The sequence below is a fragment of the Xanthomonas sp. GW genome, assembly GCF_014236815.1.
Taxonomy (GTDB): Bacteria; Pseudomonadota; Gammaproteobacteria; order Xanthomonadales; family Xanthomonadaceae; genus Xanthomonas_A.
In genome coordinates, this window is the sequence record NZ_CP051189.1 from 1,531,037 (window position 1) to 1,758,285 (window position 227,249).

Annotated in this window: 194 protein-coding genes, 3 pseudogenes and 1 riboswitch (2 of these 198 running past the window's edge); of the genes and pseudogenes, 83 read left to right on the plus strand and 114 right to left on the minus strand. The window is 68.6% G+C overall.

Annotation, left to right across the window (positions count from 1 at the left end):
- The 12 genes and pseudogenes from HEP73_RS06425 to HEP73_RS06480 form a co-directional block, all read right to left on the minus strand.
- On the minus strand, positions 1-315 hold the 5' portion of the coding sequence (locus tag HEP73_RS06425) for an SMI1/KNR4 family protein (protein ID WP_185822555.1). It extends 240 nt beyond the left edge of the window; 315 of the gene's 555 nt are visible here — the first part of the coding sequence; the start codon lies at positions 313-315; the stop codon falls past the left edge of the window.
- A gap of 678 nt (positions 316-993) precedes the next feature.
- Positions 994-1,194, minus strand: a pseudogene (locus HEP73_RS06430) (beta-galactosidase); the annotation flags it as partial.
- Positions 1,190-1,762: a hypothetical protein gene (locus tag HEP73_RS06435; RefSeq protein ID WP_185822556.1), complete on the minus strand. Its 573-nt coding sequence runs from the start codon at positions 1,760-1,762 to the stop codon at positions 1,190-1,192. The gene HEP73_RS06435 and the pseudogene HEP73_RS06430, both read right to left, overlap by 5 nt.
- 95 nt (positions 1,763-1,857) lie before the next feature.
- A complete protein-coding gene (locus HEP73_RS06440) occupies positions 1,858-3,705 on the minus strand; it encodes a glycoside hydrolase family 35 protein (RefSeq protein WP_185822557.1) in 1,848 nt (615 codons plus the stop codon).
- 140 nt (positions 3,706-3,845) lie between these two features.
- Positions 3,846-6,188, minus strand: a complete 2,343-nt coding sequence (locus HEP73_RS06445; protein WP_185822558.1) for a GH92 family glycosyl hydrolase — start codon at positions 6,186-6,188, stop codon at positions 3,846-3,848.
- 131 nt (positions 6,189-6,319) lie between these two features.
- Complete coding sequence (locus HEP73_RS06450; protein WP_185822559.1) at positions 6,320-7,765, minus strand: glycoside hydrolase family 125 protein; 1,446 nt, start codon at positions 7,763-7,765, stop codon at positions 6,320-6,322.
- Between the two features lie 148 nt (positions 7,766-7,913).
- Complete coding sequence (locus HEP73_RS06455) at positions 7,914-10,535, minus strand: glycoside hydrolase family 3 C-terminal domain-containing protein (protein ID WP_458309679.1); 2,622 nt, start codon at positions 10,533-10,535, stop codon at positions 7,914-7,916.
- Between the two features lie 107 nt (positions 10,536-10,642).
- On the minus strand, positions 10,643-13,342 hold the full coding sequence (locus HEP73_RS06460; protein WP_185822560.1) for a beta-mannosidase: 2,700 nt from the start codon (positions 13,340-13,342) through the stop codon (positions 10,643-10,645).
- A gap of 16 nt (positions 13,343-13,358) precedes the next feature.
- Positions 13,359-15,842, minus strand: coding sequence for a family 20 glycosylhydrolase (locus HEP73_RS06465; protein ID WP_185822561.1), 2,484 nt, complete (start codon positions 15,840-15,842; stop codon positions 13,359-13,361).
- Positions 15,843-15,897: 55 nt separating this feature from the next.
- Positions 15,898-16,953 (minus strand): glycosyl hydrolase family 18 protein, encoded by a 1,056-nt coding sequence (locus HEP73_RS06470; protein WP_185822562.1) that lies wholly within the window; start codon positions 16,951-16,953, stop codon positions 15,898-15,900.
- 14 nt (positions 16,954-16,967) lie between these two features.
- The gene (locus tag HEP73_RS06475; protein ID WP_185822563.1) at positions 16,968-18,662 is read right to left on the minus strand and encodes an alpha-L-fucosidase; all 1,695 of its coding nucleotides are present in this window, start codon (positions 18,660-18,662) and stop codon (positions 16,968-16,970) included.
- Between the two features lie 104 nt (positions 18,663-18,766).
- A complete protein-coding gene (locus HEP73_RS06480; protein WP_185822564.1) occupies positions 18,767-21,418 on the minus strand; it encodes a TonB-dependent receptor in 2,652 nt (883 codons plus the stop codon).
- 892 nt (positions 21,419-22,310) lie between these two features.
- Between HEP73_RS06480 and HEP73_RS06485 the strand changes: the two genes are divergently transcribed.
- Entirely contained in the window at positions 22,311-23,333 is a 1,023-nt protein-coding gene (locus HEP73_RS06485) for a glucokinase family protein (RefSeq protein ID WP_185822565.1), read from the plus strand.
- 365 nt (positions 23,334-23,698) lie between these two features.
- Here HEP73_RS06485 and HEP73_RS06490 read toward each other — a convergent pair whose 3' ends face one another.
- The 3 genes from HEP73_RS06490 to bioA form a co-directional block, all read right to left on the minus strand.
- A complete protein-coding gene (locus HEP73_RS06490) occupies positions 23,699-26,317 on the minus strand; it encodes a TonB-dependent receptor (protein ID WP_185822566.1) in 2,619 nt (872 codons plus the stop codon).
- Positions 26,318-26,806: 489 nt separating this feature from the next.
- Positions 26,807-27,538, minus strand: coding sequence for a 16S rRNA (uracil(1498)-N(3))-methyltransferase (locus HEP73_RS06495; RefSeq protein ID WP_185822567.1), 732 nt, complete (start codon positions 27,536-27,538; stop codon positions 26,807-26,809).
- Positions 27,529-28,920, minus strand: a complete 1,392-nt coding sequence (gene bioA, locus HEP73_RS06500; RefSeq protein ID WP_185822568.1) for an adenosylmethionine--8-amino-7-oxononanoate transaminase — start codon at positions 28,918-28,920, stop codon at positions 27,529-27,531. The genes HEP73_RS06495 and bioA overlap by 10 nt, the downstream gene beginning before the upstream one ends.
- Positions 28,921-28,994: 74 nt before the next feature.
- On the opposite strand from bioA, the gene nudE reads away from it, so the two are divergent.
- The 11 genes from nudE (at position 28,995) to HEP73_RS06555 (ending at position 37,350) form a co-directional block, all read left to right on the plus strand.
- The gene (gene nudE / locus HEP73_RS06505) at positions 28,995-29,549 is read left to right on the plus strand and encodes an ADP compounds hydrolase NudE (protein ID WP_185815653.1); all 555 of its coding nucleotides are present in this window, start codon (positions 28,995-28,997) and stop codon (positions 29,547-29,549) included.
- A complete protein-coding gene (gene cysQ / locus HEP73_RS06510; RefSeq protein ID WP_185822569.1) occupies positions 29,546-30,346 on the plus strand; it encodes a 3'(2'),5'-bisphosphate nucleotidase CysQ in 801 nt (266 codons plus the stop codon). Before nudE ends, cysQ begins: the two co-directional genes overlap by 4 nt.
- Before the next feature lie 273 nt (positions 30,347-30,619).
- On the plus strand, positions 30,620-31,399 hold the full coding sequence (mazG, locus tag HEP73_RS06515) for a nucleoside triphosphate pyrophosphohydrolase (protein ID WP_255423774.1): 780 nt from the start codon (positions 30,620-30,622) through the stop codon (positions 31,397-31,399).
- On the plus strand, positions 31,396-31,719 hold the full coding sequence (locus HEP73_RS06520; protein ID WP_185822571.1) for a YnfA family protein: 324 nt from the start codon (positions 31,396-31,398) through the stop codon (positions 31,717-31,719). The genes mazG and HEP73_RS06520 overlap by 4 nt, the downstream gene beginning before the upstream one ends.
- 246 nt (positions 31,720-31,965) lie before the next feature.
- On the plus strand, positions 31,966-32,268 hold the full coding sequence (locus HEP73_RS06525) for a DUF962 domain-containing protein (protein WP_185815657.1): 303 nt from the start codon (positions 31,966-31,968) through the stop codon (positions 32,266-32,268).
- A 66-nt stretch (positions 32,269-32,334) separates the two neighbouring features.
- Complete coding sequence (locus HEP73_RS06530; protein WP_185815658.1) at positions 32,335-33,303, plus strand: SPFH domain-containing protein; 969 nt, start codon at positions 32,335-32,337, stop codon at positions 33,301-33,303.
- A 3-nt stretch (positions 33,304-33,306) separates the two neighbouring features.
- Entirely contained in the window at positions 33,307-33,738 is a 432-nt protein-coding gene (locus HEP73_RS06535; RefSeq protein WP_185822572.1) for an NfeD family protein, read from the plus strand.
- A gap of 254 nt (positions 33,739-33,992) precedes the next feature.
- The gene (gene gcvT / locus HEP73_RS06540; RefSeq protein WP_185822573.1) at positions 33,993-35,099 is read left to right on the plus strand and encodes a glycine cleavage system aminomethyltransferase GcvT; all 1,107 of its coding nucleotides are present in this window, start codon (positions 33,993-33,995) and stop codon (positions 35,097-35,099) included.
- Between the two features lie 100 nt (positions 35,100-35,199).
- The gene (gene gcvH, locus HEP73_RS06545; RefSeq protein ID WP_053838778.1) at positions 35,200-35,595 is read left to right on the plus strand and encodes a glycine cleavage system protein GcvH; all 396 of its coding nucleotides are present in this window, start codon (positions 35,200-35,202) and stop codon (positions 35,593-35,595) included.
- A gap of 670 nt (positions 35,596-36,265) precedes the next feature.
- On the plus strand, positions 36,266-36,553 hold the full coding sequence (locus HEP73_RS06550) for a hypothetical protein (RefSeq protein WP_185822574.1): 288 nt from the start codon (positions 36,266-36,268) through the stop codon (positions 36,551-36,553).
- Between the two features lie 338 nt (positions 36,554-36,891).
- Positions 36,892-37,350: a histone H1-like repetitive region-containing protein gene (locus HEP73_RS06555; RefSeq protein WP_009600482.1), complete on the plus strand. Its 459-nt coding sequence runs from the start codon at positions 36,892-36,894 to the stop codon at positions 37,348-37,350.
- A 1,175-nt stretch (positions 37,351-38,525) separates the two neighbouring features.
- On the opposite strand, the gene HEP73_RS06560 is transcribed toward HEP73_RS06555, so the two are convergent.
- Positions 38,526-39,914 carry a serine hydrolase domain-containing protein gene (locus tag HEP73_RS06560; protein WP_185815662.1) on the minus strand — a complete coding sequence of 463 codons (1,389 nt, stop codon included), beginning with the start codon at positions 39,912-39,914 and terminating at the stop codon, positions 38,526-38,528.
- A gap of 279 nt (positions 39,915-40,193) precedes the next feature.
- Here HEP73_RS06560 and HEP73_RS06565 point away from each other — a divergent pair, with 279 nt between their 5' ends.
- A complete protein-coding gene (locus tag HEP73_RS06565) occupies positions 40,194-41,090 on the plus strand; it encodes a DMT family transporter (RefSeq protein WP_185815664.1) in 897 nt (298 codons plus the stop codon).
- A gap of 36 nt (positions 41,091-41,126) precedes the next feature.
- Here HEP73_RS06565 and HEP73_RS06570 read toward each other — a convergent pair whose 3' ends face one another.
- Positions 41,127-42,725, minus strand: coding sequence for a GMC family oxidoreductase (locus tag HEP73_RS06570; RefSeq protein ID WP_185822575.1), 1,599 nt, complete (start codon positions 42,723-42,725; stop codon positions 41,127-41,129).
- A 92-nt stretch (positions 42,726-42,817) separates the two neighbouring features.
- On the opposite strand from HEP73_RS06570, the gene HEP73_RS06575 reads away from it, so the two are divergent.
- On the plus strand, positions 42,818-44,212 hold the full coding sequence (locus HEP73_RS06575; RefSeq protein WP_185823326.1) for an MFS transporter: 1,395 nt from the start codon (positions 42,818-42,820) through the stop codon (positions 44,210-44,212).
- An 88-nt stretch (positions 44,213-44,300) separates the two neighbouring features.
- On the plus strand, positions 44,301-44,654 hold the full coding sequence (locus tag HEP73_RS06580; protein ID WP_185815666.1) for a DUF1304 domain-containing protein: 354 nt from the start codon (positions 44,301-44,303) through the stop codon (positions 44,652-44,654).
- A 31-nt stretch (positions 44,655-44,685) separates the two neighbouring features.
- On the opposite strand, the gene HEP73_RS06585 is transcribed toward HEP73_RS06580, so the two are convergent.
- From HEP73_RS06585 to HEP73_RS06595, 3 genes are all read right to left on the minus strand, one after another.
- The gene (locus tag HEP73_RS06585) at positions 44,686-45,165 is read right to left on the minus strand and encodes a hotdog fold domain-containing protein (protein ID WP_185822576.1); all 480 of its coding nucleotides are present in this window, start codon (positions 45,163-45,165) and stop codon (positions 44,686-44,688) included.
- 71 nt (positions 45,166-45,236) lie between these two features.
- Positions 45,237-47,717 (minus strand): acyl-CoA dehydrogenase, encoded by a 2,481-nt coding sequence (locus tag HEP73_RS06590; protein WP_185822577.1) that lies wholly within the window; start codon positions 47,715-47,717, stop codon positions 45,237-45,239.
- Positions 47,714-48,634, minus strand: coding sequence for an alpha/beta fold hydrolase (locus tag HEP73_RS06595; protein WP_185822578.1), 921 nt, complete (start codon positions 48,632-48,634; stop codon positions 47,714-47,716). The genes HEP73_RS06590 and HEP73_RS06595 overlap by 4 nt, the downstream gene beginning before the upstream one ends.
- A 139-nt stretch (positions 48,635-48,773) precedes the next feature.
- Between HEP73_RS06595 and HEP73_RS06600 the strand changes: the two genes are divergently transcribed.
- Both HEP73_RS06600 and HEP73_RS06605 read left to right on the plus strand, forming a co-directional pair.
- Entirely contained in the window at positions 48,774-49,385 is a 612-nt protein-coding gene (locus HEP73_RS06600; RefSeq protein ID WP_185822579.1) for a TetR/AcrR family transcriptional regulator, read from the plus strand.
- 254 nt (positions 49,386-49,639) lie between these two features.
- Positions 49,640-50,692 (plus strand): annotated as a pseudogene (locus HEP73_RS06605) (IS5 family transposase); the annotation flags it as partial.
- 87 nt (positions 50,693-50,779) lie between these two features.
- Here HEP73_RS06605 and HEP73_RS06610 read toward each other — a convergent pair.
- The 3 genes from HEP73_RS06610 to hslO all read right to left on the minus strand — a co-directional run bounded on the left by HEP73_RS06610 (position 50,780) and on the right by hslO (position 55,782).
- Positions 50,780-53,659, minus strand: a complete 2,880-nt coding sequence (locus HEP73_RS06610; protein WP_185822580.1) for a TonB-dependent receptor domain-containing protein — start codon at positions 53,657-53,659, stop codon at positions 50,780-50,782.
- A gap of 239 nt (positions 53,660-53,898) precedes the next feature.
- On the minus strand, positions 53,899-54,750 hold the full coding sequence (locus HEP73_RS06615) for an XOO1806 family protein (RefSeq protein WP_185822581.1): 852 nt from the start codon (positions 54,748-54,750) through the stop codon (positions 53,899-53,901).
- Between the two features lie 117 nt (positions 54,751-54,867).
- Complete coding sequence (hslO, locus tag HEP73_RS06620; protein ID WP_185822582.1) at positions 54,868-55,782, minus strand: Hsp33 family molecular chaperone HslO; 915 nt, start codon at positions 55,780-55,782, stop codon at positions 54,868-54,870.
- A 63-nt stretch (positions 55,783-55,845) separates the two neighbouring features.
- Between hslO and mtgA the strand changes: the two genes are divergently transcribed.
- The 3 genes from mtgA (at position 55,846) to HEP73_RS06635 (ending at position 58,234) form a co-directional block, all read left to right on the plus strand.
- Positions 55,846-56,583, plus strand: a complete 738-nt coding sequence (gene mtgA, locus HEP73_RS06625) for a monofunctional biosynthetic peptidoglycan transglycosylase (RefSeq protein ID WP_185822583.1) — start codon at positions 55,846-55,848, stop codon at positions 56,581-56,583.
- A 240-nt stretch (positions 56,584-56,823) separates the two neighbouring features.
- Complete coding sequence (locus HEP73_RS06630; RefSeq protein ID WP_185822584.1) at positions 56,824-57,846, plus strand: glycosyltransferase family 2 protein; 1,023 nt, start codon at positions 56,824-56,826, stop codon at positions 57,844-57,846.
- On the plus strand, positions 57,806-58,234 hold the full coding sequence (locus HEP73_RS06635) for a CBS domain-containing protein (RefSeq protein WP_185815679.1): 429 nt from the start codon (positions 57,806-57,808) through the stop codon (positions 58,232-58,234). Before HEP73_RS06630 ends, HEP73_RS06635 begins: the two co-directional genes overlap by 41 nt.
- A 104-nt stretch (positions 58,235-58,338) precedes the next feature.
- On the opposite strand, the gene HEP73_RS06640 is transcribed toward HEP73_RS06635, so the two are convergent.
- The 4 genes from HEP73_RS06640 to HEP73_RS06655 form a co-directional block, all read right to left on the minus strand.
- Positions 58,339-60,318, minus strand: coding sequence for an AsmA family protein (locus HEP73_RS06640; RefSeq protein WP_185822585.1), 1,980 nt, complete (start codon positions 60,316-60,318; stop codon positions 58,339-58,341).
- Positions 60,319-60,379: 61 nt separating this feature from the next.
- Positions 60,380-61,024: a PAQR family membrane homeostasis protein TrhA gene (gene trhA, locus HEP73_RS06645; RefSeq protein ID WP_185815681.1), complete on the minus strand. Its 645-nt coding sequence runs from the start codon at positions 61,022-61,024 to the stop codon at positions 60,380-60,382.
- Positions 61,025-61,151: 127 nt separating this feature from the next.
- Positions 61,152-62,756, minus strand: a complete 1,605-nt coding sequence (locus tag HEP73_RS06650; protein WP_185822586.1) for a peptide chain release factor 3 — start codon at positions 62,754-62,756, stop codon at positions 61,152-61,154.
- Positions 62,757-62,802: 46 nt separating this feature from the next.
- Positions 62,803-63,822: a M23 family metallopeptidase gene (locus tag HEP73_RS06655; protein ID WP_185822587.1), complete on the minus strand. Its 1,020-nt coding sequence runs from the start codon at positions 63,820-63,822 to the stop codon at positions 62,803-62,805.
- A gap of 134 nt (positions 63,823-63,956) precedes the next feature.
- Positions 63,957-64,075, plus strand: a riboswitch (SAM riboswitch).
- Between the two features lie 70 nt (positions 64,076-64,145).
- Here HEP73_RS06655 and metX point away from each other — a divergent pair.
- Genes metX through HEP73_RS06670 form a run of 3 tightly spaced genes read left to right on the plus strand, consistent with a single transcriptional unit; the run spans position 64,146 to position 67,494 of the window.
- A complete protein-coding gene (gene metX, locus HEP73_RS06660; protein ID WP_185822588.1) occupies positions 64,146-65,195 on the plus strand; it encodes a homoserine O-succinyltransferase MetX in 1,050 nt (349 codons plus the stop codon).
- Positions 65,192-66,409 (plus strand): O-succinylhomoserine (thiol)-lyase, encoded by a 1,218-nt coding sequence (locus HEP73_RS06665; RefSeq protein WP_185822589.1) that lies wholly within the window; start codon positions 65,192-65,194, stop codon positions 66,407-66,409. The genes metX and HEP73_RS06665 overlap by 4 nt, the downstream gene beginning before the upstream one ends.
- A gap of 20 nt (positions 66,410-66,429) precedes the next feature.
- Positions 66,430-67,494: a homoserine dehydrogenase family protein gene (locus HEP73_RS06670; protein ID WP_185823327.1), complete on the plus strand. Its 1,065-nt coding sequence runs from the start codon at positions 66,430-66,432 to the stop codon at positions 67,492-67,494.
- 22 nt (positions 67,495-67,516) lie between these two features.
- Here the strand turns inward: HEP73_RS06670 and HEP73_RS06675 are convergent, their stop codons facing one another.
- From HEP73_RS06675 to HEP73_RS06685, 3 genes are all read right to left on the minus strand, one after another.
- A complete protein-coding gene (locus HEP73_RS06675; protein ID WP_185822590.1) occupies positions 67,517-68,557 on the minus strand; it encodes an alpha/beta fold hydrolase in 1,041 nt (346 codons plus the stop codon).
- Positions 68,558-68,626: 69 nt separating this feature from the next.
- Positions 68,627-71,614, minus strand: coding sequence for a ligand-binding sensor domain-containing diguanylate cyclase (locus HEP73_RS06680; RefSeq protein WP_255423701.1), 2,988 nt, complete (start codon positions 71,612-71,614; stop codon positions 68,627-68,629).
- Between the two features lie 360 nt (positions 71,615-71,974).
- Entirely contained in the window at positions 71,975-73,357 is a 1,383-nt protein-coding gene (locus HEP73_RS06685; protein ID WP_185815687.1) for an L-serine ammonia-lyase, read from the minus strand.
- 90 nt (positions 73,358-73,447) lie between these two features.
- Here HEP73_RS06685 and HEP73_RS06690 point away from each other — a divergent pair, with 90 nt between their 5' ends.
- A complete protein-coding gene (locus HEP73_RS06690) occupies positions 73,448-73,678 on the plus strand; it encodes a glutaredoxin family protein (RefSeq protein ID WP_185822592.1) in 231 nt (76 codons plus the stop codon).
- Positions 73,679-74,103: 425 nt separating this feature from the next.
- On the opposite strand, the gene HEP73_RS06695 is transcribed toward HEP73_RS06690, so the two are convergent.
- From HEP73_RS06695 to HEP73_RS06705, 3 genes are read right to left on the minus strand one after another with little or no spacing between them, the layout of a single operon-like run.
- The gene (locus tag HEP73_RS06695) at positions 74,104-74,670 is read right to left on the minus strand and encodes a YceI family protein (protein ID WP_185822593.1); all 567 of its coding nucleotides are present in this window, start codon (positions 74,668-74,670) and stop codon (positions 74,104-74,106) included.
- Positions 74,671-74,681: 11 nt separating this feature from the next.
- A complete protein-coding gene (locus tag HEP73_RS06700) occupies positions 74,682-75,248 on the minus strand; it encodes a cytochrome b (RefSeq protein WP_185815690.1) in 567 nt (188 codons plus the stop codon).
- Positions 75,245-75,913, minus strand: coding sequence for a YceI family protein (locus HEP73_RS06705; RefSeq protein ID WP_185822594.1), 669 nt, complete (start codon positions 75,911-75,913; stop codon positions 75,245-75,247). Before HEP73_RS06705 ends, HEP73_RS06700 begins: the two co-directional genes overlap by 4 nt.
- A gap of 238 nt (positions 75,914-76,151) precedes the next feature.
- On the opposite strand from HEP73_RS06705, the gene HEP73_RS06710 reads away from it, so the two are divergent.
- Entirely contained in the window at positions 76,152-79,754 is a 3,603-nt protein-coding gene (locus HEP73_RS06710; RefSeq protein ID WP_185822595.1) for an ATP-binding protein, read from the plus strand.
- A 152-nt stretch (positions 79,755-79,906) separates the two neighbouring features.
- Positions 79,907-83,440: an ATP-binding protein gene (locus HEP73_RS06715; protein ID WP_458309656.1), complete on the plus strand. Its 3,534-nt coding sequence runs from the start codon at positions 79,907-79,909 to the stop codon at positions 83,438-83,440.
- A 91-nt stretch (positions 83,441-83,531) separates the two neighbouring features.
- Here HEP73_RS06715 and mdtD read toward each other — a convergent pair whose 3' ends face one another.
- The 5 genes from mdtD to HEP73_RS06740 all read right to left on the minus strand — a co-directional run bounded on the left by mdtD (position 83,532) and on the right by HEP73_RS06740 (position 89,058).
- Entirely contained in the window at positions 83,532-84,962 is a 1,431-nt protein-coding gene (gene mdtD / locus HEP73_RS06720) for a multidrug transporter subunit MdtD (protein WP_185822597.1), read from the minus strand.
- Positions 84,963-85,673: 711 nt separating this feature from the next.
- A complete protein-coding gene (gene hemE / locus HEP73_RS06725) occupies positions 85,674-86,744 on the minus strand; it encodes a uroporphyrinogen decarboxylase (RefSeq protein ID WP_185822598.1) in 1,071 nt (356 codons plus the stop codon).
- 10 nt (positions 86,745-86,754) lie between these two features.
- A complete protein-coding gene (locus HEP73_RS06730; RefSeq protein WP_185815696.1) occupies positions 86,755-87,009 on the minus strand; it encodes a WGR domain-containing protein in 255 nt (84 codons plus the stop codon).
- A 385-nt stretch (positions 87,010-87,394) separates the two neighbouring features.
- Positions 87,395-88,519: a 3-dehydroquinate synthase gene (aroB, locus tag HEP73_RS06735; protein WP_185822599.1), complete on the minus strand. Its 1,125-nt coding sequence runs from the start codon at positions 88,517-88,519 to the stop codon at positions 87,395-87,397.
- Positions 88,516-89,058 carry a shikimate kinase gene (locus HEP73_RS06740; protein WP_185822600.1) on the minus strand — a complete coding sequence of 181 codons (543 nt, stop codon included), beginning with the start codon at positions 89,056-89,058 and terminating at the stop codon, positions 88,516-88,518. Before HEP73_RS06740 ends, aroB begins: the two co-directional genes overlap by 4 nt.
- Before the next feature lie 375 nt (positions 89,059-89,433).
- Here HEP73_RS06740 and pdxH point away from each other — a divergent pair, with 375 nt between their 5' ends.
- The 3 genes from pdxH to HEP73_RS06755 are packed head-to-tail and all read left to right on the plus strand — an operon-like array spanning position 89,434 to position 91,275.
- A complete protein-coding gene (gene pdxH / locus HEP73_RS06745; RefSeq protein ID WP_185822601.1) occupies positions 89,434-90,033 on the plus strand; it encodes a pyridoxamine 5'-phosphate oxidase in 600 nt (199 codons plus the stop codon).
- Positions 90,030-90,482: an aminoglycoside 6'-N-acetyltransferase gene (gene aac(6') / locus HEP73_RS06750; protein ID WP_255423702.1), complete on the plus strand. Its 453-nt coding sequence runs from the start codon at positions 90,030-90,032 to the stop codon at positions 90,480-90,482. Before pdxH ends, aac(6') begins: the two co-directional genes overlap by 4 nt.
- 1 nt (position 90,483) lies before the next feature.
- On the plus strand, positions 90,484-91,275 hold the full coding sequence (locus HEP73_RS06755) for a cobalamin-binding protein (RefSeq protein ID WP_185822602.1): 792 nt from the start codon (positions 90,484-90,486) through the stop codon (positions 91,273-91,275).
- 16 nt (positions 91,276-91,291) lie between these two features.
- Here HEP73_RS06755 and HEP73_RS06760 read toward each other — a convergent pair whose 3' ends face one another.
- Positions 91,292-92,716 (minus strand): MFS transporter, encoded by a 1,425-nt coding sequence (locus tag HEP73_RS06760; RefSeq protein WP_185822603.1) that lies wholly within the window; start codon positions 92,714-92,716, stop codon positions 91,292-91,294.
- A gap of 99 nt (positions 92,717-92,815) precedes the next feature.
- Between HEP73_RS06760 and soxR the strand changes: the two genes are divergently transcribed.
- On the plus strand, positions 92,816-93,253 hold the full coding sequence (gene soxR / locus HEP73_RS06765) for a redox-sensitive transcriptional activator SoxR (RefSeq protein ID WP_185822604.1): 438 nt from the start codon (positions 92,816-92,818) through the stop codon (positions 93,251-93,253).
- Positions 93,254-93,373: 120 nt separating this feature from the next.
- On the plus strand, positions 93,374-93,634 hold the full coding sequence (locus tag HEP73_RS22420) for a hypothetical protein (RefSeq protein ID WP_221899384.1): 261 nt from the start codon (positions 93,374-93,376) through the stop codon (positions 93,632-93,634).
- 12 nt (positions 93,635-93,646) lie between these two features.
- Here the strand turns inward: HEP73_RS22420 and HEP73_RS06775 are convergent, their stop codons facing one another.
- The 4 genes from HEP73_RS06775 to HEP73_RS06790 form a co-directional block, all read right to left on the minus strand.
- Positions 93,647-94,105 carry a DUF4426 domain-containing protein gene (locus HEP73_RS06775; RefSeq protein ID WP_255423703.1) on the minus strand — a complete coding sequence of 153 codons (459 nt, stop codon included), beginning with the start codon at positions 94,103-94,105 and terminating at the stop codon, positions 93,647-93,649.
- Positions 94,106-94,118: 13 nt separating this feature from the next.
- The gene (proC, locus tag HEP73_RS06780; protein ID WP_458309657.1) at positions 94,119-94,961 is read right to left on the minus strand and encodes a pyrroline-5-carboxylate reductase; all 843 of its coding nucleotides are present in this window, start codon (positions 94,959-94,961) and stop codon (positions 94,119-94,121) included.
- Between the two features lie 151 nt (positions 94,962-95,112).
- Positions 95,113-96,141: a hypothetical protein gene (locus tag HEP73_RS06785; protein ID WP_185823331.1), complete on the minus strand. Its 1,029-nt coding sequence runs from the start codon at positions 96,139-96,141 to the stop codon at positions 95,113-95,115.
- 297 nt (positions 96,142-96,438) lie between these two features.
- Positions 96,439-97,125 carry a YggS family pyridoxal phosphate-dependent enzyme gene (locus tag HEP73_RS06790; RefSeq protein WP_185822605.1) on the minus strand — a complete coding sequence of 229 codons (687 nt, stop codon included), beginning with the start codon at positions 97,123-97,125 and terminating at the stop codon, positions 96,439-96,441.
- Between the two features lie 88 nt (positions 97,126-97,213).
- Between HEP73_RS06790 and HEP73_RS06795 the strand changes: the two genes are divergently transcribed.
- From HEP73_RS06795 to HEP73_RS06835, 9 genes are all read left to right on the plus strand, one after another.
- Entirely contained in the window at positions 97,214-98,251 is a 1,038-nt protein-coding gene (locus HEP73_RS06795; RefSeq protein WP_185815705.1) for a type IV pilus twitching motility protein PilT, read from the plus strand.
- 99 nt (positions 98,252-98,350) lie between these two features.
- Entirely contained in the window at positions 98,351-99,481 is a 1,131-nt protein-coding gene (locus tag HEP73_RS06800) for a PilT/PilU family type 4a pilus ATPase (protein WP_185815706.1), read from the plus strand.
- Between the two features lie 157 nt (positions 99,482-99,638).
- A complete protein-coding gene (locus tag HEP73_RS06805) occupies positions 99,639-100,907 on the plus strand; it encodes a WD40 repeat domain-containing protein (protein WP_185822606.1) in 1,269 nt (422 codons plus the stop codon).
- Complete coding sequence (locus tag HEP73_RS06810) at positions 100,904-102,400, plus strand: GGDEF domain-containing protein (protein WP_185823332.1); 1,497 nt, start codon at positions 100,904-100,906, stop codon at positions 102,398-102,400. Before HEP73_RS06805 ends, HEP73_RS06810 begins: the two co-directional genes overlap by 4 nt.
- 50 nt (positions 102,401-102,450) lie before the next feature.
- The gene (locus HEP73_RS06815) at positions 102,451-103,053 is read left to right on the plus strand and encodes an MFS transporter permease (protein WP_185822607.1); all 603 of its coding nucleotides are present in this window, start codon (positions 102,451-102,453) and stop codon (positions 103,051-103,053) included.
- 170 nt (positions 103,054-103,223) lie between these two features.
- Positions 103,224-103,898 carry a YitT family protein gene (locus HEP73_RS06820; RefSeq protein ID WP_458309680.1) on the plus strand — a complete coding sequence of 225 codons (675 nt, stop codon included), beginning with the start codon at positions 103,224-103,226 and terminating at the stop codon, positions 103,896-103,898.
- A gap of 630 nt (positions 103,899-104,528) precedes the next feature.
- The gene (locus tag HEP73_RS06825) at positions 104,529-105,824 is read left to right on the plus strand and encodes a hypothetical protein (protein WP_255423705.1); all 1,296 of its coding nucleotides are present in this window, start codon (positions 104,529-104,531) and stop codon (positions 105,822-105,824) included.
- A gap of 36 nt (positions 105,825-105,860) precedes the next feature.
- Entirely contained in the window at positions 105,861-107,912 is a 2,052-nt protein-coding gene (locus HEP73_RS06830; protein WP_185822609.1) for a LodA/GoxA family CTQ-dependent oxidase, read from the plus strand.
- 8 nt (positions 107,913-107,920) lie between these two features.
- Positions 107,921-109,063: an FAD-dependent monooxygenase gene (locus HEP73_RS06835; RefSeq protein ID WP_255423706.1), complete on the plus strand. Its 1,143-nt coding sequence runs from the start codon at positions 107,921-107,923 to the stop codon at positions 109,061-109,063.
- Positions 109,064-109,136: 73 nt separating this feature from the next.
- On the opposite strand, the gene HEP73_RS06840 is transcribed toward HEP73_RS06835, so the two are convergent.
- The 4 genes from HEP73_RS06840 to HEP73_RS06855 form a co-directional block, all read right to left on the minus strand.
- A complete protein-coding gene (locus HEP73_RS06840; protein ID WP_185822610.1) occupies positions 109,137-110,054 on the minus strand; it encodes a DUF72 domain-containing protein in 918 nt (305 codons plus the stop codon).
- Between the two features lie 100 nt (positions 110,055-110,154).
- Complete coding sequence (locus HEP73_RS06845) at positions 110,155-111,399, minus strand: hypothetical protein (protein ID WP_185822611.1); 1,245 nt, start codon at positions 111,397-111,399, stop codon at positions 110,155-110,157.
- Positions 111,381-111,920, minus strand: coding sequence for a DNA-3-methyladenine glycosylase I (locus HEP73_RS06850; RefSeq protein WP_185815712.1), 540 nt, complete (start codon positions 111,918-111,920; stop codon positions 111,381-111,383). The genes HEP73_RS06845 and HEP73_RS06850 overlap by 19 nt, the downstream gene beginning before the upstream one ends.
- 15 nt (positions 111,921-111,935) lie before the next feature.
- Positions 111,936-113,738, minus strand: a complete 1,803-nt coding sequence (locus tag HEP73_RS06855) for a DUF4153 domain-containing protein (RefSeq protein WP_185822612.1) — start codon at positions 113,736-113,738, stop codon at positions 111,936-111,938.
- Positions 113,739-113,844: 106 nt separating this feature from the next.
- On the opposite strand from HEP73_RS06855, the gene HEP73_RS06860 reads away from it, so the two are divergent.
- The 9 genes from HEP73_RS06860 (at position 113,845) to HEP73_RS06900 (ending at position 125,229) form a co-directional block, all read left to right on the plus strand.
- Entirely contained in the window at positions 113,845-114,411 is a 567-nt protein-coding gene (locus tag HEP73_RS06860) for a YqgE/AlgH family protein (protein WP_179566267.1), read from the plus strand.
- A complete protein-coding gene (gene ruvX, locus HEP73_RS06865) occupies positions 114,404-114,901 on the plus strand; it encodes a Holliday junction resolvase RuvX (RefSeq protein WP_185815714.1) in 498 nt (165 codons plus the stop codon). Before HEP73_RS06860 ends, ruvX begins: the two co-directional genes overlap by 8 nt.
- A gap of 19 nt (positions 114,902-114,920) precedes the next feature.
- A complete protein-coding gene (locus HEP73_RS06870) occupies positions 114,921-115,868 on the plus strand; it encodes an aspartate carbamoyltransferase catalytic subunit (RefSeq protein WP_185822613.1) in 948 nt (315 codons plus the stop codon).
- Positions 115,869-116,140: 272 nt separating this feature from the next.
- A complete protein-coding gene (locus HEP73_RS06875; protein ID WP_185822614.1) occupies positions 116,141-118,144 on the plus strand; it encodes a M1 family metallopeptidase in 2,004 nt (667 codons plus the stop codon).
- A gap of 204 nt (positions 118,145-118,348) precedes the next feature.
- A complete protein-coding gene (locus HEP73_RS06880) occupies positions 118,349-119,179 on the plus strand; it encodes a hypothetical protein (protein WP_185822615.1) in 831 nt (276 codons plus the stop codon).
- A gap of 459 nt (positions 119,180-119,638) precedes the next feature.
- On the plus strand, positions 119,639-120,703 hold the full coding sequence (locus HEP73_RS06885) for a pectate lyase family protein (protein WP_185822616.1): 1,065 nt from the start codon (positions 119,639-119,641) through the stop codon (positions 120,701-120,703).
- Between the two features lie 515 nt (positions 120,704-121,218).
- Positions 121,219-123,459: a methyl-accepting chemotaxis protein gene (locus HEP73_RS06890; protein WP_185822617.1), complete on the plus strand. Its 2,241-nt coding sequence runs from the start codon at positions 121,219-121,221 to the stop codon at positions 123,457-123,459.
- Positions 123,460-123,718: 259 nt separating this feature from the next.
- Positions 123,719-124,192, plus strand: coding sequence for a hypothetical protein (locus HEP73_RS06895; protein ID WP_255423708.1), 474 nt, complete (start codon positions 123,719-123,721; stop codon positions 124,190-124,192).
- 353 nt (positions 124,193-124,545) lie between these two features.
- Positions 124,546-125,229, plus strand: coding sequence for a hypothetical protein (locus tag HEP73_RS06900; protein ID WP_185822618.1), 684 nt, complete (start codon positions 124,546-124,548; stop codon positions 125,227-125,229).
- Positions 125,230-125,442: 213 nt separating this feature from the next.
- Here the strand turns inward: HEP73_RS06900 and HEP73_RS06905 are convergent, their stop codons facing one another.
- Positions 125,443-125,922, minus strand: coding sequence for a hypothetical protein (locus HEP73_RS06905; RefSeq protein ID WP_185822619.1), 480 nt, complete (start codon positions 125,920-125,922; stop codon positions 125,443-125,445).
- Between the two features lie 697 nt (positions 125,923-126,619).
- Between HEP73_RS06905 and HEP73_RS06910 the strand changes: the two genes are divergently transcribed.
- Positions 126,620-128,014, plus strand: a complete 1,395-nt coding sequence (locus HEP73_RS06910; protein ID WP_185822620.1) for an amino acid permease — start codon at positions 126,620-126,622, stop codon at positions 128,012-128,014.
- 153 nt (positions 128,015-128,167) lie between these two features.
- Here the strand turns inward: HEP73_RS06910 and HEP73_RS06915 are convergent, their stop codons facing one another.
- From HEP73_RS06915 to HEP73_RS06995, 17 genes are all read right to left on the minus strand, one after another.
- Positions 128,168-129,436 carry an arsenic transporter gene (locus tag HEP73_RS06915; RefSeq protein WP_185822621.1) on the minus strand — a complete coding sequence of 423 codons (1,269 nt, stop codon included), beginning with the start codon at positions 129,434-129,436 and terminating at the stop codon, positions 128,168-128,170.
- Positions 129,437-129,868: 432 nt separating this feature from the next.
- The gene (locus HEP73_RS06920) at positions 129,869-130,318 is read right to left on the minus strand and encodes a hypothetical protein (RefSeq protein ID WP_185822622.1); all 450 of its coding nucleotides are present in this window, start codon (positions 130,316-130,318) and stop codon (positions 129,869-129,871) included.
- Between the two features lie 312 nt (positions 130,319-130,630).
- Positions 130,631-131,464 (minus strand): carboxylesterase family protein, encoded by an 834-nt coding sequence (locus HEP73_RS06925; RefSeq protein WP_185822623.1) that lies wholly within the window; start codon positions 131,462-131,464, stop codon positions 130,631-130,633.
- Positions 131,465-131,689: 225 nt separating this feature from the next.
- On the minus strand, positions 131,690-133,048 hold the full coding sequence (mgtE, locus tag HEP73_RS06930) for a magnesium transporter (protein WP_179566246.1): 1,359 nt from the start codon (positions 133,046-133,048) through the stop codon (positions 131,690-131,692).
- 345 nt (positions 133,049-133,393) lie between these two features.
- Positions 133,394-135,100 carry a phosphoenolpyruvate--protein phosphotransferase gene (gene ptsP, locus HEP73_RS06935; protein ID WP_185822624.1) on the minus strand — a complete coding sequence of 569 codons (1,707 nt, stop codon included), beginning with the start codon at positions 135,098-135,100 and terminating at the stop codon, positions 133,394-133,396.
- Positions 135,101-135,158: 58 nt separating this feature from the next.
- A complete protein-coding gene (locus tag HEP73_RS06940; protein ID WP_009591660.1) occupies positions 135,159-135,428 on the minus strand; it encodes an HPr family phosphocarrier protein in 270 nt (89 codons plus the stop codon).
- Positions 135,421-135,813: a PTS sugar transporter subunit IIA gene (locus HEP73_RS06945; protein WP_179566242.1), complete on the minus strand. Its 393-nt coding sequence runs from the start codon at positions 135,811-135,813 to the stop codon at positions 135,421-135,423. Before HEP73_RS06945 ends, HEP73_RS06940 begins: the two co-directional genes overlap by 8 nt.
- Before the next feature lie 141 nt (positions 135,814-135,954).
- Positions 135,955-136,833, minus strand: coding sequence for an RNase adapter RapZ (rapZ, locus tag HEP73_RS06950; RefSeq protein WP_185822625.1), 879 nt, complete (start codon positions 136,831-136,833; stop codon positions 135,955-135,957).
- Complete coding sequence (gene hprK / locus HEP73_RS06955; protein ID WP_185823336.1) at positions 136,830-137,780, minus strand: HPr(Ser) kinase/phosphatase; 951 nt, start codon at positions 137,778-137,780, stop codon at positions 136,830-136,832. Before hprK ends, rapZ begins: the two co-directional genes overlap by 4 nt.
- A 2-nt stretch (positions 137,781-137,782) precedes the next feature.
- Positions 137,783-138,238, minus strand: coding sequence for a PTS sugar transporter subunit IIA (locus tag HEP73_RS06960; RefSeq protein ID WP_185822626.1), 456 nt, complete (start codon positions 138,236-138,238; stop codon positions 137,783-137,785).
- Between the two features lie 22 nt (positions 138,239-138,260).
- Complete coding sequence (gene hpf, locus HEP73_RS06965; protein ID WP_003478125.1) at positions 138,261-138,578, minus strand: ribosome hibernation-promoting factor, HPF/YfiA family; 318 nt, start codon at positions 138,576-138,578, stop codon at positions 138,261-138,263.
- A 58-nt stretch (positions 138,579-138,636) separates the two neighbouring features.
- A complete protein-coding gene (locus HEP73_RS06970; protein WP_185822627.1) occupies positions 138,637-140,085 on the minus strand; it encodes an RNA polymerase factor sigma-54 in 1,449 nt (482 codons plus the stop codon).
- 43 nt (positions 140,086-140,128) lie between these two features.
- The gene (lptB, locus tag HEP73_RS06975; protein WP_185815728.1) at positions 140,129-140,848 is read right to left on the minus strand and encodes an LPS export ABC transporter ATP-binding protein; all 720 of its coding nucleotides are present in this window, start codon (positions 140,846-140,848) and stop codon (positions 140,129-140,131) included.
- On the minus strand, positions 140,848-141,435 hold the full coding sequence (gene lptA, locus HEP73_RS06980) for a lipopolysaccharide transport periplasmic protein LptA (RefSeq protein WP_185822628.1): 588 nt from the start codon (positions 141,433-141,435) through the stop codon (positions 140,848-140,850). Before lptA ends, lptB begins: the two co-directional genes overlap by 1 nt.
- Complete coding sequence (gene lptC / locus HEP73_RS06985) at positions 141,413-141,979, minus strand: LPS export ABC transporter periplasmic protein LptC (protein WP_185822629.1); 567 nt, start codon at positions 141,977-141,979, stop codon at positions 141,413-141,415. The genes lptA and lptC overlap by 23 nt, the downstream gene beginning before the upstream one ends.
- Positions 141,976-142,524 carry a KdsC family phosphatase gene (locus tag HEP73_RS06990; protein WP_184410662.1) on the minus strand — a complete coding sequence of 183 codons (549 nt, stop codon included), beginning with the start codon at positions 142,522-142,524 and terminating at the stop codon, positions 141,976-141,978. The genes lptC and HEP73_RS06990 overlap by 4 nt, the downstream gene beginning before the upstream one ends.
- Before the next feature lie 91 nt (positions 142,525-142,615).
- Complete coding sequence (locus HEP73_RS06995) at positions 142,616-143,617, minus strand: KpsF/GutQ family sugar-phosphate isomerase (protein WP_185822630.1); 1,002 nt, start codon at positions 143,615-143,617, stop codon at positions 142,616-142,618.
- 52 nt (positions 143,618-143,669) lie between these two features.
- Here HEP73_RS06995 and HEP73_RS07000 point away from each other — a divergent pair, with 52 nt between their 5' ends.
- The 3 genes from HEP73_RS07000 to HEP73_RS07010 all read left to right on the plus strand — a co-directional run bounded on the left by HEP73_RS07000 (position 143,670) and on the right by HEP73_RS07010 (position 145,572).
- Complete coding sequence (locus tag HEP73_RS07000; protein ID WP_185822631.1) at positions 143,670-143,900, plus strand: BolA family protein; 231 nt, start codon at positions 143,670-143,672, stop codon at positions 143,898-143,900.
- 65 nt (positions 143,901-143,965) lie between these two features.
- Positions 143,966-145,240 (plus strand): UDP-N-acetylglucosamine 1-carboxyvinyltransferase, encoded by a 1,275-nt coding sequence (gene murA / locus HEP73_RS07005; RefSeq protein WP_185822632.1) that lies wholly within the window; start codon positions 143,966-143,968, stop codon positions 145,238-145,240.
- Complete coding sequence (locus HEP73_RS07010) at positions 145,237-145,572, plus strand: EF-hand domain-containing protein (protein WP_185822633.1); 336 nt, start codon at positions 145,237-145,239, stop codon at positions 145,570-145,572. The genes murA and HEP73_RS07010 overlap by 4 nt, the downstream gene beginning before the upstream one ends.
- Positions 145,573-145,804: 232 nt before the next feature.
- Here the strand turns inward: HEP73_RS07010 and HEP73_RS07015 are convergent, their stop codons facing one another.
- The 6 genes from HEP73_RS07015 to purM all read right to left on the minus strand — a co-directional run bounded on the left by HEP73_RS07015 (position 145,805) and on the right by purM (position 150,026).
- A complete protein-coding gene (locus HEP73_RS07015; RefSeq protein WP_185822634.1) occupies positions 145,805-146,488 on the minus strand; it encodes a DUF3108 domain-containing protein in 684 nt (227 codons plus the stop codon).
- Positions 146,489-146,490: 2 nt separating this feature from the next.
- On the minus strand, positions 146,491-147,339 hold the full coding sequence (locus HEP73_RS07020; protein ID WP_185822635.1) for a DUF3108 domain-containing protein: 849 nt from the start codon (positions 147,337-147,339) through the stop codon (positions 146,491-146,493).
- Positions 147,340-147,410: 71 nt separating this feature from the next.
- On the minus strand, positions 147,411-148,064 hold the full coding sequence (gene purN, locus HEP73_RS07025) for a phosphoribosylglycinamide formyltransferase (RefSeq protein ID WP_185822636.1): 654 nt from the start codon (positions 148,062-148,064) through the stop codon (positions 147,411-147,413).
- Positions 148,061-148,507, minus strand: coding sequence for a hypothetical protein (locus HEP73_RS07030; RefSeq protein ID WP_185822637.1), 447 nt, complete (start codon positions 148,505-148,507; stop codon positions 148,061-148,063). The genes purN and HEP73_RS07030 overlap by 4 nt, the downstream gene beginning before the upstream one ends.
- Before the next feature lie 78 nt (positions 148,508-148,585).
- Positions 148,586-148,963: a hypothetical protein gene (locus tag HEP73_RS07035; RefSeq protein WP_255423775.1), complete on the minus strand. Its 378-nt coding sequence runs from the start codon at positions 148,961-148,963 to the stop codon at positions 148,586-148,588.
- A 37-nt stretch (positions 148,964-149,000) separates the two neighbouring features.
- Positions 149,001-150,026 (minus strand): phosphoribosylformylglycinamidine cyclo-ligase, encoded by a 1,026-nt coding sequence (gene purM, locus HEP73_RS07040; protein ID WP_255423776.1) that lies wholly within the window; start codon positions 150,024-150,026, stop codon positions 149,001-149,003.
- 128 nt (positions 150,027-150,154) lie between these two features.
- Here purM and HEP73_RS07045 point away from each other — a divergent pair, with 128 nt between their 5' ends.
- From HEP73_RS07045 to hda, 3 genes are read left to right on the plus strand one after another with little or no spacing between them, the layout of a single operon-like run.
- Positions 150,155-151,273, plus strand: a complete 1,119-nt coding sequence (locus HEP73_RS07045) for a DUF2066 domain-containing protein (protein ID WP_185822640.1) — start codon at positions 150,155-150,157, stop codon at positions 151,271-151,273.
- A complete protein-coding gene (locus HEP73_RS07050; protein ID WP_185822641.1) occupies positions 151,270-152,439 on the plus strand; it encodes an AI-2E family transporter in 1,170 nt (389 codons plus the stop codon). Before HEP73_RS07045 ends, HEP73_RS07050 begins: the two co-directional genes overlap by 4 nt.
- Complete coding sequence (gene hda, locus HEP73_RS07055; RefSeq protein WP_185822642.1) at positions 152,436-153,155, plus strand: DnaA regulatory inactivator Hda; 720 nt, start codon at positions 152,436-152,438, stop codon at positions 153,153-153,155. Before HEP73_RS07050 ends, hda begins: the two co-directional genes overlap by 4 nt.
- 94 nt (positions 153,156-153,249) lie before the next feature.
- On the opposite strand, the gene murU is transcribed toward hda, so the two are convergent.
- From murU to HEP73_RS07075, 4 genes are all read right to left on the minus strand, one after another.
- The gene (murU, locus tag HEP73_RS07060; RefSeq protein WP_185822643.1) at positions 153,250-153,993 is read right to left on the minus strand and encodes an N-acetylmuramate alpha-1-phosphate uridylyltransferase MurU; all 744 of its coding nucleotides are present in this window, start codon (positions 153,991-153,993) and stop codon (positions 153,250-153,252) included.
- A complete protein-coding gene (locus HEP73_RS07065) occupies positions 153,990-155,018 on the minus strand; it encodes an aminoglycoside phosphotransferase family protein (protein ID WP_185822644.1) in 1,029 nt (342 codons plus the stop codon). Before HEP73_RS07065 ends, murU begins: the two co-directional genes overlap by 4 nt.
- Positions 155,019-155,101: 83 nt before the next feature.
- Entirely contained in the window at positions 155,102-155,371 is a 270-nt protein-coding gene (locus tag HEP73_RS07070; protein WP_039956005.1) for a GlsB/YeaQ/YmgE family stress response membrane protein, read from the minus strand.
- A 191-nt stretch (positions 155,372-155,562) separates the two neighbouring features.
- Positions 155,563-157,053, minus strand: a complete 1,491-nt coding sequence (locus tag HEP73_RS07075; protein ID WP_185822645.1) for a M20 family metallopeptidase — start codon at positions 157,051-157,053, stop codon at positions 155,563-155,565.
- Between the two features lie 133 nt (positions 157,054-157,186).
- Here HEP73_RS07075 and HEP73_RS07080 point away from each other — a divergent pair, with 133 nt between their 5' ends.
- The 3 genes from HEP73_RS07080 to HEP73_RS07090 all read left to right on the plus strand — a co-directional run bounded on the left by HEP73_RS07080 (position 157,187) and on the right by HEP73_RS07090 (position 159,867).
- Positions 157,187-157,594: a ComEA family DNA-binding protein gene (locus HEP73_RS07080; RefSeq protein WP_185815746.1), complete on the plus strand. Its 408-nt coding sequence runs from the start codon at positions 157,187-157,189 to the stop codon at positions 157,592-157,594.
- 844 nt (positions 157,595-158,438) lie between these two features.
- Positions 158,439-159,035, plus strand: a complete 597-nt coding sequence (locus HEP73_RS07085; RefSeq protein WP_185823337.1) for a HutD/Ves family protein — start codon at positions 158,439-158,441, stop codon at positions 159,033-159,035.
- Positions 159,036-159,174: 139 nt separating this feature from the next.
- A complete protein-coding gene (locus HEP73_RS07090; RefSeq protein WP_255423709.1) occupies positions 159,175-159,867 on the plus strand; it encodes a response regulator transcription factor in 693 nt (230 codons plus the stop codon).
- Positions 159,868-160,434: 567 nt separating this feature from the next.
- Here the strand turns inward: HEP73_RS07090 and HEP73_RS07095 are convergent.
- The 15 genes from HEP73_RS07095 to HEP73_RS07165 all read right to left on the minus strand — a co-directional run bounded on the left by HEP73_RS07095 (position 160,435) and on the right by HEP73_RS07165 (position 176,544).
- A complete protein-coding gene (locus HEP73_RS07095; protein ID WP_185822647.1) occupies positions 160,435-161,403 on the minus strand; it encodes a phosphotransferase family protein in 969 nt (322 codons plus the stop codon).
- Between the two features lie 549 nt (positions 161,404-161,952).
- Positions 161,953-163,584, minus strand: coding sequence for a sulfite reductase subunit alpha (locus HEP73_RS07100; protein ID WP_185822648.1), 1,632 nt, complete (start codon positions 163,582-163,584; stop codon positions 161,953-161,955).
- On the minus strand, positions 163,581-164,576 hold the full coding sequence (locus tag HEP73_RS07105; RefSeq protein WP_185822649.1) for an FAD:protein FMN transferase: 996 nt from the start codon (positions 164,574-164,576) through the stop codon (positions 163,581-163,583). The genes HEP73_RS07100 and HEP73_RS07105 overlap by 4 nt, the downstream gene beginning before the upstream one ends.
- A gap of 43 nt (positions 164,577-164,619) precedes the next feature.
- Positions 164,620-165,426: a DUF4198 domain-containing protein gene (locus tag HEP73_RS07110; RefSeq protein ID WP_185822650.1), complete on the minus strand. Its 807-nt coding sequence runs from the start codon at positions 165,424-165,426 to the stop codon at positions 164,620-164,622.
- A 29-nt stretch (positions 165,427-165,455) separates the two neighbouring features.
- Positions 165,456-165,971, minus strand: a complete 516-nt coding sequence (locus tag HEP73_RS07115; RefSeq protein ID WP_185822651.1) for a DUF2271 domain-containing protein — start codon at positions 165,969-165,971, stop codon at positions 165,456-165,458.
- A gap of 34 nt (positions 165,972-166,005) precedes the next feature.
- On the minus strand, positions 166,006-166,647 hold the full coding sequence (locus tag HEP73_RS07120; protein WP_185822652.1) for a PepSY-associated TM helix domain-containing protein: 642 nt from the start codon (positions 166,645-166,647) through the stop codon (positions 166,006-166,008).
- 150 nt (positions 166,648-166,797) lie between these two features.
- Positions 166,798-167,490 (minus strand): Fe2+-dependent dioxygenase, encoded by a 693-nt coding sequence (locus HEP73_RS07125; RefSeq protein ID WP_185822653.1) that lies wholly within the window; start codon positions 167,488-167,490, stop codon positions 166,798-166,800.
- Between the two features lie 67 nt (positions 167,491-167,557).
- The gene (locus HEP73_RS07130; RefSeq protein WP_185822654.1) at positions 167,558-169,864 is read right to left on the minus strand and encodes a catecholate siderophore receptor Fiu; all 2,307 of its coding nucleotides are present in this window, start codon (positions 169,862-169,864) and stop codon (positions 167,558-167,560) included.
- A 299-nt stretch (positions 169,865-170,163) separates the two neighbouring features.
- Complete coding sequence (locus tag HEP73_RS07135) at positions 170,164-170,496, minus strand: non-heme iron oxygenase ferredoxin subunit (RefSeq protein WP_185815758.1); 333 nt, start codon at positions 170,494-170,496, stop codon at positions 170,164-170,166.
- Positions 170,493-171,029, minus strand: a complete 537-nt coding sequence (locus HEP73_RS07140; RefSeq protein WP_185822655.1) for a GNAT family N-acetyltransferase — start codon at positions 171,027-171,029, stop codon at positions 170,493-170,495. The genes HEP73_RS07135 and HEP73_RS07140 overlap by 4 nt, the downstream gene beginning before the upstream one ends.
- A 151-nt stretch (positions 171,030-171,180) precedes the next feature.
- Complete coding sequence (locus HEP73_RS07145; protein ID WP_185822656.1) at positions 171,181-172,434, minus strand: cysteine desulfurase; 1,254 nt, start codon at positions 172,432-172,434, stop codon at positions 171,181-171,183.
- On the minus strand, positions 172,431-173,693 hold the full coding sequence (gene sufD / locus HEP73_RS07150; protein ID WP_185822657.1) for a Fe-S cluster assembly protein SufD: 1,263 nt from the start codon (positions 173,691-173,693) through the stop codon (positions 172,431-172,433). The genes HEP73_RS07145 and sufD overlap by 4 nt, the downstream gene beginning before the upstream one ends.
- Positions 173,690-174,457, minus strand: coding sequence for a Fe-S cluster assembly ATPase SufC (sufC, locus tag HEP73_RS07155; RefSeq protein WP_185822658.1), 768 nt, complete (start codon positions 174,455-174,457; stop codon positions 173,690-173,692). The genes sufD and sufC overlap by 4 nt, the downstream gene beginning before the upstream one ends.
- A gap of 169 nt (positions 174,458-174,626) precedes the next feature.
- A complete protein-coding gene (sufB, locus tag HEP73_RS07160; RefSeq protein WP_185815763.1) occupies positions 174,627-176,069 on the minus strand; it encodes a Fe-S cluster assembly protein SufB in 1,443 nt (480 codons plus the stop codon).
- 16 nt (positions 176,070-176,085) lie between these two features.
- Positions 176,086-176,544 carry an SUF system Fe-S cluster assembly regulator gene (locus HEP73_RS07165; protein ID WP_179566171.1) on the minus strand — a complete coding sequence of 153 codons (459 nt, stop codon included), beginning with the start codon at positions 176,542-176,544 and terminating at the stop codon, positions 176,086-176,088.
- 202 nt (positions 176,545-176,746) lie between these two features.
- Here HEP73_RS07165 and HEP73_RS07170 point away from each other — a divergent pair, with 202 nt between their 5' ends.
- Together HEP73_RS07170 and HEP73_RS07175 are read left to right on the plus strand one after the other, a co-directional pair.
- Positions 176,747-177,214: an SET domain-containing protein gene (locus tag HEP73_RS07170; protein ID WP_185822659.1), complete on the plus strand. Its 468-nt coding sequence runs from the start codon at positions 176,747-176,749 to the stop codon at positions 177,212-177,214.
- A 91-nt stretch (positions 177,215-177,305) separates the two neighbouring features.
- A complete protein-coding gene (locus tag HEP73_RS07175) occupies positions 177,306-177,851 on the plus strand; it encodes a type 1 glutamine amidotransferase domain-containing protein (protein ID WP_184410628.1) in 546 nt (181 codons plus the stop codon).
- Positions 177,852-178,221: 370 nt separating this feature from the next.
- Here the strand turns inward: HEP73_RS07175 and HEP73_RS07180 are convergent, their stop codons facing one another.
- The 5 genes from HEP73_RS07180 to HEP73_RS07200 all read right to left on the minus strand — a co-directional run bounded on the left by HEP73_RS07180 (position 178,222) and on the right by HEP73_RS07200 (position 181,338).
- Positions 178,222-178,818 carry a DUF1439 domain-containing protein gene (locus HEP73_RS07180; protein WP_185815764.1) on the minus strand — a complete coding sequence of 199 codons (597 nt, stop codon included), beginning with the start codon at positions 178,816-178,818 and terminating at the stop codon, positions 178,222-178,224.
- A gap of 118 nt (positions 178,819-178,936) precedes the next feature.
- Positions 178,937-179,236, minus strand: coding sequence for a DUF3861 family protein (locus tag HEP73_RS07185; RefSeq protein WP_185815765.1), 300 nt, complete (start codon positions 179,234-179,236; stop codon positions 178,937-178,939).
- Between the two features lie 285 nt (positions 179,237-179,521).
- Positions 179,522-180,085: a M23 family metallopeptidase gene (locus HEP73_RS07190; RefSeq protein WP_185822660.1), complete on the minus strand. Its 564-nt coding sequence runs from the start codon at positions 180,083-180,085 to the stop codon at positions 179,522-179,524.
- A 4-nt stretch (positions 180,086-180,089) separates the two neighbouring features.
- Positions 180,090-180,788 carry a tellurite resistance TerB family protein gene (locus tag HEP73_RS07195; RefSeq protein WP_185822661.1) on the minus strand — a complete coding sequence of 233 codons (699 nt, stop codon included), beginning with the start codon at positions 180,786-180,788 and terminating at the stop codon, positions 180,090-180,092.
- A gap of 151 nt (positions 180,789-180,939) precedes the next feature.
- Positions 180,940-181,338 carry an HU family DNA-binding protein gene (locus tag HEP73_RS07200; RefSeq protein ID WP_145708001.1) on the minus strand — a complete coding sequence of 133 codons (399 nt, stop codon included), beginning with the start codon at positions 181,336-181,338 and terminating at the stop codon, positions 180,940-180,942.
- Between the two features lie 527 nt (positions 181,339-181,865).
- On the opposite strand from HEP73_RS07200, the gene HEP73_RS07205 reads away from it, so the two are divergent.
- Both HEP73_RS07205 and HEP73_RS07210 read left to right on the plus strand, forming a co-directional pair.
- Positions 181,866-182,297, plus strand: a complete 432-nt coding sequence (locus tag HEP73_RS07205; protein ID WP_185815768.1) for an OsmC family protein — start codon at positions 181,866-181,868, stop codon at positions 182,295-182,297.
- A gap of 249 nt (positions 182,298-182,546) precedes the next feature.
- Positions 182,547-183,167 carry a glycine zipper 2TM domain-containing protein gene (locus tag HEP73_RS07210; protein WP_185815769.1) on the plus strand — a complete coding sequence of 207 codons (621 nt, stop codon included), beginning with the start codon at positions 182,547-182,549 and terminating at the stop codon, positions 183,165-183,167.
- A 126-nt stretch (positions 183,168-183,293) separates the two neighbouring features.
- Here HEP73_RS07210 and HEP73_RS07215 read toward each other — a convergent pair whose 3' ends face one another.
- A complete protein-coding gene (locus tag HEP73_RS07215) occupies positions 183,294-184,172 on the minus strand; it encodes a PhzF family phenazine biosynthesis protein (RefSeq protein ID WP_185822662.1) in 879 nt (292 codons plus the stop codon).
- A 175-nt stretch (positions 184,173-184,347) separates the two neighbouring features.
- On the opposite strand from HEP73_RS07215, the gene HEP73_RS07220 reads away from it, so the two are divergent.
- The 5 genes from HEP73_RS07220 (at position 184,348) to HEP73_RS07240 (ending at position 191,183) form a co-directional block, all read left to right on the plus strand.
- Positions 184,348-186,957 (plus strand): bifunctional aspartate kinase/diaminopimelate decarboxylase, encoded by a 2,610-nt coding sequence (locus tag HEP73_RS07220; protein ID WP_185822663.1) that lies wholly within the window; start codon positions 184,348-184,350, stop codon positions 186,955-186,957.
- Positions 186,941-187,399 (plus strand): hypothetical protein, encoded by a 459-nt coding sequence (locus HEP73_RS07225; protein WP_185822664.1) that lies wholly within the window; start codon positions 186,941-186,943, stop codon positions 187,397-187,399. The genes HEP73_RS07220 and HEP73_RS07225 overlap by 17 nt, the downstream gene beginning before the upstream one ends.
- Positions 187,396-188,751 (plus strand): UDP-N-acetyl-alpha-D-muramoyl-L-alanyl-L-glutamate epimerase, encoded by a 1,356-nt coding sequence (gene murL, locus HEP73_RS07230; protein WP_185822665.1) that lies wholly within the window; start codon positions 187,396-187,398, stop codon positions 188,749-188,751. Before HEP73_RS07225 ends, murL begins: the two co-directional genes overlap by 4 nt.
- A complete protein-coding gene (gene murD, locus HEP73_RS07235; protein WP_185822666.1) occupies positions 188,732-190,156 on the plus strand; it encodes a UDP-N-acetylmuramoyl-L-alanine--D-glutamate ligase in 1,425 nt (474 codons plus the stop codon). Before murL ends, murD begins: the two co-directional genes overlap by 20 nt.
- Positions 190,157-190,388: 232 nt before the next feature.
- Complete coding sequence (locus tag HEP73_RS07240; protein WP_185815775.1) at positions 190,389-191,183, plus strand: dienelactone hydrolase family protein; 795 nt, start codon at positions 190,389-190,391, stop codon at positions 191,181-191,183.
- A 197-nt stretch (positions 191,184-191,380) separates the two neighbouring features.
- On the opposite strand, the gene HEP73_RS07245 is transcribed toward HEP73_RS07240, so the two are convergent.
- Positions 191,381-192,379 (minus strand): polyprenyl synthetase family protein, encoded by a 999-nt coding sequence (locus tag HEP73_RS07245; protein WP_185815776.1) that lies wholly within the window; start codon positions 192,377-192,379, stop codon positions 191,381-191,383.
- Between the two features lie 192 nt (positions 192,380-192,571).
- On the opposite strand from HEP73_RS07245, the gene HEP73_RS07250 reads away from it, so the two are divergent.
- From HEP73_RS07250 to HEP73_RS07270, 5 genes are all read left to right on the plus strand, one after another.
- Positions 192,572-193,102, plus strand: coding sequence for a single-stranded DNA-binding protein (locus HEP73_RS07250; protein WP_185822667.1), 531 nt, complete (start codon positions 192,572-192,574; stop codon positions 193,100-193,102).
- Positions 193,103-193,511: 409 nt separating this feature from the next.
- Positions 193,512-194,408: a hydroxypyruvate isomerase family protein gene (locus HEP73_RS07255; RefSeq protein WP_185823338.1), complete on the plus strand. Its 897-nt coding sequence runs from the start codon at positions 193,512-193,514 to the stop codon at positions 194,406-194,408.
- Between the two features lie 30 nt (positions 194,409-194,438).
- The gene (locus HEP73_RS07260) at positions 194,439-196,124 is read left to right on the plus strand and encodes a GMC oxidoreductase (RefSeq protein WP_185822668.1); all 1,686 of its coding nucleotides are present in this window, start codon (positions 194,439-194,441) and stop codon (positions 196,122-196,124) included.
- The gene (locus HEP73_RS07265) at positions 196,124-196,699 is read left to right on the plus strand and encodes a gluconate 2-dehydrogenase subunit 3 family protein (RefSeq protein ID WP_185822669.1); all 576 of its coding nucleotides are present in this window, start codon (positions 196,124-196,126) and stop codon (positions 196,697-196,699) included. Before HEP73_RS07260 ends, HEP73_RS07265 begins: the two co-directional genes overlap by 1 nt.
- Positions 196,700-196,743: 44 nt before the next feature.
- Positions 196,744-197,487, plus strand: coding sequence for a 3-keto-disaccharide hydrolase (locus HEP73_RS07270; RefSeq protein WP_185823339.1), 744 nt, complete (start codon positions 196,744-196,746; stop codon positions 197,485-197,487).
- A gap of 27 nt (positions 197,488-197,514) precedes the next feature.
- On the opposite strand, the gene HEP73_RS07275 is transcribed toward HEP73_RS07270, so the two are convergent.
- Genes HEP73_RS07275 through HEP73_RS07295 form a run of 5 tightly spaced genes read right to left on the minus strand, consistent with a single transcriptional unit; the run spans position 197,515 to position 202,136 of the window.
- A complete protein-coding gene (locus HEP73_RS07275; RefSeq protein ID WP_185822670.1) occupies positions 197,515-197,811 on the minus strand; it encodes a c-type cytochrome in 297 nt (98 codons plus the stop codon).
- An 18-nt stretch (positions 197,812-197,829) separates the two neighbouring features.
- Positions 197,830-198,684, minus strand: a complete 855-nt coding sequence (locus HEP73_RS07280; RefSeq protein WP_185822671.1) for a sugar phosphate isomerase/epimerase family protein — start codon at positions 198,682-198,684, stop codon at positions 197,830-197,832.
- A gap of 19 nt (positions 198,685-198,703) precedes the next feature.
- On the minus strand, positions 198,704-199,828 hold the full coding sequence (locus HEP73_RS07285; protein WP_185822672.1) for a Gfo/Idh/MocA family protein: 1,125 nt from the start codon (positions 199,826-199,828) through the stop codon (positions 198,704-198,706).
- 10 nt (positions 199,829-199,838) lie between these two features.
- Positions 199,839-201,056 (minus strand): nucleoside permease, encoded by a 1,218-nt coding sequence (locus HEP73_RS07290; RefSeq protein ID WP_185822673.1) that lies wholly within the window; start codon positions 201,054-201,056, stop codon positions 199,839-199,841.
- Between the two features lie 27 nt (positions 201,057-201,083).
- Positions 201,084-202,136, minus strand: a complete 1,053-nt coding sequence (locus tag HEP73_RS07295) for a sugar phosphate isomerase/epimerase family protein (protein WP_185822674.1) — start codon at positions 202,134-202,136, stop codon at positions 201,084-201,086.
- A gap of 94 nt (positions 202,137-202,230) precedes the next feature.
- Here HEP73_RS07295 and HEP73_RS07300 point away from each other — a divergent pair, with 94 nt between their 5' ends.
- Complete coding sequence (locus HEP73_RS07300; protein ID WP_185823340.1) at positions 202,231-203,235, plus strand: LacI family DNA-binding transcriptional regulator; 1,005 nt, start codon at positions 202,231-202,233, stop codon at positions 203,233-203,235.
- Positions 203,236-203,343: 108 nt separating this feature from the next.
- On the opposite strand, the gene HEP73_RS07305 is transcribed toward HEP73_RS07300, so the two are convergent.
- Positions 203,344-204,024 (minus strand): TetR/AcrR family transcriptional regulator, encoded by a 681-nt coding sequence (locus HEP73_RS07305; protein WP_185822675.1) that lies wholly within the window; start codon positions 204,022-204,024, stop codon positions 203,344-203,346.
- A 97-nt stretch (positions 204,025-204,121) separates the two neighbouring features.
- Here HEP73_RS07305 and HEP73_RS07310 point away from each other — a divergent pair.
- Positions 204,122-204,295, plus strand: a pseudogene (locus tag HEP73_RS07310) (prolyl oligopeptidase family serine peptidase); the annotation flags it as partial.
- Positions 204,296-204,593: 298 nt separating this feature from the next.
- Here HEP73_RS07310 and HEP73_RS07315 read toward each other — a convergent pair.
- From HEP73_RS07315 to HEP73_RS07325, 3 genes are all read right to left on the minus strand, one after another.
- Positions 204,594-206,159: an asparagine synthase-related protein gene (locus HEP73_RS07315; protein WP_185822676.1), complete on the minus strand. Its 1,566-nt coding sequence runs from the start codon at positions 206,157-206,159 to the stop codon at positions 204,594-204,596.
- 113 nt (positions 206,160-206,272) lie between these two features.
- Positions 206,273-206,437 (minus strand): hypothetical protein, encoded by a 165-nt coding sequence (locus tag HEP73_RS07320; protein ID WP_185822677.1) that lies wholly within the window; start codon positions 206,435-206,437, stop codon positions 206,273-206,275.
- A 400-nt stretch (positions 206,438-206,837) separates the two neighbouring features.
- A complete protein-coding gene (locus tag HEP73_RS07325; protein WP_185822678.1) occupies positions 206,838-208,604 on the minus strand; it encodes a peptide MFS transporter in 1,767 nt (588 codons plus the stop codon).
- 658 nt (positions 208,605-209,262) lie between these two features.
- Between HEP73_RS07325 and HEP73_RS07330 the strand changes: the two genes are divergently transcribed.
- The 3 genes from HEP73_RS07330 (at position 209,263) to HEP73_RS07340 (ending at position 214,935) form a co-directional block, all read left to right on the plus strand.
- Entirely contained in the window at positions 209,263-211,227 is a 1,965-nt protein-coding gene (locus HEP73_RS07330) for an OPT family oligopeptide transporter (RefSeq protein ID WP_185822679.1), read from the plus strand.
- Between the two features lie 219 nt (positions 211,228-211,446).
- Positions 211,447-213,516 carry an alpha/beta hydrolase family protein gene (locus tag HEP73_RS07335; RefSeq protein WP_185822680.1) on the plus strand — a complete coding sequence of 690 codons (2,070 nt, stop codon included), beginning with the start codon at positions 211,447-211,449 and terminating at the stop codon, positions 213,514-213,516.
- Positions 213,517-213,705: 189 nt separating this feature from the next.
- On the plus strand, positions 213,706-214,935 hold the full coding sequence (locus HEP73_RS07340; RefSeq protein ID WP_185822681.1) for a DUF819 family protein: 1,230 nt from the start codon (positions 213,706-213,708) through the stop codon (positions 214,933-214,935).
- Between the two features lie 101 nt (positions 214,936-215,036).
- On the opposite strand, the gene HEP73_RS07345 is transcribed toward HEP73_RS07340, so the two are convergent.
- Together HEP73_RS07345 and HEP73_RS07350 are read right to left on the minus strand one after the other, a co-directional pair.
- A complete protein-coding gene (locus HEP73_RS07345; RefSeq protein ID WP_185822682.1) occupies positions 215,037-216,236 on the minus strand; it encodes an XVIPCD domain-containing protein in 1,200 nt (399 codons plus the stop codon).
- 33 nt (positions 216,237-216,269) lie between these two features.
- Positions 216,270-217,037, minus strand: a complete 768-nt coding sequence (locus tag HEP73_RS07350) for an ankyrin repeat domain-containing protein (RefSeq protein ID WP_185822683.1) — start codon at positions 217,035-217,037, stop codon at positions 216,270-216,272.
- 291 nt (positions 217,038-217,328) lie between these two features.
- Between HEP73_RS07350 and HEP73_RS07355 the strand changes: the two genes are divergently transcribed.
- The gene (locus tag HEP73_RS07355; protein ID WP_185822684.1) at positions 217,329-218,015 is read left to right on the plus strand and encodes an HAD family hydrolase; all 687 of its coding nucleotides are present in this window, start codon (positions 217,329-217,331) and stop codon (positions 218,013-218,015) included.
- 346 nt (positions 218,016-218,361) lie between these two features.
- Here HEP73_RS07355 and HEP73_RS07360 read toward each other — a convergent pair whose 3' ends face one another.
- The gene (locus tag HEP73_RS07360) at positions 218,362-218,586 is read right to left on the minus strand and encodes a YbdD/YjiX family protein (RefSeq protein WP_064539465.1); all 225 of its coding nucleotides are present in this window, start codon (positions 218,584-218,586) and stop codon (positions 218,362-218,364) included.
- Complete coding sequence (locus HEP73_RS07365; protein ID WP_185822685.1) at positions 218,586-220,658, minus strand: carbon starvation CstA family protein; 2,073 nt, start codon at positions 220,656-220,658, stop codon at positions 218,586-218,588. The genes HEP73_RS07360 and HEP73_RS07365 overlap by 1 nt, the downstream gene beginning before the upstream one ends.
- 497 nt (positions 220,659-221,155) lie before the next feature.
- Between HEP73_RS07365 and HEP73_RS07370 the strand changes: the two genes are divergently transcribed.
- Entirely contained in the window at positions 221,156-222,016 is an 861-nt protein-coding gene (locus HEP73_RS07370) for a pirin family protein (protein ID WP_185822686.1), read from the plus strand.
- A gap of 116 nt (positions 222,017-222,132) precedes the next feature.
- Here the strand turns inward: HEP73_RS07370 and HEP73_RS07375 are convergent, their stop codons facing one another.
- Both HEP73_RS07375 and HEP73_RS07380 read right to left on the minus strand, forming a co-directional pair.
- A complete protein-coding gene (locus HEP73_RS07375) occupies positions 222,133-222,603 on the minus strand; it encodes a hypothetical protein (protein WP_185815814.1) in 471 nt (156 codons plus the stop codon).
- Positions 222,604-222,971: 368 nt separating this feature from the next.
- Positions 222,972-223,841: a pirin family protein gene (locus HEP73_RS07380; RefSeq protein ID WP_185822687.1), complete on the minus strand. Its 870-nt coding sequence runs from the start codon at positions 223,839-223,841 to the stop codon at positions 222,972-222,974.
- A gap of 358 nt (positions 223,842-224,199) precedes the next feature.
- Between HEP73_RS07380 and HEP73_RS07385 the strand changes: the two genes are divergently transcribed.
- The gene (locus HEP73_RS07385; RefSeq protein WP_185822688.1) at positions 224,200-224,580 is read left to right on the plus strand and encodes a hypothetical protein; all 381 of its coding nucleotides are present in this window, start codon (positions 224,200-224,202) and stop codon (positions 224,578-224,580) included.
- Positions 224,581-224,720: 140 nt separating this feature from the next.
- Here HEP73_RS07385 and nfi read toward each other — a convergent pair whose 3' ends face one another.
- Positions 224,721-225,437: a deoxyribonuclease V gene (gene nfi / locus HEP73_RS07390; RefSeq protein WP_185822689.1), complete on the minus strand. Its 717-nt coding sequence runs from the start codon at positions 225,435-225,437 to the stop codon at positions 224,721-224,723.
- 350 nt (positions 225,438-225,787) lie between these two features.
- Between nfi and gpmA the strand changes: the two genes are divergently transcribed.
- Positions 225,788-226,537: a 2,3-diphosphoglycerate-dependent phosphoglycerate mutase gene (gene gpmA / locus HEP73_RS07395; protein ID WP_053834518.1), complete on the plus strand. Its 750-nt coding sequence runs from the start codon at positions 225,788-225,790 to the stop codon at positions 226,535-226,537.
- A 36-nt stretch (positions 226,538-226,573) separates the two neighbouring features.
- A complete protein-coding gene (locus tag HEP73_RS07400; protein WP_185822690.1) occupies positions 226,574-226,834 on the plus strand; it encodes an SHOCT domain-containing protein in 261 nt (86 codons plus the stop codon).
- 25 nt (positions 226,835-226,859) lie between these two features.
- Here the strand turns inward: HEP73_RS07400 and HEP73_RS07405 are convergent, their stop codons facing one another.
- Positions 226,860-227,249 carry the 3' end of a glycoside hydrolase family 127 protein gene (locus HEP73_RS07405; protein WP_185822691.1) on the minus strand. Its footprint extends 1,605 nt past the window's final position, so 390 of the gene's 1,995 nt are visible here — the last part of the coding sequence; the start codon falls outside the window, past its right edge — the gene reads right to left on this strand; the stop codon is at positions 226,860-226,862.

Below are 227,249 nucleotides of genomic sequence, written 5' to 3' on the forward strand. Positions count from 1 at the left end.
GATGGCGCCTTCAGGGTCTGAGCGCATGAATTCGGCGCAATCGGCGTTCATTTCAGCTTCGTCGATGGAGCGCCAGGTGTCCCATTGCGCGCGAATTCCAGCGACTGACAGAAGCTGCTGACCGAAGAAGAGGCGTGGTCCGTCTTGGCCGTCGTGTGTCAGCAAGAAAGTCTTGACCGAATCCGGCAGTGCCACGCCGAGGTGGTGCTCTAAGCCATGAAGCGCAGCCAGATCCGTGCCCTGCCGTAATGCGATCGCATCGAGGCATCCGAGTTCGGCGAGGCGGCTTTCAATTCGGTTCCATTGTTCGTGCATTGCGATTCCTGAAATTTGCTTTGAGGTGTCCTGCTCATCAGATCGTGGCCAATGTCGCCGGCGACTTCAACTCCAGGCCGATCGTGGACACCTGCTCGATCGAGACAGATTCGATGCGATCGTCGAGTGGATCTTCGGCCGGTATCCAATCAGGTGAAGGGATGTCTCGCGTTTCGGCAGGGCCGTTGTGGGGCTCAAAGTGGGGTGCATTGCAGGTCTTGTGGTCCAGCGGCTAGCCTTGCCTGGCCTGTAGCAACGGCAACCCTTTTTCTAAGCACGTCCATGCGTCTCATGAACTTTTCGTTCTCGAATGCAGCCATCCGGGCGTCGTAGCAAACCTCAATCTGGCCGGACTGCACTGTGACCATGACTAGCACAGGCGTCCTGGTGCAGAAGAGTTCCGCTCCCTCTCGGTAAGAGCAGGAAAAGCCCTCGTCCATCGCATACTTGCGAACTGCGTCTACCACCGATTTCCGGGTTTCTGGAGTGTCCGATACAACAATCCTGCTCTTGAAGAATCCATCGCAGCCAGTGAGCGAGACGGCTGCAGCGACGACAAGAAATAGCGCTTTGGGTTGCATAAATCGTCGAACTCCTGGACTTGTCGGTTGGAGAGCGGTGGACGACCGAAATGCCGCGCCATTCGAATGCATCTGATAGCGCGGCGCGTGGGAGGGCTTAGCCGCCCGGCGTACTCCAAACCTGCCCCTTAACCCCATGCACGCTCGCATCCGCCGCGCTATCCAGATCGAACACGATCACGCTGTTCTCGCCCTTACGCTGCATCGGCGCCGGGAAATACAACGCCCGCTGCGGCCCGATGTTCCAGTGCCGGCTCAGGTTGTGGCCGTTGGCCCAGGCGAAGCCTTTGCCGTTAGCCGCACACGTTGTAAGCAGCGACACGCTTTTCCTTGAGCGAACACTCGAACACGATGGTGACGCCTTCCGCGTCGCCGTCGCGCCCCCACATGGAGAAGCCGAGTGTTGCGGGTGGGGGAACCAGTGCCACAACTTCAGATGGCTGCTCTCCAGGTAAGTTGGGTGCCCGGCGCAAGAACTGCTCCCATGACTCAGCCATTACCGTGCCGACCTCGAGCGGAACATACGGCAGTAGAACCGGGAAGTTGGCGTAGGGCCAATTCTCGGTTGGTTCTTTCGGCTCAATTGACTGAACAGCAATGTTGCCTTGCTCGAATGTGTACTCAAGCACGCAGCCGCTATAGAAAAGCCCGTATACGAGAGGTATTTCCCGTATGCACTGAGGTTCGCTGAGGATTTGGAGTTGGTTGTGATTGACGGTGGCGATATGGTGCAGTGGCGTCGCAAACCTGTTGCCACTGATCTCTGCTTCCAGCGGGCCGCCAAATACGCTGGGCGAATATTTATCGCTTCGCACGAGAGGCGTTACTGTGCCGTTCTGGTAGATGACAACGAGTTCTTCGCGCATGGCTGGCTTGTATGGCTAACTGCTATTCGACGGGAAATTTGCATTGATTTGATACCGCGCCATCCAGATAGATTGGATGGCGCGTTCCGGGATGCTCAATTCCCCGGCGAACTCCAAACCTGCCCCTTAAGCCCACGCACGCGCGCATCCGCCGCACTATCCAGATCGAACACGATCACACTGTTTTCGCCTTTACGCTGCATCGGCGCGGGGAAATACAACGCCCGCTGCGGCCCAATCTTCCAATGCCGGCCCAGGTTGTGGCCGTTGGCCCAGGCGAAGCCTTTGCCGAAGGCCTGCATGTCCAGGAAGGTGTCGGTGGGCGTGCCGATCTTGATGGTGCCGCGGTGGAAGGCGGGGCCGTCGACCTTGGCGGTAGTCCAGCCGGTGAGCTTGCTCGGGTCGTCCATCGGCAGCGGGAAGGTCTGCCAGCCGGTCAGCGGCTTGCCGTCGAGCAGCACGGGGTCGACCAGGCCGGCGTGGCCGTCGGCCAGGTGGGCGCCGTAGTTGATGCGGCCGCCGTTTTCCACCAGCACGTCCACGGTGTGGGTGCCGGCGGGGATGTCCACGTCCACGGCCACCTGCTGCAGGCGGCGCTCGGCGCTGCCGGCCAACTTACGATCCACGTAGACGCGGGCGTAGTCGCGCACCTCGCCCAGGTACAGGCTGCCCTTGCGCGGGCCGGTGACGGTGGTGCGGTAGAGGATGTAGCCGTAGGCCTGGCCGTAGCGCTCCATCGGTTGCGGGGTGTCGGTGGTGGCGGCCGGCGTGGGCAGGTTGTCCCACAGCGAGGCGGATTCGCGCAGCGGGGTGGCGGGCAGGTCGGCGAAGCGGATCGGCTTCGGCAACGCGGGCGGCTGTACGCCGGTGACGCGGGTGATGGCGTCGCGGAACAGGGCGAACTTGGGCGTGGGCCGGCCGGCTTCGTCCAGCACGGCGTCGTAGTCGTAGCTGGTGGTCTGCGGGGCGTAGTGGTCGCTGGCGTTCTTCTGGAAGTTGGCGCCGTTCATGAAGCCGAAGCTGGTGCCGCCGACGAACATGTAGATGTTCGCGGAATGGCCCTGGCGCAGGATCCATTCGAATTCGCTGGCCTGCTTGGTGGCGTCGGTGTTGGCGTGTTTGTCGCCCCACTGGTCGAACCAGCCGGCCCAGTATTCGCCCACCATCTGCGGTTGGCCGGGGCGGAACTTGGCCAGGCTCTGGAACGCTTTTTCGGCTTCGCCGGGGCCGAAGTTCACTACCGCCAGGGTGTCGGGCAGGGTGCCGTTGGCCAGCACGTCGGCGCCGTCGGCGGTGAACAGCAGGGCCTTGTCGAAGCCGGCCTTGACGAACATGGCGCGGTTGGCCTGCATGTAGACGTGGTCGTCGTCGTAGGAGCCGTATTCGTTCTCGACCTGCACGGCGATGATGGGGCCGCCGTTGCGGTTGAGCTTGGGTTTGACCTGCGCGGCGACGGCGTCGAGGTAGGCCTGGCTGGCGGCGAGGAAGCGCGGGTCCTGGCTGCGCACGCGCATGCCCGGTTCGGCGAACAGCCAGGCGGGGTAGCCGCCGGCTTCCCACTCGGCGCAGACGTAGGGGCCGGGACGCAGGATGACGTTGAGGCCTTGCGCGGCGGCTTCGTCGATGAAGGCGGCCAGGTCGTTGTTGCCGCTGAAGTCGAACTGGCCCTGGCGCGGTTCGACCAGGTTCCAGAACACGTAGGTCTCCACGGTGTTCAGGCCCATGGCGCGCGCTTTCTGCAGGCGGTCCTTCCAGTAGGCGCGCGGGATGCGCTGGAAGTGGATGGCGCCGGAAATGATCTGGTACGGCTTGCCGTCGCGGGTGAAGTGCTCGCCCTGGGTGGCGAAGGCGGGCCAGGGCGTGGCTGCGTGCGTCGGCTGTGCGGATGCCGGGAGGGACAACAGGAGCGACAGGGCAAGGGCGGACAGGGAGCTACGCAGCATGTGGGGGTCTCTGGCGGTGGTGACGTTGGGCTTTTTTTGTAGGAGCGGCTCTGGGTGGCCTCGGGCCATTAGCCGTGACCGAGTGCTACCGGAGAGTCTCGGTCGCGGCTGAAGCCGCTCCTACAGGGGAGCGGTGTGTCTCAAACGAACGAGGGCGGCAGGTCTTCCTTGGCTGCGCCGAAGGCGGGATTCGGCTTCGGCCCCATCTCCAGTTCCAGGGTGCCGCCGGCGGCGAGGTCGGCGTGGCGCAGCCAGCTGCGCGTGTACGGCTTGCCGTTCCAGCGGGCGCGCTGGATGTAGACGTTGGCCGCGCTGTTGCCGTGGGCGACGACGCTGAGGGTGCGGCCGTTGCCGACATCGACGTCGGCGCGCTTGAACAGCGGGCTGCCGAGCACGTAGGTGGCGCTGACCGGGTCCACGGCGTAGAAGCCCAGCGCGCTGAGCACGAACCAGGCGCTCATCTGCCCGCAGTCCTCGTTGCCGGACAGGCCGTTGCGCGCGTCGTGGTATTGCTCGCGCAGCAGCCGCCGCACCATCGCCTGGGTCTTGTACGGCTGCCCGGCGTAGGCGAACAGGTAGGCCACGTGGTGGCTGGGCTCGTTGCCGTGCGCGTACTGGCCGACCATGCCGTCGATGTCCGGCGGGGCGTCGGCCGGCAATTCGGAGCTGGTGGAGAACAGTTCGTCGAGCTTGGCGACGAAACCGTCGCGGCCGCCGAACAGGTCCATGTAGCCGTACAGGTCGTGCTGGTTGAGGAAGGTGGCCTGCCAGGCGTTGGATTCGGTGAAGTCGCGCCATTTCGCCATGTGGCCCATCGCGCGCGGATCGAACGGGGCAGCCCAGTCGCCGTTGCTCAGCCGCGGCTGCACGAAGCCGCTTTTGCGGTTGAACACGTTGCGGTAGTTGCGCGAGCGTTCGCGCAGGGCGCTCGCCTCCTTGGTGGCGCCGGCGGCCTGCGCCAGGTGTGCCACTGCCCAGTCGTCGTAGGCGTATTCGAGGGTGCGGCTGACCGCTTCGTCCACCGTATCGCTGGGGATGTAGCCGCGCTTGCGGTATTCGTCCAGGCCGTGCGTGGTGTCGTCCATCGCGCGCTTGCGGTAGGCCGGCCAGGCGGCGGCGTAGTCGATGCCGGTGAAGCCCTTGGCGTGCGCTTCGGCCAGCACCACGGCGGAGTGGTAACCGATCATGCAGCCGGTTTCCACGCCCTGCAGCGGCCAGATGCCGACGCCGTCCGGGCATTCGTTGGCGCCGCGCACCAGGCACTGCACCAGGTCGGGCACGCGTTCGGGTTGCACCAACGTCAGCAACGGGTGCAGCGCGCGGTAGGTGTCCCACAGCGAGTAGGTGCTGTAGTTGTGGTAGCCGGCGGGCGCCTGGTGCACCTGCAGGTCCATGCCGCGGTAGCGGCCGTCGGTGTCGCTGAACAGGGTGGGCGCGAGCAGGCTGTGGTACAGGCCGGTGTAGAAGATGCGCTGTTGCGCGTCGTCGTCGCTGTCGATGCGCACGCGCGCCAGTTCCTTCTCCCACGCGGCCACGGCGGCGGCGTGCACGCGCGCGAAATCGAAGTCGGGCAGTTCGGCGTCGAGGTTGGCCAGGGCGTTCTCGGCGCTGACCGCGGAGATGCCGACCTTGACCAGCAGCGGCGCGTCGGCGGCGTCGGGGTAGTGCAGCGCCACCTTCAGATGGGTGCCGTCGGCCTGGTGCGCGTCGGCGGCCAGTGGCTGGTCTTCTGAGTAGAGCTGGGCCTTGGCGAACGGCCGCGACAGGCGCATGGCGAAGTAGAGGTAGCGGCCGGTCGCCCACTGGTACACGCGGCGCCCGCCGGTCAGGGTGCGCGCATCGACGATGCGCAGTTGCGCGTCGCTGACCCGGGTCGCGATCTCCGGCTTGTCCTGCATGCCATGGCACAGGTCCAGCAGCAGGTGCGCGGGCTTGCCCTTGGGGAAGTGGTAGCGGTGCAGGCCGGCGCGGGCGGTGGCGGTCAGCTCGGCGTGCACGCCGCTGTCCTTCAGGCGCACCCGGTAGTAGCCGGGCGAGGCGGCTTCGTCGGCGTGGTCGTAGCGCGAGCGGTAGCCGGCGTCCGGATCTTCCAGCGTGCCGGGGACCAGCTTGACGTCGCCGGTGGCGGGGACGACCAGGAAATCGAGCAGGTCGCCGACGCCGGTGCCGGACAGGTGGGTGTGCGAGAAGCCCATGATCGAGCCATCGGACTCGTGGTAGCCGGAGCACGAATCCCACACCGCGTTGTAGGTGTCCGGGCTCAGCTGCACCATGCCGAACGGCAGCGTGGCGCCGGGGAAGGTGTGGCCGTGGCCGCCGGTGCCGATGAACACGTCGACGTGGCGGGTGAGTTCGGCCTTGGCGCGGGCGTCGGCGGGGAGGGCGTAGCTGCCGGCGCGCGCTTGCGCCAGGCGGGCGATGCCGCTGCTGCCGAACAGGGCCAGGGCGATGGCGCCCTGCAGGAAACCGCGTCGTGTGGCCATGGTGCTGTCCTCGGTGTGTGCAGCTGAGAGGGAATGGTGTTTCTGTAGGAGCGGCTTCAGCCGCGACCTTGGCGTTACCGGTCAGATCCGGTCGCGGCTGAAGCCGCTCCTACAGGGGGCGCTGGGGGTGGTCAGGCTTTCAGAAGATGCGGTTTGCGCTGGTGCAGGTCGACGATCAGTTCGCCGAACAAGGTGTTGGCCCAGGCGAACCAGTCGCGGGTGAATTTGCTCGGGTCGTCCTTGTCGAAGGCTTCGTGCATGAAGCCGCTGCCGGCGTCGGTGCTTTTCAGCCAGGCCAGGCATTGGCGGATCTGCGCGTCGTCGTCGCTGGCCAGTGCGTACTGCATGATCGACATCGGCCAGATCGTGCCCATGCCGCTGTGCGGACTGCCCACGCCCTCGGCGGCGCGGCCGCGGTAGAAGTACGGGTTGCGCTCGCTCCACGCCAGCTGGCGGGTGCGCAGGAACAGCGGGTCGCGGCGGTCGCAGCAGCCCAGGTAGGCCAGGCTCAGCAGGCCCGGCGCGTTGGCGTCGTCGATGAACAACTGGTTGCCGTAGCCGTCCACTTCGTAGGCCCAGAACGCTTGCCCATCGGCATCGCGCATCTGCCCGAACTGGCGCGTGGCGGTCTCGACCTGGTCGGCCAGCGCGCGGCATTCGGCGGCGAAGGCGGCATCGTGGTGCAAGGCTTCGCTCATCGTCGCCAGCTGCCGCAGCGAGGTCACCGCGAACAGGTTGGCCGGTACGAACAGCGGGTACAGGCAGGCGTCGTCGGACGGGCGGAACATCGAGTGGATCATGCCGTTGGGCTTGGTCGGCTGGCCGTAGCCCTCCAGCACCAGGGTTTCGGTGGCCAGCGGCGAGGGGCGCTGGAACGTGTAGGGGCCGCGGTCGTGCAGGCGCTGCTGCTCGCGGAAGGTCTTGACCACCACGTGCATCGCCGCGCGCCAGTCGTCGTCGAACGGGGCGGTGTCGCCGCTGGCGCGCCAGTATTCGTGCGCCAGGCGGATCGGGTAGCACAGCGAATCCACTTCCCACTTGCGCTCGCCGACGCCGGGCTTCATCTCGGTGATGTCGGCCACCGACCATTTCAGGCGCTGGCTCTTGCCGTCGGGCAGGAACGCATTGGCGTAGGGGTCGAGCTGGATGCAGGCCGCCTGGCGCTGGATCAGGCCATGGAACATGCGCCGCAGCGCCGGGTCGCGTTTGGCCAGCGGGACGTACGGATGCACCTGCGCCGAGGAATCGCGCAGCCACAGCGCCTCGATGTCGCCGGTGATGACGAAGGTGTCCGGCTTGCCGTTGCGGGTGCCGATTTCCACGGTGGTGTCGAGCGTGTTCGGATAGCAGTTCTCGAACAGCCAGGCCAGGCGCGGATCGCCGATGCCGGCCTTGACCGTGCGCAGGTGCTTTTCCACCGCGGCGCTGACGAAGCGCCGTTGCGCCGGCGCTGGGCGCTTGCTGGGCAGGCCTGCCGCCGCTGCGCCGCTCGCGGCGAAGCCGGGTACGGCGCTGGCGAGCAGGCCGGCGCCGGCGGCGCTGCCGAGCAACTGGAGGACATCGCGGCGGGAAGGCATGGGTGACTCCTGGTCTGGTCTATACGTGTGGGCGCATTGCTTTGCTTTTCTGTAGGAGCGGCTTCAGCCGCGACCGGGTGTTACCGGTAACGCCCGGTCGCGGCTGAAGCCGCTCCTACAGGAAGCGATGGTGCGGCGCATTCGCTGGTTACCGCGGGATGGGCGCGCTGCCCTGGATCGAAAACGCGGTCCCGTCGCCTGGCGCCCCGGTGCCGGGCTGGCCGCCGCCGACGAACACGCGGTAGTCGCCAGGCTGCACCGCGCGCTGGCCGGCGCGATCGACATCGCTCAGCTGCCGCGGCGTCAATTCGAATTGCACCTCGCGCGACTCGCCCGGCTGCAGCGTCACCCGCTGGAAGCCGACCAGGGTGCGCAGCGGCGATTGCGCGCGTTGCGGGTATTCCAGGTACACCTGCACCACCTCGTCGCCGGCGCGCGTGCCGCTGTTGCGGACCTGCGTGCGGACCTGCAGGTTGGTGCCGGCCTGCAGCGTCGTGGTCGACAGCTGCGGCGCGGTGTAGGCGAAGCTGGTGTAGCTCAGCCCGCTGCCGAACGCGAACAGCGGCTCGCCCTTGAAGTAGCGGTAGGTGCGGCCCTTCATGTCGTAGCTGACGTAGGCCGGCAGGTCCTTGGTGGAGCGGTAGAAGGTCACCGGCAGGCGGCCGCCCGGGTTGACGTCGCCGGCCAGCGCCTGCGCGATCGCGGTGCCGCCGGACTGTCCCGGATACCACGCCACGACGATCGCATCGGCATGCTGCTTGGCCCAGTTCAAGGCCACCGCGCTGCCGCTCATCAGCACCACCACGAGCGGCTTGCCGCTGGCCTTGGCGCGTTCCAGCAGCGCCTGCTGCGCCGCGGGCAGGGCCAGGTCGTTGCGGTCGCCGCCGTCGAAGCCGGGCACGTCGATGCGCAGTTCCTCGCCTTCCACGTCCGGCGACAGGCCGACGAAGGCGACCACCGCATCGGCTTGCGCCACCGCGCGTTCGGCTTCGGCCAGTTGCGGTGCGGCCGGTGCCAGCCATTCCAGGCGCAGGCCCTGGTCCTGGCCGCGGTGCTCCAGTTCCAGGCGGATGCGGCGCGGGCGCGTGTCGTCGAAGTGCAGCACGGTCTCGACGTTGCGGCCGTCGGCGTTGTGCATGCCGGCCGGCAGGTGCTTGTCTTCGGCGTTGCCGGCGACGACCAGCTTGTCGTCGATGTACAGCCGCACCGGATCGTGGCCGGCGCAATCGAAGCAGCGCGCCACGCGCACCGCCAGGGTGTAGTCGCCCGGTCCGGGCGGCAGCAGTTCACCGCTCCAGCGCACCGAGTAGCGGTCCTTGTCCACGCCCTTGGCCGGCGCCACCTGGTCCCAGTTGAAGCTGACCACGCGGTCCTGGCGCTGCGTGCGCGGATTGCCGGCCAGATCGACGTTGTCGAAATACTCGCCACGCAGGCCGGGCTTGCCGTCGCTGCGCAGGGCGGTCTCGGGGATCATGCCGGGCACGCCGGCGGCGAGCGGGGCGCCTTGCGCGTAGCTCACGTTCGCGGCGCCGAAGCGCTCGCGCAGGCCCAGCAGCGGCGTCACCGGCGCGGCCGAGGTGCCCTGGTAGTTGGCTTCCAGCGCGGCCAGCGCGTCGGCATTGGGGCCGATCACCGCCAGGCGCAGGCCCGGTTTCAGCGGCAGGGTGGCGTTGCGGTTCTGCAGCAGCACCAGCGATTGCTGCGCGGCCTGCAGTGCCAGCGCGCGGTGTGCGGCGCTGTCCACGTCCTTGGCGCCGAGCCGCGCGTACGGGTCCTTGCGCTGCGGCTGCAGTTCGCCGAGCCGGTAGCGCGCGGCGAACAGGCGCACCAGCGACTGGTCGAGCAGGGCTTCGTCGGCGTCGCCGCGTTCGATCGCCTGGCCCAGTTCGGCATAGGCGTGGCCGCAGTTGAGGTCGTGGCCGGCCTTGAGCGCGGCAGCGGACGAGCCGGCGTTGTCGGCGCGGAAATAATGGAACTGGGTCATGTCGTCGAGCGCGTCGCAGTCGGAGACGACGAAGCCCTTGAAGCCCCAGTCGCCGCGCAGGCGGCCGTTGAGCAGCCAGTCGGCGGCGCAGGCCGGGGTGCCATGCAGCGAGTTGTAGGCGCACATCACCGAGCCGGCGCGGCCATCGACGATGGCGGCGCGGAAGGCCGGGGTATAGGTCGCTTCCAGGTCGCGCGGCGACACGTCCACGTCGAAGCCGTGGCGGCCGGGTTCCGGGCCGCTGTGCACGGCGATGTGCTTGGGCGTGGCGATGGTGCGCGGGTGGCTGAGGTCGTCGCCCTGCAGGCCGTGGATGAAGCCCACCGCCAGTTGCCCGGTGAGGTAGGGGTCCTCGCCGTAGGTCTCCATGCCGCGGCCCCAGCGCGGGTCGCGGAAGATGTTGATGTTCGGCGACCAGATGGTCAGCCCGGCGTAGCGCGGATGATCCTTGCCGGGGCGCCCGGCAAGGTTGAACTTGGCGCGCGCCTCGGTCGAGGTCACGGTGCCGACCTGCTCGAGCAGGGCCGTGTTCCAGGTGGCGGCCAGGCCGATCGCCTGCGGGAACACGGTGGCGTAGCCGTTGCGGGCGATGCCGTGCAGGCCCTCGCTCCACCATTCGTAGGCCGGCACGCCCAGGCGCGGAATCGCCGGCGCATCGTTCATCGCCTGCGCGACCTTTTCCTCGCGCGTCATCTTCGCCACCAGCGAGGCGGCGCGGTCCTCGGCGTCGTCGGCATGCGCGAGCGGGGCGGCAAGCAGCGCGAGCAGACACAATCCAAGGGGCAGCGGCTTTTGTGGGAGGGACTTCAGTCCCGACGCTTTTTCGGTAAGGCCGCGTCGGGACTGAAGTCCCTCCCACAACATTGCGCGCGCATCGGACATCGGGATGCGCATCACTTCGCCTCCACCGGCTCGGCCGGCGCACCGGCCAGCGTGTCGGCCAGATTGCGCACCTGCAAGGCGCTGCGCAGCTGCTCCAGCGTCGCGTTACTGCGCACGTGCACGGTCAGCGGCTCGCCCGGCAACAGGTCGAAGGCGTTGTCGGACAGCGTGGCATCCAGGTCGCCGAACGCCAGCCACACCTCGCGCGCCAGCGTGGCGCTGGTCAGGGTCAGCGCATAGCCATCGCCGTCGGCACGCAGTTCGCTGCGAATGTCGGGGCTGGGCAGATGCAGGTGCTTGGCCGCATCGAAGAACACCAGGTTGCGCGACAGCACGCGCGCGCCGTCGAGCAGTTCGAACACCGCAAAGCTGCGCTTGGGATCGGCGCGGCGCAGCAGCTGCGCATCGCTGAAGCTGCCCACCCGCACGCTGGACAGCGGCGCCAGGGTCACCGGCTTCTCGCTCTTGCTCAGCACCTTGCCGGACACGTCCATCACCCGCATGCGCCAGCGCGCGGCCAGCGGCACGGTGCGATCGGAGACCAGCGTCACCTCGGTCTGGCCCTTGTCGTTGCGCAGCGCGGCGATCAACTCCGGCGCGTAGAAGCGCTTGGCGTGGTAGTGCAGCGCCTTCCAGCGGCCGAAGTAGTCCAGGCTCGACCAGGATGCGCCCGGCCACACGTCGTTGAGCTGCCAGTAGAGCGTTCCCATCGACTGCGGCCGCGACGCGCGCAGGTGCTCGGCGGCCAGGGCGATGCCTTCGGCCTGCATCAGCTGGCTCAGGTAGACGAAGCTCTCGAAGTCCTTGGGCTCGCCGAATTCGCGGCGGATGTACAGCAGCAGGCGCTGGTTGCCGTTGCCCTTGTCGAACTTCTGGTGCGCGCGCATCACCGGCGATTCCGGCTGCAGGTCGCCGGGTTCGGCGAAGGCGCGGATGGTGCGCATCTCCGGGAACGACTGCAGGCCGTACTCGGACATGAAGCGCGGGGTCACGTTGAGGTATTCGGTGACCGGCAGCGCCGGGCCGCCCCACACCTTCCAGTAGTGCATGTCGCCGTCGTCGGGCTGGTCGGCGCCGCCGTCGAAATCGGTGCCGGGCGAGGTCGCCCAGTACGGGGTGTCGCTGTCGTACTTGCTGACCGCCTCGCGCAGCACGGTACCGAACAGCGTGGTCATGCCGCGCTCGATGCGGCTGCGTTCTTCCGGATCGATCGATTGCTTGAACTTGACCCGGTCGCCCCAGTTTTCCCAGCCGGTCTGCACTTCGTTGTTGCCGCACCAGATCACGATGCTGGGGTGGTCGCCCAGGCGCTTGACCTGCGCTTCGGCCTCGGCGCGGGTGTTCTCGCGGAACGCCACGTCGTAGGGCGGGATCGCGCCGCCGAACATGAAGTCCTGCCAGATCATGATGCCCAGGCGGTCGGCGTCCTCGTAGAAGCTGTCCGGCTGGTAGTGGCCGCCGCCCCACATGCGCAGCATGTTCATGTTGGCGTCGCGCGCCGATTGCATGATGCCGCGCATGCGCGCCGCATCGACCCGGCTTGGGAAGCTGTCGAACGGGATCAGGTTGGCGCCCTTGGCGAACACCGGGATGCCGTTGACCACGATCGCGAAGCCCTTGCCCCACTGGTCCTTGTCGCGGCGCAGTTCGACGCTGCGCAGGCCGGTGACGCGCTCGGTGGCGTAGCTGTCGCCGGCGGCGTCGCGGATGCGCGCCTTGAACGTGTACAGATCCTGCTTGCCGTAGCCGGCCGGGAACCAGCGCTGCGGCTTGGCGATGCGCACCGGCACGGTGAGCGTGTTGCTGCCGGGGTCGAGCACCGCCTTCTGGCTCAGCTGCGCCACGCGCTGGCCATCGGGGCCGAGCACGTCCAGCTCCAACTGCACCTCGCCGCTGCGGCCGGCCTGCACCTCCAGTTGCGCGAGCAGTTGCGCCGCGTCCGCATCGACGCGTTGCTGGGCGATGTGCAGGCCTTCCACGCGCAGCGCGTCCCAGGCTTCCACCCGCACGTCCTGCCAGATGCCGGCGGTGACGATGCGCGGGCCCCAGTCCCAGCCGAAGGTGTACGGCGCCTTGCGCACGTAGGTGGAGCTGTGCCGGGCGACGGGTTCGTCGCCGAAGGCCGAGTCGTAGGCGCCGGGCAGCGCGTACGGCTGCTTGGCCAGCCACGGCTGGAGCTTCTTGATCGGCGAGTACAGCCGCACTTCCAGCACGTTGTCGCCGCGCTTGAGCAGCGGCTTGGCGTCTACCCGCCACTGCCGGAACATGTTGTCGGCGGCGAGCAGTTTCTTGCCGTTGAGGTAGACCTCGGCGAAGGTGTCCAGGCCGTCGAACACCAGCTCCACGTGCTCGCGCGCGAGCAGCGCGGCGTCGGCCTTGAAGCGGGTCTGGTATTGCCAGTCGCTCAACCCGGCCCACTGGATCTTGGCCTCGTTGTCGCGATAGAACGGATCGGGCACCACCCCGGCGGCGATCAGGTCGGTCTGCACCGTGCCCGGCACCTGCGCCGGCAGCCACTGCGCGGCCTTCGGGAATTCCTTGGCGCGCACCTCGCCCGGCGCCAGCCGCACCTGCCAGCCCTGTTGCAGCGGCAGCGTCGTCGGCACCGCGGCCTGGCCCAGCGTGGGCAGGCCCAGCGCCAGCAGCAGCCCGAGCCGGGCGGGAAGGCGCAGGTGCGGCGCGGAACGGGAACGGCGGTGCGGCTGGGTCATGCGTGGGTCTCCAGGGTCAACGCGCGGCGGCGGGGGGCGCCTGCGCGGTGGTTTCGATCAGGTGGACGGCGCCGATGGCGTAGTACGGGCCGTTGATGCGGGCGGTCGAGCGCAGGCACAGGTCGTGCGTGCCGGTCTGCTTGGGCAGCGGCGCTTCCAGCGAGAACTGCTCGCCCAGCGCCTTGCCGCCCGGCAGCGGGATCCGCGCCAGCAGCTTGCCCTTGCAATCGCCCAGGCGCACTTCCAGTTCGCCGTGCGCGGTCCTGGCCGGGTATTGCTTGACCTTGACCTGCTCGTGCGCCAGCCCGTAGTTGCGCGCCAGCCGCGCGGCATCGATGCGGATGCGGGCGATGCCGTCCAGGCGCGCGTCGGCGTAGCGCCAGCAGCTGCCGAACAGGTCGATGTTGAACACCGGCGTGTCCTTGCCCGACATGTCCGGCAGCAGCGGCACGCGCAGACCCAGGCTGCCGTCGGCGCAGGAACCCAGGCCCTGGGTGTCGCGGCTGAGCAGGCCGGGGCGGTCGAGGATGCGGGTGCGCGGCGCGGCCAGCACGCTGCCGTCGTCGGCGAAGGTGGCCGCGCGTACGGTGACCGGCAGGGTCACGTCGAATGGCTTGTCGTAACGCGGCGAGTCGGCCTTGGGCTCGCTGCCGTCGGTGGTGTAGCGGAAGCTGCCGAACTTGGCCTGGTTGCCGAGCGCGATGCTGGCCTTGCCGCTGTCCAGCGCGGCGTTGTCGCCGCCCTGGATGGCGATGTCCGGCGCGAACGCGCCGTCGCCGTAGTCGATGCCCAGCGCGCGGTAGCGGTTGAGCTGCGCCGGCAGGCGTTGCAGGAAGCCGTCCCAGCCGCGCGCCGCCGACGGCGACCACGCCGCCTCGGCCAGCGCGCCCAGGCGCGGGAACAGCGCGTGGTCGATATGCCAGGCCGAGGGAATGTATTCGGCCCACAGCGCGGCCTGCGCGCCGAGCACGTGCTTGGCTTCCTCGGCGTTGAGCGCGGCCGGGACCGGATCGAACTCGTAGACCTTCTGCAGCGGCAGCACCGCCAGCCGCCCGTTGGGCTCGTCGTTGCGTGCGCTCTGCAGGTTGTCCAGGTACAGCCAGCCGGCCGGCACCAGCACCACGTCGTGGCCTTGCTTGGCCGCGGCCACCGCGCCATCGACGCCGCGCCACGACATCACCGACGCGCTGGCCGGCAGGCCGCCTTCCAGGATCTCGTCCCAGCCGATCAGGCGCCGGTCGTGCTTGGTCAGGTAGTCGGACAGTTGCTGGTTGAACCAGCCCTGCATCGCGTGCGCGTCCTTGACTCCGAGCTTGCGCATCTGCGCGCGCACCGCCGGCGAACGCTCCCACTGGTCCTTGACCGCTTCGTCGCCGCCGATGTGGATGTACTGCGAAGGGAACAGCTGCAGCACCTCGTCGAGCACGCCCTGGATGAAGGTCATGCTCTTTTCGTCGGTATTGAACAGGTAGGGATTGACGCCCCAGTCCACCGACACCTTCGGCCGCTGCCGGGTCACGCCGACCAGTTCCGGATACGCCGCCACCGCCGCCTGCGCGTGCCCGGGCATGTCCAGCTCCGGCACGATGGTGATGTGCCGCGCGGCGGCGTAGGCCACCAGGTCGCGGATCTGGTCCTGGGTGTAGAAGCCGCCGTAGCTTTCCGGCACGCCTTGCGTACCGGCGCCAGGCGGGGTGCGCCAGGCGCCGATCTCGGTGAGCTTGGGATAGCGCTTGATCTCGATGCGCCAGCCCTGGTCGTCGGTCAGGTGCAGGTGCAGCACGTTGAGCTTGTGCTCGGCCATCGCATCGATGACGTGCTTGACCGTGTCCGGGCTGTGGAAATGGCGGGCCACGTCGAGCAGCAGGCCGCGCCAGCCGAAGCGCGGCCAGTCGCGGATCTTGACCTCGGGCACGTCCACTTCGCCCTTGCCGGCATCGGGGGTGAGCAGCTGCCAGGCGCTCATCGCGCCGTAGAACAGGCCGCGCTCGTCGCGCGCCTGGATCAGCATGGTGCTGCCGTCCACGTCCAGCCCGTAGCCTTCCGGCGCTTCCACGGGGGCGTTGGGGTTCATCTGCAGGCGGATGGCGCCGTTGGCCGGAATGGTCTCGGCGCGCACCTCCAGCGACAGGCCGCGGGTCTTTTCCAGCAGCGTGGCCAGTTGCCGGGCCACGCGCATGGCCGCCTCGTCGTCGGTCGGCACCGACAGCGTGCTGCCGGTGCCGATGGTCAGCGTGGCGCTGCCGCGCTTGGCCTGCGCCGGTGCCGGAATCAGCGGCAACGGTGCGGTGCTGACCGGTTTCGGCGCAACCGGTGCGGGCGCAGCGGCGGGCTTGGCGGTGTCCGCCGCTGCGGGGGCCTTGCGGTCGCAGCCGCTCAGTACGGCAACGAGGGCGAACAGGGCAAGCCCCAGCCACGTGGTGCGGGACGCCGCCGCGGCGCCCGCCGGGGCGGTCGTCGGGCGGTGTGGCGTGCGCTGGCGTGCACCTGCTGCAATCATTCGGTCTACCTCGTGCTGTGCGGACGCCTATCGTAGTGGATCGGCGCGTAACGGATCAGCGCGATGCGGTCGGCAGCTCGTCCCACACCTTCGGATCCTCGGCGCCCAGCACCCAGCAGCTGAAGCCTTCCAGGCCGTATTGCTTGACCATGTCGTAGCGCGCGCGGAAGCTGCGCGCATCCGGGCGGAACACCCACTCGCGCATGTCGTCGCGGTAGAAATAGAACCACGACTCCTGCTCCTGCGCATCCCACTGCACGGTGGCGTTCTGCTCGATCGCCAGCGGGAAGGACTCGTCGGCGTCGATGTAGGTCGCCGCGATGTTGGACGCCTCGGTGCCGTCTTCCTTCACCGGGTTGCCGGTGTACCAGCGATAGCCGTAGGTGGCGATGCCCAGCGACAGCTTCTCCTTCGGCACCTGGGTCAGCGCGTAGTCCAGGTGCTTCTTCATCCACACCATGCCGTCGACCGGGCCGGGCGTGGTCCAGCGGGTGTGCTGGTCGTAGGTCATCAGGCTGACCAGATCCACCGCCTGGCCGAGCGCCTTCAGGTCGTAGGCGCCGCGCCAGTATTCCCACATCCACTTGGAGAACTGCCCGCCTTCGGCGTAGCCCGGCGCGTTCGGCACCACCGCCACCGACATCTTGAAGCCGGCCTTGTGCAGCGCGTCTGCGGTCTGCTTGACCATCAGCGTATAGGCGTCGCGGTCGGTCCAGGCGATGTTCTCGAAATCGAACTGGAAGCCGTAGTAGCCGTTCTTTTTGCCGTGGATCAGCAGCGAGCCGATCATGCGCTTCTTCGCATCCTCGTCGTGCATCAGCTTGTGGAAGCCTTCGCGGCCGGTGGTCATCGACAGGATCGGCATCACCCGCAGCTGCTTGCGCTTGGCGATGTCGTAGATGTACGCGTTGGGGGTGCCGCTGACCAGGCCGTTCTGGTCCACGCCGTACCAGGTCGGCACCACCACGTCGATCTTGTCGACGTTGGCCAGGAACGAGTTGGTCGATTTCTGCGTGCTCATCAGATAGAACAGCGCGGTCGGGTTCTTGGCCATGGCGGGGGTACAGACCATGGCCAGGGCAAGCAGCAGCCCTGCGAATCGCTTCATCATCGGGGGAATATCCGTCAGCGGGTGGAAGTGGGGGAGGGCAGGTCGATGCGGAACACGTAGGCGTGTTCGCCGGCCGGCTTGGCCGGCAGGGTCAGGTGCAGGCCGTCGGCGCGCTGTTCGAACGGCACCTTCTTGCCGGTGGCGAGCAGGGTCACGCCGCGCACGCCGTCGGCGGGCGTGAGCGTGCGGATCACCGCCTTGCCGCCGGCCGGCCAGCCCAGCTCGATCGCGTACAGCGCGCCGTGGCCGGTGGTGAAGCGGAAATCCTCGGCGGTGTAGGGCTTGGTCTTGGTGTCCTGGAAGGTGCCGCCGACCACTTCGGTGGGGCCTTCGCCATAGGTGCGCCACGGCTGGCTGTCGTAGATCGCCTCGCCGTTGGTCTTCAGCCACTTGCCGATCGACAGCAGGATGTCGCGTTCGGTATCGGGGATCGAGCCGTCGGCGCGCGGACCGATGTTGAGCATCAGGTTGCCGTTCTTGCTGACCACGTCCACCAGCATGTGCACGATGAAGGTCGGGGTCTTGTAGGTGTCGTTCTCCACGTAGCCCCACGAGGCGTTGCTGACCGAGGTGTCGGTCTGCCAGTGGGTCGGATGGATGCCGGTAAGCTGGCCGCGCTCGATGTCCAGCGTGCCGGCGCCTTCCGGGAACGCGCCGAGCTTGTAGTTCACCACCACCCCATCGCCGCGCGCGGCGCCGTGGTTGTAGTAGTACGACAGCATGGTCGGCAAGGTGCTGCGGAAGGTCGGGTGCGCGATCCACCAGTCGAAGTAGATCAGCTCCGGGTTGTAGCGGTCGATCAGCTCGGTGGTACGCGCCAGCCAGTCGTCCAGCCACGCCTGCGACACCGGCGTCCAGTCGTTGACGACGTCGGCATCGTCCTTGCCCGGCAAACGGATCTGCGCCGGCCCGTACAGGCCGGCGTAGCGCGGATCGTTAACGTCCGAGTCGAAGGTGCGGCCGCCGTCGAAGAACCAGTTGTGCTCGGCGCGGTGCGAGGACAGGCCGAAATGCAGGCCTTCGGCGCGGATCGCCTTGGACAGCTCGCCGATCACGTCGCGCTTGGGACCCATCTTGGTCGCGGTCCAGTCCGACAGCTGCGAGTCGTACATCGCGAAGCCGTCGTGGTGTTCGGCCACCGGCACCACGTAGCGCGCGCCGGCGGCGCGGAACAGCTTGGCCCAGCCCTGCGGGTCGAACTTGGGCGCGGTGAACAGCGGGATCAGGTCCTTGTAGCCGAAGGTGGACTGCGCGCCGTACTTCTCGCGATGGTGCGCGTAGTCCTGGCTGTCCTTGGCGTTGGGTTGGTACATGTTGCGCGAGTACCACTCGTTGCCGAAGGCCGGCACCGAGAACACGCCCCAGTGGATGAAGATGCCGAACTTGGCGTTGTCGTACCAGCCGGGCGAACGGTAGTTCTTCAGCGAGGCCCAGTCCGGGCGGAACGGTCCCTTGCGCGCGCCGGCATCGGCTTCGCGCACCAGTCGCGCGCGCTCGGGCGCGTACTTGGCGGTGGCCTGCAGCCACTGCTGATCGATCTGTTCGGGACTGAGGGTGGTGGCGGTGGGCGCGGTCGGCGACGGCGCATCCGCGGCGCAGGCGGGCATGGCCGCCAACGCGAGAATGAGGGAAAAGCTGCTTGCCAGAGTCTTGCGTACAGCTCCGGCGTGGCGGGATCGGTCCGCGCGCAGGCGGGTCTCGGACGTCATGGAACTGCACTCCTCTGTAGAAAACGCGATGCCGGCGCAAACGAAAACGCCGGGCAAAAAAAGGGCGCGCCACCGTGGAGGGTCGGTGGCGCGCCAGTCCTACATCAGAACTTGAAGTTCAGCTGCGCCTGGTAGCCGCGGCCGTTCTTGTACATGCCGATCGGCGCGTACTTGACCTCGTTGTACCAGTAGTACGTGGAGTCGAGCAGGTTGGTGGCGCTGACGCTGACGCTCATCCAGTCGTTGATCTCGTACGAGGCGGTCAGGTCGAGCTGCTTGTACTCGTCGGTGAAGACCTTCGAATCCAGGCGGCCGATCTGGGTGAAGTACTTGGAGCGGTAGCTGTAGTTGACCCGCACCATCCACGGACCGTTTTCCCAGTACGGGATCACGTTGTAGGTGTTGCGCGACAGGTACGGCAGGTTCAGGCCGTCCTCGGAGCTGGACTCGGCGTAGGTGTAGTTCGCCTGCAGGCCGAAGCCGTAGCCGAACGCCTGCTGGTAGTTCAGCGATGCGCCCTTGACCTTGGCGCCGGTGGCGTTGACCGGGCGGGTCACGCTGTACGGCTGGTTGACGATGTTGTTGGTCGGATCGCTGAGGATCTCTGTGGTCGTGGTGCTGACGATGTACGAGCCGATATCCCGATAGAACACCTCGGCCGACAGCATGCTGGACGGAGCGAAGTACCATTCGGCGGCCAGGTCGTAGTTGGTCGACTCGTACGGCTTCAGGTCCGGGTTGCCGCCGCTGGCGGTCAGGTCGCCGCTGGTGCTGTTGAGCGAGAACGAACCGGCCAGGTCGCTGTAGCGCGGGCGTGCCATCACCTTGGCCGCGGAGAAGCGCAGCACCTTGGTGTCGTCCAGGTCATAGGCGATGTTGAAGCTGGGCAGCGGCTTCTTGTACTCGTTGCTGACCTGCTGGAACGCGTAGGTCGTGCCGCCATCGCTGGTCTGGTAGTACTGCGACTTGTCCTTGGTGTCGGCGTAGCGCAGGCCGACGTTGCCGCGGAACTTGCCGGCTTCGAAGTTCATCTGCGCGTACAGGTCGCTGGTGATTTCCTTGACGTCGTAGATCTGGCCGAACTTGGGCGTCAGCGCCGCCTGCGGCAGCCCCTTCAGATACTTGAGCACCGAGTTGAGGTTGGCGGTCGGCCAGTTGACCAGGTCGCCACTTGCGCCCAGGCCGTCGTACAGGCCGCCCGGCGTGGTGCCCGGGTTGAAGCCGGTCAGCAGCACGTCCTGGTTGGCGAAGATCGCGTTGCCGCGCGAGTTCTGGCCGTTGTCGTGGTTGATGTACTTGTAGCCCACCAGCACCTTGTTGAACGGGCCCCATTGCAGATCGCGGGCCGCATCGAACTGGAAGTACTTTTCCTTGTCTTCGGTGGTGGTGTACTCGAGGCCGCCGGCCTGCTGGCCGGAGGCCAGGCCCCAGTTGGACGCGCTGTTGTTGTCGTAGGTGACGCCGGTGTGGCTGCCGTCGTAGTTGAAGTTGTAGCCGCCGTCCTGCAGCAGGAACTTCATCAGGTACTCGGGGTTCTTGCCGCCGGTGGCCTTGGTGGTGCCGGCCTGGGTGGTGAACACCCAGTTGTCGCCGTACCAGTCGTGGCGCAGGTTCACGCTCTTGGTGGTGACGGTGCTTTCGCGATAGTTGGTGTCGAGCTGGGCATAGGGCTGCGCCAGGCTGCCGTCGGAAACGGTCGCAGAGGTGATGTAGCCATTCTCAACATTGGCCTGGGTCACCAACCGCTGATTATTGATGCTCACGCTCGGATCTGCAGTCGAGGGCGATCCGCAGGAAGTACAGACGTAGCGCGATTCGCTGAAGTTGTTGTACTTGCCCTTGATGTAGATGCCGGTCAGGTTGAACTCGTTCTGCTCGTTCGGCTTCCACTGCAGCGCGCCCTGCAGGCCGTTGCGCTCGCGGGTCTGCTGGAAGTAGGCGCTGTTGATGCCGGCTGGAATCTTGGCAGTAGCAACGTTACCACCGTCGCCCGTGATGTTGGCGGTGGCGGGGATGTTTTCGCCGGTGCCGTAGCCGAAGAACTCGATGCCGGCGCGCGAGATGTCCTGCTTGTCGTGGGTGGCGGAGATCAACGCGCCGAAGGTCTCGTCGTCGTTCTTCCAGCTCCACAGCGCCGAGCCGCGCGGGTTGCCTTCTTCCGAGCGGTCGTTGTAGTTGTAGCCGACCGAGCCGCGGATGGTGTTCTTCGGCAGGTCCAGCGGCTTGCGGGTGTGCACGATTACGGTGCCGCCGATCGAGCCTTCGTCGATGCGCGCTTCTGGGGTCTTGTAGACCTCCATCAGGCCGATGATTTCCGGCGACAGCAGGGTGTAGTTGAAGGTACGGCCGCTGGTGTCGGACGGGTTGCCGCCCCAGTCGCCCGAGGCGATGGTCTGGCCGTTGAGCAGCACGCGGTTCAGCGCCGGATCGGTGCCGTTGATGCTGACCTTCTCGCCTTCGCCGAACTGGCGGTCCACGCTGATGCCCGGCAGGTGCGCCAGCGACTCGGCGGCATTGGTGTCCGGGAACTTGCCGATGTCCTCGGCGCTGATCGCGTCGACGATGGAGTTGGCCGAGCGCTTGACCGCCTGGCTCTTCTCCAGCGAGGCGCGGTAGCCGGTGACGGTGATGGTGTCCAGTTCCTGGACGTTCTTCGACTCTGCGCCGGAAGCGGGTGCTTCCTGCGCCATAGCATTACCGGACAGGTACAGCGCGGCCATGATGCTGATGGCTAACGTGGTGGTGCGGCTATTCATTGGCTAAACCTCTGGGTTAGTACATGGGCATGAGGTGCCAACCGATGTTCCGGCGTGCTGGCCGCTGCCCGGCCTGTTGATTGCGCTGCACCTTGCGGTGGCTGCGCGTATCGCGTTTCGGTGCGCGTCGTCCGGTCGTTGACGCGGAAGTAGCCGGCCGGCGGCACCGAGGGCGCCGGTCCTTCCTTGTTTCCTGTTGAGTGACAACCAAATCCAGCAAAACCGTGCAAGGTGCAGTTGCCTGATGCGCGGGCGGGAGTCCCTCCCGTTCCGTGCACCGGCGTTGGAGCCGTTTGCCTTCGTTGCGGGCTGCGCCAGCGAACCTGCTGGGCGCTGCCTGCCAGGCACTGGATCGCGATGCACCGCTGTCCCGTGTCCCTGAACGAGGCGTGTCTTGAAGATGTAAAACTTGTATGCGACCGAGTCTGGTATAGCGTTGACAGCGTTGTCAACACTTACTTCACGGTATTTTGACAATTCTCGGCACGGATGCGACGGCAGGTGTCGAAGATGAATCCGCTTAGTTTCCGGTTAGCTGCGTAGGTCTTTGTCCAGCAAAGGAAATCCGTGCCTAGAACATGGTCGGGTGGCGCGGTCGTGGCGGCATGTATGCTGGGCTGCGACGCGCAACAGCACGACCTGTATCCCAGAATTTGTGCATTGCGGCGAATTTTCGCACGCCGTTTGTACCGGCTTTCAGGCGTTCCATCGGCAATGTCGGTGTCCTGTCGGAATAGCGCGACGAATCGGCCGTGATGGCTTATCGTGGAAGCAGTGACGGTAGAGCGACATTTGGGTGAATTTCATCTTGACAACGTTGTCAAGGTGGTCTGAAACTCGATCGATCAACAGGCCCATCGGCTGCGCCCTGTGGGGCGCAACGGGAGAATACGTGTCCGCAAGCAGTTCACCAGTGGCAGCGGCCGGACCGCGCGCCGAGCCTTTCATCGCCGCCGACGTCGGCGGTACCCATGTGCGTATCGGCCTGGTGTCGCGCGGCGACGCCAGCGACAGCGTGCAGACGGTCAAGGTGCTGGACTATCGCAAGTACCGCTGCGCCGACTATCCGGGCCTGACCGAGATCATCGGCGAGTTCCTGTCCGGCGTGCCGGGTCCGGCGCCGACCCGTGGCGTGATCGCCAGCGCCGGCTATGCGCTGGAAGACGGCAGGGTGATCACCACCAACCTGCCGTGGAGCCTGTCGCCGCCGGAGATCCGCGAGCGGCTGGGCATGCAGGCGCTGCATCTGGTCAACGATTTCGAGGCGGTGGCCTATGCGGCCTCGTCGATGGATGCCAGCGAAGTGTTGCATCTGACCGGCCCACGCAAGGCGCAGCGCGGACCGGCGCTGGTCATCGGCCCGGGCACCGGGCTCGGCGCGGCGGTGTGGATTCCGACCAATGGCGGCGCCGTCGTGCTGGCCACCGAAGCCGGACACGCGGCCCTGCCGATCGGCAGCGAACTGGAGATGGCGATCGCGCAGCGGCTGCTGCGCACGCGCAGCTATGTACCGGTGGAACACCTGCTGTCCGGTCCCGGTCTGCTCAATCTCTATAAGGTGTTGTGCGAACTGCACGATGCCGCGCCGGCGCATGCCGCGCCCAGCGAGGTCACCGCGGCGGCGCTGGCCGGCAACGATCCGCTGGCGCACGAAGCGCTGTCGGCGTTCTGCGGCCTGCTCGGCAGTGTGGTCGGCGACATGGCGTTGCTGTACGGCATTCAGAGCGGCATCTACCTGGCCGGCGGCTTCCTGCCGCAGATCGGCGAGTTCCTGGCCGCCAGCAGCTTCGTCGAGCGCTATTTGAACAAGGGCGCGATGCGCCCGGCGCTGGAGCAGATCCCGGTGAAGCTGGTGGAGCACGGCCAGCTCGGAGTGATCGGCGCGGCGAACTGGTTCCTGCAGCAGCAGCGCTAGCGCTCGCGGCGCGCGGGCTGCATTGGCGAGATGGGAACATGGCATCGCGGCGCGCGGCGTGTCGGGGACCGTCCGTCGCCGCTGAAAGGACCCTGGAAAACCTCGCGTCCGGAATCGGTGCGATACGGCATCATCGGCGTTGCCGTTCTCCTGTCGCGGCTGAAGCCGCTCCTACAGGAGCGAGCGGTGCGGCTTCTGTAGGAGCGGCTTCAGCCGCGACAGAAAGACGAAGCGGTCGCGAAGCCGCCGGTAGCGACCGCAAGCGCCGTCGCAGCGACGCTCGCTGGTGCCGCGATGACGAGCCGGCGGAGCGCCGATGCCTGCGACAACAGCGGCGGCCCGTGCGGCCGCCGCCATCCCCGCGGTTATAGCGTGAAGTGCACGCTGAGCATGTAGCCGCGCCCGTTCTTGTACAGATAGTAGGGCTGGCTCTCCTGGCCGACGTAGCTGTAATAGGTCTCGTCGAGCAGGTTGGTGCCTTCCAGCTGCAGCTTGACCTTGTCGGTGATGGCGTAGGACACCGACGCATCGAGCTGGGTGAAGTCGTCGGTCATCTGGTTCGCGCCCAGGCGCCCGATCTGGGTGAAGTAGGCCGAGCGCCAGCCTAGGGTCAGCCGCGCCTCCCATGGCCCTTTCTCGAAGTAGGGGCTGAGGTTGTAGCTGTTCTTGGAGTTGTAGGGCAGGTTGTAGTCGCCCTGGGTATCGGCCTTGGAGTAGGTGTAGTTCGCCGCCACGCCGAAGCCGCCGCCCAGTTCCTGCTGGTAGCTCAGCGACACGCCCTTGACCTTGGCCGCGCCGGAATTCTGCGGCAGCGTCACCTCATAGATGTCCTCGCGGTTGTAGGTGTTGTTGTGCAGCGGTTGCTGCACCAGGGTCTGCAGGATGTAGTTGGAGATGTCGCGGTAGAACAGCTCGCCGGCGAGCACGCTGTTGGGCGCGAAATACCATTCCAGCGACGCGCCGTAATTGGTGGAGCGATACGGATCAAGCGCGGGATTGCCGCTGCTGGCGGTGAGCTTGTTGTCGTCGGCGTTGACGTAGGGCGTGAGGTCGGCATAGCGCGGCCGCGCGATCACCTTGGCCGCGGCCACGCGTAGGATCAGCGCATCGGACAGGTCGTAGGCGAAGTTCAGCGAGGGCAGCCATTCGCCGTAGGACTTGTTGTAGCGCACCGGCGCATAGGCGCTGCCGTCGTACTGGTAGCCGCCGATCGCGTCGCGGGTGTTGACGTAGCGCACGCCGATGTTGCCGCGGTAGTTGTAGCCGGAAAAATCCGCCTGCAGATACGCGGCACGGTTGCGCTCGACCACGTCGAAGCTGCTGCCGTAGCTGGGCGCGAGCGTGTCGCTGCCGGGCAGGCCGCCGACGTAGTCCACCAGCGCGCCAGGGCTTTGCCGCGGCCAATGGCGCATGTCGTCGCTGACCGACAGGCCGTCCAGATAGCCGCCGGGCGTGCCGCCGCCATAGACCGCGGCCAGCGTGGTGTTCGGGTCTGCGGGGAAGCTGTCGTAGTACATGTCCTGCGCGGTGCTGTGGCGCGTGGCCTTGACCCCGGCGCGCAGCTTGGTGATCGGCCCCCAGGCCACGTCGTGGTCGAAGTCCAGTTGCGCGTAGCGCTCCTTGTCCAGGTTCGGGTAGCGGTTGACGGTGGCGCCGAGCACCGACATCGCGTCCAGCGCCGACGGCGGCACCGCGTAGTCCACGCCGACGTTGCGGTGATCGATGGCGTAGTCGTAGCCGCCGTTGCCGCGGAAGGTCAGGCCGTAGATGCGATCGGCGCCGCCGGCCGAGCGGGTCGCGCCGACCTGGCCGGAGACGTTCCAACCGTCGCCGTGCCAGTCGCCGCGCAGGGTGTTGCTGCTGGTCTTGACCGTGGTCTTGCGCACGTACGAATCGAGGATGGTTTCGGCGTTGTCGCCATAGGCGCCGGAGGTGGCGACGCCGTCGGTCACGTCCAGCGCGGTGGCGTTGGCCGGCACGAAGTTGGCATAGCGGCTCTGGTTGACGTTGTCGAATGTCTCTTCGACGTACAGGCCGGTGTAGGTCAACTCGAAGGCGTCGTTCGGCTTCCACTGCAGCGAGCCGGTGACGCCGTCGCGCTTGCGGGTCTGGGTGAACAGTGCGCTGTTGATCGCGGTGGGGTAGACCCCTTGCTTGCCGGCGGCGACCGCATCGGGGAAGCCGGCGTCCTGGATGTCGCTGTAGCCGAAGATCTCCACGCCGTCGCGGCGCAGCGAGCGCTCCGAATGCATCACCGAGCCGAGTACGCCGAGCGTGCCGGCGTCGTTCTTCCAGTTGTACAGCAGCGAGGCGTTGGGCTTGCCGTCCTCGGAGCGGTCGTTGTAGCCGTAGCTCACGCTGCCGGTCAGCAGGTTCTTGTCCAGTTCCAGCGGCTTGCGCGTGTGCAGGATCACGGTGCCGCCCAGGCTGCCTTCGTCGATGCTGGCCTGTGGGCTCTTGTAGACCTCGGCACTGCCGATCACTTCCGGCGCCAGCAGCGAATAGTTGAACGAGCGGCTGTCCGGATTGTTCGGATCGCCGCCCCAACTGGTGGAGGCGATGCTCTGGCCGTTGAGCAGCACCCGGTTCAGCGCCGGATCGGTGCCCAGGATCGAGACTTTCTCGCCTTCGCCGAACTGGCGATCGACGCTGACTCCGGGCAGGTGCGACAGCGATTCGGCGACGTTGGCGGCGGGAAACTTGCCGACGTCCTCGGCCGAGATCGCATCGACGATCGCATCGGCGTTGCGTTTGATGTTGAGTGATTTCTGCAGGCTGGCGCGGTAGCCGGTGACCTTGACCGCATCCAGTTCCTGCACCGCCGCGGGCGCGGCCTTGTCGATGCCGGCGGTGCTGTCGTCGGTCGCGGGCGCCGCCGTGGCGTCGTTCTGCGGCGTGGGAACTTGCTGGGCGAAGACGCTGGCCGGTGCGGCCAGCGCGGCGGCGATGGCGAAGGCCAGGGGAGCGAGGCGGGTGTGGTTCAAGCGGGCGGTCTCCGAAAGGTGCGCAGAACGCGAAAGGCCTGCCGGTGTGGCGGCAGGCAAGTGACGCCCTCGGCCCGGATGCGGCGCGATGGGCGAAGGGGAAACAAGGGCGAAGCGTGCATGCCGCCGAGCGGCGGATGCGGCGTGTCGGCATCGGCGCTGGTTTGCGTGCCGGCGCGCGCGCCGCACATGGGCGCGGCAGCGGCGGATGGCGCACGCGGCTGCGCGTGCGTGGGTTGTGCGGACCGGCCGCCATGCGCTGGCGGGCCGTGTCGTTCGTTGCGCCGGTTCAAACCGGAAGCACCCCGCGCGATGGCTCAGGAGCGCCGACTGTGTCGCGCTTGTCCTTCGTTGTCAACGCGCTTTGTGGTTAAAGAATCGCTAAGAAAAGCCCTGTTTTGCCGGGAAAATTCGCAATTCGCGCGCCGTCGGCAGCGCGGCAGTGGCGAGCCTGCGGTCAACGATATCTACGCGATTGCGTGCGCCGGTTCACAGGTCGCCGCAGCGCGCCTGCAATGCGGCGATCGCGGCCAGGCCGGCGGTCTCGGTGCGCAGGATGCGCGGTCCCAGGCGCAGGCCGGCGAAGCCGGCGGCGTGCAGCGCGGCGCGGTCGCGCGGCGACCAGCCGCCTTCCGGGCCGATCGCGATCGTCGCTGCGTTGCCGGCGATGTCCAGCGTGCGCAGCCGGTGTTCGCCTTGCGGATCGAGGGTGAGCTTCAGCTGCGTGCCGGCCACCGCAGCGGCGGCGTCGGCCAGCGCCAGCGGCGCGGCCAGGCTGGGCACGCGCGCGCGGCCGGACTGTTCGCAGGCCGAGATCACGACGCTGCGCCAGTGCGCCACGCGCTTGTCGGTGCGTGCCGCATCCAGCTTCACTTCGGTGCGCTCGGCCCAGACCGGCACGATCGCAGCCACGCCCAGTTCGGTCGCCTTCTGCAGGATCAGGTCCATCTTCTCGCCGCGCGCCACGCCCTGCAGCAGGGTGATCGCCAGCGGCGATTCGTTGTCCGCCGGCTGCGCCGCGCCGATCCGCGCGCTGGCGCCGCGCTTGCCCACCTGCAGCAGTTCGGCGTCGTAGTCGCAGCCGTCGCCGTTGAACAGCACGCAGCGGTCGCCTTCGCGCAGCCGCAGCACGCGCAGCAGATGCCCGGCGACGTCCTCGGGCAGCACCACGTCCTCGCCTTCGCGCAGCGGCAACTCGACATGGCAGCGGGTCAGGCGCATGCCACGGCCTCATCGATCGCGGCCAGGGTGGTTTCGGCGAGCAGCGCCAGCTGCGCGTCGTCCACGCAGTACGGCGGCATCCAGTACAGCACGTCGCCCAGCGGGCGCAGCACCACGCCGCGCTGCAGGGCGGCGCGGTACGCGCACAGGCCGACCCGTGCGCCGGCCGCGAACGGGGTGCGCTTGTCGCCATTGCGGGTCAGTTCGAACGCCACCACCATCCCGGCCTGGCGCACGTCGGCCACGTGCGGATGGTCGTTGAACGGCGCCGACAGCGCGCGCATGGTTTCGGCGGTGCTGCGGTTGCGCGCGAGCACGTCGTCCTGCTGGAAGATCCGCAGGCTGGCCAGCGCGGCGGCGCAGGCCAGCGGATTGCCGGTATAGCTGTGCGAGTGCAGGAAGGCGCGCTCGCGGCTGTCGTCGAGGAAGGCGTCATATAAGTGTTGCGTGGCCAGCACCGCCGACAGCGGCAGGAAACCGCCGGTCAGGCCCTTGGACAGGCACAGCAGGTCCGGCATCACCCCGGCCTGCTCGCAGGCGAACAAGGTGCCGGTGCGGCCGAAGCCGGTGGCGATCTCGTCGGCGATCAGGAACGCGCCGTTGGCGTCGCACAGCTCGCGCGCGCGGCGCAGATAGGCCGGGTCGTGCATGCGCATGCCGCCGGCGCACTGCAGGCGTGGCTCCAGGATGACCGCGCAGATCTCGCCCGGATGGCGGTCGAACAGGTCGGCCAGCGCATCGGCGGCGGCATCGGCGCGCTGCCGCGCGCTCTGCCCCGGCGCGGCCAGGTAGGCGTCGGGCGAGGGCGCGAACAGCGCTTCGCACAGCAGCGGCGCGTACACCCGCCGGTACAGCGGGATGTCGCCGACCGCCAGCGCGCCGATGGTCTCGCCGTGGTAGCCGTTCTCCAGCGCGACGAAGCGGGTGCGGCGGGTCTCGCCGCGGTTGTGGAAATAGTGGAACGCCATCTTCAGCGCCACTTCGACTCCGGCCGAGCCGTTGTCGGCATAGAACACCTTGGCCAGCGGCGCGCGCCCCTCCTGGCGCGGCGCCAGCGCCAGCAGCTGCTCGGCCAGTTCCACCGCCGGCGCGTGGCTGAAGCCGGCCAGCATCACCTGTTCCAGCTGGGTGGCCTGCGCGGCGATGGCCGCGGCGATGCGCGGCTCGCTGTGGCCGAACAGATTGGTCCACCAGCTGCTCACCGCATCCAGGTAGCGGTTGCCTTCGTGATCGATCAGCCAGGCGCCTTCGCCGCGCGCGATCGGCAGCAGCGGCAGGGTGTCCGGATGCTCGCGCATCTGCGTGCAGGGGTGCCACAGCACCGCCAGGTCGCGTTGCCGCCAGGCGGCGGCAGTCTGTGATGCGGTCAGGTCTGTTAGCATTTCGCGCTCATGAACAGGTTCTTCGCTCCGTGCATTCTATCGGTCGACGCTGCAAAGCGCCGCGGGGTGCAGGCGTGAGCCGTCCGTTGCCGATCATCCACGCGCTGCGCGAGCGCGGCGAGTCGGCCATGGAGCGCAAGGTCGAAGAGCTGGACCTGGAGTTCAGCAACGGCGAACGGCGCGTGTTCCACCGGCTCAAGTCCCCCGGCCACGGCGCGGTGGTGGTGGTGCCGATGCTGGATGCGCAGACCGTGCTGCTGGTGCGCGAGTACGCCGCCGGCGTGCATCGCTACGAACTGGGCCTGGTCAAGGGCCGCATCGATGCCGGCGAGACGCCGCTGCAGGCGGCCGACCGCGAACTCAAGGAAGAGGCCGGCTACGGCGCCCGGCAGCTGCAGGTGCTGCGCGCGATGACCCTGGCGCCCACTTATATGAGCCACCAGTCCTGGCTGGTGCTCGCGCAAGATCTCTATCCCGAAAAACTTGCCGGCGACGAGCCGGAGGAACTAGAAGTGGTGCCCTGGAAACTGGCTGAACTGGATCAACTGATGTTGCGTGAGGATTTTTCCGAAGGGCGTTCGCTGGCGGCGCTGTTCATCGCCCGCGAGTGGCTGGGTCGTAGCGGATGATCCGCATCACCGCAGACCTGCGCGAAACCGTCATCGCCATCGCCATCGACGCCGCCGCGGCGATCATGGCCGTCTACGCCACCGGCTTCGAGGTCGAGCACAAGGCCGACGCCAGCCCGCTGACCCAGGCCGACCTGGCCGCGCACCGGATCATCGTCGAAGGCCTGGAACGGCTGACCCCCGACCTGCCGGTGCTGTCCGAGGAATCGGCGCACATTCCATGGGACGTGCGCGAGCACTGGACCAGCTACTGGCTGGTGGACCCGCTCGACGGGACCCGCGAGTTCGTCAAGCGCAACGGCGAGTTCAGCGTCAACATCGCGCTGATCCACCAGGGCGCGCCGGTGTTCGGCGTGGTCCAGGCGCCGGTCGATGGCCGCGTCTGGCACGCGGTGCGCGGCGAGCAGGCGTACCGGCGCGACGGTTTCCGCGACACCGCGCTGAACACGCGGCGCCCGGCCAGCGTGCCGCTGCGGGTGGCGGCCAGCCGCTCGCACCGCGATCCGCGCACCGACGCGCTGCTGCTGCGCATGGGCGAAACCGAGGTGATCGCGCAGGGTTCGTCGCTGAAGTTCTGCCGCATCGCCGACGGCGAGCTGGACGTGTACCCGCGCTTCGGCCCGACCTCCGAATGGGACACCGCCGCCGGCCAGTGCGTGCTGCAGGCGGCCGGCGGCACGCTGTTCGCCGCCGATACCGGCAAGCCGTTCCGCTACAACCGCCGCGAATCGCTGCTCAACGGCGATTTCCTGGCGCTGGGCGATCCCACGCTGCCGTGGCGCAGCTGGCTGGGCTGAGCGGACGCTGCCGCCGGCAACGGCGGTTGTCTGCAGGGCGGCGTGGCGGCTGATGCCGCCGCACTGCCCGCCCTCGGTTGCCAGCTTTGATGAGGGCGTTGCGGCCATATACTGCGGGCCGTTCGCATGCGCCGCATCGCCGCTCGCCACGCCGCCGACCGCTCATCGTACGGGCCGCTCTGCCACACTAACCGACAGGCGGCGCCGTTGCCGTCGCATCGGAACCCGCACGTGACCGCAGCCCGCTACGACCTTCCCGCCCTGCTCGAGATCATGGCGCGCCTGCGCGATCGCGAGCACGGCTGCCCCTGGGACCTGGAGCAGGATTTCGCCAGCATCGCCGCGTACACGATCGAAGAGGCGTACGAAGTCGCCGACGCGATCGACCGCAACGACCTGGGCGAGCTGAAGGACGAACTCGGCGACCTGCTGCTGCAGGTGGTGTTCCATGCGCAGATGGCGCGCGAGCAGGGCGCCTTCGGCTTCGACGATGTGGTGACCGCGATCTGCGACAAGATGGTGCGCCGGCACCCGCATGTGTTCGGCGACAGCCAGGTCGCCGACGCCGAGCAGCAGACGCTGAACTGGGAGCAGATCAAGCGCGACGAGCGCGCCGCGGCCGGCAAGACCGACAGTTCGGCGCTGGCCGGGATCGCCCGCGGCCTGCCGGAATGGCAGCGCGCGGTGAAGCTGCAGGCGCGCGCGGCGCGGATCGGTTTCGACTGGCCGGGGCCGGAACCGGTGCTGGAAAAGCTGCAGGAAGAGCTGGAAGAAGTGCGTGCGGAATTCGTGCGCGGCGCGGTGCAGGACAACCAGGCGCGGCTGCAGGACGAGATCGGCGATCTGCTGTTCGTCTGCGCCAATCTCGCGCGCCACGCCCAGGTCGATGTCGGTGCTGCGCTGCGCCATGCCAACCAGAAATTCGAACGCCGTTTCCGCGCGATGGAGCAGCTGGCGCAGCACGACGGCAGCGCGCTGGACGGCCTGTCGCTGCAGCAGCAGGAGGCGTACTGGCAGCGCGCCAAGCGCCAGGAGCGCGACGCGGCGCAATGAAGACGCTGCTGCTGTTCGTGCTGACCGCGCTGGCCGAGATCGTCGGCTGTTATCTGCCATACCTGTGGCTGCGCGAGCAGGGCAGCGCATGGCTGTTGTTGCCGGCGGGCGCCAGCCTGGCCGCGTTCGTGTGGCTGCTGAGCCTGCATCCGGAGGCCAGCGGCCGCGTCTATGCCGCGTACGGTGGCGTCTACATCGCGGTGGCGCTGCTGTGGCTGTGGGCGGTGCAATCGATCCGGCCCACGCGCTGGGACCTGCTCGGTGCCGGCCTGTGCGTGCTCGGCATGGCGGTGATCATGTTCGCGCCGCGGCAGGGCTGACGCATGCGCAGCGCGCGGGATCGGCGCCTGCCGTACGTCGCGATCTTCCCGCGCGATGGTGGCGAACCATGCCAAGAGGCGACGCTCGCATGTTGCAGGCGGCGCTTGGCGATGCCGCGTGTGACCATGCTGGAGGCGTTCGCTGCCAGCGGCGGGCCGGCCGCGCGAGCGCCGACACCCCTTCTTTAATGCGGGTACCAACGCGGCGTATGCTAGCTGCCTGCGTTGCCTCGGGAGGGCCACCGCATGCGGCGTTTCGCCAGCTTCCGCGAGTTCTATCCATTCTATTTGAGCGAGCACCGGCATCCGCTGTCGCGCCGGCTGCATTTCGTCGGCAGCGTCGCAGTGCTGCTGGCGGTGCTGCTGGCGATCTGCACAGGACAGCCGCGTTGGCTGTGGATCGCGCCGCTGTGCGGCTACGGCTGCGCCTGGATCGGGCATTTCTTCTTCGAGAAGAACCGCCCGGCCACCTTCCGTCACCCGCTGTACTCGTTCGCCGGCGACTGGGTCATGTTCAAGGACATGCTGCTCGGGCGCATCCGCTGGTAGCCGGCGCGGCCCCGGGCGCTCGCTATACTCGCTGGATAGACCCTTTCGGTTAAATGGAGCAAATCGATGCCGTCCACCTATTTCCTCGCGCTGGTGATCCTGGTCGCAGGCGTGATCGTGCTGTTCAAGACCGTGCGCATGGTGCCGCAGGGATTCCAGTGGACGGTGGAGCGCTTCGGCCGCTATACCCACACCCTGTCGCCCGGTTTGCACTTCCTGATTCCGGTGGTCTACGGCTTGGGCCGCAAGGTCAACATGATGGAGCAGGTGCTGGACGTGCCCAGCCAGGACGTGATCACCAAGGACAACGCGGTGGTGCGGGTGGACGGGGTGGTGTTCTTCCAGGTGCTGGACGCGGCCAAGGCCGCCTATGAAGTGTCGAACCTGGAGATCGCCACGATCGCGCTGGTGCAGACCAACATCCGTACCGTGATCGGCTCGATGGACCTGGACGAATCGCTGAGCCAGCGCGAGACGATCAACGCGCAGCTGCTCAACGTGGTCGACCATGCGACCAATCCGTGGGGCATCAAGGTCACCCGCATCGAGATCCGCGACATCCAGCCGCCGCGCGACCTGATCGATTCGATGGCGCGGCAGATGAAGGCCGAACGCGAGAAGCGCGCGCAGATCCTCGAGGCGGAGGGCTCGCGGCAGTCGGAAATCCTGCGTGCCGAGGGCGAGAAGCAGGCCGCGGTGCTGGAGGCCGAAGGCCGCAAGGAAGCCGCATTCCGCGACGCCGAGGCGCGCGAGCGCCTGGCCGAGGCCGAAGCGCGCGCCACCACGATGGTGTCCAAGGCGATCGCCGAGGGCGACGTGCAGGCGATCAACTACTTCATCGCGCAGAAGTACGTGGAGGCGTTCAAGGAACTGGCCACCGCGCCGAACCAGAAGTTCGTGCTGATGCCGATGGAGTCCAGCGGCATCATCGGCTCGATCGCCGGCATCGGCGAACTGGCGCGCGAGGCGCTGAGCAAGCAGCAGTCCGCGCCGCCGGCGGTGCCGCGCGGCATGCCGCCGCGCAGCGGAGTCTGAGCGATGCGCGCGGAGGTGGTGGCGTGGGGCGCGCTGACCCTGCTGCTGTTCGCGGCCGAGGCGCTGGCGCCGGGCGCGTTCATGCTGTGGATGGGCTTCGCCGCCGCGGCGGTGTTCGTCGCCGTGCTGGTGCTGCCGGGCATCCCGCTGCTGCTGCAGATCGGCGCGTTCGTGGTGCTCAGCTTCGTCTCCATCCAGATCTACCGCACCTGGTTCCGCGGCCGCGACCGGGTCAGCGACCGGCCGCTGCTCAACCGCCGCGCCGAACAGTTGATCGGCCGGGTGGTGACGCTGGACCAGCCGATCCAGGCCGGCCGCGGCCGCGCCAAGGTCGACGACGCGTTCTGGGTGGTTGGCGGCCCCGACCTGCCGGCCGGCAGCGCGGTGCGCATCGTCGGGGTGGATGGCATGACGTTGCTGGTGCAGGCGGAGTAGGGCCAGGATTCGGAATTTGGAGGCTACCGTGCGTGCGCGGCATCTCCGCATGCTGCATGCATCCGTTGTAGGAGCGGCTTCAGCCGCGACAGGCATTATCAGAATCAGAGATTGTGTCGCGGCTGAAGCCGCTCCTACAACGGCGTGCCTTCGGGCGGGATCGTATGGCGGCCGCCCCGAATCCCCCAATCCCGAATCTCCAATCCCGGCCGCTCGGCGGCGATAATGGGCGACTTTCCTCACGGACCCGCGCCATGACCCAGAAGACCATCCTCAACGACAGCCATCGCGCCCTCGGCGCCAAGATGGTCGACTTCGGCGGCTGGGACATGCCGATCCACTACGGCTCGCAGATCGACGAGCACCATCAGGTACGCCGCGACGCTGGCATGTTCGACGTCAGCCACATGACCGTGGTCGACCTGCACGGCGCGCAGGTGCGCGCGTTCCTGCGTCACCTGCTGGCCAACTCGGTAGACAAGCTGAAGCTGCCGGGCAAGGCGCTGTACACCTGCATGCTCAACCCGCAGGGAGGGGTGATCGACGACCTGATCGTCTACTACATGTCCGACACCTTCTTCCGCCTGGTGGTCAACGCCGCCACGCGCAGCAAGGACCTGGCCTGGATCGGCGAGCAGGCGCAGAAGTTCGGCGTGGAAGTGCGCGAGCGCGAGGACTTCGCGATGATCGCGGTGCAGGGCCCGAATGCGCGCGCCAAGGCGATCGGCCTGCTGCGCGAGGACGATCGCGCTGCGGTGCAGAAGCTGGGCCGCTTCGCCGCGTTCGAGGCGGTGTCAACCGACGGCGTGGCGCTGTTCGTCGCGCGCACCGGCTATACCGGCGAGGACGGTTTCGAGATCGTGCTGCCGCAGGAGCAGGCGGTGGCGTTCTGGAACGCGCTGCTGGACGCGGGGGTCAAGCCGGCCGGCTTGGGCGCGCGCGACACGCTGCGCCTGGAGGCCGGCATGAACCTGTACGGGCAGGACATGGACGACAGCGTGTCGCCGTACGAGGCCGCGCTGGCCTGGACCGTGGCGCTGGACGAGGGCCGCGTGTTCATCGGCCGCGACGTGCTCGAAGCGCAGAAGGCCAACGGCGCGCCGCGGCAGATGATCGGCCTGGTGATGGACGACAAGGGCGTGCTGCGCCACGGCCAGAAGGTGCTCACCGCGCAGGGCGACGGCGAGATCCTGTCCGGCACGTTCTCGCCGACGCTGGGCAAGGCGATCGCGTTCGCGCGTGTGCCGGCCGGCGCGCCCGGGCAGGTGCGGGTGGACATCCGCGGCAAGGAAGTGCCGGTGCGCGTGGTCAAGTTCCCGTTCGTGCGCGAAGGCCAGGTCCAGCCCGGCGTCCTCGAGTGAACCGGCCGCCGCCGCAATGCGCCCGCGACGTCGTTGCGGAGCATCCGGTTCGCTACACTAGCCACCCATCCCCGATACCGTCTTTTTCCGGAGCAGCCCCATGAGCGAGATCCCTGGCGACCTCAAATTCCTCAAGTCCCATGAATGGGCGCGCGTCGAAGGCAACGGTCGCGTCACCGTCGGCATCTCCGAGCATGCCCAGGGCCTGCTCGGCGACCTGGTCTACGTCGAGCTGCCCAACGTCGGCGACGACGTCGTCGCCGGCAACGGCGTGGCCGTGGTCGAGTCGGTCAAGGCCGCCTCGGACGTGTACAGCCCGCTCACCGGCAAGGTGGTCGAGGTCAATGCCGCACTCAGCGACAAGCCGGAGACGATCAACGAGGACGCCTACGGCGAAGGCTGGATCTTCGTGCTGGAGATCGCCGATCCGGAGCAGTTGAACGAACTGCTGACCCCGGACGACTACGCCGAGCTGCTCGAGGAAGACGGCCACTGAGCCGAGCTCCACTTCGCGACAGCCGAACCGGCCGCCTTGTGCGGCCGGTTTTCGTTTGCGCCGCACAAAAGAAGGCGGCAGCAGGAAGCGGAGCGCGCTTTCGGTAGTGCGGAGGTTTGCCGATCGGGCGATCGGCATCTCTCTGAGTGGCCGACATAGCGGCGATCGGGTTTGATGCAGGCGGCGGATGCGACACGCCAGGGCGAGGATGCCGGCCGCGCCGCATGCATCGATGCGCACCACGTGGTCGCCACGTGGCGGAAGGCGACGCCGCTGCAGCGACAGCGGGACGCGGCGAACCACGCGTCGGTTTTTTGGCAGTGACGGTGATGTGCATCGCAGTCGGGCGCCGCGGGCGAGGCGTCTGCCGATCGCGGCAGTGCTCGCTGCGCTGCGGCCAGCGTCGGTCAGCCGCGTCGCGTTCGTCCGGTCGGATGTGTTCGTCGTGGCGCGCAAGCGCAGTGCTGCGGGTCGGTCGAGGCGAACATGCACGCGGCAGGCGGACGCGGTGGCGAGCGCAAACGCGACGCGTCCGGTCGCGTGTGCGTGATGTGCCGGTGAGGAGCATGCGCAGACATGCGGACGCTACAACGGCATCGTCGTCGTCGCCGCGATGTAGTGCGAGGCGCCGCGCACGCGCGCTCGCAAGCGCCGAACAGCGCGAAAAAGTTTGCGCAGTTTTGCGCATTTGCTCTTGTGCGATGCCGGAACGGCGCATGCCGCGAAAAGTTTTTTTCAGCTTGCGGACAGGCTCGCGTACGCGCGCCTGGATGCCGCCGGCGCCGCGCGCGGCAGTACGCGAAACGGCCGGTCGCATCGGCGTGTTGCAAAAAAGCGCGGGAATTACCGCTGTTTTTGTTTGCGCCGAAGTTTCGTCGCGGGTTTCGCAACGGCTGTTGTCGAGGTCCGGCGGCTGCCGATCGCGACGATCGATGAGGTCGCGGCACGCAACGCCTGAAAAAAAATTGCGCAGAACTGTTGACAGTAAAAAAAAGCGTGATTAGGTTTCGCCCAGCAGACGTTGCTGCGCAAGCGAGTGAATCGGATCGACATCAGAACGCGAAGCACAACTTGGACCTCCACCAGGAACCTGACGATGGTGGATCAGGTGTCGCTTCCCTCCGAGAAACGCAACGTCTCCCCTGGCACGACACCCGTATCGAGCTTCGATACGGGTGTTTCTGTATCCGACCCGGCCCGCACTACGCGCCGGCGGATCCTGCAGGCGGACCATCGCCGCGGGTTTGCTTTAACTGGGCGTTTTCAATCCATAGTTCACTGACGAGGAGCCATCCCATGGCCACGAAAAAAGCTGCGAAAAAGAAGCCGGCCGCTAAGAAAGCGGTCAAGAAGACTGCCGCCAAGAAGCCGGCAGCGAAGAAGGTCTCGGTAAAGAAGGCGGTCAAGAAGGTCGCCAAGAAAGTCGCCAAGAAGGTCGCCAAGGTGAAGAAGGCCATCAAGAAGGCCACCACCAAGAAGACCACCGCGAAGAAGGCGGTAAAGAAGACCGCGAAGAAGGCGACCGCCAAGAAGGCCGCCACCAAGAAGACCGCGAAGAAGGCCACCGCGAAGAAGGCGGTAAAGAAGACCGCGAAGAAGGCCGTCGCCAAGAAGGCGGTGAAGAAGTCGGCTGCCAAGAAGCCGGCCGCGAAGAAGGCCGTCGCCAAGAAGGCCGTCGCGAAGAAGAAGCCGGTTGCCCGCAAGAAGAAGACCGCTCCGGTCGCGCTGCCGGCAACGCCCGCGCCGCTGATCTGATCTGATCCATCCCGATAGCCGTACCTAGAGCTCTCTCCCCGGTGCCCAGCGGGGAGGGAGCTTTTTTATGGGCGTCCGTTTGCCGTCGGAGTGGCGAGCTGCTTGCCATGGCGCCTAGGTGCCACGCACCTGCCGCCCATCTGCCACCGACGTGTCGCCTGCACGGTGGCTAGTCCTCAAGCCGGCGGTGTTGCCGCCATCGCGCTCTGTCGCCGCTTGGCGCGTGTCCGATCTGTACTGAATTCCGACTGCTCTGTAGGCCACGCTGCTGCGCGAGTTCGCCAGGCGTCTGCCTCGCTGCCGCAGACGACGTGGTCGACGATGCCGCTTGGCTCCCCCTGCGTCTGCTCGAGGGCATTAGGTGGCGTTGCCATGTCGCGCCGGCAGCCTCTGCGTTTTCAAATCCTCCACCGCGCTCCACGTGCCCGTTGCTGCGCTGGCGGCGCCTGTGCGAGCGTGTGAGCGCGGGAGGGTAGACGCTGACGTGCTGGCAACCCATCGTTGCAGTGCCGACTTGCCGTGCGGCCTGGCTGACTGATCTTGCTTCTCCACCGGGACCACGGCCGCTTTCCGGGGAAGGTGGTGCGCAGGGTCGGGTCAGGCGGCGTGCGTAGTGATGGGTCATGTGGCGAGGTGAGGTGCATCGCCATGAATACTCATGGCCGTGAGACTGCCTAGAACCTTGCAGCAACTTGTTGCCGCGAGACTCGCCCGAACCCTCGCAGCAACTTCCTGTCGCTAGGCTTCGCCTGGACTCTCGCAAAAACCTCTTGTCGCGAGGCTTCGCCCGTACCCTCACCCCAACCCCTCTCCCGATGGGAGAGGGGCTTTATTCGCTTGATGGACTTGTGCGCGAGTGTTGGCAGCTGATCCGACGGCTGGTTGTCTTGGTGACAGACGACGGCCAAATCGCCAGTGACTTGTCGATCGATGGCTTCAAGCAGCGCTTCGACGTCGGTCGAGCCGCTACCGCACGCCGCCGCCTGTAGGAGCGGCTTCAGCCGCGACCCTATCGCCCGGATTGCATCAACGTCGGATCAGGACGCAGGTGCTGGCTTGCGCAGCCCTCACCAGGTTTTGTCGCGCTGAAGCCCAACTCCCGCGAAGCCAGCGCGCAGACAGCAGAAAGGCGGCTCGCGCCGCCTTCCGCCGACTCCATCAGCAGACCGCCCGCGTCAGTGCGGCGACGCGGTCGACTTGGACGCGGAGGCGCCCTTCTTGTCCTTCGGATCCGGACGCTCGGCCATCATGTTGTCGCTGCCGAAGTCGGTGTCCACGTCCAGCCAGCGCTGCGTCGGCAGGCCGATCGCGCGGTCGAGGATGGTAGGCAGCAGGCCGGAGGGCAGGCCGCTCTCGCCGTTCCACAGGATCGCCACGCCCAGGTCGCGTTCGGGCACCAGCGCGACCAGGCCGCGATAGCCCTGCACCGCGCCGGCATGGAACACCACCTGGTGGCCGGAGTAATCGAAGATGCGCCAGCCCAGCGCGTAGCTGGCCGAGTTGACCCGCTCGCGGCGCCAGCCCGAGCGCATCTCGCCGGGGGTGGTGATCAGCGGCGCGTGCAGCGTGGCCAGCAACGGCGCCGGCAGCACGTCGGGACGGTGCCCGGTCTGCGCGATCAGCCACTGCGCCATGTCGCTGATGCTGGCGTTGACGCCGGCGGCCGGGGCCAGCCGGTAGTAGGTGGGCTTGGGCATCAGCGACACCCAGCCGTTGCGGCTGCGCACGTGCGGGCGCGCCCAGCGCGGGCTGGCCTGGATGCCGGCCAGGCCCATGCTGGCGTCGTTCATGCCCAGCGGCTTGAAGATGCGGCGCTCCACCGACTGCTCGTAGAAGCTGCCGGAGGCGGCGAACACCACGTCGCCGATCAGGCTGAAGGCGACGTTCTGGTAGGCGTAGCAATCGCCCGGCGCGCACTTGAGCGGTGCGTAGGCGAGCTTGTGGCTGAGCGTGTAGTAGTCGGTATTGGATTCGACGTCGCGGTCGTAGGCGTTGTAGGTCAGGCCGACGCGATGGCTGAGCAGGTCGGCCACGTTCAACTGGCCGGTGGCGACCGGATCGCTGAGCTGGAAGCCGGGCACGTAGTCGACGACCTTGCTGTCCCAGCGCAGCGTGCCGTCGTTGACCAGCAGGCCGGCCATGGTGCCGGCGAAGGCCTTGGACAACGAGGCCAGGCGGAACACGGTGTGCGCATCGACCGGCTCGGGGCGGTTGACGTCGGTGACGCCGTAGCCGCGCGCGCTGATCACCTGGCCGTTGTGCACGATCGCCACCGCCAAACCGGGCACGCGTTCGCCGTAGGTGAGCTGCTCGGCCATCGCTTCCAGGCTGGCGACATCGAAGTCCCTGGCCAGCGGCAGCACCTTGCTGTCCGGCAGCGACGCGCGGTACGGCAGCGGCTGGGTCGGCGAGGTGTAGCGCGTGGCTTCGGTGTAGATCGGCGGCGGCAGCGGCTGCGAGGGCGCCGGCGTCTGCGCGGTGGAGGACATTGCAAAGGGCAGCAATACCCCGAGCATCCCGGTTGCCACCGGTCGAAGGAGCCGGTGCCTGCTGTTCTGTTTCATCGCGCGTGTGGCCTGTGAGGTGCTGCCGAAACCGATTCTAGCGCCGCTTTTCGCCATTGCACAAACCGGGAGAAGATGAATGGGCATCGTCTTGATCCTGCTGGTGATTTTGCCGGGCCGACAAGGCCGGCAAGGCGGCGTCCGGAGAGGTGCCGCAACGGCGCGGCGGGTCCCTGAAACGCATGCAATCGATGTGCCGAAGCCGCTGCGCTCGCCGCGGGCCAGGCTGAACCGTTGCCGGCGCAGTGACGGCGCGGTAGCGCTGCGGGATCATGGCGCATGCCCGATCCCGACCTTTCCTCGATCCCCGCCGCGCGTACCGCGCCTGCCGCCGCGACCTGGCTGGGCCTGGCCTTCGTGCTGGTCTGGTGCACCGGCTACATCGCCGGCAAGCAGGTGGTGGCGCATGCGGCGCCGTTCACCGCGCTGCTGTGGCGCTTCGGCCTGACCGCGCTGTGCTTCGCGCTGGCCGCCGGTCCCGCACGCTTGAAGGCGCTGCCGTGGCAGGAACTGGCGCGCAGCGCGGTGGCCGGGGTGCTGATGCTGGCCTTGCAGTTCGGTGGGGTCTACGCCGCCTTCGCACTGGGCACCGGCTCCGGCGTGGCCGCATTGGTGATCGGGGCGATGCCGCTGCTGGTGGCCTGGGCCAGTCCATGGTGGGGCGGCCAGCGCTTGCGCGCGGCGCAGTGGCTGGGCATGGCGCTGGGCTTCGCCGGCGTCGCCACGGTCGCGGCCGACCGCATCGATGGGGCGACGCCGTGGGGCGGCTGGCTGGCCTTGCTGGTGGGCCTGTTCGGCATCGCCGCCGGCACCCTGTACCAGAAGCGGCATGCCGCGCAGCTCGACCTGCGCGTCGGACTGGCGGTGCAGAACGCCGCGGCGACGCTGGTGCTGCTGCCGCTGGCGGCGTGGGAAGGCTTCCGCTTCCAGGCCAGCGGCGGTTTCGTCGCGGCGATGGCGTGGCTGGTGCTGGTCAATTCGATCGGCGGCTTCGCGTTGCTGTTCCTGCTGTTGCGGCGTGGCGCCGCCACCCAGGTGGCGAGCCTGTTCTTCCTGATGCCGCCGGTGACCGCGGTGTTCGGCCACGTGCTGCTCGGCGAGCACCTGACCGCGCTGAAGCTGTGCGGCTTCGCGCTGGCGGCGCTGGGCGTGTGGCTGGCGGGCCGCGCGCGCTGAGGCGCGGGTAGGCCCGCCCGCTGCGCCGGCCGTGCCTCAGCCGTCGCGCAGCACGCTGTGGCCGCGGATCAGGTCGGCGGCGCGCTCGGCGATCATCATCGTCGGGCCGTTGGTGTTGCCGCTGACCAGGCGCGGCATCACCGATGCATCGACCACGCGCAGGCCTTCCAGCCCACGCAGGCGCAGCTGCGGATCGACCACGGACCACGCATCGTTGCCCATGCGGCAGGTGCCGATCGGGTGGTAGATGGTCTCGGCCTTGGCGCGGATGTAGGCGACCAGGCCGGCTTCGTCCAGGTCGTCGCGTGCCGGCAGCAGCGGCGCGCCGCGCCAGGGATCGAACGCCGGCTGCTGCAGGATGCGCCGCGCCAGGCGCGCGCATTCCACCAGCATGCGCAGGTCGAAGCCGTCTGGATCGCTGAGGTAGTTCGCCTGGATCCGCGCCGGCGTGCGCGGGTCGGCGTCGTTGAGCGACAGGCGGCCGCGGCTGCGCGGCTGCAGATGGCAGGCGTGCAGGGTGAAGCCGTCGCCGGGCAGCCGGTTGCGGCCGTGGTCGTCGAGCATCGCCGGCACGAAATGCAACTGGATGTCGGCGCGCGCGTCCGGCGCCAGCGGCGAGCGGATGAAGCCGCCGGCCTCGGCGATGTTGCTGCTGCCGGCGCCGCGGTGGCCGCGCAGGAAATAGTCGAAGGCGATCTTCAGCTGGTTGCGGCGGTCGTAGCTGATGCCTGGGCGGGTGCGGTACAGCGTGCACACGTCCAGATGGTCCTGCAGATTGGCGCCGATCTGCGGCTGGTCCAGGTGCACGGTGATGCCATGGCGTTGCAGTTCGTCGGCCGGGCCGATGCCCGAGAGCATCAGCAATTGCGGCGAGTTCACCGCGCCGGCGCTGAGCAGCACTTCGCGCGCGGCCCGCGCCTGCACTTCGGCGCCGCGTTGCGCGTAGGCCACGCCGACCACGCGTTCGCCCTCGACCAGCAGGCGCAGCACCAGCGCGTCGGTGATCACCTGCAGGTTGGCGCGCGTCTGCGCCGGCGCCAGGTAGGCGACCGCTGCCGAGCAGCGCGCGCCGTCCTTCTGGGTGACCTGGTACAGGCCCACGCCCTGCTGCTGCGGGCCGTTGAAATCGCGGTTGTGGGCGAAACCGGCCTGCTCTCCGGCAGCGATGAACACGTCCGACAGCGGGTTGTGATAGCGCAGATCGGACACGTGCAGCGGCCCGTCGCCGCCATGCAGTGCATCGTCGCCGCGGCTGTTGCGTTCGCTGCGCCGGAAATACGGCAGCACGCCCTGCCAGTCCCAACCCTCGGCGCCGTCGGCGGCCCAGTCGTCGTAGTCGGCGGGCACGCCGCGCACGTAGCACATCGCATTGATCGAACTGGAGCCGCCCAGCACCTTGCCGCGTGGCCACCACAGGCGCCGATCGTTCAAGGCCGGCTCTGGCGCGGTGAGGTAGTTCCAGTTGATGCGGCGGTTGCCGGCCAGCCGCGCCAGGCCGGCCGGCATGTGGATGAAGGGATTACGGTCGCGCGGCCCGGCCTCGATCAGCAGCACCTTGCAATCGCGATCCTCGCTGAGCCGGTTGGCCAACACGCAGCCTGCCGAGCCTGCGCCGATGATGATGTAGTCGTACACCCGCGGTCCCCCTGTTTCGTGGCGCCGACGCTAGTCGCCGTGGATAGAGCATATGCTCGGCCGCGCCGCGGGGTGCAGACGCCGCGATGCACATGGGTCTGCGCGTGTCGGCGACGCTGGCGATGTTGCAGTGCATCGGCTACCGTGCGCGCAACCACACGGCGAACGGCGGGCCGATGCAAGCGGAAAACAAGCGCGTCCAGACCGGCGAGCTGCGCGCGGTGCTGCTGTCCTTCGTCTACTTCTTCTGCGTGCTGGCGGCGTACTACGTGATCCGGCCGGTGCGCGAACAGCTGTCGGCGGCGGTGGGTTCGACCCAACTGCCCTGGTTCTTCATGGCCACCTTCGTCGCCACCTTGCTGCTGACCCCGCTGTTCGCGTGGATGGCGGCGCGCTGGCCGCGGCGGATCGTGGTGCCGGCGGTATACGTGTTCTTCGCGCTGTGCCTGCTCGGCTTCGTGCCGCTGTTCAGCGGCTACGGCGGGCTCAGTCCGCGTGCGCTGGGCATCGTGTTCTTCGTCTGGGTCAGCGTGTTCAACCTGTTCGTGGTGTCGGTGTTCTGGAGCTTCATGGCCGACATCTGGAGCAACGAACAGGCACGGCGGCTGTTCCCGCTGATCGGCCTGGGCGGCACCGCCGGCGCGGTGGCTGGCCCGCTGCTGACCCGCGGCTTGGTCGGCGTGATCGGCGTGGCGCCGCTGCTGGTGGTGTCGGCGGCGCTGCTCGGGGTGGCGCTGGTGTGCGTGATCCTGCTCGGGCGCTGGGCGCGGGTGCATGGCGCGCGTCGCCACGACGTCGGCCACGAGGCCGCGGTCGGCGGCGGCATGTTCGACGGCCTCAAGCAGATCCTGGCCAATCCGTTCATGCGCGGCATGGCGTTGCTGATGCTGCTGGGCGATTGCATCGGCACGGTCGGCTACATGCTGATGATCGATTACTCCGGCGCCACCTTCCACAACGCGGTCGAGCGCACCCAGTTCGCCGCCAACATCGACACGCTGACCAACGTGCTGCAGGTCGCGGTGCAGATCACCGTGACCCGCTGGCTGCTGATGAAGAAGGGTGCCGGCGCGGTGATCGCGCTGTGGGCGCTGGTCAGCGTAGGCACGCTGGTGGCCACCGCGTTGTCGCCCGATCCGTATGCCTTGGCGGTGTGGATCGTGCCCTGGGTGGTGCTGCCGCTGGTGATCACCCGTTCGCTGACCTACGGCATGGTCGGGCCGGCGCGCGAATCGCTGTACACGCGGGTGCCGCGGCAGCTGCGCTACCAGGGCAAGAATGCGGTGGATACGGCGGTGTGGCGCGCCGGCGACGTGGCCGTGGCCTCGGCAATGAACGGCCTGCGTGCGCTGGGCATGGGCGTGCCCGGTTTCGCCGCGTTTGCCGCGCTGGCGGCGACGGTCTCCGGCGTCATCGGTTGGCGCCTGGCACGTGCGGTCGAAAGCGCCGCGCCCGCTGCAGCGGCAGAGATGCCCCCGACGCGCTGAGCCTGCGCGCAGCAGGCCGCGCGGCCGCGGTGCCGGCCGCTGCGGCAACCGCTATGCTGTGCATCCTCTTTCGCCGATGGACGCGCGCATGACCCTGCTGGCCTCGATCCTGGTATGCCTGGTGGCCTTGCTGCACGTCTACATCCTGGTGCTGGAGATGTTCCTGTGGACCCGGCCGCTGGGCATGAAGGTGTTCCGCAACACGCCGGACAAGGCGCAGCTGACCAAGGTGCTGGCCGCCAACCAGGGCCTGTACAACGGCTTCCTTGCCGCCGGCCTAGGCTGGGGCGCGGCGACGCAGCGCGTGGACGTGATGCTGTTCTTCCTGGGCTGCGTGGTCGTGGCCGGCCTGTACGGCGCGTGGAGCGTCAGCCGCCGCATCCTGTTCGTGCAGGCGCTGCCGGCGGCGCTGGCGATCGCGGCGGTGCTGCTGGCCTATTGAGCCGGCTGCGCGCCGGCATCGCGGTGCGGCGTCAGCCGTTCGCCGCCTTCGCGCGCGGCGACACCCACATGGCGATGCTGGCGAAGAACACCACCTGTTCGCGCGCGTCGCGGATCTCCACGCTGACCGGCAGCTCGTAGCCGCTGTCGGCGGCCACGATCGCCACGTCCGGCGTCGCCACCGCGTGCATCGTGCCGTTGGCCTTGCTGCGGTATTCGACGCGCATGCCTTTCGGGATCCAGCGCATCGACGGCGGCAGGCTGGCATCGACCATGACCCCGCCGGCCAACTCGGCCAGGTTGCACAGCGCGATCGCATGCACGGTGCCAATGTGGTTGCTGACCCGCCGCCGATGCGCGATGAGCGCCTCGCAACGGCCGGGCTGCAGCACGGTGATGCGTGGGGCGATGCTGGCGAAGTAGGGCGCCTTGAAGCACACGGCGCGGGAAAACAGCCACTGCCCGGCTGGCCAGCGTTGCATGCGTTGGTACAGTGACAGCAATCGGCTCATGGTGCATGTCCCTCAAATGACGACGGCGGACCGAAGTCCGCCGTCGTGGTGAGCGTGTTACCGAGTGGGTCTCAGGCCGCTTCGCGCGAATGGTCGTCGCCGGCCGTGGCGCGGTGGTAGTAGCTGGCCGAGCGCAGCTCGTCGGCGTCGAAATCGTCCACGCTGATCGTGTCCATGGTGATCTCGCGCAGTTCCTCCAGCTGGCGGCGCTCGTCGGCCGACAACACGCCTTCGCGCACCGCTTCGTCCAGCTGCGAGGCGAAGTCCAGCGCCTCGATGCCCTTGCTCTTGAGCGCCTTCAGGAACTTGCGCTCGACCGGCTCGGCCAGCACCGCCTTGGTCAGGTAGCTGGCGATGCGGCCGCCCGGGTTGTTCTCGCACGGGGTCAGGAACACGCCCTGGCCCAGGCGGTCGCGGGCTTCGTTCGGCGTCATCAGCAGCGCGGCGACGCGATGGCCCAGGCGGTCGCCGGGGGCTTCGGCGCGGCGGCCCCACGGGAAGATCAGCGCCCACATCAGCCAGCCCACCGGACGGATCGGGAAGTTGCGCAGCGCCGCCGACAGCGCCAGTTCGATCTTGTGCACGCTGTCGTGGAAGGCCCAGGCCAGCAGCGGCTGGTCGGTCGCCGGCGCGCCGTCGTCGTGGTAGCGCTTGAGCATCGCGCTGGTCATGTAGATGTGGCTCAGCACGTCGCCCAGGCGGCCGGACAGCGATTCCTTGAACTTCAGCTTGCCGCCGAGCATCAGCATCGACACGTCGGCCATCAGCGCCAGGTTCGCCGAATAGCGGTCCAGCTTGCGGAAGAAGCGGCGGGTGTAGGCGTCGCCCGGCGCGGCGCCGATGCGTGCGGCGGTCAGCCCGAACCACAGCGAGCGCACCGCGTTGGAGATCGCGAAGCCGATATGGCCGAACAGGTTGCGGTCGAACTCGTCGACGCCGGCCTTGTGGTCCGGATTGCCGGCGGCCTTCATTTCCTTCATCACCCACGGATGGCACAGGATCGCGCCCTGGCCGAAGATCAGCAGGCTGCGGGTCATGATGTTGGCGCCTTCCACGGTGATCGCGATCGGCGCGGCCTGCCAACTGCGGCCGGCGAAGTTGCGCGGGCCGAGGATGATGCCCTTGCCGCCGACCACGTCCATCACGTCGCTGATGACTTCGCGGCTCATCGTGGTGCAGTGGTACTTGGCGATCGCCGACGGCACCGACGGCACGTCGCCGCGGTCCACCGCCGCGGCGGTCGCCTGCGCCAGCGCACTGATCGCATAGGCCTTGCCGCCGATCCGCGCCAGCGCCTCTTCCACGCCCTCGAAGCGGCCGACCGACAGGCCGAACTGCTTGCGGATGCGCGCGTAGGCGCCGGTGACGATGGCGCCGTACTTGGCGCCGCCGCTGGCGGTCGAGGGCAGGGTGATCGAACGGCCCACGGCCAGGCACTCGTTGAGCATGTTCCAGCCCTTGCCGACCATGTCCACGCCGCCGATCAGTTGGCTGAGCGGGATGAACACCTCGCGGCCGTGGATCGGGCCGTTCTGGAACGGCGAGTTCAGCGGGAAGTGGCGGCGGCCGATCTCCACGCCCGGGGTTTCGCGCGGCAGCAGCGCCAGGGTGATGCCGATGTCCTTGGTGTCGCCGATCAGGCCTTCCGGGTCGTACATGCGGAACGCCAGGCCGACCAGCGTCGCCACCGGCGCCAGGGTGATGTAGCGCTTGTCGAAGGTCAGCTTGACGCCGAGCACGTTGGCGCCGTTCCACTCGCCCTTGCAGACGATGCCGTAGTCGGGAATCGAGGTCGCGTCGGAGCCCGCGAACGGGCCGGTCAGGCCGAAGCACGGCACTTCCTGGCCCACCGCCAGGCGCGGCAGGTAATAGTCCTTCTGTTCCTTGGAGCCGTAGTGCAGCAGCAGTTCGCCCGGGCCCAGCGAGTTGGGCACGCCGACCGTGGAGCTGACCACGCTCGACACCGACGCGATCTTCTGGATCACCTTGTGGTGGGCCAGCGCGGAGAAACCCAGGCCGCCGTATTCCTTGGGAATGATCATGCCGAAGAACTTGTGCTTCTTGACGAAGCTCCACAGCTCCGGCGGCAGGTCGGCATGGACGTGGGTAATTTCCCAGTCGTTGGTCATCCGGCATAGCTCTTCCACCGGGCCGTCGAGGAAGGCCTGCTCCTCGGCGGTCAGCTGCGGCTTCGGATAGTCGAGCAGCTTCTGCCAGTCCGGGTCGCCGGTGAACAGTTCGCCCTCGAAGCCGACCGAGCCGGTTTCCAGCGCGATCCGCTCGGTCTGCGACAGCGGCGGCAGCACCTTGCGGAACACCTTCAGCATCGGCGCGGTGAGCAGCGGCTTGCGCACGAACGGCAACAGCAGCGGCACCGCGACCAGCGCCAGCAGCACGGCGGCGACGATGGTGGCGATGTGGTGGGCGCCGAGCAGCCAGCACGCGACCAGCAGCGTGGCGCTGAGCGCGGCCCAGACGGCGAGCCGCATGCGGTGATAGGCGGCGAAGGCGCCTGCCAGCAACAACACGAGGAAGGGTGCGACGATGCTCATGGGCTTGCTCCGGGGACTTGCTCGGTGACGGCGGACGGTGCGCCGGCGTTAGCCGGTGGCAGTGCATCCAGATAATGCAACACAGTGGCGGTAAACGCGGCGTTGTCGTCGCCGGCCAGCATATGCGTGGCCTCGGGAAGGTGCACATGCTGCGCATGCGGCACCAACGACAGGAATTCTTCGATGGTCTGCGGCGTGACCAGATCGCTGCGCCCGCCGCTGATCAGCAGCACCGGGCAGTGCACCTTGCGCGCGGCCTGCGCGATCGCGTCCTGGTGCTGCTCGCCGTCGCGCGCCAGCTCCTCGACCAGGCGCGGGTCCCAGTGCCAGTACCAGCGGCCGTCGGCGTGCCGACGCAGGACGCTGCGCAGCGCGTCGGGCGACTTGCGCGCGCGCTGCGGCAGATAGGCGGCGATGGCGTCGCCGGCGTCGTCCAGCGTGGCGAAGCCGTGCGGATGCGCGGTCATGAAGGCGAGGATGCGTTCGACCCCGGCCGGCTGCCAGCGCGGGGTGATGTCGACCAGCACCATCGCGCGGAACAGGCCCGGCCAGCGCGCCTCGGCCATCAGCCCGAACAGCCCGCCCATCGAGGCGGCCACCAGCACCGGCGCCGGCGCCATTTCGCCGGCGACCACGATCAGGTCGTCGGTGAACTGTTCGCCGCGGTAGGGCAGGTCGGCGGGATTGCGGGTGGAGTCGCCATGGCCGCGCGCGTCGTAGGCGACGCTGCGATAGCCGTGAGCCTGCAATGCCGCGGCGCTGGCCATCCAGGCGTGCCGGGTCTGCCCGAAACCGTGCGCGAACAACAGGCTGCCCGCAGCGCCGGGCTCGGTGACGGTCGCGGCCAGCTGCATGTCGTCCGCGCCAGCGAGCAGGGCGGAGGCCGCAATCGGCATGCTGGAAGGAGAGGAAACCATACGAGCTAGTATGGATGAGCCGGCGGCGATGTCAATACGATGCAGTATGGAAACGAAAAGCCAATGCTGCCGGGCATTTGCGTGCGATTCATGGAGGGCACATACTGCAACCGACTTCCCCGTATGGTTAAATCGACGGATGAACAATGCCTCCGTGTCTATCACCGACGATGCCGCCGCTCCCAGCGGTGGCCGCAACAACCGACTCAGCGCCGAAGATTGGGCGCAGGCCGCACTGGACCTGATCGCCGAACAGGGCGTCAACTCGGTAGCGGTGGAACCGCTGGCACGGCGTCTGGGCGTGACCAAGGGCAGCTTCTACTGGCACTTCCCCTCGCGCGATGCGTTGCTGCAGGCGGCGCTGGAGCGCTGGGAACTGGTCGAGCAGCAACAGGTGTTCGGCAGCCTGGAAGAGGTGCCGGATCCGCGCACCCGGCTGCGCGCGCTGTTCCAGCTGGTCGCGCACGAGGTCAAGCCGCACATCATTTACAGCGAACTGCTGAAGGCGCTGGATCATCCGGCGGTGCGCCCGGTCATCGACCGGGTCTCGCAGCGGCGCATGGAGTACCTGATCGCCTCGTTCCGCCAGGCCGGTCTCAGCCGCACCGATGCCCAGCACCGCGCCCGCCTTGCTTACGCGGCCTACGTCGGCTTCCTGCAGTTGTCGCTGCAGTTGCACCAGCCCAAGCAGGCGCGCGAGGAATTCGAGGCCTACGTCGAACATGTGATCGTGACCCTGATCCCGGGTTGATTAACTGCGTAGATGAGATGTCCATAGCACTTATATGCATTGACGAGCTTGCAACGAATTTTTCGGAACGTCGTACACCGGAATTTCTTGGGGCTTGGTAAGGCATCAGACTAGTTGAGCGGGGTGACATGGCCGTTGCCGGACCATTGGATTGTTACTCTAAAACTTTCCCTGTAACCCGCCGGCGGGTTGAGGTGGTTTTCCTTTGCCTCCGTCCACTCACCCAGGGACTTGAGCAATTTGTCCGGGACTCCTTGCCCTGCGATCTCAGTTCGCGCACACGCTTGCGCCTGCTTCTGGGCGAGGCCGGGATGGAAGAGCTGCTGGGAACTGCTGGTGCAGACGGTCAACGCGGCCAAGGCGATGAAGGTGGTCGATGCGCGCGAGCTGTCGCGGGTGATCGTGGGCAGTACGGTGCAAGGAGAAGGCCGTCGCCCATCCCGCCGACAGCCGCTTGGTGGAGGCGGCGCGGCGCAAACTTTTGCTGCTGTGCAATCGGCATGGGTTGAAGCTGCCGCGAAGCTACGAACGCGAAGGACCGGCCTTGAGCCGGCGGGCCGGTCGCTACGCCCACGCGCGCCAGTTCAAGCGGATGCATCGGGTGCCGCGTCGGCAGCGCACGGTGCTGGTCCTGGTGATGCGGGACATCTGGCGCAAGCTGGAGGGGCTGGAAGACAGCGCATGGCACCAGGTGCGGGTGCGGCTGGAACAGGCAGAGCGGATCTGGCGTCAGCGCACCAAGGACAAGCACAAGCTGTATGCCTTGCACGCGCCGGAGGTTGAGTGCATCGGCAAGGGATGGTGTGTAAGCCCTACGAGTTCGGGGTAGAGGCGGGCATCGCGGTGACCGCCAGGAGGGGATTGATCGTGGACGCGCGCAGCTTCCCAAGTAATCCGTACGATGGCGACACACTGGCCGAACAGCTTGAGCAGGCGCGTACGCTGATCCAGGGCGCGTGGGTTTATTGGGGTCGGGACGTGGACTGCGTACAACTGCTGCACCTGGGCACGGCCAAGTCGCTTACGCGCCGGCAATGGCGCTGGACCAAGCGCCGTCAGGCGGTGGAACCGGTGATTGGGACATCTGAAGCAGGAACATCGGCTGTATCGCTGTTGGCTCAAAGGCCCCAGGGCGATGCGCTGAACGCTATCGGCGCGGCTGCCGACTACAGCTGCGCTGGATGATGCGCTGGATCGCGCTTTTGCGTGCCAGGCTCGAACCATCGTGTTGCCGCTGGTGGTTGCCAGGCAAACGCTGCATGCGCCTGGGAACTGCTGAAAGCTATTTTTCAAGGCCGATTCCATAGCCCAACCCACGACAGGCCTTGGCCCGTAAAAACAACGGCCCCTTGCGGGGCCGTTGCTTTAGACGATCAGATCGCGATCAACAGCGATCAGAACTTCTGGGTGTACTGCATGAACAGGTAGCGGTCGTAATCCAGCATCGGATCGATCGACGACGAGCTGTTGTTGGTCAGCGAGTACGTGATCGGCGGCTGCTTGTTCCAGACGTTGCGGGCACCCAGGGTGACCGAGCCGTTCCAAGGGGCTGCCCAGCTGACCGAGACGTCCTGGTAGCTGATCGATCCCTTCTTGTTGGCACCTACGCCGCCGCCCCAGCCGGCATTGGCGGTCTGGTAGTTCGGTTCGTTGCACTCGTCCGCGTCATAGCAGAAGTCGCGGTAGCCGCCGTAATAGCGCAGGTTCCAGTTGGCCGACAGATCCCCCTTGGCCCAGTTTACGCCCAGCGTGGCGCGCACGCGTGGGTAGTTCCAATAACCTGCGTAGTCGTCCCAAGGCGCGCCGTCGTCGCTCTGCCGACGGAACGCAACCAAATAGTTGCTGTCCAGGCGAAGCGCGAACTGGCCAGCCGCGAATTCCGGCAGGCGATAGTTCACGACGAAGTTGTAGCCTTCAGTTTCCAGTGCACCCAGGTTGGTGTTGCCACGGCTCAGGGTCACGATCTGACCACTGCTGGCGTCACGGGTGTAGTTGCAGAACGAGGTCACGCCGTTGTAGCACTGGTTCAACACATAGGTCGCACTGACCGCGGTGATGACATTGGAGATGCTGATCTTGTACCAGTCGAGCGAGAAGTCCAGGCCCTGGATCCAGCGCGGGCTGAACACCAAGCCGACAGTGCGGGTCTTGCTGTATTCCGGTTCCAGATTGGCGTTGCCGACGCCCGCCTTGAACGGGGAATTGCCCTGGGTTTCGCGCGCGGTCACCGGCACGCCGGCGTTGTCGGTCTGACGGAAGGTCGGTGCGAGGCCTTCGCCGGCGCAACGGGCCGCTACGGCCGGAGTGGACAGCAGGCCGAAGCGGGCATCACACGGATCGGTCAGATCGTCGAAGGACTGCGAGCCGCCGCCGAAGGTGTCGTCCAGGGTCGGGGCGCGAAAGCCCTTGCCGTAGGTGGCGCGAACCAACAGATCCTCAACCGGCTTCCAGGTCAGGCTGAACTTGCTGTTGGTGGTGTCGCCGAAACGATCATAGTCGGAATAGCGGCTGGCGACGTCGAACGACAGCTCCTTGGCGAACGGCAGATCCTTCAGCAAGGGGACCATCAGCTCCAGATAGACTTCGTCGGTCTTGTACTTGCCCGTCGTCGCGCCAGCGGCCAGGTCGGTGGTGTAGCCGGCGCTGGACAGCTGGTCTGGGTAGTCGTAGCCAGAGACTTCACGATGCTCGACACCGGCCGCGAAGGCGAGCTCGCCCGCATTGCCGGGCATGTCGAACAGGCCGCCGGTGATGTTGGCGAAGTACTGCTTGCTCACGCTCTGCTGGGTCGCCTGACCAAGGGTGTTGATGTACTTCAACGCGTCGGCGGTGGAGGCCGACGGGCCGCCCAGGATATTGAACGGTATGCACTGACCGGCAGACAGGCTGGTACCCAGCGGGATCGGGTTGGCGGCAGTGCCGCACTGGACGACGCCCTGGCTGTTCAGGAACGACGGCCCGAGCGCCTTCTCCAGAGCCAGCAAGTTGATATTGCCGGTACTGATCTGAGTCACGTCGAACTTGTTGTAGTTGATGCCTGCGTCCCAGTTCCAGCCGTGCGTACCGACTTCGAACGCGCCTTCCAGCGCGGCGTCGAAGTGGTAACTCTTGACGTTGTTCTGCGAAACGCGCGGGATCTCAATGGTGCGGCGGAACCAGGAGGTAATGTCATCGCCGACCGGGTTGTAATAGCTCTGGCCGCTGATGGCGACAGGGTAGGTCGGCTGCGAGCTGCCGTTCAGCGGGTAGCCCGCGACCTGACGCTCGGAATTGCGCTCTGAGTACATCACCGTCGACTTGAAGGTGATGTGGTCGTTGATCTCGAAGCTTCCGGCCGTGAAGAGCGACTTGGTTTCGGTTTCCTGCGCCAGCATCATCTGCTGGGTGGAGTTGAAGCGGTCGTCGGTGGTCACGCCATTATGGTAGTTAGCGAGGTCGCGCGAATCAGCGCCGACGCCCTTGCCGTCCCACGTGCCGGTGTGGTTCAGGACGTAGGTGCTACCGTCGTAGTTGAAGCGGCCCCAAGGGCCGGTCGCGCTAAGCGCATCCAGCGGATGGTTCGGGCCGTAGGTGGTGCGGGTCAGGGCACGATCCTTCGACCAAACCGGATCCTCCTTGGAGTAGCTGGCACCGAAGATGATCGACGAGCGTTCGCCGCTGGCACCGAGGGTGAAGGAATAGGCTTCCTTCTGACCGTCGCCGCGGCCGTTCTGGCCGATCAAGGCCGAGACTTCCGCGCCTTCGAAGTTCTTGCGCAGGATGATATTTACCACGCCGGCGATGGCGTCGGAGCCGTAGATCGCCGAGGCGCCATCCTTCAGCACCTCGATGCGGTCGATCAGGGCGGCCGGAATGGTCGACATGTCGGTGAAGCCGGCCAGGCTCGAGGTCCAGCGCTTGCCGTTGACCAGCACCAAGGTGCGCTGTTCGCCCAGGTTGTACAGGTTGACGTACTGGCCGCCCTGTTCCGGGTTGGAGGTCAGAACGGCGGCCTTGCTGAAGGTCTGGGTGCCGGAAACGGTCAGGTTCTGCAGGATGTCGCCGACACTGACCAGGCCCGATTTCTTGATTTCCTCGGAGGACACCGTGAAGACCGGCTGAGCGGTTTCGACGTCGACCGAGCGGATACGCGAACCGGTGACTTCGATGCGATCAAGGTTGGTCGGGCTTTCGCTGCCCGTATCCTGGGCAAGCGCAGTCCCCGTCGTGCTGCTGGCGCTCACGACAAGCGCGAGCACAACGGCATCACGCAGTTTGTTGGTCTTGCAATTCATTAGCTCTCTCTCCGAATGAGATCTGGGTTTGACCCATGGTGTGCCTGCAGGTGGAGTCGAAATAGCGACGCCAATCCCTTCAGGGTGACCCGATGGTATCCCGCCTTGCCGCGGAATTAAAGTAGCGTTAACAAATTGATGAAATTGGGTGAATATCGAATGTGGGACACTTGCCATTCATCACAAAAAAAAGCGCCCTATGGGCGCTTTCGATGGAAATTTCTAAGGTGGACAGATGGTTACAAGTCCTGTTCGTAGCGCACGTAGGGGATGGTGCCTTCCTCGGTGCTGATGTTGTTCGGGGCGAACGGGTTCTTGCCGCGGGTGATCACGTTCTCGGCGCCGACGGTCAGCTGGCCGCTCCACGGAGTGCGCCAGGTCAGGCCCACGCCGAGGCCGGACCACTTGCCCGGCTGGCCCGGCGCGTCGACGACGCGGCCGATGACGTTGGCGCTGAACGAGCCGTAGCCGCCGCCGATGCTCAGGCTCTTGCTGTCCCATTGGTCGACCAGCGCCTGCGAGGCATCGGCGATCGGGACCAAGCGCGCACGCGCATAGGTGCCGCCGATCGAGACGAAGCCTTCGCGGCCGATGTTCTGCTGCGCGAACACGGTCAGGTCGTTCTGCTCCATGCGCAGCGCGGGCGTCTTGTTGGGTCCCGCCAGCCACGCCGGCATGTTCTCGCGGCCGGTGCCTGCCGACAGCGACACGCGCCCGCCGGGGCGGTTGAAGGTGGTGGTCGCGGCAACGTGGTGGCCTACATCGTTGTCGTCGTCGCCGAGGCTGGCAAGCATGCAATGGCTGGCCAGCCCGCTGATGCTGCTGCCGCTGGCGCTGTTGCACAGCAGGCCGAGCGAATCGCCGGAGGACAGGCCGAAGGCGGCGTCGAGCGAGTTGCGGCCGAAGTGCCAGCGCGCGCCGGCCGCCTGTTCGCCGGTCGGCTCCAGGTACAGCAGCGCCTCGACCTTGCCGCTGCCCTTGTTCCAGATCGGCAGCACGGTGCGGTCCGCGGGCTTGCTCTGCGCATGCGCGCCCGTGGTCGCCGCAAGGGCGATCAGCAGGGCAAGTGGCAGGCGCAGTAGGGCTCGCATCGGCAGTGTGTGACTCTCGGGCGGGGACTAAAGTTCCCGCCGTTCAGGGTGAACGATACTAGTGGGTTTATGTTTCTTTAACAAGTCGAGCTCCCCGGTCCTAGCCCTCGCCCCTGGCTATTGCAAGCGCTCCGAGGGCGCCGGTTCAGCCGAGGTTACAGCGAACAATACGCCGAATTCCGTCAAGGGGAAGTCATAGTGTCGGCCGCAGAACTCGCACCGTATCTCAACTTGGCCGGTTGCCTCGGCGGCGGCGCGCGCTTCTTCCTCGCCCAGCGAGCGCAGCATGGCCGCCACCCGCTCGCGCGAGCAGGAGCAGCCGAAGCGCAGCGGCTTGGTGCCCAGCAGCTCCGGCGCTTCCTCGTGGAACAGCCGGTGCAGCAGGGTTTCGGCCGGCAGGGCCAGCAGTTCGGCCTCGCTCACCGTCTCGAACAGGGCGCCGGCGCGGTTCCAGCCGTCCTCGTCGCCGCTGTCACCGGGCAGTTTCTGCAGCAGCAGGCCGGCCGCCTGGTGGCCGTCGGCGGCCAGGATCAGCCGCGTCGGCAACTGTTCGGACTGGCGAAAATAGTCTTCGAAGGCCTCGCCCAGTTCGGCCGCCGACAGCGCCACCAGGCTCTGGTAGCGCTGCGGCTCGCGCGGGTCCAGGCCGGGATTCTCGATGGTGATCGCCAGCAGCGCGCCGTCGCCGAGCGCGCGCAGGTCGCGCGGGGCGTCGCTGCCCTCGCCCAACTGGACGATGCCGCGCAGGGTGCCGGCCGCGGTGCATTCGGCGAACAGGGTGCGCAGCGCGCCCTGGCTGCGCAGTTGCACCGACAGGCGCCCGTCGACCTTGGTGTGGCCGGTGAACAGGGCCGCGGCCACGCAGGCCTCGCCCAGCAACTCGGTCGCCGCGGCGGGATAGCTGGCCGGCGCGAGGATGTCGCGCCATGCGGACTCCAGGCGCACGTGCACGCCGCGCACGCCGGCGCTCGGCAGCAGGAAGCGGGTCAGGTGATCGTGATCGGAAGAACTCATCGCGGCCTCGCTGCGCATGGGAAGATGGCGACCGCAGGATAGTGGGTCATCTCGGTGGACAAAGTCGAAGAAGGCATAGCAATGGGGGCGACGCGGGGAGTTGCAAGTGGCGCGGCGGTGCCGCGGCGCAGGCGTTGGCTGCGCTGGCTGCTGGCGGCGCCGCTGCTGTTCGCGCTGGCGAGCACGTCGCAGGTGATCATGCTGCGCTTCGTCGATCCACCGTTCTCGGCGATGATGCTCGAGCGCCAGCTCGGCGCCTGGGGCGAGGGCGACTGGTCGTTCCGCGTCGCCTACGACTGGCGCGACAGCGCGCAGATCGCCCCGAGCCTGCCGATTTCGCTGGTGGCCGCCGAGGACCAGCGTTTCCCGAGTCACCACGGCTTCGATCTGGAGGCGATCGAGAAGGCGCGCGACCACAATGCGCGCGGCGGGCGCCTGCGTGGCGCCAGCACGATCAGCCAGCAGGTGGCCAAGAACGTGTTCCTGTGGCAGGGCCGCAGCTGGCTGCGCAAGGGCTTGGAGGCCTGGTACACGGTGCTGATCGAGGCGTTTTGGTCGAAGCAGCGGATCCTGGAGGTGTATGCCAACGTCGCCGAATTCGGCGATGGGGTGTACGGCGCGCAGGCGGCGGCGCGCAGTTTCTGGGGCAAGGATGCGGCGCAACTGAGTCCGGCGCAGAGCGCGCTGCTGGCGGCGGTGCTGCCGGCGCCGCAGCGCTACGCTGCCGCGCGCCCGGGGCCGTACGTGCAGCGCCGCGCCAACTGGATCCAGCGGCAGACCCGGCAGCTCGGCGGCCCTGCCTATCTGCAGGCGCCCTAGCAACATGTGAGCCATAGCGCGTGCGACGTTGGCCGCTAGCCCCTCTCCCATCGGGAGAGGGGTTGGGGTGAGGGTACGGCGTGAAGCGTCTCGCGGATTTGGGTATGCGAGGCTTCGCCCATACCCTCATCCGCCCCTTCGGGGCACCTTCTCCCGGTGGGAGAAGGGAGCGACTCCGGATTCTCTTCATGCGGCGCACTGCCGCTGGTGAACGCGCAGGCCGCTCCGTACCATCGGCACATGGAACCCGAGCGCCTGACCGTCGTCGTCACTGCCTTCAACGAGGCGCAGACCCTGCCGCTGCTGCAGCCGCGGATCCTCGCCGCGCTCGATGGCCTGGACGATGTGGAGGGGCGGGTGCTGTATGTGGACGACGGCAGCCGCGATTCGACCTGGGAGGTGATCCTGGCGCTGGCCGCGGCCGATCCGCGAATCGGGGCGCTGCGCCTGTCGCGCAATTTCGGCAAGGAGCTGGCGCTGACCGCAGGCCTGGATTTCGTCGAGCGCGGCGCGGCGATGCTGCTGGACGCCGACGGCCAGGATCCGCCGGAGCTGATCGGGGAATTCGTCGCGCAGTGGCGCGCCGGCTATGACGACATCTACGGCACCCGCATCGCGCGCGACGGCGAAGGCTGGCTCAAGCGCGGCACCGCGTCGCTGTTCTACCGGGTGATCGGGCGCCTGTCGAAGACGCCGATTCCGGCCGACACCGGCGATTTCCGCCTGCTGTCGCCGCGCGCGCTCTCCGCGTTGGCGCAGTTGCGCGAGCGCCATCGTTTCATGAAGGGCCTGTTCGGCTGGGTCGGTTTCCGCCAGATGGCGTTGCCGTACCGGCGCGCGCCGCGCTTGGCCGGGCGCAGCAAGTTCGGCCTGTGGCGGTTGTGGAACTTCGCGCTGGAAGGCATCACCAGTTTTTCCACCGCGCCGCTGCGGGTGGCGACCTATCTGGGCCTGGCGACCGCGGTGGCCGCGTTCGTGTTCGGCACCTGGATCGTGATCAAGGCGGCGCTGTGGGGCGATCCGGTCGCCGGTTGGCCGACGATGATGGCGGTGATCCTGTTCCTGGGCGGCGCACAGCTGATCGCGCTGGGCCTGATCGGCGAATACCTGGGTCGGCTGTACGAGGAATCCAAGCAGCGGCCGCTGTATCTGGTCGATACCTGGCGTGCACCGGGCGGAGGAGTATCCTCGGCCGTACGATCAAGCGAACCGGGAGGCAGCGATGCGTACGGTACGACAGTTGTTGGGCGACAAGGGCGGTGAGATCCACGCGGTGTCGCCGGATGCGGCGGTGGTCGATGCGCTGCGGCTGATGGCCGACAAGGGCATCGGCGCCGTGCTGGTGATGCAGGACGGCCGCTTGGCCGGCATCCTTTCCGAGCGCGACTACGCGCGCAAGGTGGTGCTGCAGGACCGCTCTTCGGCGACCACGCCGGTGCGCGACATCATGAGCGCGAAGGTATACACGGTGGACCCGTCGCAGAGCGTGCAGCAGTGCATGGAGCTGATGACCGGCCAGCGCATCCGCCATCTGCCGGTGGTGCAGGCCGGCGCGGTGGTCGGGGTGATCTCGATCGGCGACCTGGTCAAGGCGGTGATCGAGGAACAGCAGCAGGAATTGGATCAGCTGCAGCGGTACATCACGAGTTGACGGGACCTGGGACTCGGGACTCGGGACTCGGGACTCGGAAAAGCAAAAGGCCGCATGTTGCTTTTGCTTTTCCGGGTCCCGAGTCCCCGGTCCCGAGTCCCGACTCACTTGGCGTAACTGCCACCACAATCGGCGTCCTTGCCCGGGCCGGTTTCCAGCGTGGCGAGCAGGGCGGCCGGCGGGGCGATGCTGCCCAGCGCCAGGGCGATCGCGCCGCGCATGCCCAGGGCCTTGAAGTCGGGGCGGAAGGTCGGATCCTTGAAGGTGCCGCCGACGCGCAGCGGCGAGCGCAGCGACAGGATGCTGCGGTCCTTCGGGCGCGCCTTCAGCAGCAGGTCCAGTTTCTCGTCGCCAAGATCGATATCGCCGCTGCCGATCAACAACGTATCGGTGCTGTCGAAGGCCAGTGCGCGCGACTGCATCAGCCCGTCCCTGACCGCGAAATCGCCGAACGCGCAGCGCACCGGAATCTCGCGGTCCTTGGTGACCAGGAATTTCAGCGATTCGGCGATGTCCAGTCCGGCCAGTTCCATGATCAGGTTGCTGATGTGGCCCTTGCCCATGCCGATGGCGACGCTGCCGTCGGCGCTGCCGAGCATCTGCGCGATCGAGTTGCCGGTGCCGGCGAGCGCGATCTCGCCGCCGATCGCGCCGGAGGCTTCCTTGGCCAGCTGCCCGTCCGGGAACAGCTTTTCCAGCCGCATGCCGCGCACCGAGATCTGCGCGCGGGTGGCGATGGTGGGCTTGCGCGCATCCATGCGGATGTCGGAGCGGATATTGCCGCCGGCCACGCCGAAGTCGAGCGGCTGCAGCAGCAGCACGCCGTCGTTGAGCTTCAGGTGCGCGTCCATGTCGTCCAGCGGCAGCGTCTGCGCGTTGATCCGCTGCGCTTTCCAGCGCACGTCGGCGTCCATCGCGCGCAGCTTGCCGAGGTCGTACGGGGTGGAGGGCAGCACCTTGCTGTCGGCGGCGAGCTTGGCGGCCTGCGCCTTCTGTTCGGCGTTGGCGGTCTCGCCGGCGCCGGTGCGCGGCGGCGCGCCGACGAAGCCGGCCAGATCGTCGAAGTCCAGGCGCCGCGAACGCAGGTCGGCGCGCAGGAACGGGCGTTGCCCGGCGGTGTCGATCTGCACGGTGCCGGCCAGGTCGCTGTCGCCGGCGCGGCCGCTGAATTCTTCGTAGCGCCAGATTTCGCCGTTGCGCTTGAGCCGGCCGTCGAGTTGGTAGGGCGGGGTGGAGGGAATGGCGATGCCGAGCAGCGGATACAGGTGTTGCATGTCGGTACCGGCCAGGCTCAGTTGCAGGTCGAACACGCGCAGCTGGAACGGATTGGTCAGCGTGCCGCGCATGTGCGCGCGGGTGCTGCCAGCGCTGCCGCGCAGGTCGATCTTGAACGGATGGTCGCTTTCGCTCAATTCCAGCGGCGAGGCGGTGCTGCCCTTGAGCGTGAACGGGTTGCCGCGCCAGCGGCCATCGCCGGCGACCGCGATCGGCGGTGCGGCGTCGCCGCGGCGACGCTGCGAAGTCAGGCTGTCCACGCTGACGTCGATGTCGGTGCGGCCGGGGATGTCCTGGAAACGCAGCCGTCCCTGCTGCACCAGCATGCGGCCCAGGACCACCTGCATCCCGCCATCGTTGCTGCCGAAGTTCCAGTTGCCCGGTTGCCCGTTCGGTCCGGTCTCGAGCAGCAGGTTCGGCTGGGTCAGGCGGATCTCCGGGATGCGCACCTTGCCGCGCAACAGTGGCCACAGCGACAGGTCGATCTCGGCACGCTGCGCGCTGGCCATCTGCGCTTGTTTCGACCAGTCCGCGTTGGCGAAGCGCAGGCGATCGCCGCGGATGGTGACGGTGCTGCCGAGGTCGACGTCGAGATTGCCGTCGATGTGGAATGCGCGGCCGGTCTTGGCCTGCACTGCGCGTTCCACCGGGCCTTTGAACCAGTTCCAGTCGAATATCAGAATGACGACCAGCAGCACCAGCACCAGTGCGCCGAGGACCAGCGGCCAACGCCGCAAGCGGCCGTCGGGGCGGCGCCAGGGCCAGGAACGGCGCCGGCCACGTGACACAGAAGTGGGTTCGCGATCCATCTCGCCATACTAGGCGGCGTGCGTGCACAGGGTGCGAAAGGGTGCCCTCCAGCAAACCGGTCTACAGCACTTGCCCGGTCACCGCGACGAAGTGGCAGACGCTGCCGGCGAGCACGAACAGGTGCCAGATCGCATGGAAGTAGCGCACCGTGTCGCGCTGGTAGAAGTAGGTGCCCAGCGTGTAGAACAGGCCGCCGGCCAGCAGCCAGCACAGGGTCGGGACATCGACCGAGTGCAGCAGCGGCTCGATCGCCACCACGATCAGCCAGCCCATGGCCAGGTAGAGGATGGTCGACAGCAGCCGGAAACGGCCGGTGAAGAACAGCTTGAAGATCACTCCGGCCAGGGCGATGGTCCAGATCGCTGCGAACAGGCCCCAGCCCCAGGGGCCGCGCAGGCCGATCAGGGTGAACGGCGTGTAGGTGCCGGCGATCAGCACGTAGATCGCGCAGTGGTCCAGCACCTGCAGCCGCGCCTTGGCGCCGGGATGCGGAATGGCGTGATACAGCGTGGAGGCGGTGTACAGCAGCAGCAAGGCGACCCCGAACACGATGGCGCCGGCCAGTTGCCAGCCGTCGCCGTAGATCGCGGCCAGGGTGATGAGCACCGAACTGCCGGCCAGTGCGGCGACTGCGCCCAGGCCGTGGGTCAGCGCGCTGGCGAGTTCGTCGCGCCAGTCCGTCGAAGGCGGCGCGTCGGCGTTCATGAGCGAGGACCGCGGGTCTGCTTCCATGGCCCGAAACGGTACCGCAATTGCGAGCGGTTCGCATCCGTTGCGATGCAGCAATTGGCGCGCGGTTCACGCCTGCGCGCTTGCGGCGTCAGTTCCTGCGTCAGTCCAGGGCGACGCTGTGCGCGTGCTCGCGGGTCGCGGCGAAGCGCACGTCCGGCGCGCGTTCCTGCGCCAACTGCAGGTTGACCCGGGTCGGCGCCAGGTAGACCAGTTCGCCGGCGCCGTCGATGCCGAGGTTCATTGCGTTCTTCTCGCGGAACTCCTCCAGCTTCTTGGCGTTGTCGCAATGCACCCAGCGCGCGGTGACCACCCCGACCGGCTCGAAGCTGGCATCCACGCCGTATTCGTCCTTGAGCCGGTAGGCGACCACTTCGAACTGCAGCACGCCGACCGCGCCCAGGATCAGGTCGTTGCTCATCAGCGGGCGGAAGAACTGGGTGGCGCCTTCCTCGGACAGCTGCGCTAGGCCCTTCTGCAGCTGCTTGAGCTTGAGCGGGTCGCGCAGCCGCGCGCGGCGGAACAGTTCCGGGGCGAAGTTGGGAATGCCGGTGAACGACAGCGCCTCGCCCTCGGTGAAGGTGTCGCCGATGGAGATGGTGCCGTGGTTGTGGATGCCGATGACGTCGCCGGGGTAGGCCTCGGCGGCGATCTCGCGGTCGCTGGCCATGAAGGTCAGCGCGTTGGCCAGCTTGGTGTCCTTGCCGGTGCGCACGTGCAGGGTCTTCATGCCGGCGCTGAAGCGGCCCGAGCAGATGCGCATGAACGCGACCCGGTCGCGGTGCTGCGGATCCATGTTGGCCTGGATCTTGAACACGAAACCGGTCAGCTTTTCCTCGGTCGGCTGCACCGGGCGGCCGGTGGTGGCATGCGCCTGCGGCGGCGGCGCGTGCTCGGCGAAGAAGTCCAGCAACGGCTGCACGCCGAAGTTGTTGACGCCGGAGCCGAAGAACACCGGGGTCTGCTTGCCGGCGCGGTAGGCATCGAGGTCGAAGGCATGGCTGGCGCCCTGCACAAGCTCCAGTTCCTCGCGCAGTTCGGCCAGCATCTGTTCGCCGATCCGCTCAGCCAGACCGGGCGCGTCCAGCGACGGGAAGATGGTCGAGTCCTGGCGGGTGAAGTTGCGGCCCTGTTCGTACAGATGCACTTCGCCGCTGATCAGGTGCACCACGCCCTTCAGGCGCTGGCCCATGCCGATCGGCCAGGTCACCGGCGCGCACTGGATGCCGAGCACGGTCTCCACTTCGTCGAGCAGGTCGATCGGTTCCTTGCCTTCGCGGTCGAGCTTGTTGATGAAGGTCATGATCGGCGTGTCGCGCAGCCGGCACACTTCCATCAGCTTGATGGTGCGTTCTTCCACGCCCTTGGCCACGTCGATCACCATCAGCGCCGAGTCCACCGCGGTGAGCACGCGGTAGGTGTCCTCGCCGAAGTCGGCGTGGCCGGGGGTGTCGAGCAGGTTGATGATCTTGCCTTCGTACGGGAACTGCATCACCGACGAGGTCACCGAGATGCCGCGCTCCTTTTCCAGCGCCATCCAGTCGGAGGTCGCATGGCGCGCGGCCTTGCGGCCCTTGACCGAACCGGCCATCTGGATCGCGCCGCCGAACAGCAGCAGCTTTTCGGTCAGCGTGGTCTTGCCGGCGTCGGGGTGGGAAATGATGGCGAAGGTGCGGCGGCGCGCAGCTTCCTGGGCAACATCGGACATGGCAACGGCGCCCACTGGGCGATCACGGCTACAGGGAAGAACGCAATTATAGCGCCGCGGCGCCGGGCACGGGTTGCGCGCCGTCGGCGGCGTCCTCGCTGCGCGGCAATTTGAGTTCGCCGAGTGCGCCGGCCATGCGGAACGGGATCGACGCCAGGCGCATGCCGCGGTTGACCTGTACCGCGAAGTGCAGGTGCGGCGCGGTGCTCAGGCCGGTGTTGCCGGACAGCGCGAGGCGTTGTCCGGCGGCGACGCGCTGGCCGGCATGCACGGCCACGCCGTGCGGCGCCAGGTGCGCATACAGCGCCATGCTGCCGTCGGCGTGCAGGATGCGCACGAAGTTGGCGCGGCCGCCGAAGGTCTCGCGGTCCAGTCCGGCCTCGGCGAAACCCGCTTCCACCTGCATCACCGTGCCCGCGCGTGCCGCAAGCACCGGGGTACCTTCGGCCAGGGCGAAATCCAGCGCGTAGTAGTTCTGCGCGTCGTGGTGGCTGAAGTGGCCGCCCACGCCCTGGTCCACGCGCACCGGCGCCGCGGCGAACGGCAACTGGTACAGGGCGTCCTGCGGCATGGCGGCCGGGTCGCCGGGCACGGCCTCCAGCACCAGCTCGAACGGGCTGGCGTAGCGCGGGTCGCTGGCGTACAGCCGCGACAGCAGCGCACTGCCGCGGGCGGGCAGCACCGCGCGCAGCGGCAGTGCCGGAACCGCGGCGAGGTTGTCGGCGTGGCGGGAGCGCAGTTGCACCTGCAGCGGCCCGTCCAGGCGGTTGTCGGCCCAGGCCTGTTGCCGTGGCGGTTGGCCATCCAGGCGCAACTGCGCCAGCGGCAGCTCGGCGCTCGCCGGCGTCGGCGGCGGTTCGGGCGCCGCAGCGCGCTGCGGATCGGCCACGTGGTCGCCGTAGTGGGCGATGCCGTTGGCGTCCTTCCAGGCATATAGCAGCGTCCCGGCTGCGCATGGGCTGGACGCGACACCCAGCGCACAGGCGACCAGCAGCGGCCAGCGCGGCGCGGCGTGGAACGGAGCGGCGTCGTGGGCGGTGGCGGGGACCGGGCACTGGCCGGGCATCGGGGCTCCTGGCGCCGGCGTGGGGGAGCGCCGTGGCGGTGCGGAGTATGCGGCAGTGGCGATCACGGCTTCCTTATATCGCTCCATCCGAATAAAGAGATTTGACATCGCCGAAAAACGCTGGCATCGTGGGGTCACCATCGAGACCGGCGGAGGGACAGGCCCTTTGATGCCGGGGCAGCCAGCGGACGCGCAAGCGACCGTGTAGGTGCCAAATCCTGCGGGGACCACCGCGTCCGCCGAAAGATGGTTCGATTCGTGCCTTTCGCACGTCGAACGCGAGCTCCGCGAAGCTCGATGGCCGTTCCTCCCCGGATACCGCCATGAGCCTCGTGAATACGCCAAACCGCCCCCTTGCTGTGAATGTGCCGCTGGACCGTTATGCCGCTGCCGTTGCGCCGGCCGCCGATGGCGTCATTGCGATGCGCGGCGAAGTGGCGGTGGCGTTGCCGCTGCGCCACGCCGGCGTGCAGCTGTTGCGCCTGCGCTATGAACTGAGCGGCCCGGCGGACGCGCCGGTGGTGTTCGTCGCCGGCGGCATCTCCGCGCATCGCCATCTCGCCGCCAACGCGAGCTTCCCCGAGAAGGGCTGGGCCGAAGGCCTGGTCGCGCCGGGGCGGGCGCTGGACCCGAGCCAGCGGCGGCTGCTGGCGTTCGATTTCGTCGGTGCCGACGGCAACCTGGATGCGCCGATCGACAGCGCCGACCAGGCCGATGCGATCGCCGCGCTGCTGGATGCGCTGGGCATCGCCCAGCTGCATGGCTTCGTCGGCTATTCCTATGGCGCGCTGGTCGGCCTGCAGCTGGCGGTGCGGCATCCGCAGCGCTTGCTGAAGCTGGTCGCGGTCAGCGGCGCGCACCGCGCGCATCCGTATGCCGCGGCGTGGCGCGCGCTGCAGCGCCGCGCGGTGGCGCTGGGCCAGTTGCAGTGCGCCGAGAGCCACGGGCTGTCGCTGGCGCGGCAGTTCGCGATGCTCAGCTACCGCACCCCGGAAGAGTTCGGCGAGCGCTTCGATGCGCCGCCGGAAGTGATCAACGGCCGCGTCCGCGTCGCCGCCGAGGACTACCTGGATGCCGCCGGCGCGCAGTACGTGGCGCGCACCCAGGTCAACGCCTATCTGCGCCTGTCCGAATCCATCGACCTGCACCGCATCGACCCGGCCGCCGTCGCCGTGCCCACCGTGGTGGTCGCGGTCGAAGGCGACCGCCTGGTGCCGCTGGCCGACCTGGTCACCCTGGTCGAAGGGCTGGGTCCGCGCGGCAGCCTGCGCGTGCTGCGTTCGCCGTACGGCCACGACGCCTTCCTGAAAGAAACCGACCGCATCGACGCGATCCTCGCCACCGCCCTTCGCCCCACCGGAGCTACCGCATGAGCACTGCCCACGACAACGATCTGCCCTGTAGCGCCGCCACCGCCGCGGTGCGCGCCGGCATCGATCGCGATACCGCCTACGGCGCGGTGACCCCGCCGATCGTGCTGTCGTCGAACTTCAGCTTCGACGGCTTCGGCAACAAGCGCCAGTACGACTACACCCGCAGCGGCAATCCCACCCGCGACCTGCTCGGCGAAGCGCTGGCGGAGCTGGAAGGCGGCGCCGGCGGCGTGATCACCGCCACCGGCATGGGCGCGATCAACCTGGTGCTGAACGCGCTGCTGCAGCCGGGCGACAAGCTGGTGGTGCCGCACGACGCGTACGGCGGCAGCTGGCGCCTGTTCAACGCGCTGGCCAAGAAGGGCCATTTCGAGCTGATCACCGCCGACCTGACCGATCCGCGCTCGCTGGCCGAGGCGCTGGCGCAGTCGCCGCAGCTGGTGCTGATCGAGACCCCGTCCAATCCGCTGCTGCGCGTCACCGACCTGCGCTTCGTCATCGATGCCGCGCACAAGGCCGGCGCGCTGGCGGTGGTGGACAACACCTTCCTGTCGCCGGCGCTGCAGAAGCCCATCGCCTTCGGCGCCGATCTGGTCATCCATTCCACCACCAAGTACGTCAACGGCCACAGCGATGTGGTCGGCGGTGCGGTGATCGCCGCCACCGCCGAACTGCACCAGCAGTTGGTGTGGTGGGCCAACGCGCTGGGCCTGACCGGGTCGCCGTTCGATGCGTTCCTGACCCTGCGCGGCCTGCGCACGCTGGATGCTCGCCTGCGCGTGCACCAAGAAAATGCGCAGGCGGTGGTGGCGCTGCTCGACGGGCATGCCGCGGTCAACCAGGTCTATTACCCGGGCCTGGCCACGCATCCGGGCCATGCGGTGGCGGCGCGGCAGCAGACCGGTTTCGGCGCGATGATCAGCTTCGAACTGGCCGGCGGCGAGGCCGAGGTGCGCGCCTTCGTCGATGGCCTGCGCTATTTCACCCTGGCCGAGTCGCTGGGCGGGGTCGAGAGCCTGATCGCGCATCCGGCGTCGATGACGCACGCGGCGATGACCGCCGAGGCGCGCGCCAACGCCGGCATCAGCGATGGCCTGCTGCGGCTGTCGGTAGGCATCGAGTCCAGCGAGGACCTGATCGCCGACCTGCAGGCCGGTCTGCTGCGTGCGCAGCAGGCGGGCGAGGCGGTGGCGCGCAAACGGGTGGACGCGTGAACAGCAGCGTCGCTGACGCAATAGCGCCGGCGCCGGCGCGGGCGGCCGATGCCGCACTGCCGCGGCTCGGTCTGCTCGGTACCGGCACGGTCGGACGCGCCTTCGTCGCGCGCTACCAGGTGTTGCAGCAGCGTCGCCCGGGCTTGCCGGCGTTCGCCTGGCTGGCCAATTCGCGCATCCTGCAGGAATGCGGGCAAGCGCCGGCGCAGGCACTGGCGGTGGCCAATGCCGCCGCGCGTGGCGATGGCGGCAGCGCGCCGCAACCGGCCGACCTGCGTGCCGGCGACATCGTGGTCGATGCCACCGCCAGCGAAGCGGTGGCGCAGCGGCATGCCGAGTGGCTGTCGCGCGGGGTGCATGTGGTGACCGCGAACAAGCTCGGCCAGGGCGCGGCGTTGGCGCGCGCCGAAAAGATCCATGCCGCGCGGCATGCCGCCGGCGCGCACTATGGCGACAGTGCCACGGTCGGCGCGGGCCTGCCGTTGCTGAGCAGCCTGCGCGCGCTGGCCGCCGGCGGCGACCATATCCACGCGGTGGAAGGCGTGCTGTCCGGCTCGATGGCGTGGCTGCTGCATCGCTACGACGGCAGCCGCGCGTTCTCCGACTGTGTGCGCGAAGCGGCGGCGGCCGGCTATACCGAGCCGGATCCGCGCGAGGACCTGTCCGGCGAGGACGTGCGCCGCAAGCTGCTGATCCTGGCGCGTGCCGCCGGGCTGTCGCTGCGCGCCGAGCAGGTGCAGGTCGATTCGCTGCTGCCGGCGGCGCTGGCCGCGGCGGCACCGCGCGACGTGGATGCGGCGTTGTCGGCGCTGGATGCGCCGCTGGCGGCGCGTTTGGCGCAGGCGCGCGCGAACGGCGCCTGCCTGCGTTTCGTCGGCCGCTTCGATGCGCACGGCGCGTCGGTGGGACTGCGCGAACTGCCGCTGGCGCATCCGCTGGCCAGCGGTGCCGGCACCGACAACCGCGTCGCCATCCACAGCGACCGCTACCTGCAGCAACCGTTGCTGATCCAGGGCCCGGGCGCCGGTGCCGAGGTGACCGCGGCGGCCTTGCTCGACGACGTGCTGCGCATCGCGGTGCGCTGAGGCGCCGGCATCCGCTGCGCCGCTACGGCGCCGCGTTCGGTGCGGCGCTCGGCGCGGCCAGCGCCTGCAGCAGCGCGGCGTTGAAGCGCTGCGGCGCTTCGACCTGCGGCGAGTGGCCCAGGTCGGCGAATTCGACCAGCGTCGCGCCGGGAATCGCCGCCGTCGCACGCTTGCCCAGCGCCGGATAGTCGCCCAGGGTCCTGGCCAGCGCCGGCGGCGCCAGGTCCTTGCCGATCGCGGTGCGGTCGCGCTGGCCGATGAACAGCGTGGTCGGCACGCGGAGTTGCGCGAACTGCTGCACCACCGGCTGGTTGAACACCATGTCCGAGGTCAGCGCCTGGTTCCAGGCCACGCGTTCGTGGCCGGGGCCGGCATACAGCCCGGCCTGCATCGTCACCCAGCGGTCGTACTCGGGCTTCCATTGCCCGCCGTAGTAGACGTTCTGCTGGTACTGCTTGATCGAGGCGGCATCGGTCTTGCGTTCCTTCGCATACCAGTCGTCGACGCTGCGCCACGGCACCCCGGCCGCCTTCCAGTCCTCCAGCCCGATCGGGTTGACCAGCAGCAGCCGGCTCACGTCCTGCGGATACTGCAGGGCGTAATGCGCGGCGAGCATGCCGCCCATCGAATGGCCGACGAACACCGCCCGGGTGACCCCCGCGTGTTGCAGCAGCGCATGGGTATTGGCCGCCAGTTGCGCGAAGGAGAACTGGTAGGCCTGCGGCTTGCTCGACTTGCAGAAGCCGATCTGGTCCGGCGCGATCACCCGGTAGCCCGCGGCGACCAGCGCGGCGATCGCCGACTCCCAGGTCGCCGCGCAGAAGTTCTTGCCGTGTAGCAGCACGACTGTCTGGCCGTTCGGCGTGCCGCTCGCGGCCACGTCCAGGTAGGCCATCTGCAACGGCTGGCGTTGCGAGGCGAAGTCGTAGCGCGCGACCGGATACGGATAGTCGAAGCCTTCCAGCTGCGCGCCATAGCGCGGAGTGGGCGCGGGCGTGGCGGCGTGGCAGGGCGGCAGCAGGAGCGCGGCGGCGAGCGCGGCAAGGAGCGAGTGTCGGCGCATGCGGGCTGGAGCGAGTGCGGGGATGCCGCGACTCTAGCCCGGGCCATGCACGGGCCGCGTCAATGCGCTTCAGCAGCGCGAGTGCACCAGGTTCAGGCAGGCGTGGTGCTGCATGCGCTCGGCCGGCTCCTGCAGCGCCGCCAGCACCTGCTCGGCCTGCGTGCCCAGCACCGGCCGGTACGCGGCCCAGCCGTTGCGACCCTTGGCCTTGGCCTGGTACAGCGCGCGGTCGGCGAGGATCAGCAACTGCTCCCAGCCCAGGCGGCTGTCGGGATCGTGCACGAACGGAAATTCGGCCAGGCCGATCGAGCAGGTGACCTGGCTGTGGCGGCCGTGCTCGAGCGCGAAGCTGTGCGCGGCGATCGAGCGGCACAGGCGCTCGGCGGCCACGGTCAGGTTCTCGCGCGGCGCCGAGCGCAGCACCAGCAGGAATTCCTCGCCGCCCCAGCGCACCACGTAGTCGCTTTCGCGGGTCAGCTTGACCAGCAGCTGCGCCATCTGCTGCAGCACCGCGTCGCCGGTGTGGTGGCCGCCGCTGTCGTTGATCGCCTTGAAATGGTCGATGTCGATCAGCGCGAACAGCATGCCCGAGGACAGCATATCCTGGTCGTTGGCGGCCATGCGCCGGTACAGCGCGATGTCGCTGGGGATGTGCAGCGACAGGTAGCGGCGATTGCGCAGCTGGGTCAGGTCGTCGGTGAAGCTGGCTTCCTGCAGGCGCTGGTTGGCCGCCTGCAGCGCCTCGGTGCGCTGGCGCACCTGCCGTTCCAGCGTCGCGCGCTGGCGCTGGTTGACCACGCGCGCGATGCCAAGCAGCGCCAGCGCCAGCGCCAGCACGCCCAGCGCCAGCAGCAGCTTGTAGAACAGCGTCTCCTGGAAGCGCAGCCGGATCCGCAGCGGCAATCGCGCCGGCGCCTGCGCCCAGACCCCGGCGTTGTTGCTGCCGCTGACCTCGAACACGTAGTCGCCGCCGGGCAGGTTGGTATAGCTGGCCACGCGCTGGCGGATGTCGTCCAGGCTGCGCCACTGGGTGTCGTAGCCGACCAGGCGGTAGCGCAGTTCCACGTTCTCCGGGGCCTGGAACGAGGCCGCGGTGAACTCGAAATCCAGGTCGCGCGCCTGCGCCGGCAGCGGCGTGTCGCGCAGCGCCTGCGGCGCCATCCAGCGGCCCTGCGCGCGGATCCTTTCCACCACCGGCAGCGGCGCGACCGGATTCTTGACGATGCCGGTGGTATCCATGGTCACCACGCCGTCGCGGCTGGGCAGCCACAGCGTGCCGTTGTCGATGAAGCCCTTGCCGTTGCCGGCGCCGTTGCAGCACAGGCCCTGCACGCCGCCGTGGCGCTGGCCGCGCTCGTTGAGCAGCAGTTCGGCCTGCAGTGGCGTGCTCGGCACCTCGATGCGCTTGAGCAGGCTCGCCAGCGGCATCCGGTACACGCCGCGCAGGCCGGCCACCCACAGGCTGCCATGGCCGTCGTCGGCGATGAAGAACGCGGCGTTGGCCGGCAGCCCGTCGTGTTCGTCGAACATGGTCCAGCGCTTGCCGTCGAACACCCACAGCTGGTCGGACAGGGTGCCGATCACCCACTGCCCGCCGGGCAGTTCGTGGATCGCGGTGACGTCGGCGTCGGCCAGCGCCGAGCCGGCCTCGGCGAGCGGCAGCAGGCGCTCGCCGCGCAGTTCGTACAGGCCGGCCTGGGAGCCGATCAGCAGGCGGCCGGCCCGGGTTTCGTGGATCAGGCGCACACGCGGATCGCGCAGGCCCTCGTCGTTGCCGTAGCGCTGCAGGTGCGCGCCGTCGCTGCGGAACAGGCCGTCGCTGGTGGCGAACCACAGCCGTTGCGCGCGGTCGCGAACGATGCCGTTGACCTGCAGTTCGTGCAGCGGCGCCAGCAGCGGCGGCTCGCTGGCGCGCCCGTCGCGGTACAGCAGCGCGCCGCGGCGGGTGCCGATCCACAGCTGGCCGGGTTCGGCGAGCAGGGTGTAGGGAACATCGGCGGGCAGTTGCTCGCGGCGCAGCACCTGCTGATAGCGGCCGGCGCGCAGCCGCTCCAGGCCGTTGCCGGTGCCGACCCACAGCGAGCCGTCGGGATCGCGCGCCAGCGTCCACACCAGCGGGTCGCTCAGGCCTTCGTAGCTGCTGTAGCGGCGGGTCCAGCCGTTCCACAGCCGGGTCGCGCCCTTCCAGCGGCTGCCCAGCCACAGGTTGCGCTCGCGGTCCTCGAAGATCGCGCTGGCGCCGGCGTCCTGGTCGCTTTCCGTGTATCGCTCGACGATGTCGCCGTCGCGTACGCGCAGCAGATAGCCGGGCAGGCCCACCCACAGGTTGCCGTCGCTGTCCTGGAACAGCGCTTCCACCGCGCGCCGGGTCACCGCCGGGTCGCCAGGCAGCCGCTGCCAGCGGCCGTCGCGGCGGAACAGCAGGCCGTCGCGACTGCCGGCCCACAGCCGTCCCTGCGCGTCCAGCAGTTGCCGCACTGGCGCGGCGTGCGCGTCGGCCGGCAGCGGCAGCGGTTCCTCGTCGCCTTCGGCGAAGCGCAGCACGGCGCCGCGCGTGCCGACCCACAGCTCGCCGCCGCGCGGCAGCAGCGCATAGGCGCCGTCGGCGATGCGATGACGCAGGCGCAGGCTGTCGCCGACCACGGCGTAGACGCCGTCCTGCGCGGCGACCAGCACCGTGCCTTGCGCGTCGACCGCGATCGCTTCGATATTCAGCAGCGCGGCTTGCGGATCCTGCGGCAGCAGATTGCTGAAGCGGCCGTCGCGGTAGCGCGCCAGGCCGCGGTAGGTGCCGATCCACAGGTCGCCGCGCGGGTCCACCTGCAAGGCCTTGATCCACGGGCCGGGCAGGTTGGCCGGGGCTTTCTCGCCGAAGGTGGTCATGCGCACGCCGTCGAAGCGCGCCAGCCCACCCATCGTGCCGATCCACAGATAGCCCTGCCGGTCCTGCGCGAAGGCCTGCACGCTCAGCTGCGGCAGCCCTTGTTCCAGGCCCCAGCCTTGGCGTTCGTAGTGGTTGAACTGCTTGTCCGGCTGCAAGGCGGCCGCCGTCGGCACGAGCGAGATCCACGCTCCGAAGAGCATGGCCAGCTTTAGCGCACAGGTGCACCAGGAAGCGGGGTGGGACTGCAAGGGCATTCCAGTGCCGGCTCGGCGGATCGTCAGTGTCGCTATCGGCGCAGCCGCGCCGATCTTTATCCGTACCGCAACAAAGGCCTGCGCGGCGTCGGCGATCGCGACGGCCGCAAGGCCTGTCATCCAGGCAGGTCCGACCCGCGGGGCGCGGTGGCGCGCAGCCCATGCCGCGTCGCCGTGCGCGCGCTGCGCGCGGTCCGACTGCGCGCGCCGACGTGGCCCAGGCATGCGCCGCAGCGGTGCGATCCGCTCGGACATGGAAGGCACGCCGGCAGCATCATCTCAGCACTCGATCACGTTCACCGCGAGCCCGCCGCGGCTGGTTTCCTTGTACTTGTCCTGCATGTCGCGGCCGGTGTCGCGCATGGTCCGGATCACCTTGTCCAGCGACACCTTGTGCTTGCCGTCGCCGCGCATGGCCATGCGGCTGGCGTTGATCGCTTTCACCGCGCCCATCGCATTGCGCTCGATGCACGGGATCTGCACCAGCCCGCCGATCGGGTCGCAGGTCAGGCCGAGGTTGTGTTCCATGCCGATCTCGGCGGCGTTCTCGATCTGCCCCGGCTTGCCGCCGAGCGCGGCGACCAGGCCGCCGGCGGCCATCGAGCAGGCCACGCCGACTTCGCCCTGGCAACCGACTTCGGCGCCGGAGATGGAGGCGTTTTCCTTGTACAGGATGCCGATCGCCGCGGCAGTCAGCAGGAAATCGAAGATGCGCTGCTCGTCGCTGCCCGGGCAGAAACGGTCGAAGTAGTGCAGCACCGAAGGAATGATCCCGGCCGCGCCGTTGGTCGGTGCGGTAACCACGCGCCCGCCGGCGGCGTTCTCTTCGTTGACCGCCAGCGCGTACAGGTTGACCCAGTCCAGCGTGGTCAATGGATCGCGCATCGCCGCTTCCGGTTTGGACGACAGTTCGCGGTACAGCGCCGGCGCGCGTCGCGACACGTGCAGACCGCCGGGCAGCGTGCCTTCCTCGCGGATGCCGCGCGCCACGCAGGCCTGCATCGCGTTCCACAGTTCGCGCAGGCCGTCGCGGATCTCGTCCTCGCTGCGCCAGCACTTCTCGTTCTCGAACATCAGCGCGGCGATGCTCAGGCCGCTGCGCGCGGCCTGCGCCAGCAATTCGTCGCCGCTCTTGAACGGGTACGGCAGCGGCGTTTCGTCGGCGACGATGCGGTCGTCGGCAGCGTCGTCCTGGTTGACCACGAAGCCGCCGCCGACCGAGTAGTAGTCGCGCGTGGCGATCACTTCGTCGTCGGCGGCGTAGGCGGTGAAGCGCATGCCGTTGGTGTGGTACGGCAGCTTCTGGCGCTTGTTCAGCGCCAGGTCGCGCTTCTCGTCGAAGGCGATGCTGTGCTGGCCCATCAGGTTGATGCGCTTGCTGCCGCGGATGCGCTCCAGCGTGCTCGGAATGATGTCCGGGTCGATCAGGTTCGGGCGCTGGCCTTCCAGGCCCAGCAGCACCGCCTTGTCGGTGCCGTGGCCGCGCCCGGTCAGCGCCAGCGAGCCGAACACTTCGGCGCGGATCCGCACCACCTCGCCGAGCCGGCCCGGATCCAGCAGCCAGCGGTGCACGAAGCGCTCGGCCGCACGCATCGGCCCCACGGTGTGCGAGGAACTCGGCCCGATGCCGATCTTGAACAGGTCGAAGGTGCTGACAGCCATACGTGCCGGAGAGGGGGAAGGCCAAAGACCGTCTATTCTATGCCCCTGGCGCATTGCGCACGCCCGCAACGCAGCATCGGAGCCGCGGCCATGTCCCTGACCCTGTACCAGCGCGACGACTGCCATCTGTGCGACCAGGCCCTGCTGGTCCTGGCACAGGCGCGCGTGGGCGACCTGGAAAGCGTTTTCATCGATGGCGACCCGGCATTGGAGGCGCGCTACGGCGAGCGGGTGCCGGTGCTGCGCGACGCCGGTGGTCGCGAGCTGGGGTGGCCGTTCGATGTGCGTCGGGTGGTGGACTGGCTGACGCTGCAGGACTGAGCCGCTCCGATTCAAACGGCGCGCAGGCGACGCGCTGCCGGGATGATCTGCAGTCGAGCGATTCCGCGTTGCGGCGAAGCTACGCCTTGCGATCGGCCTGTTGCCAGACGGCAGACGCGACGCCGTGCAGATCCTCGCTTGCCGGCGCCGCGTCCGCATGCCATGCGAAACAGCAGATCATCGTGCCGTCGCTTCCGTGCGGGTGGGCGCCGGATGCATGCCGGCCTTGCGCAATACGCGCAGTGAGGCCAGGTTTCGCGGATACGCCGTGCGATCGCGTGCTGCAGTCCCAGTTCCTGCCGCGCATCGGCCAGCAATGCATGCGCCTCGCCGCGCGCCGCGCCCGTCCAGGCACAAAAAAAGCGGCGGACCCGACGAGGGAATCCGCCGCCCAGTGGCCGCGTGCCGCTGCGGCCGGTGGCGACTCACTTCGCCTTGAACACGACCTTGGTGCTGATCGCGGTTTCGTTGGGAATGGTCTTGGTGTCGGCCCAGTCGCCGCCGCCGACGCCGAAGTCCAGGCGCTTGACGGTGGCCTTGCCGGCCAGCACCGGCTGCGCGCCCGGGGTCCAGGTGAAGGTCAGGGTCACCGGCTTGGACACGCCGCGCAGTTCCAGGGTGCCGTCGGCGGCGTACTGGTTGTTGCCCAGCGAACGGAACTTGTCGGCGCGGTAGTGGGCGGTGGCGAACTTGGCCACGTTGAAGAAGTCCGGCCCCTGCAAGGTGGAGTCGCGGTCGCCATTGCCGCTCTTGGCGCCGGCCAGCGGGATCGCCACGTCGAGCTTGGCGCCGGCCAGGTTGGCCGGGTCGAAGCTGAGCTTGGTGTCGAAGCCGGGGAACTGGCCGGTGAACACTTCGCCGTCGTACTTGCTGGCGAACACCAGGCTCGAGCCCGGCGCCTGCACGTAATCGGCGGCGAACGCGGGGGCGGCGGCGAGCATCGCCACCAGGCTGGCGGCAACGGCGGCGGGGGAGGCGAAACGGGACGACATGATGGAACTCCTCAGGATTTGGGGGTCAGCCAGCCGCGCGGCAACATCCGCGCCAGGGTGGCATCGCGTTGGAACAGGTGGTGGTAGAAGGCGGCGCCGGCATGCGCCAGCACCACCGCGATCAGGATCCAGAAGCCCCATTCGTGCAGCGCATGCGACAGGTCGCGCAGGTGCGCGTCGGGAGCGCTGAGCTTGGGCACGGCGACCAGGCCGAACCAGCGGAACGGACGCAGGCCGCTGGTCGAGTCGTACAGCCAACCGGACAGCGGCATGGCGAAGATCAGCACGTACAGCAGCACATGGGTGGCGCTGGCGATGCGTTCCTGCCAGCTCGGCGTGCCCGGCACCGGCTTCGGCGCGCCGGCATACAGGCGCCAGCCCAGGCGCGCGATCACCAGCGCCAGCACGGTCAGGCCGAGCGACTTGTGCGCGGTGTAGACCCAGAAGTACTTGGGCGTCTTCGGCAGCTCGCCCATGGTCAGGCCGACCACGCCCAACAGCAGGATCAAGGCGGCGATCAGCCAATGCAGGGTCTGGCTGACGCCGCCCCAACGCTCGGCGGTGTTCTTGGCGGTCATGGCGTGGATTCCTGGCTGGCGCTGGGGCTGGACGGCGGAGTGGGGGTGTCGGCGGCGGGCGCGTCCGCCGGCGGCGGGTCGGCGTCGGCGCGGCCGTCGCGGGTGGCCTCGGCCTCGATGCGCAATTCGACCGTGGCGCCGATCACCGACGGCCAGGCGGCGATGCCGAAGTCGGCGCGCTGCAGCGTGGTGGTGGCGGAAAAGCCCACGGTGCGGCGGAACGGCGGCAGCGGATGCCGCTTCAGCGCGTTGAGGGTCACGTCAAGCGCGATCTCGCGGCTGACCCCGTGCAGGGTCAGGGTGCCGAACACCTTGGCGTGGGTGGCGTCGATCGGTTCGATCCGGGTGGAGACGAAGCGCGCCTCGGGGAAACGCTCGCCGTCGACCAGGTTGTGCGCCAGCGCGGCGCGGTTCCATTTGTCGTCGCCCAGGTCCAGGCGCTGCAGCGGCACCCGCGCGTCCAGCCGCGCGCTGCGCCAGTCGTCCGGGTCGAACACCAGCGTGCCGGTGCTGCCGGACACGGTGCCCAGCGCCTTGGAGAAGCCGGCGTGCTCGATCGCGAACAGCACGCGGGTGTGCACCGGGTCCAGCGCGTACTGCGCCGGGGCGGCCAGCGCGGCGGTCGGCAGGGTCAGCAGCAGGGCGATCAGGCAGCGCTGGAGCATGGGTGGGCCAGGCAGAAGGAGTAGCCGGGATTCTAGGCGCAGTCCGCGGCGCTTGCGCCAGCGCGCGGCGCAATGGTTCGTTGCGTGACGCGGCGGGTGGGATTTTGCGGCCCCCCGCGGTATAAGAACGCTGCCGCATCAAGGCGGCACGGAGCGGTCGCGCTGTCTGCGGCCGGCCCCGGCAGTGCGCCGGTGTTCATCCGCCGCCGATCGTTCACTGCCGCCGGAGCCGATGTCGATGCAAATTCCATGTCCTCGACGCCTGCGCCGCGGCTGGACGCTCGCCTGGCTGCTGCTATTGCTGGCCGGCTGCTGCGCCAGTGCGCTGGCGGCGGTGCCGGAGCTGCCGCGGTTCCGCGTGCTGGGCGCCGAGCATGGGCTGCCGTCCAGCGAGATCTCGCGGCTGGCGCTGGACCGCGACGGCTACCTGTGGATCGCCAGCGGCGACGGCCTGGCCCGCTACGACGGGCGCGAATTCCGCATCTGGCGCCACGACCCGGACGATCCGCAGTCGCTGCGCTGCAACTACGTGCAGGAACTGCACATCGATGCGCGCAACCGGGTCTGGGTGGCCTGCGAAGGCGGCGGTCTGAGCATGCTCGATACCGCGCGCCGCGGATTCCGCCATTTCAACATGGCCACGCAACCGGCGATGCGCAGCGACGAGGTGTTCGCGATCGCCAGCCGCGGCGACGAGGTGGTGTTCGGCACCTACGCCGGCGGCCTGTACCGGGTGCCCGCGGACGGACGCGTGCAGCGCATCCAGGCCGGCGACAGCGAGGTCGATGCGATGCTCGACGGCGCGATCGTCGGCCTGGGCTTCGATACGGCCGGGGTGCTGTGGATCGGCACCTTCAAGGGCATGGTGCGCTACGACGGCAAGCGCGCCAGCGCCTACCGCCTGCCCGGTCCCACGGATGCGCCGCAGAAGGTCGCGGCGGTGATCGCGCTGTCCGACGGCCTGTGGGTCAGCACCAACAGCGAGCTGTACCGGCTCGGCCACGATGGCCGCTGGCAGCGTGCCGACTGGACCGGGGCGTTGCAGCGCGGGGTGCTGTGCATGGCCGAGGACGGCAACGGCGGCTATTGGCTCGGCAACGGCCAGGGGCTGTGGCACAAGCCGGCCGACGGCGCGTTGCGGCGCATCGCCGAGGGCGAGGCGGCGGTGGCCGGCGCCAACGTGGTGGTAAGCATGCTGCGCGACAAGGAGGGCGGGCTGTGGGTGTCGTTGCCGACCCGCGGCCTGGGCTACCTGCGCCCGGGCTGGCGGCGGCTGGCGGTGCTGGGGCCGGCGCACGGCCTGGCGCCGGACCTGTATGCCGGCCTGGCGCCGGCCCGCGACGGCGGCGTGTGGCTGGCCGGGACCGGCGGCAATGTGTACCGGCTGCAGCCGGCCAGCGGCGAGCTGAGCAAGCCGCAGTGGACGCCCAGCCTGCCCGGCGTGCGCGTGCTGTCGGTACTGGAAGACACGGCCGGCGACCTGTGGCTGGGCAGCAGCGCCCAGCTGCTGCGCGGCCCTGCCCACGGCGGCGCGCTGAAAAGCTGGGGGCGTGCGTCGGCGGCCGACGCGACCCCCGACATCGGCGTCAACAGCTGGTTGCGCCAGCGCGCCGACGGCACCTTGTGGGTGGCCGCGCCCGGGTTCGGCGTGCAGGTGCGCGCGCTCGCCGACGGCCACGTGCTGGACAACATCCATGGTCCGCAACGCGGGCTGGCCGCCGCCGCCGATATCGCCGCGTTCGACCTGGCGCCGGACGGCACGCCGTGGCTGGCCGCCGAGCGCTTGCACTATTGGGATACCGCCGCCGGGCAGTTCCGCGCTCCGCCGGAATTCGCCGGCGAACGGGTGCAGTCGTTCGCCTTCGCCGATGCGCAGACCCTGTGGCTGCATCGCCTGTCCGGGCTCGAGCTGTGGCGCCGCGAGGGCGGGCACTGGCAGCAGGCGCATCGCTATGCGGCGGCCGAGGGCGTGCCGCCGACCGAGTCGCAGGGCCTGGTCGTCGATCAGCAGGGACGCGCCTGGCTGGGTACGCGCCGCGGCCTGTTCCGGATCGATCCGCGGCACACGCCCGCGGTGCGCGCGTTCGGCACCCGCAACGGATTGAGCAGCCAGGAAGTGGTCAAGCGCGGGCTGTTGATGGCGGCCGACGGGGTGCTGGTGGCGGCCGCCGCCGATGGCAGCGTGGCGCTGCTGGATACGCGGCTGCCGGACCCGCCGCAGGTGCCGCTGACGCTGAGCGTGGAGAGCGTGCAGGTGCGCCGCGGCGAGCGGCTGCTGGCGCTGCCGGTGAGCGGCGGCTTCGCCCTGCAGCCGGACGATCGCGATCTGCGCGTGGTGGCGCGGCTGCTGTCGTTCGTCGATCCGGAAGGCATCGTCTACCGTTTCCGCCTGCCCGGCTATGATCGCGACTGGGTCGCGGTCGGCGCCACCGGCGAGCGCACGCTGCCGCAATTGCCGGCCGGCGCGCAGGTGCTCGAAGTACAGGCGCGCACCCGCAACGGCGCCTGGTCGCCGACGCTGCGGCTGCCGTTCCGGGTGTATCCGCCGTGGTGGCGCAGCGTCTGGGGCATTGCCGGGCTGCTCGCCGCCGCCGCGCTGCTGGTGCTGGCCTCGTTGCGCGCCTACCGCCGCCGCCTGCGCCGTCAGCATTCCTGGCAACTGGCGCTGCACAAGCAGGAAGTGGCCGAGCAGGCGTCGCTGGCCAAGACCCGTTTCCTGGCCACGCTGGGGCACGAGGTGCGCACGCCGATGACCGGCGTGCTGGGCATGAGCGAACTGCTGCTGGCCACGCCGCTGGATCCCAAGCAGCGCGGCTATACCGAATCGATCCGCCGCGCCGGCACGCACCTGCTGCACCTGGTCAACGATGCGCTGGACCTGGCGCGGATCGAGGCCGGGCGCCTGCAACTGGACCTGCAGCCGTTCGCTTTGCAGGCGCTGATCGCCGACGTGGTGAACCTGATGGCGCCGCTGGCGCAGGCGCGCGGCCTGCGCTTCGAATGCCACGACACCTTGCCGGGCGCGGTGACGGTCAACGGCGACGCGGTGCGGGTGCGGCAGATCCTGCTCAATCTGATCGGCAATGCGATCAAGTTCACCGCCAGCGGCTCGGTGACCTTGCACGTGTCGCCGCTGCACAGCGGACACGGGCTGTGCGTGGAGGTCGCCGACACCGGCCCGGGCATCAGCGCCGAGCAGCAGGCGCGGCTGTTCCAGCGTTTCGAGCAGGGCGAAGGCCCGCGCACCGCCGCCCGCTACGGCGGCAGCGGTCTGGGTCTGGCGATCAGCCAGGAATTGGCGATGGCGATGGGCGGGCGCATCCAGGTCGACAGCCGGCTCGGGCACGGCGCGCGCTTCCGGGTGACGCTGCCGCTGCGCTGGCAGGCGCGGCCTGCCGAGGCGGCGACGGTGGTGCCGTTGCCGGCGCGGGCCCAGGCGCCGCTGCGGATCCTGCTGGTCGAGGACGAACCGACCGTGGCCCAGGTGATGGCCGAACTGCTGCGCAGCCGTGGCCATCATGTGGCCTGCGCGGCGCATGGCCTGGAAGCGTTGACCGAAGTGACCCAGGGCACGTTCGACCTGGGCCTGCTGGACCTGGACCTGCCGGCGCTGGACGGCCTGGCGCTGGCGCGGCAATTGCGCGCGCTCGGCTACGACTTCCCGCTGATCGCGGTGACTGCGCGTTCCGACGGCGAGGCCGAGGCCGCCGCCAAGGCGGCCGGTTTCGCCTGCTTCGTGCGTAAGCCAGTCACCGGCGACATGTTGGCCGAGGCGATCGCGGCAGTGATGGATGTTGAAGCCGGGACTCGGGACGCGGGACCAGGGACGCGGGAAGCGTAAGGTCTCGCCGGACGGCGCAGTGGATTCGCAGGCAACGCGTGCGACGCTTCGAGTCCCGAGTCCCGAGTCCGTCTGTTGCCAGCGGCGGCGCTTATCGCCGACGATGGCGGCGGGCATCGGGGGATACGGCGCCCATGCACAAGGGGACGAGGATGCGGTCGAGACGGATCTTGGGATGGCTACTGCTGCTGTGGTCGACGGCGCTCGTGGCTGCGGTGCCGCCGACCCCGCAGCCGCGCCAGTTGACCGTGGCCGATGGGTTGCCGTCCAACAGCATCAACGGCTTCGCCGAAGACCAGCTCGGCTACCTGTGGCTGGCCAGCAGCGACGGCCTGGCGCGCTTCGACGGGCGCGGCTACCGCATCTGGCGGATCGAGGACGGGCTGCGCGACAACAAGATCTGGACCGTGCACGTGGATGCGCAGAACCGGGTCTGGTTCGGCACCCAGAACGCCGGCCTGGGCATGCTCTCGGCCGACCGGCGCACGTTCCGCTATTACGACCGCAGCAACTACCCGCAGATCGGCGGCGCCACGGTCTGGGCGATCGCCTCCACTCCCGACGGCAGCCTCTGGTTCGGCACCGCCAACGGCGGCCTGGACCGGCTGCAGGCGGACGGCAAACTGAGCCGCTACATGCCGATGCCGGGCGACGAGCGCAGCCTGCCATCGCCGGTGGTGACCTCGCTGGCGACTACGCCCGACGGCACGCTGTGGGTGGGGACGCGCGGCGGCGTGGCGCGCTGGACCGGGCACGATTTCGAACGGCTGCCGGCCTCGGCGCTGCCGCGGCCGGAGGTGCAGGGCCTGACCCCCGAGCGCGACGGCTCGCTGTGGGTGGCGAGCCAGGGCGGTGTGCGCCTGCTGCGCACCGACGGCAGCGCGGTGGCGCCGTACTGGCGCAACATGCCGAGCGAGAGCGTGCTGGGGATGCTGGTCCACGACCGCCACGGCAATCGCTGGTTCGACACCATGGACGGCCTGGGCCGCGAGGGCGATGTCGGGCAGATCCGCAACGTGCCGCTGTACAGCAATTCCGCGCACGGCTTGGTCAAGCCCAATTGGTCGCTGGCGTTCGAGGACCGCGAAGGCGATCTGTGGTTCGCCAGCTTCAATGCCGGCCTGTGGTATCTGCCGGCCAACTGGCGGCAGTTCTCGGTGCTGTCGTACCGGGTCGACGATCCGGACTCGATGGGCAATCCCTACGTGATGGCGACCGCCGCATCGCGCGATGGCGGGGTGTGGCTGACGGGCACGCGCGGCATGCTGGACAAGCTGGATCCCGGCACCGGTGCGGTGCGCCACCACATCACCGCGCTGTTCGGCCGCGAATGGTCGCGCGTGCTGGGCGAGGATGCGCAGGGCCGGGTGTGGGCGGCGGCCGCGGCGGCGGTGTTGCGTTACGACCCGGTCAGCGGCGAGGTGCGGCGCTGGGGCAAGCAGGATGGCGCCGATGCGCCGATACCCGGTGAAATCGACCGGCTGGTGCTCAGCGGCGACGGCCGCCTGTGGTTGTTCGGCGAGTTCGGCGGCGCCCAGGTCCGCGACCTGGACGGGCACGTGCTGCGCAACATCGCCCCGGGCGCCGACGGGCTGCCGTCGGAGCTGACCGTGGACGATGCCCGGCCCGGCCCGCTGGGCCAGCCCTGGGTGCTCGGCCAATACGGCGTGCTGGCCTGGGACCCGACCAGCGAGCGTTTCGCGCCGGTGCCGGGCGCGCCGACGCGGCCGCTGAGCGCCTTCACCATCACCGATGGCAACGTGGTGTGGCTGGCCAGCCTCGGCCGCCTGGAACGCTATCTGTGGGACGGCGAGCGGCTGAGCCTGCTCGACCGCATCGACGCCGAGCAGGAGTTCCCGTCGCTGGCGCCGAACGGCATCGTGGTCGACGCCAGCGGCGTGGCCTGGTTGAGCAGCGTGCGCGGCCTGATCCGGGTCGATCCGGCGAGCAAGGCGATCCGCTCCTACGGCGTGCGCGACGGCCTGCCCAACCAGGAATTCCGCGCCCAGACCCTGATCCAGGCGCGCAGCGGGCAGATCCTCGGCGGCACCCCGGACGGGGTGGTGCTGTTCGAGCCGTCGCAGGTGGTGCCGTCACGGCGGCAGCCGCCGCTGGTGATCGAACGCATCGGCGTGCGCCGTGGCGAGCGCGCGCTGGATCTGCTGCATGCCGGCAGCATCGCCCTGCAGGAAGGCGACCGCGACCTGCATGTGGTCGCGCGCCTGCTGTCGTTCTCCGACACCGACGCCAACACCTACCGGTTCCGGCTCAGCGGCTACGACCCGGACTGGGTGGACGTTGGTGCCAGCGGCGAGCGCCTGTTCTCGCGCCTGCCGTCGGGCCACTACACCCTGGAAATGCAGGCGCGCACCGCCGACAAGGTGTGGTCGAAGGTGACCACGCTGCGCTTTCGCGTGTTGCCGCCGTGGTGGCGCAGCCCCTGGGGCATGGCCGGGCTGGCCTTGCTGGCGCTGTTGGCATTGTGGCTGGCGTCCTATCTGTACCGGCGGCGCCTGCGCCGTCGCAATGCCTGGCAACTGGCCTTGCACAAGCAGGAGCTGGCCGAACAGGCCTCGCTGGCCAAGACCCGCTTCCTGGCCACGCTCGGGCACGAGGTGCGCACGCCGATGACCGGCGTGCTGGGCATGAGCGAACTGCTGCTGGCCACGCCGCTGGATCCCAAGCAGCGCGGCTATACCGACTCGATCCGCCGCGCCGGCGCGCACCTGCTGCGCCTGGTCAACGATGCGCTGGACCTGGCACGGATCGAGGCCGGCCGTCTGGAGCTGGACCAGCAACCGTTCGACCTGATCCAGCTGATCGGCGAGCTGGAGGCGATGATGGCGCCGATGGCGCACAGCCGCGGCCTGGCCTTCGCCCTGGACAACGCGATGCCCGCGACGGTGACCGCCAGCGGCGATGCGACCCGGGTGCGGCAGATCCTGCTGAACCTGCTCAACAACGCGATCAAGTTCACCGATCACGGCGGGGTGACCCTGCGCGTGGCGCCGCTGCACGACGGCCACGGCGTGCGTTTCGAGGTCGCCGATACCGGCCCGGGCATCAACGCCGAACAGCAGGCGCGGCTGTTCCAGCGCTTCGAACAGGCCGACGGCCCGCGCACCGCCGCCCGCTACGGCGGCAGCGGCCTGGGCCTGGCGATCTGCCAGGAACTGGCGGTGGCGATGGGCGGGCGCGTGGAGCTGCACAGCAAGCTCGGCGTCGGCACCCGTTTCATCGTCGACCTGCCGCTGCCGTGGACCCCGGACGCGCTGCATCCGGCTGCACGCAGCGAACGCGAGGCCCTGGCGGCGACGCAGCCGCTGCATATCCTGCTGGTCGAGGACGACCCCACTGTTGCCGAAGTCGTCAGTGGCCTGCTCAGTGCGCGCGGGCACCACATCACCCATGCCGCGCATGCGCTGGCGGCGCTGACCGAAGCGGCCGGCAACCGCTTCGACGTGGCGCTGCTCGACCTGGACCTGCCCGGCCTGGACGGCCTGGCGCTGGCGCGGCAGCTGCGCGTGTTCGGCTACGAGATGCCGCTGATCGCGGTCACCGCCCGCGCCGACGCCGACGCCGAACCGCAGGCCCGCGCCGCCGGCTTCGACGGCTTCCTGCGCAAGCCGGTGACGGGAGATATGCTGGCCGAGGCGATCGAGGCAGTGCTTGGAGGCCGGGATTAGGGATTAGGGATTGGGGATTCGCAAGAGCGGCAGTGGCGGCAATTCGCTTTTGCGAATCCCCAATCCCTAATCTCCAATCCCGGCCCCTCAGCTATTCAGCCACTTCCTCCACCTTGTCCGGATGCGGCCGCGTATCCGGCAGTTGCCAGAAGATCAGGGTCGAGGTCAGGGTGATCGCGCCGACGCAGACGAAGGTCGCGTGCAGCGCAGCGGCGGCGCCGTGGCTGTCGCCGAGGTGGTCGTTGAAGGCCGCCAGCAGGCTACCCGCGGCGGCGGCGCCGAAGCCGGTGGCCAGCATCATCACCATCGACAGCAGGCTGTTGCCGGCGCTGGCCTGGTCGCGGTCCAGGTCGCGCAGGGTCACTGTGTTCATGACCGTGAACTGCAACGAATTGACCGCGCCCAACAGCGCCAGCTGCAGCAGCCGCCAGCCCAGCGGTTGGCCGGCGTCGAACAGCATGAAGCTGGCCATCGCCACGCCGACCAGCACGGTGTTGGTCATCAGCACCCGGCGATAGCCGTAGTGCTCCACCAGTTTCACCGCTGCGCGCTTGGCGGCCATGCCGGCCAGCGCCACCGGGATCATCATCAGGCCCGCGCGCATCGGACTCATGCCCAGGCCGACCTGCAGCAACAGCGGTATCAGGAACGGCATGCTGCCGCTGCCTACGCGCGCGAACAGATTGCCGAGGATGCCGATGCGGAAACTGATCACCTTGAACAGGTGCAGCGGGAACAGCGCCGCCGGCGCGTTGGCCGCGTGCAGCCAGTAGCCGATCAGCGCGGCCAGGCCGGCGATGGCCAGCAGCATCACGAACGCATGGCGCAGGCCCAGCTCGGAAATCCCGTCCAGCGCCAGCGACAGCGCGATCATGCCGAAGGCCAGCATCGCGTAGCCGATCAGGTCGAAGCGGGTGCGCTGCTCGCCGTGGAAATCCGGCATCACCTTCAGCGCCGCGGCGAAGCCGATCGCGCCGATCGGCAGGTTGATCAGGAACACCCAGTGCCACGACGCCACCTGCACCAGCCAGCCGCCGAGGGTCGGCCCGACCAGCGGCCCGATCAGCGCCGGGATCGCGATGAAGCTCATCGCGCTCAGGAACTGCTCGCGCGACACCGAGCGCATCACCGCCAGGCGTCCGACCGGCAGCAGCATCGCCCCGCCGATGCCTTGCAGCACGCGCGCGGCGACCAGGTAGGGCAGGCGCGGCGCCGCCGCGCACAGCAGCGAGCCAAGGGTGAACAGCACGATCGCGGCCAGGAACGTGCGGCGCGTGCCGTAGCGGTCGGCGATCCAGCCCGAGGCGGGAATGAACATCGCCACCGCCAGCGCATAGCTGAACACCACCGACTGCATCTGCAGCGGGCTTTCGCCCAGGCTGCGCGCCATCGCCGGCAGCGCGGTGTTGACGATGGTCGCGTCCAGCATCTGCATGAAGATGGCCAGCGACACCAGCCACAGCAGCGGCCGGAAACTGCGGTAGTTCGGAACGGAGATCGGATCGGGGGAGGGCGCGGACATCGGCACGCACGGCAACGCGAGGGGTGCATAGGATCGCGCAGATCGCGTGGCGGCGTCGTGCAGCATCGGGCGGTTGTGGTACGCGGCGAACACGGCAGTCCTGCTGCGATGGCGGATCGAGGCGAGTCGCGCGGGGTGCTGTCTTCGGTTCTGCCGGGGGACTTCAGTACCAAAGTTGTCCGAACCCGTCGGGTCCACTGCTTCGTTCGTCGCGGCTGAAGCCGCTCCCACAGGGACTTGCGGCGAGTTGGCTGGGTGCACTGTAGGAGGGGCTTCAGCCCCGGCCGATGCCCGCAGTCGTCGGGTCCACCACTTCGTTCGTCGCGGCTGAAGCCGCTCCTACAGGAGCTTGCGGCGAGTTGGCTGGGTGCACTGTAGGAGGGGCTTCAGCCCCGACTGGTGTCCGCAGCGGTCGGGTCCGCCACTTCGTTCGTCGCGGCTGAAGCCGCTCCTACAGGGAGCTTGCGGCGAGTTGGCTGGGTGCACTGTAGGAGGGGCTTCAGCCCCGACTGGTGTCCGCAGCGGTCGGGGCTGCCGCTTCGTTCGTCGCGGCTGAAGCCGCTCCTACAAAGAGCTTGCGGCGAGTTGGCTGGGTGCACTGTGGGAGGGGCTTCAGTCCCGACTGCAAGATGGCCGAAGCGCGTGTTGCGCCACTTCGCACATCCGAGGGACGCGAGGCGCCCAGCGGATGCGCCGGCTCGGTGCGCGGCGCTATGCCTGCCCGCGGCGGCTGTGCCGCTGCACCGCGGCGACCAGGGCGCCGACGTGCTCGGGCTGCATGTCCGGCGACAGCCCATGGCCGAGGTTGAACACGTGGCCGTCCGCCGAGCCGTTGCCGTCGGCGTAGCTGCGCAGCACGCGCTGCACCTCGCGTTCGATCGCCGCCGGCGCGCCGTACAGCGTCGCCGGGTCCAGATTGCCCTGCAACGCGACGCGGCCGCCGGTGCGGCGCGCGGCATCGGCCAGGTCGATGGTCCAGTCCACGCCCAGGCCTTCGGCGCCGGAGGCGGCCAGTTCTTCCAGATACGGCGCGTTGCCCTTGCCGAACAGGATCAGCGGGGTGCGCTCGGCGCCGTCGCCGCGCGGCAGTTCGCGGGCGATGCGCTGCAGGTAGGGCAGCGAGAACTCGCGGTACATCGCCGGGCTGAGCACGCCGCCCCAGGTGTCGAACACCTGCAGCGCCTGCGCGCCGGCCGCGCGCTGCGCCGCCAGGTAGGCGATCACCGCGTCGGTGTTGACCGACAGCAACTGGTGCAGCGCCGCCGGTTCGTTCAAGGCCAGCGCCTTGATCCGCGCGTAGTTGTCGCTGCCGCCGCCCTCGACCATGTAGCAGGCCAAGGTCCACGGGCTGCCGGAGAAGCCGATCAGCGGCACGCTGCCGTCCAGTTCGCGGCGGATCACCCGCACCGCGTCCATCACGTAGCGCAGCTCGGTCTCCATGTCCGGCACGCCGAGCCGGGCGATCGCCGCCGCGTCGCGCACCGGGTGCTTGAACTTCGGGCCTTCGCCTTCGACGAAATACAGCTCCAGGCCCATCGCATCGGGGATGGTGAGGATGTCGGAGAACAGGATCGCCGCGTCCAGCGGGAACCGCGCCAGCGGCTGCAGGGTCACTTCGCAGGCCAGATCCGGAGTCTTGGCCATCGCCAGGAAGCTGCCGGCGCGGGCGCGGGTGGCGCGGTACTCGGGCAGGTAGCGCCCGGCCTGGCGCATCAGCCATACGGGGGTCTGGTCCACGGGCTCGCGGCGCAGGGCGCGCAGCAGACGGTCGTTCTTGAGCATGGGGGTTTCCTTAGCGCGGGGCGTCGGCGCCGCGAATGAACATGACCTGGAAGCCGCGCTTGATTTGCGCATCGCGGGCTTTCTCGAAGGCGGCGTGGGCCTCGTCCTGCAGCAGGTATTGCTCGCGCTTGAGCTGCGCGCGGCCGCCAATCTGGCCGCTCTCGCGCAGCAGCTCCCAGCTGCCGAACAGGTCCGGTTGCAGGGTCAGCTGGATGTAGCGGGGCGGCTCGTTGCCGCCGGGGCGTTGCTGTAGGAAGACGCGCATGGGCCGATTGTACCCATCGCGGGTCGCCGCGGCGTCGGCGCCGGTCGCGCGTTAGGGGACGGGCAGGGAAGCGGGGTGGGCGTTTGGGCCGCGGTCGGCGGGCGGCCGCGGCCGCAGGCGGGACGCGTGCATGTGCCGGGGCCTGAAGCATGGACGGCGCGCGACGTCCCGGGGCGAGCGCGTCTTGGCGCAGGCCTGCGCCCCAGTCGCCGTGCAGGGCACGCGCGCATGCCGAATGTGTGCACTAGGGGAGGGACTTCAGTTCAGACGCTGTCCGACGGCGTGAGGCCCGCCACTTCGTCGTCGCGACTGAATCGCTCCCACAGGGACTTGCGGCGCGCCGGCCGCTGAGGGCGGATGGGACGCCTCGGCGTGTCGGGCTGCGCTACGCCGCGGCCCGCACTGCGGCGTCCAGCACCGCCAGCACCGCCGCCTCGTCCACGTCCGGCACCACCTCGGCCCGGCCGATGCCGCGCCACAGCACCAGCCGCAGGCGCCCGGCGATGTTCTTCTTGTCCAGCCGCATCCGCGCCAGCAGGGCGTGCGGTGCCAGCCCGGCCGGCAGCGCGGTGGGCAGGCCGTAGTCGGCCAGCAGCGCGCGCAGCCGTTCGCTGTCCTGCGCCGTGGACATGCCCAACTGCGCCGACAGTTCGGCGGCCAGCACCATGCCCACCGCCACTGCTTCGCCGTGGTTGAGGTTGGCGTTGCCGGGCGCGCCGTAGCCCTGTTCGGTCTCGATCGCGTGGCCGAAGGTGTGGCCGAGGTTGAGCAGGGCGCGCTCGCCCTTCTCCAGCGGGTCGCGGGCCACGATCTCGGCCTTGTGCTCGCAGCTGCGCGCGATCGCCTGCGCCAGCGCGGCCGGTTCGGCGTCCAGCAGTGCGTGGCGCTCGGCATGCAGCCATTCGAAGAACAGCGGGTCGCGGATCGCGCCGTACTTGATCACCTCGGCCAGGCCGGCGCGCAGTTCGCGCGGCGGCAGGCTGCGCAGGGTGGCGGTGTCGGCCAGTACCGCGCGCGGCGGATGGAACGCGCCGACCAGGTTCTTGCCCTGGGCGATGTCCACCGCGGTCTTGCCGCCGACCGAGGAATCGACCATCGCCAGCAGGGTGGTCGGCAGCTGCACGCAGTCCACCCCGCGCATCCAGCACGCGGCGGCGAAGCCGGCCAGGTCGCCGACCACGCCGCCGCCCAGCGCCAGTACGCAGGCGTCGCGGGTGGCGCCGAGTTCGGCCAGCGCGGCGATCGCCGCGGCGAAATTGTCCAGGGTCTTGGAGGCCTCGCCGGCGGGGATGGTGAAGGCGCCGATCCGCAACTCCGGGCGCGCCGTCAGCAGCGCCTGGCGCACCTGGGCGGCGTACAGCGGGGCGACGTTGCTGTCGCTGAGCAGCAGCACATGGCGGCCGCGCACGTGCTCGGCCAGGCGCGCGCCGTCGTCGAGCAGGCCGGGGCCGATGCGGATGGTGTAGGCCGGGTCGCCTTCGACCGCGACGCTGCGTTGGGAGACAGTCATGCAATGGGGTCCGGAAGTTTCCACGACGCGGCCAGGCGCACGACCAGCTGCGCGGTGGCTTCGGCGGGATTGAGGTGGTCGGTGTCCAGGATCAGGTCGGCGACTTCGCGGTACAGCGGCTCGCGCACCGCGTGCAGCTCGTGCAGCACCCGTTCGCGGTCGCCGCGCTGCAGCAGCGGGCGGCTGCGGTCGCGTTGCAGGCGCTGCAGCTGCGAGGCCACGCTGACCCGCAGGTAGACCACGAAGCCGTGCTCGCGCATCTCGCGGCGGCTGTCGGCGTCGAGCACGGCGCCGCCGCCGGTGGAAATGAGGTGGCCGGGGGTGCTGAGCACGCTTTCCAGCACGCTGCGCTCGTGCTCGCGGAAGCCGGCTTCGCCGGCATGCTCGAACAGCGAGGCGATGCTCGCGCCGGTGCGTTCGACGATGGCCTGGTCGCTATCGACGAAGACAAGGCTGAAGCGCTCGGCCAGGCGGCGGCCGATGACGCTCTTGCCGGCTCCCATCGGGCCGACCAGCACGAGATTGGGGGCGGGATTCATCCGCCGATGCTAGCAGACGCGCCGCGTGCGCAGGCCAGTCGCGCATGCTTGCATACGTGCGCCTAGCGCATGCCGTTGCGCTTGCGGCGCAAGCGCGCCTCGATGCTGGCCGGCGCGTCTGCGCCTCGTGCAGCGTTGGCGGCCAGTCAGCTGGGACGCGCGCGTGACGGTCGCGGCGCGCGCGCCTGCGCAGTCTGCGCGCGGGCATGTGCCGCGCGGGGCTGCGGGCCGCGGCAGCGGCTTGCGTGCACCACACTGATCCCGACGCCATGTCCAGACCAGCAAGGACCGGCGCCGCGGCAGCCCCGCGCTGCCGCGTGCGTCGCGCCGTGCATGGCGCGACAATGGGGCATCGTCTGCCGAGTGCTTGCCGCCATGCCCGATCTCTACGCCGAAGCCCTGTCCACGTTCGCCGACCTGTTCGCGGAGGCGCGGACCAGCGACGAGGCCGAATACAACGCCATGGTCGTGGCCTCGGCCACGCTGGAGGCGCGTCCGTCCTCGCGGGTGGTGCTGCTGAAGTCCTACGACGCGCGCGGCTTCGTGTTCTACACCCACCTGGACAGCCAAAAAGGCCGCGAGCTGCAGGCCAACCCGCAGGCCTCGCTGCTGTTCCTGTGGCGGCGCATGCGCGAGGACGGGGTGCAGGTGCGTATCGACGGCGACGTGCAATTGGTCGCCGCTGCCGAGGCCGATGCGTATTTCGCCTCGCGCCCGCGCATGAGCCAGATCGGCGCATGGGCGTCGGCGCAGTCGCGCACCTTGCAGTCGCGCGAAGAATTCGAAGAGCGCGTGGCCAAGGCCGAGGCCAGCTTCGAAGGCCGCGAGGTGCCGCGTCCGGACGGCTGGGGCGGGTTCCGCGTGGTGCCGCGCAGCTTCGAGTTCTGGTACGGCGGCAAGTACCGCCTGCACGAGCGCTGGCACTACGCCGCCGACGCCGCTGGCCACTGGTCCAAGCGGATGCTGTTCCCGTGACCAAGGAGTTCTCGATACGTGCCGCCGCCGCCGCCGACCTGCGCGCCTGGGCGGCGCTGCGGATGGCGCTGTGGCCGGACGAGCGCGATGCCTTCGGCGGCGTGGCCGAAGCGCTGCAGCGCGAGGACGCGGCCAATTTCCTGGCCTTCGCCGGCGACGGCCAGGCGATCGGCTTCGCCGACGTCACGTTGCGCCAGGACTACGTCAACGGCACCGACAGTTCGCCGGTGGGGTTTCTGGAAGGTTGGTACGTGGCGCCGGAGTGGCGCGGCCACGGCATCGGCCGCGCGCTGCTGCGCGAGGTGCGCGAGTGGACTCGCGCGCAGGGCTGCAGCGAGCTGGCCTCCGATGCGCTGATCGACGATGCCACGGCGCAGGATGCGCACCGCGCCTGCGGCTTCGAGGAAACCGAGCGTGTGGTGTATTTCCGCATGCCGGTCGAGGACTGACATGGGCCCGCAGCGCATCGTCTGCCTGACCGAGGAGCCCACCGAGACGCTGTACGCGCTCGGCGAGCAGGCGCGCATCGTCGGCATCAGCGGCTTCACCGTGCGTCCGCCGCAGGCGCGCCGCGACAAGCCCAAGGTCAGCGCCTTCACCAGCGCCAAGATCGGCGAGATCCTCAAGCTGCAGCCGGATCTGGCGATCGGCTTTTCCGACATCCAGGCCGAGATCGCCGCCGAGCTGGTGCGCAACGGGGTGGAAGTGTGGATCGCCAACCACCGCAGCGTCGACGGCATCCTCGACTACATCCGCCGGCTCGGCGCGCTGGTCGGCGTCGGCGCGCGTGCCGACGCCTACGCCGACGAACTGCAGCGCGGGCTGGACACGCTCGCGGCGCAGGCGGCGGCGCTGCCGCGGCGGCCGAAAGTGTATTTCGAGGAATGGGACGAGCCGATCATCACCGGCATCCGCTGGGTCGCCGAACTGGTGCGCATCGCCGGCGGCGACGACGTGTTTCCGGAGCTGTCGGTGGAACCGCTGGCCAAGGCGCGGATCCTGGCCAACGGCGACGAAGTGGTGCGGCGCGCGCCGGACATCATCCTCGGCTCGTGGTGCGGCAAGCGCTTCCGTCCCGAGCGCGTGGCCGCACGGCCGGGCTGGGCGGCGATCCCGGCGGTGCGCGACGGCCAGCTGTTCGAGATCAAGTCGCCGCTGATCCTGCAGCCCGGCCCGGCGGCATTGACCGACGGCGTACGCGCGATCGCGGCCATCGTGCAGGCCTGGGCGCAGCGCCAGTAGCCGCGCCCGCGCAGGCTCAGCGCGGCGCCGCTGGCTGGGTACGGCCGGCGATGCCCAGGCCGAGCAGCGCCAGCAGCGCCGCCACCGCGAAGGTGGACAGGTACGCGGCAACCACCGACTGCGCCAGCAACGCCGCGAACAGCGAGCCGCCCACCGCCAGCGTGGTCGCCACCGCGATCGCTTCGCTCAGCTGCAGCGCCGAACTGTTCTTGCCCTGTTCGGCCGGCGGCGACAGGGTCAGGGTCAGCACCGACAGGGTCGGATAGATCAGGCCCATGCCCAGCCCGGTGGCGGTCCAGCCGCCGATCGCCACCGCCGCGGGCAGCGCCGGCCACAGCGCCAGCGCGGTGATCGCCACGCCCAGCGTCATCAGGGCGCAGCCCACGCGCAGCCGGCGCAGGCGCGTGCCGTCGCGGCCGTAGTGGCCCTGGTACCAGGAGCCTGCGAACCAGCCCAGCGCGCCGACGCTCAACGCCACCCCGGCCCAGGTCGGCGACAGCCCGCGTTCGCGCGACAGCAGCAGCGGCAGGAACGCTTCGCAGCCGAAGAACGCCGAGCCGGCGATGCCGCGCAGCGCGATCACGCTGGGCAGCCCGCGTGCCGCGCGCAGGGTGCCGCGCGGCAGCAACCGCCATGCGCAGGCCAGCAGCAGCGCCAGCGCCGGCAGCACCGTGGCCGCCGCCCAGGCGCCGCGCTGCTGGCCGCCCAGGTACAGCAGGCAGATCCCGGCCGCGGCGCCGATCGACCACAGCAACGGCGCGGCACTGGAACGCGCCGCTGCCGCCACGCGCGGCAGGCTGCGCAATGCCGGCTGCAGCAACGCCGCCGACGGCAACGCCAGCAACGGCACTGCCAGGAACACCCAGCGCCAGCCGACGTGTTCGACGATCAGCCCGCTGATGCTCGGCCCGATCAGCGACGGCACCACCCAGCCGGCGGAGAACGCGGCGAAGATGCGCGGCCGCAGCGCCTGCGGATACAGCCGCGCAACGAGGACATACAGCGCCACCGAGATCGCGCCGGCACCCAGGCCCTGCACCAGCCGCCCGGCCAGCAGCATCGGCATCGACAGCGCGAAGCCGGCCAGCAGCAGGCCGCACACGAAGCACAGCAGCCCGGTCCACAGCGGCGCCGCCGGACCGCGCAGATCGCTCCAGCGCCCGGCCACGGTCATGCCGATCGCGCTGGTGGCCAGGGTGCCGCCGAATGCCAGCGCGTACAGCCGCAAGCCGTCCAGCTCGCGCGCCACGGTCGGCATCGCGGTGGCCACCGCCAGCGCTTCGAAGGCGATCAGCGAGACCAGCGCGACCATGCCCAGCGTGGTCGCGCGATAGCGCGGTGCCAGCACCGAATCGGCGGCAGACGTTGCGGTTGCCGCGGCATCCGGCAGCGCCGGTGCGGCGCCGTGCGGCTCGTTGCTGGAAGGTGTGGCGTGGTTCATCGAAAAGCCTCGTGCGGTGCAAGCAGGCTACCAGCGCACGCTTGCGCGGCGGGAAGCGGACGCGCAGCATGCAACCTCAACCGGACTCGAGGTCAAGCGATGCACGAGGAACTGAGCGTGGGGCAGGTGGCCGAGCGCAGCGGCGTGGCGGTGTCCGCGCTGCATTTCTACGAGAAGAAGGGCCTGATCCACAGCCTGCGCACCGCCGGCAACCAGCGCCGCTATGCGCGCGACGTGCTGCGCCGGCTGGCGGTGATCCGCGTCGCGCAGCGCGTCGGCATGCCGCTGGACAGCATCAAGGCCGCGTTCGCGCAACTGCCCGATGCGCGCACGCCCACGCGCGCGGAGTGGGCGCGGATGTCGGCGGCCTGGCGCCAGGAACTGGACGCACGCATCCTGCAGCTGACCCAGTTGCGCCACCAGCTCACCGATTGCATCGGCTGCGGCTGCCTGTCGCTGCGCCGCTGCCGCTTGAGCAATCCTGCCGATGCGCTTGGCGCGCAGGGCGAAGGGCCGCAGCGCTGGACATCGCCCTGAGCACGCCGATGCCGGGCGCCACGCCAAGTCACGTCACGTCACGTCACGGCGGGAGCGATGCGATGAAGGTGGCGGTCTACAGCGCGCGACGCTACGACGTGAAGTTGCTGGTGCAGGCCAATGCCGCATGGTCATGATCTGTTGTTCGTGCAGGATGCGCTGAGCGCGGCGACGGTGCCGTTGGCCGCGGCCCCTAGTAGCGTTTCCGAACGTCATCGTCACCGGCCACCAGCGTTCTTCACCGAAGAGGTGATCGGCCAGATCATGGCGGCGACGCTGGACAACATCAGCGCCTTCGAACGCGGCGTGCCGGTGCCGAACCCGATTCCGTTGCCGCTCCCGCTCCCGCTCCCGCCCGCCGCCGCAGACGGCGGCGGTTGAAGCAAAACCGCGCTAGAAGCTGCGGCTGAAGCGCACCGTGCCCGCGCCGTCGGCGCTGCGCACGTCCACCACGAAATTCAGCTGGTCGTGCTCGCTGGTGCGCACCGTGCCGACATAGTCGGTATAGGCGTCGGTGACCGCTTCGCGCAGGGCGATGGGTTGCCGGCGGCCGCTCAGGTCGGCGGCCACGGCATGCACCTCGCCGGTGGCCGGCAGTTCTTCGCCATCGTGCACGCGGCGCAGCGCGATCATCACCAGGGCGGTATCGGCGGCGCGCACGATGCCGTAGCGGCGTGCCACGCTGTCGCTCATCGCCAGCGTCGGCAGTGCGTTGTAGTGCACCCGTAGCGCACCCAGATCGGCCTGCGCGGGCGTGGCCGCGACCAGCGTGGCGGGGCGCGGCGCGTCCTGCGCCGAACAGGCGGCCAGGGCCAGGCACGACAGCACGATGGCAGGCAGGCGACGCATCATCGGCGGCTCCGGATCAGTCGTTTGCGGCGGACAGGGCGCGGCCGCGTGCGGCGGCGGCGGCGATGGCGGTGGCGGTCAGCGCTTCGAAGCCGCCGGCCTGGAAGGTCTCGATCGCGGCCTGGGTGGTGCCGTTGGGCGAGGTCACCCGCCGCCGCAGCTCGCTCGGCGCCTCGCCGGATTCGGTGAGCATGCGCGCCGCGCCGAGCACGGTCTGCAGCACCAGGGTGCGCGCCGCCGCGGCCGGCAGGCCCTGGGCGATGCCGGCCGCTTCCATCGCTTCGGCGAGCAGGAACACGTAGGCCGGGCCGCTGCCGGAGACCGCGGTGACCGCATCGATCAAGGTCTCGTCCTCGACCCAGACGGTGACGCCGGCGGCGGCCAGCAAGCGTTCGGCCTGAAGCTTCTGTTCGGCGCTGGTCTGCGCGTTGGCGAACAGGCCGGTGACCCCGGCGCCGAGCAGCGCCGGCGTGTTCGGCATCGCCCGCACCACCGCATGCGCGCCGCCCAGCCAGCGGTCCAACTGCAGCGCGGTGATGCCCGCGGCGATGGACAGCAAGAGTGGCCGCTGCGCCGTGGCCAGCGCGCTCAGTTCGTTGCACACGCTGCGCAGCACCTGCGGCTTGACCGCGAATACCCACAGCGGCGCGCCGTCGGCGGCCTCGGCCGCCGCGGCCACGGCGTGCACGCCATAGTCCGCCACCAGCGCTTCGCGCAGTGCCGGTACCGGCTCGGCGACGCGGATCGTGTCCGCTGCGATGCCCTGGCGGACCAGCCCGGCGATCAGGCTGCGGGCCATGTTGCCGCCACCGATGAAGGCGATGTCGGTGCTGGGGGAGCCGGAGCTGGCAGAGGGCATGGACAGGCACCGAGAACGCGAGGAGCCCCTATGGTAGCGGCTGCGTCGCGCCTCGGCAGTGCGGCCGCCGCCGGCCTGCGAGCGGACGTGCGCGCGATGCCTGGCCGAGAGGTCCGCGCTGGCGACAGGCCGCATCGCCAGCGCGGCTGGCTCAGTTGGCCTCGGTGAAGGTGATCGACGGCGTGGAGCCGCCGGCGGCGGAACAGCTGCCCAGATTCAAGTTGTTGGTTTCGCCGGTGGTGCCGGCATTGGCGGCGCAGGTCGGTGCGGCGGTGGAACCGTTGGTGGCGGCCACCTTGACCGTGATCGACGAGCCGGTGTTGAAATTCGCGCTCGAACCGCCGGCATTGCCGACCACGTTGAACTCGGACAGCTTCCACACCGTCGCCAGTTTGACCACGCTGTCCTTGGCGCTGATGCTGTAGGCGGTGTTGCCGTTGGCGAAGGTGATGGTGTCGTTGCCGTTGGCCGTCGCCGAGCCCGTCAGCTTCAGGTTGGCCAATTGCGTCGCGGGCACGTCGGGGGCGCTCACCGCATTGCTGTTGCGGTAGCAGTCCGTGCCGCCATCGCTGAGCCAGCCGCTCGGGCAGCTGGAACCGTAGCCGATCAGCCAGTACTGCATGAACACCGCCGCTTCGCCCTGGGTCTCGTAGTCGGTCGCGTACACGAACTGCTGCCAGACCGTGCAGCCGGAATGCCCGTTGCACACGCTGGTGGTGCCGTCGTAGTTGGAATTGATCTGCAGCGAATACTCGTTGGGCCCGAGAATGCCGCCGCCGCCGAAGGCGGCCACGCCGACGCCCTTTTCGGAGGTGACGCCGCTGACCTGGGGGAAGCTGCCGACGGTCTTGCTGATCAGGCTGCTGGACTGCAGGGCGTAGTCGTAGCCGTTGCCGGTGGTTTGCGACGCGCCCCAGTGGACGCGGTGCGGGATCGGGTGGATGTGCCGGGTCAAGGTCTTGCAGGTGTCCGCTTGCCAGTTCGTGTTGGGGTAGGTGGCGTGGAAACAGCCTTCCGCGGGGGTCGGCAGGTGCGCCATGGTGTCGCGCCACGTGGTGCGCGCGCTGGCTTCGGCAGGCGTCATCAGCGGATCGTCCGCACTCCACGCGCCTGTCGCCAACGGCGCCGCCATCGCGGCCGGGACCTGCAGAAAACCGGCAACACAAGCAGCAAGCAACAATCTGGTCGATGCATCCATTTGGTTGACCTCGTACGTGCCGATCGCATTCGGCGATGGACGGCGGAGAGCCCGCTGTCGCCGCCATGGGAGCGGAGTTTTCCGGGTCGGAACCTTGACCGACTTAACGGTTGCACATGCCGTCTATGCATGAGGCTTGCTTCAAGCGGAAACACTATGGTTTTCAAGCGTTTGAGCTACGACATATTTCCGATGTCGCTTAATCGCGTTTGAATATTTCGTAGACAAGCATTGGGCTGGGCCTGCCGCTGCCACCTCTTGCCCAGTTGCGCGGCGTTGTCAGGGCGCGGCGTGCGGCGCGCGGCTGCCGAACAGCGCGGTGCCGATGCGGACCAGGGTCGCGCCGTCGGCGATCGCCGCGGCGAAGTCGCCGCTCATGCCCATCGACAGCGTATCGGCGTCAGGGTGCCGCGCTTGCAGGCCGTCGAGCAGGGCGCGCATGCGTTGGAACGCCGCCCGCCGCCGCGCCTGCTCTGGGAACGGCGCCGGGATCGCCATCAGCCCGCGCAGGCGCAACGTCGGCTGCGCGGCGACGGCCGCGGCCAGCGCGTCCACCGCGTCGGGGGCGCAGCCGTGCTTGCTGGTCTCGTCGTCGATGTTGACCTGGATCAGCACGTTCAGCGGCGGCCGCTGCGCCGGGCGGTAGCGGCCCAGGGCGGCGACCAGCTTGATCCGGTCCACGCTCTGCACCCAGTCGAACAACGCGGCGGCCTGTTCGGCCTTGTTCGACTGCAGGTGGCCGATCAGGTGCCATTGCAACTGCAGCGGCGCCAGTTCAGCGATCTTGCCGGCCGCCTCCTGCACGTAGTTTTCGCCGAACGCGCGTTGTCCCTGCGCGGCCAGGGCCGCGATCGCCGCGGCCGGTTGGGTCTTGGACACGGCCAGCAGGTGCGCCGGCGGGCGCTGCGCGGCGGCCGCGGCGCGGTCCATGTCCAGGCGGATCTGCTGCAGGGGAGAGAGGGGCACGGGCGGCGCTTCTGGCAACGGGGAAGGGCGCTATACTGCCGCCCGGGGAATCATCCTTCCAGTCGCAGCCCAAGGGGAAAAGCAGCGTATGGATATCGCTGAACTATTGGCGTTCTCGGTCAAGAACAAGGCATCCGACCTGCACCTGTCCGCCGGCCTGCCGCCGATGATCCGGGTCGATGGCGACGTGCGCCGCATCAACATCCCGGCGCTGGACCACAAGCAGGTGCACGCGCTGGTGTACGACATCATGTCGGACAAGCAGCGCCGCGACTACGAAGAGTTCCTCGAAGTCGACTTCTCCTTCGAGATTCCCAGCCTGGCGCGCTTCCGCGTCAACGCGTTCAATCAGAACCGCGGCGCCGGCGCGGTGTTCCGCACCATTCCCTCGGAAGTGCTGACCCTGGAAGACCTGGGCTGCCCGCCGATCTTCCGCCAGCTGATCGACCAGCCGCAGGGCCTGATCCTGGTCACCGGCCCGACCGGCTCGGGCAAGTCGACCACGCTCGCCGGCATGATCGACTACATCAACAAGAACGAATACGGCCATATCCTCACCGTCGAGGATCCGATCGAATTCGTGCACACCTCGCAGAAGTGCCTGATCAACCAGCGCGAAGTGCACCGCGACACGCACGGCTTCAACGAGGCGCTGCGTTCGGCGCTGCGCGAAGACCCGGACATCATCCTGGTCGGCGAGTTGCGCGACCTGGAAACCATCCGCCTGGCGCTGACCGCCGCGGAAACCGGGCACCTGGTGTTCGGCACCCTGCACACCAGCTCGGCGGCCAAGACCATCGACCGCATCATCGACGTGTTCCCGGCCGGCGAGAAGCCGATGGTGCGCTCGATGCTGTCCGAATCGCTGCGCGCGGTGATCTCGCAGGCGCTGCTGAAGAAGGTCGGCGGCGGCCGCACCGCGGCGTGGGAGATCATGGTCGGCACCCCGGCGATCCGCAACCTGATCCGCGAGGACAAGGTGGCGCAGATGTACTCGGCGATCCAGACCGGCCAGCAGACCGGCATGCAGACCCTGGACCAGCACCTGCAGGACCTGGTCAAGCGCAGCCTGATCACCCGCAACCAGGCGCGCGAGTACGCCAAGGACAAGCGTGTGTTCGAGTAGCCGGGATTGGGGATTCGGGATTGGGGATTGGCAGGGCAACTCGCCAGCCCGGTTCTTGCGAATCCCGAATCCCCAATCCCCAATCCCGGAGTTCAAGCCATGAGCACCATCGACTTCACCTCGTTCCTGAAACTGATGGCGCACCAGAAGGCGTCGGATCTGTTCATCACGTCGGGCATGCCGCCGGCGATCAAGGTGCACGGCAAGATCACCCCGATCACGCAGACGCCGCTGACCTCGCAGCAGAGCCGCGACCTGGTGCTGAACGTGATGACTCCGGCGCAGCGCGAGGAGTTCGAGAAGACCCACGAGTGCAACTTCGCCATCGGCGTGGCCGGGGTCGGGCGCTTCCGCGTCAGCTGCTTCTACCAGCGCAACCAGGTCGGCATGGTGCTGCGCCGGATCGAGACGCGCATTCCCACCGTCGACGAGCTGAACCTGCCGCCGGTGATCAAGACCCTGGCGATGACCAAGCGCGGCATCATCATCTTCGTCGGCGCCACCGGCACCGGCAAGTCGACCTCGCTGGCGGCGATGATCGGCTACCGCAACCAGAATTCCACCGGCCACATCATCACCATCGAAGACCCGATCGAGTTCGTGCACAAGCACGAGGGCTGCATCATCACCCAGCGCGAAGTCGGCATCGACACCGACAGCTGGGAGAACGCGCTGAAGAACACCCTGCGCCAAGCGCCGGACGTGATCATGATCGGCGAGGTGCGCACCCGCGAAGGCATGGACCACGCGATCTCCTTCGCCGAAACCGGCCACCTGGTGCTGTGCACCCTGCACGCCAACAACGCCAACCAGGCGATGGACCGCATCATCAACTTCTTCCCCGAAGACCGCCGCAGCCAGCTGCTGATGGACCTGTCGCTGAACATGCGCGGCGTGGTCGCCCAGCAACTGATCCCGACCCCGGACGGCAAGGGCCGGCGCGTGGCGATGGAGATCATGCTCGGCACGCCGCTGGTGCAGGACTACATCCGCGAGGGCGAGATCCACAAGCTCAAGGACGTGATGAAGGAATCCACCAACCTGGGCATGAAGACCTTCGACCAGAGCCTGTTCGAGCTGTACCAGGCCGGCGAGATCAGCTACGAAGACGCGCTGCGCCACGCCGACTCGCAGAACGAAGTGCGCCTGCGCATCAAGCTCGCCCAGGGCGGCGACGCCAAGACCCTGGCGCAGGGCATGGACGGGGTGGAGATCGCCGAGGTGCGCTGAGCCAGCCTGGCCGGCGATCGCGAGGGCAGGCGCAGGGCACGATGACACGGAGTCGACGTGATCCCGGTTATATCCAGTTCGTCAACCGGTGTCGTGTTTTCAGCCACATGCTCGCAGGGTCCATCGAGGACTCTTCAACCAAAGGGAAGGAGTCTGCGTGAACGACGCGCCTGAAGTGCTCTGGTCCACGCAGCCGCATGCCGGCTACTACATCAATTCGGTGGCGGTGTCCGGCGATGGCGATGTCATCGCCGCCGGCACCTTCTTCCACGACTATGGCGGCGGGTCGCAGAGTGCCGGGCTGGACGCCGTGCCCGTCGCCCAGCGCAAGATTTTCGAACGCATCGACCCTGCCGCCACGCGCAGCGATGTGCGCGGCAACCAGGACGGGACCTTCGGCACCTACGCCTGGGATCGTACCGGCCAGCCGCTGCTGGCGAAGGAATTCGACGGCTGGCAGGGCGTGTATTGGGTCGATGTCGCGGCGAACGGGAGTACCGTCGCCAGTTGCGGCTGGAGGAGCCAGAATCCGTACGCGGGCTTCATCGGTGCCTGGTCGGTGCCCGGCGGCGAAGAGCTGCTGTCGTATCCGCTGACTGGGGGCCGCGGCAACATGGTGTCGCTGGATGGGCGCGGGCTGACCTTGCTGGCCGGTGCCGATCAGGGCTATCTGTTCTGCCGCACCGGCGCCGCCGCAAACTTCCCCGCGCCTGTGTACATCACGCTGAGCGCTGCCGGCGACACCGTCGTCGCCACGGGCCTCTCCATCGACGGCAGCACCGGGCTGGTGGCCAGCTACCACGGCGAGATCATCCTGTTCTCGATCGCGTCCGGACAACCGACGGCGCTGGCGCGTTGGCAGTTGCCCAATGGCGCCTACACCCATGTCGCGGCGCTGTCAGGCGATGGGCGCAGGGCCTATGCCGGCGCCGGCGACGGCACGCTGTACGCGTTCAACGTGGCCGCGTTCCAGCGCACGCCCGCGCCGGCCTGGAGCGTGGCGGCGCCGGGGGGCGTGAAGACCATCTACGGGCTGGCCTGCGATGGCGCCGGAGACAAGGTCGCCATCGCCGGCAACCTCACGCAGGGCGGCATCGTCGCCGTGTTCGCCGATACCGGCAGCGCGGCCCAGCCGCAGTGGACGGCGTCCAGCCAGTACTCGCCCAACTGCCTGGCATTCGACCCTAGCGGGCGCTGGTTGGGGCTGGCCGATGGCCACCCCGACGGCACGCCAGGCGGGTTTACCCTGTGGGATGCGAGCGATGGCGCGCTGCAATGGAACTGGGCCGCGGGCAACATGAGCTGGCCGATCCGTCTGAGCGCCGATGCGTCGGTGGTGGTGGGCGGCAGCGACGACAGTTCGGTCACCGCGTTCGTCGGCCCCGGTTCGGCCACCGCCCGGAGCCGGCCGGAGGCGGATGGATGACAGGCTGGGACGCCGAGGCGCCGTTCCGCACGCGCGCCGCGGCGCCGCGCCGTCCCGGCGCGCTGCTGGTGCTGTCGGCGGCGCTGGTGGCGGCGTGGCTGGCGGGCTTCGAGTTGGCGCGGGTCCTGGGATATCAGGCGCATGCCAGCCTGTGGTTCCCGCCGGTGGCGGTGACGCTGGCCGCTTTCATGGTACTGGGCTGGCGCGGTGCGCCGGCGATCGCCATCGCGTGCGTGCTGGCCACGCTGCTCAGCTTCTATCGCACGACCGGCCACACGGTCGTCCCGGATCGGGCGGTCCTGCAGTACGCGATGCTGTTCACCGCGCAACATTTCTGCATCTGGGGCGGCCTGGCCTGGCTGCTGCGCCGGGTCGGCCAGGGGATGTCCTCGACCAGCCTGCCGCGTGCGGTCACCTACTTCATCCTGGGCGGCGGAGTGGCCTCGCTGCTGTCTGCCTGCCTGGGCGGCGCGGGTCTGGTCGTCACTGGCGCCATCGACCTGCCGACCATGTTCGCCCAGTCGATCCCGTGGGCGATCGGCGACTACGCCGGTCTGCTGGCGCTCGGCCCGCTGGCGATCCTCGCGCTACTGCGTCTGGCCGAGTCCCTGCAGATCGCGCCGCGGCCTGGCATCCCGCGCTTGTCGGGGATGATCGCGCCTAGCGGAAGCGCCTCGGGCTATCTGGTCAAGCTGGGGCTCCTGCTCGGCGTCACCCTGGCGGTGGTGTGGCTCGCGGCCGCGTTGCCGCGGCAGCCGGCGGTGGTCTTCGCGTTGTTCGTGGTGGTGGTGATCCAGTTGTGGATCGTGCATACCCACGGAATGCTGCAGGCGCTGGTGGCGATCGCCGCCTTCAGCCTGCTGATCGCACTGGCCACGCCGCTGCTGCGGCTCGAGGCGCAGGCGCTCGCGCTGCAGTTCGCCATGATCAGCCTGGCGGCGAACAGCTACTTCGGTCTGGCCGTCCCCGGGCTCTACGCCGACAACACGCGGCTGCGCCATGCGCTGGTGCGCGATCCGGTGACCGGGGCGCTGTCGCGAACGGGATTCCTGGAGCAGGTGCTCAACGATCTGCAACTGGCCGCGCAGGAGCCACGTCCGTTGGCGGTGATCGTCGCCGACATGGACAACCTCAAGGCGATCAACGACCAGTTCGGACACGCCGCCGGCGATGCGGCCTTGCGTGCTTTCGTCAAGCGGTGCCGGAGCTGTCTGCGGCCGGGCCAGTTGCTTGGGCGCCTCGGGGGCGACGAGTTCGCGCTGTACCTGCCGCTGACCACGCCGGAGAAGGCGCGCGGGCTCACCGATGCGCTGCGCGGGGCGCTTGCCAAGCCCGGCGAGGACGACGGGTTCGCGACCGGGCTGTCGGCCAGCTTCGGCCTGGCCCTGTGCAACCGGCGGGATCTGGACGCGGAGGCGCTGGAGGAACTTCTCGAACGCGCCGATGCGGAGATGTACGCGGACAAGCGGCAGCGCCGCGCCTTCGCTCGCTGACCGCGGTCGACGCGGCGCGATTCGACAAACGCATCGGCCGAGTGCCACGCATGCAAATAGACAACCCCTATGCCGTCCCCGCCGCCGCGCTGCCTGATGCCGCGCCCGCGATGGCCCCTGCCACTGATCCCCTGTCCACGCTGTTCGCGCCGTCGGCGGCCAAGCTGGCGCTGCTGTGCGCCACCACCTTCGGCTGGTACGCGCTGTACTGGTTCTACCGCAATTGGCAGGCGATCCGCCTGATCTCCGGCCGCCGGCGCATCTCGCCGGTGTGGCGCTCGGTGTTCTCGCTGATCTGGATCTTCGCCTGCTTCCGCACGCTCGATCGCTTGATCGGCGCGCATCGTCGCGCGGCGCTGGGTTGGTGGGGACCGGCCTTGGTCTACGTCGGGTTGAGCCTGCTGTCGGCATGGCCGTCGCGGTTGTCGTTCCTGGCACTGTTGTCGTGGACGCCGCTGCTCGCGATCAACCATCGCCTGGTCCGCTTCAAGCGGGCGCGCGGCTTGCCGGAACGTCCGCAGGAGCGGTTCACCGCGTGGACGTGGGGATGGCTGGCGATCGCTGCCCCATTCCTTGCGTTGGCGATCTTTGTGCTGGTGTTCAACGTTCTGCTGCAGCAACCGATTCATGTGAACTTGCCGGCACCACGCTGAGCCGGCATCCCGGGATGGCGACGCAGCGCCGGTCCAGGCATGCGCTCGCGATTCGCGGACGAAGTTTCACCTGCAACCACCGCCCGGCTTGGTGTCTAATACCGCACCCCGCGTCGTGCCTATTCCCCGTGAGCCTCCCCGATTCCGATCTGCGTCCGGACCTGGACCCTTTGCCCGACGACGGCACCGTCGTCACCTCCGGGCCGTTGACGCCGCCTGCCGATTCGGCCGGCACCGCGCTCGATGCGCAGGCGCTGCGGCACAGCGTGGCCGAAGACATCCAGGGCATGCTGCTGGCGACGCTGGTGGCCTCGCTGGGCCTGGCAGTGTTCGCCAAGGGCGGGCTGATGATCGGCGGCATGGCCGGGGTGGCGTTCCTGCTGCACTACGCGCTGGGCTGGAACTTCGGCCTGATGTTCGTGCTGGTGAACCTGCCGTTCTACTGGCTGTCGGTGCGGCGCATGGGCTGGGAATTCACCTTGAAGACCTTCGCCGCGGTCGCCGCCTGCGGGGTGCTGACCGATCTGCTGCCGCGCTGGGCGCAGTATTCGGCGATGACGCCGCTGTATTCGGCGCTGGTCGGCGGCGCGCTGGTCGGGCTGGCGATCCTGTTCTTCATCCGCCACCGCGCCAGCCTCGGCGGCGTCGGCATCCTGGCGGTCTATCTGCAGCGCAGCCGCGGCTGGAGCGCGGGCAAGGTGCAGATGAGTTTCGATGGCGCGCTGATGCTCGCTGCGTTCTTCGTGCTGTCGCCGCAGCAGGTGCTGTATTCGGCGATCGGTGCGGTGGTGCTGAGCCTGGTGTTGATGTTCAACCACCGCTCCGGGCGCTACATGGGCGTGTGAGTGGCAGGCCGCTGCGCCTGCTGCTTGGTGTGCTTGGCGCGATGCGTATGGTGCCGCGTCGAACGGCAAGGGCGGATGCCACGCTGCTCGCCGCTTCGCAACAATGCTCCGATTCCCTGCATGCCGCAGCTGTTTCGCAAAAAGCGCGCGTCAGACGCATTCCATCGATACGCACTGCATGCCGCACGAACACGCCCCGATCCAGCGACTGCCGCCATGCGGCCGTGGATGCAACTGTCTACGGGATATTCCGTGTGTCTACGAAATGGCCTTGTGGGCACGCGCGACGGCGGCGCATGCTGGCTGCGCAGGCGAGGGAAATACGCGCGATGACATGACGCGATTCACGGGAGTCATCGTGCCTGCGATGGGGAAATCGATCTAGATACTTCAGCGCTTGCCGGTTCGGCATCGCGAGCTGCCGCATGGCCGCGCGCCGTCATGGAAGTGGCGTTTTCAGCTGTCTTTCGAGCACCGAAGGAGAATGCGATGAAGCGTGCGATAGGGTTCGCGGCGGTTGCCTGCATCCTGGTCATGGCGTGTTCGGCCGTGAACCATTCTCCCACCGGTCCAGACCAGGGGCCTGCGCCTGTGGCGCGTCCGTCGGCGACGGCGGCGGCGACCCGACCCATGCCGCCCGCATGCCTGCCACAAGCCGACTGGTTTCCGCATGCGAACACACCGCCACCGGATTCGGCCGGATTCGCGTCTAGCAGCAACTGCGAGTTCCATCAGTGGTCGTGGAACGCGTTCCTGTGGCTGACCCAGGACGTGGGCGGGCAGCCGCGTTTCCTGACCATGCCCACCGACGGCATCGGTGGTGTCGCCGACGGCGTGCTGGATCCGCTGATCGGCCGCTCGCAGCAGGCGCGCACCGTGGAGCTGATCGATCAGGCGGGGCCGGACGGTGTGCTGGTGGATCGCAAGGGACGCGCGATCTATTACTCGATCCACTCCAACGACGTCTTCGGCCAGTTCATCGCCAGCAACAACCTGGAAGATCCGCAGGCGCTGCGTGGATTCGATCCGCAAAAGGCCTTCCCGGTGGACAGCATGACCCTGAAGGCGGCGTGGAAGGTGGTGCAGCCGGGCGAGGACGTGTCGACGTTCTATACGCGCCAAGCGCAGATCGCGAAGCTGGCCATGCGCAAGGGCAAGATCGTCGCCACCGCCGACACCGAAACCCAGACCGTGGCGTTGGTCGGCTTCCATATCGGCGGCACGGTCAACGGCCATCCGGAAATGATCTGGGCCACCTTCGAACACCAGGCCAATGCGCCGGACCTGCCGCAGCCGATGGAGAAGATGCAGCCGAACGACATCGTCTCCGGCAAGGACTGGACGTTCTATCAGGCCGGCACGCCGTTCAAGCAGTGCAATCTCAACGCAGCCGGTTCCGGTGCGCTGACCTTGAACGCGCAGACGCAGACGCTGAGCCCGGTCACCCAGGTGTGCCGCATGGTGCCGTACGGCGGGGAGAAGCCGTGTCCGCCCGGGGCGACGGACTGCAATATCCCCAACATCATGTCGATGAACGCCTCGGCGCAGAGACAGTTGAACGATGTGTGGAAGAACTACTTCGAGGTCGGTGCGATCTGGTTCAACCAGCTGGACGCGCTGCAGCCCAACTGCACCTTCCAGCCCGGCTCGTCCCTGGAGTGCGTGCCACCGGATAAAAAATCGCCGCTGCTCACCGGCTCGATGCGCCTGTCCAATTCCACCATCGAGACCTTCACCCAGGTGCAGAGCACGCAGAACAACTGCTTCGCCTGCCACAACACCACCCAGGTGATTTCGCCCGATCCGCGCGCGCAGTCGTTGCCGGGGCTGAACGTCAACATCAGCCATGTGGTGATCAACGACTACTTCCAGGCGCAGCTGCCGCAGAAGGCGCCGCCGGCGCCGCGGCCGGCCGCGCAGCGCTGATGCGCGCCATTCCATTCGGATCAGGAGCAAATCATCATGTCCAGCAACGTGTTTCGAGTGCACCCGGCGATCGGCATCGGCCGCGTCGGCGATAGCCAGGAGTTCTATCTGGCGCCGGTGACCGCGGCCGGCGCGCGCGGCGCCGACGGTCTGATGGGCGGGTTGCCGGTGCAGCCCGGCACCGAGTCCACGCCGATCACCGCCGACCAGTTCCGCGATGCCGACGGCAACGTCAAACGCCAGGCCGCGCGTTTCCACATCTACGCCTATCCCAGCGGCAGTTCCGGCACGTATCCCAACGGTGGCGGCACACGCGTGGATGTGGGCAGCACGATCGACGGCAAGACGGTCAAGGACATCGTCTGGACCGTGCATCTGGCCAACAAGAAACTCAACAACTATTCGACGGTGAGCAAGGGCAATCTGTTCATCGGCATCGAGGCGTATCCGCCTTCGCCGCAGAGCCCGCTGCAGCTGCGCAATCCGGATTATGCGGGCACCAGCGATCCCCACGATCCGACCCGCCTGCGCCAGCTGGTCATCGATCCCGGCCCGCGCGCGATCAGCGCCGCCAGTGGGACCGGCAAGCTCGTCGACTTCGACAAGTCCACAGCGGCCAGCTACGCCGATGCGTCCGGCAGCATCCAGACGGTGGATTATCCGAAGAGCTTTCCTGACGATTTCCACCAGCTGCACCAACCGCTCGGTCCGATCGACTCGCTGGGCGAGCTGCACGTGGAGCAGGGCGGCGGGCTGATCGTCGCCGGCGGTTTCGCCAGGACGGTGGCGGTGGTGCAGAACGGACAGTGGCCGCCGTTGAACGACGCGACCGAAAACGGCCTGTGGTTCGACGACGCCGCCGACGGCCCGGTCAACGCGGTGCTGCTGTTCGACGACGGCTCCAGCGCGAGCGTGCAGGGCGCCTGGTACGTCACTGGCGATCCCGGCTATGCGCCGCAGACTCGCAACGTGGTCTCGACCTGGGACGACGTCTACGACGTGTGGGTGCGCCAGCTCGGGCTGGTGCCCTCGCTCTACGCCGGCAACGGCTTCGTCGCCAGCTACCAGCCGTCCTTCAGCGACGACATCCAGCCGATCTTCCATGCGGCGATGTTGCAGCGCTGGAACACCAACCTGCCGTCCGCTGCGATCCGCGGCCACGACATGATCGGCGCGATCACGCCCAGCGACGATCCCACCGTCAAGATCCCCAACCTGAAGACGCTGATTCGCGACCCGGACTCGGCGGCCGACATCAAGACCGGCTCGCCGATGATGCCGCTGTCGCTCGGCGATGCGGCCAAGAGTTTTTTGACCGTCAGCCCGACCCAGTACTTCCTGCTCGGCCAGTGGCACAACAAGACCTACGCGCAAGGCGCCGGGCCGGCGCTGGGACCGGGCGAGACGCTGGATCGCATTACCCTGGAGAACTGCCTGGGCGGCCGCTACAGCCCGGGCATCGAGGTGTCGTTCCCGATCCGCGACGTCAACCTCTATGTGCAGGACTGGCAGGCACAGGATTGCGGGCCGTTCCGCGTGCGCCAGGCACCGCTGGACTACAGCAAGGCGACGCCCGGCGCGCCGTTCCTGAGCTTCGGCTACGTGCCGCTGCAGACCCAGCCGGTGGAGCCGGGCGACATCTCAAAGTTCATGTCGGTGCCCTGGCACACCGACTACAACTCATGCGCCACCCATCTGCCCGATCCCAATCCAGGCGTGAACAACACCTTGTTCTGGTCATGGCCGGCCGAACGGCCGTTTGCGGTGTATCCGGTCTCGCTGTGCACTTTCGATCCGCGGGACCTGACCTGGAGCGTAGGCCAGCAGGTGTATTCGGTCCGCGGTACCGGCACCGACAGCGATTACCCAGCGCAAGTGGGGCGCTTCCAGCAGTACCAGGATTTCGTCGACAACTGGGCCAAGGTCGGCTTCGTCATCAGCGGCGCGCATATTCCGGCCGCCGACGGCAAGCCCGCCTATCCCGCGAATATCTTCCTGGAAGTGCAGAGCCTGTTCGACATCGGCAGCGACTACGTGGCGCCGTGGCCGATGGCGGACATTCCCAAGTACACGCCGCCCAAGACCTGATCGTAGGCATGGCAGCACGCAGGCTGGCGAGCGGCTGCGCGGCGAGCGACCGCCACGCCGTGGCCATCGTCGGCGGCGGCGCCGCCGGCTGCGCCACCGCGCTCGCGCTGGCCGCGCACGGGGTTGAGGATGCGGTGGTCATCGATCTCGGCCGCGCGCCCGGCTGGCGGCTGGGCGAGGCGATGCCGCCGACCAGCGCGGCGGTGCTGCAGCGCCTGGGTGTGTGGGACGCGTTCCTGGCGCAGGCGCCCTTGCCCTCGGCCGGCAGCTGCGCGAGCTGGGGCAAGCCCGAGCTGGGCTACAACGATTTCATCGTCGCCGGGCAGGGCAAGGGCTGGCATGTGGACCGCGGCGCCTTCGACGCGATGCTGGCCGCTGCGGTGCCCGCGCGTGGCGGCACGTCGCTGCGCGGCCTGCGCTTGTGCGGCATCGGCCGCTGTGAGGACGGCGGCTACCTGCTGGAACTGCGCGGCGAGGACGGACGCCGTCGCCAGTTGGCGGCCGGATTCCTGGTCGATGCCAGCGGCATCGCTGCCGCCGCGGTGCGGCGCCTGGGCGTGGCCCGCAACGAAGTCGATTGCCTGGGGTTCGTCGCGGCCGTGGTCGCGCTGCAGCGCCCCGAGGCGATCCCGTCGCAGGCCTTGCTGGAGGCCTGCCACGACGGCTGGTGGTATGCGGCCAAGTTGCCGGGCAAGCGCATGGTGGTGGCGCTGGCGGTGGAGCCCGCGCGGCAACGCCATTACCGCGACGCCGCGGTATGGTCGGCCACGGCCAGCGCCACGCAGCATGTGGCGCGCTGGTTGCAGCAGGGCGCAGCGACGCTGCCGGAGAACGGTGGTCTGCTGGCGGCATTGGCGCCGGCGGCGATCCTGAGCAGGGTGGTCGGCGAACGCTGGCTGGCGGTGGGCGACGCGGCCAGCGCCTACGACCCGCTCGCCGCGCAGGGCATCGTCAAGGCCTTGCAGGACGGCGAGGCCGCCGGACAGGCGCTGGCGCAACATCTGCACGGCGCGGGGCCGGCGGCGCTGGCGAGCTACCAGGATCGCGTATTCGCGCGCTTCACCGAGCACCTGCGCGTGCGCCGCTCGCTGTATGCGCGCGAACGGCGCTGGCCGCAGTCGCCGTTCTGGCAGGCGCGCCTGTCGCGGTGATGGTGCGCGTTTTCCTCGATTGCCTGGCCGAAGCGCAGCCCGTGCCCGGCGCGACCGCGCAGCGGCGAATCGCTCAGTCCTCTTCGGCTGCGTCCAGCGGCTGCGCGCGATCCGGACACGGCGTCGGCACGCCCAGCCGCTGCGCCAATCGCCGCGCATCGAACGGCGCATGCACCTTCATGTCGTTGTCGAAGTAGCAATACACGTCACGGCGCGCGCGCCGCGCGGCGGCCGGGCCTGCGCGTTGCGCCGCGGCAGGCTCGCCGCCGCGGTGCCAGGCGTCGATCCGTTCGGCCCAGGCGTCCAGCGCCTTGTCGCTGTAGCCGCTGGCATACAACTGCGCGTCGCCGTGCAGGCGCAGGTACAGGAAATCGGCGGTCACGTCCTCCAGGTACGGCCACTTGCCGGCGGTGTCCGCCTGCACCAGGGCGACGCGGTGCTTGCGCAGCAGCGCGATCGCCGCGGGCGTGGCGAAGCTGGGATGGCGCACCTCCAGCGCATGGCGCAGGCGCCGGTTGCGGTCGATATGCAGCAGGCTGCGCTCGCGCATGCGCGCGGTGTCGCGCTTGCCGGCCAGCGCCAGCGCGGCCTCGCTGGTGCGCGGCAGCAGCGACAGGAAATCGTCCAGCAGCGCGTGGTCGAAGGCCAGCGACGGCGGCAGCTGCCACAGCAGCGGTCCCAGTTTTGGCCCCAGCCCGAACAGGCCTGAGGCGAAGAAGTTGGCCAGCGGTTGCTCGCAATCGCGCAGCCGTTTCAGGTGGGTGACGAAGCGCGGACCTTTGACCGCGAACACGAAACCGGGCGGCGTCGCGTCATGCCAGGCGGCGTAGCTCTTCGGCGTCTGCAGCGAGTAGAACGAGCCGTTGAGTTCGACCGAGCGGAAACAGCGTGAGGCGTATTCGAGTTCCCGCCGCTGCACCAGGTCGGGCGGATAGAACACGCCGCGCCACCGCGGGTAGCGCCAGCCGGAGATGCCGATACGCAGGCTCATGCGCCGACCATGCCGGCGGCGGCGTGCAAGCGCCGTGCATGCCATGGCAAGACCGCGTCGACCGTGGCCGGCGCGGCGCAAGACGGTCAGCGTGCGGCGCTCATTGAGCCGGCGTAGCCGCGATCACCGCAACGCTGGCGCGCTCGCGCACGGACAGCAACGGCACGGCCACCGCCTGCTGGCCAGGCGCGGCGTACAGCCACAGCGCGCAGCAGGCGGCGTAGGAGGTCAGGTAGCTGCTGCGGAAGGCGACGATGCTGGCGCTGTAGCAGTCCGATCCGCGCCGCAGGCGCAGGTCGGCGACGTAGTCGAAGGTGTAGTGGCCGGCATCGCGCCATGGCCATTGCGCGCGTTCCTCGGGATCTTCGATCCCGGCCGGCACCGGGCAGCGCGCGTTCGGGTCCGGGCTGCGTTGCCGGCCCTGCGCATCGAAGCCGAGGCGCTGCAATTCCAGCTCCGCGACTGCGCGCAGCTGCGGGTGCTGCGCCAGCCAGCGCGCCGCGTCCTGGTCCTCGGGCGTGGCCTGCGCCGGATCTGGCGACGGCGCCAGCGTGTGCCGGTAGCGGTAGCGCACCTGCAGCACGCGCGGGCTGCTGCGCTCGCCGGGCAGCGGCGACAGCGGGCGCGACAGGGTCAGCGTGTCCTGGAAATAGTCGCCGTCGCGATAGGCCGCATAGCTGCGGCCGTCGATGCGCAGCCAGTACAGCGCCTGGTCGCTGCCGCGGCCGTTGATGCTGAACGCGGCCGTCGCCGGTTCCGCGTCGGCTGCGGGGTGGGGCGGAGCGAGGAAACCGTGCGCGGCATCGCGGCGCAGCACCGCGATCTCGGTGAACAGGCCGGTGCCGCCGACATAGGCCGTATCGAGCAGGTCGCGTTGCCCGTCTTCGTCCAGGTCGAGCAGGGTGTAGTGGTGGTTGCCGCTTTCGGAGACGTCGTCCTGCACCGTGCTCGCGGCACCCAGGTACGTGCGCAACGCCTGCCATTCGGCGGCGGTGACGCCGGCCGGTTGCATGGGCGGCGGCGCCGCGGCGCCGTCCGCACCCACCGTGGCGATGTCGAAGCTCAGGCCGGTGGTATCCGCGTGGCGCTGCAGCACCGTGTCGATCGGGGTGGGGTCGGTGGCCGGTTCGGCCTCGATCTCGAGGCGCAGCTGTTCCAATACCTGCGGCAGCGTCGTCGCCCCGGTATCGGCCGCACGCGCCTGCGCCGCGCTGAAGGCGGTCAGCGCAAGCAGCGTTGCCGCCGCCCAGGATGTCGGTCGTGCCCGTCGTGTCCACTGCGATGCGGCGTCTGCGACGCACGCATGCGCATGCGCCGCAGCACGGTTCACGCGCTGCGCATCCATGCCGGATCCAGCCGCGCGATGCGCGCGAAGGCTGGGCAGTCCTCGCGGTGCGCGCCGCGCAGATAGCCCAGGCTCATCAGGAACTCGCCGGTGATCTCGCCGCCGGTGAAGCGGAAGGTGCGCTTGAACAGCTTGATCCACTCGGCCTTGTCGCGCGGATGGTGCGCATCCAGCCAGGCGGCGAAACCGCCATGCGAGGCGCGCAGGCCCTGGATCACCTGCGCGTTGTGGATCGCCGCGTGCACCTTGAGCCGGTTGCGGACGATGCCGGGGTCGGCGAGCAGGCGCAGCACGTCGGCCTCGCCGTAGCCGGCGACCGTGTCCACGTCGAACCCGGCGTAGGCGGCACGGAAGCCGGCGCGCTTCTTCAGCATCAGCTCCCAGCTCAGCCCGGCCTGGTTGATCTCCAGCACCAGCCGCTCGAACAGGTCGGATTCGGCGCGCTGCGGAACGCCGTATTCGTCGTCGTGGTAGGGGCCGTGCAGCGCGTGGCCGGGGGCGATGTCGCAATAGCTGGTCATGTCGGGCGGACTCCGTCAGTCGTCCTGGTCGTGTTCGGGGGAAACTTCGGCGCGCTGCGCATCGGGCAACTTCAGATCCGGCCAGCGTCGCGGCGCCAATTGCAGCTTGCCGGCACGCAATGCATCGAACGCCGCGCCCGGGCGATTGACGTCGCTGGGCGAGAAATGCACCCGTGCCGCGTCCTGCCAGCGGTCCTGGCGGTGCGCATGGATCCGGCATTCCATGCCGAAGTTGTCGCTGTCGTTGCACAGCAGCGCTTCGCTGCTGCCGTCGCCGTCCAGGTCGCGCACCAGCAGCACGCAGCGGTCCTCGCGCTGGCGGCAGCCGCCGTCTTGCAGAGTGCCGGCGAGCAGCGCCTGCCACCAGCCATCGCCGGGATCGGCGCTGCCGGCGGCGAGCGGGATGTGCTGGCGCAGTTCGGCCGGCGCGGCGATGCGCTCTTGCGTGCGCTTCTCGGCGCTGCCGTCGTCGTCGCCCCAGCGCTGCGTGCGTTGCAGGATGCGTTGCAGCCGTTCGTGTTGCGCCGGGTCCTCGGCGAAGCCCGGTGCGTCGCGCAGCGACTGCGCCGCCTGGTAACCGCGGCGGCCGCTGTCGAAACGCAGGTAGTACAGATCCACGTCCGCGGCCGCGGTGCGGCCGTCGGCGAAGCGCTGCAACTGGCTACCGACCACAATGCGGTACGGGTCCAGCAGCGGCGAACTGGTGGCCAGCGCCAGCGCGATCACCACCCAGGACATGACCCGGTTGACCGGCGCCAGCGGCCGCAGCCAGCGCCCGTCCGGGCGCAGCACCGCCCACGCATAGCCGAACGCGTAGCCGCACGCGACCACCGCCACCAGCACGCCGTTGAAGCGCTCCGCGCTCCAGCCGTACTGGTCGATGCGCAGCCACAGCGCGTACAACGCCAGCAGCGCGTACAGCGACAGGCTCAGCAGGCCGGCGTCGATCAGCCGCTGCAGCCATTGCGGATAGGGCGCGGTGGCGGTGCCGTCCTGGTAGACCGCATTGACGAACACCACCAGGGCCGCCACCAGCGCGATCAGGATCTTCGCCGCGGCGCGGGTTTCCCACAGCGGCTGCAGGCCGGTGAACGGCAGGCTCAGCGCGAACAGCACCGCCACGAACGCCAGCAGCGGCAGCAGCCCGGTGCAGATCGCGAACAGGATCTGCCGCATCACCTGCACCGCGCGCTGCTGGGTGCGGCCGATCAGCAGGCCCAGGCCGAACATGATGCCGGTGGCGAGGTAGGCGAACGCGCTCTGGCGGAACAGTTCGCGGAAGAACTCCAGCTTCACCAGCGCGAACAGCGCGCCCCACAGCCACAGCACCAACCAGCAGATGCCGACGAACAGCCAGGCCAGGGCCAGGGTCAGCGCGTTCTGCCAGGCATGTTCGAACAATTCGCGGTACGGCGCCTGCCAGTGGCCATGCTGCAGCCGGCACTGCAGCCACGGCAGCAGCACGAACATGCCCAGCGCGACGGCCATGCCGAACGGCACCAGCACTTCCTCGCTGCGCAGCCCGGGCGCACCGGTGGCGCTCCATGCGGCCCAGGCCGACAGCGCCGCCACCAGCAGCGCCACGGCGATCGCGTGCTGCCACAGGCGCAATTCGCCCAGGCGCCGCACCGACAGCAGGGTCAGCGTCGGCACGGTCAGCACCAGGGTGTACCAGCACACCCGGCCGCCCAGCGCCGCGAACGGCCACCACCCGGCATCGGCGCCACGCTGGGCCAGGTACAGCAGCGCGCCCTGCAGCAGCGCCACCAGGACGATGAAGGCGCGGGTCTGGCGCGGCAGATCGGGGGCGGTTTCCATGCGAGACAGCATCCTTGGCGGCGCGGCGGTGCGCGATCGGGGCGATTATGGCAGTCCGCTCCGGCCCGGCGCAGCGCCGGCGCGGGAGGGACGATAGAATGGGGCCATGTCCGCTTTGCCTACCCCCCTGGCCAACCAACTGCTGATCGCGCTGCCGGCGCTGTCCGATCCCAATTTCGCGCGCGGCGTGGCCCTGATCTGCCAGCACGACGCCAACGGTGCGATGGGCGTGCTGGTCAACCGCGCCTCCGAATACACGCTGGGCGAAGTACTGGCGCAGATGGGCATCGACACCATCGACGACACGCTGCGCGAGCAGGTGGTGCTCAGCGGCGGGCCGGTGCATCCGGAACGCGGCTTCGTGATCCACGACGGCGAACGCGCCTGGGATTCGAGCCTGGCGTTCGGCGACGGCCTGTTCCTGACCACCTCGCGCGACGTGCTCGAAGCGATGGCGCGCGGCGACGGTCCGCGCAACGCGGTGGTCGCATTGGGCTGCGCCGGCTGGGGCGCCGGCCAGCTCGAATACGAACTGGGCGAGAACAGCTGGCTGACCGCGCCGGCCGATGCCGAACTGCTGTTCGAGCTGCCGCTGGAGCGGCGCTGGCAGACCGCCGCCGGCCGCATCGGCGTGGACCTGTTCCGTCTCACCGACTACAGCGGGCATGCCTGAGCCCGGCGCACCCGCTGCGGACAGCGCCGCTGCCGGCACCATTCGCCGCGACGGCACCGTGCTCGGTTTCGACGTCGGCAATCGCCGCATCGGCGTGGCCGTGGGCAGCAGCTTCGGCAGCGGCGCGCGCGCCCTGGCCGTGGTCGATGTGCACGCGCAGGGGCCGGACTGGCCGGCGCTGGACCGCCTGTACGCCGAATGGCGCCCGCACGGCCTGGTGGTCGGCGATCCGCTGACCCTGGAAGGCGCCGACCAACCCAACCGCAAGCGCGCGCATGCCTTCGCCCGCGAACTCGGCGCCCGTTACAAGGTGCCGGTGGTGCTGGTCGACGAGCGGTCCAGTTCGGTCGAGGCGGCCAAGCGCTTCGCCGTGGACCGCGCTGCAGGCCGCAAGCGCCGCCGCGACGCCGCCGCGCTGGATGCGGTGGCCGCCGCGGTGATCATCGAGCGCTGGCTGGCCGCCCCCGACGACGCCACTCCCATTTCCTGATCCTCTGCCCGGACCCGCCATGACTGACCCGCAACTCGATTCGAACGGGCGCCTGCGCCACCTGCTGACCCTGGAAGGCCTGCCGCGCGCGACCTTGCTGCAATTGCTGGACCGCGCCGGGCAGATCCGCGACGCGGCGGTGGGCCGGGTCGGCAAGCGCAACGTGCTGGCCGGCACCGCGGTGTGCACGCTGTTCTTCGAACCCTCCACGCGCACCCGCAGCTCGTTCCAGCTGGCCGCGCAGCGGCTCGGCGCGGACGTGCTGAACTTCGATGCCTCGACCTCGTCCACGCGCAAGGGCGAGACCGCCCGCGACACGCTGAAGAACCTGGAAGCGATGGGCGTGCGCGGCTTCGTCGTGCGCCACCCCGAAGACGGTGCGGTCGAGCGCCTGGCCGAGGCGGCCGGCGAGGGCACCGCGCTGATCAACGCCGGCGACGGCCGCAGCGCGCATCCCACCCAGGGCTTGCTCGACATGCTGACCCTGCGCCACGCCAAGGGCAGCGACTTCTCCAAGCTCAAGCTGGTCATCGTCGGCGACGTCAAGCACTCGCGGGTGGCGCGTTCGGACCTGCATGCGCTGCGCACGCTCGGCGCCGGCGAAGTGCGCGTGTGCGGCCCGCAGGCATTGCTGCCCGACGACGGCACCCTGGATGGCTGCGTGGTCGGCGACGACTTCGACGCCATGCTCGACGGGGTGGACGCGGTGATGATGCTGCGCCTGCAGCGCGAACGCATGGAGGAAGGCCTGGTGTCCTCGCTGGAGGGCTACCACGCGCAGTACGGCCTCACCGCCGAACGCCTGCGCCGCGCCGCGCCGGGCGCGGTGGTGCTGCATCCGGGCCCGATCAACCGCGGCGTGGAAATCACCGACGAGGTCGCCGACGGCCCGCAGTCGTGCGTGCTGCGTCAGGTCGCCAACGGCGTGGCGGTGCGCATGGCGGTGCTGGAGACGTTGTTGGGGTGAGGCGTGGGGTGTGCGGTGGCCGTCACTCCGGCTCGGATGCCTTGCTTGCGCCGATGAGGTATCGCTCCGTTCGTCGCGGCTGAAGCCGCTCCTACAGGAAACTGCGGCGAACGTGCTGGGTGCACTGTAGGAGCGGCTTCAGCCGCGACAAACGCAAGCGACGGACCACCCGCCTGCGCTGAATGTCCACGCCGACGACCACGCCGACCGGCACATCCACACCACGCCGTTTCGGCCTACCATCGGTGGCGATCCTCCCCACGGACGCTCCCATGATCCACACCCTGCGCCGCGCCGGCTTCGCCGCGGCTTGCGCTTCCCTCGTCGCCTTCGCCCAGGCCAGCGCCGCCGCGCCGGCCGCTGCCGCGCCCGCTGGCGGCTACGACCCGCTGGCCCTGTTCGCGCCGCTGCAACTGCCGCAGCCGGCCAACGCCTATCGCAGCGGCGGCGGCGTGCCCGGACCGCTGTACTGGCAGAACCGCGCCGACTACGACCTGCACGCCAGCATCGATCCGGCCACGCGCACCCTCAGCGGCCAGGAAACCATCACCTACAGCAACCGCAGCCCGGACACGCTGGACGTGCTGTGGCTGCAGTTGGACCAGAACATCTACCGCGCCGACGCGCGCGCCCGCGGCGTGCGCCCGGCGCGGGCGGAACGTCCGCCGGCGCCTTCCAGCGACGGCTACCGCATCGCCAAGGTGGAAGTGGAGCAGGGCGGCAAGCGCGTGCCGGCCAACTTCCTGGTCGACGATACGCGCATGCGCGTGGACCTGCCGCAGCCGCTGGCCGGCGCCGGCAAGGCGCTGAAGCTGCATATCGACTACGCCTACACGGTGCCCGGCACCTGGGGCGGACGCACCGCGGTCACCCCGACCGGCGACGGCGAGATCTACGAGATCGCGCAGTGGTATCCGCGCATGGCGGTGTACGACGACCAGCGCGGCTGGGACACGCAGCCCTACCTGGGCGCGGAGTTCTACCTGGAATACGGCGATTTCGACTACGCGGTGACGGTGCCGTGGAACTACCTGGTCGCCGGCTCCGGCGAGCTGGTGAACCCGGCGCAGGTGCTGACCGCCACGCAGCGCCAGCGCCTGGCCCAGGCCGCGGCCAGCGACCGCACCGTGGCGATCCGCAGCGCCGCCGAAATCGGCGACGCGGCCAGCCGGCCCACCGCCAGCGGCACCCAGACCTGGCGCTTCCACATGGCGCATACCCGCGACGTGGCCTTCGCCGCCTCGCCGGCGTTCGTCTGGGACGCCGCGCGCGTCAATCTGCCCGACGGCAAGCATGCGCTGGCGATGTCGGTGTATCCGCGCGAAGGCGTCGGTGCCGACAAGTGGGACCGCTCCACCGAGTTCGTCAAGGCGTCGATCGAACATTTCTCGCAGTGGTACCCGTATCCGTGGCCGGCGGCGGTGAACCTCGGCGGCCACGGCGCCGGCATGGAGTATCCGGGCATCGTCTTCGACGACATGCACGACGGCGGCAAGGACCTGTTCTGGATCACCGCGCACGAACTGGGGCACGGCTGGTTTCCGATGATCGTCGGCTCCAACGAGCGCCGCTACGCGTTCATGGACGAGGGCTTCAACACCTTCATCGACGTCTACGCCTCCGATGCGATCAACCATGGTGAATTCGCGCCCAAGCGCGACAGCGAGTACGCGCCCAAGGGCGGCAACCCGGTCGACGAGATCCTGCCGCTGCTGGCCGATGCGCAGGCGCCGAACCTGCTCGACCGCGCCGATGCCACCAGCGAGACCTATCGGCATTCACTGACCTACTTCAAGGGCGCGCTGGGCTTGGTGCTGCTGCGCGAACAGATCCTCGGCCCGGCGCGCTTCGACCCGGCGTTCCGCAAGTACATCGCCACCTGGGCCTACAAGCATCCCACGCCGTCGGATTTCTTTCGGCTGATGGAAAGCGAATCCGGCGAGGACCTGTCGTGGTGGTGGCGCGGCTGGTATTTCAACAACTGGCAGCTGGACATGGGCGTGCGTGCGGCCAGCTATGTCGAACATGATCCGGCCAAGGGCCTGCTGGTGACCTTGCAGAGCCGGCAGAAGCTGGTGATGCCGGCGACGCTGCGCATCGACTTCGCCGACGGCAGCCACCTCGACCAGCGCGTGCCGGTGGAGACCTGGATCCAGCAGACCCAGCCGCAGGTCCGCGTGCCGAGCACGCAGAAGGTGCTGCACGTGACCCTGGATCCCGAGCACAAACTGCCCGACGCCGATCGCGCCGACAACCAGGTCGACGCGGTGAGCTGAGTCCGCGGGCTGCGCGGCGCGTGGCGGCTGCGCGTCGCTTGCGCGATGTCGCCGGCGCGGCGATAGTGCCGCGCCGCACGCGCCCGCGTGCGTTCGCACGCAGGGAGAAGGATCGTGCCAACCCGTATCGGCGCCGCCGTCGCGATCGCTGCATGTAGTGCCGTAGCGCCGAGCAGGGTGGCGCGCGTTGCGCTGGCCATGCGCATGCGCCGGATCCACGCGACGACGGCGCCGCCACGCGCACGCCTGTTGCGGCGATGGCACGGCGCCGCGTCGCGCCTGGCCGCGCTGCTGTGCCTGCTGGCGGCCGCGCCACTGGCCAGCGCCTGGCATCCGCAATACCCGCCCTGGGCCGGCACGCCGCCGAGCGCGGCATGCAAGGTCCAGGCGTTGGAGCCGGCCGATGGCGGCAAGATGCGCTGGGACGGGATCACGACCTATCGCCATGCCGGTCTCCGCCTGCAGCTCGACTTCACCGATATGCCGATGCTGCAGCTGTTCGATGCGCAGGACCGCGCCCTGGTCGCGCCGGTCGCCTTGGGCGGCTCGCCGATGGGCTTCCACGGCGTGGAAACGGCGGATCTCAACCACGACCGGCGGCCGGATTTCATCGTCACCCTCGGCAGCGGCGGGGTCGGCCTGGCCGGCGGCAACGCCTGGCGCCGGGTGCTGCTGTCCGGCGGTGAGGGCTACCGCTCGATCGACGTGGAGACCCACGAACCCGGCGCCGATGACTACCGCACACTGCCGCAGCGTGCCGGCTGCGGACTGCTGCAACTGGTGCCGGTCTGGGCCGATGCATCGTTGACCCGCGACCGCAAGCCGCACCTGTTCTGGGTCTATCGCCTGTTGCGTTTCGAGCATGGGCGCGCCGCATACGCCGACGCGCGCCTGCCCGGCTTGCCCAAGTGGATCCTCTATACCGCGCGGCCGCACAACAGCCGCGCCACCGCGCTGCTCGGGTCCGCACAGAAGCGCGTGTCGTGGGCGGCGCGCGAGCACGGCAGGATCACGCCGGCACCGGCCGGCCCGTAGCGTTCATGATCGTGCGGACGGGTTGGCGACGGTGCTCAGCCGGCGTCGCCTGCGCCGGTCCATGCTGCACGCGCAACATCGGCTGCATGTGCGGCAGATGCGCCAATGGCGCGCGAATGTCTCCGCCGCGAAGCGAGCGCGTTTGGCGGGCGGCGCCGAGCGTCGTGTCGATGACGCTGCATCGCGGTTCTTCGTCGTCTTCGGCACGCCTGCAACGTCGCGCGCGAGTGCGTTGCAGGCGCCTGTCTTCGCCTGTCGTTGTCTGTCTCCCTCTGTCCGTTCGTGTCTGTTCCGCATGTCTTGCGGCGCGATCGTAGGTGCGGATCTAGCTTCGCGCTTTGGCCGATTGCGCCGGCCCCTGCGCCAGGCGAAGACTGCGCCCGGCCCCCACGCCCCGTGCCATCGCCCATCGCGTCCGCGAGGGCGCAGGCATCTATCGCTGCAAGATGGGAGAGTCTGATGAACATCCAGCCGCTCAAGGGCGCGCTCGCGCTTGCCCTGGTTTTCTGCGCATCGCCGGCCGTCGCCGGTCCGGTCGGCTACGGCGCCGCCACCACCGGCGGCGGCAACGCGATTCCGATCAACGTCGCCACGATGGAGGCGATGCAGGCCGCGATCAATAATTATTCCGGCAGCGGCGGCCTGGTGCTGAACTACACCGGCCAGTTCAACTTCGCCAGCATCGGCAACGTCTGCGCGCAGTGGCAGTTGCCGGCCAAGACCGTGCAGATCAAGAACAAGAGCAACATCACCATCAAGGGTGCCAACGGTTCCTCGGCGAACTTCGGCCTGTGGGTGGGCGGCAATGCGCACAACATCATCATCCGCAACATGACCATCGGCCTGCTGCCCGGCGGCGAGGATGCGGACTCGATCTCGCTGGAAGGCAACTCCAGCGGCGAGCCGTCCAATATCTGGATCGACCACAACACCGTGTTCGCCTCGCTGACCAAGTGCTCCGGCGCCGGCGACGCCTCCTTCGACGGTGGCATCGACATGAAGAAGGGCGCCCACCACGTCACCGTGTCGTACAACTACGTGCACGACTACCAGAAGGTCGCGCTCAACGGCTACAGCGACAACGACACCAAGAACGCCGCCGCGCGCACCACCTACCACCACAATCGCTTCGAGAACGTGGAATCGCGGCTGCCGCTGCAACGCCGCGGGCTGAGCCACATCTACAACAACTACTTCAACAACGTGCTCACCTCCGGCATCAACGTGCGCATGGGAGGGATCGCGCTGATCGAGGCCAACTACTTCGAGAACGCGAAGAACCCGGTGACCTCGCGCGACAGCAGCGAGATCGGCTACTGGGACCTGATCAACAACTACGTCGGCGGCGGCATCACCTGGAGCGTGCCGGACAGCACCAGCAAGCCCTACGCCAACGCCACGACCTGGATTTCGTCGAAGACGTTCCCGCAGCCGATCGGCTACGTCTATACCGCGACCCCGGCGGCGCAGGTCAAGGCCAAGGTCATCGCCACCGCCGGCGCGGGCACCAACCTGGCCGAGTAGGCCATCCGACTGCCGTGCGTCCGCCCCGGCGTGGTCCGGAGCGGACGCCGGCCGTCCATCCGCGTGCGCACCGGGCATGCGACGCAAGCGGCGTGTGCACCGATCCGCACCGCATCGGCCGCTCGGCCTGAGCTAGATCCCGAAGGACATGCGGGTCGCAACGACCTGCCACTGCGTACCGCGACCCGTCGCCGGGCGCCGGCCAGGCGCATTTTTCACGTGGATTTCATCGATCCGGTCGCGTCGCGGCCGCTGCGCCGGCCTGCCTACACACGCCGCTCACCTGTATGAGGGCGTTCAATAAAATATGCGCAATTGCGCATCAAGAATCCGCGGCGGTCGCCGTTACTTGGCCCAAGCACCGACGCTTGCGTTGCGCAAAACTGTCTCGAAATTGAAATATCAGGCTTGGCGCTCGCGCTGCGCCGAGGCTTTTCCGCCTTTCGATTTCGTGCCCGGTTCCGCACCTGTCAGGCATGGCGCTTTTCCATTCCATTCCCCCAGTAGGTACCTCCATGATCGGATTCCTCCAGCGCTACAACGTCGGTACGCGACTCTCTGCGGCCTTCGGCGTGCTCATCCTGCTTTCCTGCGCGCTCGTCGTCGCCGGGTTGATGACCCTGGCGCAGGCGCGCGAACGCATGGACAGCATCGTCAAGCGCAACATGACCTTCCTCGAATACACCAGCGCGATGCGCGAGGCCAGTTCGGTCATCGCGGTCAATCTGCGCAATATCGTCCTGCCGACCACGAAAGAAGAGAACATCCAGTTCGCCCAGCGCATCGACGAGCAGCGGCAGAAATACAGCGAGGTCCACGACAAGCTCTACGCGGTTCCGGTGACCGATGCCACCGGCGCGGAGATGCGCAGGCAGATCGATCTCGGTTACGAACGCTCGCGCGCCGCCAACCAGCAAGTGCTGGATCTGGGCATGAACGACAAGTCCGACGAGGCGCTGCAGGTGCTGATGAAGCAGGCCGCGCCGGCCACCCAGCAGTGGCAGGACGCGATCAACGCGTATTCGGAGCGTCAGCGCCAGCGCGGCGCGAAGGCTTTTGACGACGCCAATGCGGCAATGGACCATGGCCGCGCCATGCTGATCGGCGGTGGCGTCGCGGTGGTGCTGGTCAGCGTGCTGCTGGCCTGGCTGATCACTCGCAGCCTCACCGTGCCGCTGAGCCGCGCCACGCGCGCCGCCGAGGCGATCGCGCGCGGCGATCTGGACAACGACGTGCAGACCCTGGCCAGCGACGAGACCGGGCGCCTGCTGGGCGCGATGCATGGCATGCAGCAGCAACTGCGCAGCCTGATCGCCGCGCAGCTGGACATGGCCAAGCGCCACGACGCCGGCCAGATCAGTTTCCGCATGGACGCCTCGGCGTTCCCGGGCGACTACGGGCGCATGGCGGCGGAAACCAATGCCGTGGTCGGCTCGCATATCGAGGTCAAGCTGAAGCTGGCGCAGATCATGGGCCGCTACGCGATCGGCGACCTCAGTCAGGACATGGACCGTCTGCCCGGCGAAAAGGCGGTGCTGACCCAGACCATGGACGAGGTGAAGGCCAACCTGGCGGCGATGAACGGCCAGATCAAGCAGCTGGCGCAGTCCGCCGCCGACGGCGACTTCAGCGCCCGCGGCGATGCGGACAGTTTCCAGTTCGACTTCCGGGTCATGGTCGAGAGTCTCAACCAGTTGATGACCACTGCCGACGGCAACCTGCAATCCCTGTCGGCCTTGTTGCAATCGATCGCCGCCGGCGACCTGACCGCGCGCATGCACGGCGAGTTCCGCGGCGTGTTCGCACAGATGCGCGACGACGCCAACGCCACGGCCGAGCAGCTGTCCGAAATCGTCAGCCGGATCAAGCATTCGGCGGTGTCGATCAATGCCGCGGCCAGCGAGATCGCGACCGGCAACGACGACCTGTCGCGCCGCACCGAACAGCAAGCGGCCAGCCTGGAGGAAACCGCCGCCTCGATGGAGGAATTGACCTCCACCGTGAAGCAGAACGCCGATCACGCTCGCCAGGCCAACCAGCTCGCGGCCGGTGCCGCGACGGTGGCGTCGGAAGGCGGCGACGTGGTCGGCCAGGTGGTCAGCACGATGAGCGGGATCGAGGCGTCCTCGAAGAAGATCGCCGACATCATCAGCGTCATCGACGGCATCGCCTTCCAGACCAACATCCTCGCGCTCAACGCGGCTGTGGAAGCGGCGCGCGCCGGCGAACAGGGCCGCGGCTTCGCCGTGGTCGCCTCGGAAGTGCGCACGCTGGCGCAGCGTTCGGCCAGCGCGGCCAAGGAGATCAAGGAACTGATCGACGACTCGGTGAGCCGTGTCGCCGAAGGCTCGGCGCTGGTCGGCCAGGCCGGCAAGACCATGCACGAGATCGTGTCCTCGGTGCAGCGCGTCACCGACATCATGAGCGAGATCTCCGCCGCCTCGCAGGAGCAGTACGCCGGCATCGAGCAGGTCAACCAGACCGTGACCCAGATGGACGAGAGCACGCAGCAGAATGCGGCCCTGGTGGAAGAGGCCAGCGCCGCGGCGCGGTCGATGGAGCAGCAGGCGACCGAACTGGCGCAGGCGGTGGCCTTGTTCAAGCTGGAAGAGAACGCCGCGCCGGTGCGCCAGCCGACTCCGGCGATAGCGCCGAAGCCGAAAAGCTACGCCCGTCCGGCGCCCGCGCCGGCCGCTGCGCGTCGCCTGCAGTCGGTCGCCGCCATGGCCACCGACAAGGATTGGCAGGAGTTCTGATCGGCGCCTGCGCTGTTCGCCGCCCTCCAGCCGGAGGGCGGCTTGCTGTCGCGACACGCGCATCGCGTGTCGCGCAGGAAATACGGGCCAGTTGCCGCAGCATCCGGCAGCCGATGCCGCGCCGCCGCCTGCGACGCTCTACCGGTCTCTCCGGCGCCCCTCGCACTGTCGGGTTCCCTGCTTTCTGTGCGGCCTGATGTTGAGCCGCTGGCCGGTGTGCCCCAGAATCGGACATCGACGGCGGAAGGAGCCACGTCCCATGTTCGACGCCACCACCGAGGCGCTGCCCGCGCCGTACCGTGCCGTTGGCGATGCACGCGCGCCTATACGGGTGCCGGCGCTACCTCGTCTCGCCTTGCTGATGTTCTCGGTCGTCTCGACTGCAGGATGCACGCTGGCCGATGCTGCGCTTTCCAAAGAACAATTCGCGCGGCAGGTCGATACGCTGCTGGGTGGCCGCGATGCGGCGGAGGTGCCGGCTTCGGCACTTACCGCTTTCCCGTGGCAGCGACTTTGTTTCGAGCGCGACGACGCGCTGTTGCTGAAATTCACCGTGGATGGCCACGAACGCGTGCTGGCGCTGCCCTACGAGGAGTTCTTCGTCGACGAGGGCCACGTGAAAGATTCGCTGGAGGATGCATGCCTGGGTCCGGGCGACAGGATCCTGGTCAAGAAGAAATACCCCGGCTACGCCGGTCCGGTGGAATTCCGGAAGAGCGGCCAGGCCGGTTAGCCATGGTGGACAATCGCCGACCCGAAAGGCGCCAGGCGGGAGATCGAACAGGAGGCCGATCGGTACTGCGAGCAGTTGAGCGGCACGCCGTTGCCCAGGCGGGCCTGCCTCGGCATCGCGCATGGCACTTGGCGGCGGACACGGCAGCGAGGTCGATCGCGCTGACAGGCCCGTAGGCCGCGGCCGCGGCGTGGACCGTCGCAACCGCCACCTTCCGCGGCTGCAAGACCAGGCTCGGGATCGCTCGCGCCCAACGTTCCCGATCGCGCCATTTCGATGCCTTGCGTGCGCAACCGCCGGCGCAGGACGTCGTCCGAGGACACCGAAATAGTGCCGGTCAAGCGGGCGACCGCGTGCCCGGTGGCGGCGCATCGCCACGATTTTGGCTATATTTGCCGCGCGGGCGTCGGCAGGGGGCGGGCGTCGCAGATCAAGGGAAGATCGTGGAAATCCAGCAACGCCGCTTTTCGAACCGTATCGGCTATGTTTTCGGCGACGACGAGTTGCACTATTCGGTGCAGGACAGTTCCGGCAGCCGCAGCTTCTCGGTGGCTTACGGCGACATCGGCCGCGATCGCCAGACGCTGACCGAACGCAATCAGTGGCTGCGCAACGCCGGCCTGCTGTGGGGCGTGCTGGGGTTGGTGCTGACCGTGATGTCCTCGCTGAAATACCACGCGTTCACGCCCTCGTTCTGGCTATGGGTCGGCATGATCTGCTATGCCGCCTATCACCTCGTCGTGACCCACTACCTGATCATCCCGACCGAAAAAGGCAATCTGCTGGTGATCAAGAATGCCGACGGCGAGCGCATCGTCGCGCAGATCGAACAGCGCCGCGCCAGCTACCTGCGGCGCGAGTACGACGTCATGCTCGCCGAAGAACATCCCGAGCAGCGCCGCAACCGCTTCAGATGGCTGCATCGCGAGGGCGTCCTGAGCAGCGAGGAACTGGAGCAGCGTCTGCAGCAGGTGGATGCCCGCGATCCGGCACTGCTGGTGGTGCAACAGGTCTTGTCGGGCAACCAACTGCCCTGAGCCGGCAGAGCTTGTCGATCGGGCCTGCCTCGTATTGCCGATGTAGACCTCTGAGACGGTATCCGCCGTGCCTGTGGCGGCGTTGTGCGCTTTTTATCTACAGCAATGCATTTGGTTACGGATCGGCCACGCGGTTTTCGCGTCGGGACGCTTGCTAAGCAACGAAAACGCCGCGGCCGTTATCGGCCGCGGCTGCAGTAACCGAAGCGCGAGTTACTGCGGTACGGACGAACTGCTGCGGGGGAGCACGTACGAGGTGATGTACTCGCCGTTTGAGCCGTAGACCACGACGATCATCTGTTTGGCGTCCTGGTAAACCACGGTGGCGCTGCACGGGCAGCTCGCGGCGGCGGTGACCATGCCGAGCGGGCGGTCCTTCTCGTCGTTGACGACGATCAGTTGCTCTTCGGCGGCCAAGCCGATCGGCAGGCGCGATTGGGCGCCCGGGGTGAGCGCGAGTACGGTGATCACCTCGTCTTTCGACGAGTTGACCTGGGCGAAGGTCAGCCCGGACTTCTCGAACGTGTAGACCTTGAACAGCGGCGACAGGCTGACGTTCTTCTTGCCGGCCGGGACGCGTTCGCCCAGGCCTTGGATCGTGTCGTTGGCTTCCAGTTTCTGTCCGGTGGCATGGGTCTGCGCCGCAGTGAATGCGACGGCCAGAACGGCCAGGGTCAACAGGGGTTTGATCATGGTGTCTCTCCTTGTCTTGATGCAGCGGACCGTTGCGCTTGGGCCGGGCGGCAGCCGTGGTCCTTTCCGGCCAAACCGCTCGGTGCAGGCCATCTCCTGGCCTGCCATCACACGTGCGGACGGAGCCGTACCTGGCGACCGGCGTAGCGCCTTGGGCGGCGCTACGTTGGTCGCCGGGCCACGCTTCCGACTCGACGCTTTGTTCAGTATTTCTGACGTTAGTATCGCTGTCAATATCTAAAATCAACGACATGCGACGCGCTTGGCGAAATATCGATGTTTCGTATCTCCGAACCTTGTGTGTCGTCTCTCTGTCGCGCAGGAGTTTTGTATTCCAGAACTTCGCGGTGTCGCCTACGGGCCGTGCATGCCGCGCCCCGTTTGCGCGTGCGCAGGCTGGTCGAGAAGGGACCTGGGAAGCGAAGGGCAGGGCGGCGGGCACGCGTCCGGTGGTTAGCGACGCTGCGGCCGCTGGACGCACCAGCGCGTCGCGGTGGCGCGGGGGCGGCCGCCGCTCGCCAGTGAGGACGCTGCGCCGCACGCTCGGTGCTGCTGAGCGGAAACCGTGCTGATCTATCGTCGGCTGCGGATCTGAAGTCTCGACGCGAGCCGCTCAGGATCGGTTGACGCGCGGCAGCGAGCACGGCGCTATCGCGACGCGGTATCGTGTCGGGATTCCTGCCAATCGACGAACCCGATGCCGCATCCGTCCATGCCTCCCGGTCCCGCCGCCCCGTCCGCCGCGCCTGCATTGCGCCATGCGTTGAAGCCGCGGCAACTGATCATGATGGGGCTGGGCAGCGCGATCGGCGCCGGCCTGTTCCTGGGTTCGGGCGTCGGCGTGCACGCGGCCGGGCCGGCGGTGCTGATCTCCTATCTGGTCGCCGGCGCGCTGGTGATCATCGTGATGAACGCGCTGGGCGAGATGGCCGCGGCCAAGCCGGCCAGCGGCGCGTTCTCGGTGTATGCCGCCGATGCGATGGGCGCCACCGCCGGCGCGACGGTGGGCTGGTTGTGGTGGCTGCAACTGGTGATCGTGATCGCCGCCGAGGCGGTGGGTGCGGCCGGCCTGTTAGCGACGGTGTGGCCGGCGTTGCCGGTGCCGCTGGTCGCGGTGGTGTTCATGGCCGCCTTCACCGCGATCAACCTGCTCGGCGTGCGCAATTTCGGCGAGTTCGAATTCTGGTTCGCGATCCTCAAGGTGGTGGCGATCGTCGGCTTCATCCTGGTCGGCGTGGCGCTGCTGGCCGGCTGGCTGCCGAACGTGCCCGCGCCGGGCTGGTCCAACGTCACCGGCAACGGCGGTTTCGCGCCGAAGGGGCTGGCCGGCATCGGCGCGGCGCTGCTGGTGGTGGTGTTCGCCTTCGGCGGCACCGAGATCGTGGCGGTGGCCGCGGCCGAGACCGCCGACCCGGAGCGCAGCATCGCGCGCGCGATCCGCACCGTGGCCTGGCGCATCCTGGTGTTCTACATCGGCTCGCTGAGCGTGATCATCGCGGTGGTGCCGTGGCAGAGCGAGGCGCTGAGTTCGCCGTTCGCCGCGGTGCTGCAGGCGGCCAAGATTCCCGGCGCGGCCACCGGCATCACCCTGATCGCGGTGATCGCGCTGCTGTCGGCGCTCAACGCCAATCTGTACGGCGCCTCGCGGATGATCTTTTCGCTGGCGCAGCGCGGCGAGGCGCCGCGCGCGCTGGCCTTCACCAACGGCCAGCAGGTGCCGCTGCTGGCGGTGCTGGCCAGCGTGCTGTTCGGTTTCGTCGCCGCGGTGCTGGAATTGCTGTATCCCAATCGCGTGCTGCCGACGCTGCTGAACATCGTTGGCGCGACCTGCCTGCTGGTGTGGACGATCTCGCTGCTGTCGCAGCTGATCCTGCGCGCGCGCGCCGATCGCGCCGGCACGCGCCTGCCGTTCCGGATGCGCGGCTATCCGGTGCTGACGGTGTTGGCGCTGGCGATCCTGGCGTTGATCTTCGGCCTGCTGGTGGCCTCGCCCGACACCCGCGCGCAATTCCTGTCGATGGCCGCGCTAACCGCCGCGATCGCGCTGATCAGCGGCGTGGCGCGACGCCTGCGCGCGCAGCGGGCAGGGTAGGGCACCGCGCTTCCTGTAGGAGCGGCTTCAGCCGCGACCGGAAGGTGGGTAATGCGATTAGGCCCGCATAGCACGGAGTTTTGCGGGAACGCAAAGCCCTCTGGCTCACGTTCGTCGCGGCTGAAGCCGCTCCTACACAAAAGCGGCGGCGGCTCAGCCCAGCAGCAAGCGAGCGCCCAGCGCGCACAGCAGCGCCGGCGGCATCACCAGCGCGCCGACTTTCAGGAAGCGCCAGAAACCCACGTCCTCGCCTTCGCGGCGGATCGCGGTCAGCCACAGGATGGTGGCCAGCGAGCCGGTGATCGACAGGTTCGGGCCCAGGTCCACGCCGATCAGCAGCGCATCGACCACCAGTTGCGGCGGATGCGCCTGGGCGATGGTGGTGCTGGCGATCAATCCGGCCGGCAGGTTGTTCATCAGATTGGAGGCGAACGCCAGCAGCGTGCCGGCCGCGCCGGCGGTGGCCACCGGCGACTGCGCCGCGGAGGCGGACAGCGTCTGCGCGAGCCAGGCGATGACGCCGGTGCGCGACAAGGCCTCGACCAGCACGAACAGCCCAGCCACCAGCGGCAGCACCGCCCACGACACCGCCTTCGCCAGCGGCAGCGGCGACTGCCGGCCGCCCAGGCACACTGCCGCCAGCGTGGCCACGCCGGCCAGGCAGGTGGGCAGGCCCAGCTCCAGGCCCAGCGCGGAGACGCCGACGAGCAGCGCTGCGGTGGCGAGAATGCCGGCCAGCGCGAAGGCGCCGCCGCGGCTCAGCGGCACCGTGTCCACGCGTTCGGCGCAGCGCCCGCGCAAGTCCTTGCGCTCGGCCCAGTACAGCATGCCGAAGGTGACCCCGATCGCCAGCAACGACGGCAGCGCGAACGCGGCCATCCACGCGCCCAGCGTCGGCATGGTGCCGCCGTACAGCACCAGGTTGGCGGGATTGGAGATCGGCAGCACGAAGCTGGCGGCGTTGGCGATCAGCGCGCAGGCGAACAGCAGCGGCAGCGGCTTGGCCCCGGCCTTGCGCGCGGCCGCGTACACCGCCGGGGTCAGCACCACCGCGGTGGCGTCGTTGGACAGGAACGCGGTGACCACGATGCCGACCCCGAACACCAGCGCGAACAGGCGCCGCGGCGAGCCCTTGGCCAGGTTCACCGCATGCATCGCCACCCAGTCGAACAGGCCTTCGGCGCGTGCGGTCTCCGACAGCAGCATCATCCCGATCAGGAACAGGTAGACGTCGTAGCCCTTCAATACCGCGTGCCAGGCTTCGACGCCGGGCATCAGGCCCAGGACCATCAACAGCAGCGCGCCGCCCACTGCCCACAGCGCCTCGGGCAGTTTGAACGGCCGCGTGATCACCCCGGCCGTGGCCAGCGCGCAGATGCTCCAGGTGGCGAGGTTCGCCGTGTGTCCGCTGAGCATGCTCATGCCGCCGTCGCGGCGAGTGCGGCCGGGCAGGGCGCATGCGCGCGGCCGTCGGCGAGGGCGGTGGCGCGGTCTGCGGCGGATGCGTGGGGAAGGACGGACATGGCGGCAGTCGGTGCGCGTATCGGCGAGAAAGAACGGCCGGCAAGGATAGCAAGCCGGTCGCCACCGGCCTTGCGTTCAAACCACTTCGCGGAGCGTGCGCGCGCTTGCGTTCAGCGGCGAGGCGGCAGCGAAGCGCGAACGCAGGCAAGCGGGCGCCAGCGCCATGGCTGCGCCGCGGCTATGCGTTGCACGCGGCGACCGCTCATGCACGTTCCTACCGGTCTTGGAAAGCAGGCGCAAGCGCTGCGGATGCGCTGCGAGCACGCATTGCAGGCAGCGAGCGACCAGGCCACGCTTCTGCCGATTCCCGATTCCCGATTCCCGATTCCCCTACCGTACGTGCCTATCGATCCAGCGCTGCAGGAACTCGCTCAGGCTCAGCTTGGTCGGCGGCGCTAGACCGGCGCTGCGCGCGAAACCGGCCGCGGCCTGGGCGAAGTCCTGTTTCGCACGCCGCGTCGCCTGTTGCGCCGCGGCCTGCTGCTGACGCAACTGCACGAGGTGCAGCGACGGCCGCCCGGGCGGCGCGAATTTCTGGTCGCGGCGCAGCGCGTCGGCGGACAGGGTGGTGGCGTGCGCGGCATGCGACAGCGCCTGCCTGGCCTTCAGCACCTGCAGCAGCCATTGCCCGGTCTCGCTGAGCTGCCAGGGCGCGGCGGGATCGGAGGTGGCGATCAGCAACGGCGGGATCGCGGCATCGGCGAGGCCGGCGGCGCTCGCGTCCAGGCGCTGCAGCCGTTCGAGAAAGTCGGCCTGTGCGAAGGCGGTGTCGGTTGCCATGGGCGGCCCGGGAAGAAACGAGCGCGGACTGTACGCGGTTTTCGCGCGTGGGTGATGCTGCGCCGCTTAGGGGTACGCAGTATCGGCACGCGCACATTCGCGGCGGGCGCGCGCGCCGCGGCGTTATTCATTCGTCTTCGGCGCTATAGGCTGGCTGTCGCTGCTGTCTTTCCTTCGCCTGGCTCAGCGCCGGCAGCGTCGGGCGCATTTCCGGTGCGGACGCTGCCGCGCCTGTGGGATGGGTTCGGTCGCGGCTGAAGCCGCTCCTACAACGGCGTAGGAGCTGGAAATCGTACCGGTCTGCTGCGCCGCTCAGCTGCCGCCGGTCGCGGCTTCCGGCGCCGCGTCGGCGGTGTCGCCGCCGCGCTTCTGCGCGAACAGCCATTGCCACATCTTCGGGTCGCGATAGGTGGCGTCCCAGGCGTTGTGGTTGCCTTCCGGGTATTCGGTGTACTGCACGTCGGCATCCAGGTTCTTGAACGCGCGGTAGATCTTGCGGTCGTCGTGCGGCAGCACCACGTCGTCCTCGGCGCCATGGAACATCCACACCGGGATCCGCTGCAGGCGTTCGGCCAGCGCGGTGTAGGGGTCGGGCAGTTCCGCCACCGGGGTCACCACCAGGTATTCGCGGTCCTCGTGCGGGGACAGGATCGCGCCGCACACCGGCACCAGCGCGGCGAAACGCTGCGGCTGCTGCAGCGCGATTTCCCAGGTGCCGTAGCCGCCCATCGACATGCCGGTCAGGTAGGTGCGCTGCGGATCGCCGTTGAATTCGGCGCTGGCCGCGTCCAGTGCCTGCAGCGCCATGGTCGCGTTGACCCCGTTCCACTCCTGCTCGTCCGGCACCTGCGGCATCACCACCAGCGCCGGGAAGTCGCTCAGATGGCGGCGCAGGTACGGACCCACGCCCGAATCGGCCTGCTGCTTGCCGTCGCTGCCGCGCTCGCCGGAGCCGTGCAGGAACAGCACTACCGGCACCGGTCCCTGGCGGTGCGGCGGCGCCGGCACGAACACCTGGTAGCGGTACAGGCGACCGTCCACGGTCAGCTGGCGGGACACGAAATGGCCGGTGGCCGGGTCGCTGGGCAGGCTGCTGCAACCGACCATCGACAGGCACAGCAGCATCAGCAACGAACGCATGGACATGGGCGGCCCTCGGCGGTGGAGATCCCCAGTATCGGTGTCCAGGCGCTTCGGGGACAGCGCGGCGTGCGGCCGGGGCCGGCGCCGGACATGCGCCAGTCAGGCGCCGCCCGCGCGGCGTTCAGCCTGTCGCGGGTATCCGCCACGCGACGGCGAGAGAGCCGACACATGTGCGCGCGCGGGCGATGCGGCGGCGTTCGCGGCAATGCGCACGCTGCGCAGATCGGCCTACAGCAGCACCAGCGTGGCCAGGCCGAGGAAGCTGAGGAAGCCCATCACGTCGGTGAGGGTGGTCAGGATCACGCCGCCGGCCAGCGCCGGATCGAAGCCCAGGCGCTTGAGCGTCAGCGGCACCAGCACGCCGCCGAGCGCGGCGGTGAGCAGGTTGATGGTCAGCGCCGAGCCGATCACCAGCGACAGCAGCGGCTGCTTGAACCACGCCAGCACGATCAGGCCCAGGCCGATGCCCAGCGCCAGGCCGTTGATCAGCGCCACCGCCAGTTCCTTGCGCAGCAGCACGGTGACGTTGGACGCGCCGATCTGGCCCAGCGCCAGGCCGCGCACCATCAGCGCCAGCACCTGGGTGCCGGCGTTGCCGCCCATGCCGGCGACGATCGGCATCAGCGCGGCCAACGCCACCAGCTTGGAGATGGTGCCCTCGAACTGGCTGACCACGCTGGAGGCGATGAACGCGGTGCCCAGGTTGATGGTCAGCCACAGCAGGCGGCGCCGGAACGCGCGCCGCACCGGGCTGAACATGTCCTCGTCCTCGTCCAGGCCGGCGGCGCTCATCGCCTGGTGCTCGGCCTGGTCGCGGATGATGTCGACCACGTCGTCGATGGTGATGCGGCCGAGCAGGATGTTGTTGTCGTCAACCACCGGCGCGGAGATCCAGTCGTGGTCGGAGAACTGCCGCGCAACCTCGTCGGCGCCTTCGCCCACGTCGATGGCCGGCTGTTCGTCGTCGATCAGCCGGTTGATCGGGGTGGAATCCTCGTGGGTGACCAGCGCGGCCAGCGACACCCGGCCCAGGTACTGGTGGCGGCGGCTGACCACGAACAGGTGATCGGTGTGGTCCGGCAGTTCGCCGCGCAGGCGCAGGTAGCGCAGCACCACGTCGACGTTGACGTCGGCGCGCACGGTGACCACGTCCGGGTTCATCAGGCGCCCGGCGCTGTCCTCGGGATAGGACAGCACCTGTTCCAGGCGCTCGCGGTTCTCGCGGTCCATCGACTTGAGCACTTCGTCGATGACCGTGTCGGGCAGATCCTCGACCAGGTTGGCCAGATCGTCGATGTCGAGGTCTTCGACCGCGGCGATGATCTCGTCCGGGTCCATGTCCGCGAGCAGGCTTTCGCGCACTTCCTCGCCGACGTGCAGCAGCACCTCGCCGTCGTCTTCCGGATCGACCAGGCCCCACACCACCACGCGCTTGCCGGGCGGCAGCGACTCGAGCAGGTTGCCGATCTCGGCCGGCGCCAGCGTATTGACCAGTCGCCGCACCGGGCCCAGGCGCCCGCTGTCCAGCGCATCGGACAGCAAACGCAGCTGCCGCGCGGTCTTGTCGTGGCGGACGGCATCGGCCATGCGCTGCTCCTGAAAGTGGAAGGCCGCGCGCCGAAGGCGGGCGGTCGGTCAGATGTTCATCGCAACATTATCGCCTGCATGTTGCGGGAAGCACAGCGGGCCGGGATTGGGGAGTCGGGATTGGGGATTCGCAAGTGCGCGGCTTCTGCGCTCTTCTGTAGAGGGGCTTCAGCCCCGACGCGCTACCGGTAAGGCGTCGGGGCTGAAACCCCTCCTACAGAGAAGCGGCAGGTTGGTGATTTTTTCAGCAGGTCGCTTGGCGGTGGCTGCGAGCGGTCAGCATCACCGAATCCCCGCTTTTCCACAGCCGAATGGCTGGTTATCCCCAATCCCCAATCCCGGCTCTCAACCCAGCCAGCGCTCAATGCCCTTGCGGTCGCGCGCCTGCAGCAGCTTGGCGCCGCGCAGGCGTAGCGCCTGCAGGTCGGTGTCGCGGATCACCCGGCGCACTTCCAGCATCGTCGCCGGGTGCAGGCTGAACTCGCGCAGGCCCAGCGCCAGCAGGATCGGCGTCAGTGCCGGGTCGCCGGCGATCTCGCCGCACACCGCCACCGGCTTGGAGTGGGCCTGGCCGGTGGCGATGACCTGCGCGATCAGGCGCAGCACCGCCGGGTGCAGCGGCGAATACAGCTCGCCCAGCGCTTCGTTGTTGCGATCGGCGGCGAGCAGGTACTGCACCAGGTCGTTGGTGCCGATCGACAGGAAGTCGATGGCGTCGATGAAGGTATCCAGCGCGATCGCCGCGGCCGGCACCTCGATCATCGCGCCGATCTGCACCTGTTCGGCGATGGCGTGGCCCTCGCGGCGCAGTTGCGCGGCGATGCGCTTGAGATGCCGGCGCATCGCCATGATCTCCTCGCGCGCGCTGATCATCGGCAGCAGCACGCGCACCGGGCCGTAGCCGGAAGCGCGCAGGATCGCGCGCAGTTGCGTGTCCGAGACCTTCGGCCGGGCCAGTGACAGGCGCACGCCGCGCAGGCCCAGCGCCGGGTTCTGCTCGTTGCTCATGGTCAGGCCGGTGCGATCGGCCTTGTCCGCGCCCAGGTCCAGGGTGCGGATGGTCACCGGCCGCCCGCTCATGCCCAGCACCGCGTCGCGGTAGGTGCGGAACTGTTCCTCCTCGTCGGGCAGCGCATCGCGCTGCAGGAACAGGAATTCGGTGCGGTACAGACCCAGGCCGTCGGCGCCGAGCGCATGCGCGCGGGCCACGTCGTCGCGCGATTCGGCATTGGCCAGCAGCACGATATCGACCCCGTCCAGGGTGCGGCTGGGCTTGGAGCGCAGCTTGCCTAGGCCGCGTTGCAGCTTGGCCTGGTCGCGCACGCGGGTCCGGTAGTCGCGCAGGTCGTCGGGCGTGGGCTCGACGATCACCGCGCCCTGCACGCCGTCGACGATCAGCACGTCGCCGTCGTTGATCTTCTGCAGCGCATCGGCGACCCCGACCACCAGCGGCAGGTGCAGGCTGCGCGCCAGGATCGCGCTGTGCGACAACGCGCTGCCGGCGCTGGTGACGATGCCGACCACGCCCTGCGCCTGCAGTTGCGCCAGTTCCGACGGCGCCACGTTCTCGCACACCAGGATCTCGCCGGCCAGGCCGGCGCTGTCGGGCTGACGCTTCTGCAGGAACGCGTGGATGCGCCCGATCACATGATCCAGATCGTCCATGCGGCTTTTCAGGTAGGCGTCTTCCATGTCGTCGAACACGGTCGCCAGGCGGTCGCGCTGCAGGCGCAAGGCGTAGTCGGCGCTGTAGCGGCCGGTGCGGATCAGTTCGTCCAGGCCGTGCAGCAGTTCCGGGTCGTCGAGCAGCAGCGCATGCAGGTCGAGGAACTCGCCGACCTCCTTGGCCAGCGCGCCGTGCAGGCGCTGGCGCAGGCCGTGCATTTCCTCGCGCGCGGCGTTCACCGCCAGGTGCAGGCGTTCCAGTTCCTCGGGTACCTGCGCTGCGCCGATGCGTTGTTCGGCCACGTCCAGCGCATGCGGCAGGCGCACGCGCGCGCGGCCCAGCGCGTTGCCGCGCGAGGCGCCATGGCCGGCGATGCGCAGGCTCACCGCGCGCACCCGCGTCGGCGCGGCGGCGTGGTCGCGAACGGCGGCCGGCGCCGCATGCTCAGCTGTCCTCGTCGAAGCGCCGCTCGAACAGGCCGACCACGGCCTCCAGCGCATCGGCTTCGTCGGCGCCGTCCACCCGCACCGTCACCGGCGTGCCCTGCGCGGCGGCCAGCAGCATCACGCCCATGATGCTCTTGGCGTTGACCTCGCGGCCCTTGGCGGCCAGCGTGGCGTTGCACCGGAACGAGGACAGCGTCTGCACCAGCTTGGCGGTCGCGCGCGCATGCAGGCCCAGTCGGTTGGATACGATGAGTTCGCGTTCAAGCATCGTCGATCACCACTCCATTGCGCGAGCCAGCGGCCGCGGTCGCGGGCAACTGGTCCAGCCCCTGTTCGGGGTAATTCATGATCCGCAGCAGCATCGGCAGGCTCAGCGCCGAGACGCGCCGCACCGGCGTGCCGAGGCGGGCGAGTTTCGTCGCCAGGTTGCTCGGGCTGGCGCCATACAGATCGGTGACGACCAGCACGCCGTCGCCGTCGTCGACCCGCCGCAACGCCGCCGATGCCTGCGGCAGCAGCGCATCCAGATCGGCATCGAGCGGGACTTCGAACGCTTCGGTCTTCAGCGGCAACTGCCGCAACAATCCGGTGGCCACGCTCAGCAGCGACGCGCCCACACCGGGATGAGTAATCAGGAGAATGCCACAGGCCATGGGAGAACGTTAACAGGTCGGGCAGGGCGCAGGGAATGGTTGGAAGGCCGGGATTCGGGATTGGGGATTGGGGATTCGCAAGAGCCAGAGCTGCTCCCCGCTTTTGCCAATCCCTAATCCCCAATCCCGAATCCCGGCCTCTCAGTCCTGCTCGCGATGGAACGTCGCCACTTCCGGCCAGCCCTGCTCGCGCGCGTGGCGGGCCAGGCGTTCGGCCAGGTACACCGAGCGGTGCTTGCCGCCGGTGCAGCCGAAGGCGATGGTGACGTAGCTGCGGGTGTCGTTGCGCAGCCGTGGCAGCCAGGTGTCGAGGAAGCCGACGATCTGCGCGGTGTATTGCTGCACGTCCGGCTGCGCGTCCAGGTAGTCGCGCACGCCGCTGTCGCGGCCGGTCAGCGGCCGCAGTTCCGGATCCCAGTGCGGATTGGGCAGCACCCGCGCGTCGAACACGAAGTCGGCCTCGGCCGGCACCCCGCGCCTGTAGGCAAAGGACTCGAACAGCAGCGACAGGCTGTTTTCGTTGGTCAGCGCGAACTCGGTGGTCACCCGCCGGCGCAGTTGGTGCACGTTGAGCGTGCTGGTGTCGATCACCGCGTCGGCCTCGCGGCGCAGCGGCTCGGTGAGCGCGCGTTCGCGCTCGATCGCCTCGGGCAGCGACAGGCCCAGGTGCGACAGCGGATGCCGGCGGCGGGTGTCGGCGTAGCGCTTGATCAGCGCTTCGTCGGTGGCGTCGAAGAACAGCAGCCGCGCGTCCAAGCCGAACTGCGCCACCGCCTCGCGCCAGCGCGACAGCTGCGCCAGGTCGCTGTGGCGGCTGCGCACATCGATGCCCACCGCCAGCTTGCCGGGGCCGACGTCGTCGCGCACCAGGCTTTTGACGAAGGCCGGCAGCAGTTCCACCGGCAGGTTGTCGACGCAGTAGTAGTCCAGGTCCTCGAAGGTCTTCAGCGCCACCGATTTGCCGGAGCCGGACAGGCCGCTGACGATCACCAGGGTGGAGGTGTTCGCCACCGCGTTCATGGCGTGCGCCGTTCGAGCAGGTTGCTGTGGCGGGCGATGAACATCGCCGCCGGGTCGATACCCTTAGTGCGCAGGATGTGCAGGCGCGTGGCGGCCTCGGTCAGCACCGCCAGATTGCGCCCGGGCATCACCGGCAGGGTGATCAGCGGCACGTCCAGGTCGAGCACGTGGCGGGTGCCGGAATCGCCGGTCAGGCGCTCGTAGCCATGCGGGGTCGGTTCGGTCATGGGCCGGGTCAGGTGCACGATCAGGCGAAGATACTTGTTCTTCTTTACAGCGGTGTCGCCGAACATGTCACGCACGTTGAGCACGCCCAGGCCGCGCACTTCCAGCAGGTCCTGCAGCAGTTCCGGGCAGGTGCCGTCGAGCACGTCGGGGGCGATCTGGGTGAACTCGGGGGCGTCGTCGGCGACCAGCCGATGGCCGCGGCTGAGCAGTTCCAGCGCCAGCTCGCTCTTGCCGGAGCCGGCCTCGCCGGTGATCAGCACGCCGATCGAGTAGATCTCCATGAACACCCCGTGCAGGATCACCCGCGGCGCCAGCGTGCGTGCCAGGTGATAGGAGAGGTGGTTGAGCAGCTCGTGGCCGCGCTTGGGCGAGCCCCACAGCGGCGTGTCGGATTCGTCGGCGGCCGCGCGCAGGTCTTCCGGGCACGACTGGTTCTTGGTGATCACCAGCGCCAGCGGCCGCACCTGCACGATCTTCTCGATGGTCTCCCAGCGCTGGCGCGAATCCAGCGAATCCAGCCAGGCCAGTTCCTCGGTGCCGAGGATCTGCACCTTGTTCGGGTAGATCGTATTGAGATAGCCGGCCAGCGATGGGCGCCGCGACACCGCGTTGCCGGCTTCCAGCTCGCGGTGTTCGCCCTTGTGCCCGCCCAGCCAGCGCAGGTTGAGCCGATCGCGTTGCTGGTCGAACAGTTCGCGGGCGGTGATGCTGGTGTTCATGCTCATGCGGCGCTGGCCTGGGGGGCGCCGCCGAGCAGGTCGTGCAGCGCGGCAGCGTCGGGGGCGCGGCGCAGGGCCTCGCGGAAGCCGTCGTCGGAGAACTGTTCGGCCAGTTCCGACAACAGCATCAGGTGTTGGTGGGTGTAGTGCGCCGGCACGGCCATCGCGAAGATCAGATCGACCTGCGTGCCGTTGCCGTCGAAGTCGATTGGCTGGTCCAGCCGCAACAAGGCGCCACGCGGTGCGTCGAGATGCGGGGCGCGGCCATGCGGGATGGCGATGCCATGGCCGATGGCGGTGCTGCCGAGCTGTTCGCGCTCGCGCAGGCTGGCGAAGAGTTCGTCGAAGCCGGCTTGCGGACAGGCCAGCAGGCTGGCAGCCGTACGCAGCAGGGTGTCGCGATCGGCGGCCGGCAGCACCTGGGTGCGGACGGCCGCCATAAGATCGGTCAAGGGCATGGCAGGAGCAACGTGTGCGGGATCACACGATATTGTCGCGCACCTCGGCGGCGTGGTGGTCCTGTTTCTTTTCCTTGTGCTTGATGATCAGCCGGTCGAGCTTGTCGGCGAGCAGGTCGATCGCCGCGTACATGGTCTGCGCGCTGGCATCGGCGTGCAGGGTGCGGCCGGGAACGTTGACGGTGGCCTCGACGTGGTGGTCGGGCTTGCGCAGCGCCAGCTGGGCGCGGACCTCGATGGTTTCCTCGTAATGCCGCTTCAGCCGCTGCAGCTTGGTCTCCACGTACTCGCGCAAGGCGGGGGTGACTTCGATCTGCTGGCCGTAGGTCTCGATACGCATCGGATACTCCTTGGTTCGGGATTCACCTTATGAACCATTGCCGCCTGCCGCCGATGCATCAACCGATGCGAACGCGTTCGTGGGAAGCGGAAATGTTCATGGCCTCACGATACTTCGCAACCGTGCGCCGCGCTACAGGCACGCCGGCGGCTTTCAGCAGGTCGGCCAGCTTGGCGTCAGAAAGCGGCTTGCGCGGGTTCTCGGCCTCGATCAGGCGCCGGATCATCGCCTGAATGGCGGTGCTGGAGGCTTCGCCGCCGCTGTCGGTGTCGATGCCCGAGGCGAAGAAGGCGCGCAGCGGGATGGTGCCGCGCGGGGTGCGCACGTACTTGCGGGCGATGGCGCGGGAGATGGTGCTCTCGTGCAGGCCCAGTTCGCCGGCGATCTCGCGTAGGGTCAGCGGGCGCAGCGCCTGTTCGCCGAATTCGAGGAAGCCGGCCTGCTGGCGCAGCAGGCAGCGGGTCACCTTGAGCAGGGTCTCGCCGCGCGCCTCCAGGCTCTTCAGCAGCCAGCGCGCCTCCTGCAGCTGGCCGCGCAGGTAGCCGGCATCGCTTTCGCCGCACTGGCGGATCAGCTGTTCGTAGCCGCGGTGAATGGTGACCTTGGGCCGCGCGTGCCCGGCCAGCGCCGCGTGCCAGACGCCGCGCTGGCGCCAGATCACGCAGTCCGGCAACACGTAGGTGTCGGCGCTGAGTTCGCCGACCTGCTTGCCCGGGCGCGGGTCCAGCGAGCGCAGCAGAGTGACCGCAATCTCCACCGCCGAGGCCGGGCGCTTGAGTTCGTGGGCGATGCCGGCGATGCCGCTGCGCGGCAGCTTCTCCAGCGGGCCATTGGCAATCGTGCGCGCCAGCTCCAGCCCGGGCGTGTCCGCGGGCAGTACGTCCAACTGCAGGTTCAGGCATTCGCCGAGCGTGCGCGCGGCGATGCCGACCGGGTCGAAGCGCTGGATCTGGTGCAGCACGGTGAGGATTTCCTCCTCTTCGGCGACGATGTCCGGCTGCAAGGTCTCGGCGATCGTGGCCAGCGGTTCGCGCAGGTAGCCGTCGTCGTCGAGCGCGTCGATCAGCGCCGCGCCGATGCTGCGGTCGCGCGGCGACAGGTGCGACAGGTGCAACTGCCACAGCAGGTGATCGATCAGCGTATCGGGTTCGGCGACGCGCTCGGCGGCGCTGCCCATGTCGTCGTCGTCGTCGAAGGAGCCGCCGCTGCCGCTGCTCCAGGCCGGCTCGGCATCGGACCAGTCGTCGCCGTCGTGCTGCGGCACGTTGTCCAGCGTATCGCCGGCCGGCGGCGCGACCTCGGCCTCGCCTTCGGCGCGGCCGGCACCGGCCACATCGAGCGTGGGTGCGGCGTCTTCGGTCCATTCCAGCAGCGGATTGCTCTCCACCGCCTCGGCGATCTCCACTTCCAGCTCGGCGCTGGACATCTGCAACAGCTTGATCGCCTGCCGCAACTGCGGCGTCATGACCAGATGCTGTCCCAGCGATGTCTGCAGCCGTGCTTTCATGCCTGTGCCGAACGGGAAGGGGCGTGGCGCAACGCCCGCGCGGTCAGAGCCTGAAGGTTTCCCCGAGGTAGACGCGGCGGACTTCGCTATTGGCCAGCAGCGCTTCCGGCACCCCCTGCGCCAACACGCTGCCTTCGTTGAGGATATACGCCCGGTCGCAGATTCCCAAGGTTTCGCGCACGTTGTGGTCGGTGATGAGCACGCCGATGCCGCGTTGCTTGAGGTGGGTGACGATGCGCTGGATTTCGCCGACCGAGATCGGATCGACGCCGGCGAAGGGTTCGTCGAGCAGCATCATCCGCGGCTTGGCGGCCAGCGCGCGGGCGATCTCGCAGCGGCGGCGCTCGCCGCCGGATAGGCTGGCGCCGAGTTGCTCGGCGACGTGGCCGATCTGCAGTTCGTCCAGCAGCGAGGACAGTTCGCGCTCGCGGCCGGCGTCGTCCAGGTCTTCGCGCAGTTCCAGCACCAGGCGGATGTTGTCGGCCACGCTGAGCTTGCGGAACACCGACGGCTCCTGCGGCAGGTAGCCCACGCCGAGCTTGGCGCGCTTGTACATCGGCAGCGCGGTGATGTCGTTGCCGTCGAGCACGATGCGCCCGGCGTCGGCCTCGACCAGGCCGACGATCATGTAGAAGCAGGTGGTCTTGCCGGCGCCGTTGGGGCCGAGCAGGCCGACCACTTCGCCCGCCTCCAGGGTCAGCGCGAACTCGCGCACGACCTCGCGCTGCTTGTAGCGCTTGCGCAGGCCTTCGGCGAGCAGCATCACTGGCCTCCTTGCTTGGCCGGTGTGGTGGGCTTGGCCGGCGTCGCGGCGGGCTTGGCGGCCGGCTTGGCGCCAGCGGCAGGGGCGCCGGCCGGCGCCGGGTTCTTCGGCTGGATCACCGTGTGCACGCGGGTGCCGTCGCCGCCGCCCTGCATGTCGCCGGTCTTGGTGTTGTAGACCATGCGCTGGCCGGCATTGGTGCCCTTGGGCGAGGTCATGCGGTAGTTGCCGGTCAACACCACGGTGTCGGTGCCGACCTTGTAGTCGATGTTGTCGGCCACGGCATCCATGGGCGAGCCGTCGTCCAGTTCCTGCTTCAGCGTGGCCTGCTTGCCGGTCAGCACGACGCGGTCGATGTCGCCGTCCTTGCGGAATACGTCGGCAGTACTGGCATGGATCTCCAGTGTGCCCTGGACGATGACGACGTTGCCCGTGTAACGGATCTTGCCGTTGTCGTCGAGCATGTTGCCGCTCTGGTCATTGGATTCGATCGTCATCGGCTGATTGCGATCGGTCGACTTGGCCATCGCCAGTGCGGGCAGCAGCAGGGCGAGCAGCGCGAGCTTAGCGGGCAGCGTTCGGTTCATAGCGGGTCTTGACCTGTGAAAGGAGCTTGTACTGCCGGGACTTCAAGTCGACCTCGAAGCCGACGCCGGACTGCATCATACCGGGCCGGGTCATGGTGACCGGTTCGGCGGTGCGCGCGGTGCTGGTCTGCGGGAAGACGTCCAGGCTCTGGGTGCGGAAAGTGGTGGGCGGGATGCTGGGCACCTTGGGGCTGTCGCCGGCGACGTCGCCGCGCAGGCGCAGTTCGTTGCCGTCGGCGCTGACCCAGCCGGTCTTGCTGCGCATTTCCCAGTGCTGGCCATTGGCGTCCGGCAGCAGGAACAGCGGGGTTTCGATCGCCATGGTCTGGTCGGCGCGGCTGCGTTCCATCTGCGGCGCGCGCAGGGTCATCGACTCCTTGCCCTGCTTGTCCAGCGCGACGATCTGGAAATCGTGCGCGATGTAGTCCGAGCGGGCCTCGGCGTCGGTCGTCGGCGCCCGCTTGCTGCGCTGCTGCCAGGCCGACCAGCCGCTGACCAGGGCCGCGACCAGCAACAGGCCGCCGAGAACGGTGCGCCAGTTCATGCGCCATGCTCCTGCAGCAGCGAGGGGACGTGGCCTTGCGCGGCCAGCAGCACGTCGCACAGCTCGCGCGCGGCGCCTTCGCCGCCACGGGCGCGGGTCAGCCAGTGCACGTGCTCGGCGGTCCACGGATGCGCATTGGCCGGGGCCACCGCCAGGCCGACCACGCGCAACGGCGCCAGATCCGGCAGGTCGTCGCCCATGAAGCACACCTGGTCCAGGCTCAGCCCGCGCTCGTCGCACAGCGCCTGCACCCCGGCGCGCTTGTCCTTGACCCCGATCTGCACCAGCAGGCCCAGTTCCTGGCCGCGCTTCTCCGCGGCCAGGCTGGGCCGCGCGGTGATCAGCGCCACCTCGATGCCGTGCCGGCGCAGCTGCACCAGGCCCTGGCCGTCGAGCACGTTGAACGCCTTGCTCTCGTTGCCGTCGCGGTCGTAGTACAGGCGGCCGTCGGTCAGCGTGCCGTCCACGTCGAAGCACGCCAGGCGGATGCGGGCGGCACGGTCGATCAGGTCGGCGGGAAGGTCGGCCAGCGGGGAATAGGGCATGGTTCGCTATATCGGGGCGGGGAGGCCGGCTTTCCAGCAGGCCAGGGCCAGCGGCGCAGGGCGCCGGCAGGCGGTGAACAAGTTCAGGCTGTTAAACCACTCTGGCGCGCAACAGGTCGTGAATGTTGAGCGCGCCGACCGCGCGGCCGTCGCCGTCGACCACGATCAAGCCGTTGATCTTGTGGGTTTCCATCAGCCGTGCGGCCTCGGCGGCGAGCTGGTCGGCGCCGATCGTGCGCGGCTGCCGGGTCATCACGTCGGCGATGCGGGTCTGGCGCACGTCCAGCGCGCTGTCCAGGGTGCGGCGCAGGTCGCCGTCGGTGAACAGGCCGAGCAGGCGCCCGTCGCCATCGACCACCGCGGTCATGCCCAGGCGCTTGCGGCTCATCTCCACCAGCGCCTCGCTGAGGCTGGCGTCTTCGCGCACCCGCGGCAGTTCGTCGCCGCCGTGCATCACGTCGGTGATGTGCAGCAGCAGGCGCCGGCCGAGGCTGCCGGCCGGGTGCGAGCGGGCGAAGTCGTCGGCGGTGAAGCCGCGCGCGTCCAGCAGCGCCACCGCCAGCGCATCGCCCAGCGCCAGCGAGGCGGTGGTGCTGGAGGTCGGCGCCAGGTCCAGCGGGCAGGCCTCGGCCGGCACGCTGACGTCCAGGTGCAGGTCGGCCTCGCGGGCCAGCGTGGACTGGGCGCGGCCGGTCATCGCGATCACCGCATTGCCCTGGCGCTTGAGCACCGGCAGCAGCATCAGGATCTCGTCGGACTCGCCGGAATAGGACAGCGCCAGGACCACGTCGGCATCGGTGATCATGCCCAGGTCGCCGTGCCCGGCCTCGCCCGGATGCACGTAGAACGCGGGGGTGCCGGTGGAGGCGAGGGTGGCGGCGATCTTGCGCGCCACGTGCCCTGACTTGCCCATGCCGGTGGCGACCACGCGCCCACGCGAGGCCAGGATCAGCCGGCAGGCGGCGGCGAATTCAGCGCCGATGCGCGCGCCGACCGCGCCCAGCGCGGCCTGCTCGATCTCGACCACGCGGCGGCCGCTGGCGACCAGGCTGGCGTCGTCGATCGCGTCGGGGGACAGGGGCGATACAGCCATGCGGATGCCGGTCGGAGGGTAGAATGGCCGATCATTTTATTAGGAAAGCCCGTTGGACGCCGAAACCATCCGTAAACTGATCGAGGCCGGCCTGCCCGGCGCGCGCGTGCAGGTGCAGGGCGACGACGGCGTGCACTTCGAGGCCACCGTGGTCAGCGAAGATTTCGCCGGCAAGCTGCCGCTGGCCCGCCACCGCATGGTGTACGCGACGCTGGGCGAGCTGATGGGCGGGGCGATCCATGCGCTGGCGCTGACCACGCTGACCCCCGAGCAGGCCGGCTGAGCAGGCTGGCTGAGCAGCGTCCACGCGTTCCTTTCCGTTTCCTCTTTTCGAATCCCCCGAGACCCATGGCCAAAATCGTAGTGACCGGCGGCAATGCGCTGCACGGTGAAGTGAACATTTCCGGCGCAAAGAACGCGGTGCTGCCGATCCTGTGCGCGACCCTGCTGGCCGATGCGCCGGTGGAGATCACTAACGTGCCGCAGCTGCACGACGTGATCACCACGGTGAAGCTGCTCGGCGAACTGGGCGCCGAAGTCACCATCGACGAAGGCACCCTGGCGCGCGGCAGCGCGATCACCGTCGATCCGCGCAAGGTCGATCAGCACGTCGCGCCGTACGAGCTTGTGCGTACCATGCGCGCCTCGATCCTGGTGCTGGGGCCGCTGCTGGCCAAGTTCGGCGCGGCCGAAGTGTCGCTGCCCGGCGGCTGCGCGATCGGCTCGCGGCCGGTGGACCAGCACATCAAGGGCCTGCAGGCGTTGGGCGCGGAGATCAGCGTCGAGAACGGCTACATCAAGGCCACCAGCAATGGGCGGCTGAAGGGCGGCCGCTACGTGTTCGACATGGTCAGCGTCACCGGCACCGAGAACGTGCTGATGGCCGCGACCCTGGCCGACGGCACCACGGTGCTGGAGAACGCGGCGATGGAGCCCGAGGTCACCGACCTGGCCGACTGCCTGATCGCGCTCGGCGCGCAGATCGAAGGCGCCGGAACCTCGCGCATCGTGGTGCACGGCGTGGAACGCCTGTCCGGCGGCCGCCACGCGGTGCTGCCCGACCGCATCGAGACCGGCACCTTCCTGGTCGCCGCGGCGATGACCGGCGGCAGCGTCACCGTGCGCCGCGCGCGCGCCGACACGCTCGACGCGGTGCTCGACAAGCTGAGCGAGGCCGGCGCCACCATCGAGACCGGCCCGGACTGGATCCGCCTGGACATGCACGGCAAGCGCCCGCGCGCGGTCAGCTTGACCACCGCGCCGTACCCGGCGTTCCCGACCGACATGCAGGCGCAATTCATGGCGCTCAACTGCGTGGCCGACGGCGTCGGCGTGATCAACGAGACGATCTTCGAAAACCGCTTCATGCACGTCAACGAACTGCTGCGCCTGGGCGCGGACATCCAGGTCGAAGGCCATACCGCGATCGTGCGCGGCAACGAGCGTCTCAGCGGCGCGCCGGTGATGGCCACCGACCTGCGCGCCTCGGCCTCGCTGATCCTGGCCGGGCTGGTCGCCGACGGCGACACCACCATCGACCGCATCTACCACCTGGACCGTGGCTACGAGAACATCGAGGAGAAGCTGGGGGCGCTGGGCGCGTCCATCCGGCGCATCGCATGATCCTCAAAGGCCGCTTTACCCGCCGGCGCAAGGTGCTGCTGGCGGTGGTGATCCTGGTGCTGGCTTGGGTGGGCTACGCCTGGTATGCCGGCATCGCCATCACCCAGGGCATCGAACAGCGCGACATGGACTGGAACGGCGACGGCCAGGTCAGCCGCAGCGAGATCGCGCAGGCGTTCTACGCGATCGGCGTGACCCGCACCCAGGACGGCCCGCGCCAGTGCAGCACCTTCTACTGGCGCAACAGCGGCGCGCAGATCCGCGTGGACTGCCGCACCACGTTCGCGCCGGCCGCCGACGCCAAGAAGCCAGCCGCCGACGCGAAGAAGTAAGTCGGCGGGCGCGCAGGCGCCGTCTGGTCTGCCCAGCTGCGCAGGCAGGCGCCCGTCGGCGTCCACTGCGCGCGGTGCCTGGTGGCGCGAGGCTTACAGGGGCTTCGCTGCGAATGGCTGCAGCGAAGCGTGCCGCTAGCGAGCGGACAACAAAAAAGGGCGGACCGACCGGTCCGCCCTTTTTGTGGTAGCGTCTCCGCGAAATGCGGCTGCCGCGTGCGTTACCGAACGATCAGTGCAGCGTCTTGATGGTCAGGTCCAGCGCGTCCTGGCCGTTCTCGCGCTGCAGGATGCGCACCGGCACCGGCATGTCCGGCACGATCCAGGCGATGATTTCCTTGGAGCCGTCGCTGCGGCTGACCTTGGTCGCCTGTTCGGTCTTGCCGTTGACGGTGATCGCTTCCTTGCCGGCCACCTTGTAGGTCATCGGCTTGGCGCGGCCCTCGTCGACCATGCGGTAGCTGGGGGTCTTGCCGGCGTTGACGTCGCGCGCGATCGCCAGGTTGATCAGCAGCGCGTCCATGTCGCCGGGCTGCAGCTTCACCGGGCCGCGGCGGTCGGGCTTGACGTCGCCGGCCCAGGTCGCCTGCGCGGTGCTCCAGTCGTAGTTGGCGGTCACCGCCTTCTTCTTGATCAGGAACAGCGAGCGGTCGTCGCTGCTGAGCGGACGCAGCTGCCCGCCCTTTTCCTCGAATACGGTGCTCTGGCTCAGGTCGGCGACCTGGTTCTTGATCGACAGGCTGTAGCGCCAGCGATTGTTGCCTTCGCTGGCCAGGGTCATCAAGCCGTTGGCCTGCATGCCCATGTAGCTGGCCTGGTAGTCCGCCTTGAACGGCTCCAGCGCCAGGGCGGGCAGGCTGGCCAGCGCCAGCAGGGCGGCGGCGACGGCGGACAGCGGGCGGGCGATGCGTGTCATGGTCAGACTCCTTGGTATTCGGTCAGGCGCAGGTCGATGCGGTCTTCGCCGTCTTCGCGCTGCAGGATGCGCACCGGCGTCGGCACGCCGTTGGCGATCCACAGAATGGTCTCATTCTTGCCGCCGTTGGTGCGCGACACGCGCAGCGCGTCGTAGCTGATGTCGCCGACCTGCACCGTCTCGGTCTGCTCGGCGGCGTGGTAGATGTGTTCGCGGACGCGGCCGACATCGACGAAGCGGTAGGTCATGGTCTTGCCCGGCTGCGCGTCGCGCATGATCGACAGGTTGATCAGCAGCGCGCTCTGGTCGCCGGGCTGCAGCGGGATCGGCTGCTGCCGGTCCTTCTTCAGGTCGCCGTCCCAGCGCGCCACGCCCTTGCTCCAGTCGTAGACGCCGGTGACCTTCTTGCCGAAGAACATCGCCTTCTTCACCGTGCTCTGGCTCTGCGGCACGTAGCGCCCGTCCTGGGTGCGGAACACCGTGCTCTGCTCGATGTTCAGGCCGAGGATGCTGGCGAAGCCGCTGCGGCCCTGCACGCCCAGATCCACGCGCCATTCGTCGCCGTTGCCGTGGCTGACTTCCATGCGCGCATCGCCGGCCTGCTTGCCCTTGTACAGCGCCTGATAGGTGGCCACGAACGGTTGCAACGGCGGCGCCGTCCACGGCGCGGCCTGCAGCCCGGGGGCGGCGGGTGCGGGAGCGGGAGCGGCAGGCGCAGTTGGCGCTTGCGCGGGAGGCGTCGGCGCGGCCGTCTGCGGCGGGGGCGCCTGCGCCAGCACGCCGACGGCCGGCGCCAGCAGGCCGAGGCAGGCCACGGCTAGAACAGCGAACTGACGCGGAAGGGGCTTCATGGGATCGGCTGCAAGGGAAGGGGGTTGGGGCACGGATGCGCCGCAGCGGGATTAAAGAAGCTGCGGCGTATTCAGGGAATCAGCATGCCCTGGCAATCTAGGCGCAGCGGACTAAACCGGCACTGACCGTCGAGCCAGACGCTGCCATCCCGTTCAGCCAGGCGTCCGGCCGCGGCCAATTGCAGCACCGCGCACAGCAACTGGTGCTCGCGTGGCAGCAGGCGTTGCGCCAGGTCCTCCGCGCGGTCGCCGGCCTGCACCGGCACCCGCGCCTGCGCGATCACCGCGCCGGCGTCCAGTTCCGGCACCACGAAGTGCACGCTGGCGCCGTGTTCGGTGTCGCCGGCCGCCAGCGCCAGCGCATGCGTGTGCAGACCGCGGTACTTGGGCAGCAGCGAGGGGTGGATGTTGAGCAGGCGGCCGGCGAAGCGCTGCACGAAGCCGGTGCCGAGGATGCGCATGTAGCCGGCGCAGACGATCCAGTCCGGCTGCACGGCGGCGACCGCATCGCCCAGCGCCTGGTCGAACGCGGCGCGGTCGGGGAAGCCGCTCGGCGCCGCCGACCAGCGCTGCGCCGGCGCCACCTTGGCCAGCGCTGGCGCCTGCGTACGGTCGCTGAACACCCCGACCACCTGCGCGTCCAGCGCGCCGGTGGCGATCGCATCGAGCAGCGCCTGCAGGTTGGAGCCGCGGCCGGAGACCAGCACCGCCAGGCGGATCGTCATCGGCGCGGATCCCGGAACAGCGCGGCGCAGGCCGGGCGCTGCAGCGCCAACAGGGTCCACACCCCCAGCGCGGTGCCCAGCGGGAAACCGAAACAGCCCAGCGTCGCGGCGGCCTTGCACAGCGTCAGCTGGCGCCGCCGGCGCAGCGCCAACGCGGCGGCCACGTTCGCCAGCAGCATCACCAGCCCCAGCGCCAGCAGCACCGAGAACATGACGATCACCGCCTGGCCGTTGCTCGCGTCGTGGGCGCTCTGCCCGGCCGCGGTCTTGGCCGCTTCGTAGTGGATGCCGAAGGCCAGGAAGCCGCCCAGCAACAGCAGCGACAGGCCTTGCAGCCACGCCATCACCGCGTACAGGGTCGCCAGGGTGCGGACATCCGATTCGGCGCGCACGGACGCCATCCGATCCAGGTCCGGGGTGGGCAGGGGCGGGGGCAGCGACATCGTGCGGTCTCTAGCGCGGCGAGGGGACGCGCGCCTCAACACATGCGCACATTGCCGGATGGGCCTGCGTCGGCACGGTCACGGCGCGGTTTTGGCGAACAGCGGCTTGACCGATGGCCGCAGCAGCACCAGCAGGCTGAAAACGCCCAGCGCTGTGCCGAACGGCATCATCGCGCAGGACACACCGGCGACGATGAGGCAATAGGTGTAGCGGCGGCGCGTGCCGAGGCAGCGCCCCGCGTAGACCATTGCCGCGGCCAGGGCGAGTCCGCCCACGATCATCAAGCCGGCGATGACCACGAACGTCCAGGCGAACAGGGGCACCTGCGCCGCGCTGAGACCATTGACGGGCAAGCGACCGTTGAGCATCGCCAGGCCGATGCAGAGATGCAACACCGGAATAAGCGCGAAGACGCCGGTCAGCCCACCGACCACGTAGTGACCGATGCCGAGCATCCGCAGATGTTCGGCGTCCTGCGCGGAGGGCGTGGCCTCAGCCGATATGGACACGCGTGTCCCCGCCGGCCGCCACCACCGCGCCGATCTGCCAATGCGCCAGGCCCAGCGTGTCCAGGCTGCGCTCCAGCGCGGCGACCTGGTCGGGTGCGGCCACCAGCACGAAGCCGATGCCGCAGTTGAAGGTGCGCCACATCTCGCTGTCGGCGACCGCGCCTTCGCGCTGCAGCCACTCGAACACCGGCGGCAGGCTCCAGGCGCTGGCGCGGATGTCCAGGCCCAGGCCGTCGGGGATCACGCGGATGATGTTCTCGGTCAGGCCGCCGCCGGTGATGTGCGCCATCGCGTGGATGCCGTCGGCGTGCGCGCCGCGCAGCAGCGACAGGATCGGCTTGACGTACAGCGCGGTCGGCGCCATCAGCGCGTCGGCCAGGGTGGTGCCGCCGAGCTGCAGTTCGGCCGGGCGCCCGGCGCGGTCGTAGATGCGGCGGACCAGCGAATAGCCGTTGGAGTGCGGGCCGGAGGAGGCGATGCCGATCAGCACGTCGCCCTGGCGCACCTTGGCGCCGTCGAGCAGCTGCGACTTCTCCACCGCGCCGACGGTGAAGCCGGCCAGGTCGTACTCGCCCGGCGGGTACATGTCGGGCATTTCCGCGGTCTCGCCGCCGATCAGCGCGCAGCCGGCCAGTTCGCAGCCGCGGGCGATGCCACCGACCACCGCCACCGTGGTCTCCACGTCGAGCTTGCCGGTGGCGAAGTAGTCCAGGAAGAACAGCGGCTCGGCGCCCTGCACCAGCACGTCGTTGACGCACATGCCCACCAGATCGATGCCGATGCTGTCGTGCCGGCCCAGCTGTTGCGCCAGCTTCAGCTTGGTGCCGACGCCGTCGGTGCCGGACACCAGCACCGGCTCGCGGTACTTGCCGGACAGGTCGAACAGCGCGCCGAAACCGCCCAGCCCGCCCATCACCTCCGGGCGGAAACTGCGCTTGACCAAGGGTTTGATACGTTCGACGACGGCATTGCCGGCATCGATGTCGACGCCGGCGTCGCGGTAGGTCAACGGGGCGGCGGCGGGGGTCTTGGGAGTGGTCACGGGCGGTGGCGTCGGCGGAAAGACGGCGATTTTAACAGGCCGCATTGGCGCTACGCCCGCATTCGGGCAACAATTCGCCCCGGATACGCCGAGCAATGGAACCTTCGATGCGCCGCAGCCTTGCCTTACTCCTGTCTTTCGCGCTGTGCCTGCCCGCCGCGGCCGCCCTGGCCCAGGCCGGTCTGCGCACCGAAGGCGACGTCGCCGGCGCGCAGAGCCCCTACGACGCCGAGGTGCCGGTCAACAGCCAGAGCGAGGCCGACCGCAACGGCGCGGTGGCGCGCGCGCTGGGCGTGGTGCTGGGCAAGATCTCCGGCGACCGCGCGGTGATGTCGCGCCCGGGGGTGACCCAGGCGCTGCGCAACGCCAAGAACTTCGTCGACAGCTACGACTACCGCCAGGACCAGGGCACCTCGCCGAGCGGCGCGCCGACCTTCCGCACCACCTTGATCGCGCGCTTCCGGCAGAGCGACGTCGACGGCCTGGCCGCGGCGCTGGGCCTGCCGCTGTGGCCGCAGCCGCGGCCCAAGCCGGTGCTGTGGCTGGCGATCGACGACGGCAGCGGCCCGCGCCTGGTCGGCGTGCAGCAGTCCAATGCCGCGCGCAGCGCGCTGGACCGCGCGATCGAGCGCGGCTACCGGCTCGGCCTGCCCACCGGCAGCGCCGCCGAGCAGGCGCTGGTCGGCGCGATCTGGCGCCAGGACACCGCCGCGGTGGCCAGCGCCTCGTCGCGCTACAGCCCGCCGATGCAGCTGATCGGCAAGCTGTACCGCGGCAAGTCCGGCGGCTGGACCGCCGACTGGGTGTTCGTCGACAGCGGCAAGACGTTGTCCAGCTGGTCGGCCAGCGACGCCGACGCGCGCCGCGCGATCGCTGCCGGCGCCGACGGTGCCGCCGACGCGCTGGTCAAGCGCTACGCCAAGGCGTCCAGCACCGGCCCGGCCGGCGTGTACCGGGTGGTGATCAGCGGCATCCGCAGTGCCGACGACTACCTGCGCGTGTCCGCGGCGCTGCAGAACTCCTCGGTGGTGCGGCGCATCGTGCCGATCCAGGCCAGCGGCGACCGCCTGGAACTGGACCTGGACCTGCTCAGCGGCGTGTCCGGCCTGAACCGCATGCTCGGCGCCGACAGCCCGCTGCAGCCGGTGACGGTGCCGGTCGAGGGCGGGCCGATCATCCTCAATACCGAGCGCACGGAGTACCGGCTCAAATGACGCTGTCCCCCGAAGCGGAAATCGCCCAGTTCCTGCGCCGCCTGAAATGGGCCGCGGTGATCCTGGGCGTGCTGTGGGTGATAGCGCTGCTGGCGCCGATTCTGACCCCGTTCGTGCTGGCGCTGCTGCTGGGCTGGCTCGGCGATCCGCTGGTCGATCGCCTGGAGCGCGCCGGCCGTTCGCGCAACATGGCGGTGACCCTGGTATTCGTGTTGATGCTGCTGTTGCTGGTGCTGGCGCTGCTGATCCTGGTGCCGATGCTGGAGCGGCAGATCGTCACCTTCATCGACGTGCTGCCGCAGGCGCGCGACTGGTTCACCGGCACCGCGATCCCGTGGGCCGAGCAGAAGACCGGGCTGCAGCTGATGGCCTGGCTGGATCCGGAGCGGCTGATCGAATGGATCCGCGGCCACTGGCAGCAGGCCGGCGGCGTCGCCGCGACCTTCTTCGGCTATCTGTCGCGCTCGGGCTTCGCCATGGTCACCTGGGTGGTGAACCTGGTGCTGCTGCCGATCCTGACCTTCTACTTCCTGCGCGACTGGGACATCCTGGTCGAGCGCGTGGCCGCGACCATCCCGCGCAACCACGTCGCCACCGTCGGCCGCCTGGCGCGGCAGTCCAACGACGTGCTGGGCGCGTTCATCCGCGGCCAGTTCCTGGTGATGCTGGCGCTGGGAGTGATCTACGCCGGCGGGCTGAGCCTGATCGGGCTCAACCTGGGCCTGCTGATCGGCATCGTCGCCGGCCTGATCAGCTTCATCCCGTACCTGGGCGCGACCACCGGCATCCTGCTGGCGATCCTGGCGGCGCTGGTGCAGTCCAAGGGCTTCGACCTGCAACTGATGATCCTGGTCGGCGTGGTGTTCACCGTCGGCCAGTTGCTGGAAAGCTACGTGCTGACCCCGCGCATCGTCGGCGACAAGATCGGCCTGCACCCGGTGGCGGTGATCTTCGCGGTGATGGCCGGCGGCCAGCTGTTCGGCTTCCTCGGCATGCTGCTGGCGTTGCCGGTGGCGGCGGTGGCCAACGTGCTGCTGCACTACCTGCACGAGCAATACCGGCAGAGCGAGCTGTATGCCGGCGACAAGTCGGCGATCCTGCTCGATGGCAGCGCCGAGCGCGCGCCGCTGATCGAACTGCCGCCGCGTAGCCCCGACCAGCCGTGAGCGTGCCGCAGCTGCCGTTGGCGTTGCGCTATCCGCCGGAGCAGCGCTTCGATCGCTATGTCGGCGCGCCGGCCGGCCTGCTGGCGCAATTGCAGGCCGTCGCCGACGGCAGCGACGTGGACTGGATCTACCTGTCCGGCCCCGCCGGCACCGGCAAGACCCATCTGGCGCTGGCGCTGTGCGCAGCCGCCGAGCAGGCAGGGCGCAGCGCCGCCTACCTGCCGCTGCAGGCCGCGTCCGGGCGCCTGCGCGATGCGCTGGAAGCGCTGGAAGGCCGCGACCTGGTCGCGCTGGACGGACTGGAGGCGATCGCCGGGCAGCGCGAGGACGAAGTGGCGCTGTTCGATTTCCACAACCGCGCGCGCAGCGCCGGGGTGACCCTGCTGTACACCGCGCAGGCGATGCCCGACGGCCTGGCGCTGACCTTGCCCGACCTGCGCTCGCGGCTGGCGCAATGCACGCGCATCGCGCTGTCGCCGCTGGACGATGCCGGCCGCGCCGCGGTACTGCGCGAGCGCGCGCAACGCCGCGGGCTGGTGCTGGAAGATGCGGCGATCGACTGGCTGCTGACCCATGCCGGCCGCGACCTGGCCGGCCTGGTCGCGCTGCTGGAACGCCTGGACCGCGAATCGCTGGCGGCGCAGCGGCGGGTCACGGTGCCGTTTTTGCGCAGGCTGGGAATGGGGAGTGGGGAATCGGGAATGGGAAAAAGCTGAGCGCGCCGGCGCGCGCCTGCGGAGGCTGGCTGCAGGTTTTCCCAAACAGAATTTGATCGTCCACCGCGCGCGCTGGGCGTGAAGTCGCTGGAACTCAGCTTTTGCCGATTCCCGATTCCCGATTCCCGATTCCCGGCGCGCGACCCAGCGCGCCATCCAACTCTGCCAGTCGCTGCGGCGTCCCCACATCGGTCCAGCGGCCGCGATGGTGCAGGCCGTGGATGCGGCCGGCGGCCATCTGCGCCCGCAGGATCGGCGCCAGCGCGAAGCGCGGCGGCTCGCCGTGGTCGGCGGGCGGTGGGTCGAACGCCGACTGCCAGTCGCGCAGCAGCTCCGGCCGATAGACGCCCACGCCGGCGTAGGTCAGCAGCGGCGCGCCGTCGCTGCGCAGCGTGGCATCGGCATGCAGCGCGAAATCGCCGTGCGCCGCGTAGGCCGGCGGATCGACCAGCACCAGTTGCGCCAGTCCGGCCGGTTCCGGCGCCAGCTGCGCGAAATCGAAATCGGTCCAGATGTCGCCGTTGACCAGCAGGAACGGCGCCGGCCCGAGCAGCGGCAACGCGTGCAGCATGCCGCCGCCGGTCTCCAACGGCGTGGCGCCTTCGTAGGAATAGGCGATGCGCAGGCCGAACGCGCTGCCGTCGCCGAGCGCCTGCGGGAACTGCTCGGCCAGCCACGAGGTGTTGATCACCACCTCGCGCACGCCCAGCGCCGCCAGCTTGCGCAGGTGCCACACGATCAGCGGCGTGCCGCCCACCGCCAGCAACGGTTTGGGCGTGCGTTCGGTCAGCGGGCGCATGCGTTCGCCGAAGCCAGCGGCGAAGATCAGCGCCTTCATGCGTCGGCCGCCGCGCGTTGCGCCAGCGCCGGCTTGATCCGCGTCTGCAGCAGCTGCGCCAGCGGTTGCAGCTGCGGGTGCCGCGGCAACACCTCGTCGAGGTAGCCGATGAAGCGCGGCACGTTGTCCAGGTACCAGGCCTTGCCGTCGCGATAGTTCAGCCGCGCGAAGATGCCCAGGTTCTTCAGGTGCCGCTGCACGCCCATCCAGTCCGCATCGCGCAGGAACTGCGCCAGCGGCGGTAGCGCGATCCCGGCCTGCAGCGCACGCGCGTGGTAGCGCGCCAGCCAGCCATCGACCCGCGCCAGCGGCCAGCTCACCGTGGTGTCCTTGAACAGGCTGATCGGGTCGTAGGCGACCGGGCCGAGCACGCAGTCCTGGAAATCCAGCACCGCCGGGCCGTCGGCGACCGGCATCAGGTTGCGCGGCATGAAGTCGCGGTGCACCAGCACCCGCGGCTGCGCCAGCGCGTTGTCCATCAAGCGGCGCTGCACCAGTTCGAGCGCGTCGAGTTCGGCGCAGTCCAATGCCAGGCCCAGGTGCCGGCGCAGGAACCACTCTTCGAACAAGCCGGCATCGCGCTGCAGCAGCGCCTCGCCGAACACGCCCAGCTCCGGCGGCGGCGCGATCGCCTGCAGCCGCAACAGTTGTCCGAGCGCGGCATCGAAGTGGGCATCGGCCGAGGCGGCGTCCAGCGTCTGCGCCAGGGTCGGTCCGCCAAGATCCTCCAGCAGCAGGAAGCCGGCCTGCGCGTCCTGCGCCAGGATCGCCGGCACGCGCACGCCGCCTTGCTGCAGCAGCGCGTGCATGCGCAACCACGGGCGCACGTCCTCCAGGCCCGGGGGCGAATCCATCAGCACGCGGCTGGCGCCGGCACCGTGGCTGCGCCAGTAGCTGCGCCAGCCGGCGTCGATCGACGCGCGCTGCAGCGTCGCCTGCGCGTCGCCCAATGCGGCGCGCGCCCAGTGCTGGCGTTGTACGGCGCGCAGGTCCGGCGCGTCGGGAAGATCGGTGCTGGAACTCATCGGGACGCTGCGGCGGACATTGGCCGCACAGCGTAAACGTGCGGCGTCGGCATGGCGAGCCGTGCCGGTGCCGCGGTGCGGCCTCAGCGTTTGCCGAGGAACAGCCGCAGCAGTGCGAGCAGGGCGATGGCGCCGAGCAGCGCGCCGAGGAAGCCGGCCGGTTCGCCGCGGCTGTACCAGCCCATGTAGTGGCCGAACCAGCCCGCCACCAGCGCGCCGGCGATGCCGAGCAGCACGGTGAACAGGCAGCCGGAGCGGCCGCCGCTCGGACCCAGGAAGCGCGCCAGCAGGCCGACCACGAAGCCGACCAGGATGACGTACAGCCAGCTGTCGCTGCCGAACAGGTTGTGCATGGGAGCGTACCGAACGTGGAAGTGAAGCGGATCGTGCCAGATTCGCCCGCCATGCGGTGTGGATGCAGGCGCGGCCGGCGATGTCCTTTAAGCAGCCGTGCAGGCGCGGCTCGCGCACACGCCGTGGCGACGCACCAACGCGGGCAGGGCTCGCAGCTTGGCGGCCGTCGTCGCCGACGGCCGCCGCAGGCTCAGCAGCAGCCGTGCCCGCCGTGCTGCTCGCCGCCGGCCACCGCGGCGCTGCCGGTGGTCTCGCCGCGCACGCTGGCGGCATGGTGCTCGGCGATCACCTTCGACACGCAGGCGGTGACCCGCTTGCCCATGGGGATGTGCAGGAACTCGTTCGGCCCGTGCGCGTTGGAATGCGGGCCGAGCACGCCGGTGATCATGAACTGCGCGCCGGGGAACTTCTCGCCGAGCATGCCCATGAACGGGATCGAGCCGCCTTCGCCCATGTACATCGCCGGCTTGCCGAACGCCGCCTGCGAGGCGGCCTCGATCGCGTCGGTCAGCCACTGCGACTGCGCCGGCGCGTTCCAGCCCGAGGACGACTTCTCCAGCGCCAGCGACACCTCGGCGCCGTACGGCGGATCGCGCAGCAGCACATCCTTCAGCAGTTCGCCGGCGCGCTTGCCGTCCAGCGTCGGCGGCAGGCGCAGCGACAGCTTCACCGCAGTCTCCGGGCGCAGTACGTTGCCGGCCGAGGCCAGCGGCGGCAGGCCGTCGGCGCCGGTCACCGACAAGGCCGGGCGCCAGGTGCGGTTGAGCACCAGTTCGGTGAGATCCTCGTTCATCGGGGTCATCCCCGGCAGGAACGGGAACTTGCTGTAGACCTCGTCGCCGAGCACCTCGGCGACCTTGCTGGCCTGCGCCAGGCGTTCTTCCGGAACCTCCGAATACAGGCCCTCGATCTTGATCTTGCCGGTGGCCTCGTCTTCCAGCCGCGACAGCAGGTCGCGCAGCACGCGGAAGCTGGACGGCACCACGCCGGACGCATCGCCCGAATGCACGCCTTCGCTGAGCACCTTGACGCTGAAGTTGCCGCCGGCCAGGCCGCGCAGCGAGGTCGTGCACCACAACTGCTCGTAGTTGCCGCAGCCCGAATCCAGGCACACCACCAGCGACGGCTTGCCGATGCGCTCGGCCAGGTGGTCGACGTAGGCGGGCAGGTCGTAGCTGCCCGATTCCTCGCAGGCCTCGATCAGCACCACGCAGCGCGCGTGCGGGATGCCCTGGTCCTGCAGGGCCAGGATTGCGGCCAGCGAGCCGAACAGCGCATAGCCGTCGTCGGCGCCGCCGCGGCCGTACAGGCGGTCGCCCTTGAGCACCGGCGTCCACGGACCCAGGTCGTCGTCCCAGCCGGTCATCTCCGGCTGCTTGTCCAGGTGCCCGTACAGCAGCACCGTGTCCGCGCCGGTCTCCGCGCCGGTGGCCGGCACTTCCAGATAGATCAGCGGCGTGCGCCCTTCCAGCTGCACCACCTCGACCACCAGGCCCGGGATGGCCTGCGCGCGCGCCCAGCGCTCCATCAGCCGCACCGCATCGTCCATATAGCCGTGGGCGACCCAATCGGCGTCGAACATCGGCGATTTGTTGGGGATGCGGATGTAATCGACCAGCTGCGGGACGATGTCGTCGTCCCACTTCGCGCTCAGGAAACGGTCGATCTTGGCATTGTCCATCGTGGAACTCCGGGATTTGTCGCAAAAGAGGTGGCCACCATTCTACGCCGCGGTCCCCGTGTAGGGTTTTTCCTACACGTTGACGCGCCGTTTACCTGCTGTTTGGAAAGGGCGTTGGCGATAGGCTGTATCCATGTGGCGAGGGATGCTTTCGACACCGGCAGGAGAGGCCGGTGAAGTCCCCATCCAAGTCACAAGGAGTGTTGCCATGCAGTCTTTTATCGTGGTCCTGAAGTCTCTGGTCCTGGCGTTGCTGCTGACCGGTTCCGCGCTCGCCGCGGACAAGGTCAACATCAACTCCGCTAGTGCAGCGGAAATCGACCGGGTGTTGTTGAACGTGGGTGCCTCCAAGGCACAGGCGATCGTCGACTACAGACAGGCGCACGGCCCCTTCAAAAGCGTCGAGGACCTGACGCAGGTGAAGGGAATCGGACTCAAGACGGTCGAACGGAACCACGACCGGATCGAAGTGGGAGCCACGAAGGCGACCACGCCGACGGCAGCCAGGACGGCAGCCGCCAAGCCGGTGGAAAGGCGTTAAACGGATTTAAGGATTAAACGGATTTAAAGGCATTCAAGGGATTTGAAAGGACAGAGGATACGGCTGGCGCAGGACGCGCGGTCGCGACCTCGCTGAGCAGGACGCTCAGCGGGGGAGGCAGGAAGCCGACAAGGACGTACATCGTCGCCCGGTGTTGCACAGTGACGTGCAGCCGGGCGACGTTTTTTATGGGCGAAGGTTTTTGTCGGGCGCTTCGCGTCGGTCGGCTCGCTGCGATTCGGTACTTCTGCTGCCGGCGGCTGTCCTGCTGCAGACAGCCGCCATGGCAGTGGGCGCATGGGCAAGGTGCGGTCAGCACGCGCGTCCGACTGGCTCCTGGAACCATGAGGCGCTGCGCGTCGTACCCTCACCCCAACCCCTCTCCCGGTGGGAGAGGGGCCAGGTTGTTCCTTCTCCCGTCGGGACCATGGCCCCCTTTTCGGGGGAAGGTGGCCCGCAGGGCCGGATGAGGGTACGGGCCCAGCCTCTCGCGCCCGCACACAAGCAGCCTCCCTGCCCAACAGCCACCATCCCGCAGCGCCACGCATGGTCGCCGCGCTGCGACTTGTACGCGCTGGCGCGCCGATGTGCCTTGCGCCGGCGCGACCCGCCGATGTCGCCGAACGGGCGATGGCCGTCGCGATTCTCGCAAGGTCGCGTCGCAGGCCAGTTGCCGCATTTCCCTGGAGCTGCAAAACTTCCGGTTCCGGCTGGCGTCTGCCAGCACCATTCGTACTTGCTGACGGCCGGGACAGGCGCGGGGATAACCGCAGATGCCTGCCGCTGTCGCTGCATCCGGCAGCGCCGCCGGATCGTGCAGAATGCGCCGATGGACTGGTGCAACATGCCTTCGCGGGTGATCCCCGCCAACGACTACCGCCGCGAGCGCTGGCGCAACGGACTGGGTTGGACGCGGGAGATCCTGCGCCTGCCGCAACCGGACAGCGACGACTGGCTGCTGCGCCTGTCGATCGCGGAGATCGAGCAGGACGCGGCCTTTTCCAGTTTCTCCGGCATCGATCGGGAGCTGGTGTTGCTGCGCGGCGCCGGCCTGCGCCTGCGCTTCGACGACGGCGCCGTGCATCTGCTCGAACCGCCGTACGCGCGGCTGCGCTTCGCCGGCGAGCGGCCGCTGCGCGGCGAACTGCTCGACGGCCCCACCCACGACTTCAACCTGATGTGGCGTCGTGATCGCCTGCGCACGCAACTGCTGCATCGGCCGCTGGTCGGGCCGATGCTGTTCTTCGCCGAACCGCAAATCTGTTGGGTCGTTCATCTTCTGGCAGGGCAGGCGCAGTTCGATGTGGACTGCGGATTGCCGCCGCTGGCCGCCGGCGACAGCGCCTGGTTGGCCGCCAACACCAGGCAGCGCTTCGCTTTGAGCGGTGGCGGCGAGCTGCTGGCGATCCGTATCGAACCGCTGGCGACGCTCGCCGACTGAGCTTTCGGCGCCGCGCGCGTGGCTCTTGCGGGGTTGCCGCCGACCGCGTCCAATGCGCGAACGCGGCTATCCCGGAGCCGTGGACCGGAACGAACAGGTGGCCTCGGATAACAGCAGGTGGTTGGCGAAAGTAGTGGTAGTGGACGACGACGCGGCCTTGCGCGACCGGATTCGCGATTATCTGGCCCGTTTCAACTTGCAGACCCACGATGCCGAAAGCGGCGTGCAGTTGTATGCGCAGCTGGCGGCCGATCGCTACGACGCGGTGTTGCTCAATGCCGGCCTCGGCGGTGGCGAAGGGCTGAATCTGTGTCGGCAACTGCGCGACCGCGGCGGCATCGCGATCGTGATGATGGCCGACCAGGCCGAGCCGGTGGATCGGGTGATCGGCCTGGATCTGGGCGCGGACGACTATTTGAGCCGTCCATTGGACCTGCGCGAACTGGTGGCGCGGCTCAATGCGGTGTTGCGGCGTACCCGTGCGGCGCCGCCGCCAGCGCCGGCGCAGGACGGCGCGTGGCAGGTCGATGCCTATCGGCACCAGGCGGTCACGCCGGATGGCCGTGCGATCCCGTTGTCGCCCAGCGAATTGCGCTTGATGGCGGTGTTCCTCGAGCAGCCCGGCAACGTGCTCAGCCGCGAGGACCTGCGGGCGGCGATCGGCGACAGCGACGGCAGCGTTCCCCAGGGCGGTCGCGGCATCGATCTGCAGGTCTCGCGGCTGCGGCAGAAGCTGGGCGACGACCCGCTGGTGCCGCAGTGGATCCGCACCGTGCGCGGCAAGGGCTACCTGTTCGAGCCGCATCGGCTGGGAATGCCTGCCGCACGCTGAGCGGTTGCCGCGTGACCGGCGCGGATGGCGGCATGGCCGTATCTGCGAGCGTTTCCCACGGGCTGCCCCGATCGTTGCCGCCAGCGCCTGCAGTGGCTGCCTGAGCGGCCAGAGCCGTCGCCTTTCGGTCCCGCACATCTGCGCGATACGCGCCGACGAGGTGAGGCGATCTTCCACTCCGCGGCGGTCCGCTTACGCGGCGGTCCGACCCTCGTCGTGCGGCGCTGGCGAATGAAGCGCTTGCATCGCCAGAGCGCCGACGCGGCGTAAGGATCACCAGGCAGATTCGCACGGCACCGGTATGCGTATTGCGCACATCCCGCGTGGGACGGTGCAGCCTGCAGACGGCGGCAAGCGCTCATCCACCGGCATGGCCGACCTGGCGCGCACGATCGCGCTCCATGCGCGTCGGCGTGCAGTGGAGTGATGGAGTGCGACCTTCCGTGCGTCCTACGGCGGTCACGTTCGGCCTGTCCCTCTGCCAGCACACGGCGCCGCTGCGTCCGGTAATGTGTAACGCTGGCGATCGACCGATTACGCGCTCTTTCAGTTCAGCGCTGGCCCAGCTCACAACGGGAACATCTGCAAGGAGACCTGTTCCCATGTGTCGCGCGGTCCGCTGACCGGAACCTGCTGCATGCAAAAGCCGAGGTCCGAATCGGGCCTGATCAAGGCGGTGGCCATGAGCCGGCGGCGCAGGGTTGGCGCATCGTAGCCGTCGAGCAGGCCGTAGGCGTCGAGCAGCGCCTTCACCAGGATCGGGTCGCCTTGCGCCATGAAGATCAGCGGTGTCAGCAACTCGAACAGATCGCACTGGCCGACGATCGCATCGCCGAAATCGAGCAGCCCACTGAGGGCCCACTTTCCCTGAATGTCGTGCGCCATCAAATTCCAGGGATGGATGTCCATGTGGATGAAGCGCGGCTGCGCGGGCGGCGAAAAATCGCCCGCCGCTTCGATGTAGGGCATGACGTGCGCCGCCAGATGCGCGGGCATCGCATTGCGCCGATGCCGCGCGAGGCAGTCGGAGATCAGCGTGGCGATGTAGTGCCGCCACTCCACCTGGATCGCGATGTCGGCATCGAGCGCAACGCTGCGCAGCTCGCGCAGCAGCGTTCCCACCTGCAGCATGATCGAACGCTTCTGGCCGACATCCAGCGCCGGCCAGACATCGGCCAGCGAGGATCCGGGCAGGCGGCTGCAGATCACGAACACCCAATTGTCGACCACGCCGCCGCCGATGAGACGCGGCGTCTGCAGCGACAATTTGCCGTCCAGCAACGGTGCGACGAGGCGTTCCTTTTCGCCTTGCTGGCGCCAGTTGGGCGGCACCAATTTGACGATCACCGCGTCGCCAAGCTGGAACAAGGCATTGGCGCCTTCCGGGATCCGCTTCCAGTCATCGCCCGGCAACCGAAACGCCTGCCGAAGCCGATTCAATACCGGCATCCAGTAGCTCAATGGCGCGGTCTCGATGAGCTCGCAGGACTGCGCAATGCTGGGATGTTCGGGCAAACACGCGATGGAGATTTTCATTTCGGAAGGTGCTAGCGTTGCGCACGCAATCATACGCCGGCACGCTTGCGGCCGCCGGCCGCGCAGGCTTTGGCGCCTTTCGCATGTGTCGTGCATCGTGCAGGAAAGCAGTCTGCGAGATCGCGTCATCCCATCGTCGGTGGTGGGATGACACGCGCGTGGCGAACCATCGCACTCACTTGGTGAAGCGCGGACGCCAACCGTCGGAGCGTAGGTGCATGCGACGGAGCTTCACCAAGTAGCTGAGCGCGACCATTGCCGCGGCGAAGTCCGCGCCGCACCGATGCCCAGCGCCCGATGCGGACCGAATGCGCCGGCGACCCAGGCGGCGATGGGGCGCACCGAGCGGCGTCGTACCCACCGCGATGGCCAGACGCAACGGGATGACCCGCCCGCGCACCGCAGATTCTGTGGAGCGTTGCATCAGGCTGCTGGTCGAATCTGTCAGGGCCAGCGTGGACACGGCAGGGGGGGGCAGGTTGTGCGAGTCGTTGCCGCGTAGGGCCGTGCCTGGTTCGCATCGCTCCAACGCCGGCGCAAGCCCAGGCGTCAGTACACGTCGCGCCGATAGCGCCCTTCCAGCAGCAGGGTTTCCTTGCCCAGCCGCCCCAGCACCTCCTCTAGCACCGCGTCCACGCCGGGGGCCATGCCGCGCAGGCTGCCGCAGACGTAGATCGCCGCGCCTTGCGCGACCCAGTCGCGCAGGTCCGCTGCGGCCGCGCGCAGCGCATCCTGCACGTAGCGGTGCGCGCCGGCATCGCGCGAGAACACCGCATCCAGCCGCTGCAGCGCGCCGTGCGCCAGCCAGGTGCGCAGTTCCTCGCCATAGTGGTCGTCGTGCGCGGCATGGCGTTCGCCGTACAGCAGCCAGGTGCGGGACGCGCCGGCGTCGATGCGAGCGCGCAGGTGCGCGCGCAGGCCGGCGATGCCGGTGCCGTTGCCGATCAGGATCAGTGGCCGCGCCGGATCGGCCGGCGGATGGAAGTTCGGATTCGGGCGCAGCCGCAGCGCGATCTCGGCGCCGATCGGCGCGGTGTCGCACAGCCAGCCGCTGCCCAGGCCGGGCGTGCCGTCCGCATGCAGCGCGCGCCGCAGCAACAGACGCAGCGCGCCGTCGCTGGGCATCGAGGCGATCGAGTATTCGCGATGCGGCAGCGGTTGCAGGCGCGCGGCCACGGCTGCGGGCGCAGTGCCGGCGACCTGGTCCGGCGCCGGCAGGTGGCTGCGCGCCAGCAGCGCGGCCAGCGTCGTCGGCACCTGGCCGGGACGCTGCAGCGTTGCGGTGCCGTCCAGGCCGCTGGCCTGCAGCCAGGCCTGCACCACGGCGTCGTCATGGCACGGACCGATCTCGGCCAGGTCGCCTGCCTGCCACGCAGGCAGTGCGCCGTCGGCGGGCAGCAGCGCCAGTTCGAACACCGCGCCGCCGACACTGCCGGGATTGCACAGGTGCCGCTGCTGCAACTGCCAGCGCTCATAGGCCGGTGGACTCCAGTCGGGTTGCTCGCTGCCGCCGGCGAGTTGGCCGAGCAATTGCTGCCAGTGGCGCAGCGCGGCGTCGTCGGCGTTGTCCACGTCGATGCGGTCGAACAGCGGATGCGCGCCGTGCTGGCGCAGCCAGGCATCGAGCTGGCGGCCGAACGCGCAGAAATGGTCGTAGCGGCGATCGCCCAGCGCCAGCAGCGCGTAGCCCAACTTCGGCAAGGCCGGCGACTGCGCCATCGTCTTGCGCAGGAACGGCAGCGCGTGGTCGGGCGGATCGCCTTCGCCGCTGGTGCTGACCACGAACAGCGCCTGCGTCGCGCCGGCCAGGTCGGCCGCGGTGACGTTCTGCAAGGGCAGCACGCGTACCGCCTGGCCCGCCGCATGCAAGGCCGCGGCACTGCGCAGCGCGAGCTGCTGGGCGAAGCCGGTCTGGCTGGCCCAGGCCAGCAGCAGCGGCGCGTCGCCCTGCTTGCCGGTGCGCCGCGCGCCGCGGCGGCCGCGCCACCACAGCCATAGGCAGGCGGCCGCGTAGGCGGCCGTTGCCAGCGCCGCGTAGAGAATGCGCTGCTGCGATGGCACGCCGTTCCACCATGGCTGCGGATGCAGCCGCAGCAGCGCATAGCCGATCGCGCCCAGCAGCGCGAACGCTGCCACGTGCCCGACGGCATTCCAGTTGCGTTGCGACCGCGCCCGGCTCATGCGTCGAGCAGCGCGGCGAAGGCGCTGCTGAGCCGCTCCTGCACGCGTTCGCCAGCGCGCAGCAGGAAGCGCGCCGCCAGCCGTTCGCGCTCGGCGCAGGCCAGTCCGACGTCGGCGCCGAGCACGCTCAGCGCGGTGGCCCAGGCATCGGCCCGCATCGCATCGGCGGCGACCACGCTGACCGCCGCCAGCGATGCCGCGATCGGCGTGCCGCTGCGCGGATCCAGGGTATGGCTGTAGCGCTGGCCGTCCTGTTCGAAGCGGTGCCAGCGATCGCCGGAGGTGGCGACCGCGCGGCCGTCCAGCGCCAGCACCCGTGGCGGCGTCGCCGCCTGCGCGTCCTCGTCCGGCGCCGATTCCACCAGCACCCGCCACGGCTGTCCATCCGGCTTGCGGCCATAGCCGTAGAGTTCGCCGCCGACCTCGACCAGTGCGCTGGCCACGCCCTGCGCCTGCAGTGCGCGCACCACCAGATCCACGCCGTAGCCCTTGGCGATCGCCGACAGATCCAGGCGCAGGCCGCCGGGCTGGCGCAACGTGGCGCCGTTCTCGTCCAGTACGAGTTGCCGCCAATCGCCGGCGGCGCGCGCCTGGCGCAACGCCTCCGCATCGGGCACGCGCTGGCTGCCGGCGTCTGCGCCGAAACCCCACAAGCCCAGCACCGCGCCGATCGTTGGATCGAACGCGCCGTCGCTGCGCCGCGCGATGTCCAGCGCGCAGCGCAGCACCTCGGCGAATGCCGCGGGCAGCGCGTGCATGCTGCCGGCGGCGGCGCGGTTGTAGCGGCCGATGTCCGAGTCCGCTTCCCAGGTGCTCATCTGCGCGACCACCTGGTCCAGCTGCGCCTGGATCGCGGCGTGCAGCGGATGCAGGTCGCGACGGCGGCGCAGCACCAGCTTCGCGCTCCAGGTCGTGCCCATGCTGCGACCGCCAAGCGTGGCGATCTCGGTCTCGGCATCGACATCGGCCTGCGGCGCGAGCGGCGCGTTCATGCCGCTACGTGCCGCCATGCGCAGGACGTGCGCGCTGTCGCCGTCACTGCGGCAGCACTTCCAGCGTCGCCACGTAGCTGAGCCGGCGCTGCTTGGCCTGCGGCAGCGAGGTCTTGCTGTCCTCGCTGGTGGTTTCCAGCCAGTACATGCCCGCTTCCGGCCAGGTCACGCTGAAGTTGCCCTGCGCGTCGGTGGTGAGCTTCAGTTCGTCCTGCGCGTTGCGGTAGCGGGTGCCGCCGCGCACGATCTCCACGTCCAGCCCGGGCGCCGGCTTGCCGTCGATGTGCAGCTTGAAGGTGGCCTTCTCGCCGGCGAACAGGTCGTTGGGATGGGTCACCGGCACCAGTTCCAAGCCCTTGCCGCTGGGCTTGAGCGCGGTCTGGTTGGGTGCGCCGTTGGTGACGAAGGTTTCCACCCGGCCCAGCGACTGCGACACCTGCAGGTCCTTCGCGTCCTTGGGCACTTCGCTGGCGAAGCTGGCGGCGTTGCCGCGCCAGCGCTTGCGCTGGCCGTTCTCGTTCCAGTTGGCGAACAGGCCATCGTTGACCAGGGCCAGGCGGTAGGTGCCGGTCTGCGCCAGCTCCACGTCGAACACGCTGCGGTACTTGCCGGTGGCCGGGTTCTGCGGCTGCACGGCGCTGCCGTCGGGCGCGGTGATGACCAGGTTGTCCAGGCGCAGCGGCACATGGTTGAAGTAGAACAGGTCGTTGGACACCGCCGCATCGACGGTGATCCACGGCTTCTCGCCGGCGAGCACGGTTTGCGAGGGTTGCAGCCAAGCCTTGTGGGCGAGGGCGGAGAACGGCAGCACTGCGGCGATGGCCAATGCCAGCACGAAAGAACGCTTCATGGACTTGCTCCTTGCGAGGAAAGAGGGAATCACGGCTTGGCGCTCAGGCGTACCGCGCCCAGTTCGCTGCTGCCTTGTGCGCTGCCGATTGCGCCGGCCTTGGCCGGCCACGCGAACGGGATCTTCAGCAGTTCGCGGCCGCCGACTTCGCGCGCGGCTTCGACCACCAGCGTGTACTGGCCTGGCGCCAGGCCCTTGAGCTGCTGCGCGTCGGTGAACGCCAGCGCGTGCTTGCCGGCCGGGCGGGTCGGGCCGCTGACGCCGTCCACCGGCATCTGCAGCGTGCGCCCGCTGCGCCGCCACCATTGGCGCAGGTCCGGCAGCCACTTGGTGCCATGGCCTTCGGCGGTGTCCTTGGACTGATACCAGACCGCCAGGTTGCGCGCGACCTGCTGGTCGGCGCCTTCCACCCAGATCGCGACATAGGGGCGGTGGTATTCGGCGACGTTGAGCTTGGGAATCTCCACGTCCAGTTCCAACGTGGCCGCATACGCGGGCATCGTCGTCAGCAGGCCGCTCAGGGCGATGGTCAGGGTGACGCGCATGCGAGGCTCCATGGGGTGAAAGAGATGGGTCGGATCAGTGGATCAGCAGCAGTGCGATCAGCAGCGGAATCAGCAGGCCCAGTCCGACCAGCGGCCAGGTCATGCGCCGCTGCCGTGCATGCAGCTGCAGCAGGAACAGGCCGGTGATGCAGAACACCAGGCAGGCCACCGCGAACAGGTCGATGAACCAGCCCCACGCCGGGCCGGCATTGCGGCCCTTGTGCAGGTCGTTGAAGTAGGAGATCCAGCCGCGCTCGGTGCGTTCGTACTCGACCGCGCCGCTGCCGCGATCGATGCTCAGCCAGGCATCGCTGCCGGGGCCGGGCAGCGCCAGGTACACTTCGTCGGCCGACCACTCGGCCGCTTGCCGACCCAGGCTCAACGCCAGTTCGCGTTCCAGCCAGGCCGCCACCGGCCGCGGCAGCGGCGCGTCGCCATCGGCGTGGCCGCCGAGCCGCTGCAGCAGCGCGGCCGGCAGCTGCGCGGTGCGATTGAGCACCTGCGGCTTGGCCTCGATGCGCGCGGCATGGTTGAGGGTCAGCCCGGTGGCGGCGAACACCAGCATGCCGATCAGGCACAGCGCCGAGCTGATCCAGTGCCACTGGTGCAGCGTGCGCAGCCAGAAGCCGCGGCGCTGCTGCGCCGTGGCCAGATCGGGGGAGGAGGAGTCGGACAACGCGGCGGTCGAATCGAAGTAGGGCGGAATGCATTCTACATAAATGAGAATTAGTCGCAATTGCGGCGGTGTTGCCGCCGCATGCGCGACCCGAAAAACCTTGTAGCCCAACCTTCAACGCGGCGGCGCCGTCGGCGTTGACCGCCCGGATCAGGTCTCGGACCAGTCGCGCAACAGGTTGTGGTAGACGTTGCTCAGCCGCAGCAGCGCCGCGGCGTCGGCCTTGGTGGTGGTCAGCGCCTGGATCGCCGTATCCAGTTCGAACAGCAACTGCCGCCGGCTGGCGTCGCGTACCAGGCTCTGCACCCAGAAGAAGGAGGCCACGCGCGCGCCGCGGGTGACCGGCAGCACCCGATGCAGGCTGCTGGACGGATACAGGATCAGGTCGCCGGCCGGCAGCTTCACTTCGTGCTCGCCGTAGGTGTCGCTGATGACCAGTTCGCCGCCGTCGTACTCCTCCGGTTCGCTCAGGAACAGGGTGCAGGACAGATCGGTGCGCAGGGTCAGCGCCGGCTGCGTGGCGCTGGCGGCCTGGGTCATCACCGCGCCATCGACATGAAAGCCGTACTCGCCGCCGCCCTCGTAGCGGTTGAAGCGCGGCGGGATCGTGCGCAACGGCAGCGCGGCGGCGAAATACAGCGGGCTGCGCGCCAGCGCGTTGAGCACTGCCTGGCCGAGTTCGTACTTCAGCGGCGAGGCGTCGGGCAGTTGCAGGTTGCGTTTGACCTGCGCGCCCTGCGCGCCGACCGTCTCGCGGCCGTCGGTCCAGTCGGCGCCGGCTAGCGCCTGGCGGAAGCGCGCGAGTTCGTCGGCGCTAAGGATGTTGGGAATGTGCAGCAGCATTGGGCGCTCCGGCAGCGGCCGCCTTCGGTTGAAGGCGACCGCTGCGTGTGGATGGACGAAGCGGCGGTCAGAACTTGATTTCGGCGCTCAGCATCGCCGAGCGCGGCGCGCCTGGCGTGTAGCGGAAGCCGCTCTTGTTGATGGCCGCGACGTAGTCCTTGTCGAACACGTTGTACACGTTCAGGCGCAGGTTGAAGTGGTCGTTGATCGGGTAGCTCACGATCGCGTCCCATACCGTATACGACTTCACCAAGGCCGGCGTGCCCACCGCGCCGTCGGTGCCGCGCTTCATCTCGCCGGAGTAGCGGGCGCCGCCGCCGACGGTCAGGCCGAACGGCAGGGTATAGGTGGTCCAGGCGGTGAACGCGCTGTCCGGGGTGTAGGCCAGGTCCATGCTGCCGTCCTGCGACACCTTGGCGCCTTGCTTCACCTGCGCGTCGAGCTTGGTATAGCCGGTGGAGATGGACCAGTTGTCGCTGAGCTTGCCGACCGCCGACAGCTCCACGCCCTGCACTTGCTTCTCGCCGGTCTGGTAGTACAGCCCATCGCTGCCCTGCGCGATCTCGTTGCTGACGTCGGTGCGGAACAGCGCCATGGTCACGAACAGGTTGTCGTCCAGGAAGTTCCACTTGGTGCCGACTTCGGCGGTCTTGGCCTTCTGCGGGTCGAAGCTCGGGTTGTTGGCGTTGTTGGCCGACGCGCTCAGTTCCAGCGCGCTGCCGCCGGGAGGCTGCTGCGAGATCGCGTAGTTGGCGTACAGGCTGATGTTGTCGGCCGCCTTGTAGACCGCGCCGAGCTTCCAGCTGAACAGCGTATCGGACACGTCGTCGTCCACGCCGACCGCGGTGGTGCAGGGCACGGCGGTGGAGGTGGCGGTGGTGCAGGTCAGGCTGTTGAAGTCGGTCTTGTAGTGGTCGGCGCGCACGCCGGCGGTGACCAGGAAGCTGTCGCCGAACTTCAGCGTGTCGAAGGCGTAGGCCGAGAACGTGGTGGTGGTGCCCTTGCTGTGCGCGCCGTTGCGCGCGGTGAACAGCGGCGTGGTGTTCCAGTCCGGGGCGTAGACGTTGGCCGGGTTGGCAGCCAGCCAGGCGGCGCGGTTGACGATGTTGTGGCCCCAGCTCTGCAGCTCCTCGCGCGCGGCTTCCACGCCGGTGCTGAGGTTGTGCTGCACCGCGCCGGTGGCGAAGTCCACACGCAGGTTCAGCTGGTCGGTGAGGATGGTGTACTGCTGGTCCTTGAACGTGGGCAGGCTGCGCGCCACCGTCCAGGTCGAGGTGTCGGCGGGGTTCGGCGTGCGCAGGTTGGCGGTGTTGGGCATGAACGCGAACAGCAGGTAGTCCTGTTCGTTGCGGCCCCAGCGCGCGGTGTTGGTCAGCTTGACCGTATCGGAGAAGTCGTGCTCGAAGCGGAAGGTCGCCATCTTCGCGGTCACGTCGTCGTGGTCGTAGCGGGTGCCGTAGAAGTTCTCGCTGTCCACGCGCGGGGCGTTGGTCAGCCACGGACGCGCGGGATCCGGCGAGGTGTAGCCGGGCAGGCCGAAGGTCGGCACGCCGCCGTCGGGCATGTTGTCCTGCTTCACGTACAGCAGGTCGAGGTAGTAGCGGGTGTCGCTGCCGAGGCCGAACACCAGCGACGAGGCCAGGCCCCAGCGCTTGTTGTTGACGTGGTCGCGGCCGATCGCATCGCTGTCCTGGCCCATCACGTTCAGCCGCAGCGCGCTGCTGGCGCCCAGCGTCTGGTTCCAGTCCGCGGTGACGCGGCGCTGGTTGTCGCTGCCGCCGGACAGCGTGCCGCTGACCGCATCGGTCAGGTTCGCCTGCTTGGTCACCAGGTTGATCGCGCCGGTCGGCGCGCTGCGGCCGTTGTCGGTGCCGGCCGGACCCTTCTCGACTTCGATCTGCTCGATGTTGAACACATCGCGCGAGATCGAGCCCAAGTCGCGCACGCCGTCGACGAAGATGCTGCTGGAGCTGTCGAAGCCGCGCATGTAGATCGCATCGCCGGTGGTGGTGTTGCCGTTCTCGCCGACATAGAAGGTGCCCACGCCCGGGCTGTTGCGCAGCGCTTCGGTCAGCGTGGTGGCGCCCTGCTCGTTGAACAGGTCCTTGCTGATCACGTTGATGGTCTGCGGGGTGTCGATCAGCGGCTGGGTGAACTTGGGCGAGTCCGGCACTTCCACCAGGTAGCGCTTGGCGCGCTGCGCTTCCACGTCGACCTTGCCCAGGGTGGTGGGCTGGTCGGCGGCCGCTGCATCGGCGGCGAGCGCCGGAGAGGACAGCAGGCTCAGGCCGCTCAGCAGTGCGGCGGCGGTGAGGGTCTGCGCGGAGACCTGGCGGGAAACGGCGTGCTTGCGGCTCTTGATCGGGGAGGTCATGGAGGGTTCGGCTATGCAGGATGGAAGGGCGGTCCGCCGCGCACGCCGTCGCCGTGTCCGCAAGGACAGGGGCGCGGGTGCGAAGGTCGGAGGGTGGCCGGATGGACCGGCTGCCGCTGGCCGCTTAACGCGGACATCACATCTATTTCCGCGCAAATGCGAATTATTTGCAATAGCTTTCGTGACAATGCATTACACGGCGGTCCGCGGCGCCGTTCCCCGGGACCGCCGTGCCCGCATCTTGTTCTGTAGTAAATATTTGAAAAATAAAACTTTTCGGAGCGAGCGCAGCAGGGCGCTCAGTCGCGGTCGTCGCGGGTCCAGAGTCCGCCGTGTTCGGACTTCACCGGGAATTTGGGCACCGGGCTGTAGGCCGGTGCGCACAACGGGCGGCCGTCGCGGATATCGAAACGGGCACCGTGCAGCAGGCATTCGATGCTGCCCGCGGCGGCATCGAAGGTGCCGGGGGACAGCTCGTAGTCCTCGTGGCTGCAGCGGTCTTCCAGCGCGTAGAAGGTGCCGTCGAGGTTGAACACCACGATCGGGGTGGCGGTGACTTCGTCCCACACCGTCGCGGTCTCGCCCGGCAGCAGCGCGCCGTCGGCGCAGACGAAGGTCCAGGTCTCGCTCATGCGGCGTCGCCCAGCCGCTTCTCCAGCAGCTCGAAACGCAGGTCGTCGCGCTTGGGCGCGCCGAAGCGTGCGTCGCCGTAGGGGAAGGGCTTCTTGATTCCGGTCCGGCGGTAGCCGCGGCGCTCGTAGAACGCGATCAGTTCCTCGCGCGCGTCGATCACCGTCATCTGCATCACCGGCAGCTGCCATTCCTGCCAGGCGATGCGCTCGGCCTCGGCCAGCACGGTCTTGCCCAGGCCGCCGCCCTGCGCCTGCGGCTGCACCGAGAACATGCCGAAATAGCCGGCGCCGTCGTCGTCGGCGATGTGCGCGCAGGCGATCAGGTCGCCGTCGCGCTCGGCCAGCAGCACCAGGCTGCGCGGACGCAGGATGTCGGCGCGCAGCACCTCGCGGTCGATGCGGTTGCCGTCGAGCAGGTCGGCCTCGGTGGTCCAGCCGACGCGGCTGCTGTCGCCGCGATAGGCCGAGGTGACCAGGGCGGAGATGGCGTCGATGTCGGCGACGGTGGCGGTGCGGAAGGTGAGGGTGTGCATGGGGGGATTTTATGTCAGGAAACGGGATTGGGGACTCGGGACTCGGGACTCGATTCAAGAATCCCTGCGACATTGTCGCGCGTACCAAGTGCAAGCCGCTCTCCAGTAGTGTTGCTTTTCGAGTCCCGGGTCCCCAGTCCCGAGTCCCGACTCATCCCAACAGCTTGCGCACCTTCACCAATGCAGCTACGAAGCGCTCGATCTCGGCGTGGGTGTTGTAGAACGCCAGCGACGCGCGGCAGGTCGCGGCGACGCCGTAGAACTGCAGCAGCGGATGCGCGCAGTGCTGGCCGGAACGGATCGCCACGCCTTCCAGGTCCAGCAGCGTGGCCAGGTCATGGGCGTGCGCGCCTTCGACCAGGAACGACACCACCGCGGCCTTGCCCGGCGCGGTGCCGAAGATGCGCAGGCCGTCGATCTTCTGCAGTTCCTCGGTGAAATGCGCCAGCAGTTCGGCCTCGCGCGCTTCCACGTGCTGCAGGCCCAGCGCGCTGAGGTAGTCCACCGCCGCGCCCAGGCCGACGAAGCCGGCGATGTTCGGGGTGCCGGCCTCGAACTTGTGCGGCGGGTCGTTGAACACGGTGCCGTCGAAGCTGACTTCCTTGATCATCTCGCCGCCGCCGATGAACGGCGGCATTGCCTGCAGGTGCTCGCGCCGCGCCCACAGCGCGCCGGTGCCGGTGGGGCCGCACATCTTGTGCCCGGTGATGGCATAGAAGTCGCAGCCGATCGCGGCCACGTCCAGAGCGCGGTGCGGCGCGGCCTGCGAGCCGTCGATGACGCTGACAATGCCGCGCTTGCGCGCCTCGCGGCAGATCTCGCGCACCGGGTTGACCGTGCCCAGCACGTTGGAGACGTGGGTCAGCGCCAGCAGCTTCACGTCCGGTGTCATCGCCTTGCGCAGCGCGTCCAGGTCCAGCGCGCCGTCGGCGGTGATCTCGGCGACCTTGACGGTGGCGCCGGTGCGCTGTGCGACCAGTTGCCACGGCACGATATTGGCGTGGTGCTCCATCCGCGACACCAGGATGCTGTCGCCGGCCTTGAGCCGCGGCAGCGCCCACGAGTAGGCCACCAGGTTGATCGCGAAAGTGGTGCCGCTGCACAGCACCAGTTCGTCGGCGCGCACGTTGAGGAAGCGCGCCAGCTTGTTGCGCGCGCCCTCGTAGGCGTCGGTGGCCTCGGTGCCGAGCGCGTGTACCGCGCGGCTGACGTTGGCGTTGTAGCGGCGGTAGAACTCGTCCAGCGCCGCGATCACCTGCAGCGGCTTCTGTCCGGTGTTGGCGTTGTCGAAATAGATCAGCGGCTTGCCGTGCACCTGCCGCATCAGCAGCGGGAAATCGCTGCGGACCTTGTCCCAGTCCGGCGCCTGCTGCGGCGCCGTGGCGTGCGGGGCCGGGCTGCTCATGCCACGCCCGCGGCGGCCAGCGCCTGATCCAGACGTGCGACCAGGAACTCGCTCAGCCCCGCATCCAGCACGCGCAGCGGTTCGCGGCAGAACGCGGCGGTCAGCAGTTGCTGCGCGCGCTCGCGCGGCAACCCGCGCGAACGCAGGTAGAACAGTGCATTGGCGTCGAGCTGGCCGACGGTGGCGCCGTGCGCGGCCTTGACCTCGTCGGCGTCGATCACCAGCACCGGCTGGGTGTCGATCTCGGCGTCGGCGGACAGCAGCAGGTTCTTGTTCGACAGGTTGGCGTCGCTGCCGTCGGCACCCTGGCGGATGTGGATGCCGCCATGGAACACCACCCGGCTGCGCGCCGCGGCCACGCCGCGCCACAGCAGTTCGCAGGCGGTGTCGCGGGCGATGTGCTCGATGCCCAGGCGGGTGTCGATCTGGCGGCGGCCGTTGCCGAGCAGCACGCCGTTGGCGACCAGCCGCGCATTGTCGCCTTCCAGGCGCACGTTGAGCTCGTGCCGCGACAGCGCGCCGCCCAGCTCCAGGTCGATGCGCCGGTACTGCGCGTCGCGCGCCAGCACCGCATCGGTGCGCAGCAGCGCGGTGACGCTGGACGCGTCCGCCTGCACCCGCGCGTGGGTCAGCTGCGCGCCGGCGGCCAGGTGCACGTGCGCCAGGGTGTTGCTCAGGTGCGCGGCCTCGCCCAGATGCAGGTGATGTTCGACCAGCGACAGCGCCGCGTCCTGACGCAGTTCGATCAGGTGGCGGTGGTGCCAGGCATGGTCGCCGGCGCCGGCGGTGGACACGAACACAAGGTGCAGCGGCACCGCGACCTGCACGCCGGCATCCACGCGCAGCACGCTGCCTTCGTCGGCCAGCGCGGCGTTGAGCTGGGCGAACACTTCGTCGCTGCGCTCGAAGCGGCGGCCGAGGAAGCGCATCGCGTCGTCGCCGCTGCGCAGGATCGTGGACAGGCGCTGCAGCTCGACGCCGGCCGGCAGGCTGGCCAGGTCGGACAGCGCATCGCTGGCGCGGCCGTTGACGAACACCAGCCGCGGTGCCGGAATGCCGTCGACGATGGCCGCATCCACGGCCGGCGCCGCGCTCGGCGCCGGGCTGAAGCTGCGCCGCTCCAGCGCCCGCAGTGAGGTGTACTTCCACGCCTCGCTGCGCGGGCCGGGCAGGCCGTCGCGCAGCGCTTGTTCCAGCGGCGCGCGGCGCGCGCCGTCGCCGTGGAAGGCGGCGGCCAGGGAGTCGAGCAGGGCGCTCATCGGATCGTCGCCTCCGGCGTCACACGGTCCTTCAACCATGCGTAGCCATGCGCTTCCAGTTCCAGCGCCAGTTCCGGGCCGCCGCTCTGCACGATGCGGCCGTCGGCCAGCACGTGCACCACGTCCGGCTTGATGTAGTCGAGCAGGCGCTGATAGTGGGTGATGACCAGGAACGCACGCTCGGGCGAGCGCAGCGCGTTGACGCCCTCGGCGACGGTCTTCAGCGCATCGATGTCCAGGCCGCTGTCGGTCTCGTCGAGGATCGCCAGCTTCGGCTCCAGCACCGCCAGCTGGAAGATCTCGTTGCGCTTCTTCTCGCCGCCGGAGAAACCTTCGTTGACGCCGCGGTGCAGCAGCTCGTCCTTCAGATGCAGCACGGCCAGCTTCTGCCGCACCAGTTTCAGGAACTGCATCGAATCCAGCTCGGCCTCGCCGCGCGCCTTGCGCTGCGCGTTGAGCGCGGCGCGCAGGAAGTAGGTGTTGTTGACCCCCGGGATTTCCACCGGGTACTGGAAGGCCAGGAACAGGCCGGCGGCGGCGCGCTCTTCCGGTTCCAGTTCGAGCAGGTCGCGGTCTTCGAAGCGCACGCTGCCCTCGGTCACCTCGTAGCCGTCGCGGCCGGCGAGGATGTTGCCCAGCGTGGATTTGCCGGCGCCGTTGGGACCCATGATGGCGTGCACCTGGCCGCGCTGCACCTGCAGCGACAGGCCCTTGAGGATGTCCTTGCCGGCGACGGAAGCGTGGAGGTTTTCGATGTTGAGCATTGGAAATGGGTCCGTCAGAATTCTGTTGTAGCCCCTCTCCCACCGGGAGAGGGGTTGGGGTGAGGGTACGGCGCGAAGCGTCTCGTGGAGTTCGGGGGCGCGAGGCTTCGCACGTACCCTCATCCGGCGCTTCGCGCCACCTTCTCCCGATGGGAGAAGGGTGCTGTCGTCAGCCGACCGAGCCTTCCAGCGACACTTCCAGCAGCTTCTTGGCTTCCACCGCGAACTCCATCGGCAGTTCGCGGAACACCTGCTTGCAGAAGCCGTCGACGATCATCGACACCGCGTTTTCCTGGTCGATGCCGCGGGCGCGGCAATAGAACAGCTGGTCGTCGCTGATCTTGGAGGTGGTGGCCTCGTGCTCGACCGTGGCGGTGGGGTGCTTGACCTCGATGTACGGAAAGGTGTGCGCGCCGCACTGCTTGCCGATCAGCAGCGAATCGCACTGGGTGTAGTTGCGCGCGCCCTCGGCGCTGCGCTCGACCTTGACCAGGCCGCGGTAGGTGTTCTGGCCGCGGCCGGCGCTGATGCCCTTGCTGACGATCTTGCTCTTGGTGCGCTTACCGATGTGGATCATCTTGGTGCCGGTATCGGCCTGCTGGCGATGATGGGTCAGCGCCACCGAATGGAACTCGCCGACCGAGTCGTCGCCGAGCAGCACGCAGGAGGGGTACTTCCAGGTGATCGCCGAGCCGGTCTCGACCTGGGTCCAGGTGATCTTGCTGCGCGCGCCGCGGCATTCGCCGCGCTTGGTCACGAAGTTGTAGATGCCGCCGACGCCGTTCTCGTCGCCCGGGTACCAGTTCTGCACGGTCGAATACTTGATCTCCGCATCTTCCAGCACCACCAGCTCGACCACCGCCGCATGCAGCTGATTTTCGTCGCGCATCGGCGCGGTGCAGCCTTCCAGGTAGGACACGTAGGCCTTATCCTCGCACACGATCAAGGTGCGCTCGAACTGGCCGGTGTGGCCGGCGTTGATCCGGAAATAGGTGCTCAGCTCCATCGGGCAGCGCACGCCCTTGGGAATGAACACGAAGCTGCCGTCGGAGAACACCGCCGAATTGAGCGCGGCGAAGTAGTTGTCGCCGACCGGCACCACGCTGCCCAGGTACTGCTTGACGATCTCCGGATGCTCCTTGATCGCCTCGGACATCGAGCAGAAGATCACGCCCTTCTCGGCCAGTTCCTTGCGGAAGGTGGTGCCGACCGAGACCGAGTCGAACACCGCGTCCACCGCCACGCCGGCCAGCTTGGCGCGCTCGTGCAGCGGCACGCCGAGCTTGTCGTAGGTGTCCAGCAGTTCCTTCGGTACGTCGTCCAGCGAGGCGTACTTGGGACCCTTCGGCGCGGAGTAGTAGCTCAGCGCCTGGAAATCGATCGGCGCGATGTTGAGCTTGGCCCAGTGCGGCATCGGCATCTTCAGCCAGTGCCGGTAGGCGGCCAGGCGCCACTCGGTCATCCACTCCGGCTCGTCTTTCTTGACGGACAGGGCGCGCACGACGTCTTCGTTCAAGCCGGGCAGGAACGAATCGGATTCGATGTCGGTGATGAAGCCGGCGTCGTAGCGACGTCCCAGCCGTTCCAGGATTTCAGCGTTTTCGGTGGCCATGGGGGCTGCCTACAGGTCAGGTGGTCGCGAAACGCACGGCGATCGGACGCCGTCTGGTTTCGCCGGAAGAGGGAAGCGGGTGCAGCATCTGCGCCAGGGTCACGCCGCGCAGCGCATCGGCGACCACGTCGTTGATCAGCCGCCAGTTGGAACGCACGCCGCATTTCTGCGCGATGCTGCACTGGCTTTCCTGGTGGCTGCATTCGGTGATCGCCAGCGGGCCTTCCATCGCCTCGACGATCTGGATCAGGGTGATGGCGTCGGCCGGGCGCGCCAGCCGGTAGCCGCCGTGCACGCCGCGCAGGCCTTCGACCAGTCCGGCCTGGGCCAGCGGCTTGAGCAGCTTGCTGACGGTGGGCGGCTCCAGTCCGGACTGTTCGGCCAGTTCGGTCGCGCTCAGCACCTCGCCGGGACGTGCGGCGAGCACGGTCAGCACGACGGTGGCGTAATCGGTCAACTTGGTGACGCGGAGCATGGGGCAACAGCCGGAATTCAATGCGGACCGAAATTGTACGCTTTTGCGGCGGCGGCGTCCAAGCCGCGCGTTCATGTTTTTCGCTATCGCTGCGATCGTTGCCGCCAACAGCCGCGGTGCAGCTGCCCTGCGCGATTCGAAGGGGCTTGGGATCGCCGCCGATGTGCGCCAGAATCAGCGCTTTCCCGTTCCGGATTGCCGCATGCCCCGCAAGATCGCCGCCCGCAAGTCCCGCATCCATGGCAATGGCGTGTTCGCCGTGCTGCCGCTCAAGAAAGGCGAGCGGGTCATCGAGTACAAGGGCCGCCGCCGCACCCATGCCGAAGTGGACCGCGACGAGGCCGGCGATGTCGAGACCGGACACACCTTCCTGTTCACCCTCAGCGACGACTATGTGATCGACGCCAATTACGAGGGCAACGACGCGCGCTGGATCAACCACAGCTGCGCGCCTAACTGCGAGGCGGTGATCATCGAGGCCAAGGGCGACGACCGGCGCCTGGACAAGGTGGTGATCGAGACCCTGCGCGCGATCAAGCCGGGCGAGGAGCTGACCTACAACTACGGCATTACCCTGGGCGAACGGCATACGCCGCGGCTGAAGAAGATCTGGGAATGCCGCTGCGGATCCAAGAACTGCACCGGCACCATGCTGCAGCCCAAGCGCTGAGCGCGCGCCTGCACGTGGCCTAGACGCGCGGCTCACGACGCTACAACCGCGGCGCTCCTAGGGTGACCCTCCCCCTGTAGAGGAGTTTCCCATGAGCACAGCATCTTCCCTGTCCGGCAAGCGCGTCGCGGTTCTGGCCACAGACGGCTTCGAACAGTCCGAGTTGCAGGAGCCCAAGCGCCTGCTGGAATCGTGGGGCGCGCAGGTCGATGTGATCGCGCCCGGCGATGCCTCCAGCATCCGCGGCTGGAACAAGAAGGACTGGGGCGACAACGTTCCGGTCGACAAGCGCCTGGCCCAGGCCGATGCCGGCGACTACGACGCGCTGGTGCTGCCGGGCGGGGTGATCAATCCGGACAACCTGCGCACCGAAGCCTCCGCGATCCGCCTTATCCAGTCGTTCGCCAGCGCCGGCAAGCCGGTCGCGGCGATCTGCCACGGCCCCTGGCTGCTGGCCGAAAGCGGCCTGGTGCGCGACAAGCAGGTGACTTCGTGGCCATCGGTGAAGACCGACCTGAGCAATGCCGGCGGACGCTGGCAGGACGCGGAAGTGGTGGTGGACGGCAACCTGATCACCAGCCGCAAGCCGGACGATATTCCCGCGTTCGCCGCGGCGGTGGCCAAGGCGCTGGGCTGAGTTCGGCACCCAGCGTGCGCAACGAGAAACGGCGGCCTGTGGGCCGCCGTTTTTCTGTAGGAGGGGCTTCAGCCCCGACCTGGAAATGCAACAGTCGGATCGATCGAATCGGGAAAAGTGTCGCGGCTGAAGCCGCTCCTACAGTGCGCCCAGTGGGCCGGCCGCAGTTCCTGTAGGAGCGGCTTCAGCCGCGACGGGCGGCATCCGGCGCCTGACGCTGTCCCACTACCGGTTAGGTTCCGGCATAACGCCCTGTCGATCGTCGCGGCTAGGACGCCTTGCGCGACTCGCACCGAAACCAGGGCGCAATTCTTTCCTCGCGCCGATCCGAGGCGCGCAGCGTCATCGCATCACCTGCCGCAGCGCAGGATCACTGCCCCGACAGCGCACCGGCCGGCACCAGCTTGCCGATGTCCTGGTTGAAGTGCACCACCAGCTTGCCGTTCTCCACCGCCGCCGATTCGATCTGCACATTGCCCATCACCCCTGCCAGCGCCGGATCCAGCTTGTAGATCGGCTCCTTGCGCGCGTAGTCGTTCAGCCACACGTTGAGCAGTTCGCGGGTGTTGGCGTCGAGCTTGCCGCCGTTGGCGGCCGGGCGGAAGTCGTCGATGGTCGGCGATTGCAGGTGGAAGCCCTGGGTCTGCTGCTCGTAGCGCAGCCCGCTGGTCAGCAGCACCGTGCCCAGCGGGGTCGGCGCACCGCCGCCGGTGGCCATGCTCAGGTCGAACTGCATTTTCAGCCGGTCGCCCGGCGGCAGCGACAGCTTGGGATCGCGGATGGTCATCTTCACCAGGCCGCCGAGCGCCTTGTGCGTCTGCGGGAAGCTGCCGTCCAGGTACTGCTGCACATCGGCGGCGCCGACGCTGACCTGTTTGCCCTGGATCATCGGCTCGGCCTGCAGGTGTGTAGCGGCAACGAGGGTCAACAGCGCGGCGGCGCGCAAGGTCAGCAGGCGGAGCTTCATGGGAGGTGGTGCCTTGGCGGAATCAGGGGTTCAACATAACCGCAGCCGGTGAATGCGCGATTAGCGGAACAGGGAAGTGGAGCGGTTCGACCCGTGGAGACGCATGGGCCGGATCGTCTTACGCGGCGGTCGGCGCCAGCCGCGCCAGGATCGCATCCAGTGCCGGACGCAGCGGCGCCAACAAGGCCTGCGCCTCGCTGTCGCTGCGCTCGCCGAGTCCGCGCAGCAGCTGCGTGCCGATGGTCAGTGCGGCGCGCTCGTCGCCATGCAGGCCGGGATGGCGTTGCGCCGCTTCGAGCAGGCGCATCCAGTCCTGCCGGCAGCGGGCCTCGAATTCGATGGTGCAGCGGCCTTGGCATTGCAGCCCGTCGGCCTCGATCGGCGTGACGGTGATGCGGTAGCGTTGGGAGGCGGTCATGGGCGTGCGCACAGCGGGTCGGTCGATCCAAGATAGGCGCCGTGCGCCGCTATCACGAGAGGGATGGCCGCGACGCTCTGTTCTAGCGCGCGCCATCAAGCATTGGATACCACCAGTTGTGCCGAAGGCGGCGGACGCGCGGTTTGGGCCTTGGCGGCTGCCGATCAGCACTACGCGGCGTGGATCGGATCGTTTGGTGAAGCGCGTCGCCATGCCCATCGGCAAACGGTCGGCCAGACCCGGCGCGGATTGTTTGGACCCGATGCTGCGCCCCATCGCGATCGTTCAGCGCGCCGCGCGCAGCAGTGGCAGCGGATCGTAGGCGCCGCCTTCGGCATAGACGCCGTAGTGCAGATGCGTTGGCGTGCCGCGCGCATTGCCGCTGTCGCCGACCGTACCGAGCGGATCGCCGGCCTCGACCAGGTCGCCGACCTGCAGGTCCGGCGCCCAGTCCTGCAGATGCGCGTAGTAATGGCGTTGCCGGGCCGGACCCATCACCCACACTTGGCGGCCGCCGAGGCCGCGCTCGGCGACGGCGATGACGATGCCGCGGGTGGCCGACAGCACCGGGGTGCCGCGCTTGGCGAAGATGTCCACGCCGGCGTGCTGGCGATCGCGGCCGCGCGGCGCGCCGAAGGTGGCGGCGACGCGGCGCGGGTCCACGCCCTGCACCGGCATGCGCAGCGCGGTCGGCGGCGGCTGCCGCGCCAGTTCCCAGCCGGCCCGCGCGCGCAGCGCCCACGGTTGCTGCCAGGCCCAGGCCAACGCCAGCGCCGTGCAGGCCAGCGCCGCCAAGCGCAGCAGCCAACGGCGCAGCGTCCGCGCAGGCGAGGGCGCTGCCGTCGGCATCGCCTCAGCCAATCTGCGTGCCGGCCTGCTTCTGCAACTGCTGCTTCAGCGCGTCGTCGATGCCGAGCTGGCGCGCCAGTTCGTCCAGGTAGCTGCGTTCCATGAAGCTCTGCTCGTCGGCGGCGAGCAGGCTGGCCAGGTACATCTCCGAGGCGATCTCCGGCGTGGTCGCGGCCTGCGCCACCTCGGCCGGATCCAGCGGCTTCTTCAGTTCGGCATGCAGCCAGCGCTGCACGTCCTCGTCGCCGTTGAGGCGGGTGAACTCGCCTTCGATCAGTTCGCGTTCGCGGGTGTCGATGTGGCCGTCGGCCTTGGCCGCGGCGACCAGCGCGCGCAGGATCGCCTGGCTGTGCTGTTCCACTTCCAGCGGCGGTAGCCGGTCCAGCGTCTGCGGTTCTTCCGGCGCGATGGCACCGAGTTGCTGGCGCTTGTAGTCGCCGTAAGCGCGATAGGCCATTACCCCGAGCGCGGCCAGGCCGCCGTAGGTCGCCAGCTTGCGCGTGGTGCGGTTCTTGCCAAGCAGCAGGCCGAGCGCGCCGCCGCTCAGGGCGCCCTTGCCGAAGTCGGCGTTGAGCATGCCGCCGAGGCCGCCGCTCTTGGCGGAGGATCCCGCGGAGGCGGACGTGCCGGTCTTGGCCATGGCCTGGCCGGCGGCGCCCTGCGCCGATTGCAGCAGTTGGTCGAGAAAGCCCTGTAGCTTCATGCACGCATTCCTGTCGGTTGGAACCACAGGTATAGCGGCCATCGCCTTAGCGGTCTGTCAATCCTGCCGCGGGCGGCAGCGAGCGCGCAAAAAAAACGAGACGGCGCAGGCCGTCTCGTCAGGTGTGCTTGCCTGGGTCAGGCGACGCTGCTCAGAGCGCGGCGTCCTTGAGCTTCTTCAGCGGGCGCACCTTCAGCTTGGTGGTGGCCGGCTTGGCGGCGAACCACTGCTCTTCCTTGGTGAACGGGTTGATGCCCTTGCGCTTCGGCTTGGCCGGCACGCTGACGGCGGTGATCTTGAGCAGGCCCGGCAGGGTGAACGAGCCGGCGCCCTTCTTGCTGACCGAGCCGGCCACGGCGTGCTCGAGCGAGGCCATCACCGCGCGCACGTCCTTGGCGACGACGCCGCTGGCTTCGACGATGTGGGCGACCAGCGCGGACTTGCTCAGCGCTTCCTTGATCGGCTTGGGAGCGGCCGGCTTGGCGGCGGTCTTGGTGGCTACTTTCTTCGCTGCCTTTTTCGGGGCAGCCTTTTTCGCGGTCTTTGCCATGATGTCCTGATTCCGTAAACGATAGGTGGTTGGGTCGCGCCGACCCCGTCGGCATGGCGAAATGTAGGGCATGTGCTACGCCGCGCCAATAGGCAAACCGCAAAAAGACGCGGAAAAAGCCCCGCACCGGGTTTTTTTGCGCCGCAAGGGCGGATTTGGACCGGGAAAACGGCGGCGCGCTGCCGCTCGGCGCCGCGTTGAAGCGTTCATGCCGAGTCGCGATCGGGCATCGCCGCCGCCACGCCGCCGCGATCGGTAATGCTGGAATCCAGTGCGCAGGCGGCTGCCCGGACCGGTCCGGCGGACAGCGATCTCACTCGCCGCGTCGCCGTCTGTTTCCGATGCGCGCGGCCGAGCGCGTGCGCTTCGGCGGCGGCGCGGCGGCTGCCGTGGAGGCGCAGGCTTGCGCCGCGAGAATGCCGCCAGCGCTGCCCGGATGCGCGCCGCCCACGACGTGCATTGCGCCGCACAAGGCCATAACGCGCGCTGCTCTATCGTGCCTGCCTCATTCACCACGGGAGTACCGCATGGGCATTTCGCGTCACGCCACCGCGCATTGGGAAGGCGATCTGAAGAGCGGCAAGGGCCAGCTGAGCACGCCGCAGAGCGGTCTGCTGGAGAACACCCGCTATGCCTTCAGCAGCCGCTTCGGCGACGAGAAGGGCACCAACCCGGAAGAACTGATCGCCGCCGCGCATGCCGGCTGCTTCACCATGGCGCTGTCGGCCAAGCTCAGCGAGGCGGGCTTCCCGCCGACCTCGCTGGACACGCGCGCCGAGGTCGATCTGTCGATGGAGGGCGGTCCGCAGTTGTCGCAGATCCGGCTCAAGGTCAAGGCCGTGGTCCCGAACATCGAGGCGGCGCAGTTCCGTGCGCTGGCCGACGACGCCAAGCAGAACTGTCCGGTGTCCAAGGCGCTGAGCGCCGTGCCGATCAGCCTGGAAGCGGAGTTGGGCTGAGCGTCGGGCCTGGCGCGCCGCCAGGCCTTTTCCCAAAAAGGCGGTCAGGCCATGCCGGCTACGGCTCGCGCGGTCTGGCCGTTTGCCGTTGCATGGGAACGGTTCCAGTCGCGATACGCGCAAGCCCCTGCTGCCGCAACAGCTGTCGCCGCGCTAAACAGGCGCCGCCGACCGGTCCCAATTCAGTCTTGTTTCACCGGCGCGGACCGAGCATGCGGTTGCGCGATCCACGCGCCTGGAATCTTCGACATGAACAAGCTCTCGACCCGTCTTCTGACCGCCGCGCTCGCCGTGGGCGTGGTCGGCTCCGCCGCTGCGCAGGACTACGGCCGCTACGATGGCTATCGCGATCGCGGCTACGCGAATAGCGGCACCTACGATTACGCCCGTGTGGTCCGTGCCGATCCGATCATCGTGCCGGTGCGCGGCCCGCGCGAAACCACCGAGCGTTGCTACGAGCGCCCGGCCTCGGATGGCTATGTCGAAAACGGCTACCGCAACGACGGCTACTACAGTAACGGCTACCGCGGCAGCGACGGCGGACGCAGCGCGGCAACGGTGGTCGGCGGCATCGCCGGTGCGCTGCTGGGCAGCCGCGTCGGCGGCGGCAACGGCCGCTTCGTCGGCACCGCGGTCGGCACCATGGTCGGCGGCCTGGCCGGGCGCTCGATCTACGACAGCAATGCCCGCACCACGGTGCAGACCGGCTCGGTCAGCGTGTGCGAACCGGTCGCCTACCGCAGCGAAAGCTACGACCGGGTGGACGGCTACGACGTGACCTACGAATACGGCGGCCGCTATTACCACACGCGTAGCGCGGAGCGTCCGGGCGACCGCATCCGGGTGCGCGTGGACGTGCTGCCCGACTGAACGATGCGGACGCTTCGCTGAGGCGTCCAAGGGCGTCGGCTGCCAGCGTCGCTACGCTGGCGGCCGACGACGATTCTTCAGGCCGCCCGTTCCGGCCGCTGCAGCCAGTGGCTATTGGTCTGACGCTCAGCGCCAGTCGATGCGTCCGTCGATCACCGTCTGTACCTGGCCGCCCGACCAGACCTCGCCGGCGCTGTCCACGCTCAGGGTCAGCAAGGCATCGTGGCCGACCTCGCGGCCCTGGCTGACCACGTAGCGGCCGTCGCGGCCGGGCAGGGCGTCGCGGTGGTCCAGCCACGCGGCGAGCACGGCATTGGCGGCGCCGGATGCGGCATCCTCGAACCGGCGGCCATTGCCGACGAACGCGCGCACCGCCAGCTGATACGCCTGGTGGTCGGCACGCGCGTAGGCGAACACGCCCATGCTGGCGGTACTTTCGGCCAAGGCGGCGATCGCGTCCCACTTCGGCGCCAGGCTGCGCAACGCGGCCTCGTCGGCGATTTCGACCAGCCACCAGCAGCGGCCGCCATCCATGCGCACCGGCGGTTGCGCGCCCAGCGTCCAGCCGGCCAGCGCCGCGGCCAGGCGTGGATCGGCGGCGTCGGCGATCTCCGCGACCTGCGCGCGCGGGGTGCGGATGGCGATGCTGCGCACGCCGCCGTCCACGTCCACGCGCAACGGCAGCAGTCCGGCGATGCCTTCCTGGACCAGTACGCCGTCCTTGGGCGTGGCGATACCTGCCTCCAGCACCGCATGCGCGGTGCCGACGCTGGGATGGCCGGCGAACGGCACTTCCTTCTGCGGACTGAACATGCGGATGCCGTAGCTGGCGCCCGGCTGTGTGGCCGGAAACACGAAGGTGGTCTCCGGCAGCCGCGTCCAGCGCGCGATCGCCTGCATCGCCGCCGCGTCCAGGCCTTGCGCATCCAGCACCACCGCCAGCGGATTGCCGGCGCCGGGGCGCGGGGAGAACACATCCAGTTGCAGGAAACGGCGCGTGGTCATGGCGGGGCACTTGAAGGCGGGGGCGCGCAGCTTAGCAATCGAAACGTAAACACGATGCTGGGCCGGCGCATGCGGGCTTGGCCGGCAAGCGCCAGGAGCGCTGCGCTTGGCATAGAATCGCAGGTTCCGCCCGGCGTTCCGGGCCTCTTTCCCTCCACCAGACCCCACACACGAAATGTCCTCTTCCCCCCCTGTCGATCGTTGGATCGTCCTCAAGTTCGGCGGCACCTCGGTGTCGCGTCGTCATCGCTGGGACACGATCGGGAAGCTGGCGAAAAAACGCGCCGACGAGACCGGGGCGCGGGTGCTGGTGGTGGTGTCGGCGCTGTCGGGGGTCACCAACGAGCTGACCGCGATCGCCGACGGCAGCGCCGACAGCGCGCAGCGCGTGGCCGCGCTGGAGCAGCGCCACCGCGACTTCCTGGGCGAACTGGAACTGGATGTGGACAGCGTGCTCGGCGAGCGCCTGGCGGCGCTGCGCGGATTGCTTCACGACCCGCGCGCGGCGAGCCGCACGCTGGACTGGCAGGCCGAGGTGCTGGGCCAGGGCGAGTTGCTGTCCTCGACGCTGGGCGCGGCCTACCTGCGCGCCAGCGGCCTGGATTTCGGCTGGATGGACGCGCGCCAGTGGCTGGACGCGCTGCCGCCGCAGCCGAACCAGAGCGAGTGGTCCAAGCGCCTGTCGGTGTCGTGCCAGTGGCAGTCCGACACCGCCTGGCGCGAACGCTTCGTCGCCCAGCCGGCGCGGATGCTGATCACCCAGGGCTTCATTTCGCGGCACCAGGACGGCGGCACCGCGATCCTCGGCCGCGGCGGCTCGGACACCTCGGCGGCGTACTTCGGCGCGCTGCTCGGCGCCAGCCGGGTGGAGATATGGACCGACGTGCCCGGCATGTTCAGCGCCAATCCGCGCGAAGTGCCGGACGCGCGCCTGCTGACCCGGCTGGACTATTACGAGGCCCAGGAAATCGCCACCACCGGCGCCAAGGTGCTGCATCCGCGCTCGATCAAGCCGTGCCGCGACGGCGGCGTGCCGATGGCGATCCTGGACACCGAGCACCCCGAACTGCCCGGCACCAGCATCGACGGCAACGCGCGCACCGTGCCCGGGGTCAAGGCGATCAGCCGCCGCAACGGCATCGTGCTGGTGTCGATGGAAGGCATCGGCATGTGGCAGCAGGTCGGCTTCCTGGCCGACGTGTTCGCGCGCTTCGCCAAGCACGGGCTGTCGGTGGACCTGATTGGTTCGGCCGAGACCAACGTCACCGTGTCGCTGGACCCGAGCGAGAACCTGGTCAACACCGACGTGCTGGCGGCGCTGTCGGCCGACCTGGCGGAGATCTGCCGGGTCAAGATCATCGTGCCGTGCGCGGCGATCACCCTGGTCGGGCGCGGCATGCGCTCGCTGCTGCACAAGCTTTCGGACGTGTGGGCCACGTTCGGCAAGGAGCGCGTGCACATGATCTCGCAGTCGTCCAACGATCTGAACCTGACCTTCGTCATCGACGAGGCCGACGCCGAGGGCCTGTTGCCGATCCTGCACGCCGAGCTGATCGACAGCGGCGCGATGCCGGTGGAGGAGACCGAGGTGTTCGGCCCGCGCTGGCGCGAGATCACCGGCAGCGTGCGTGCGCGGCCGACGCCGTGGTGGCACGCCGAGCGCGAGCACCTGCTGCGCCTGGCCGAGGCCGGCACGCCGCGCTATGTCTACCATCTGCCGACGCTGCGCGAGCGCGCCCGTGCGCTCAAGTCGATCGCGCCGATCGACCAGCGCTACTACGCGATCAAGGCCAATTCGCATCCGGCGCTGCTCGAGGCGCTGGTCGCCGAGGATTTCGGCCTGGAATGCGTGTCGCACGGCGAACTGCGCCGGGTGTTCGACACCTTGCCGGAGCTGTCGCCGCGGCGCGTGCTGTTCACCCCCAGCTTCGCGCCGAAGGCCGAGTACGAAGCCGCGTTCGCGCTGGGCGTGACCGTCACCGTGGACAACGTCGAGCTGCTGCAGCGCTGGCCGGAGCTGTTCCGCGGTCGCAGCCTGTGGCTGCGCATCGACCTGGGCCATGGCGACGGCCACCACGAGAAGGTCAACACCGGCGGCAAGGCCTCCAAGTTCGGCCTGTCGGCGACGCGGGTGGACGAATTCGTCGAGGTCGCGCGCACCCTGGAGATCCGCATCGTCGGCGTGCACGCGCACCTGGGCAGCGGCGTGGAGACGGCGCAGCACTGGCGGCGCATGTGCGACGAACTGGCCGGTTTCGCGCGCCGCATCGGCAGCGTGGAAGTCATCGACATCGGCGGCGGCCTGCCGATCGCGTACAGCGCCGACGACGAGCCGTTCGATCTCGATGCCTGGGCGCAAGGCCTGGCCGAGGTCAAGGCGGTGCACCCGGCGTTCCGCCTGGCGATCGAACCGGGCCGCTACCTGGTCGCCGAATGCGGCGTGCTGCTGACCCGGGCCACCCAGGTGATCGAGAAGGACGGCATCCGCCGCGTCGGCCTGGATGCGGGCATGAACGCGCTGGTGCGCCCGGCGCTGTACGACGCCTGGCACGACGTGGCCAACCTGAGCCGCCTGGACCGCGAGGCCGATGCGGTGTTCGACGTGGTCGGGCCGATCTGCGAATCCAGCGACGTCTTCGGCAAGCGCCGCCGCCTGCCCGCCGCCACCGCGGCCGACGACGTGATGCTGATCGCCGACGCCGGCGCCTACGGCTACGCGATGGCCAGCACCTACAACCAGCGCGAGCTGCCGCGGGAGGACGTGATCGATGCGCCCGCAGGCTGAGTTCATTGCGCTCAGCGCCGTCGCCGGCGGCGCGGCGATCATGTTGGCCACCGCGGCCGATCGGGCGGGCACGAGCCTGCCGTTGCAGTGGGCCGACAGCCTCAAATGGCTGGCGCCTGCGCTGATCGCGGCAGGCGCCGGCGCGTGGTTGGCATGGCGCTGGCAACGCCGCTGGCCTGCCGGCCGTGCGGGCGCGATGGCGTTGCGCACGCTGCTGCTGGGCGCGTGCAGTTATGTGCCGGCGCTGACGTTGTATCTCGTGGTGGTGTTCGTGACGTCCGCCGATGCCACGCAGAGGAGCTCGAACTGGGAGCTGTTTCCGCTGGCGTTCCTGCTCGGTTGCCTGCCATGGCTATGGGCGGCGTTGCCGTTTTCCATGATCGAATTTTTCCTGTGCCGACGCTACTTGCGTCGCACGCGCGTTCTTGCAGGTAGTCCATGACCGCTTTCGACAAACAGCAGATCACCACCTTCCGCTTCGTGCGCTGTACGTTCGACGCCGACAGCGGCGTCGCGCGCCTGGTCTATGCCTTCGACCAGGGCCCGGAACTGGTGGAGACGATCACCGTGCCCGGCGCGCCGTTCGTGCTGGACGCGGCACGCGCGCAGGCGGTGCAGCGCGCGCTGCGCCTGCTGCATCTGATCGCCGGGGTCAGTTACTACAAGGCCGCGGTGCCGCCGCAGATCGCCATCGACGATTACGCGATCGACGCCGAGACCGCCGCGCTGTTGGACAGCGTGTACCTGCACGGGTTGGGCGAATTCGCCTACCGCAACGGCCTGGATCTGCGCGAGCGGATCCGTTTTCCGGCGACCGCGGGCAACGAGCAGGACGCTGCGGCGCTGGGTCTGCGCGCACACGCGCTGGTCGCGATCGGCGGCGGCAAGGATTCGCTGGTCAGCATCGAGGCGCTGCGCGCCGCCGGCGTGGAGCAGACCGTGGCCTGGATCGGCGGCTCGCAGCTGATCCGCGCCTGCGCCGAGCGCACCGCGCTGCCGACCTTGAACATCGGCCGCGCGCTGGCGCCGGAGCTGTTCGAACTGAACCGGCAGGGCGCGTGGAACGGGCATATCCCGGTGACCGCGGTGAACTCGGCGATCCTGGTGTTCGCCGCGCTGCTGCAGGACGCGGGCCAGGTGGTGTTTTCCAACGAGCACTCGGCCAGCTACGGCAGCCAGATCGCCGGCACCGGCGAGGTCAACCACCAGTGGTCCAAGGGCTGGGCGTTCGAGCAGGCGTTCGGCGCGCAGGTGCAGCGCTACGTGGCCGCGGACCTACACTACTACTCGCTGCTGCGCCCGCTGTCGGAACTGGCGGTGGCGCGGCAGTTCGCCAAGAACGACCACTACGACGCGCATTTCTCCAGCTGCAACCGTAACTTCCACATCCTCGGCGAACGCCCGGCGCACCGTTGGTGCGGGGTGTGCCCGAAGTGCCATTTCGTGTTCCTGGCGCTGGCCCCGTTCATGCCGAAGACGCGGCTGGTGCGGATCTTCGGCCGCAACCTGCTCGACGACGCGGCGCAGGCGCCGGGCTTCGACGCGCTGCTGGAATTCCAGGACCATAAGCCGTTCGAATGCGTCGGCGAGGGCCGCGAATCGCGCGCGGCGATGGCCACCCTGGCGGCGCGCGCGGAATGGAAGGAAGACGTGCTGGTGGCGCGTTTCATCCGCGAGATTCAGCCGCAGCTGGAGGCCGGCGACCTGCGCGTGGAACCGCTGCTGGCGCTGGACACGCAGCACCGCATTCCGGCCGAGCTGTGGGAACGCGTGCGTGCGAATTTCGCAGCTTGAGGGGTTGCGCGTCGCGCTGTGGGGCTGGGGCCGCGAGGGTCGGGCGGCTTATGCCGCGGTGCGCGGCAGGGAATCGAGATTTGGAATTGGGGATTCGCAGCCGCTGATGGTGTTCTGCTCGGCCGACGAAGCGCCGGCGCTCGTCGCGCTCGGCGACCCGGCGCTGCGTGTGGAGACCGAGGCCAGCGCCGAGCGGCTGGCGGCGTTCGACGTGGTGATCAAGTCGCCCGGGATCAGCCCGTATCGGCCCGAGGCGCAAGCCGCCGCGGCGCAAGGCACGCGCTTCATCGGTGGTACCGCGCTGTGGTTCGCCGAGCACGCGGACGCCGACGGCGTGGTGCCGGGCAGCGTCTGCGTCACCGGCACCAAGGGCAAGAGCACCAGCACCGCGCTGCTGGCGCACCTGCTGCGCGCCGGCGGCCACCGCACTGGCCTGGTCGGCAACATCGGCCTGCCGCTGCTGGAAGTGCTGGCCCCGGCGCAGCCGCCGCAATACTGGGCGATCGAACTGTCCAGCTACCAGACCGGCGACGTGGCGCGCAGCGGTGCGCGGCCGCAGCTGGCGCTGGTGCTGAACCTGTTCCCGGAACATCTGGACTGGCACGGCAGCCAGGCGCGCTACGTCGAAGACAAGCTGGCGCTGGTGACCCAGGCGCGGCCGCGCATCGCGCTGCTCAACGCCGCCGATCCGCAACTGGCGGCGCTGGCGCTGCCGGACAGCGAGGTGCGTTGGTTCAATCGCGAGGACGGCTGGCACATGCGCGGCGATGTCGTGCATCGCGGCGAGGTGGCGGTGTTCGACAGCGCACACGTGCCGCTGCCGGGCCGGCACAACCGCGGCAACCTGTGCGCGGTGCTGGCGGCGATCGAGGCCCTGGGTCTGGACGCGGCGGCGCTGGCGCCGGCCGCGGCGGATTTCCGTCCGTTGCCGAACCGACTGCAGACCCTGGGCGAACGCGACGGTGTGGCCTACGTCAACGACTCGATCAGCACCACGCCGCACGCTACGCTGGCGGCGCTGGAGTGTTTCCGCGGGCGCCGCATCGCGCTGCTGGTCGGCGGCCACGACCGCGGCCTGGACTGGCAGGACTTCGCCACGGCGATGCGCCAGGGTGCGCCGCTGGAGATCGTCACCATGGGCAGCAACGGTCCGCGCATTCACGCGCTGCTGGCGCCGCTGGCTGCCGCCGGCGGCTTCGGCCTGCACGCCGCCGCGGACCTGCCGGCGGCGGTTGCATTGGCGCGCGCGGCGCTGGGCGAGGGCGGCGGTGTGGTGCTGCTGTCGCCGGGCGCGCCCAGCTTCGGCGCCTACCGCGACTACGTGGCGCGCGGCCGCCATTTCGCCGAACTGGCCGGGTTCGATCCTGACGCGATCAGCGCGATTCCCGGGCTGGGCATCGCCTGAGCTGTTTGCTCCTGCATCGAACCGGCATGCGCGCCGCTGACCAGACGCCGTGGCTGGAGCATTTCGATCGAGATGACGCTGTCTGTGGGAGCGACTTCAGTCGCGACGGGCTTTATCGGTAAGGCCCGTCGCGACTGATGGCCCGAGGCCACCCGGAGTCGCACCAACAGGTGTGCAAATCGCCGAAAGAAAACGTTCTAGACTGCCGGCTGGTCCCAATGGGAGAGACGCGATGCGCATTCGTTCGATACGCTGGATCGGCCTGCTGGGCCTGGCCTTGGCGCTGCCGTTGCCGGCGCTGGCCGCGATGCAGGCCAAGCCGGTCGAATGGAAGGTCGGCAAGGACAGCTTCAGCGGCGTGCTGGTCTACGACGATGCCGACCACGACAAGCGCCCGGGCCTGGTGATGGTGCCGAACTGGCGCGGGGTCAACGCCTCGGCGATCGAAAAAGCCAAACAGCTCGCCGGCGACGACTACGTGGTGCTGCTGGCCGACGTCTACGGCAAGGGCAAGCGTCCGGCCAACGATGCCGAGGCCGGGCAGTTCGCCGGTGCGCTGAAGAAGGATCCGGCGACGCTGCGCGCGCGTGCATTGAAGGCGGTCGAGGTGCTGAAGGCGCAGGCCGGCAAGGCGCCGCTCGACGCTGCACGGATCGGCGCGGTCGGCTTCTGCTTCGGCGGCACCACGGTGCTGGAACTGGTCCGCGCCGGCGCGCCGCTGGCGGGCGTGGTCAGCCTGCACGGCGGCCTGGCCACGCCGTCACCGGCGGCCGCGGGGAGCGCCAAGACGCCGCTGCTGGTGCTCAACGGCGCCGACGACAAGAGCGTGAGCCGCGACGACATCGCCGCCTTCGAGCAGGAAATGAACGGTGCCGGCGCCGACTGGCAGTTCGTCAACTTCAGCGGCGCGGTGCATTGCTTCGCCGAGGCCGACGCCAACAGCCCGCCGGGATGCCAATACAACCCGCGCGCGGCCAAGCGTGCCTTTCGCATGCTGCACGATTTCTTTGATGAGCGATGGGATTAGGGATTCGGGATTAGGGATTCGCAAAAGCGGCAGGTCTGCGCTTTACGAATCCCAACCCTGTCAGGGCACGCGCGCGCGTCGGATCAGCGCTTAAGTTCGACTGCGGAGCACGCGTTTCGGAACCATGGGGATTTGCAGAAGCCGCATCGCCGCTTCTGCGAATCCCGAATCCCGTCCGGCGCGCACAGCGCGCCGGATCAATGCCTACGTTCGACCGCGTAGCGCGCCAACCCGCGCAGCGCGGCCACGGCCTCGCTTTCCGGCAGGCCGTCCAGCGCGCGTTCGGCGGCGGCGGCGTATTCGGCTGCGCGGCGGCGGCTGTAGTCGAGCCCGCCGCTGGCCTGGATCGCCGCCAGCACTTCCGGCATGGCGTCGGCATCGCCTTGTTCGACGATATGGCGCAGGCGCTGGCGGGTGGCGTCGTCGGCGTGCGCCATCGCGTGGATCAGCGGCAGGGTGGCCTTGCCTTCGGCCAGGTCGTCGCCCAGGTTCTTGCCCAGGTCGGCGGCATCGGCGGTGTAGTCGAGCACGTCGTCGGCGATCTGGAACGCATAGCCCAGGTGCATGCCGTAGTCGTACAGGCGCTGCTGCACCTCTTCGGACGCGCCCGAGGCCATCGCCCCGAGCCGGGTGCCGGCGGCGAACAGCACCGCGGTCTTGCGCTCGATCACGCGCAGGTAGGCGGCCTCGTCGGTATCCGGGTTGTGCACGTGCAACAGCTGCAGCACCTCGCCCTCGGCGATGCGATTGGTGGTGTCGGCGAGCAACCGCATCACCTGCATGCTGTCCAGCTCGACCATCAGCTGGAAGCTGCGCGAGTACAGGAAATCGCCGACCAGCACGCTAGGGGCGTTGCCCCACAGCGCATTGGCGGTGCTGCGGCCGCGGCGCAGGTCCGACTCGTCGACCACGTCGTCGTGCAGCAGGGTCGAGGTATGGATGAACTCGACGATCACCGCCAGCTGGTGGTGCACCGGCCCGCCGCCGGCGCAGGCGCGCCCGGCCAGCATCACCAGCATCGGCCGCAGGCGCTTGCCGCCTGCGGAGACGATGTGCTCGGCGATCTGGTTGATCAGCACCACGTCCGAGGCCAGACGGCGGCGGATCAGGGCATCGGCGGCGCTCATGTCGGGCGCGGCCAGCGCCTGGATCTGAGGCAGCCCCAGGGCGGGGCGGAGGTCTTCGGCGAGGCTCATGCGGTCGGACTAGGGGGAATGCAGGGATTATAGGCCACCCCGGCGAGGGCTCGCCTGACGCCTGAACCAGGGGAAGGCTGATATCCGCCGCCAGCCCGGTATAATTCACTGTCTGTGCCCGTTTCCGAGCGGGCGATCCTATCCGACATGCCCGCGCCCGAGCGGGTTCACCACCCCGAACGGAAGAATTCCATGGCCCGCGGCATCAATAAAGTCATCCTCGTCGGCAACCTCGGCAACGACCCCGACACCAAGTACACCCAGGCCGGCATGGCGATCACCCGCATCAGCCTGGCCACCACCAGCGTGCGCAAGGACAAGGACGGCAACCAGCAGGAGCGCACCGAATGGCACCGCGTGGTGTTCTTCGGCAAGCTCGGCGAGATCGCCGGCGAGTACCTGCGCAAGGGCAGCTCGGTCTACGTCGAAGGCTCGATCCGCTACGACAAGTACACCGGCCAGGACGGCGTGGAGAAGTATTCCACCGACATCGTCGCCGACGAGATGCAGATGCTGGGCGGTCGCGAAGGCGGCGGCAGTGGTGGTGCCGGCATGGGCGGCGATCGCCCGCAGCGTGCGGCCGCACCGCGCCAGGAACGCCCGAACCAGGGCGGCAGCGGGCAGGGCGGCGGTGGCCAGGATTATGCGCCGCGCCGGCAACAGCCGGCGCCGCAGCAGTCCGCGCCGATGGACGATTTCGCGGACGACGATATCCCGTTCTGAGCGACACCTGTTGCACGTGTTGATGAAGATCTGAAGAGAGCCCCGTTTTTACGGGGCTTTTCTTTTGCGCAATGAGTTTTCATGGCAAACAGCGAATCGACGCGCCATCGCTTGGATGGACGCGCAGGTCGCCATCGCGACGTGTCAAAGGCGCACTCATCCCGCGCGCATTCGTAGTTCGCGGGCTGCCAGCCCCTTTCCGCTGCACATCCGATAGTCCACGTCCGTGCGCCGCCCGAAAAACTCCATCTCCCGCCCTGCAGCGGCTGCCGCGACGCGCGTTGTGCCCTGCAGCATGGGTTTTCGTGCACTGCGTCTTGCAAAAAAACGATTGCCTCCTTTATGGTGCAATCGATTGCATCGCGGTAAATCCTCAGCGTTTGAGACCGGTTGGGAGGCCGGAAAGCGAATGTCTATCCATTCGATCGGACCGGCGCCGGCCCCGGGGTTCACGCGGCGCGATGCGCTGCGCGTTGCTGTCGCCGGGAGCCTAGGCCTGGGCGCTGCGAGCATGCTGCCTGCGTTTGCCGCTGCCGCGCCGCGCAAGGGCAACCTGAAGCATTCCGTCGCGCGCTGGACGTTTCCGCAGCAGTCGATCGCCCAGCTTTGCCAGACGGTGAAAGGCATCGGTTTCGCCGCTATCGATCTGGTCGGGCCGGCGGATTGGCCCACGCTGAAGGCCAATGGCGTGTACAGCGCGATGTGCAACGGCGCGGAGATCGGCCTGGACAAGGGCTTCGCCGGCAGCCAGTTCCACGACCAGTTGGTCGAGCGCTACACGCGGCACATCGACCTGGTGGCCGATGCCGGTTATCGCAACCTGATCTGTTTTTCCGGCAACCGCAATGGCATGGATCCCCAGGAAGGGATGGCCAATGCCGAAGCGGGACTCAAGCGCATCCTTGGGCATGCGGAGCAGCGCGGCGTCGTGCTGGTGATGGAGCTGCTGAACTCCAAGGTCGATCATCCCGACTACCTGTGCGACCACTCCGCATGGGGCGTCGAACTGTGCCGGCGGATCGGCTCGGAGCATTTCGGCCTGCTGTACGACATCTACCACATGCAGATCATGGAGGGCGACGTCATCGCCACCATCGGCAAGCATCACGCTTGCTTCAAGCATTACCACACCGCGGGCGTGCCTGGCCGGCACGAGATCGGAGACGATCAGGAACTCCACTATCCCGCCATCTGTCGCGCGATCCGCGCGACCGGTTTCGATGGCTATCTGGCGCAGGAATTCATTCCTACTGCGCCGGATCCCGTTGGCTCGCTGCGCGAGGCGATCCGCCTGTGCGACGTCTGAAACGCTATCCACCCAGGTGAAGTAGAACCCATGGCAGACAATCATTACGACGCCATCGTCGTTGGCTCGGGAATCAGTGGCGGTTGGGCGGCGAAGGAGCTGACCGAGAAGGGCCTCAAGGTCCTGATGCTGGAACGCGGACGCAACATCGAGCACGTCAAGGACTATGTCAACGCGATGAAGGAGGTGTGGGATTTCCCGCACCACAACCGGCCGACCCAAGCGATGCAGGCCGACTATCCGGTGTTGCGGCGCGACTACGGCCTGGTCGAGAACCTGCAGGGCATGTGGGCCAACGAAAAGGAATCGCCCTACACCGAGACCAAGCGCTTCGACTGGTACCGCGGCTATCACGTGGGCGGTCGCTCGCTGATGTGGGGACGGCAGAGCTATCGCCTGTCGGACCTGGATTTCCAGGCGAACCTCAAGGACGGCATCGCCACCGATTGGCCGATCCGCTACGCCGACATCGCGCCCTGGTACGACTACGTGGAGAAGTTCGCCGGCATCGCCGGCACGCGCGAGGGCCTGGACGTGTTGCCCGACGGCGAGTTCCTGCCGCCGATCCCGTTGAACATCGTCGAGAAGGACGTGGCCGCGCGGATCAAGAAGGCCTTTGGCGGGACCAGACACCTGATCCACTCGCGCACCGCGAACATCACCGAGCCCAAGGTCGAGCAGGGCCGCGTCAACTGCCAGTATCGCAACAAGTGCATTCTGGGCTGTCCCTACGGCGCCTACTTCTCGACCCAGTCGGCGACGCTGCCGGCGGCGATGAAGACCGGCAACCTGACCTTGCGGCCTTTCTCGATCGTCAAGGAAGTGCTCTACGACAAGGACCGCAAGCGTGCGCGCGGCGTGGAGATCATCGATGCCGAGAGCGGACAGACCTACCAGTACACGGCCAACGTCATCTTCCTCAATGCGTCCTCCTTCAACTCGAGCTGGCTGCTGATGAACTCGGCCACCGATGTCTGGGAAGGCGGGCTGGGCTCTTCGTCCGGCGAGCTTGGGCACAACGTGATGGACCATCATTTCGGCGCCGGCGCCTCCGGCCGGGTCGAGGGCTACGAAGACAAGTACTACTTCGGACGTCGTCCCTGCGGCTTCTACATTCCCCGTTTCCGCAACGTCGCCGCGGACAGGCGCGGCTACCTGCGCGGGTTCGGCTACCAGGGCGGCGCCAGCCGCACCGGCTGGTCGCGCGAGATCGCCGAACTGAACATCGGCGCCGACCTGAAGGACGCGCTGACCCTGCCGGGCGACTGGCGCATCGGCATGACCGGCTTCGGCGAAATGCTGCCTCACCACGACAATACGATTCGCCTGGATCCGCAGCGCAAGGACAAATGGGGGCTGCCGGTGCTGGCGATGGACGTGTCCATGCGCGCGAACGAAAAGGCCATGCGCAAGGACATGGCCGCCGATGCCGCGGAGATGCTGGAGGCCGCCGGCGTGAAGGACGTGAAAATGCACGATGACGACTACGCCCCGGGTAAGGGCATCCACGAGATGGGCACCGCGCGCATGGGCCGTGACCGCAAGAATTCCGTGCTGAACCAGCACAACCAGGTCTGGGACGCGCCCAACGTCTACGTGACCGACGGCGCCTGCATGACCTCTAGCGCCTGCGTGAATCCGTCGCTGACCTACATGGCGCTGACCGCACGGGCAGCGGACCACGCGGTGCGCGAGTTGAAAGCGGGGAACCTGTGATGGAACGCCGCGAACTGCTGAAGATGATCGTCGCTGCCACGGGCGCGGCCATGATCGGCCTGCCCGCGCTGGGCCGTGCACAGGCGCCGGTCGAGGGGGCGAACAATGCCTTCTCCGCGGCCGATGTCGGCATGCTGGACGAGATCGCCGAGACCATCCTGCCGCGGACTGAAACGCCGGGGGCGAAGGACGCCGGCGTCGGCTTGTTCATGGCGCAATTCGTCACCGATTGCTACACCGCCCAGCAACAGGCGACGTTCCGCGCCGGCCTGGCCGAGATCGACAAACGCGCCGGCGGCCGCTTCGTGTCGCTCGCGCCGCAGGCGCGCACCGAGCTGCTGCGCGCCCTGGATGCGGAAGCCAGGAAACACGTCGTTGCAATGACCGATACCGGCACCGCCAAAATGGCGGACGCGATGCCGCATCACTTCACGATGATCAAGCAGCTGGCCATCTTCAGCTTCTTCACCTCGAAGGTCGCCGCGACCGACGTGCTGCGCTACGTCGCCGTGCCGGGTCGCTACGACGGCGACCTGGCCTATGCCCCCGGTACGCCCGCCTGGGCGACCAACTGATGGACCGCAACGACTCGCCCATGCGCCACTTCCCCGGAAACACAATGACCAGACCCCTCCTGATGGCGGCCTGCCTGCTGGCCACGGCGCCCGCGTTCGCGCAGGCCAGCGGCGACCCGTCGCGCGATCCGGCGAAGACCGAGGTGTGGAAGCCCGTGCCAGCGATCGTGGCCACGCCCGCGGGCCGCGCGCCCTCCGACGCGATCGTGCTGTTCGGTGGCAAGGATCTCTCCGCCTGGGAGTCGGAGCAGGGCGGACGCGTGCCCTGGAGCGTCGCCGACGGTGCGCTGACCGTGGTTCCGGGAAGCAAGGGCATCCGGACCAAGCAGGGCTTCTGCGACATCCAGCTGCATGTCGAGTGGCGCACGCCCACCGCGACCGGCGGTTTCGACGGCCAGCAGCGGGGCAACAGCGGCATCTTCCTGCAGGAACTGTACGAGTTGCAGGTGCTCGACAGTTACAACAACACGACCTATGCCAACGGCCAGGCCGGCGCGATCTACAAGCAGGCCATTCCGCTGGTGAACGCCTCGCGTGCGCCGGGCGAGTGGCAGGCCTACGACATCATCTGGAAGGCGCCGCGCTTCTCGCAGGGAGGCGGGCTTACTTCACCCGCCCGCATCACCGTGCTGCACAACGGCGTGCTGGTGCAGGACGACACCGTCCTGTCGGGCAAGACCGAGTACATCGGCGCGCCTTCGTACGCGCCGCATGCGTGCGCGCCGATCTCCCTGCAGGAGCACGATTCCAAGGTCAGCTACCGCAACATCTGGGTGCGCGAGCTGTAGCGTCGGCGCGCAGCCGGCGCCTGCGTTCTATTGCGCCAGGAAGCTGGCGATGTTGTCGAGATCCTGTTGCGACAGCTGCGGAAAGGGCGGCATCAATCCGCCGCCCTTGCTGATCTTCTCCTTGATCTGCGCCGATTCCAGCCGCTTGCCCACGTCGGTGAGCGCGGGGAACGCGCCTGGAATGCCCGCGCGATCGGCGCCGTGGCAGGCGGTGCAGTTCGTGGCGTAGAGCTTCGCGCCGGCCGCAGGATCGTCCTTGGACCACGCCGTGGTCGCAAGCGTCGCCCCCAGCAGAGCCACGGCCACTGTCAGAATCGTTTTCAAGTGGGGCTCCTTCGCGTGCTAGCGCTGTGTGCTGGCGGGCAGGTGTGCACGCAGGTAGTGGGCGCCGGTCTGGACGACCGCGGCCGGATCGCGCGGACGGTCGTGCTCGATGATGTACCAGCGCACGCCGGCACCCGCCGCGGCAGGCAGGATCGCGTTCCAGTCGAGCACGCCCTGGCCCACGGCGGCGAAACCACCCTCGTCCTCGGCCTGGCCTTTCGGTGCGTTGTCCTTGGCGTGTACCGCGAACATGCGGCCCTTGAACTTGCCCAGCATCACCGCCGGGTCGTAGCCCGCGCGCGCGACCCAGGCCAGGTCCAGCTCGGTCTGCAGATCGGGGCCGGCCGCTGCGAACAGCAGTTCCAGGCCGGTCTTGCCATCGAAGTCGACCAGTTCGAAGTCGTGGTTGTGGTAGGCCAGGCGCATGCCCTTGGCCCGCACCCGCTTCGAGAGTTGGCCCAGTTCCTTGCCCAATGCGGTCCAGCCCGCGGCATCGGTCGGCCGATCCTTCTGGTCCAGGTAAGGCACTACCAGCGTGGTGTTGCCGATCGATCGGTTGAAGGCGACTGCGGCGTCCAGGTCCTTGCGCAGATCGGCCAGTTGCACGTGCGACGAGATCGCCTTGATCGAATACTTGTCCAGCAGTTGCTTGAGTTCCACCGCGCTGACGTTCTGCGTGCCGACCGTTTCCACCGCGCCCACGCCCGCGTCGTGGACGATCTTCAGCTGTTGCTCAAGCGAGCCGGCGTTGCGCAGCGAGTACATCTGCACCGCGATGGGCGATTGCGGGCCAGCGGCGTCGCGTGCAAAGGCGGGCAGGGCGACGAGCAGCAGCAGTGCGAGGGTCGCGGTCCTGCGTGTAGGGGTGTTCATCAAGAAATCCTCCCGAGATTCAATCGATGGATGTCCAGGCGCGCGTCCTGGCCGATGTGATGACGCGATCGACGATCAGCGCCGAGCGCACCCCGTCTTCGAAGGTGGGCAGGCCTTCCGGCCGCTCGCCTTCGATGGCGCGATAGGTGTCGGCGACGAACGCCTCGAAGCAATCGCCGTAGCCCTGCGCGTGCCCGGCCGGCAGCACCGCCAGCCGGCGTTGTTCGGCACTGCCGGCACCCGGCCCGCGCACGAAGATTTCCTCGCGCTGGTCGGGCAGGCCGATCCACAAGCGTTCCGCGTCCTCCTGGTCGAACGCCACGCTGGCCCTGGCGCCATCGATCTCGAACCAGAGGCGATTGCGGCGTCCCGCCGAGACCTGGCTGACCGTCAACGACGCCAGCGTGCCCGCGCCGGTTCTGAACATCGCCGCGGCCACGTCCTCGCTCGAGACCGCCTGCATCGCGCCGCCCGCCGCCGGCGTGGTGAAGCTCTGCCCGGTGAGGGCGCCTCGCTCGGCGATCACGGTGGCGAACGCCGCGCTGACCTCGACGAAACGCTCGCCGCCGACCCATTCCACCAGGTCGCACCAGTGCGAGCCGATGTCGGCGAACACGCGCGAGGCGCCGCCCAGTGCCGGGTCCACGCGCCAGTTGTTGCTGGCGGGGTCCAGCAGCCAGTCCTGCAAATAGCTGCCGTGGATCAGGCGCAGCGGCCCCAGGTCGCCCTGCGCGATGCGTGCGCGCGCCTCGCGCACCACCGGGTGGTAGCGGTAGACGAAGGGCACCGTGGCGACCAGTCCGGTCGAGGCGGCCAATGCCGCCAAGGCCTGGGCGTCCTGCAAGGTCGTGGCCAGCGGCTTCTCGCAGATCACGTGCTTGCCGGCTTGCAGCGCCGCCTGCGCCATGGCGCGGTGCAGATGGTTGGGCGTGCAGACGTGCACGACCTGCACTTGCGGATCGGCGATCACGTCCTCGATGTCGCGATAGGCGCGCGGCACATTCCACGACTGCGCCACCTCGCGTGCGCGTTGCGGGGAAGAGGCGGCGACGCCGCGGACCTGCGCACCGGCCAGTAGCGCCGCGCGACGATGCACGGCGCCGATCATGCCGGTGCCGACGATGGCGATTCCGAGCTTGCTCATCGGTGGGCTCTCAATGCGTGGAGGGCGCGGCCGCGACGACCGGCCGGTCGCGGAACAGCAGCAGGAAGGCGATCAGCACGACCAGCGCCACGCCTGCCGGGAACAGCCAGATCTGCTGCCAGTCCGGGCCCGCCGCCGTGGTGTAGTGCTCCACGACCGCGCCGGACAAAAACGTGCCGATCAACATGCCCACGCCGTACGTGGCCAGGGTGATGAAGCCCTGCGCGCTGCTGCGCGCGGCGGGGCCGGCATGCGCGTCGGTGTAGATCTGGCCGGTGACGAAGAAGAAGTCGTAGCAGATGCCGTGCAACACGATGCCGATCACCAGCAAGGAGAAACCGCCGCCCGCATCGCCGAAGGCGAACATCGCGTAGCGCAGCACCCACGCGGCCATGCCCACCGCCAACATGGTTTTGACGCCAAGCCGCACGAACAGGAACGGCATGGCCAGCATCAGCAGCACTTCGGACACCTGGCCCAGCGACTGCAGGCCGGCCGCGCCGCGCACGCCCAGATCGTTGAGATACGGGTTGGTGAAGTTGTAGTAGAACGCCAGCGGGATGCAGATGGCGATGGACGCCAGGAAGAACACCAAATAGGAGCGCGACTTCAGCAGCCGCAGCGAGTCCAGTCCCAGGACCTGCCCCAGCCCGGCGTCGCGCTGTTGCGCCAGCGGCGGCGTGTGCGGCAGGGTGAAGGCATACAGGCCCAGGGCCAGCGATGCCAGCGCCGCCATCCGGAACGTCAGCTCGAGCCGGTGCGCCTGTTCCCAGCCCAGCCAGCCGATCAGCACGCCAGCCACGATCCAGCCGACGCTGCCGGCCACCCGCACCGGCGGAAACTGCTTTTCCGGCGATTGCATGTGCCGCATCGCCACGCTGTTGGCCAGTGCCAGCGTCGGCATGAACAGCAGCATGTACCCCATGACGCAGGCGGAGAACATGCCGAAGCTCGTCGCCGTGGACGCCAGCCACATGAGCACCGCGCCGGCCAGGTGCAGCACCGCGAGGATGCGCTGCGCCGCGAAGTAGCGATCCGCGATCAAGCCGACCAGGAACGGCGCCACGATGGCGCCGATGGACTGGCTGAGGAAGGCCGTCGCCACCTGGCTCGCGCTGGCGTGCAGGGGGCCCTGCACCAGGTACGTGCCCAGGGTCACGAACCATGCCCCCCAGATGAAGAACTGCAGAAACATCATCGCGCCCAAGCGCGGCATGGTGTACGTCATGGCTTCCCCTCCCAGGGCGGTATCGGCTCAGGTCCCCAGCATGCGGCGCAGCGATTCCGGATCGGCGCCGCTGTCGGCAAAGTCGTCGAAGGCGCGTTCGGTCACCCGGATGATGTGCTCGCGGATGAACGCGGCACCCTCGCGTGCGCCGTCTTCCGGATGCTTCAGGCAGCACTCCCACTCCAGCACCGCCCAGCCCGGGAAATCGTATTGCGCGAACTTCGAGAAGATCGCCTTGAAGTCGATCTGGCCGTCTCCGAGCGAACGGAACCGTCCCGGACGATCGATCCAGTCCTGGTAGCCGGCATAGACGCCGCTGCGCGCACTGGGGCGATATTCGGCGTCCTTGACGTGGAAGATGCCGATGCGCGCGTGATACCGGTCGATGAAGCCGAGATAGTCCATCTGCTGCAGCAGCAGGTGGCTGGGGTCGTACAGGATCTTGGCGCGCGGGTGATGGTCGACCACCTCGAGGAAGCGCTCGAAGGTCGCACCGTCGTGCAGGTCCTCGCCCGGGTGGATCTCGAAGCACAGGTCCACGCCGCAGGCGTCGAAGGCATCCAGGATGGGGCGCCAGCGACGGCCGAGTTCGGCGAAGGCTTCTTCCACCAGCCCGGGCGGGCGTTGCGGCCAGGGATAGAAGTAAGGCCAGGCCAGCGCACCGGAGAACGTGGCATGCGCCGTCAGCCCCAGGCGCTGGCTGGCCTTGGCGGCCAACAGCAACTGCTCCACCGCCCAGGCCTGGCGAGCAGCGGGATCGCCGCGCTTGTCCGGCGGTGCGAAGCCGTCGAACAGCTCGTCGTAGGCGGGATGGACCGCGACCAGTTGTCCTTGCAGGTGGGTGGATAGCTCTGTGATCTGCAGGCCGTGCCCGGCCAGCATGCCGGCGACGTCGTCGCAGTACGCCTGGCTCTGCGCGGCCTGGGCCAGATCGAACAGGTGGGGCGCGCTGGTCGGTACTTGTACGCCAGAATAGCCCAGGCCCGCGGCCCACTCGGCCAGCGTGTCCAAGCGATCGAAGGGAGGTGTGTCGCCGATGAACTGCGCCAGAAACAGCGCCGGACCCTTGAGCGTCTTCAACGTGATTCGCCCTGATGCAATCGATTGCATTATCGTAGCATCGCCTCCCGCAAGACCCGTTGTGCACTGCACAGCAGAAAGAAGAGCTGACCTCATGGCCACCATTTACGACATCGCAAAGCACGTCGGCGTCTCCGCCGGCACGGTGTCGCGCGCGCTTTCGCGGCCGGAAAAAGTCCTGCCGGCCACGCGCACGCGCATCGAGCAGGCCGCCGCCGCGCTGGGCTATGTCCCCAACACGGTCGCCAGGACGCTCAAGACCCAGCGCAGCGGCAAGATCCTGGTCACCGTGCCGGACATCGCCAATCCATTCTTCGCGCAGATCCTGCAGGGCGCGGAGGAAGCGGCGCAGGCCGTCGGCTACGCGGTCCTGCTGGGCGATACCCAGCACCAGCCCGACCGCGAGGAGCGCTACGCGCAGATGCTCCGGCGCAACGAAGCGGACGGGCTGATCGTGCTGGGGCACCGCCTCCCGCCGACGGCGCGCGAGATCGTCAAGCAGTTGGGCACCGCCGCGCCGGTGGTCAACGGCTGCGAGTTCGACCCGGCGCTGGGCATCCCCAGCGTCCACATCGACAACGCGGCCGCCGCGCGCGCGGTGATGGAACACCTGTACGGACTGGGGCACGAGCGGATCGCCGTGGTGGGCGGCCCGTCCGACAATCCCCTGCACCAGCAGCGACTGGAAGGGGCCCGCGCCGCCGGCAAGGCGCGCGGCCGCCTGCGCAACCTGAGCGTGGTGCCGGGCGATTTCTCCGTGGAATCCGGGCATGCGGCAGCGATGGCGCTCTTGGCCCGCGCGCCGGTGCCGACCGCGATCTTCTGCTTCAGCGACCAGATGGCGCTGGGCGCCCTAGCGGCCTGCCGGGACCTGGGCTTGCGCGTGCCGGACGACCTGTCCATTGTCGGCTTCGACGACCTGGCGTCGTCTAGTTACCTCACGCCGCCATTGACGACCATCCGCCAACCCATGCGCGAGATCGGTATCCGCGCAGTCAACCTGCTGCTTGCCATCATCGAAAATGTGGACGTGCCGCTTCAGCAGACGCTGGATTTCAGATTGATGTTGCGCGGATCGACTGCTGCGCCGAGGGAGTAGGTGACGGCAGGGCGGAACGGGGAGTGTTGGCGCAGTCCCCGATAGTGCAGTGGCGTGGCATCGCGCAGCGCAGCGCGGCGCGAAACATCGCGATGGCGCACGCCGTGCTCAGGCGCGCACGCGCTTGCGCGCCGCAGGTTTGCCGGCCGGGCGTGCCGCGGCACTGATCTCCTGTCGCGGTGCCGCACCGAGCAGGAACTGCTCGACCGCGCGTTGCGCCATCTTGCGCACCAGCGCTGGCGCCAGCGGCGGCGGATCGCGCTGGTAGATGCGCACGTCCACTTCCGCGGTGAGCAGCGCCAGGAAGTGCAGGGCGGCGATGGTCGGATCGGTCTGGCGCAGTTCGCCGCGCGCCATCGCCGCTTCCAGCACCGCGGCCACCGCTACCACCGATTCGCTGGGACCGGCCTGGTAGAACAGCTGTCCGACCTCGGAGCGGCCGGCCTCGGCCACCACCATGCGGTAGACCGCGATGGCGACCGCATCATTGCTCACCACCTGCAGCATGCATTCGCCGAAGCGCAACAGCATCGCATGCAGGTCGCTCTTGCCGGGCAGGGGCGCCTGCAAGCGCCGGATCGCGTCTGACAGATGCACGGTCGCCGCGGCGCGGACCACCGCGCCGAACAGTTCCTGCTTGGACGCGAAATAGCCGTACAGGGTGGCCTTGGAGCCGCCCAGCCGTTTCGACAGTTCGTTCATCGAGGCGCGCTCATAGCCCAGTTCCTGGAACAGTTGCGTCGCCGCCTCGACGATGGCCTCGCGTCGGGCCTCGGTCCGAACCTTCATTGCGCCTCCTAAAGTGAACCCAACTGTACATTTTTCTTGGTGGCGGGAACATTCGCTTCTAATAATAAACCGTGCAGTGTGGTTTCATTTCGAGGCGGCGAAGAAGATGGGGGCGGCGCTGAAAAAGGCCGGGGTGCCGGTGGAGACGCTTTACGTCCCGACCGAGGGCCATGGCTTCTACGCCGAAGAGCACCGCCGCGAGTTCTATACCCGCCTGCTGGCGTTCCTGGGCACGTCGCTGGGCGGTGCGCTAGCGTCAGCAAAGCCGTAAGCGGCTGTCGCCTGAGGATGCGCGCCGAGGCGCTATGCGACAGGCGCGCGACATCGGTGCGGTCCGGCGCAGTGCCGGACCGCACCGCCGCCGGTTGGGCCCAGTAGCCCGGCGCGACCAACTGACGTCCTGCGCGAAAATCCACGCCGCAGGGCGCGCTTTTCCAAGGCGAACGCCGGGGGTATCTGGCAGCAGAGAACGGGCCGCTGCATTACATACCACCGGCCGTTGCGGCAGCGTCGTGCAGCTGCATCTGCGCACGCCGGGAAAGCGGCTTCGACGCCGCTGGATGGAATCGTCAGGCAAGCTGCCGAACGAAGCGCTCCAGCCAAAGGAACGAGATCAACGGCGCCGTCAGCGGACGTGCGCGCGTCGCCACCAACTCGTCCAGCAGTTGGAGTACAGCGTCTCGGTCGACCAGGCCCAAGTCGGCAAGGGCGCACTCGCGCAGCTGCATGGCGATCGTCTTGGCGTGATGGGCGATCAATTCAGGGAGAACATGGGCGAAGGTTTCTTTGCAATAGTTGCGTGGAAATATTTCGCCTACGTTGGCCCGTAAATACCGCCACATCGTTTCCCGGTCTTTGCGGCTCTCAAGAGGCAGGCGCCGACAAAAAGAAACCAAATGTGGATCGCTTAACGGATTGACCGGCCAAAGACCTCGCCGGAGCAGATGGGGAGCCTGACACATACTCGAAGCCAGCACCGATGCAGATAACGGGCCGACGGGAGCGTCAAATCCATTGACCGACCGTGATGAACTGAGCGCTCGGGGCGTCAACAACAATTCCGCGCGACGCTTGGCTTCTGCGGCCACAATGCCACTCTGGCTGCCGGTGGGATGGTCCTCATTCCGGTAAGTCGGGAACAGCTGGTCTCCGCCAAGGCCGGTGAAAAGCCGTTCGCTGCCTTGCGCTTGCGCGCTGTCCCACAAACTTTCGAACGCTTCGAGATAGAACTCGGCAAGTGGATAGTCCGGTCGGCTCGCGCTTGGCTGTAGATCGAGCGTCGGCGGGAATGAATCGATATTTACGCTCGTATCGCGAAGGCCTAGCTTTTCGACAAGCATGCGGCGGCGTTTGGCCTGGGTATGACTGTATCCCTCATCGAGCAAGATCCCCAGGCTTGCGATGTTGTCATGCGATCGGGTCAGGGCGCACGCAACGGTCGCCGAGTCCATGCCCCCACTCAACTCGACGGCCATCTGCTTCGACGCGGGTCGAATCGAAACCGCACGATGCAACAGTTGCTCGAATTGCTCTATGCCGTGGTCGATCAATGCTTCTTCGGAAGGCGATACGGTTTCAGCAGGCGAAGGATAGACGTAACGTACCTTGCCTGGCTCCGCGTAAAGCGTGGCGCGTTCTGTCAGCATGAGAACGCCAGAACATAATTGCCTCGCGGAATAATCTGCGCCGAGTGCGAGGCGCCGACTGGCCATCTCCAGATCAATGGTTGTGGGCCGGGAAAAAAAGTCGGCCAGATCATAGGAGATTTCTGCTGTGTCATCGGTGAGCCGGCAATAGACTGGCGCCGATCCGAGAAGACCTGCGCGCAACTTCAGTCGGCATCCGGCCTGAGCCACTTCGATCATCAGATAATCAAGCGGCCATAGAAGGGCCTCTTTGTATAGTTGGTTGAATCGATCGGCATCGACCAATGCACCCGTCGCGTTTTTTTCCCATTCGACATCCCTGCAACGCTCGCGCACCGTGGCGAACCACTGTCCCTGGGTGCGGACCACGACGGTTTCCACAGCGGAGTGACAGTACGGCGCAATCTGGCTGTTCCCGAGACACAGGGTGTTGTTCTGCCACATCGGCGGTTGCGCCAGGTCGGAAAAAGCAATGTTGGCCTTGATCATGGCTACTCGGCTGCCTGCGATCGGTGTCGTGCGGTCATCGCGTTTTCGAACAAAAGAACGCCGCCTGATGGCGGCGTTCTTTGTCGCGACGTCTTGATGGAAGCGCCGTCGTTTCAGCCGCCTGGCTGTACCGAGTACCAGCGGGAATCTTCGCCAAGATATGGCTTCATCTCGCAGACGCCCGGCGCCGCGATATTTTGCATGGGCTCGTCGAGCTGAATGGCGAACGGGTTGGATTGGGAATCTTGTTTCTCAAGTTTGGCATCTTGAATTTTCATCACGAAGCTCCTCTTCCTGAATATCGCCATGCGGCGACGGACAGAACCTAGCACTGTGTCCATGGCATGACAAGTTTGGACGGCCGGGCCACAGTCTCGTCTAAAAATATGGAATCAAGCGCGTCAATTGCCGATCTGCATCTGAAGATGCAACGCCGCGAGTTCTACACCCGCCTGCTGGGGTTCCTGGGCACGTCACTGGGCGGTGCGCAGGCAAAGCCTGCGCACCGCCGTAAGCGGCAATCGACCGAGCGACGGACGGCCGGATTGCCCGTGTGGCGATCCGGCCCGACTTGAATATCGTCGCAACACGCGGGATGACCTTTCCTGCCGATCCTTGCCATCGAAGGCATCGCGCATGCCGTCGCCGCGCCTGCCGATGGGTGCCGCACGCACCCGCTCAGCGCACCCCGTGCATCATGCGCCGCAACAGGGGAGCGGCGAGGAACGCCAGGACCGCGCAGCCCACGCCGATCCACAGCATCAGCCAGAACAGGTGCGCGTACTTGGCGGCGGCGTCGGCGATGTTCAGCGTTTCGCCTTCGGGCACGTCGATCGCGGCGAGCTTGCCGAACAGCGCAGCCAGCGCTTCGGAGAACGCCGTGGCCAGGAACCAGGTGCCCATCATCAGGCTGACCACGCGCGGCACCGCGAGCTGGGTCACCGCCGACAGGCCGACCGGCGACAGGCACATCTCGCCTGCTTCCAGCACCAGATAGGCCAGCACCAGCCACCACACGCTGGCCATCTGCCCGCTGACGCCGACCTGCTGCGCGGCCAGCGCCAGCGGCACGAACGACAATCCCGCCAACAACAGGCCCATGGCCGACTTGGACGGCTTGGATGGCTCCAGGCCGCGCCGTTCCAGCCACGCCCACAGCGCCGCGAACAGCGGCGCCAGCAGCACCAGGAACAACGCGCCCAGGTAGGTCAGCGAACCGGCGGTCTGCGGCAGTACCAGGCAGTCGCGCACCAGGAGCAGCAGCATCAGCACGCTGACCGCGATGAACAGCAGGCGCGGCGCGGCCGACGCCGGATTGCGGTCGGACAGCGACGCCGCGGCGACGAAGCCCAGCGGCGCCAGCAGCAACGAGGCGATCGACCACGGCAGCGGCGTGCCGGTGCGGATCACCAGCGACGGCACGATGTCCTTGGTCATCAGCCGGTCGGTGAAGGTGACCCAGGAACCGTAGGTCTGCTCGTACAAGGTGAAGTACACCAGCGCCATCGCGATCAGCACCATCAGCGCGATCATCTGCTGGCGCTGCACCGGCGTGCACTGGGTGCCGGTGAACCAGGCGAACCACAACAGCACGGCGCCGAGTACCACCAGCATCAGCAGCAAGGCCAGCGAGATCTCGCCGCCCAGGCTGAAGGCGCCGTTGGCCGCGGCCCACATCAGCCAGGCCACCGGCAGCACGCCGAGTACCGCGACCAGGTAGATCGCCCATTCGCGCGGCAGCCCGGCCACGCGTTGGCGCAGCAGCGCCGGTTGCGCCGGCTCGGCATGGCCGTGCAGGTATTTCTGGCCCCACAGGAACATGCCCAGGCCGAGCAGCATGCCGATCCCGGCAGCACCGAAACCGTAGCGCCAGCCGTAGGCTTCGCCGAGGAAGCCGCACACCAGCGAGGCGAACAGCGCGCCGAGGTTGATGCCGGCGTAGAACAGCGAGAAGCCGGAGTCGCGGCGCGGATCGTCCTGGGCATACAGCTTGCCGACGATGGTGGAGATGTTCGGCTTGAGGAAGCCCACGCCCATGATGATCAGCGCCAGCGACAGGTAGGTCACGCCCAGCGACGCGGTGTCGCGCACCACCACGCCGGCGACCCGGGTCGCGGCGTGGCCCTCGAAGGCCATGCCGACGTGGCCGAGCACCAGCAGGATGCCGCCGAACACCACCGCCTTGCGCATGCCCAGCCAGCGGTCGGCGAGCAGGCCGCCGATCACCGGCACGCAATACACCAGGCCGCCGTAGGCGCCGAGCAGGTCGAGCCCGGCCTTGTCGCCGAACAGGTGGTACTTGGTGAGGTACAGCAGCAGCAGCGCCTTCATCCCGTAGAAGGAGAAGCGCTCCCACATCTCGGTGAAGAAACAGACGTAGACGCCCTTGGGATGGCCGAGGAAATCGTCGCGCGCGTCGCGGGCGGGGAGGGCGGTGGCGGACACGGCTGGCCTGGGGCGGGAAGGGCAGCGGCGGAGTATAGGCGTGCTGGTGGGGATTGGTTGAGTCGCGGCATCAGTTCCTTCTCCCCTCGGGACCATGGCCCCCTTTTCGGGGAAAGGTGCCCCGCAGGGGCGGATGAGGGTACGGGCGCAGCCTCATGGGATCGAAACAGCGCGAGGCTTCGCGCCGTACCCTCACCCCAACCCCTCTCCCGGCGGGAGAGGGGCTATCGCGGTTCCTTCTCCCTCGGGAGAAGGTGCCCCGAAGGGGCGGATGAGGGTACGGGCGCAGCCTCGTGAGATCGACACGGTGCGAGGCTTCGCCCCGTACCCTCACCCCAACCCCCTCCCGAGGGGAGAGGGGCTATCGCTGATCCTTCTCCCATCGGGAGAAGGTGCCCCGAAGGGGCGGATGAGGGTCCGGGCGCAGCCTCATGGGATCGACACAGCGCGAGGCTTCGCCCCGTACCCTCACCCCAACCCCTCTCCCGATGGGAGAGGGGCTGACACCATCGGCCACAGGGACGCCGCTGCATTTGCGAATCCCAAATCCCAAATCCCCGCCTCCAAGGCATGTGCCACAAGCTGGGTGCCGGGACGCTGGACTTGCCTAGCCCCAGACGCTAGCGTGGAAAACGTTTTTGTCGTTTCAGGGGTAACCATGAACAACGCTGCTGCGCCGCGTCAGCTCACTTTCCGCGCGGTCGTGCTGGCGATCGTGCTGGCCGTCGTGCTGTCGGCCGCCAATGCCTACCTGGGGCTGTTCGCCGGCCTGACCATCGCCACCGCGATCCCGGCCGCGGTGGTGTCGATGGGCGTGCTGCGCCTGCTCGGCGGCGGCACCATCTTGGAGAACAACATCGTGCAGACCGGCGCCTCGGCCGGTTCGTCGATCGCGGCGGGGGTGATCTTCACCATCCCGGCGCTGGTGATCATGGGCTACTGGCCGGACTTCAAGTACTGGTGGGTGCTCGGCATCGCCGGCATGGGCGGCCTGCTCGGGGTGCTGTTCTCGGTGCCGCTGCGGCGCTCGATGATCGTCGAGGATCCGCTGCCGTTCCCCGAGGGCAAGGCCGCGGCCGAAGTGCTCAAGGCCGGCGAGAATCCCGGGCCGGGGCTGAAGATCCTGGCGCTGTCGGCAACCATCGGCGGACTGGTCAAGCTGGCCGCGGCCAGCGGCCTGAAAGTGATTCCCGATACCTGGGCGCAGGCCACTTACCTGGGCAGCAGCAAGCTGGTCGGCTACGTCGGCACCAACCTGTCGCCGGCGCTGCTCGGCGTCGGCTACATCGTCGGACTCAACGTCGGCATCGTGGTGCTGTCCGGTTCGATCCTGTCCTGGCACATCGCCATTCCGCTGTACCAGCAGTTCTTCATGAACTCCGATCCGGCGCTGGCGCAGAGCCTGGCCACCGCGCCGGCGGCCGAGGCCGCGTTCGGCATCTGGGCGGCCAAGGTGCGCTACTTGGGCGTGGGCGCGATGCTGATCGGCGGCGTGTGGACGCTGTTCTCGCTGCGTAAGTCGCTGCTGTCCGGGGTCAAGAGCGGCTTCGCCGCCGCGCGCAAGAGCACCGCCGGCACCGTGGTGGCCGAGACCGATCGCGACCTGCCAATGAAGTGGATGCTGGTGGTGCTGCTGCTGTGCACGCTGCCGCTGCTGGGCCTGTACCAGGCGATCGTCGGGCAGTGGCACGTCAGTATCCCGATGACCTTGATCATGATCGTCGCCGGCTTCCTGTTCGTGTCGGTGTCCGGCTACCTGGCCGGCCTGATCGGCTCGTCGAACAATCCGGTGTCGGGCATCACCATCTCCACCATCCTGTTCGCCTCGGCGGTGCTGGTGCTGCTGCTCGGGCGCGACTCGCCGATCGGCGCGGTCGCCGCGATCATGATCGGCGCAGTGGTGTGCTGCGCTGCAGCGGTGGGCGGCGACAATCTGCAGGATCTGAAGGCCGGCTACCTGGTCGGCGCCACGCCGTGGAAGCAGCAGCTGATGCTGGCCATCGGCGCGTTCTCCTGCGCCTTGATCATGGCCCCGGTGCTGAACCTGCTGGCCCAGGCCTACGGCATCGGTGCGGCGACGCCGGAGCATCCGAACTCATTGGCCGCGCCGCAGGCGACGCTGATGGCATCGGTGGCCAAGGGCCTGTTCGGCGGCGAACTGCCGTGGACGATGATCGCCATCGGCGCCGGCGTCGGCGCAGCGATCATCGCCCTGGACGAGTGGCTCAAGCGCACCGGCAAGCGCTTCCGCGTGCCGGTGCTGGCCGCGGCGATCGGCATCTACCTGCCGCTGGAACTGATGGTGCCGATCTTCCTCGGCGGCCTGATCACCTATCTGGTCGAGCGCTTCCACAAGATCCGCGCCGACGACGAGGAAGGCCGCGACCGCGTGCACCGTCCGGGCACGCTGTTCGCCGCCGGCCTGATCACCGGCGAGGCGCTGATGGGCATCGCCATCGCCGTGCCGATCGTGGTCTCCGGCCACGCCGACGTGCTGGCGTTGCCCGCAGCGTTCCATCTGAACCAGTGGTACGGCCTGGTCCTGCTCGCCTTCGTCGGCTGGCTGCTGTACCGCACCGGCAAGAAGGGCGAACCCACTGCAACGCTGCCGCCGTCGGCGTAAGCGCAGTCACCCGCCAAGCACTACAAGAAGCCCGGCCCCGCGCCGGGTTTCTTGTTTGCAGCACCATCAAGCGATCAAACCCGCAGCCACATCGCTTTCACGAATCCCCAGTCCCCAATCCCGAATCCCAAATCCCGGCCCCTCCATGACTTCATGCCTTTGCGCCACGCCCACCCGCGCGCCTACCATCGACGTTTTGCCGTATTCCGGAGACGCCCGATGACCTTGCGCTACGCCTTGCTGCCCCTGTGCCTGCTGACCGCGCTGCCTGCGCTGGCGGCGCCCCGCGGTTTCGACGTCCGCGACATGGTGGCGCTGGACCGGGTGTCCTCGCCGCTGCTGACACCCGATGGCGGCACGGTGATCTTCGCCAAGCGGCAAGTGGACAAGGCCAGCGACAAGGCCAGCACCGGGCTGTGGCTGCGCAACCTGCGCACCCGCGATGCGGCGCCGCCGAAGCGGCTGACCCCGGACGGCTGGAACGTCAATTCGCCGGAACTGTCGGCCGACGGCAAGACCGTGTACTTCCTCAGCGCCAAGTCCGGCCGCCAGCAGCTGTACGCGCTGCCGCTGGCCGGCGGCGCGCCGCGCCAGCTCACCGATTTCGCGCTGGATGTGGACAGCTACCGCATCGCGCCGCAGGGCGACCGCGTCGCCTTCAGTGCCGGCGTGTTCCAGGACTGCGGTTCCGACTTGGCCTGCACGCAGAAGCGGCTGGATGCGAAGAAGAACGCCAAGGCCAGCGGCGTGGTGTTCGACCAGTTGTTCGTGCGCCACTGGGACACCTGGAACGACGGCCGTCGCAACAGCCTGTTCGTGGCACCGCTGCCCGGCGACGCCAAGGCCAAGCCGGTGGTCGGCGCCTCGGCGATCAGCGCGACCCTGGCCGGCGACATTCCGTCCAAGCCGTTCGGCGGCAGCGAGGACTACACCTGGGCGCCGGACGGGCAGTCGCTGGTCGCCAGCGTGCGCCTGGCCGGGCGCGAGGAGCCGTGGTCGACCAACTTCGACCTGTACCGGCTGGACGCGGCGGGCAAGGCCGCGCCGGTCAACCTGACCGCGGCCAACCCGGCCTGGGACGCCGGCCCGGTGTTCTCCGCCGACGGCAAGACCCTGTACTACCGCGCGATGAAGCGCCCCGGATTCGAAGCCGACCGCTTCGGCCTGATGGCGATGGACGTGGCCAGCGGCAAGACCCGCGAAATCGCGCCGCAGTGGGACCGTTCGGCCGGCGAGATCGTGCCCTCGGCCGACGGCGCCACCGTGTACACCACCGCCGACGACCTCGGCCAGCATCCGCTGTTCGCGGTGGATGTCGCCAGCGGCAAGGTCCGCAGCGTGGTCGATGGCGGCAGCGTCGGCGCGCCAGTGCTGGCCGGCAGCACGCTGGCCTTCACCCGCAACAGCCTCAAGAGCGGCGACCAGGTGTTCGTCGCCGACGCCGACGGCCAGCATCCGCGCGCGATCACCGCCAGCGCCGGCGAACAGCTGCCGGACGTGGCCTTCGGCGACTACGAGCAGTTCCAGTTCAAGGGCTGGAACGGCGAGACCGTGCACGGCTACGTGGTCAAGCCGTACAACTACCAGCCCGGCAAGACCTATCCGGTCGCGTTCCTGATCCACGGCGGCCCGCAGGGCAGCTTCGGCAACGGCTGGAGCAACCGCTGGAATCCGCAGACCTATGCCGGCCAGGGCTACGCGGTGGTGATGATCGATTTCCACGGTTCCACCGGCTACGGCCAGGCGTTCACCGATGCGATCAGCCAGCACTGGGGCGACCGTCCGCTGGAAGACCTGCAGAAGGGCTGGGCCGCGGCGCAGCAGCAGTACAAGTTCCTCGACGGCGACAAGGCCTGCGCGCTCGGCGCCAGCTACGGCGGCTACATGGTGTACTGGATGGCCGGCAACTGGAATCAGCCGTGGAAGTGCCTGGTCGATCACGACGGCGTGTTCGACAACCGCACGATGGGTTACGCCACCGAGGAACTGTGGTTCAGCGAGTGGGAGAACGGCGGCACGCCGTGGCAGAACCCGGCCGGCTACGAGAAGTTCAACCCGGTGCTGCACGTGGACAAGTGGAAGGTGCCGATGCTGGTGATCCACGGCCAGCAGGATTTCCGTATCCCGGTGGAGCAGGGCCTGGCCGCGTTCAGCGCGCTGCAGCGCAAGGGCATCGAGTCGAAATTCCTGTACTTCCCGGACGAGAACCACTGGGTGCTGAAGCCGCAGAACAGCATCCTGTGGCACGACACGGTCAATGGGTGGTTGAAGCAGCATATCGGGGAATGAAATCGGGACTCGGGACTCGGGACTCGGGACTCGGGACTCGGGACTCGGGACTCGGGACTCGGGACGGGTCTCACGTATGAGTGAGCCATTCCATCCGCGATGTCGATCGATTGCGCGGCGCTCGAGTTCGCGCCGTTCGGCTGTGCTTCTACGAGTCCCGAGTCCCCTGTCCCGAGTCTCGACTTCCCAATGATCCACAACGACATCGTCATCTTCGGCCTGATCGCGGCCACGCTCGGCGCGGTGTTCTGGACCGCGGCGCGGCCGCATGGATTCTGGAAGCGCTTCTACAGCGTGGTGCCGGCGCTGCTGCTGTGCTACCTGATTCCCGGCATCTACAACACCGTCGGGCTGATCGACGGGCAGCACAACCGCCTGTACGACCCGGTCGCGCGCGACGTGCTGCTGCCGGCGGCGTTGGTGCTGCTGACGCTCACCGTCGACCTGAAAGGCATCCTGCGCCTGGGGCCGAAGCTGGTGGCGATGTACCTGGGCGCGTCCTTCAGCATCATGCTCGGCGCGGTGGTCGCGTTCCAGCTGATGAAATGGCTACATCCGGCCACAGTGGCCGGCGATACCTGGGCCGGCATGGCCGCACTGGCCGGCAGCTGGATCGGCGGCGGCGCCAACATGCTGGCGATGCGCGAAGTGTTCAACGTCGATGCCACCACCTTCGGCCAGTTCGCGGTGGTCGATGTCGGCGTCGGTTACGTGTGGATGGCCTTGCTGATCTTCCTGGCCCCGCGCGCGGCGGCGATCGATGCGCGCAGCGGCGCCGACACCCGCGGTATCGACGATCTCAAACAGCGCATCGCGCAGTTCCAGGCGCAGCACGAACGCGTCGCCAGCCTGACCGACCTGATGCTGATCGTCGGTCTCGCGTTCGGTGCGGTGGGCCTGGCGCACGCGATCGCGGTGCCGACCGCGGCCTGGTTCGCGGCCAACGTCGCCTGGGCCAAGCAGTTCAGCCTCGGCTCGCCGTTCGTATGGGTGGTGGTGCTGTCGACCACGATCGGCCTGCTGCTCAGCTTCACCCGCGCACGCACGCTGGAGGGCGCCGGCGCGTCGCGCATCGGCTCGCTGCTGCTGTATTTCCTGATCGCCTGCATTGGCATGCAGATGGACCTGCTGGCGCTGTTCGACCGCCCGTGGATCTTCCTGCTCGGACTGATCTGGCTGTGCGTGCACATCCTGCTGTTGCTGGCGCTGGGCAAATTGCTGCGGGTGCCGTTCTTCTATTTCGCGATCGGCTCGCAGAGCAACGTCGGCGGCCCGGCCTCGGCGCCGGTAGTGGCCGCGGCGTTCCATCCGGCGCTGGCGCCGGTCGGCGTGCTGCTGGGCACGATGGGTTATGCCACCGGCACCTATCTGGCGTACCTGGTCGGGATCACCTTGCGCGCGATGGCGGGCGCGCCGTAGTGCACCCCATGACCCTGTAGGAGCGGCTTCAGCCGCGACCGGGCTTTACCGACACATTCTGTCGCGGCTGAAGCCGCTCCTACAGGGGATTTTTGCGGCGCCTACTGCTGCAGCGCGACCCGCCGCTGCTGCTCTTCCTGCTGCGGCACGTTCGCCTGCAGGTTGTTCTGCTGCTGCAGCTGGCCGACGTTGGCCTGCGCCGGTTCGCTGGCCGCGGCCGCGGTCTGTACCTGGCTGCGCAGGTGCGCCGGATCGTCGGCGCGGCCCTGTACCGCGAACAGGCGGTCGCCGTCGCGGCTCGGCACCAACTGGTCGATCTGTTTCAGGCCATCGTGGCTGGCGTGCGCGGCGACGCTGGCGGCCGTATTGAGGAAAGCCGCGTCGTCGCGCAGGCCGAGCCGCTCGCGTTGTCCATCCAACTGCACCACCGCGTCGTTGAACAAGCGGCTACCGGTCGGCAGTGCGCGTTCCTGGGTCTGCGCGTGGCTCTGCGATTCCAGTTCCTGCGCCTTGATCACCGAATCGATGCCGTGCAGGTCCAGCCGATGCTTGAGCATCATCCCCGGCACCAGGCGCTGGCCGAACGACAGCGGATCGGGGTCCGGCAGCTGGATCTGGTGGCCGGCGGCATCGGGCATCGCCCATTTCAGCGGGATGCTGTCTTCCTGCAGGTGGGTCAGCAGTTCGTTCTTGACGTGGTAGCCGCGGATCAAGCCGTCGGCGGCATAGGCCTTGGCCGCGGATGCGTCCAGGCCTTCGCGTTCCAGGGTGCGGTCGTTGACCCCGGCGGCGTTGTAGGTGACCGCCGGCACGTCGTTGACCATCGCCGAGGCCGCGGCCAGGCCGCCGCCGAGCGAATGCCCGGAGATCATCAGGTCCTGGCCGAACGCCTGCTTGGCCTGGCTGCCGAGCTGGATCGCCGAGGCGTACTGCGCGTCGGCAAAGCCCAGGCCCTGGCCGATGTTGTGCTTCCAGTCCTTGCCTTCGTCGGTGCCGCAGAACGCCAGCACCACGTTGCCCTGTTCGTTGCGGTAGAACGCGGCGTCGAAGCCGCTCTTGGCGTCGTGCAGCATGCTCGGATCGATGCCGGCGCGCTGCACCGCGCCGTCGTCCAGGCGGGTCCAGCCGTCGGGCAGCGCCGCGAAGCTTTCAGCGCCGCCGGCGCGGCGCTGGTCGGCCGTGCTGTAGAGATCCTGCAGCAGGGTGGGAAGTTGCGTGTCCACCGCCTGCGGCTGCTGGCCGCGAACGGCCTCTGCGAAGGGGGCGGACGCGGCGTTGTCGGGGAGATCGTTCTGGCTCATGCGCGGTTCCTTGCGTGTGTGCGAACAGCCGCCTCAGCGGGCCGCTTCCAGGGGGATGTCGTGGGCGCTCAACCAGTCGCGTACCGCGGCGCGGGTCTGCTGCGCGGTACTGTTGAGCAGGCGCTCGGGCGTAGTGAAGAAGTACGCCTGGAAGGTCTTCTGCTGCGCGTTGCGCAGGCCCGGATCGACCCCGGCCTGCAGCAGTTTCAGCACCCACGGGTTGCCGGCGCTGCTCTGCGCGGCCAGGTGCAGCAGCGAGTTGCCGCTGGCATCGACCCGGTGCGGATCGGCGCCGGCCTGCAGCAGCAGCTGGATCTGCTCGTCGCGCTTGCTCTGCAGCGCGCGGAACAGCGGCGTCCAGTTGCCGCGCGCGCTGACCGGATCCACCGGCGCGCCATGCTGCAGCAGGATCTTCAGGTATTGCGGATCCTTGGCCATCGCCGCCATGTGCACCACGGTTTCCTGGTCCATGCCCGGTTCGGCCGGATTGGCGCCGGCGTCCAGCAAGGCGCCGAGCGCGCGCGGCTGTTCGTTCCAGATCGCATATTCGAGCAGGGTGACGTTCTGGTCGCCGTGCGCGGACAGGTCCACGCCGGGCGCGAGCGCGGCGATGCGGGCGGCATCGCCGCGCGCGACGGCGGCGGCGATGTCGGCGAGATGGGGATCGCGGAACGCGACCGAGTGATCCTGCAGCGTGGCTGACATGGCAGATTGCTCCTTGGCGCCGGGCGAGGCGGCGCATGAGACCGAGATGGACATCGAGGTCGCAAGTGCGATCAGGGCGGGGAACTGCTTGCGCATGGAGGGCTCCTTTTCCTGTTCGCGTTCCTGTTGCCGGTGGCGACGTTCCTTGCCACCGTGGCCGATGCTAGCAGCTGTCCGGCGCCGGTTCGGTAAGGTTTTGTTACAGCGCTGGCGCGATCTGCATGGCGTGCCACGCGCGGTGGAACGCCGATCGACCCGAAACGAAGGTTTTGCGTCGGGAGCGGGGAATGGCCCAATTGCGGCGAAATGCACGCGCCGGCGCTGCCGCACGCAGGCGGCATACATGCGCAACTTGGCATAATGCTGGTTTCCGCCGAGGCCCTTGCGATGACCGCGACCCCTTTCGACCTGCTGATCAGCGACTGCGACGGCGTGCTCGTCGACAGCGAGGTGTTGGCCGACCGGGTCATGTTCGACGCGTTGGGCGCCTACGTGCCACGGGCTGAGCTGGAGGCCTACCTGGCCGGCAGTTTCGGCCAGACCGCGCACGAGATCGTGGAACGGGTGCAGCGGCATTTCGCGGTGACCCTGCCGCCGGGCCTGTTCGAGGACATCCGCGAGCGTTCGGAAGCGTTGATCGCCGCCGAGGTGCAGCCGATCGACGGCGTCCGCGAGGCGCTGCTGGCGTTGCCGCTGCCGCTGGCGGTCGCTTCCAACAGCCTGCGCCACAGCGTGGTGGCGTCGGTGGCGCGCGCTGGGCTGAGCGAACGGGTGAACGGCCACATCTTCGGCGCCGACATGGTGGCGCGGCCGAAGCCGGCGCCGGACGTCTACCTGCTGGCCGCACACACGCTGGGTGCGGCGCCGCCGCGTTGCCTGGTGATCGAGGACAGCGTCACCGGCGCCAGCGCGGCGCTGGCTGCGGGCATGACCGTGATCGGTTTCACCGGCGCGGCGCATATCCCGCCGGGCCATGCCGACACCCTGCGCCAACTCGGCGTGGCGGCGGTGATGGAGCACATGCGGCAGTTGCCGCAGGTCTACGCGGAACTGGTGCGCGCGGCGGCGGCGTAGTTTCGATCGGGAGGTCGCGCTGCCGGGTGTGGCGACGCAAAAGCGCACAGCCGGGGCTGTCCGCTCGCTGGAGCCTTCGCGTAGCGTCGCGGACGGCGAGAGTCGCTCCGGACAGCGTCTCGCCATTCGTGGTGCGTGTCTTCTTCGTGCTGCCTGTCGCGGCTGAAGCCGCTCCTACATGGGGTGGCGCGTGTTCAAAGCATGTCGGAGTGCGCGCTTACGCACCGGAGCGTCATGGCGTGCCTTCCGCAGCCGCGATGCCCTCGGGCACCGCGCTGCCGCCTTTGCCAATCCCAAATCCCCAATCCCGGCTTTCCACAGCCGAATGGCTGGTCATCCCGGCCTTTCAACAACAACGAAACCCGCTCTTGCCGCCATAGCGTGCTTCCTGGCGCTCGCGGAAGAAGGTCTTGTAGTCCATCGGTTGCCGGTCGGGATGTTTCTCCAGCACGTGGCGCACGTAGTTGTCGTAGTCGGGAATGCCGCAGCACAGCCGCGCGGTCTGCACCAGGCGCCGCCACAGCCGGCGGTGCGCCTGGTATTGCCCGACCGGAACCAGGTCGTTGCTCATCACACGTCCGCCATCTGGTGCGGCTGCAGCGCCACGTATGCGGTTTCCTTGTCGCTGCGCTGCGGGTTGCGGCGCGCGGCGAGGATGGTCTTGACCGAGTAGATCAGGATCGAGAACACCACGAACAGGAACAGCGCGGTCAGCCCGGTGTTGACGTAGGCGTTGGTGACGATCTGCTGCATCTGCGGCAAAGTCTTGGCCGGCGCGGTGATGGTGCCGCTGGCGATCGCGTCCTGGAACTTGTGCGCTTGCGCCAGGAAGCCCTGCGCCGGATTCGGGTCGAAGATCTTGATCAGCCCGGCGTAGGTGGTGCAGATCAGCAGCCACAGCGCCGGCACGATGGTGACCCAGGCGTAGCGGTCGCGCTTCATCTTGAACAGCACCACCGTGCCCAGCATCAGCGCGATGCCGGCGAGCATCTGGTTGGAGATGCCGAACAGCGGCCACAGCGTGCGGATGCCGCCGTACGGATCCTTGACCCCGGTGTACAGCAGGTAGCCCCACAGCGCCACGCAGCCGCCGGTGGCGACGATGTTGGCGGCCCACGACTCGGTCCGCTTCAGCGCCGGCACGAAGTTGCCGAGCAGGTCCTGCAGCATGAAGCGTCCGGCGCGGGTGCCGGCGTCGACCGCGGTGAGGATGAACAGCGCCTCGAACAGGATCGCGAAGTGGTACCAGAACGCCATCATGTCCTCGCCCGGCAGCAACTGGTGCAGGATCTGCGCGATGCCCACCGCCAGGGTCGGGGCGCCGCCGGCGCGGGCCAGGATGGTGGTCTCACCGATGTCGCGCGCGGTGGCCTCGAGCACCTCGGGAGTGATCGCGAAGCCCCATTCGCTGACCTTGGCCGCGACCGCGACCACGTCGCTGCCGACCATCGAGGCCGGCGCGTTCATCGCGAAATACACGCCCGGTTCGATGATCGAGGCGGCGACCAGCGCCATCACCGCGACGAACGACTCCATCAGCATGCCGCCGTAGCCGATGTAGCGCATGTGGCCTTCGTTGGCGAGCAGCTTGGGGGTGGTGCCGGAGGAGATCAGCGCATGGAAACCGGACACCGCACCGCAGGCGATGGTGATGAACAGGAACGGGAAGATGCCGCCGGTCCACACCGGGCCCATGCCGTTGTGTGCGTACTGGGTCAGCGCCGGCATCTTCAGGTCGGGCATGACCACCAGGATGCCGATGGCTAGGGCGATGATGGTGCCGATCTTGAGGAAGGTGGACAGGTAGTCGCGCGGCGCCAGCAGCAGCCACACCGGCAGCACCGAGGCGACGAAGCCGTAGCCGATCAGCATCCAGGTGATCTGCACGTCGGTGAAAGTGAAGGCCGGGCCCCAGGTCGGATCGGCGGCGACCCTGCCGCCGAACCAGATCGCGGCCAGCAGCAGGATCAGCCCGACCACCGAGATCTCGCCGATCTTGCCGGGGCGGATGTAGCGCATATACACGCCCATCATGATCGCGATCGGCATCGTCGCGATCACCGTGAACATGCCCCACGGACTTTCCGCCAGCGCCTTGACCACCACCATCGCCAGCACCGCCAGGATGATGATCATGATCAGGAACGCGCCGAACAGGGCGATGGTGCCGGGCACCTGGCCCATCTCCTCGCGCACCAGGTCGCCGAGCGAGCGGCCGTTGCGGCGGCTGGACAGGAACAGCACCACGAAGTCCTGCACCGCGCCGGCGAACACCACGCCGACCACCAGCCACAGCAACCCGGGCAGGTAGCCCATCTGTGCGGCGAGCACCGGGCCGACCAGCGGTCCGGCGCCGGCGATGGCGGCGAAGTGGTGGCCGAACAGCACGTGCTTGTTGGTCGGCACGTAATCCAGGCCGTCGTTGTTGAGCACGGCGGGCGTGGCCCGGGTGGGGTCCAGTTGCATCACCTTGGTGGCGATGAACAGGCTGTAGAAGCGATACGCGATCAGGTAGATCGAGACCGCGGCGACCACGATCCACAGCGCGTTGATGTGTTCGCCGCGGCGCAGGGCGATGGTACCCAGGCAGAACGCCGCCAGCACCGCGAGCGCGGCCCAGGCCAGTTTGGAAAACCCTTTCATGCAGATCGCTCCCCCACAAGATTCCCGCAAGGTTCGCCCCGATGGCCTGGGGGGTCAATGCCGGGACAGGTTATGGCCCTAGTACTTTGGTCGTAGACAATTGCTCCTCTTCTACCGGGAGAGGGGTTGGGGTGAGGGTACGAGGCGAAGTCCCCGCAAACCAGCTTGCGCTAACGGACGCTGCACGAGGCTGCGCCCGACCCTCATCCGCCCCTGCGGGGCACCTTCCCCCGAAAAGGGGGCCATGGTCCCGGTGGGAGAAGGAACAGCCGTAGCCCCTCTCCCATAGGGAGAGGGGTTGGGGTGAGGGTACGGCGCGAAGCGTCTCGTGGAGTTTGGGTGCACGAGGCTGCGCCCGGACCAAGGGGGCCATGGTCCCGAGGGGAGAAGGGAGCAACTGCTGGCCCCCCCGCGATGGAACGATGGGTTGCGCGCATCGCGATTGGCCGCCGGCAGCGGCACGCCCATATTCGGTGCTTCACCAGGAGATCGCCTGCATGACCGACACCCTCACCGCCGCCCCCGCGCGCATCGCGCGCACCATCCGTGGCCGCGCCACCGCCGACGGCGACGGGGTCCGGCTGACCCGCGTCATCGGCGGTGCCGAGCTGCCCGAGCTGGACCCGTTCCTGCTGCTCGACGAATTCGGCACCGACCGCGCCGAGGACTACATCGGCGGTTTCCCCAGCCATCCGCACCGCGGTTTCGAGACCGTCACCTACATGCTCGACGGGCGCATGCGGCACAAGGACAACCATGGCAACGAAGGCCTGCTGACCCCGGGCAGCGTGCAGTGGATGACCGCTGGTCGCGGCCTGGTGCATTCGGAGATGCCGGAACAGGAGTCCGGGCGCATGCGCGGCTTCCAGCTGTGGGTGAACCTGCCGGCGCGCGACAAAATGACCGCGCCGCGCTACCAGGAGTTCGCGCCCGAGCGCATCCCGCTGGCGCATCCGGCGCCTGGGGTGACGGTCAAGGTGATCGCCGGCCAGGTCGGCGACGTGCACGGGCCGATCGCGCAGCCGGCCACCGATCCGCTGTATCTGGACATCGCGCTGGATGCGGACGCGCGCTGGGACTCCCTGCTGCCGGCCGGGCACAACGCGTTCGCCTACGCCTACGAGGGCGCCGCGACGCTGGGCGAGGGCGAGGCCGCGCGCGAGCTGCCGGCGCAGACCCTGGCCGTGCTCGGCGGCGGCGACCTGCTGCAGTTGCAGGCCGGAACGGCGGGCGCACGGCTGATCCTGGTCGCCGGCCGCCCGCTGCGCGAGCCGGTGGCGCGGCACGGGCCGTTCGTGATGAACACGCGCGAGGAGCTGATGCAGGCCTTCGTGGATTTCCAGGAAGGGCGGTTCTAGCGGGTTGGGGTGGCGGTCGACACCCCATGAACCCTGTAGGAGCGGCTTCAGCCGCGACAGGTTCTATCCGTAGAGTCTGTCGCGGCTGAAGCCGCTCCTACAAGGGCTTCGTCGACTCAGCGATCCAGCGCCACGCTGGTCGGGCGCATGTCCAGTCCCTGCACCAGCGACTGCAGCGATTGCAGTTCCTGCACGTCGCCGGCATCGATCCAGACCTGGGCGTAGTGGTCCTTGCCCAGCTCGACCACGGTGACCCGGCGCGAGGCCAGGCCCGGCGCATCGACTCCGCCCAGATCGGGCCGGTACCAATGCATGCTCTCGCCGGCGATGCTGCCTTTCTCTTCGCGCAGGTTGCGCGCCAGCGGGATGTTCGGGTCGCGCGAGGTCAGCATCATGCCGAGCACCTGGCGGCCGTCGGCGGCCGTCGCGCGGCACACGATGAAGCCCTTGTCGCTGCGCTCGCTCCACTGCAGCTTGGACTGCGGCGGCAGTTGCGGACAGTTCTGCGCCTGTTGCGCCATGGCCGTGGCCGCCGCCAGCACGGCAGGCAGGACCGACAGGCCGGTGAGCCAGTTTGCAACCCTCATTCGCGATGTCCCCATGCACCGTCGCGCCGCGACGGTATCGATCTTCAGCGCACGCCGACGCAGGCCGCACGGCACGTCACCCTCATTCCTTTGCGGGATCCGCGTGCAGTGCATACCCCTACGCAATGCGTGTCCCGGTGTGCGGCTGCAGTTGCCCCGGCCGCTGTCCCGAACCATAGCCCAGCTGGCGGCACTTGACAATTGGAATGCGGATCGAAATCCCACGATCTGGCGCTGGCGCGGGAGGCGCTCGCCTGAACGCGGTCAGCGGCCGCTCGCCGCTGCGGCGCCCGTGCCGCGTTGAAGCAGGGGATGCCGCGACGCCACGCGACACTGCGGCCGAATCAAGCCGATCGCGCCGGCAGGCGTTACTTGCTCGGTTCGGGCAGCGGGATGAATTCCTGGTCGTCGCCGGGGATCAGGCCGAAGCGGCCCTCTTGCCAGTCGCGCTTGGCCTGCTCGATGCGCTCGGTGGAGCTGGACACGAAGTTCCACCACAGGTGGCGCGGCCCGTCCAGCGGCTCGCCGCCCATCAGCATCGCCTTCAGCGGGGTCTTGGCGCGCAAGCGTCCGCGCGCGCCGGCTTCGGGCAGCACCAGGTAGCGCGCGGGGATGTCCACGCCGTCCAGTTGCGCCTCGCCTTCCAGCACGTAAAGCGAGCGCTGCACGTGGCCCGTGTCCAGGTCGATCTCCGCTTCCGCGTCCAGGTCCAGCGCCACGTTCAGCGTGTCGGCGAACACCTTGACCGGCGATTCCTCGCCGTAGGCGCGGCCGGCGATCACCCGCAGCCACACTCCGTCGCGGCGCTGCTGCGGCAGGCTGGCGGCGGCGTGGTGGTAGAACGCCGGCGCGGTTTCCTCGGCCGACTTCGGCAGCGCCACCCAGGTCTGCATGCCGTGCAGCGGATGCGGCTGCGCGCGCAGCGGCGTGGGCGTGCGCTCGGAATGGGCGATGCCGCGGCCGGCGGTCATCCAGTTGACGTCGCCGGCGCGGATCACCTGGTCCGAACCGAGCGTGTCGCGATGGCCGATTTCGCCGGACCACAGGAAGGTCACTGTGGCCAGGCCGATATGCGGATGCGGGCGCACGTCCACGCCACGGCCGGGTTCGAAGATCGCCGGGCCCATGTGGTCGATGAACACGAACGGGCCGACGCTGCGCGCCTGCAGGCTGGGCACCGCGCGGCGCACTTCGAAGCCGCCGATGTCGTGGACGCGGGGAGCGATCAGGGTGGGCATGCGCGGCCTCGCGGAGTTGGGAACAAGGGGCACGAGCTTCGCATGCGCGATGGCCGAAGTGGGAGCGTCACAGCAAGACGGACTGTCCCGGACCGGAGTGTTTACTGCGCCGCGTGGGGGCGATGCCGCACAAGGCTGCGCCGGCGCCTCACCGCTAACGGCATGCGTAGTGGGTATGCCAGACAAGCGAAATCGCATAGTGCGAGAGGGCGCGCGTTTTTTGTCTGCAAATTTGTAACTTGCGGTGAAATTATCGACAGCGAACCGGAATAATCGGGCGCTGCCGGCCGGGACCGTCCTGGCCGCAGCGTTGCAGCGCGCTCGCTGCATCCGTTCCCCAACAAGCGAGAACAAGCTGATGATCCGTTCGTCGAAATCCAGCAACACCGTCGCCGCCGTGCTGTCGATGGCGATGGCGGCGTTTGCCGCCGTGCCGGCGCAGGCGCAAAGCGCCGACATCAACGTCCCCACCGTGATCATCAACTCCCTGTGGAGCGCCAAGGCGTTGTGGGTGTCGGGCGGGCAGGGCAGCGGATGCTATCCGGTCAACAACGGCGGCCGCGTCGCCGGCCCGACGCTGCGTACCAATATTCGTTACACCGTGATCGGTATGAGTTCGGCCGATTGTGCCGGCGGAACCGGCCTGGCCGGCGTCAACCGCCAATTCCTGGCGCGCGCACGCCCGGCCGGCATGTACATCCAGATCGTCAACGGCGGGATCAACGTCGGCAACCGCTAGCCGCCAGCGATACCTGTCGCCGGCCACGCGCGATCGCCGCGTGGCCGGCGGCATATCGCATCGCGCTGCTGCAGGTCGTGCTTGCCGCCGCCGCGCGCCGCATGGGCGGCGCTCGATGCATCGGCGCGTAGCGGCTCGATTCAGAACAACTGCCCGCTGTCGGCTGCCTGCACCGCGACCTCGCCGCGGCGCGAGGCCAGCCGGTCGGCCAGACGGGTCGGTTCCGGCAGCCGGTAGCCGCGCAGGTAGCGCAGGGTCCAGTCCAGCGCGCTGTCCACCGCGACGCGGTGGCCGGGCGAGACGATCAGCGGATTGCAGCGCGACTTGCTGCGCAGCGCCCAGCCGACGGTGTCGCCGCGGTGCACGATGGGGCTGCGGTCGCCGGCCTGCGGCCCGGGTTCGTCGTAGCGGCCAGCCAACAGCTTCTTGGCCACGCCGATGCTGGGCAGGCCGCTGATCACGCCGAAGTGCGCGGCGATGCCGAGCCGGCGCGGATGGGCGATGCCCTGGCCATCGACGAACACCAGGTCCGGACGCTGCCGCAGCAGGGCCAGCGCGGCCAGCAGCGCCGGCAGTTCGCGAAAGCTAAGCAGTCCCGGCACGTAGGGCATCGAAGTCGGCACGCGGGCGATCTCTGCCTGCTGCGGTTGCAGGGTGTCGGCATCGATCAGCACGGCGGCGGCGCGGGTGATGCGGCCTTCGTCCTCGAAACCGACGTCGAACCCGGCCAGCCAGCGCGGCGGGTCCGGCACTTCGTCGTGCAGCCGCACCTGCTTGGCCAGCGTGGCCTGCAGCGCCCGCGCCTGCACGATGCTGCCGTCCCAGTCGCCGAAGACCGTGTGCGAAGAAGTGTCCATGTAGCGATGATCGCGCGGTGGTCGTGGCTGTGGCGTGGAGGAGCTGGGAATGGGGAAACGGGAATGGGGAGTCGTTGAAGCAGGTTCCTGATCGATGTCTTGCGACGAGAGGTCGCGGTCTCGACAAGAGGGTGACGGTGGTCAGCGCCGATCCGCTTGCGTTCCGGCGTAGCGCCAGCCCGGCGCGCCTTGTAGGAGCGGCTTCAGCCGCGACAGATCGCCACGGCAAGGCGCGCTGGAACGCCAGGCCGTTTCCCATTCCCCATTCCCATTTCCCCATTCCCAGCCGTCACATCCCGCTACAATCCAGGGCCGCACGACCCACGCATCCCCCAACGGAGACCGTCGCAGTGACCCGCAAACTCGTACTGTTGCGCCATGGCCAGAGCCAGTGGAACCTGGATAACCGCTTCACCGGCTGGGTGGACGTGGATCTCACCGAGCAAGGCCGCCAGGAAGCCGCCGCCGCCGGGCGCCTGCTGCGCGAGGAGGGGCTGCAGTTCGACGTGGCGCACACCTCGGTGCTCAAGCGCGCCATCCACACCCTGCAGGGCGCGCTGAAGGAGCTGGATCAGGACTGGCTGCCGGTGCACAAGAGCTGGCGCCTCAACGAACGCCACTACGGCGGCCTGCAGGGCCTGGACAAGGCCGAGACCGCGGCCAAGCACGGCGAGGAGCAGGTCAAGATCTGGCGCCGTTCCTACGACATCCCGCCGCCGCCGATGGACGCCGACGATCCGGGCCATCCGTTGCACGACCGCCGCTACGCCACGCTCGACCGCAATGCGTTGCCGGCCACCGAGTCGCTGGCGACCACGCTCGAGCGCGTGCTGCCGTACTGGCACGATGCGATCGCGCCGCAGCTGAAGGCCGGGCAGACCGTGCTGGTCACCGCGCACGGCAACTCGCTGCGCGCGCTGTACAAGTATTTGAACGGCGTCTCGCGCGAGGAAATCCTGGAACTCAATATCCCCACCGGCATCCCGCTGCTGTTCGAGCTGGACGACGAATTGAAGGTGCAGTCCTACCGCTATCTCGGCGATCCGGAAGCGGCGAAGAAGGCGGCCGAGGCGGTGGCCAACCAGGGCAAGGCCAAGTAACACGCTGGCGCTACGCCTCGCATCAAGGAGGATGGGATGTTCGCATTCAGCATCTGGCATTTCGTGATTCTGTTCGTCTTGCTGGCGGTGCCGGTGCTTGTGTTCGCGGCGGTGTGGCTGGCGATGCGCGCCGACCGGCGTGCGCAAGCGTCGCGCCGCGCCGCTGCGCCACCACCGCTGCCGCCCGCGGCATCGGTGGAAACGCGGTTGCGCGCGCTCGATGCGTTGCGCGCGCAAGGCCTGGTCGACCAGGCGGAATTCGAACGCCGGCGCCAGCAGATCCTCGCCGATCTGTAGGCGCGCGGCGCGGCGGCGAGCGGCCTCAGTCGTCGCCGCTCGCGTCCACCCACACCCGCATCTCGCCTTCGCCGCGGTTGGCCCAGGCGAAGTAGGGCACGAAGGTCAGGGTCTGCGCCTGCCGCGACGGCGGCGGCGCGTCGTAGCGATACAGCGGCGAGGCGTCGGCCTGCGCGTCGTCGTGGCCGTGCAGGCGTTCGCCTTCGACCTGCAGCAGCACCTGGCCGGCCAGGGTGCCGCTGCCGGGTTCGCTGCGGATCGCCGCGTCGGCGGGCAGGCGCAGCTGGTGCAGTTGCGTGCCGTTGTCGGCCTGCTCCAGGCAATACACCAATGGCCCGCGCTGCAGCGCGACCTTGCCGGCCAGATGGCGCACGCGCGGATGCCCGCTGACCCGCATCACCGGCATCGGCAGGTG

Excerpts from the sequence above, each read along its gene's own strand:
- mtgA (WP_185822583.1), top strand. The coding sequence starts at position 55,846 with ATGGGGGCGACGCGGGGAGTTGCAAGTGGCGCGGCGGTGCCGCGGCGC.
- HEP73_RS07015 (WP_185822634.1), bottom strand. The coding sequence starts at position 146,488 with ATGACACGCATCGCCCGCCCGCTGTCCGCCGTCGCCGCCGCCCTGCTG.
- HEP73_RS07115 (WP_185822651.1), bottom strand. The coding sequence starts at position 165,971 with ATGCGCGTCACCCTGACCATCGCCCTGAGCGGCCTGCTGACGACGATG.
- HEP73_RS06940 (WP_009591660.1), bottom strand. The coding sequence starts at position 135,428 with ATGCTTGAACGCGAACTCATCGTATCCAACCGACTGGGCCTGCATGCG.
- HEP73_RS06580 (WP_185815666.1), top strand. The coding sequence starts at position 44,301 with ATGACCCTGCTGGCCTCGATCCTGGTATGCCTGGTGGCCTTGCTGCAC.
- HEP73_RS07385 (WP_185822688.1), top strand. The coding sequence starts at position 224,200 with ATGATCCGTTCGTCGAAATCCAGCAACACCGTCGCCGCCGTGCTGTCG.
- HEP73_RS06560 (WP_185815662.1), bottom strand. The coding sequence starts at position 39,914 with ATGAAACAGAACAGCAGGCACCGGCTCCTTCGACCGGTGGCAACCGGG.
- murU (WP_185822643.1), bottom strand. The coding sequence starts at position 153,993 with ATGAAGGCGCTGATCTTCGCCGCTGGCTTCGGCGAACGCATGCGCCCG.
- HEP73_RS07135 (WP_185815758.1), bottom strand. The coding sequence starts at position 170,496 with ATGAGCGAGACCTGGACCTTCGTCTGCGCCGACGGCGCGCTGCTGCCG.
- HEP73_RS07340 (WP_185822681.1), top strand. The coding sequence starts at position 213,706 with ATGATCCACAACGACATCGTCATCTTCGGCCTGATCGCGGCCACGCTC.
- mgtE (WP_179566246.1), bottom strand. The coding sequence starts at position 133,048 with ATGGCCGATGCCGTCCGCCACGACAAGACCGCGCGGCAGCTGCGTTTG.
- HEP73_RS06775 (WP_255423703.1), bottom strand. The coding sequence starts at position 94,105 with ATGATGCGTCGCCTGCCTGCCATCGTGCTGTCGTGCCTGGCCCTGGCC.
- HEP73_RS06755 (WP_185822602.1), top strand. The coding sequence starts at position 90,484 with ATGGGCCCGCAGCGCATCGTCTGCCTGACCGAGGAGCCCACCGAGACG.
- HEP73_RS07175 (WP_184410628.1), top strand. The coding sequence starts at position 177,306 with ATGAGCACAGCATCTTCCCTGTCCGGCAAGCGCGTCGCGGTTCTGGCC.
- HEP73_RS06685 (WP_185815687.1), bottom strand. The coding sequence starts at position 73,357 with ATGGCTGTCAGCACCTTCGACCTGTTCAAGATCGGCATCGGGCCGAGT.
- HEP73_RS07125 (WP_185822653.1), bottom strand. The coding sequence starts at position 167,490 with ATGCTGCTGCACATTCCCAACATCCTTAGCGCCGACGAACTCGCGCGC.
- HEP73_RS06970 (WP_185822627.1), bottom strand. The coding sequence starts at position 140,085 with ATGAAAGCACGGCTGCAGACATCGCTGGGACAGCATCTGGTCATGACG.
- HEP73_RS06655 (WP_185822587.1), bottom strand. The coding sequence starts at position 63,822 with ATGCCCGGCCAGTGCCCGGTCCCCGCCACCGCCCACGACGCCGCTCCG.
- lptA (WP_185822628.1), bottom strand. The coding sequence starts at position 141,435 with ATGAACCGAACGCTGCCCGCTAAGCTCGCGCTGCTCGCCCTGCTGCTG.
- HEP73_RS07165 (WP_179566171.1), bottom strand. The coding sequence starts at position 176,544 with ATGCTCCGCGTCACCAAGTTGACCGATTACGCCACCGTCGTGCTGACC.
- HEP73_RS06450 (WP_185822559.1), bottom strand. The coding sequence starts at position 7,765 with ATGCCTTCCCGCCGCGATGTCCTCCAGTTGCTCGGCAGCGCCGCCGGC.
- HEP73_RS06850 (WP_185815712.1), bottom strand. The coding sequence starts at position 111,920 with ATGACCAGCTATTGCGACATCGCCCCCGGCCACGCGCTGCACGGCCCC.
- HEP73_RS07285 (WP_185822672.1), bottom strand. The coding sequence starts at position 199,828 with ATGAGCAAGCTCGGAATCGCCATCGTCGGCACCGGCATGATCGGCGCC.
- HEP73_RS06890 (WP_185822617.1), top strand. The coding sequence starts at position 121,219 with ATGATCGGATTCCTCCAGCGCTACAACGTCGGTACGCGACTCTCTGCG.
- HEP73_RS07110 (WP_185822650.1), bottom strand. The coding sequence starts at position 165,426 with ATGAAGCGTTCTTTCGTGCTGGCATTGGCCATCGCCGCAGTGCTGCCG.
- lptC (WP_185822629.1), bottom strand. The coding sequence starts at position 141,979 with ATGAACTGGCGCACCGTTCTCGGCGGCCTGTTGCTGGTCGCGGCCCTG.
- HEP73_RS06690 (WP_185822592.1), top strand. The coding sequence starts at position 73,448 with ATGTCCCTGACCCTGTACCAGCGCGACGACTGCCATCTGTGCGACCAG.
- HEP73_RS06695 (WP_185822593.1), bottom strand. The coding sequence starts at position 74,670 with ATGTCGTCCCGTTTCGCCTCCCCCGCCGCCGTTGCCGCCAGCCTGGTG.
- HEP73_RS06835 (WP_255423706.1), top strand. The coding sequence starts at position 107,921 with ATGGCAGCACGCAGGCTGGCGAGCGGCTGCGCGGCGAGCGACCGCCAC.
- HEP73_RS06565 (WP_185815664.1), top strand. The coding sequence starts at position 40,194 with ATGCCCGATCCCGACCTTTCCTCGATCCCCGCCGCGCGTACCGCGCCT.
- HEP73_RS06815 (WP_185822607.1), top strand. The coding sequence starts at position 102,451 with ATGCAAATAGACAACCCCTATGCCGTCCCCGCCGCCGCGCTGCCTGAT.
- HEP73_RS06595 (WP_185822578.1), bottom strand. The coding sequence starts at position 48,634 with ATGGTTTCCTCTCCTTCCAGCATGCCGATTGCGGCCTCCGCCCTGCTC.
- HEP73_RS07215 (WP_185822662.1), bottom strand. The coding sequence starts at position 184,172 with ATGACCACGCGCCGTTTCCTGCAACTGGATGTGTTCTCCCCGCGCCCC.
- HEP73_RS07330 (WP_185822679.1), top strand. The coding sequence starts at position 209,263 with ATGAACAACGCTGCTGCGCCGCGTCAGCTCACTTTCCGCGCGGTCGTG.
- HEP73_RS06840 (WP_185822610.1), bottom strand. The coding sequence starts at position 110,054 with ATGAGCCTGCGTATCGGCATCTCCGGCTGGCGCTACCCGCGGTGGCGC.
- ruvX (WP_185815714.1), top strand. The coding sequence starts at position 114,404 with ATGCCTGAGCCCGGCGCACCCGCTGCGGACAGCGCCGCTGCCGGCACC.
- mdtD (WP_185822597.1), bottom strand. The coding sequence starts at position 84,962 with ATGTCCGCGCCCTCCCCCGATCCGATCTCCGTTCCGAACTACCGCAGT.
- HEP73_RS07300 (WP_185823340.1), top strand. The coding sequence starts at position 202,231 with ATGGCCACCATTTACGACATCGCAAAGCACGTCGGCGTCTCCGCCGGC.
- HEP73_RS06875 (WP_185822614.1), top strand. The coding sequence starts at position 116,141 with ATGATCCACACCCTGCGCCGCGCCGGCTTCGCCGCGGCTTGCGCTTCC.
- HEP73_RS07225 (WP_185822664.1), top strand. The coding sequence starts at position 186,941 with ATGCGCCCGCAGGCTGAGTTCATTGCGCTCAGCGCCGTCGCCGGCGGC.
- HEP73_RS07180 (WP_185815764.1), bottom strand. The coding sequence starts at position 178,818 with ATGAAGCTCCGCCTGCTGACCTTGCGCGCCGCCGCGCTGTTGACCCTC.
- HEP73_RS06465 (WP_185822561.1), bottom strand. The coding sequence starts at position 15,842 with ATGATTGCAGCAGGTGCACGCCAGCGCACGCCACACCGCCCGACGACC.
- HEP73_RS07320 (WP_185822677.1), bottom strand. The coding sequence starts at position 206,437 with ATGAAAATTCAAGATGCCAAACTTGAGAAACAAGATTCCCAATCCAAC.
- HEP73_RS06810 (WP_185823332.1), top strand. The coding sequence starts at position 100,904 with ATGACAGGCTGGGACGCCGAGGCGCCGTTCCGCACGCGCGCCGCGGCG.
- HEP73_RS06665 (WP_185822589.1), top strand. The coding sequence starts at position 65,192 with ATGAGCACTGCCCACGACAACGATCTGCCCTGTAGCGCCGCCACCGCC.
- HEP73_RS07345 (WP_185822682.1), bottom strand. The coding sequence starts at position 216,236 with ATGAGCCAGAACGATCTCCCCGACAACGCCGCGTCCGCCCCCTTCGCA.
- HEP73_RS22420 (WP_221899384.1), top strand. The coding sequence starts at position 93,374 with ATGCCGCATGGTCATGATCTGTTGTTCGTGCAGGATGCGCTGAGCGCG.
- HEP73_RS06440 (WP_185822557.1), bottom strand. The coding sequence starts at position 3,705 with ATGCTGCGTAGCTCCCTGTCCGCCCTTGCCCTGTCGCTCCTGTTGTCC.
- trhA (WP_185815681.1), bottom strand. The coding sequence starts at position 61,024 with ATGAACGCCGACGCGCCGCCTTCGACGGACTGGCGCGACGAACTCGCC.
- HEP73_RS07290 (WP_185822673.1), bottom strand. The coding sequence starts at position 201,056 with ATGACGTACACCATGCCGCGCTTGGGCGCGATGATGTTTCTGCAGTTC.
- HEP73_RS07065 (WP_185822644.1), bottom strand. The coding sequence starts at position 155,018 with ATGAGTTCCAGCACCGATCTTCCCGACGCGCCGGACCTGCGCGCCGTA.
- HEP73_RS07335 (WP_185822680.1), top strand. The coding sequence starts at position 211,447 with ATGACCTTGCGCTACGCCTTGCTGCCCCTGTGCCTGCTGACCGCGCTG.
- HEP73_RS06640 (WP_185822585.1), bottom strand. The coding sequence starts at position 60,318 with ATGGATCGCGAACCCACTTCTGTGTCACGTGGCCGGCGCCGTTCCTGG.
- HEP73_RS06635 (WP_185815679.1), top strand. The coding sequence starts at position 57,806 with ATGCGTACGGTACGACAGTTGTTGGGCGACAAGGGCGGTGAGATCCAC.
- HEP73_RS07010 (WP_185822633.1), top strand. The coding sequence starts at position 145,237 with ATGATCCTCAAAGGCCGCTTTACCCGCCGGCGCAAGGTGCTGCTGGCG.
- HEP73_RS07030 (WP_185822637.1), bottom strand. The coding sequence starts at position 148,507 with ATGTCGCTGCCCCCGCCCCTGCCCACCCCGGACCTGGATCGGATGGCG.
- sufB (WP_185815763.1), bottom strand. The coding sequence starts at position 176,069 with ATGGCCACCGAAAACGCTGAAATCCTGGAACGGCTGGGACGTCGCTAC.
- HEP73_RS07280 (WP_185822671.1), bottom strand. The coding sequence starts at position 198,684 with ATGAACACCCCTACACGCAGGACCGCGACCCTCGCACTGCTGCTGCTC.
- HEP73_RS06885 (WP_185822616.1), top strand. The coding sequence starts at position 119,639 with ATGAACATCCAGCCGCTCAAGGGCGCGCTCGCGCTTGCCCTGGTTTTC.
- HEP73_RS06845 (WP_185822611.1), bottom strand. The coding sequence starts at position 111,399 with ATGGATGCGCAGCGCGTGAACCGTGCTGCGGCGCATGCGCATGCGTGC.
- HEP73_RS07075 (WP_185822645.1), bottom strand. The coding sequence starts at position 157,053 with ATGGACAATGCCAAGATCGACCGTTTCCTGAGCGCGAAGTGGGACGAC.
- HEP73_RS07305 (WP_185822675.1), bottom strand. The coding sequence starts at position 204,024 with ATGAAGGTTCGGACCGAGGCCCGACGCGAGGCCATCGTCGAGGCGGCG.
- HEP73_RS07365 (WP_185822685.1), bottom strand. The coding sequence starts at position 220,658 with ATGAAAGGGTTTTCCAAACTGGCCTGGGCCGCGCTCGCGGTGCTGGCG.
- HEP73_RS06925 (WP_185822623.1), bottom strand. The coding sequence starts at position 131,464 with ATGTCCATGCGTTCGTTGCTGATGCTGCTGTGCCTGTCGATGGTCGGT.
- nfi (WP_185822689.1), bottom strand. The coding sequence starts at position 225,437 with ATGGACACTTCTTCGCACACGGTCTTCGGCGACTGGGACGGCAGCATC.
- HEP73_RS06910 (WP_185822620.1), top strand. The coding sequence starts at position 126,620 with ATGCCGCATCCGTCCATGCCTCCCGGTCCCGCCGCCCCGTCCGCCGCG.
- HEP73_RS06960 (WP_185822626.1), bottom strand. The coding sequence starts at position 138,238 with ATGCCCTTGACCGATCTTATGGCGGCCGTCCGCACCCAGGTGCTGCCG.
- HEP73_RS07105 (WP_185822649.1), bottom strand. The coding sequence starts at position 164,576 with ATGAACGCGCCGCTCGCGCCGCAGGCCGATGTCGATGCCGAGACCGAG.
- HEP73_RS06870 (WP_185822613.1), top strand. The coding sequence starts at position 114,921 with ATGACTGACCCGCAACTCGATTCGAACGGGCGCCTGCGCCACCTGCTG.
- HEP73_RS06710 (WP_185822595.1), top strand. The coding sequence starts at position 76,152 with ATGCAAATTCCATGTCCTCGACGCCTGCGCCGCGGCTGGACGCTCGCC.
- HEP73_RS06470 (WP_185822562.1), bottom strand. The coding sequence starts at position 16,953 with ATGATGAAGCGATTCGCAGGGCTGCTGCTTGCCCTGGCCATGGTCTGT.
- HEP73_RS07170 (WP_185822659.1), top strand. The coding sequence starts at position 176,747 with ATGCCCCGCAAGATCGCCGCCCGCAAGTCCCGCATCCATGGCAATGGC.
- HEP73_RS07190 (WP_185822660.1), bottom strand. The coding sequence starts at position 180,085 with ATGCCGACGGCAGCGCCCTCGCCTGCGCGGACGCTGCGCCGTTGGCTG.
- gcvH (WP_053838778.1), top strand. The coding sequence starts at position 35,200 with ATGAGCGAGATCCCTGGCGACCTCAAATTCCTCAAGTCCCATGAATGG.
- HEP73_RS07050 (WP_185822641.1), top strand. The coding sequence starts at position 151,270 with ATGACGCTGTCCCCCGAAGCGGAAATCGCCCAGTTCCTGCGCCGCCTG.
- HEP73_RS06715 (WP_458309656.1), top strand. The coding sequence starts at position 79,907 with ATGCGGTCGAGACGGATCTTGGGATGGCTACTGCTGCTGTGGTCGACG.
- aroB (WP_185822599.1), bottom strand. The coding sequence starts at position 88,519 with ATGACTGTCTCCCAACGCAGCGTCGCGGTCGAAGGCGACCCGGCCTAC.
- HEP73_RS07255 (WP_185823338.1), top strand. The coding sequence starts at position 193,512 with ATGTCTATCCATTCGATCGGACCGGCGCCGGCCCCGGGGTTCACGCGG.
- HEP73_RS06825 (WP_255423705.1), top strand. The coding sequence starts at position 104,529 with ATGCCGCCCGCATGCCTGCCACAAGCCGACTGGTTTCCGCATGCGAAC.
- HEP73_RS06475 (WP_185822563.1), bottom strand. The coding sequence starts at position 18,662 with ATGACGTCCGAGACCCGCCTGCGCGCGGACCGATCCCGCCACGCCGGA.
- HEP73_RS06520 (WP_185822571.1), top strand. The coding sequence starts at position 31,396 with ATGAAGACGCTGCTGCTGTTCGTGCTGACCGCGCTGGCCGAGATCGTC.
- HEP73_RS07095 (WP_185822647.1), bottom strand. The coding sequence starts at position 161,403 with ATGAAAATCTCCATCGCGTGTTTGCCCGAACATCCCAGCATTGCGCAG.
- HEP73_RS06740 (WP_185822600.1), bottom strand. The coding sequence starts at position 89,058 with ATGAATCCCGCCCCCAATCTCGTGCTGGTCGGCCCGATGGGAGCCGGC.
- gcvT (WP_185822573.1), top strand. The coding sequence starts at position 33,993 with ATGACCCAGAAGACCATCCTCAACGACAGCCATCGCGCCCTCGGCGCC.
- HEP73_RS06630 (WP_185822584.1), top strand. The coding sequence starts at position 56,824 with ATGGAACCCGAGCGCCTGACCGTCGTCGTCACTGCCTTCAACGAGGCG.
- HEP73_RS06920 (WP_185822622.1), bottom strand. The coding sequence starts at position 130,318 with ATGGCAACCGACACCGCCTTCGCACAGGCCGACTTTCTCGAACGGCTG.
- hpf (WP_003478125.1), bottom strand. The coding sequence starts at position 138,578 with ATGCGTATCGAGACCTACGGCCAGCAGATCGAAGTCACCCCCGCCTTG.
- HEP73_RS07140 (WP_185822655.1), bottom strand. The coding sequence starts at position 171,029 with ATGCACACCCTCACCTTCCGCACCGCCACCGTCGCCGACATCGACGCC.
- HEP73_RS07145 (WP_185822656.1), bottom strand. The coding sequence starts at position 172,434 with ATGAGCAGCCCGGCCCCGCACGCCACGGCGCCGCAGCAGGCGCCGGAC.
- HEP73_RS06905 (WP_185822619.1), bottom strand. The coding sequence starts at position 125,922 with ATGATCAAACCCCTGTTGACCCTGGCCGTTCTGGCCGTCGCATTCACT.
- cysQ (WP_185822569.1), top strand. The coding sequence starts at position 29,546 with ATGATCCGCATCACCGCAGACCTGCGCGAAACCGTCATCGCCATCGCC.
- HEP73_RS07130 (WP_185822654.1), bottom strand. The coding sequence starts at position 169,864 with ATGACCTCCCCGATCAAGAGCCGCAAGCACGCCGTTTCCCGCCAGGTC.
- HEP73_RS06860 (WP_179566267.1), top strand. The coding sequence starts at position 113,845 with ATGTCCGCTTTGCCTACCCCCCTGGCCAACCAACTGCTGATCGCGCTG.
- HEP73_RS06585 (WP_185822576.1), bottom strand. The coding sequence starts at position 45,165 with ATGAGCCGATTGCTGTCACTGTACCAACGCATGCAACGCTGGCCAGCC.
- HEP73_RS06915 (WP_185822621.1), bottom strand. The coding sequence starts at position 129,436 with ATGAGCATGCTCAGCGGACACACGGCGAACCTCGCCACCTGGAGCATC.
- HEP73_RS07350 (WP_185822683.1), bottom strand. The coding sequence starts at position 217,037 with ATGCGCAAGCAGTTCCCCGCCCTGATCGCACTTGCGACCTCGATGTCC.
- HEP73_RS07355 (WP_185822684.1), top strand. The coding sequence starts at position 217,329 with ATGACCGCGACCCCTTTCGACCTGCTGATCAGCGACTGCGACGGCGTG.
- HEP73_RS07380 (WP_185822687.1), bottom strand. The coding sequence starts at position 223,841 with ATGCCCACCCTGATCGCTCCCCGCGTCCACGACATCGGCGGCTTCGAA.
- HEP73_RS07085 (WP_185823337.1), top strand. The coding sequence starts at position 158,439 with ATGCCTTCGCGGGTGATCCCCGCCAACGACTACCGCCGCGAGCGCTGG.
- HEP73_RS06530 (WP_185815658.1), top strand. The coding sequence starts at position 32,335 with ATGCCGTCCACCTATTTCCTCGCGCTGGTGATCCTGGTCGCAGGCGTG.
- HEP73_RS06480 (WP_185822564.1), bottom strand. The coding sequence starts at position 21,418 with ATGAATAGCCGCACCACCACGTTAGCCATCAGCATCATGGCCGCGCTG.
- HEP73_RS07045 (WP_185822640.1), top strand. The coding sequence starts at position 150,155 with ATGGAACCTTCGATGCGCCGCAGCCTTGCCTTACTCCTGTCTTTCGCG.
- HEP73_RS06945 (WP_179566242.1), bottom strand. The coding sequence starts at position 135,813 with ATGGCCTGTGGCATTCTCCTGATTACTCATCCCGGTGTGGGCGCGTCG.
- murA (WP_185822632.1), top strand. The coding sequence starts at position 143,966 with ATGGCCAAAATCGTAGTGACCGGCGGCAATGCGCTGCACGGTGAAGTG.
- HEP73_RS07100 (WP_185822648.1), bottom strand. The coding sequence starts at position 163,584 with ATGAGCCGGGCGCGGTCGCAACGCAACTGGAATGCCGTCGGGCACGTG.
- HEP73_RS06855 (WP_185822612.1), bottom strand. The coding sequence starts at position 113,738 with ATGGAAACCGCCCCCGATCTGCCGCGCCAGACCCGCGCCTTCATCGTC.
- pdxH (WP_185822601.1), top strand. The coding sequence starts at position 89,434 with ATGCCCGATCTCTACGCCGAAGCCCTGTCCACGTTCGCCGACCTGTTC.
- HEP73_RS07220 (WP_185822663.1), top strand. The coding sequence starts at position 184,348 with ATGTCCTCTTCCCCCCCTGTCGATCGTTGGATCGTCCTCAAGTTCGGC.
- murL (WP_185822665.1), top strand. The coding sequence starts at position 187,396 with ATGACCGCTTTCGACAAACAGCAGATCACCACCTTCCGCTTCGTGCGC.
- HEP73_RS06615 (WP_185822581.1), bottom strand. The coding sequence starts at position 54,750 with ATGCGAGCCCTACTGCGCCTGCCACTTGCCCTGCTGATCGCCCTTGCG.
- bioA (WP_185822568.1), bottom strand. The coding sequence starts at position 28,920 with ATGCTAACAGACCTGACCGCATCACAGACTGCCGCCGCCTGGCGGCAA.
- HEP73_RS07375 (WP_185815814.1), bottom strand. The coding sequence starts at position 222,603 with ATGAGGGTTGCAAACTGGCTCACCGGCCTGTCGGTCCTGCCTGCCGTG.
- HEP73_RS07200 (WP_145708001.1), bottom strand. The coding sequence starts at position 181,338 with ATGGCAAAGACCGCGAAAAAGGCTGCCCCGAAAAAGGCAGCGAAGAAA.
- HEP73_RS07245 (WP_185815776.1), bottom strand. The coding sequence starts at position 192,379 with ATGAGCCTCGCCGAAGACCTCCGCCCCGCCCTGGGGCTGCCTCAGATC.
- HEP73_RS06880 (WP_185822615.1), top strand. The coding sequence starts at position 118,349 with ATGCGCCGGATCCACGCGACGACGGCGCCGCCACGCGCACGCCTGTTG.
- sufC (WP_185822658.1), bottom strand. The coding sequence starts at position 174,457 with ATGCTCAACATCGAAAACCTCCACGCTTCCGTCGCCGGCAAGGACATC.
- HEP73_RS06535 (WP_185822572.1), top strand. The coding sequence starts at position 33,307 with ATGCGCGCGGAGGTGGTGGCGTGGGGCGCGCTGACCCTGCTGCTGTTC.
- HEP73_RS06830 (WP_185822609.1), top strand. The coding sequence starts at position 105,861 with ATGTCCAGCAACGTGTTTCGAGTGCACCCGGCGATCGGCATCGGCCGC.
- soxR (WP_185822604.1), top strand. The coding sequence starts at position 92,816 with ATGCACGAGGAACTGAGCGTGGGGCAGGTGGCCGAGCGCAGCGGCGTG.
- HEP73_RS07195 (WP_185822661.1), bottom strand. The coding sequence starts at position 180,788 with ATGAAGCTACAGGGCTTTCTCGACCAACTGCTGCAATCGGCGCAGGGC.
- mazG (WP_255423774.1), top strand. The coding sequence starts at position 30,620 with ATGGCGCGCCTGCGCGATCGCGAGCACGGCTGCCCCTGGGACCTGGAG.
- rapZ (WP_185822625.1), bottom strand. The coding sequence starts at position 136,833 with ATGAACGCGGTGGCGAACACCTCCACCCTGGTGATCGTCAGCGGCCTG.
- sufD (WP_185822657.1), bottom strand. The coding sequence starts at position 173,693 with ATGAGCGCCCTGCTCGACTCCCTGGCCGCCGCCTTCCACGGCGACGGC.
- HEP73_RS06600 (WP_185822579.1), top strand. The coding sequence starts at position 48,774 with ATGAACAATGCCTCCGTGTCTATCACCGACGATGCCGCCGCTCCCAGC.
- HEP73_RS07210 (WP_185815769.1), top strand. The coding sequence starts at position 182,547 with ATGAACAAGCTCTCGACCCGTCTTCTGACCGCCGCGCTCGCCGTGGGC.
- HEP73_RS06895 (WP_255423708.1), top strand. The coding sequence starts at position 123,719 with ATGTTCGACGCCACCACCGAGGCGCTGCCCGCGCCGTACCGTGCCGTT.
- HEP73_RS06610 (WP_185822580.1), bottom strand. The coding sequence starts at position 53,659 with ATGAATTGCAAGACCAACAAACTGCGTGATGCCGTTGTGCTCGCGCTT.
- HEP73_RS07360 (WP_064539465.1), bottom strand. The coding sequence starts at position 218,586 with ATGAGCAACGACCTGGTTCCGGTCGGGCAATACCAGGCGCACCGCCGG.
- lptB (WP_185815728.1), bottom strand. The coding sequence starts at position 140,848 with ATGCTGCTCGCCGAAGGCCTGCGCAAGCGCTACAAGCAGCGCGAGGTC.
- HEP73_RS06590 (WP_185822577.1), bottom strand. The coding sequence starts at position 47,717 with ATGAGCATCGTCGCACCCTTCCTCGTGTTGTTGCTGGCAGGCGCCTTC.
- hemE (WP_185822598.1), bottom strand. The coding sequence starts at position 86,744 with ATGCTCAAGAACGACCGTCTGCTGCGCGCCCTGCGCCGCGAGCCCGTG.
- HEP73_RS06730 (WP_185815696.1), bottom strand. The coding sequence starts at position 87,009 with ATGCGCGTCTTCCTACAGCAACGCCCCGGCGGCAACGAGCCGCCCCGC.
- HEP73_RS07400 (WP_185822690.1), top strand. The coding sequence starts at position 226,574 with ATGTTCGCATTCAGCATCTGGCATTTCGTGATTCTGTTCGTCTTGCTG.
- HEP73_RS07260 (WP_185822668.1), top strand. The coding sequence starts at position 194,439 with ATGGCAGACAATCATTACGACGCCATCGTCGTTGGCTCGGGAATCAGT.
- HEP73_RS06990 (WP_184410662.1), bottom strand. The coding sequence starts at position 142,524 with ATGCCCTATTCCCCGCTGGCCGACCTTCCCGCCGACCTGATCGACCGT.
- HEP73_RS06795 (WP_185815705.1), top strand. The coding sequence starts at position 97,214 with ATGGATATCGCTGAACTATTGGCGTTCTCGGTCAAGAACAAGGCATCC.
- metX (WP_185822588.1), top strand. The coding sequence starts at position 64,146 with ATGAGCCTCGTGAATACGCCAAACCGCCCCCTTGCTGTGAATGTGCCG.
- HEP73_RS06555 (WP_009600482.1), top strand. The coding sequence starts at position 36,892 with ATGGCCACGAAAAAAGCTGCGAAAAAGAAGCCGGCCGCTAAGAAAGCG.
- hprK (WP_185823336.1), bottom strand. The coding sequence starts at position 137,780 with ATGAACACCAGCATCACCGCCCGCGAACTGTTCGACCAGCAACGCGAT.
- HEP73_RS07315 (WP_185822676.1), bottom strand. The coding sequence starts at position 206,159 with ATGATCAAGGCCAACATTGCTTTTTCCGACCTGGCGCAACCGCCGATG.
- HEP73_RS07035 (WP_255423775.1), bottom strand. The coding sequence starts at position 148,963 with ATGCTCGGCATCGGTCACTACGTGGTCGGTGGGCTGACCGGCGTCTTC.
- HEP73_RS07020 (WP_185822635.1), bottom strand. The coding sequence starts at position 147,339 with ATGAAGCCCCTTCCGCGTCAGTTCGCTGTTCTAGCCGTGGCCTGCCTC.
- HEP73_RS07185 (WP_185815765.1), bottom strand. The coding sequence starts at position 179,236 with ATGACCGCCTCCCAACGCTACCGCATCACCGTCACGCCGATCGAGGCC.
- HEP73_RS06575 (WP_185823326.1), top strand. The coding sequence starts at position 42,818 with ATGGGTCTGCGCGTGTCGGCGACGCTGGCGATGTTGCAGTGCATCGGC.
- HEP73_RS06995 (WP_185822630.1), bottom strand. The coding sequence starts at position 143,617 with ATGGCTGTATCGCCCCTGTCCCCCGACGCGATCGACGACGCCAGCCTG.
- hslO (WP_185822582.1), bottom strand. The coding sequence starts at position 55,782 with ATGCGCAGCGAGGCCGCGATGAGTTCTTCCGATCACGATCACCTGACC.
- HEP73_RS06495 (WP_185822567.1), bottom strand. The coding sequence starts at position 27,538 with ATGCGCCTGACCCGCTGCCATGTCGAGTTGCCGCTGCGCGAAGGCGAG.
- HEP73_RS07250 (WP_185822667.1), top strand. The coding sequence starts at position 192,572 with ATGGCCCGCGGCATCAATAAAGTCATCCTCGTCGGCAACCTCGGCAAC.
- HEP73_RS07265 (WP_185822669.1), top strand. The coding sequence starts at position 196,124 with ATGGAACGCCGCGAACTGCTGAAGATGATCGTCGCTGCCACGGGCGCG.
- HEP73_RS06525 (WP_185815657.1), top strand. The coding sequence starts at position 31,966 with ATGCGGCGTTTCGCCAGCTTCCGCGAGTTCTATCCATTCTATTTGAGC.
- HEP73_RS07370 (WP_185822686.1), top strand. The coding sequence starts at position 221,156 with ATGACCGACACCCTCACCGCCGCCCCCGCGCGCATCGCGCGCACCATC.
- HEP73_RS07270 (WP_185823339.1), top strand. The coding sequence starts at position 196,744 with ATGACCAGACCCCTCCTGATGGCGGCCTGCCTGCTGGCCACGGCGCCC.
- proC (WP_458309657.1), bottom strand. The coding sequence starts at position 94,961 with ATGCCCTCTGCCAGCTCCGGCTCCCCCAGCACCGACATCGCCTTCATC.
- HEP73_RS06445 (WP_185822558.1), bottom strand. The coding sequence starts at position 6,188 with ATGGCCACACGACGCGGTTTCCTGCAGGGCGCCATCGCCCTGGCCCTG.
- HEP73_RS06700 (WP_185815690.1), bottom strand. The coding sequence starts at position 75,248 with ATGACCGCCAAGAACACCGCCGAGCGTTGGGGCGGCGTCAGCCAGACC.
- HEP73_RS06705 (WP_185822594.1), bottom strand. The coding sequence starts at position 75,913 with ATGCTCCAGCGCTGCCTGATCGCCCTGCTGCTGACCCTGCCGACCGCC.
- HEP73_RS06675 (WP_185822590.1), bottom strand. The coding sequence starts at position 68,557 with ATGCGCCGACACTCGCTCCTTGCCGCGCTCGCCGCCGCGCTCCTGCTG.
- HEP73_RS06760 (WP_185822603.1), bottom strand. The coding sequence starts at position 92,716 with ATGAACCACGCCACACCTTCCAGCAACGAGCCGCACGGCGCCGCACCG.
- purN (WP_185822636.1), bottom strand. The coding sequence starts at position 148,064 with ATGACGATCCGCCTGGCGGTGCTGGTCTCCGGCCGCGGCTCCAACCTG.
- HEP73_RS07205 (WP_185815768.1), top strand. The coding sequence starts at position 181,866 with ATGGGCATTTCGCGTCACGCCACCGCGCATTGGGAAGGCGATCTGAAG.
- HEP73_RS07080 (WP_185815746.1), top strand. The coding sequence starts at position 157,187 with ATGTGGCGAGGGATGCTTTCGACACCGGCAGGAGAGGCCGGTGAAGTC.
- HEP73_RS06460 (WP_185822560.1), bottom strand. The coding sequence starts at position 13,342 with ATGACCCAGCCGCACCGCCGTTCCCGTTCCGCGCCGCACCTGCGCCTT.
- HEP73_RS06650 (WP_185822586.1), bottom strand. The coding sequence starts at position 62,756 with ATGTCCGATGTTGCCCAGGAAGCTGCGCGCCGCCGCACCTTCGCCATC.
- HEP73_RS07070 (WP_039956005.1), bottom strand. The coding sequence starts at position 155,371 with ATGCACAACCTGTTCGGCAGCGACAGCTGGCTGTACGTCATCCTGGTC.
- HEP73_RS07240 (WP_185815775.1), top strand. The coding sequence starts at position 190,389 with ATGCGCATTCGTTCGATACGCTGGATCGGCCTGCTGGGCCTGGCCTTG.
- HEP73_RS06800 (WP_185815706.1), top strand. The coding sequence starts at position 98,351 with ATGAGCACCATCGACTTCACCTCGTTCCTGAAACTGATGGCGCACCAG.
- HEP73_RS06435 (WP_185822556.1), bottom strand. The coding sequence starts at position 1,762 with ATGCGCGAAGAACTCGTTGTCATCTACCAGAACGGCACAGTAACGCCT.